This window comes from Bradyrhizobium sp. BWA-3-5 (assembly GCF_032917985.1).
GTDB lineage: Bacteria > Pseudomonadota > Alphaproteobacteria > Rhizobiales > Xanthobacteraceae > Bradyrhizobium.
Genome location: NZ_CP136626.1, coordinates 115,343 through 341,854, shown reverse-complemented (window position 1 = coordinate 341,854; position 226,512 = coordinate 115,343). Strand labels below are relative to the sequence as shown.

219 protein-coding genes, 5 tRNA genes, 3 pseudogenes and 1 riboswitch (2 of these 228 only partly in view) are annotated in these 226,512 nt (G+C 63.9%); of the genes and pseudogenes, 114 read left to right on the top strand and 113 right to left on the bottom strand.

What is annotated here, in order from left to right; all coding sequences use genetic code 11:
* Positions 1-1,105, top strand: partial view of a malonyl-CoA synthase gene (locus RX331_RS01610; protein ID WP_317254927.1) — the 3' portion only. 425 nt of this gene lie to the left of the window's left edge; 1,105 of the gene's 1,530 nt are visible here — the last part of the coding sequence; its start codon lies off the left edge, out of view; it ends in the stop codon at positions 1,103-1,105.
* Between the two features lie 29 nt (positions 1,106-1,134).
* Entirely contained in the window at positions 1,135-1,617 is a 483-nt protein-coding gene (locus tag RX331_RS01605; RefSeq protein ID WP_317254926.1) for a DUF3658 domain-containing protein, read from the top strand.
* Positions 1,618-1,647: 30 nt separating this feature from the next.
* On the opposite strand, the gene RX331_RS01600 is transcribed toward RX331_RS01605, so the two are convergent.
* The gene (locus tag RX331_RS01600) at positions 1,648-2,508 is read right to left on the bottom strand and encodes a sulfite exporter TauE/SafE family protein (RefSeq protein WP_317254925.1); all 861 of its coding nucleotides are present in this window, start codon (positions 2,506-2,508) and stop codon (positions 1,648-1,650) included.
* A 634-nt stretch (positions 2,509-3,142) separates the two neighbouring features.
* On the opposite strand from RX331_RS01600, the gene sdhC reads away from it, so the two are divergent.
* The 10 genes from sdhC (at position 3,143) to RX331_RS01550 (ending at position 13,584) form a co-directional block, all read left to right on the top strand.
* The gene (gene sdhC / locus RX331_RS01595; RefSeq protein ID WP_317254924.1) at positions 3,143-3,541 is read left to right on the top strand and encodes a succinate dehydrogenase, cytochrome b556 subunit; all 399 of its coding nucleotides are present in this window, start codon (positions 3,143-3,145) and stop codon (positions 3,539-3,541) included.
* A 14-nt stretch (positions 3,542-3,555) separates the two neighbouring features.
* Positions 3,556-3,930 (top strand): succinate dehydrogenase, hydrophobic membrane anchor protein, encoded by a 375-nt coding sequence (gene sdhD / locus RX331_RS01590; RefSeq protein WP_317258357.1) that lies wholly within the window; start codon positions 3,556-3,558, stop codon positions 3,928-3,930.
* A 3-nt stretch (positions 3,931-3,933) separates the two neighbouring features.
* Positions 3,934-5,775 carry a succinate dehydrogenase flavoprotein subunit gene (sdhA, locus tag RX331_RS01585; protein WP_317254923.1) on the top strand — a complete coding sequence of 614 codons (1,842 nt, stop codon included), beginning with the start codon at positions 3,934-3,936 and terminating at the stop codon, positions 5,773-5,775.
* A 24-nt stretch (positions 5,776-5,799) separates the two neighbouring features.
* Positions 5,800-6,585, top strand: a complete 786-nt coding sequence (locus RX331_RS01580) for a succinate dehydrogenase iron-sulfur subunit (protein ID WP_317254922.1) — start codon at positions 5,800-5,802, stop codon at positions 6,583-6,585.
* Positions 6,586-7,010: 425 nt separating this feature from the next.
* Positions 7,011-9,152 carry a hybrid sensor histidine kinase/response regulator gene (locus RX331_RS01575; RefSeq protein WP_317254921.1) on the top strand — a complete coding sequence of 714 codons (2,142 nt, stop codon included), beginning with the start codon at positions 7,011-7,013 and terminating at the stop codon, positions 9,150-9,152.
* A 154-nt stretch (positions 9,153-9,306) separates the two neighbouring features.
* Positions 9,307-11,340 (top strand): ABC transporter ATP-binding protein/permease, encoded by a 2,034-nt coding sequence (locus RX331_RS01570; protein WP_317254920.1) that lies wholly within the window; start codon positions 9,307-9,309, stop codon positions 11,338-11,340.
* Positions 11,341-11,518: 178 nt separating this feature from the next.
* Positions 11,519-12,346: an FkbM family methyltransferase gene (locus tag RX331_RS01565; RefSeq protein WP_317254919.1), complete on the top strand. Its 828-nt coding sequence runs from the start codon at positions 11,519-11,521 to the stop codon at positions 12,344-12,346.
* A gap of 40 nt (positions 12,347-12,386) precedes the next feature.
* On the top strand, positions 12,387-12,773 hold the full coding sequence (locus RX331_RS01560; protein ID WP_317254918.1) for a VOC family protein: 387 nt from the start codon (positions 12,387-12,389) through the stop codon (positions 12,771-12,773).
* 83 nt (positions 12,774-12,856) lie between these two features.
* Positions 12,857-13,342, top strand: coding sequence for a pyridoxamine 5'-phosphate oxidase family protein (locus tag RX331_RS01555; protein ID WP_317258356.1), 486 nt, complete (start codon positions 12,857-12,859; stop codon positions 13,340-13,342).
* On the top strand, positions 13,342-13,584 hold the full coding sequence (locus tag RX331_RS01550) for a hypothetical protein (RefSeq protein WP_317254917.1): 243 nt from the start codon (positions 13,342-13,344) through the stop codon (positions 13,582-13,584). Before RX331_RS01555 ends, RX331_RS01550 begins: the two co-directional genes overlap by 1 nt.
* A gap of 161 nt (positions 13,585-13,745) precedes the next feature.
* Here the strand turns inward: RX331_RS01550 and RX331_RS38655 are convergent, their stop codons facing one another.
* Positions 13,746-14,690 (bottom strand): hypothetical protein, encoded by a 945-nt coding sequence (locus RX331_RS38655; RefSeq protein ID WP_410708076.1) that lies wholly within the window; start codon positions 14,688-14,690, stop codon positions 13,746-13,748.
* A gap of 134 nt (positions 14,691-14,824) precedes the next feature.
* On the opposite strand from RX331_RS38655, the gene RX331_RS38650 reads away from it, so the two are divergent.
* Positions 14,825-15,760 (top strand): OmpA family protein, encoded by a 936-nt coding sequence (locus RX331_RS38650; protein WP_410708075.1) that lies wholly within the window; start codon positions 14,825-14,827, stop codon positions 15,758-15,760.
* Positions 15,761-15,814: 54 nt separating this feature from the next.
* On the opposite strand, the gene RX331_RS01540 is transcribed toward RX331_RS38650, so the two are convergent.
* A complete protein-coding gene (locus tag RX331_RS01540) occupies positions 15,815-16,771 on the bottom strand; it encodes a homocysteine S-methyltransferase family protein (RefSeq protein WP_317254915.1) in 957 nt (318 codons plus the stop codon).
* 222 nt (positions 16,772-16,993) lie between these two features.
* Between RX331_RS01540 and RX331_RS01535 the strand changes: the two genes are divergently transcribed.
* A complete protein-coding gene (locus tag RX331_RS01535) occupies positions 16,994-17,605 on the top strand; it encodes a TetR/AcrR family transcriptional regulator (RefSeq protein WP_317254914.1) in 612 nt (203 codons plus the stop codon).
* Positions 17,606-17,749: 144 nt separating this feature from the next.
* On the opposite strand, the gene argG is transcribed toward RX331_RS01535, so the two are convergent.
* The 6 genes from argG to RX331_RS01505 all read right to left on the bottom strand — a co-directional run bounded on the left by argG (position 17,750) and on the right by RX331_RS01505 (position 23,673).
* Positions 17,750-19,087, bottom strand: coding sequence for an argininosuccinate synthase (gene argG, locus RX331_RS01530; protein WP_317254913.1), 1,338 nt, complete (start codon positions 19,085-19,087; stop codon positions 17,750-17,752).
* A gap of 113 nt (positions 19,088-19,200) precedes the next feature.
* A complete protein-coding gene (locus tag RX331_RS01525; protein ID WP_317254912.1) occupies positions 19,201-19,962 on the bottom strand; it encodes a phosphatase PAP2 family protein in 762 nt (253 codons plus the stop codon).
* 44 nt (positions 19,963-20,006) lie between these two features.
* Positions 20,007-20,492: a hypothetical protein gene (locus RX331_RS01520; RefSeq protein ID WP_317254911.1), complete on the bottom strand. Its 486-nt coding sequence runs from the start codon at positions 20,490-20,492 to the stop codon at positions 20,007-20,009.
* Between the two features lie 117 nt (positions 20,493-20,609).
* Positions 20,610-21,809: a 23S rRNA (adenine(2503)-C(2))-methyltransferase RlmN gene (gene rlmN, locus RX331_RS01515; RefSeq protein ID WP_317254910.1), complete on the bottom strand. Its 1,200-nt coding sequence runs from the start codon at positions 21,807-21,809 to the stop codon at positions 20,610-20,612.
* Between the two features lie 202 nt (positions 21,810-22,011).
* Positions 22,012-22,635, bottom strand: a complete 624-nt coding sequence (locus tag RX331_RS01510; protein ID WP_317254909.1) for an invasion associated locus B family protein — start codon at positions 22,633-22,635, stop codon at positions 22,012-22,014.
* Positions 22,636-22,833: 198 nt separating this feature from the next.
* Positions 22,834-23,673 (bottom strand): SDR family oxidoreductase, encoded by an 840-nt coding sequence (locus tag RX331_RS01505; RefSeq protein ID WP_317254908.1) that lies wholly within the window; start codon positions 23,671-23,673, stop codon positions 22,834-22,836.
* Between the two features lie 117 nt (positions 23,674-23,790).
* Here RX331_RS01505 and RX331_RS01500 point away from each other — a divergent pair, with 117 nt between their 5' ends.
* The 3 genes from RX331_RS01500 (at position 23,791) to RX331_RS01490 (ending at position 27,552) form a co-directional block, all read left to right on the top strand.
* Positions 23,791-24,765: an NADPH:quinone oxidoreductase family protein gene (locus RX331_RS01500; RefSeq protein ID WP_317254907.1), complete on the top strand. Its 975-nt coding sequence runs from the start codon at positions 23,791-23,793 to the stop codon at positions 24,763-24,765.
* A gap of 345 nt (positions 24,766-25,110) precedes the next feature.
* A complete protein-coding gene (locus RX331_RS01495) occupies positions 25,111-26,205 on the top strand; it encodes a hypothetical protein (RefSeq protein WP_317254906.1) in 1,095 nt (364 codons plus the stop codon).
* A 165-nt stretch (positions 26,206-26,370) separates the two neighbouring features.
* Positions 26,371-27,552: a TAXI family TRAP transporter solute-binding subunit gene (locus tag RX331_RS01490; RefSeq protein WP_317254905.1), complete on the top strand. Its 1,182-nt coding sequence runs from the start codon at positions 26,371-26,373 to the stop codon at positions 27,550-27,552.
* A gap of 73 nt (positions 27,553-27,625) precedes the next feature.
* Here the strand turns inward: RX331_RS01490 and RX331_RS01485 are convergent, their stop codons facing one another.
* Positions 27,626-28,012, bottom strand: a complete 387-nt coding sequence (locus RX331_RS01485) for a YkvA family protein (RefSeq protein ID WP_317254904.1) — start codon at positions 28,010-28,012, stop codon at positions 27,626-27,628.
* A gap of 142 nt (positions 28,013-28,154) precedes the next feature.
* The gene (locus tag RX331_RS01480; protein WP_317254903.1) at positions 28,155-28,460 is read right to left on the bottom strand and encodes a 4a-hydroxytetrahydrobiopterin dehydratase; all 306 of its coding nucleotides are present in this window, start codon (positions 28,458-28,460) and stop codon (positions 28,155-28,157) included.
* 216 nt (positions 28,461-28,676) lie between these two features.
* Between RX331_RS01480 and RX331_RS01475 the strand changes: the two genes are divergently transcribed.
* Together RX331_RS01475 and RX331_RS01470 are read left to right on the top strand one after the other, a co-directional pair.
* A complete protein-coding gene (locus tag RX331_RS01475; protein WP_317258355.1) occupies positions 28,677-30,071 on the top strand; it encodes a TAXI family TRAP transporter solute-binding subunit in 1,395 nt (464 codons plus the stop codon).
* 90 nt (positions 30,072-30,161) lie between these two features.
* The gene (locus RX331_RS01470) at positions 30,162-31,748 is read left to right on the top strand and encodes an alkaline phosphatase D family protein (protein ID WP_317254902.1); all 1,587 of its coding nucleotides are present in this window, start codon (positions 30,162-30,164) and stop codon (positions 31,746-31,748) included.
* Between the two features lie 22 nt (positions 31,749-31,770).
* Here RX331_RS01470 and RX331_RS01465 read toward each other — a convergent pair whose 3' ends face one another.
* Positions 31,771-32,151 carry a response regulator gene (locus RX331_RS01465; RefSeq protein WP_317254901.1) on the bottom strand — a complete coding sequence of 127 codons (381 nt, stop codon included), beginning with the start codon at positions 32,149-32,151 and terminating at the stop codon, positions 31,771-31,773.
* A 207-nt stretch (positions 32,152-32,358) separates the two neighbouring features.
* Between RX331_RS01465 and RX331_RS01460 the strand changes: the two genes are divergently transcribed.
* The 3 genes from RX331_RS01460 (at position 32,359) to RX331_RS01450 (ending at position 36,769) form a co-directional block, all read left to right on the top strand.
* Positions 32,359-33,114, top strand: a complete 756-nt coding sequence (locus RX331_RS01460; protein WP_317254900.1) for a Crp/Fnr family transcriptional regulator — start codon at positions 32,359-32,361, stop codon at positions 33,112-33,114.
* Between the two features lie 335 nt (positions 33,115-33,449).
* Positions 33,450-35,276 carry a translational GTPase TypA gene (gene typA, locus RX331_RS01455; protein WP_317254899.1) on the top strand — a complete coding sequence of 609 codons (1,827 nt, stop codon included), beginning with the start codon at positions 33,450-33,452 and terminating at the stop codon, positions 35,274-35,276.
* A gap of 236 nt (positions 35,277-35,512) precedes the next feature.
* A complete protein-coding gene (locus RX331_RS01450) occupies positions 35,513-36,769 on the top strand; it encodes an NAD(P)/FAD-dependent oxidoreductase (protein ID WP_317254898.1) in 1,257 nt (418 codons plus the stop codon).
* 26 nt (positions 36,770-36,795) lie between these two features.
* Here RX331_RS01450 and RX331_RS01445 read toward each other — a convergent pair whose 3' ends face one another.
* From RX331_RS01445 to RX331_RS01430, 4 genes are read right to left on the bottom strand one after another with little or no spacing between them, the layout of a single operon-like run.
* Positions 36,796-37,206, bottom strand: a complete 411-nt coding sequence (locus tag RX331_RS01445) for a thiol-disulfide oxidoreductase DCC family protein (protein WP_317254897.1) — start codon at positions 37,204-37,206, stop codon at positions 36,796-36,798.
* A complete protein-coding gene (locus RX331_RS01440) occupies positions 37,203-38,522 on the bottom strand; it encodes an SDR family oxidoreductase (protein ID WP_317254896.1) in 1,320 nt (439 codons plus the stop codon). Before RX331_RS01440 ends, RX331_RS01445 begins: the two co-directional genes overlap by 4 nt.
* 5 nt (positions 38,523-38,527) lie before the next feature.
* Complete coding sequence (locus RX331_RS01435; RefSeq protein ID WP_317254895.1) at positions 38,528-38,995, bottom strand: DUF2269 domain-containing protein; 468 nt, start codon at positions 38,993-38,995, stop codon at positions 38,528-38,530.
* Positions 38,992-39,882: an alpha/beta hydrolase family protein gene (locus RX331_RS01430; protein WP_317254894.1), complete on the bottom strand. Its 891-nt coding sequence runs from the start codon at positions 39,880-39,882 to the stop codon at positions 38,992-38,994. The genes RX331_RS01435 and RX331_RS01430 overlap by 4 nt, the downstream gene beginning before the upstream one ends.
* Before the next feature lie 290 nt (positions 39,883-40,172).
* On the opposite strand from RX331_RS01430, the gene RX331_RS01425 reads away from it, so the two are divergent.
* Together RX331_RS01425 and ppa are read left to right on the top strand one after the other, a co-directional pair.
* Complete coding sequence (locus tag RX331_RS01425) at positions 40,173-40,682, top strand: GNAT family N-acetyltransferase (RefSeq protein ID WP_317254893.1); 510 nt, start codon at positions 40,173-40,175, stop codon at positions 40,680-40,682.
* Positions 40,683-40,780: 98 nt separating this feature from the next.
* Positions 40,781-41,311 (top strand): inorganic diphosphatase, encoded by a 531-nt coding sequence (gene ppa, locus RX331_RS01420; protein WP_317254892.1) that lies wholly within the window; start codon positions 40,781-40,783, stop codon positions 41,309-41,311.
* An 86-nt stretch (positions 41,312-41,397) separates the two neighbouring features.
* On the opposite strand, the gene folD is transcribed toward ppa, so the two are convergent.
* The 3 genes from folD to RX331_RS01405 form a co-directional block, all read right to left on the bottom strand.
* A complete protein-coding gene (gene folD, locus RX331_RS01415; protein ID WP_317254891.1) occupies positions 41,398-42,282 on the bottom strand; it encodes a bifunctional methylenetetrahydrofolate dehydrogenase/methenyltetrahydrofolate cyclohydrolase FolD in 885 nt (294 codons plus the stop codon).
* 83 nt (positions 42,283-42,365) lie between these two features.
* Positions 42,366-42,683: a DUF167 domain-containing protein gene (locus RX331_RS01410; protein ID WP_317254890.1), complete on the bottom strand. Its 318-nt coding sequence runs from the start codon at positions 42,681-42,683 to the stop codon at positions 42,366-42,368.
* Between the two features lie 17 nt (positions 42,684-42,700).
* Positions 42,701-42,991, bottom strand: a complete 291-nt coding sequence (locus RX331_RS01405; RefSeq protein WP_283031438.1) for a YggT family protein — start codon at positions 42,989-42,991, stop codon at positions 42,701-42,703.
* 196 nt (positions 42,992-43,187) lie between these two features.
* Between RX331_RS01405 and RX331_RS01400 the strand changes: the two genes are divergently transcribed.
* Positions 43,188-43,263 (top strand) — tRNA-Ala (locus RX331_RS01400).
* A gap of 109 nt (positions 43,264-43,372) precedes the next feature.
* Here RX331_RS01400 and RX331_RS01395 read toward each other — a convergent pair.
* The 7 genes from RX331_RS01395 to RX331_RS01365 form a co-directional block, all read right to left on the bottom strand.
* Complete coding sequence (locus RX331_RS01395) at positions 43,373-44,185, bottom strand: enoyl-CoA hydratase (RefSeq protein ID WP_317254889.1); 813 nt, start codon at positions 44,183-44,185, stop codon at positions 43,373-43,375.
* A 110-nt stretch (positions 44,186-44,295) separates the two neighbouring features.
* Complete coding sequence (locus tag RX331_RS01390) at positions 44,296-45,093, bottom strand: glutamine amidotransferase (protein ID WP_317254888.1); 798 nt, start codon at positions 45,091-45,093, stop codon at positions 44,296-44,298.
* A 160-nt stretch (positions 45,094-45,253) separates the two neighbouring features.
* The gene (locus RX331_RS01385; RefSeq protein ID WP_317254887.1) at positions 45,254-46,033 is read right to left on the bottom strand and encodes an SDR family oxidoreductase; all 780 of its coding nucleotides are present in this window, start codon (positions 46,031-46,033) and stop codon (positions 45,254-45,256) included.
* A gap of 234 nt (positions 46,034-46,267) precedes the next feature.
* A complete protein-coding gene (locus RX331_RS01380; RefSeq protein ID WP_317254886.1) occupies positions 46,268-46,774 on the bottom strand; it encodes a TerB family tellurite resistance protein in 507 nt (168 codons plus the stop codon).
* Between the two features lie 245 nt (positions 46,775-47,019).
* On the bottom strand, positions 47,020-48,429 hold the full coding sequence (locus RX331_RS01375; RefSeq protein WP_317254885.1) for an adenylate/guanylate cyclase domain-containing protein: 1,410 nt from the start codon (positions 48,427-48,429) through the stop codon (positions 47,020-47,022).
* A 104-nt stretch (positions 48,430-48,533) separates the two neighbouring features.
* Entirely contained in the window at positions 48,534-49,913 is a 1,380-nt protein-coding gene (locus RX331_RS01370; RefSeq protein WP_317254884.1) for a cytochrome P450, read from the bottom strand.
* A 135-nt stretch (positions 49,914-50,048) separates the two neighbouring features.
* Positions 50,049-51,434, bottom strand: coding sequence for a hydrolase (locus RX331_RS01365; protein WP_317254883.1), 1,386 nt, complete (start codon positions 51,432-51,434; stop codon positions 50,049-50,051).
* A gap of 150 nt (positions 51,435-51,584) precedes the next feature.
* Here RX331_RS01365 and RX331_RS01360 point away from each other — a divergent pair.
* The 4 genes and pseudogenes from RX331_RS01360 (at position 51,585) to RX331_RS01345 (ending at position 57,135) form a co-directional block, all read left to right on the top strand.
* A pseudogene (locus tag RX331_RS01360) lies at positions 51,585-53,263 on the top strand (MFS transporter).
* A gap of 224 nt (positions 53,264-53,487) precedes the next feature.
* Complete coding sequence (locus RX331_RS01355; protein WP_317254882.1) at positions 53,488-54,624, top strand: TRAP transporter substrate-binding protein; 1,137 nt, start codon at positions 53,488-53,490, stop codon at positions 54,622-54,624.
* 94 nt (positions 54,625-54,718) lie between these two features.
* Complete coding sequence (locus RX331_RS01350) at positions 54,719-55,387, top strand: TRAP transporter small permease subunit (protein WP_317254881.1); 669 nt, start codon at positions 54,719-54,721, stop codon at positions 55,385-55,387.
* Positions 55,384-57,135 carry a TRAP transporter large permease subunit gene (locus RX331_RS01345; protein ID WP_317254880.1) on the top strand — a complete coding sequence of 584 codons (1,752 nt, stop codon included), beginning with the start codon at positions 55,384-55,386 and terminating at the stop codon, positions 57,133-57,135. Before RX331_RS01350 ends, RX331_RS01345 begins: the two co-directional genes overlap by 4 nt.
* A 43-nt stretch (positions 57,136-57,178) precedes the next feature.
* On the opposite strand, the gene RX331_RS01340 is transcribed toward RX331_RS01345, so the two are convergent.
* Together RX331_RS01340 and RX331_RS01335 are read right to left on the bottom strand one after the other, a co-directional pair.
* Positions 57,179-57,406: a hypothetical protein gene (locus RX331_RS01340; protein ID WP_317254879.1), complete on the bottom strand. Its 228-nt coding sequence runs from the start codon at positions 57,404-57,406 to the stop codon at positions 57,179-57,181.
* A 244-nt stretch (positions 57,407-57,650) separates the two neighbouring features.
* The gene (locus RX331_RS01335) at positions 57,651-57,929 is read right to left on the bottom strand and encodes a hypothetical protein (protein WP_317254878.1); all 279 of its coding nucleotides are present in this window, start codon (positions 57,927-57,929) and stop codon (positions 57,651-57,653) included.
* A gap of 206 nt (positions 57,930-58,135) precedes the next feature.
* Between RX331_RS01335 and RX331_RS01330 the strand changes: the two genes are divergently transcribed.
* A complete protein-coding gene (locus tag RX331_RS01330) occupies positions 58,136-59,188 on the top strand; it encodes a polysaccharide deacetylase family protein (RefSeq protein WP_317254877.1) in 1,053 nt (350 codons plus the stop codon).
* 100 nt (positions 59,189-59,288) lie between these two features.
* Here RX331_RS01330 and RX331_RS01325 read toward each other — a convergent pair whose 3' ends face one another.
* The 6 genes from RX331_RS01325 to RX331_RS01300 all read right to left on the bottom strand — a co-directional run bounded on the left by RX331_RS01325 (position 59,289) and on the right by RX331_RS01300 (position 65,656).
* A complete protein-coding gene (locus tag RX331_RS01325) occupies positions 59,289-59,753 on the bottom strand; it encodes a hypothetical protein (protein WP_317254876.1) in 465 nt (154 codons plus the stop codon).
* Positions 59,754-59,936: 183 nt separating this feature from the next.
* A complete protein-coding gene (locus RX331_RS01320) occupies positions 59,937-61,463 on the bottom strand; it encodes a hypothetical protein (RefSeq protein ID WP_317254875.1) in 1,527 nt (508 codons plus the stop codon).
* 138 nt (positions 61,464-61,601) lie between these two features.
* Positions 61,602-61,677 (bottom strand) — tRNA-Thr (locus RX331_RS01315).
* A gap of 89 nt (positions 61,678-61,766) precedes the next feature.
* On the bottom strand, positions 61,767-63,554 hold the full coding sequence (locus tag RX331_RS01310; protein WP_317254874.1) for a heme biosynthesis HemY N-terminal domain-containing protein: 1,788 nt from the start codon (positions 63,552-63,554) through the stop codon (positions 61,767-61,769).
* Between the two features lie 25 nt (positions 63,555-63,579).
* Positions 63,580-64,791: a hypothetical protein gene (locus tag RX331_RS01305; protein WP_317254873.1), complete on the bottom strand. Its 1,212-nt coding sequence runs from the start codon at positions 64,789-64,791 to the stop codon at positions 63,580-63,582.
* Between the two features lie 109 nt (positions 64,792-64,900).
* Entirely contained in the window at positions 64,901-65,656 is a 756-nt protein-coding gene (locus RX331_RS01300; protein ID WP_317254872.1) for a uroporphyrinogen-III synthase, read from the bottom strand.
* A gap of 124 nt (positions 65,657-65,780) precedes the next feature.
* Here RX331_RS01300 and tsaD point away from each other — a divergent pair, with 124 nt between their 5' ends.
* The 3 genes from tsaD (at position 65,781) to RX331_RS01285 (ending at position 68,435) form a co-directional block, all read left to right on the top strand.
* A complete protein-coding gene (gene tsaD, locus RX331_RS01295) occupies positions 65,781-66,854 on the top strand; it encodes a tRNA (adenosine(37)-N6)-threonylcarbamoyltransferase complex transferase subunit TsaD (RefSeq protein WP_317258354.1) in 1,074 nt (357 codons plus the stop codon).
* A gap of 184 nt (positions 66,855-67,038) precedes the next feature.
* Positions 67,039-68,019 carry an NAD(P)H-dependent glycerol-3-phosphate dehydrogenase gene (locus RX331_RS01290; protein ID WP_317254871.1) on the top strand — a complete coding sequence of 327 codons (981 nt, stop codon included), beginning with the start codon at positions 67,039-67,041 and terminating at the stop codon, positions 68,017-68,019.
* A gap of 2 nt (positions 68,020-68,021) precedes the next feature.
* Positions 68,022-68,435, top strand: a complete 414-nt coding sequence (locus RX331_RS01285) for an EVE domain-containing protein (RefSeq protein ID WP_317258353.1) — start codon at positions 68,022-68,024, stop codon at positions 68,433-68,435.
* 124 nt (positions 68,436-68,559) lie between these two features.
* Here RX331_RS01285 and RX331_RS01280 read toward each other — a convergent pair whose 3' ends face one another.
* Positions 68,560-69,726 (bottom strand): DNA topoisomerase IB, encoded by a 1,167-nt coding sequence (locus RX331_RS01280; protein ID WP_317254870.1) that lies wholly within the window; start codon positions 69,724-69,726, stop codon positions 68,560-68,562.
* 368 nt (positions 69,727-70,094) lie between these two features.
* On the opposite strand from RX331_RS01280, the gene acs reads away from it, so the two are divergent.
* A complete protein-coding gene (gene acs / locus RX331_RS01275; RefSeq protein ID WP_317254869.1) occupies positions 70,095-72,047 on the top strand; it encodes an acetate--CoA ligase in 1,953 nt (650 codons plus the stop codon).
* 402 nt (positions 72,048-72,449) lie between these two features.
* Positions 72,450-72,962: a L,D-transpeptidase gene (locus RX331_RS01270; protein WP_317254868.1), complete on the top strand. Its 513-nt coding sequence runs from the start codon at positions 72,450-72,452 to the stop codon at positions 72,960-72,962.
* A 46-nt stretch (positions 72,963-73,008) separates the two neighbouring features.
* Here the strand turns inward: RX331_RS01270 and RX331_RS01265 are convergent, their stop codons facing one another.
* Together RX331_RS01265 and RX331_RS01260 are read right to left on the bottom strand one after the other, a co-directional pair.
* Positions 73,009-73,602: a thermonuclease family protein gene (locus RX331_RS01265; RefSeq protein ID WP_317258352.1), complete on the bottom strand. Its 594-nt coding sequence runs from the start codon at positions 73,600-73,602 to the stop codon at positions 73,009-73,011.
* 72 nt (positions 73,603-73,674) lie between these two features.
* Complete coding sequence (locus tag RX331_RS01260; RefSeq protein WP_317254867.1) at positions 73,675-73,884, bottom strand: DUF1674 domain-containing protein; 210 nt, start codon at positions 73,882-73,884, stop codon at positions 73,675-73,677.
* A gap of 160 nt (positions 73,885-74,044) precedes the next feature.
* Here RX331_RS01260 and RX331_RS01255 point away from each other — a divergent pair, with 160 nt between their 5' ends.
* The 3 genes from RX331_RS01255 to purH all read left to right on the top strand — a co-directional run bounded on the left by RX331_RS01255 (position 74,045) and on the right by purH (position 79,193).
* Entirely contained in the window at positions 74,045-75,394 is a 1,350-nt protein-coding gene (locus tag RX331_RS01255) for an RsmB/NOP family class I SAM-dependent RNA methyltransferase (protein WP_317254866.1), read from the top strand.
* A gap of 168 nt (positions 75,395-75,562) precedes the next feature.
* Positions 75,563-77,275, top strand: coding sequence for a heparinase II/III family protein (locus RX331_RS01250; protein ID WP_317254865.1), 1,713 nt, complete (start codon positions 75,563-75,565; stop codon positions 77,273-77,275).
* Positions 77,276-77,496: 221 nt separating this feature from the next.
* Positions 77,497-77,577, top strand: a riboswitch (ZMP/ZTP riboswitch).
* 23 nt (positions 77,578-77,600) lie between these two features.
* Complete coding sequence (purH, locus tag RX331_RS01245) at positions 77,601-79,193, top strand: bifunctional phosphoribosylaminoimidazolecarboxamide formyltransferase/IMP cyclohydrolase (RefSeq protein ID WP_317254864.1); 1,593 nt, start codon at positions 77,601-77,603, stop codon at positions 79,191-79,193.
* Positions 79,194-79,326: 133 nt separating this feature from the next.
* Here the strand turns inward: purH and RX331_RS01240 are convergent, their stop codons facing one another.
* Positions 79,327-80,712, bottom strand: coding sequence for an MFS transporter (locus RX331_RS01240; RefSeq protein ID WP_317254863.1), 1,386 nt, complete (start codon positions 80,710-80,712; stop codon positions 79,327-79,329).
* 128 nt (positions 80,713-80,840) lie between these two features.
* Here RX331_RS01240 and ggt point away from each other — a divergent pair, with 128 nt between their 5' ends.
* Genes ggt through RX331_RS01225 form a run of 3 tightly spaced genes read left to right on the top strand, consistent with a single transcriptional unit; the run spans position 80,841 to position 84,920 of the window.
* Positions 80,841-82,583 carry a gamma-glutamyltransferase gene (ggt, locus tag RX331_RS01235; RefSeq protein WP_317254862.1) on the top strand — a complete coding sequence of 581 codons (1,743 nt, stop codon included), beginning with the start codon at positions 80,841-80,843 and terminating at the stop codon, positions 82,581-82,583.
* 39 nt (positions 82,584-82,622) lie between these two features.
* The gene (locus RX331_RS01230) at positions 82,623-83,519 is read left to right on the top strand and encodes an NAD(P)-dependent oxidoreductase (RefSeq protein WP_317254861.1); all 897 of its coding nucleotides are present in this window, start codon (positions 82,623-82,625) and stop codon (positions 83,517-83,519) included.
* 18 nt (positions 83,520-83,537) lie between these two features.
* The gene (locus tag RX331_RS01225) at positions 83,538-84,920 is read left to right on the top strand and encodes a serine hydrolase (RefSeq protein WP_317254860.1); all 1,383 of its coding nucleotides are present in this window, start codon (positions 83,538-83,540) and stop codon (positions 84,918-84,920) included.
* 156 nt (positions 84,921-85,076) lie between these two features.
* Here RX331_RS01225 and RX331_RS01220 read toward each other — a convergent pair whose 3' ends face one another.
* The gene (locus RX331_RS01220) at positions 85,077-85,742 is read right to left on the bottom strand and encodes a glutathione S-transferase (RefSeq protein ID WP_317254859.1); all 666 of its coding nucleotides are present in this window, start codon (positions 85,740-85,742) and stop codon (positions 85,077-85,079) included.
* A gap of 152 nt (positions 85,743-85,894) precedes the next feature.
* On the opposite strand from RX331_RS01220, the gene RX331_RS01215 reads away from it, so the two are divergent.
* From RX331_RS01215 to panE, 4 genes are all read left to right on the top strand, one after another.
* Positions 85,895-86,500 carry a DUF2239 family protein gene (locus RX331_RS01215; protein ID WP_317254858.1) on the top strand — a complete coding sequence of 202 codons (606 nt, stop codon included), beginning with the start codon at positions 85,895-85,897 and terminating at the stop codon, positions 86,498-86,500.
* A 98-nt stretch (positions 86,501-86,598) separates the two neighbouring features.
* Complete coding sequence (locus tag RX331_RS01210; RefSeq protein WP_317254857.1) at positions 86,599-87,933, top strand: MATE family efflux transporter; 1,335 nt, start codon at positions 86,599-86,601, stop codon at positions 87,931-87,933.
* Between the two features lie 68 nt (positions 87,934-88,001).
* On the top strand, positions 88,002-88,634 hold the full coding sequence (locus RX331_RS01205) for a 2-hydroxychromene-2-carboxylate isomerase (RefSeq protein WP_410708352.1): 633 nt from the start codon (positions 88,002-88,004) through the stop codon (positions 88,632-88,634).
* Between the two features lie 118 nt (positions 88,635-88,752).
* Positions 88,753-89,676, top strand: a complete 924-nt coding sequence (gene panE / locus RX331_RS01200; RefSeq protein ID WP_317254855.1) for a 2-dehydropantoate 2-reductase — start codon at positions 88,753-88,755, stop codon at positions 89,674-89,676.
* A 143-nt stretch (positions 89,677-89,819) separates the two neighbouring features.
* Here the strand turns inward: panE and RX331_RS01195 are convergent, their stop codons facing one another.
* Both RX331_RS01195 and RX331_RS01190 read right to left on the bottom strand, forming a co-directional pair.
* The gene (locus RX331_RS01195; protein ID WP_317254854.1) at positions 89,820-90,395 is read right to left on the bottom strand and encodes a c-type cytochrome; all 576 of its coding nucleotides are present in this window, start codon (positions 90,393-90,395) and stop codon (positions 89,820-89,822) included.
* A gap of 85 nt (positions 90,396-90,480) precedes the next feature.
* The gene (locus RX331_RS01190; RefSeq protein WP_317254853.1) at positions 90,481-91,740 is read right to left on the bottom strand and encodes a PQQ-dependent sugar dehydrogenase; all 1,260 of its coding nucleotides are present in this window, start codon (positions 91,738-91,740) and stop codon (positions 90,481-90,483) included.
* A gap of 410 nt (positions 91,741-92,150) precedes the next feature.
* Between RX331_RS01190 and RX331_RS01185 the strand changes: the two genes are divergently transcribed.
* Positions 92,151-94,766 (top strand): DUF2235 domain-containing protein, encoded by a 2,616-nt coding sequence (locus RX331_RS01185; RefSeq protein ID WP_317254852.1) that lies wholly within the window; start codon positions 92,151-92,153, stop codon positions 94,764-94,766.
* Between the two features lie 97 nt (positions 94,767-94,863).
* Here the strand turns inward: RX331_RS01185 and RX331_RS01180 are convergent.
* A tRNA-Gly gene (locus RX331_RS01180) sits at positions 94,864-94,938 on the bottom strand.
* Positions 94,939-95,273: 335 nt separating this feature from the next.
* Here RX331_RS01180 and trxA point away from each other — a divergent pair.
* Both trxA and RX331_RS01170 read left to right on the top strand, forming a co-directional pair.
* Positions 95,274-96,197, top strand: coding sequence for a thioredoxin (gene trxA, locus RX331_RS01175; RefSeq protein WP_317254851.1), 924 nt, complete (start codon positions 95,274-95,276; stop codon positions 96,195-96,197).
* 176 nt (positions 96,198-96,373) lie between these two features.
* Positions 96,374-97,048: an LON peptidase substrate-binding domain-containing protein gene (locus tag RX331_RS01170; protein ID WP_317254850.1), complete on the top strand. Its 675-nt coding sequence runs from the start codon at positions 96,374-96,376 to the stop codon at positions 97,046-97,048.
* Between the two features lie 222 nt (positions 97,049-97,270).
* Here the strand turns inward: RX331_RS01170 and RX331_RS01165 are convergent, their stop codons facing one another.
* On the bottom strand, positions 97,271-97,621 hold the full coding sequence (locus tag RX331_RS01165; protein ID WP_317254849.1) for a hypothetical protein: 351 nt from the start codon (positions 97,619-97,621) through the stop codon (positions 97,271-97,273).
* Between the two features lie 81 nt (positions 97,622-97,702).
* Between RX331_RS01165 and RX331_RS01160 the strand changes: the two genes are divergently transcribed.
* Positions 97,703-98,239, top strand: a complete 537-nt coding sequence (locus RX331_RS01160) for a TetR/AcrR family transcriptional regulator (RefSeq protein ID WP_317254848.1) — start codon at positions 97,703-97,705, stop codon at positions 98,237-98,239.
* 49 nt (positions 98,240-98,288) lie between these two features.
* The gene (locus tag RX331_RS01155) at positions 98,289-98,486 is read left to right on the top strand and encodes a Trm112 family protein (protein ID WP_317254847.1); all 198 of its coding nucleotides are present in this window, start codon (positions 98,289-98,291) and stop codon (positions 98,484-98,486) included.
* Positions 98,487-98,582: 96 nt separating this feature from the next.
* Here RX331_RS01155 and RX331_RS01150 read toward each other — a convergent pair whose 3' ends face one another.
* Positions 98,583-99,800, bottom strand: coding sequence for a ubiquinone biosynthesis hydroxylase (locus RX331_RS01150; RefSeq protein ID WP_317254846.1), 1,218 nt, complete (start codon positions 99,798-99,800; stop codon positions 98,583-98,585).
* Positions 99,801-99,947: 147 nt separating this feature from the next.
* On the opposite strand from RX331_RS01150, the gene tesB reads away from it, so the two are divergent.
* The gene (gene tesB / locus RX331_RS01145; protein WP_317254845.1) at positions 99,948-100,808 is read left to right on the top strand and encodes an acyl-CoA thioesterase II; all 861 of its coding nucleotides are present in this window, start codon (positions 99,948-99,950) and stop codon (positions 100,806-100,808) included.
* A gap of 59 nt (positions 100,809-100,867) precedes the next feature.
* Here the strand turns inward: tesB and RX331_RS01140 are convergent, their stop codons facing one another.
* Entirely contained in the window at positions 100,868-101,758 is an 891-nt protein-coding gene (locus tag RX331_RS01140) for a DUF4339 domain-containing protein (protein ID WP_317254844.1), read from the bottom strand.
* A gap of 249 nt (positions 101,759-102,007) precedes the next feature.
* On the opposite strand from RX331_RS01140, the gene RX331_RS01135 reads away from it, so the two are divergent.
* Entirely contained in the window at positions 102,008-102,346 is a 339-nt protein-coding gene (locus tag RX331_RS01135; RefSeq protein WP_057853743.1) for a P-II family nitrogen regulator, read from the top strand.
* 81 nt (positions 102,347-102,427) lie between these two features.
* Positions 102,428-103,735: an ammonium transporter gene (locus RX331_RS01130; protein WP_317254843.1), complete on the top strand. Its 1,308-nt coding sequence runs from the start codon at positions 102,428-102,430 to the stop codon at positions 103,733-103,735.
* Positions 103,736-103,744: 9 nt separating this feature from the next.
* Here RX331_RS01130 and RX331_RS01125 read toward each other — a convergent pair whose 3' ends face one another.
* The gene (locus tag RX331_RS01125; protein ID WP_317254842.1) at positions 103,745-104,173 is read right to left on the bottom strand and encodes a hypothetical protein; all 429 of its coding nucleotides are present in this window, start codon (positions 104,171-104,173) and stop codon (positions 103,745-103,747) included.
* A gap of 428 nt (positions 104,174-104,601) precedes the next feature.
* On the opposite strand from RX331_RS01125, the gene RX331_RS01120 reads away from it, so the two are divergent.
* From RX331_RS01120 to RX331_RS01110, 3 genes are all read left to right on the top strand, one after another.
* Positions 104,602-104,940 carry a P-II family nitrogen regulator gene (locus RX331_RS01120; RefSeq protein ID WP_008142813.1) on the top strand — a complete coding sequence of 113 codons (339 nt, stop codon included), beginning with the start codon at positions 104,602-104,604 and terminating at the stop codon, positions 104,938-104,940.
* 37 nt (positions 104,941-104,977) lie between these two features.
* Complete coding sequence (locus RX331_RS01115; RefSeq protein ID WP_317254841.1) at positions 104,978-106,426, top strand: ammonium transporter; 1,449 nt, start codon at positions 104,978-104,980, stop codon at positions 106,424-106,426.
* A gap of 216 nt (positions 106,427-106,642) precedes the next feature.
* On the top strand, positions 106,643-107,047 hold the full coding sequence (locus tag RX331_RS01110; protein ID WP_317254840.1) for a GFA family protein: 405 nt from the start codon (positions 106,643-106,645) through the stop codon (positions 107,045-107,047).
* Between the two features lie 12 nt (positions 107,048-107,059).
* On the opposite strand, the gene RX331_RS01105 is transcribed toward RX331_RS01110, so the two are convergent.
* Positions 107,060-107,473 carry a type II toxin-antitoxin system VapC family toxin gene (locus tag RX331_RS01105; protein WP_317254839.1) on the bottom strand — a complete coding sequence of 138 codons (414 nt, stop codon included), beginning with the start codon at positions 107,471-107,473 and terminating at the stop codon, positions 107,060-107,062.
* Between the two features lie 3 nt (positions 107,474-107,476).
* Positions 107,477-107,707 carry an AbrB/MazE/SpoVT family DNA-binding domain-containing protein gene (locus tag RX331_RS01100; RefSeq protein WP_317254838.1) on the bottom strand — a complete coding sequence of 77 codons (231 nt, stop codon included), beginning with the start codon at positions 107,705-107,707 and terminating at the stop codon, positions 107,477-107,479.
* Between the two features lie 174 nt (positions 107,708-107,881).
* Between RX331_RS01100 and RX331_RS01095 the strand changes: the two genes are divergently transcribed.
* From RX331_RS01095 to RX331_RS01080, 4 genes are all read left to right on the top strand, one after another.
* Complete coding sequence (locus RX331_RS01095) at positions 107,882-109,105, top strand: aminotransferase class I/II-fold pyridoxal phosphate-dependent enzyme (protein WP_317254837.1); 1,224 nt, start codon at positions 107,882-107,884, stop codon at positions 109,103-109,105.
* Between the two features lie 12 nt (positions 109,106-109,117).
* Positions 109,118-111,562 carry a DNA translocase FtsK gene (locus tag RX331_RS01090; RefSeq protein WP_317254836.1) on the top strand — a complete coding sequence of 815 codons (2,445 nt, stop codon included), beginning with the start codon at positions 109,118-109,120 and terminating at the stop codon, positions 111,560-111,562.
* 125 nt (positions 111,563-111,687) lie between these two features.
* Entirely contained in the window at positions 111,688-112,494 is an 807-nt protein-coding gene (locus RX331_RS01085) for an outer membrane lipoprotein carrier protein LolA (protein WP_317254835.1), read from the top strand.
* 111 nt (positions 112,495-112,605) lie between these two features.
* A complete protein-coding gene (locus tag RX331_RS01080; protein WP_317254834.1) occupies positions 112,606-113,421 on the top strand; it encodes an exodeoxyribonuclease III in 816 nt (271 codons plus the stop codon).
* A 6-nt stretch (positions 113,422-113,427) separates the two neighbouring features.
* Here the strand turns inward: RX331_RS01080 and RX331_RS01075 are convergent, their stop codons facing one another.
* Together RX331_RS01075 and RX331_RS01070 are read right to left on the bottom strand one after the other, a co-directional pair.
* Positions 113,428-113,868, bottom strand: a complete 441-nt coding sequence (locus RX331_RS01075) for a cyclic nucleotide-binding domain-containing protein (RefSeq protein ID WP_317254833.1) — start codon at positions 113,866-113,868, stop codon at positions 113,428-113,430.
* 51 nt (positions 113,869-113,919) lie between these two features.
* The gene (locus tag RX331_RS01070; RefSeq protein ID WP_028348340.1) at positions 113,920-114,606 is read right to left on the bottom strand and encodes a response regulator transcription factor; all 687 of its coding nucleotides are present in this window, start codon (positions 114,604-114,606) and stop codon (positions 113,920-113,922) included.
* 267 nt (positions 114,607-114,873) lie between these two features.
* On the opposite strand from RX331_RS01070, the gene RX331_RS01065 reads away from it, so the two are divergent.
* Positions 114,874-115,443 carry a L,D-transpeptidase gene (locus RX331_RS01065; RefSeq protein WP_317254832.1) on the top strand — a complete coding sequence of 190 codons (570 nt, stop codon included), beginning with the start codon at positions 114,874-114,876 and terminating at the stop codon, positions 115,441-115,443.
* A gap of 13 nt (positions 115,444-115,456) precedes the next feature.
* Positions 115,457-116,241 (top strand): annotated as a pseudogene (locus RX331_RS01060) (2-keto-4-pentenoate hydratase).
* Positions 116,242-116,344: 103 nt separating this feature from the next.
* On the opposite strand, the gene RX331_RS01055 reads toward RX331_RS01060, so the two are convergent.
* Positions 116,345-117,022 (bottom strand): YggS family pyridoxal phosphate-dependent enzyme, encoded by a 678-nt coding sequence (locus RX331_RS01055; protein WP_317254831.1) that lies wholly within the window; start codon positions 117,020-117,022, stop codon positions 116,345-116,347.
* 130 nt (positions 117,023-117,152) lie between these two features.
* Here RX331_RS01055 and RX331_RS01050 point away from each other — a divergent pair, with 130 nt between their 5' ends.
* From RX331_RS01050 to RX331_RS01030, 5 genes are all read left to right on the top strand, one after another.
* Positions 117,153-118,850, top strand: a complete 1,698-nt coding sequence (locus tag RX331_RS01050) for a diguanylate cyclase domain-containing protein (protein ID WP_317254830.1) — start codon at positions 117,153-117,155, stop codon at positions 118,848-118,850.
* A 132-nt stretch (positions 118,851-118,982) separates the two neighbouring features.
* On the top strand, positions 118,983-121,607 hold the full coding sequence (gene leuS / locus RX331_RS01045) for a leucine--tRNA ligase (protein ID WP_317254829.1): 2,625 nt from the start codon (positions 118,983-118,985) through the stop codon (positions 121,605-121,607).
* Positions 121,594-122,145, top strand: coding sequence for an LPS assembly lipoprotein LptE (gene lptE / locus RX331_RS01040; RefSeq protein ID WP_317254828.1), 552 nt, complete (start codon positions 121,594-121,596; stop codon positions 122,143-122,145). The genes leuS and lptE overlap by 14 nt, the downstream gene beginning before the upstream one ends.
* A 6-nt stretch (positions 122,146-122,151) precedes the next feature.
* Complete coding sequence (holA, locus tag RX331_RS01035; protein ID WP_317254827.1) at positions 122,152-123,180, top strand: DNA polymerase III subunit delta; 1,029 nt, start codon at positions 122,152-122,154, stop codon at positions 123,178-123,180.
* Between the two features lie 2 nt (positions 123,181-123,182).
* Positions 123,183-123,539, top strand: coding sequence for an ADP-ribosylation/crystallin J1 (locus RX331_RS01030; RefSeq protein ID WP_317254826.1), 357 nt, complete (start codon positions 123,183-123,185; stop codon positions 123,537-123,539).
* 109 nt (positions 123,540-123,648) lie between these two features.
* Here RX331_RS01030 and RX331_RS01025 read toward each other — a convergent pair whose 3' ends face one another.
* The 7 genes and pseudogenes from RX331_RS01025 to hemJ form a co-directional block, all read right to left on the bottom strand.
* Positions 123,649-124,533 carry a ParB/RepB/Spo0J family partition protein gene (locus RX331_RS01025; RefSeq protein ID WP_317254825.1) on the bottom strand — a complete coding sequence of 295 codons (885 nt, stop codon included), beginning with the start codon at positions 124,531-124,533 and terminating at the stop codon, positions 123,649-123,651.
* A 179-nt stretch (positions 124,534-124,712) separates the two neighbouring features.
* Positions 124,713-125,564: a ParA family protein gene (locus RX331_RS01020; RefSeq protein ID WP_317254824.1), complete on the bottom strand. Its 852-nt coding sequence runs from the start codon at positions 125,562-125,564 to the stop codon at positions 124,713-124,715.
* Complete coding sequence (gene rsmG / locus RX331_RS01015) at positions 125,561-126,253, bottom strand: 16S rRNA (guanine(527)-N(7))-methyltransferase RsmG (RefSeq protein ID WP_317254823.1); 693 nt, start codon at positions 126,251-126,253, stop codon at positions 125,561-125,563. The genes RX331_RS01020 and rsmG overlap by 4 nt, the downstream gene beginning before the upstream one ends.
* 110 nt (positions 126,254-126,363) lie before the next feature.
* Positions 126,364-128,238: pseudogene (gene mnmG, locus RX331_RS01010) on the bottom strand (tRNA uridine-5-carboxymethylaminomethyl(34) synthesis enzyme MnmG); the annotation flags it as partial.
* 121 nt (positions 128,239-128,359) lie between these two features.
* On the bottom strand, positions 128,360-129,697 hold the full coding sequence (gene mnmE / locus RX331_RS01005) for a tRNA uridine-5-carboxymethylaminomethyl(34) synthesis GTPase MnmE (RefSeq protein WP_317254822.1): 1,338 nt from the start codon (positions 129,695-129,697) through the stop codon (positions 128,360-128,362).
* A gap of 244 nt (positions 129,698-129,941) precedes the next feature.
* Positions 129,942-131,207, bottom strand: coding sequence for a transcription termination factor Rho (gene rho / locus RX331_RS01000; RefSeq protein WP_057834504.1), 1,266 nt, complete (start codon positions 131,205-131,207; stop codon positions 129,942-129,944).
* A 254-nt stretch (positions 131,208-131,461) separates the two neighbouring features.
* The gene (hemJ, locus tag RX331_RS00995; protein ID WP_317254821.1) at positions 131,462-131,884 is read right to left on the bottom strand and encodes a protoporphyrinogen oxidase HemJ; all 423 of its coding nucleotides are present in this window, start codon (positions 131,882-131,884) and stop codon (positions 131,462-131,464) included.
* Between the two features lie 444 nt (positions 131,885-132,328).
* Here hemJ and RX331_RS00990 point away from each other — a divergent pair, with 444 nt between their 5' ends.
* Genes RX331_RS00990 through dnaQ form a run of 4 tightly spaced genes read left to right on the top strand, consistent with a single transcriptional unit; the run spans position 132,329 to position 135,141 of the window.
* The gene (locus RX331_RS00990) at positions 132,329-133,168 is read left to right on the top strand and encodes a pyruvate, water dikinase regulatory protein (protein ID WP_317254820.1); all 840 of its coding nucleotides are present in this window, start codon (positions 132,329-132,331) and stop codon (positions 133,166-133,168) included.
* Positions 133,169-133,178: 10 nt separating this feature from the next.
* On the top strand, positions 133,179-133,787 hold the full coding sequence (locus tag RX331_RS00985; protein WP_317254819.1) for a Maf family protein: 609 nt from the start codon (positions 133,179-133,181) through the stop codon (positions 133,785-133,787).
* 18 nt (positions 133,788-133,805) lie between these two features.
* On the top strand, positions 133,806-134,405 hold the full coding sequence (coaE, locus tag RX331_RS00980; RefSeq protein ID WP_317254818.1) for a dephospho-CoA kinase: 600 nt from the start codon (positions 133,806-133,808) through the stop codon (positions 134,403-134,405).
* Positions 134,406-134,436: 31 nt separating this feature from the next.
* Entirely contained in the window at positions 134,437-135,141 is a 705-nt protein-coding gene (dnaQ, locus tag RX331_RS00975) for a DNA polymerase III subunit epsilon (RefSeq protein WP_317254817.1), read from the top strand.
* Positions 135,142-135,158: 17 nt separating this feature from the next.
* Here the strand turns inward: dnaQ and secB are convergent, their stop codons facing one another.
* Entirely contained in the window at positions 135,159-135,647 is a 489-nt protein-coding gene (secB, locus tag RX331_RS00970; RefSeq protein ID WP_317254816.1) for a protein-export chaperone SecB, read from the bottom strand.
* A gap of 449 nt (positions 135,648-136,096) precedes the next feature.
* On the opposite strand from secB, the gene RX331_RS00965 reads away from it, so the two are divergent.
* Genes RX331_RS00965 through RX331_RS00955 form a run of 3 tightly spaced genes read left to right on the top strand, consistent with a single transcriptional unit; the run spans position 136,097 to position 138,952 of the window.
* On the top strand, positions 136,097-136,798 hold the full coding sequence (locus RX331_RS00965; RefSeq protein WP_317254815.1) for a Tim44/TimA family putative adaptor protein: 702 nt from the start codon (positions 136,097-136,099) through the stop codon (positions 136,796-136,798).
* Positions 136,776-138,359: a murein transglycosylase A gene (locus RX331_RS00960; protein ID WP_317254814.1), complete on the top strand. Its 1,584-nt coding sequence runs from the start codon at positions 136,776-136,778 to the stop codon at positions 138,357-138,359. The genes RX331_RS00965 and RX331_RS00960 overlap by 23 nt, the downstream gene beginning before the upstream one ends.
* The gene (locus tag RX331_RS00955) at positions 138,356-138,952 is read left to right on the top strand and encodes a Smr/MutS family protein (RefSeq protein ID WP_317254813.1); all 597 of its coding nucleotides are present in this window, start codon (positions 138,356-138,358) and stop codon (positions 138,950-138,952) included. Before RX331_RS00960 ends, RX331_RS00955 begins: the two co-directional genes overlap by 4 nt.
* Here RX331_RS00955 and RX331_RS00950 read toward each other — a convergent pair.
* The 5 genes from RX331_RS00950 to hslV form a co-directional block, all read right to left on the bottom strand.
* The gene (locus RX331_RS00950) at positions 138,949-140,070 is read right to left on the bottom strand and encodes a hypothetical protein (protein ID WP_317254812.1); all 1,122 of its coding nucleotides are present in this window, start codon (positions 140,068-140,070) and stop codon (positions 138,949-138,951) included. The genes RX331_RS00955 and RX331_RS00950 overlap by 4 nt on opposite strands.
* A 181-nt stretch (positions 140,071-140,251) precedes the next feature.
* Complete coding sequence (gene hslU, locus RX331_RS00945; protein ID WP_317254811.1) at positions 140,252-141,553, bottom strand: ATP-dependent protease ATPase subunit HslU; 1,302 nt, start codon at positions 141,551-141,553, stop codon at positions 140,252-140,254.
* 51 nt (positions 141,554-141,604) lie between these two features.
* Positions 141,605-142,216, bottom strand: coding sequence for a DUF2585 domain-containing protein (locus RX331_RS00940; protein WP_410708063.1), 612 nt, complete (start codon positions 142,214-142,216; stop codon positions 141,605-141,607).
* Complete coding sequence (locus RX331_RS00935; RefSeq protein ID WP_317258350.1) at positions 142,213-142,671, bottom strand: GNAT family N-acetyltransferase; 459 nt, start codon at positions 142,669-142,671, stop codon at positions 142,213-142,215. The genes RX331_RS00940 and RX331_RS00935 overlap by 4 nt, the downstream gene beginning before the upstream one ends.
* Before the next feature lie 41 nt (positions 142,672-142,712).
* Positions 142,713-143,264 carry an ATP-dependent protease subunit HslV gene (gene hslV, locus RX331_RS00930; RefSeq protein ID WP_057862238.1) on the bottom strand — a complete coding sequence of 184 codons (552 nt, stop codon included), beginning with the start codon at positions 143,262-143,264 and terminating at the stop codon, positions 142,713-142,715.
* 190 nt (positions 143,265-143,454) lie between these two features.
* Between hslV and hisB the strand changes: the two genes are divergently transcribed.
* The 7 genes from hisB to coaA all read left to right on the top strand — a co-directional run bounded on the left by hisB (position 143,455) and on the right by coaA (position 148,169).
* Positions 143,455-144,048: an imidazoleglycerol-phosphate dehydratase HisB gene (gene hisB / locus RX331_RS00925; RefSeq protein ID WP_317254810.1), complete on the top strand. Its 594-nt coding sequence runs from the start codon at positions 143,455-143,457 to the stop codon at positions 144,046-144,048.
* Positions 144,049-144,088: 40 nt separating this feature from the next.
* A complete protein-coding gene (locus RX331_RS00920) occupies positions 144,089-144,619 on the top strand; it encodes a DUF2628 domain-containing protein (RefSeq protein WP_317254809.1) in 531 nt (176 codons plus the stop codon).
* Positions 144,616-145,266 (top strand): imidazole glycerol phosphate synthase subunit HisH, encoded by a 651-nt coding sequence (gene hisH / locus RX331_RS00915; protein WP_317254808.1) that lies wholly within the window; start codon positions 144,616-144,618, stop codon positions 145,264-145,266. Before RX331_RS00920 ends, hisH begins: the two co-directional genes overlap by 4 nt.
* Positions 145,254-146,003 carry a 1-(5-phosphoribosyl)-5-[(5-phosphoribosylamino)methylideneamino]imidazole-4-carboxamide isomerase gene (gene hisA / locus RX331_RS00910; RefSeq protein ID WP_317254807.1) on the top strand — a complete coding sequence of 250 codons (750 nt, stop codon included), beginning with the start codon at positions 145,254-145,256 and terminating at the stop codon, positions 146,001-146,003. The genes hisH and hisA overlap by 13 nt, the downstream gene beginning before the upstream one ends.
* A gap of 10 nt (positions 146,004-146,013) precedes the next feature.
* Entirely contained in the window at positions 146,014-146,790 is a 777-nt protein-coding gene (gene hisF, locus RX331_RS00905) for an imidazole glycerol phosphate synthase subunit HisF (RefSeq protein ID WP_283031345.1), read from the top strand.
* Between the two features lie 82 nt (positions 146,791-146,872).
* Complete coding sequence (locus RX331_RS00900) at positions 146,873-147,196, top strand: phosphoribosyl-ATP diphosphatase (protein ID WP_317254806.1); 324 nt, start codon at positions 146,873-146,875, stop codon at positions 147,194-147,196.
* Positions 147,197-147,212: 16 nt separating this feature from the next.
* Positions 147,213-148,169: a type I pantothenate kinase gene (coaA, locus tag RX331_RS00895; protein WP_317254805.1), complete on the top strand. Its 957-nt coding sequence runs from the start codon at positions 147,213-147,215 to the stop codon at positions 148,167-148,169.
* A gap of 162 nt (positions 148,170-148,331) precedes the next feature.
* Here coaA and RX331_RS00890 read toward each other — a convergent pair whose 3' ends face one another.
* The 15 genes from RX331_RS00890 to rsmI form a co-directional block, all read right to left on the bottom strand.
* Positions 148,332-150,566 (bottom strand): PAS domain-containing hybrid sensor histidine kinase/response regulator, encoded by a 2,235-nt coding sequence (locus RX331_RS00890; protein ID WP_317254804.1) that lies wholly within the window; start codon positions 150,564-150,566, stop codon positions 148,332-148,334.
* A 225-nt stretch (positions 150,567-150,791) separates the two neighbouring features.
* Positions 150,792-151,262, bottom strand: a complete 471-nt coding sequence (locus tag RX331_RS00885) for a hypothetical protein (protein ID WP_317254803.1) — start codon at positions 151,260-151,262, stop codon at positions 150,792-150,794.
* 465 nt (positions 151,263-151,727) lie between these two features.
* The gene (locus tag RX331_RS00880; protein ID WP_317254802.1) at positions 151,728-152,420 is read right to left on the bottom strand and encodes a cytochrome c3 family protein; all 693 of its coding nucleotides are present in this window, start codon (positions 152,418-152,420) and stop codon (positions 151,728-151,730) included.
* A gap of 9 nt (positions 152,421-152,429) precedes the next feature.
* Positions 152,430-152,927 (bottom strand): nitrate reductase cytochrome c-type subunit, encoded by a 498-nt coding sequence (locus RX331_RS00875; protein ID WP_317254801.1) that lies wholly within the window; start codon positions 152,925-152,927, stop codon positions 152,430-152,432.
* Entirely contained in the window at positions 152,900-155,395 is a 2,496-nt protein-coding gene (gene napA / locus RX331_RS00870) for a periplasmic nitrate reductase subunit alpha (protein WP_317254800.1), read from the bottom strand. The genes RX331_RS00875 and napA overlap by 28 nt, the downstream gene beginning before the upstream one ends.
* A 3-nt stretch (positions 155,396-155,398) precedes the next feature.
* Positions 155,399-155,662, bottom strand: a complete 264-nt coding sequence (locus RX331_RS00865; protein WP_317254799.1) for a chaperone NapD — start codon at positions 155,660-155,662, stop codon at positions 155,399-155,401.
* Positions 155,659-155,940 (bottom strand): 4Fe-4S binding protein, encoded by a 282-nt coding sequence (locus tag RX331_RS00860; RefSeq protein WP_317254798.1) that lies wholly within the window; start codon positions 155,938-155,940, stop codon positions 155,659-155,661. The genes RX331_RS00865 and RX331_RS00860 overlap by 4 nt, the downstream gene beginning before the upstream one ends.
* A gap of 7 nt (positions 155,941-155,947) precedes the next feature.
* Complete coding sequence (locus tag RX331_RS00855; protein ID WP_317254797.1) at positions 155,948-156,145, bottom strand: nitrate reductase; 198 nt, start codon at positions 156,143-156,145, stop codon at positions 155,948-155,950.
* A 282-nt stretch (positions 156,146-156,427) separates the two neighbouring features.
* Positions 156,428-157,966, bottom strand: coding sequence for a YifB family Mg chelatase-like AAA ATPase (locus tag RX331_RS00850; RefSeq protein WP_317254796.1), 1,539 nt, complete (start codon positions 157,964-157,966; stop codon positions 156,428-156,430).
* Positions 157,967-158,122: 156 nt separating this feature from the next.
* Positions 158,123-158,305 (bottom strand): hypothetical protein, encoded by a 183-nt coding sequence (locus tag RX331_RS00845; RefSeq protein ID WP_317254795.1) that lies wholly within the window; start codon positions 158,303-158,305, stop codon positions 158,123-158,125.
* A gap of 267 nt (positions 158,306-158,572) precedes the next feature.
* Positions 158,573-159,544 (bottom strand): MBL fold metallo-hydrolase, encoded by a 972-nt coding sequence (locus tag RX331_RS00840; RefSeq protein WP_317254794.1) that lies wholly within the window; start codon positions 159,542-159,544, stop codon positions 158,573-158,575.
* 274 nt (positions 159,545-159,818) lie between these two features.
* Complete coding sequence (locus RX331_RS00835; RefSeq protein WP_317254793.1) at positions 159,819-160,718, bottom strand: hypothetical protein; 900 nt, start codon at positions 160,716-160,718, stop codon at positions 159,819-159,821.
* A gap of 204 nt (positions 160,719-160,922) precedes the next feature.
* A complete protein-coding gene (gshB, locus tag RX331_RS00830; RefSeq protein ID WP_317254792.1) occupies positions 160,923-161,870 on the bottom strand; it encodes a glutathione synthase in 948 nt (315 codons plus the stop codon).
* A 32-nt stretch (positions 161,871-161,902) separates the two neighbouring features.
* Positions 161,903-162,316, bottom strand: a complete 414-nt coding sequence (locus RX331_RS00825; RefSeq protein WP_317254791.1) for a YraN family protein — start codon at positions 162,314-162,316, stop codon at positions 161,903-161,905.
* Complete coding sequence (rsmI, locus tag RX331_RS00820) at positions 162,303-163,256, bottom strand: 16S rRNA (cytidine(1402)-2'-O)-methyltransferase (RefSeq protein ID WP_317254790.1); 954 nt, start codon at positions 163,254-163,256, stop codon at positions 162,303-162,305. Before rsmI ends, RX331_RS00825 begins: the two co-directional genes overlap by 14 nt.
* A gap of 233 nt (positions 163,257-163,489) precedes the next feature.
* On the opposite strand from rsmI, the gene RX331_RS00815 reads away from it, so the two are divergent.
* The 3 genes from RX331_RS00815 (at position 163,490) to RX331_RS00805 (ending at position 167,511) form a co-directional block, all read left to right on the top strand.
* Entirely contained in the window at positions 163,490-164,707 is a 1,218-nt protein-coding gene (locus RX331_RS00815; protein WP_317254789.1) for a penicillin-binding protein activator, read from the top strand.
* Between the two features lie 275 nt (positions 164,708-164,982).
* The gene (locus RX331_RS00810) at positions 164,983-167,307 is read left to right on the top strand and encodes an AI-2E family transporter (protein ID WP_317254788.1); all 2,325 of its coding nucleotides are present in this window, start codon (positions 164,983-164,985) and stop codon (positions 167,305-167,307) included.
* A 63-nt stretch (positions 167,308-167,370) separates the two neighbouring features.
* Complete coding sequence (locus tag RX331_RS00805) at positions 167,371-167,511, top strand: hypothetical protein (protein ID WP_317254787.1); 141 nt, start codon at positions 167,371-167,373, stop codon at positions 167,509-167,511.
* Between the two features lie 56 nt (positions 167,512-167,567).
* On the opposite strand, the gene hemW is transcribed toward RX331_RS00805, so the two are convergent.
* Genes hemW through rph form a run of 3 tightly spaced genes read right to left on the bottom strand, consistent with a single transcriptional unit; the run spans position 167,568 to position 170,087 of the window.
* Positions 167,568-168,740, bottom strand: a complete 1,173-nt coding sequence (gene hemW, locus RX331_RS00800) for a radical SAM family heme chaperone HemW (protein ID WP_317254786.1) — start codon at positions 168,738-168,740, stop codon at positions 167,568-167,570.
* Entirely contained in the window at positions 168,733-169,362 is a 630-nt protein-coding gene (gene rdgB, locus RX331_RS00795) for an RdgB/HAM1 family non-canonical purine NTP pyrophosphatase (RefSeq protein ID WP_317254785.1), read from the bottom strand. Before rdgB ends, hemW begins: the two co-directional genes overlap by 8 nt.
* Positions 169,363-169,373: 11 nt before the next feature.
* Positions 169,374-170,087 (bottom strand): ribonuclease PH, encoded by a 714-nt coding sequence (rph, locus tag RX331_RS00790; protein ID WP_317254784.1) that lies wholly within the window; start codon positions 170,085-170,087, stop codon positions 169,374-169,376.
* Positions 170,088-170,245: 158 nt separating this feature from the next.
* Between rph and hrcA the strand changes: the two genes are divergently transcribed.
* Positions 170,246-171,334 (top strand): heat-inducible transcriptional repressor HrcA, encoded by a 1,089-nt coding sequence (gene hrcA, locus RX331_RS00785; RefSeq protein ID WP_317254783.1) that lies wholly within the window; start codon positions 170,246-170,248, stop codon positions 171,332-171,334.
* 200 nt (positions 171,335-171,534) lie between these two features.
* The gene (grpE, locus tag RX331_RS00780) at positions 171,535-172,146 is read left to right on the top strand and encodes a nucleotide exchange factor GrpE (RefSeq protein WP_317254782.1); all 612 of its coding nucleotides are present in this window, start codon (positions 171,535-171,537) and stop codon (positions 172,144-172,146) included.
* 141 nt (positions 172,147-172,287) lie between these two features.
* Here the strand turns inward: grpE and pncA are convergent, their stop codons facing one another.
* Positions 172,288-173,001: a bifunctional nicotinamidase/pyrazinamidase gene (gene pncA, locus RX331_RS00775; RefSeq protein ID WP_317254781.1), complete on the bottom strand. Its 714-nt coding sequence runs from the start codon at positions 172,999-173,001 to the stop codon at positions 172,288-172,290.
* A 98-nt stretch (positions 173,002-173,099) separates the two neighbouring features.
* Positions 173,100-174,047: a hypothetical protein gene (locus RX331_RS00770; RefSeq protein WP_317254780.1), complete on the bottom strand. Its 948-nt coding sequence runs from the start codon at positions 174,045-174,047 to the stop codon at positions 173,100-173,102.
* A gap of 570 nt (positions 174,048-174,617) precedes the next feature.
* Here RX331_RS00770 and dnaK point away from each other — a divergent pair.
* The 8 genes from dnaK to RX331_RS00730 all read left to right on the top strand — a co-directional run bounded on the left by dnaK (position 174,618) and on the right by RX331_RS00730 (position 181,874).
* Positions 174,618-176,519 (top strand): molecular chaperone DnaK, encoded by a 1,902-nt coding sequence (gene dnaK, locus RX331_RS00765; protein ID WP_317254779.1) that lies wholly within the window; start codon positions 174,618-174,620, stop codon positions 176,517-176,519.
* A 147-nt stretch (positions 176,520-176,666) separates the two neighbouring features.
* Positions 176,667-177,797, top strand: coding sequence for a molecular chaperone DnaJ (gene dnaJ / locus RX331_RS00760; RefSeq protein WP_317254778.1), 1,131 nt, complete (start codon positions 176,667-176,669; stop codon positions 177,795-177,797).
* A 202-nt stretch (positions 177,798-177,999) separates the two neighbouring features.
* Positions 178,000-178,599 (top strand): class I SAM-dependent methyltransferase, encoded by a 600-nt coding sequence (locus RX331_RS00755; protein ID WP_317254777.1) that lies wholly within the window; start codon positions 178,000-178,002, stop codon positions 178,597-178,599.
* A 50-nt stretch (positions 178,600-178,649) separates the two neighbouring features.
* Positions 178,650-179,228, top strand: a complete 579-nt coding sequence (locus tag RX331_RS00750; RefSeq protein WP_317254776.1) for an NAD(P)H-dependent oxidoreductase — start codon at positions 178,650-178,652, stop codon at positions 179,226-179,228.
* Between the two features lie 6 nt (positions 179,229-179,234).
* Positions 179,235-179,945 carry an orotidine-5'-phosphate decarboxylase gene (gene pyrF, locus RX331_RS00745; protein ID WP_317254775.1) on the top strand — a complete coding sequence of 237 codons (711 nt, stop codon included), beginning with the start codon at positions 179,235-179,237 and terminating at the stop codon, positions 179,943-179,945.
* 30 nt (positions 179,946-179,975) lie between these two features.
* A complete protein-coding gene (locus RX331_RS00740; protein ID WP_317254774.1) occupies positions 179,976-180,278 on the top strand; it encodes a DUF1330 domain-containing protein in 303 nt (100 codons plus the stop codon).
* Positions 180,279-180,407: 129 nt separating this feature from the next.
* Positions 180,408-181,223, top strand: coding sequence for a 4-hydroxy-tetrahydrodipicolinate reductase (dapB, locus tag RX331_RS00735; protein ID WP_317254773.1), 816 nt, complete (start codon positions 180,408-180,410; stop codon positions 181,221-181,223).
* Between the two features lie 27 nt (positions 181,224-181,250).
* The gene (locus RX331_RS00730; protein ID WP_317254772.1) at positions 181,251-181,874 is read left to right on the top strand and encodes a 2,3-bisphosphoglycerate-dependent phosphoglycerate mutase; all 624 of its coding nucleotides are present in this window, start codon (positions 181,251-181,253) and stop codon (positions 181,872-181,874) included.
* A 163-nt stretch (positions 181,875-182,037) separates the two neighbouring features.
* On the opposite strand, the gene RX331_RS00725 is transcribed toward RX331_RS00730, so the two are convergent.
* Complete coding sequence (locus RX331_RS00725; protein WP_317258349.1) at positions 182,038-182,934, bottom strand: bifunctional helix-turn-helix domain-containing protein/methylated-DNA--[protein]-cysteine S-methyltransferase; 897 nt, start codon at positions 182,932-182,934, stop codon at positions 182,038-182,040.
* Positions 182,935-182,988: 54 nt separating this feature from the next.
* The gene (locus RX331_RS00720; protein WP_317254771.1) at positions 182,989-183,510 is read right to left on the bottom strand and encodes a DUF2244 domain-containing protein; all 522 of its coding nucleotides are present in this window, start codon (positions 183,508-183,510) and stop codon (positions 182,989-182,991) included.
* Positions 183,511-183,532: 22 nt separating this feature from the next.
* Here RX331_RS00720 and nth point away from each other — a divergent pair, with 22 nt between their 5' ends.
* Positions 183,533-184,306, top strand: coding sequence for an endonuclease III (nth, locus tag RX331_RS00715; protein ID WP_317254770.1), 774 nt, complete (start codon positions 183,533-183,535; stop codon positions 184,304-184,306).
* A gap of 139 nt (positions 184,307-184,445) precedes the next feature.
* Here the strand turns inward: nth and RX331_RS00710 are convergent, their stop codons facing one another.
* Positions 184,446-185,192: a sulfate transporter family protein gene (locus RX331_RS00710; protein WP_317254769.1), complete on the bottom strand. Its 747-nt coding sequence runs from the start codon at positions 185,190-185,192 to the stop codon at positions 184,446-184,448.
* 121 nt (positions 185,193-185,313) lie between these two features.
* The gene (locus RX331_RS00705; RefSeq protein WP_410708061.1) at positions 185,314-187,710 is read right to left on the bottom strand and encodes a heavy metal translocating P-type ATPase; all 2,397 of its coding nucleotides are present in this window, start codon (positions 187,708-187,710) and stop codon (positions 185,314-185,316) included.
* Positions 187,711-187,760: 50 nt separating this feature from the next.
* Between RX331_RS00705 and RX331_RS00700 the strand changes: the two genes are divergently transcribed.
* A complete protein-coding gene (locus RX331_RS00700; protein ID WP_317254767.1) occupies positions 187,761-188,036 on the top strand; it encodes a metal-sensitive transcriptional regulator in 276 nt (91 codons plus the stop codon).
* Positions 188,037-188,170: 134 nt separating this feature from the next.
* On the opposite strand, the gene nikR is transcribed toward RX331_RS00700, so the two are convergent.
* Entirely contained in the window at positions 188,171-188,617 is a 447-nt protein-coding gene (gene nikR / locus RX331_RS00695; protein WP_317254766.1) for a nickel-responsive transcriptional regulator NikR, read from the bottom strand.
* Positions 188,618-189,020: 403 nt separating this feature from the next.
* Between nikR and RX331_RS00690 the strand changes: the two genes are divergently transcribed.
* Positions 189,021-190,949 (top strand): TonB-dependent receptor, encoded by a 1,929-nt coding sequence (locus RX331_RS00690; RefSeq protein ID WP_317254765.1) that lies wholly within the window; start codon positions 189,021-189,023, stop codon positions 190,947-190,949.
* Between the two features lie 14 nt (positions 190,950-190,963).
* On the opposite strand, the gene RX331_RS00685 is transcribed toward RX331_RS00690, so the two are convergent.
* Positions 190,964-191,953, bottom strand: a complete 990-nt coding sequence (locus tag RX331_RS00685) for a YiiX/YebB-like N1pC/P60 family cysteine hydrolase (RefSeq protein WP_317254764.1) — start codon at positions 191,951-191,953, stop codon at positions 190,964-190,966.
* Positions 191,954-192,142: 189 nt separating this feature from the next.
* Here RX331_RS00685 and RX331_RS00680 point away from each other — a divergent pair, with 189 nt between their 5' ends.
* Complete coding sequence (locus tag RX331_RS00680; RefSeq protein WP_317254763.1) at positions 192,143-193,543, top strand: NAD(P)/FAD-dependent oxidoreductase; 1,401 nt, start codon at positions 192,143-192,145, stop codon at positions 193,541-193,543.
* Between the two features lie 10 nt (positions 193,544-193,553).
* Here RX331_RS00680 and RX331_RS00675 read toward each other — a convergent pair whose 3' ends face one another.
* From RX331_RS00675 to rpmI, 7 genes are all read right to left on the bottom strand, one after another.
* Entirely contained in the window at positions 193,554-194,318 is a 765-nt protein-coding gene (locus tag RX331_RS00675) for a sulfite exporter TauE/SafE family protein (RefSeq protein ID WP_317254762.1), read from the bottom strand.
* The gene (gene pheT, locus RX331_RS00670) at positions 194,315-196,723 is read right to left on the bottom strand and encodes a phenylalanine--tRNA ligase subunit beta (protein ID WP_317254761.1); all 2,409 of its coding nucleotides are present in this window, start codon (positions 196,721-196,723) and stop codon (positions 194,315-194,317) included. Before pheT ends, RX331_RS00675 begins: the two co-directional genes overlap by 4 nt.
* Positions 196,720-197,154 carry an endonuclease domain-containing protein gene (locus RX331_RS00665; RefSeq protein WP_317254760.1) on the bottom strand — a complete coding sequence of 145 codons (435 nt, stop codon included), beginning with the start codon at positions 197,152-197,154 and terminating at the stop codon, positions 196,720-196,722. Before RX331_RS00665 ends, pheT begins: the two co-directional genes overlap by 4 nt.
* A gap of 215 nt (positions 197,155-197,369) precedes the next feature.
* Positions 197,370-197,777, bottom strand: a complete 408-nt coding sequence (locus RX331_RS00660) for an ASCH domain-containing protein (protein ID WP_317254759.1) — start codon at positions 197,775-197,777, stop codon at positions 197,370-197,372.
* On the bottom strand, positions 197,774-198,856 hold the full coding sequence (pheS, locus tag RX331_RS00655) for a phenylalanine--tRNA ligase subunit alpha (RefSeq protein ID WP_317254758.1): 1,083 nt from the start codon (positions 198,854-198,856) through the stop codon (positions 197,774-197,776). The genes RX331_RS00660 and pheS overlap by 4 nt, the downstream gene beginning before the upstream one ends.
* A 190-nt stretch (positions 198,857-199,046) precedes the next feature.
* Positions 199,047-199,406 carry a 50S ribosomal protein L20 gene (rplT, locus tag RX331_RS00650; protein WP_171712761.1) on the bottom strand — a complete coding sequence of 120 codons (360 nt, stop codon included), beginning with the start codon at positions 199,404-199,406 and terminating at the stop codon, positions 199,047-199,049.
* An 80-nt stretch (positions 199,407-199,486) separates the two neighbouring features.
* Positions 199,487-199,687 (bottom strand): 50S ribosomal protein L35, encoded by a 201-nt coding sequence (rpmI, locus tag RX331_RS00645; protein ID WP_008539890.1) that lies wholly within the window; start codon positions 199,685-199,687, stop codon positions 199,487-199,489.
* A 263-nt stretch (positions 199,688-199,950) separates the two neighbouring features.
* Here rpmI and RX331_RS00640 point away from each other — a divergent pair, with 263 nt between their 5' ends.
* Positions 199,951-200,391: a hypothetical protein gene (locus RX331_RS00640; RefSeq protein ID WP_317254757.1), complete on the top strand. Its 441-nt coding sequence runs from the start codon at positions 199,951-199,953 to the stop codon at positions 200,389-200,391.
* Between the two features lie 201 nt (positions 200,392-200,592).
* Here RX331_RS00640 and infC read toward each other — a convergent pair whose 3' ends face one another.
* The gene (gene infC, locus RX331_RS00635) at positions 200,593-201,132 is read right to left on the bottom strand and encodes a translation initiation factor IF-3 (protein ID WP_317258348.1); all 540 of its coding nucleotides are present in this window, start codon (positions 201,130-201,132) and stop codon (positions 200,593-200,595) included.
* 226 nt (positions 201,133-201,358) lie between these two features.
* Between infC and RX331_RS00630 the strand changes: the two genes are divergently transcribed.
* Both RX331_RS00630 and RX331_RS00625 read left to right on the top strand, forming a co-directional pair.
* Positions 201,359-202,150 (top strand): alpha/beta hydrolase, encoded by a 792-nt coding sequence (locus RX331_RS00630; protein ID WP_317254756.1) that lies wholly within the window; start codon positions 201,359-201,361, stop codon positions 202,148-202,150.
* A 173-nt stretch (positions 202,151-202,323) separates the two neighbouring features.
* Positions 202,324-202,800 (top strand): nuclear transport factor 2 family protein, encoded by a 477-nt coding sequence (locus RX331_RS00625; RefSeq protein WP_317254755.1) that lies wholly within the window; start codon positions 202,324-202,326, stop codon positions 202,798-202,800.
* Positions 202,801-202,823: 23 nt separating this feature from the next.
* On the opposite strand, the gene queG is transcribed toward RX331_RS00625, so the two are convergent.
* On the bottom strand, positions 202,824-204,092 hold the full coding sequence (gene queG, locus RX331_RS00620) for a tRNA epoxyqueuosine(34) reductase QueG (RefSeq protein ID WP_317254754.1): 1,269 nt from the start codon (positions 204,090-204,092) through the stop codon (positions 202,824-202,826).
* Positions 204,041-204,733, bottom strand: coding sequence for a glutathione S-transferase family protein (locus RX331_RS00615; protein ID WP_317254753.1), 693 nt, complete (start codon positions 204,731-204,733; stop codon positions 204,041-204,043). Before RX331_RS00615 ends, queG begins: the two co-directional genes overlap by 52 nt.
* A 184-nt stretch (positions 204,734-204,917) precedes the next feature.
* Between RX331_RS00615 and RX331_RS00610 the strand changes: the two genes are divergently transcribed.
* Positions 204,918-205,724, top strand: coding sequence for an undecaprenyl-diphosphate phosphatase (locus RX331_RS00610; protein WP_317254752.1), 807 nt, complete (start codon positions 204,918-204,920; stop codon positions 205,722-205,724).
* 165 nt (positions 205,725-205,889) lie between these two features.
* On the opposite strand, the gene RX331_RS00605 is transcribed toward RX331_RS00610, so the two are convergent.
* Entirely contained in the window at positions 205,890-206,858 is a 969-nt protein-coding gene (locus RX331_RS00605; RefSeq protein WP_317254751.1) for a complex I NDUFA9 subunit family protein, read from the bottom strand.
* 162 nt (positions 206,859-207,020) lie between these two features.
* On the opposite strand from RX331_RS00605, the gene RX331_RS00600 reads away from it, so the two are divergent.
* A tRNA-Leu gene (locus RX331_RS00600) sits at positions 207,021-207,107 on the top strand.
* Positions 207,108-207,197: 90 nt separating this feature from the next.
* Here the strand turns inward: RX331_RS00600 and RX331_RS00595 are convergent.
* Positions 207,198-207,440, bottom strand: coding sequence for a hypothetical protein (locus tag RX331_RS00595; protein WP_317254750.1), 243 nt, complete (start codon positions 207,438-207,440; stop codon positions 207,198-207,200).
* A 171-nt stretch (positions 207,441-207,611) separates the two neighbouring features.
* On the opposite strand from RX331_RS00595, the gene RX331_RS00590 reads away from it, so the two are divergent.
* The 9 genes from RX331_RS00590 (at position 207,612) to RX331_RS00550 (ending at position 216,366) form a co-directional block, all read left to right on the top strand.
* The gene (locus tag RX331_RS00590) at positions 207,612-207,767 is read left to right on the top strand and encodes a hypothetical protein (RefSeq protein WP_317254749.1); all 156 of its coding nucleotides are present in this window, start codon (positions 207,612-207,614) and stop codon (positions 207,765-207,767) included.
* A gap of 192 nt (positions 207,768-207,959) precedes the next feature.
* On the top strand, positions 207,960-208,574 hold the full coding sequence (locus tag RX331_RS00585; RefSeq protein ID WP_317254748.1) for a ribonuclease D: 615 nt from the start codon (positions 207,960-207,962) through the stop codon (positions 208,572-208,574).
* Positions 208,575-208,703: 129 nt separating this feature from the next.
* Positions 208,704-209,435, top strand: a complete 732-nt coding sequence (gene lptC, locus RX331_RS00580) for an LPS export ABC transporter periplasmic protein LptC (protein WP_317254747.1) — start codon at positions 208,704-208,706, stop codon at positions 209,433-209,435.
* A 5-nt stretch (positions 209,436-209,440) separates the two neighbouring features.
* The gene (locus tag RX331_RS00575) at positions 209,441-210,118 is read left to right on the top strand and encodes an LptA/OstA family protein (RefSeq protein WP_317254746.1); all 678 of its coding nucleotides are present in this window, start codon (positions 209,441-209,443) and stop codon (positions 210,116-210,118) included.
* A gap of 194 nt (positions 210,119-210,312) precedes the next feature.
* Positions 210,313-211,326, top strand: coding sequence for an LPS export ABC transporter ATP-binding protein (gene lptB, locus RX331_RS00570; protein ID WP_317254745.1), 1,014 nt, complete (start codon positions 210,313-210,315; stop codon positions 211,324-211,326).
* 205 nt (positions 211,327-211,531) lie between these two features.
* The gene (rpoN, locus tag RX331_RS00565; RefSeq protein ID WP_317254744.1) at positions 211,532-213,169 is read left to right on the top strand and encodes an RNA polymerase factor sigma-54; all 1,638 of its coding nucleotides are present in this window, start codon (positions 211,532-211,534) and stop codon (positions 213,167-213,169) included.
* 94 nt (positions 213,170-213,263) lie between these two features.
* Complete coding sequence (gene hpf / locus RX331_RS00560; RefSeq protein ID WP_317254743.1) at positions 213,264-213,866, top strand: ribosome hibernation-promoting factor, HPF/YfiA family; 603 nt, start codon at positions 213,264-213,266, stop codon at positions 213,864-213,866.
* A gap of 230 nt (positions 213,867-214,096) precedes the next feature.
* The gene (ptsN, locus tag RX331_RS00555; protein WP_057862167.1) at positions 214,097-214,558 is read left to right on the top strand and encodes a PTS IIA-like nitrogen regulatory protein PtsN; all 462 of its coding nucleotides are present in this window, start codon (positions 214,097-214,099) and stop codon (positions 214,556-214,558) included.
* Between the two features lie 119 nt (positions 214,559-214,677).
* Complete coding sequence (locus tag RX331_RS00550) at positions 214,678-216,366, top strand: methyl-accepting chemotaxis protein (RefSeq protein WP_317254742.1); 1,689 nt, start codon at positions 214,678-214,680, stop codon at positions 216,364-216,366.
* Positions 216,367-216,509: 143 nt separating this feature from the next.
* Here RX331_RS00550 and RX331_RS00545 read toward each other — a convergent pair whose 3' ends face one another.
* From RX331_RS00545 to RX331_RS00510, 8 genes are all read right to left on the bottom strand, one after another.
* Positions 216,510-216,776 carry a DUF1150 family protein gene (locus tag RX331_RS00545; protein ID WP_057850486.1) on the bottom strand — a complete coding sequence of 89 codons (267 nt, stop codon included), beginning with the start codon at positions 216,774-216,776 and terminating at the stop codon, positions 216,510-216,512.
* 49 nt (positions 216,777-216,825) lie between these two features.
* Positions 216,826-217,251 (bottom strand): Hsp20 family protein, encoded by a 426-nt coding sequence (locus RX331_RS00540; RefSeq protein WP_057850485.1) that lies wholly within the window; start codon positions 217,249-217,251, stop codon positions 216,826-216,828.
* Between the two features lie 238 nt (positions 217,252-217,489).
* A complete protein-coding gene (locus RX331_RS00535) occupies positions 217,490-218,581 on the bottom strand; it encodes a sn-glycerol-3-phosphate import ATP-binding protein UgpC (RefSeq protein WP_317254741.1) in 1,092 nt (363 codons plus the stop codon).
* A 1-nt stretch (position 218,582) separates the two neighbouring features.
* A complete protein-coding gene (ugpE, locus tag RX331_RS00530) occupies positions 218,583-219,431 on the bottom strand; it encodes a sn-glycerol-3-phosphate ABC transporter permease UgpE (protein WP_317254740.1) in 849 nt (282 codons plus the stop codon).
* Positions 219,431-220,312: a sn-glycerol-3-phosphate ABC transporter permease UgpA gene (gene ugpA, locus RX331_RS00525; RefSeq protein ID WP_317254739.1), complete on the bottom strand. Its 882-nt coding sequence runs from the start codon at positions 220,310-220,312 to the stop codon at positions 219,431-219,433. The genes ugpE and ugpA overlap by 1 nt, the downstream gene beginning before the upstream one ends.
* Positions 220,313-220,394: 82 nt before the next feature.
* The gene (ugpB, locus tag RX331_RS00520; protein WP_317254738.1) at positions 220,395-221,708 is read right to left on the bottom strand and encodes a sn-glycerol-3-phosphate ABC transporter substrate-binding protein UgpB; all 1,314 of its coding nucleotides are present in this window, start codon (positions 221,706-221,708) and stop codon (positions 220,395-220,397) included.
* Between the two features lie 291 nt (positions 221,709-221,999).
* Positions 222,000-223,196 (bottom strand): CaiB/BaiF CoA-transferase family protein, encoded by a 1,197-nt coding sequence (locus RX331_RS00515; RefSeq protein ID WP_317254737.1) that lies wholly within the window; start codon positions 223,194-223,196, stop codon positions 222,000-222,002.
* A gap of 191 nt (positions 223,197-223,387) precedes the next feature.
* A complete protein-coding gene (locus RX331_RS00510) occupies positions 223,388-223,813 on the bottom strand; it encodes an organic hydroperoxide resistance protein (protein WP_317254736.1) in 426 nt (141 codons plus the stop codon).
* A gap of 165 nt (positions 223,814-223,978) precedes the next feature.
* On the opposite strand from RX331_RS00510, the gene RX331_RS00505 reads away from it, so the two are divergent.
* Positions 223,979-224,437: a MarR family transcriptional regulator gene (locus RX331_RS00505; RefSeq protein ID WP_317254735.1), complete on the top strand. Its 459-nt coding sequence runs from the start codon at positions 223,979-223,981 to the stop codon at positions 224,435-224,437.
* Between the two features lie 4 nt (positions 224,438-224,441).
* Here RX331_RS00505 and RX331_RS00500 read toward each other — a convergent pair whose 3' ends face one another.
* The 3 genes from RX331_RS00500 to RX331_RS00490 all read right to left on the bottom strand — a co-directional run bounded on the left by RX331_RS00500 (position 224,442) and on the right by RX331_RS00490 (position 225,472).
* Positions 224,442-224,681, bottom strand: coding sequence for a GIY-YIG nuclease family protein (locus RX331_RS00500; protein ID WP_317254734.1), 240 nt, complete (start codon positions 224,679-224,681; stop codon positions 224,442-224,444).
* A gap of 202 nt (positions 224,682-224,883) precedes the next feature.
* Positions 224,884-224,959, bottom strand: a tRNA-Ala gene (locus tag RX331_RS00495).
* 96 nt (positions 224,960-225,055) lie between these two features.
* A complete protein-coding gene (locus RX331_RS00490; RefSeq protein WP_317254733.1) occupies positions 225,056-225,472 on the bottom strand; it encodes a TIGR02300 family protein in 417 nt (138 codons plus the stop codon).
* A 143-nt stretch (positions 225,473-225,615) separates the two neighbouring features.
* Between RX331_RS00490 and aroA the strand changes: the two genes are divergently transcribed.
* Positions 225,616-226,512 carry the 5' portion of a 3-phosphoshikimate 1-carboxyvinyltransferase gene (gene aroA / locus RX331_RS00485; RefSeq protein WP_317254732.1) on the top strand. It continues 441 nt past the right edge of the window, so only the first 897 of its 1,338 coding nucleotides appear in the window; its start codon is at positions 225,616-225,618; the stop codon falls past the right edge of the window.

The following is a 226,512-nucleotide window of genomic DNA, read 5'->3' as shown; positions in this document are numbered from 1 at the left end:
GGCCGCCGCCCAGGCAGATAGCGCTTTCGCGACCGTCGCCCGCGCCAATGAGGACCTCGCCGCCATCCTCTACACCTCGGGCACCACCGGCCGCTCCAAGGGCGCGATGCTGACCCACGACAATCTCGCGTCGAACTCATACAGCCTGGTCGACTACTGGCGCTTCACCGACAGGGACGTGCTGATCCACGCGCTGCCGATCTATCACACCCACGGCCTGTTCGTGGCGAGCAACGTCACGCTGTTCGCCCGCGCCTCGATGATCTTCCTGCCAAAGTTCGACCCTGAAATGATCATCAAGCTGATGGCGCGCGCGACCGTCCTTATGGGCGTGCCGACCTTCTACACGCGCCTATTGCAGAGCCCGGCGCTGTCAAAGGAATCGACCAGCCATATGCGGCTGTTCATCTCGGGCTCCGCGCCGCTGCTCGCCGACACCCATCGCGAATGGTCCGCGCGCACCGGCCATGCCGTGCTGGAGCGCTACGGCATGACCGAAACCAACATGAACACCTCCAACCCATATGATGGCGAGCGCGTGCCCGGCGCGGTCGGCCATCCCCTGCCCGGTGTTTCCGTCCGCGTCACCGATCCCGAGACCGGCAAGGAGATTGCGCGGGACGAGATCGGCATGATCGAGGTGAAAGGGCCCAACGTGTTCAAGGGCTATTGGCGGATGCCGGAAAAGACGAAGTCCGAGTTTCGCGACGACGGCTTCTTCATCACCGGCGACCTCGGCAAGATCGACGCCAAGGGCTATGTCCACATCCTCGGCCGCGGCAAGGATCTCGTGATCTCAGGCGGCTTCAACGTCTATCCCAAGGAAATCGAGAGCGAGATCGACGCCATGCCGGGTGTGATCGAGTCCGCCGTGATCGGCGTGCCGCACGCCGATTTCGGCGAAGGCGTCACTGCAGTGCTCGTGTGCAACAAGGGCGCCGAGGTCACCGAAGCCGGCGTGCTGAAGGCGCTTGACGGACGGCTCGCCAAGTTCAAGATGCCGAAGCGCGTGTTCGTCGTCGACGAACTGCCGCGCAACGCCATGGGCAAGGTGCAGAAGAATATTTTGCGGGATACGTATAAGGATATCTATACGAAGAAATAGGAGCGCCGAGCCGCTCCCGGGCAGAGATCATGGACGAAGAGCAAGCGGCCGAGATTGTTGATTACCTGCTCCAGGCGGCCGGTGAACTCGATGAGGCGAGGGCCGCCGCGGACCTTCTTGCAGGCCAGGACAAGGACGCCGCAGCGATAAGCGAACTCGTTGTCAAACTCAATTCCGAACTGCTGGAGGCAATTTTTAAGCGATTTCCCGATTTGCTTCCGTTTAAGGAGTTTCCCGCAATCAGCAGCTCGTTGCGGTGGGACCAGGTCCGGCTTCCGTCCTCCGCATCCAAAGCGCAGGTCGATCAGATCATCTTCTCGGTCATGACCTCACGGTTGCAGAAGACCGCTATTGTCATCGCCAAGGCAATGAAGCGATGCGAGGAACTCAACCTGGAAATCAATGAGGAGATCCTCGGCGCCCGCATCGGGGCGTTAGCCGAGTCTGATCGGATCGATGGCGCCGGCGATCTCCGCAAATGGCGTCATAGCGAAGTGCGACTGAAGGACTAGGCCACAGATCTGGCCGCCTGCGTCGAACGGCTACTGCCCATTCAGAAGACTGACCACAAACCTGCCGCCGACGATGAACAGATACGCGCCGAACGCCATCTCCAGCGCGCGTTTCGACAGGGCATGCGCGACCTTCACCCCGAGCGGGGCCGTCACCAGCGTGGTCGGCATCACCAATAGCGCGCCGATCAGCGAGACATAGCCAAGCGTGAACGGCGCCTGCAGCGCGGCGACGTCCGGAAAACGCGCCGCTGCCGGCCAGCCGGCATAGACATAGCCGATCGCGCCGAGAATCGAGATCAGGACCGCCAGCGCCGACGAGGTGGCGACCGCCTGATGGATCGGCCGGCCGTAGAACGTCATTAGCAGGTTCGCGAACAGACCACCGCCGATCCCCATCAGGGTCGACAACAGGCCGACGAAGAAGCCGTAGACGCGCATCAGAAAACCCTTCGGCATATCATCGCCGAACTTCCAGGTGTCCCGCGCCAAGAGCAGCCGCGCCGCCGCCGACCACGCCACCATCACGAACACGATCTTGAACAGCCGCTCCGGTGCGTAGCGCGCCGTGACGCTCCCGCCGAGAACACCGAACAGGATTGACAGCCACCAAAGCCGGAGGATCGCCATGTCGACGGCGCCTCTCTTGTAATGGGCGCGAAACGAGGCGAGCGAGGTCGGAATGATGATCGCAAGCGAGGTGCCGATGCAGAGTGGCATCCGCACCTCCAGCGGCACGCCGACGAGGCGGAAGCATTCGTAGAACACCGGCACCAGGATGGCGCCGCCGCCAATGCCGAACAGGCCGGCCAAGAATCCCGACAGCGCGCCAACCGCGACCAGCAACAGCGCGAGTTCGATAACTTCCCTGGGGTCGAGGCCGGCGATCATATCGTGCGCTTCCGCGTTCAGGATGCGGCGCGCATTTGCGGGGCCGCTGGCAGGCCGCTATGGCGTCCGCGCGCGAGACTTAGCTGCTTCGGAAATGCGTGAGTATCCATTTTTCCTGCAGACCGCTTTGTTGCCGACGGGCCCAGCGGGCCGCAAAATCCGCATATCGGGTCGGCTCAGGATGAATAGCGTCGTGCATCCAGCCCTGCCGAGAAGGGAGGGCTCCCGCATCATGAACCTGCAGTCGGTGCGAACAGAGGCCAGTCGGCGGCAGACTTAGTGGGCCTTCCCGCAGGGCAGGCGCCCGGCGCACGCGGGCTGCATCGGTTTGTTTCAGCGACGGGACTGGCTCCGCCGAAGATCATACATCGCGTCGCCACGGAATTGATCCTTTCGGCACGCGACCGCCTACGCCGATGAACTATATTCCAAGTTCAATCTTTCAGCCACGCCAAGCCGCTCTGGTATACCAAGCCGCTGAATCAATCTCGTTTCGCAGGCCTGTAGCAGTGAACGACGGTTCGATTCAAAGCCATTTGGTCATTGCACGGACTGTTTCGACTTCGTAAATAGAATCCGTCTACCGCGTTCCCCGATGGGCCGGCCGCGGTCCCACACAACATGAAGCCGCCGAATGACCGCCAGGATCGAACGACCGCTATCGCCCCATTTGCAGATCTATCGCATGACCCTGACGATGGCGCTGTCCATCATCCATCGGGCCACCGGAATTGCGCTCTATTTCGGCACGCTGCTGCTCGCCTGGTGGCTGATCGCAGCCGCTTCCGGCCCCGGGGCCTACGCCAATGTCCAGGCCTTCATCGGCAGCATCATCGGCAAGCTGATCCTGTTCGGCTACACGTGGTCGCTGATGCACCATCTGTGCAGCGGTATCCGCTATTTCTTCTGGGACCTCGGCTACGGCTTCAAGCCCAACGAGCGCGAGGCCCTGACCTGGGGCGCGCTGATCGCAGGTATCTCGCTGACCGTCCTGGTCTGGATCATTGCCTACACGGTAGGAGCCGGACGATGAGCCGCCCTTCCTCGATGCGCACACCGCTCGGCCGCGTCCGCAACCTTGGTTCCTCACACTCCGGCACCAGCGACTTCTGGCGCCAGCGGCTCACCGCGGTGGCGATGACGCTGCTGATTGTGCCCGTAATCGTGATCATGCTGATGCTGATCGGCCGCAACCATGCCGGCGCTGCCCAAATCCTCGGCTCGATTCCGATCGCGATCATCCTTGCACTCTTCCTCATCGCCAGCGCCTGGCACATGAAGATCGGCATGCAGATCGTGATCGAGGACTATGTGCACAGCGAGACGCTGAAGCTCGTCAGCGTCATGGCCAATAATTTCTTCTGCATCGCGGTGGCGCTATCGTCGATCTACGCGATCCTCAAATTGTCATCGGGAGTGTAGCCCATGGCTGCTGACGGTAACGGCAAGGCCACCAACGGCAGTGGCCCCGCCACCAACGGAAAAGCCTATCCGATCGAGGACCACACCTACGACGTCGTGGTCGTCGGCGCCGGCGGCGCGGGCCTGCGCGCCGTGGTCGGCTGCTCCGAGGCCGGACTGCGCACCGCCTGCATTACAAAAGTATTTCCGACCCGCTCGCACACGGTGGCGGCGCAGGGCGGCATTTCGGCCTCGCTCGGCAACATGCATCCGGACGACTGGCGCTGGCACATGTATGACACCGTCAAGGGGTCGGACTGGCTCGGCGACCAGGACGCGATCGAATACATGGTGCGCAACGCGCCGGAGGCCGTCTACGAGCTCGAGCACTGGGGCGTGCCGTTCTCGCGCACCGAGGACGGCAAGATCTATCAGCGTCCGTTCGGCGGCATGACCATGGACTACGGCAAGGGCCAAGCGCAGCGCACCTGCGCCGCCGCCGACCGCACCGGGCATGCCATGCTGCACACGATGTACGGCCAGGCGCTACGCCACGCGGCCGAATTCTACATCGAGTTCTTCGCCATCGACCTGATCATGGACGACCAGGGCGCCTGCCGCGGCGTCATCGCGCTCAAGCTCGACGACGGCACGCTGCACCGCTTCCGCGCCCAGACCACGATCCTCGCCACCGGCGGCTATGGCCGCGCCTACGCCTCCTGCACCTCGGCGCATACCTGCACCGGCGACGGCGGCGGCATGGTGCTGCGCGCCGGCCTGCCGCTGCAGGACATGGAATTCATTCAATTCCACCCGACCGGCATCTATGGCTCCGGCTGCCTCGTCACCGAGGGCGCCCGCGGCGAAGGCGGCTATCTCGTCAATTCCGAAGGCGAGCGCTTCATGGAGCGCTATGCGCCTTCAGCCAAGGACCTCGCCTCTCGCGACGTCGTCTCGCGCTCGATGACCATCGAGATCCGCGAAGGCCGCGGCGTCGGCAAGAAGAAGGACCACATCTACCTGCACCTCGATCATCTCGATCCCAAGGTGCTGAACGAGCGGCTGCCCGGCATTTCCGAATCGGCGAAGATCTTCGCCAATGTCGACGTGACCCGCGAGCCGATCCCGATCGTGCCGACCGTGCATTACAACATGGGCGGCATTCCCACCAATTATCATGCCGAGGTGCTGACCAAGAAGGACGGCGACGACAACGCCGTGGTGCCCGGCCTGATGGCGATCGGCGAAGCCGCCTGCGTGTCTGTGCACGGCGCCAACCGCCTCGGCTCCAACTCGCTGATCGACCTCGTCGTGTTCGGCCGCGCCGCCGCGCTGCGGCTTGCGGAAAAGCTGACGCCGAACGGCAAGCAGCCGGACCTGCCGAAGGATTCGTCCGATATGGCGCTCGGCCGGCTCGACCATTTCCGCTACGCCTCGGGCGGCACGCCGACCGCAAAACTGCGCGAGGGCATGCAACACGTCATGCAGAGCAATTGCGCGGTGTTCCGCACCGGCGAGATCCTGCAGGAAGGCCAGAACCTGATCCACAAGGTCCATGGCGGCATCGGGGACGTCGCAACCACCGACCGCTCGCTGGTCTGGAATTCCGACCTGGTCGAAACGCTCGAATTCGACAATCTGATCGCGCAGGCGGTCGTCACGATGGATTCGGCGGCGAACCGCACCGAAAGCCGCGGCGCGCACGCGCGCGAGGATTTTTCCGAGCGCGACGACAAGAACTGGATGAAGCACACGCTGGCCTGGATCGACGATCGCGGCAATACCACGATCGACTACCGCCCAGTGCATAATTACACGATGACGAACGACGTTCAGTACATCCCGCCGAAGGCGCGGGTTTACTGAGGACGACAGCGAAGGCTTGCAAGCATGGCGGAATTCACGCTTCCCAAGAACTCGAAAGTATCAGGCGGCAAGACCTGGCCGAAGCCGGCCGGCGCGACGGAAACGCGCGAGTTCCGCGTCTATCGCTGGAATCCCGATGACGGCAAGAACCCGAGCATCGACACCTACCACGTCGACATCAACGATTGCGGGCCGATGGTGCTCGACGGCCTAATCTGGATCAAGAACCACATCGACCCGACGCTGACCTTCCGCCGCTCCTGCCGCGAAGGCGTCTGCGGCTCATGCGCCATGAACATCGACGGCCAGAACACGCTGGCCTGCACCAAGTCGATGCATGACGTCGCCGCGGGCGGTGCGGTCAAGGTCAACCCGCTGCCGCACCAGCCGGTGGTCAAGGACCTCGTTCCCGACCTCACCAATTTCTACGCCCAATACGCTTCGATCGAACCGTGGCTGAAGACGACGACGCCGACGCCGCAGAAGGAATGGAAGCAGAGCCACGAGGACCGCGAAAAGCTCGATGGCCTCTACGAGTGCATCCTGTGCGCCTGCTGCTCGACCTCATGTCCGAGCTACTGGTGGAACTCCGACCGCTTCCTCGGCCCGGCAGCCCTCCTGCAGGCCAACCGGTGGGTTACCGATTCCCGCGACGAGGCGACCGGCGAACGGCTCGACAACCTCGAAGATCCGTTCCGGCTTTACCGCTGCCACACCATCATGAACTGCGCCAAGGCCTGCCCGAAGGGCCTCAACCCGTCGGAAGCCATCGCCGAGCTCAAGCTCAAGATGGTCGAGCGGCAGATCTAGTTGCCGCAGCCCGGATGCTCCTGAAGCTATGGCTTTCCGGTAAAGCTGCGGCGCAGCCTGTCCGCAAACCAGAACGCCGCAATCGCCAGGAACGAGAGAACGAACAGTTCTCCGGTCAACAGAAGAGCCTGATTGGCCACTGACATGTGTCCCTCCCCGCCTGTCTGTTCGCTCGCCGGCTGACGCCGGCGGGCCACTGCCCGTCGGGCAGCGCGCCATAGAATTGGCTGCGGCTGTCATCCCGGCATTGCGGTGGATCAATTTCGGAACCGGCGCCGCCGCCCTTGGAGGGCCGGTCGGGTAATTTGCAATTTGAAGCAAATCGGCGGGTGCCCGGCGTCGGGCACAACCATCGCGGTTTCATCAACGGGACTTGGTTGCCAGCCGGAGATTGCGTTAAGCTTGCTGCATGATCCGGAGCGAGCGTGCACCCCGCGCAACGTAATTCGTTGAGATTGCTGCAATGGATGATGGCCGCTTCACTGGCCCTTCCGTTGGCGCTATTCGTATTTGCATCCGCCGTCTCCTTCGCCTCGATCAGCGAAACCGCCGACCGCGAGATCGAGCGCGCGCTCGATGTCGCGCATGAGCATGCGCTGAAAGTCTTCGAGACCATCGACCGCAGCCTGTCGGAGATCAGCGAGATCATCCGCGACATTCCCGATGCCGAGATCGTCGCCCGCGAGCAGGCGCTGCATCTGCGGCTGAAGCAACTGGTTGCGTCGCTACCGCAGGTGAAGTCGGCCTGGGTGTTCGACGCCAAGGGCCATGCGCTGGTGAACAGCCTCGTCGTCCCCGCCCCCGGGATCGATTTCTCCGACCGCGATTATTTCAGAGCCCACACCGGCGGCGATATCGGGACCTATATCGGCGAAGTGCTGACGCCGCGGCCGCCCTATCAGGGCGCCCCGTTCTTCGGCGTCAGCCGGCGGCGGCCGAGCGAGGACGGCGGCTTCACCGGCGTGATCCAGAGTTCCGTGCTGCCGGAATATTTCGAGAACTACTATGCCCGGATTGGTCGTGAGCCCGGCAGCTTCTTTGCGGTCGGCCGGGCCGACGGCACCGTGCTGGCCCGTTTCCCGCCCGTTGGCCGAGATGTCCACCTGGACCGCGCCGGTCCCAGCGGAAAGCAGATCTCAGCCAGTCCCAAGGCCGGCCTGATCACGGCCACCTCGCCGGTCGATGGTGTCGAACGGCGGCTCGGATATCAGCGCCTCGCCGAATATCCGATCTATGTCAGCGCCGGCCTCGAGACCTCGACAATCCGCGCGCGCTGGCTGGCAACCATGGGCCAGCACTTGATTTTCGGCGCGCCGGCCACCGCGCTGTTGTTTGCGCTGCTGGGCCTCGCCCTGCGCCGCACCCGTCATCTTCATTTCGAGGCCGAGAAGCGGCAGGCCGCCGAGGAAGCGCTCAAGCACGGCCAGCGCCTGGAGGCGCTCGGCCAGCTCACCGGCGGCGTCGCGCATGACTTCAACAATCTGCTCACGGTGATCCGCGCGTCCGTCGATCTGCTGCGGCGGCACGACCTGCCGGAGGCGCGACGGCTGCGCTATATCGATGCGATCTCGGATACCGTGACCCGCGCCGCCAAGCTGACCGGACAGCTCCTGGCCTTTGCAAGGCGGCAGACGTTGAAGCCGGAGATCTTCGACGTCGGCCGCAGCGTGCAGACGCTGAGCGAAATGATCTCAACGCTGATCGGCTCGCGTATCGAGATCGTCATCCTCGGGCCGGAAGAGCCGTGCTTCGTCAACGCCGACGCCGGCCAGTTCGAAACCGCGATCATCAACATGGCCGTCAACGCACGCGACGCCATGGAGGGCCGCGGACGGCTGACGATCGCGGTGGGAATGGCGGCGAGCCTGCCCAACGCCGCGCCATTGCCGCAACATCCCTATGGCTACGTTGCGGTATCAGTCGCCGATACCGGCAGCGGCATCCCGCCGGATCAGTTCGAGCGCATCTTCGAGCCGTTTTTCACGACCAAGCAGGCCGGCCATGGCACAGGCCTCGGCCTGTCGCAGGTCTTCGGCTTCGCCAAGCAGTCCGGCGGCGAAGTGACCGTTAACAGTGAAGTGGGCAAGGGCAGCATCTTCACGCTGTACCTGCCGCGCACCGCCGGCAGCGGCAAGTCGCGGCAGATGCCCGCCACCGATGTCGAAGCGACCGACGGCCGCGGCATGTCGGTGCTGGTCGTCGAGGACAATGCCGAGGTCGGCCGCTTCACCACCGATGCGCTGGCCGAACTCGGCTACGCCACCTGCCTCGTCAGCAGCGCCACGCACGCGCTCGAAGAGCTGGCGATCGGCGCCGACCGCTTCGACGCGGTCTTCACCGACGTCGTGATGCCTGGAATCAGCGGGCTCGAACTCGCCCAACAAATCCGCCGCGATCATCCCGACCTGCCGGTGGTGTTGACCAGCGGCTACAGCCACGTGCTGTCGGAGCACGGCGCCTACGGATTCGAGCTGCTGCAGAAGCCCTATTCGATCGAGCAGCTCTCCCGCGTGCTGCAGGAAGCGGGCCGGCGGAAATTGCAGGCGGCGGCATCGGAAGCGCCCTGACGCGGCGATGGCCGATGCGCGACGGCCCCAAACAAGAATATCGAAAACAACCCCATGCACAGTAGCCGGCAAGGGCCGGCGCGCAGCCCGGCAATCGATTGCACCCAAGCCGGAACCAGCCGGAACCTTTTGATTTGGTTGCCGTTGTGCCGCCATGGGCAAAGCAACCAAACCGTCAGCGAAGAAATCGAAGAAATCCGCCGCGAACACAGCAGCCAAGGCAAGCAAGACGCCGGAATCTGGCGCAGCAACGCCGGATGCCGAAGAAAAGGCCGAACTCGCGGAGGTCGTCGCCGAGACCGGAGATCAGGTCGAACCGCCGCCGCCGGAGGTCGTCGAGCCTGATCCGCAGATGTCGCCTGAAGAGGCCGAGCAGGCGCGCAAGGATTATCTGCTGACGCGGTTCTGGATCTCTGCGCGCGGCTACTGGGGCAGGACGGGCGACCGGCTGGCCTGGCTGTTCACGATCGGACTGCTGCTGCTGATCGTCGGCCATGTCGGATTTCAATACGGCATCAACGTCTGGAATCGCGCGATCTTCGATGCCATCGAAAGGCGCGACGCCGGGACTGTCTATTATCTCACCGCCGTATTCTTTCCGCTGGCGATCGGCAGCGTGCTGCTCGGCGTGGCGCAGGTGTTCGCTCGCATGGCCATCCAGCGGCGCTGGCGCGCCTGGCTGACCAGTGCGGTGATCTCGCGCTGGCTGGCGAACGGCCGCTACTATCAGCTCAACCTCGTCGGCGGCGATCACCAGAATCCGGAATACCGCATCGCCGAGGATCTGCGGATTGCGACCGATTCGCCGGTGGATTTTGTCGCCGGCGTCACCTCGGCGTTCCTGTCGGCCGCCACCTTCATTGTCGTGCTCTGGACCATCGGCGGCGCGCTGACGCTGACGGTCGGCGGCTCCACCATCACGATCCCGGGCTTCCTCGTGATCGCCGCGATCCTCTACGCCGCGATCGCCTCAGGCTCGATCGTGACGATCGGGCGCAGCTTCGTGCAGGTGTCGGAAGACAAGAACCAGGCCGAGGCGGAATACCGCTACACGCTGACCCGCCTGCGCGAGAACGGCGAGAGCATCGCGCTGCTCGGCGGCGAAGAGGAAGAGCGCGACGGCATCGACAAGACCTTTTCGAAAGTGTTGCGGCAATGGGCGCGTCTCGCCGGCCAGCACATGCGCACGACGCTGGTGTCGCAGGGATCGGGGCTGATCGCGCCGGTCGTTCCGCTGTTATTGTGCGCGCCGAAATTTCTCGATGGCAGCATGAGCCTCGGCCAGGTGATGCAGGCGGCTTCGGCTTTCACCATCGTGCAGACCGCGTTCGGCTGGCTGGTCGACAATTATCCGCGGCTGGCGGACTGGAACGCCTGCGCCCGCCGCATCGCCTCGCTGATGATGTCGCTCGACGGCCTCGAACGCGCCGAGCAGGGCGACGGCATCGGCCGCATCCAGCGCGGCGAGACCGAGGGCGGCGCGATGCTGAGCCTCAACGATCTCTCGGTGACGCTCGACGACGGCACCGCCGTGGTCGGCGAGACCGAAGTCGCGATCGAACCCGGCGAGCGGCTGCTGGTGGCCGGCGAGTCCGGCACCGGCAAGAGCACGCTGGTGCGGGCGCTCGCCGGGCTGTGGCCGTGGGGCGGCGGCAGCGTCAATTTCCACCCCGACCGCCGGCTCTTCATGTTGCCGCAAAAGCCTTACGTGCCCTCGGGCACGCTGCGGCGCGCGGTGGCCTATCCCGGCGCCGCCGATGACTGGCTGACCGAGCAGATCTGCGACGCCCTGCACAAGGTCGGGCTCGACCATCTCAAGGAGAAGATCGAGGAAGAAGGACCGTGGGACCAGACGCTGTCGGGCGGCGAGAAGCAGAGGCTCGCCTTTGCGCGCCTGTTGCTGCACAACCCCGACATCGTCGTGCTTGATGAGGCCACCTCGGCGCTCGACGCCAAGAGCCAGGACAAGATGATGGAGATGGTAATCCGCGAATTGCCGAAGGCGACCATCGTCAGCGTCGCCCACCGCGCCGAGCTGGAGGCGTTCCACAGCCGAAAGATCGTGCTGGAACGGCGCAAGGGCGGCGCCAAGCTGGTCAGCGATATCAACCTGATCCCGCGCAAGGGCCGGCAACGCCTGCTCGGCCGCTTGCTGCGGCCGCGGAAGGCTGCGAAAAAGGCGGCGTAGGTCTGTCGGCCGTCATTGCGAGCGCAGCGAAGCAATCTACCCCTCCACTTGCCGCACGATTCATTGCTTCGCTGCGCTCGCAATGACGGAGAAAGCCGCACGATTGGACCACAATTGAACCTGTTTCCCCGTCGCAAAACCCGCTATGCATGCGCCGCTTCTGCCCGAGGACCTCTGCTTGACGCCTGATAACGACCTTTCACCTGCGCCGTTCGGCACGTTTGCCCCGAATGCCGCACAGGCCGCCATCATTTCGCTGGCCCACCGCACGCGGCTGAAGCGGGGCGCGTTTCGGCCGATGCTGTCGCGGCTGGTCAATCTCTTGCGCGGCGGCCCGATCGACGTGCAGTACCAGGGCGGCTCGTTCCGCTTCTACCATCAGGCCAGCGCCACCGAGCGCGGCGCGCTGTTAAATCCCGCCTATAACATCGAAGAGCTCAATTTCCTGCGCGCGCACCTTTCCGCGGGCGGGGTATTCGTCGATCTCGGCGCCAATGTCGGCACCTATGCGCTCAGCCTCGCGCGCGATGTCGGCACCACTGGCAAGGTGATCGCGATCGAGCCGCACCCGGTCACCCATGCCCGGCTCGCCTTCAACAGCGCGGCCTCCGGCTACAGCCAGGTGCGGCTGGTCGCGGCCGCGGCCGGTCCCACCGATGGCGAATTGCTGATCGAAACCGACGGCGACAACCTCGGCGCCAGCCACATCGTGTCGGGCGAAGCCTCGAGCCGGGCGATCAAGGTGCCGTCGCTGCGACTGCAGCGCATCCTTGAAGAGGCCGGCGTCTCGCATGTCGACGCGCTCAAGATCGACATCGAAGGATTTGAAGATCGCGTCTTGACCGGCTTTTTCGCCGGCGCGCCGCCATCCTTGTGGCCGCGCGCGGTCGTGATCGAGCATCTGTCGAAGGACGAGTGGCAGGCGGACTGTATCGCCGACATGCGCTCGCGCGGCTATGTCGAGAGAGGAAGAACGCGCAGCAACACGCTTTTGACGCGAAGCTGAACTTCGCTGTCCGTCCGTTCCTCGACCGCGGGAGAGCTTGATGATCGACCATATCGGATTTCCGGTTTCGAACTATGAACGCTCAAAGGTCTTCTATCTGAAGGCGCTGGCGCCGCTCGACTATGTCCTCGTCATGGAGGTCAAGCAGGAGGGCGCCGATGAGCATCCTGCCGCCGGTTTCGGCGCCCATGGCAAGCCGGATTTCTGGATCGGCGGCGAAGGCGGATTGGACAAGCCGCTGCATGTCGCGATCCTGGCCAAGGACCGCGCCACGGTCGATGCTTTCTACAAGGCCGCGATCGCGGCCGGCGGGCGCGATAACGGCGCGCCGGGCATACGTGCGCATTATCATCCGAACTATTACGGCGCCTTCGTGCTCGATCCTGATGGGCACAACATCGAAGCCGTCTGCCATACACCGGCGTGATCGGTTCCATTTTTAGCTTCGACTGGAACCTCGCGCGGTTGTCGCCGTTGTCGCCCCCGGAGCCAATCGCCCGGGAGCACAGAATGAGTAACGACAACGCGCGTGATCAGGATCGCGTCTGGCAACTAATGGAGAAGATCGGCTTCGCGATGCTGGTCACCCGCGATGGCGACAAGCTTCGCGCGCGGCCGATGAGCGCCTATGTCGAGCGCGACAACAACGCGATCTTCTTTCTGACGGACGCACGACGTCATAAGGATGACGAGATAGCCCGTAATCCTTCCATCAATCTCTCCTTCGCCGATGCTAGTGCACAGAAATATGTCTCGCTGACCGGGACGGCCGCCGTCTCCAACGATCGCGCCAAGATCAAGCAGCTGTTCACGACGCCGGCGAAGGCCTTCTGGGACAGCGCCGAGGATCCGAATATTCGCGTACTAAAAATCACGCCTGACGATGCTGAATTCTGGGATTCTCCTGGCACGGTCATCAGCTATGTGAAGATGGCGGCAGCCGCCGTCAGCAACACGCGGCCTGAGGTCGGAGAGAACCGCAAAGTCTCGATGTGATGTCGATCGAGCCGCCCGAAATACCCCCGGCGACGCCAGGCCATCCGACTGTGCCACCGCAAGAGAGCCCGCCGGGCAATCCTCGTCCGGAGGTGCCACCACCCCAACGCGATCCAGCCGAGCCGCCACAACCGCGGGAACTCCCCGGCGAGATGCCGGACGAGTTGCCGATACGAGGACCGAACGGTCCACGCACGCCTAATCCCGCCACCGATCAGGGACCGTTTGAAAGCGCTGCCTGAACGCGCAATGAATGCAACCCATTGCGCCAATGAAATAAATAGCATTCGACCATTTGTAGACCGCCACAATCCGGCCTAATGATGAGCCGCTCATCGACCAACTGACATGTCAATGAGGGCCCTTCCGTTGCTGTCAGGCCTATCTTCGGGGACCAAGGATATCATGACAAACCTCCGCATCCTGCTGCTCGCCACAACCGCCTTGACGACGCAGTTCGCGACTTCCGCATCGCATGCGCAGACCGCTCCACTTGTCGTGGCGCAAGCCAAGGAGGACGACCGGCCCAGGGGCGGCCAGCCACCACAGAAGGGTGCGCCGCCACCTGCTGCGGCACCGAAGGCACCTGCGCCCCCGCCTCCGGCCGCGGCTCCGCCACGTCCAGCCGCACCACCGCCGCCGCCACCGGCAGCCGCTCCGCCGCGTCCGGCCGCGCCGCCGCCACCTCCGCCTGCCGCGGCTCCGCCACGTCCAACCCCGCCACCGCCGCCGCCCGCGGCCGCACCGAGGGCAGCGCCCCCGCCGCCTCCGCCACCCCCTGCGGCTGCACCGAAGGCACCGGCAACGCCTCCGCCGCCGCCTGCGGCCGCGCCTTCGCGCCCGACACCGCCGCCGCCTCCCCCGCCGGCAGCAGCGCCCACCGCGCCGAGGCAGCCTGCGGCACCGCCTCCGCCACCGCCGCCGCCTTCATCGCAGAAAGGGACGCCCTCGCCTGTGCCGCCGCCCCCGCCGGCTGGCGCCAAGCAGCCGCCGGCGCCCGCGGCCACATCAACTCCGACGACCACGCCTCCGCCCGGCGGAAGCACAGCCGCGCCGCCACGTCCCGGCGCAACGCCCACCACACCGACTGCACCGGCTCCGACGACCACGCCTCCACCCGGCGGAAGCACCGCCGCACCGCCGCGGCCCGCCGCAACGCCCACCACGCCGCCGGCCGCGGGCACGCCGACAACGCCGCCCCCGGCTGCGGGTCGTCCTGGCGCGCCGCCTCCGGGCGCACCTGGCGGAACGGCTGCGCCCGCGCCGACGACCAGCCCCGCACCGGGCGCCGCCGCGCCGAGTGTCGTCCCGGGCTCGGCAGCCGCAGCGCCACCGCCTGGCAGGGCACAATTCGCTCCGCCGACGGTTGCACCCGCGTTCCGGGCCGCACCCACGGTCACGACGCCACTACCGCCACCGCCACAGCCACGGCGTGAAAACCTGACGCCACTCGCGATCGGCGCAGGTGTCGTCGCAGGCGCCGTGGCCGGCGCGACCATCGCCAACATGCACAGCCAGCGACGGGAGGTCACCGAGGGCGGCCGCACGGTCTACTATGAGCCGGACCGCGTCATCATCCGTGACCCGAGCGGACAGCAATACGTCCGCGGCAACGATCTCTATCGCTTCCGCTATGGTGCGCGCGACATCCAGACCCAGACCGTCGGCGGCGAAACCCGCACCGTCGTGGTCCGGCCGGATGGCAGCCAGATCATCACCGTGGTCGGCAATGACGGGCGGCTGCTGCGCCGCATCCGCCGCGACGACCGTGGCCGTGAGATCATCATCATCGACAACAGCTACCGCGATCCGCAAGCCGTCGGCGGCTTCTATGTCGATCTGCCGCCGCCGGTGGTCAACATGCCGTACGACCGCTACATCGTCGCCGCGGACGAAGCACCCCCGGAGGTGATCTACGAAACCCTGAGGGCGCCGCCGGTGCAACGGATCAACCGGCGCTACTCGCTGGACGAAATCCGCTACAGCCCCAATGTGCGGATGCAGATGCCGAGCATCGACGTCAACTCCATCAACTTCGCGACCGGTTCGTGGGAGATCCCGCCGGACCAGGCGGCGAAGCTGCAGGTGATCGCCGACGGCCTGAACCAGGCGATCCAGGCCAACCCGCGCGCCGTGTTCCTGATCGAAGGTCACACCGACAAGGTGGGCTCCGACGTCGACAATCTGTCGCTGTCGGACCGCCGCGCGGAATCCGCCGCAACGCTGCTGACGCAGCAGTTCAACGTGCCGGCAGAGAACCTGACCTCGCAGGGTTATGGCGAGCAGTATCCGAAGGAGCAGACGGACGGACCGAGCGCGATCAACCGGCGCGTCACAATCCGCAACATCACGCCGCTGCTCAACGGCGGACAGGCCTCGCTGCCGCCGCCCCCGGCTGGTACCGCACCGCCGCGCTGATCTGTGCTGTCATGAAATGAAAATGGCCGGGAGCAATCCCGGCCATTTTTTGCATCAGGCGCTGAGCGCGCTCGGCGGCACACACGCTTCGCAAATGGCGGCGGCGTGCCTATGATCGGTGCCGCAGCAGCCGCCGAGAATGCGCATCTTCGGGAATGCACTTCTCAGCGCAACGTAGCGCCGTCCGAGATCGGCCGGGTCGCCTGCATCGAGCGTTTCGGATTCATCGAGTTCGGCATGGCTCTTTGTCGAGGCGTTCGCCCTGATGCCATGGATACGCTCCGTCCAGGCTTCGTCTACCCTCAACGCATCTTCGAAATGCGTGGGATGCGCACAGTTGATCAGGAAGTATTCGGGCGCCCGATCGGTCTCGCGATCCACCGTCTCGATCGCCTCGCGCAGGGTTTCTCCTTTCACAAGGAGACCGTCGGTCTCCACCGTGAACGAGATCGCCGCCGGAATGCCTTGCTTGCGCGCCGCCCGCGCAATGCCGACCGCCTCATTGACGCTGTTGAGCGTATAGGCGGTGACCATATCGGCGCCGCCCTCGGCGAAGGCTGCAATCTGCGCGCGGTGATAGTCTTCGGCTTCCGCAGCATCCATGTTCCCGGCCTTGTAGCCGTCCCCGCGCGGCCCGATGGCGCCGCTGATCACGCAAGGCGCGCCCGGCCGCTCCCAACCGGCGCGCAATTCCTCCAGGAATGCAATCGAACGGACATTAACCGCGTTCAGTGCTGATGCGTCATAGCCGAGCTTGGCGCCCCAGTCCGGATTGGCGCGCCAGGTCGGGCTATCGAGCACGAAGCCGGTGCCATGTTTGCGAGCGACCGAAAGATAGGCCGCGTAATACTGCCGCAGTTTCTCCCGCCCTTCGGCGTTGTCGAGCAGAACGAAGGCCGCAAAGTGCGGCAGCTCCACGCCTTCATGGAAGATCAGCGTGGTTTCCATGCCGCCGTCGGTGAGAAAAATGCCGCCGCGGCGCTGCGGCAGGGCGTCTCGGTATTTGGCCATTTCAACATCTCCATGAAAAGGACTTCGATACGTCTCGCCCGCATCGATCGGTCCCGCGATGTTGGTGCCTCATAGTGTCGCGGCGGCCTAGACGGCTCGTGGTGCGGCTGAACCAGAAAACGCAAAGTGATACAAACTCAAACGGTTGCGGATTGAGCCGCCGGACCGCTGCGCCTTGAGTGTGGAGAAAACCGTACCGTGAGTACAGTTATGGAACCGCGGATGAGCAAGGGCGTGGCGACGCGCGAACGCATTCTCGAAATCGCGGAGGCGGCCGTTCTCGCCAAGGGATTTGGCGCGACCTCGATCGAGGAGGTCATCGCCGAGGCCGGCCTGACCAAGAGCGGCTTCTTCTATCATTTCAAGGACAAGAACGCGCTCGCACGCGAGATGCTCCGCCGCTATGTCGCGACCAATGATCATCTGTTCGACGAGATCTTCGCCCGCGGCCGCGCGCTTTCCGACGATCCGCTGCAGGCGTTCCTGATTTCACTGAAGCTGCTCGCCGAGACGATGGCCGATCTGCCGAGCGGCCATCCCGGCTGCCTGATCGCCAGCATCTGCTATCAGGAGCGGCTGTTCGATCGCGAGGTGCGCGAACTGACTGCGCAATCCGTGCGAAACTGGAATGCGCGCTTCCGCAAAATTCTCGACGGCATCGCGACTGTGTATCCGCCGAGAGAACCAGTCGATCTCGATGACGTCGCCGACATGCTGTCCTGCATCGTCGACGGCGCCATCATCATGTCCAAGACGTTGAATGATCCGAAAAGGCTGGAGCGGCAGATCATGCTGTTCCGCACCCTCGTCAAGCTGACCTTCGCGCCGAACTAAGCCGCCGCCCCGGCGAAGGCCGGGGCTCATAACCAAAAATGGTTATTGTTGAGCGAAGGCCGTCAACCAGCGGGTTTTGACAATGCCCGCCGCGGCGTATGGGTCCCGGCCTTCGCCGGGACCACCACTCAATGATCCGCTCAGCTAGCCCTTGTCGCTATCAAGCTTGGGGATGTACGCGCCCTCTCCGGCCGACAGCAAACCTGTCTTGGTATAGAGATTGAGTTTGGCCCGCGTGTCGGCGATGTCGAGGTTGCGCATGGTGAGCTGGCCGATGCGGTCGGCCGGCGTGAACGCGGCGTCCTCGACCTTCTCCATAGAGAGCCGCTCCGGCTGATAGGTCAGGTTCGGGCTCTCGGTATTGAGGAGCGAGTAGTCGTTGCCCCGGCGCAGCTCCACCGTGACCTCGCCGGTGACGGCACGCGCGACCCAGCGCTGGGCGGTCTCGCGCAGCATCAGCGCCTGCGAATCGAACCAGCGCCCCTGATAGAGCAGCCGGCCGAGCCGCATGCCGTTGATGCGATACTGCTCGATCGTGTCCTCGTTGTGGATGCCGGTGACGAGGCGCTCATAGGCGATGTGCAACAGCGCCATGCCGGGCGCTTCGTAGATGCCGCGGCTCTTGGCCTCGATGATGCGGTTCTCGATCTGGTCGCTCATGCCGAGGCCATGCCGGCCGCCGATCGCATTGGCCTCGAGGAACAGTGCGACCGGATCGGTGAACGTCTGGCCGTTCAGCGCGACCGGCTGGCCCTCCTCGAACCGCACCACGACCTGCTCGGCCTTCACAGTGCAGTCGTCGCGCCAGAACGGCACGCCCATGATCGGGTTGACGATCTTGATGCCGCTATCGAGCTGCTCGAGATCCTTGGCCTCGTGGGTTGCGCCCAGGATATTGCTGTCGGTCGAGTAGGCCTTTTCGGCGCTCATCTTGTAGGCGAAACCGTTGGCGGTCATGAATGCCGACATTTCCGCGCGGCCGCCGAGCTCGTCGATGAAGAGCTGGTCGAGCCAGGGCTTGTAGATCCGCAAGCTCGGATTGGTCAAAAGGCCGTAGCGATAGAACCGCTCGATGTCGTTGCCCTTGTAGGTCGAGCCGTCGCCCCAGATGTTGACGCCGTCCTCCTTCATCGCGGCGACCAGCATCGTGCCGGTCACGGCACGGCCGAGCGGGGTAGTGTTGAAATAGGCGATGCCGCCGGTCGAGACATGGAAGGCGCCGGACTGAATCGCGGCGATACCTTCGTGGACCAGCTGCGTGCGGCAATCCACCAGGCGCGCCTTCTCGGCGCCGAACTCCATCGCCTTGCGCGGAATCTCGTCGTAATCAGCCTCGTCGGGCTGGCCGAGATTGGCGGTATAGGCAAAGACCTTTGCGCCCTTCTGCTGCATCCAGAGCAGCGCCGCGCTGGTGTCGAGGCCGCCTGAGAAAGCGATGCCGACTTTTTCCCCCTTGGGCAGGCTTTTCAGAATCGTACTCATGAAGTTTCCAATCGGTCGAAATGGCGGACTGCCGGTTGCGGCTTTGGGGGCGCGAATAACAAATTTCGCAGCTTGGAGCACGCGATTAATGGCGCCGGGCGGCCGGGACGGGGTTACCCCGCCGGACGTCCACGCCAGCGCTGCCACAGGCGATAGCCGGGGGACCCCCATCGCTCCAGTGCGCCCTCGATCTGCGCGTCCGTGAGCCGCGTCGATGGCCAGCGGTAAATCCAGGCATAGGTCAGCCAGATCACGAAAAAGCTGACGAGGCCGGCGGCAGCGACGTCGGTGAAGAAATGTCCACCGAACGCCATGCGAAGCCCGCTCGTGACCACCCCGAACAAGGTCGCCGCCACATAGGCCAGCGGCCGCCATGCCGGCGGGGTCAGGGCCGCGGGCGCGTAGGTCCAGAACGCGGTGGCGCCTTCGCCGGAGAAGAACGAGCAGTTGCGCCCGCACTCGCCGCGCGGATCCCACCATGGCACGAATTTCCAGGGACCGTTGAACTCCGTCACCACCACCGGCCGCGGCCGGCCCCAATAGCTCTTGAAGGTCAGGTTGGTCAGCACGACGGCAGAGAGCAGGATCGTGACCAATAGAAACACCGCTGCCCGCCCCGGCACCAGCATCGGCCGATCCGGCCGCAGCAATTTGCCGACGATGGCAAACAGCGCCGGCAGCGCCAGCGCCCAGGCGACCCACATCGCACCGTCGCGCGCGAAAGCATAAAACCCATTTTGTTTCGAAGGAAACGAGGCGCTTGCTGGATCGTAAAACAATGCCGCCAATTTCAGGTCGAGTTCGGGAAATATCCCGAACAGCAGTCCGATGACGAGCGAGAGGCTGAGCGCAATGACAAGTCCGGTCCGGTTCATGGCGCGGGGTTTAGCCGAGGCGAAAGAAACAGGGAAGCGTCACGTCAGCGAACGGACTGCGATGGCAAGGGCGGCGGTGGCCGCAGCGGCGGCCGCGGCTCGCGCCAGGCGCCGGCGGTGCGGCCGGCGATCATCCAGTAGACAAGGCCGGCCACGATGCCTGCACCGGTCATGATCTCGAGATGCCGGCGGATGATGCCATCGAACTGGAGCGTCTCGGTATCGAACGGGATCAGGCCGAGATAGCAGGCCGCGCCGACGATCGCGCCGCCCACCGCATAGGCTAGCACGCTACGAATATAAAAGGCTTCCGTGATCAGGACCACGACCAACGCCGGCAGCAGCGCAAAGCCGGAAAGAAAGATGAAGCCGAAGCCGAGCAGGACATTGACCGCGCTCTGGTCGATCATGCCGCCGTCGAGATCGCTGATTTCAGGGTAGAGCACCGCGCCGACCACGATCATTCCCGCCACGAAGCAGGCGGCGAGAAACGCGAACAGGATGACGAAGATGCGGCCGAATAGCGCCATGGTTACCTCGTCATTGCGAGGAGCGAAGCGACGAAGCAATCCATCTTTGCCCGTGTTGAGGCATGGATTGCTTCGCTTCGCTCGCAATGACGAACTGCATGCCGTCCGCCTTCATACTCAATCCGTCATCGCCATGGCGCGCAGCGCCTGGCGCTCGCGGGCGGAGAGCTTTTCCGTCTCCGACTTCAACTGGCCGCAGGCGGCGAGGATGTCGCGGCCGCGCGGGGTGCGCACCGGCGAGGAATAGCCGGCGTTGAAGATGTATTCGGAGAACTTTTCGATCTGCTCCCAGTCCGAGCACTCGTAAGCCGTGCCCGGCCACGGATTGAACGGGATCAGGTTGATCTTGGCCGGAATGCCCTTGAGCAGCTTCACCAAGAGCTTAGCGTCGTCGAGGGAATCGTTGACGCCCTTCAGCATGACATATTCAAACGTGATGCGGCGCGCGTTCGACGAGCCTGGATAGTCGCGGCAGGCCTGCAGCAGCTCGGCGATCGGATAGTTCCGGTTCAGGGGCACCAGCTCGTTGCGCAATTCGTCGCGCACGGCATGCAGCGAGATCGCCAGCATGACGCCGATCTCCTTGCCGGTGCGGATGATGTTCGGCACCACGCCCGAGGTCGACAGCGTGATGCGGCGGCGGGAAATGCCGATGCCTTCATTATCGGCGACAATCAACAGCGCATCGCGCACCGCGTCGAAATTGTAGAGCGGCTCACCCATGCCCATCATGACGATGTTGGTGACGAGCCGGCCGCCACCCGGCGTGTCGCGATCGGCCCAGTCATTAAGACGGTCGCGCGCCACCATGACCTGGCCGACGATCTCGCCGGCGGTCAGGTTGCGCACCAGCCGCTGCGTGCCGGTGTGGCAGAACGAGCAGTTCAGCGTGCAGCCAACCTGCGAGGAGACGCAGAGCGTGCCGCGATCGGTTTCGGGAATGTAGACGCACTCGACCTCATGCGCCTTCTGCAGCGCATCGCCGCTCGGCAGGCGCAACAGCCATTTGCGGGTGCCGTCGCTGGAAATCTGCTCGGCGACCACTTCCGGGCGATCGACGGTAAAATGCTGTTCCAACTCGGCGCGCATGTCCTTGGAGACGCTGGTCATCTCGGCGAAGCTCTTGGCGCCGCGAAAATACATCCAGTGCCAGAGTTGCTGCGTGCGCATCTTGCGCTGCGCCGGCGCGACGCCGATCTCGCCGAGACGGTCGGCAATCTCGGCGCGCGACAGCCCGATCAGCGACGGCTTTGCCGGCGGCACGTAGGTTTCGAGCGGAACCTTCTCCAGCGGCACCACGGAAGGTGAAAGCGTCATTGATTCACACGAGTCGGTTGTAGCGGAGCATAGGATGGGCAAAGCGACCTGTCCGCCGTAGCTCGGCGAGCGAAGGCGGAAGCGTGCCCACCAAACATCAAGACGGTGGGCACGGCGCTGTGCGCCTTTACCCACCCTACGAAGTCACTCAAATAGGCCTTCCAGGGCCTGCAAACAACGGCATTTTGAGCTAAAAAGCGACCTAGCGCTTGCAATCCTGCGCCAGGCGGTCGAGCGCCTGGGACAGCCCCTTCAGCGAGAAGACGTCGGTGGTCTCGGTGCCCTTGGCCGACACGCCCTTGACAACCACTTCGGCCGACTTGCGCATGGCGCTGACCATCTGCTCTTCCTCCGCCGCGTTCTTGATCCAGAGGCCGTCGCCCTGGGTATACATCGCATAGGACGCGCCGCCGACCTCGAGCACGGATTCAGAGCCAGGCTTCAGCGCGTAGCCGATCATGATCGAGACTTCGTTGAAGACCCTCTCCGCCGGACGCGTCGAGACGAACGCATAGGCCGGATCGCGCGGGCGGTTCGGCGGATTGGTTTTCGATGACGATGGCTTAGCCAGCGCGAAGCAGACCTTTCGGCCGTTCGGCGTCGCCGTGTAGGCGCCCCAGGTGCCATACTGCCCGATCAAGGTCGGCTCGGCGCCACCCGCAGCGGCCGTCGCCGCCGGTTCCGGCTTCTTTGCGGCCGGTGCAGGTGAAGGTGCCGCCTTGGCAGCGTCTTTGGCGTTCTTCGGAGCAGGGCCCTGTGCTTGCGCGATGGTTGCCACCCCACACAGCGCCGCAACAGCAACCAGAAATGTCGGTATTCGCAACACGGACAACTGGTTCCCTTATCATTGTGACTGGAAGATGGCCCGAGGGCGCATCGCGCTGCGGGGGATGGATAGCCGGGAAATGGTTTTTTGGGAAGGCAGTTACATCGTCGTCACCGGGGCGGCGACGCTTCGTCCCAGGCCCCTTCAGCGAATCAAAACACGCTCGCTTTGTGTCAAGCGCCAGCGTCAACTCTTACATTAGCTCTTGGACCTTCGCTCGCGCTGCTGTTGCCACTGCGCATCGGTCCATTGCAGGAGATCCTCCGCGCCGGAAGTGCGTAAGTGCGCGCCGCCATCCTGCACCACCATCTCGCCATTGATGTAACCGGCCTGATCGGAAATCAGAAAGCTGGCGAGGTTCGCAAGCTCGCTATGCTCGCCGGCACGGCCGAGCGGATTGCGCTCCGCCCAGCTTGCATCGCGGCCCTCGGGACGGAGCTGTCCCGACGCGCCGGGTGTCGGAAACGCGCCCGGTGCGATCGCCACCGTGCGCACGCCTTTCGGTCCCCACTCCACCGCCAGGCTCTTGGTCATCGCGAGCACGGCGGATTTCGCCATCGCCGACGGCACCGTGAAAGCGCGCCCGGTGATGGTCGAGGTCGAGAGAATGCTGAGCACCACGCCCTTGTGCCTGCCGTCGATCCAGCGCCGGCCCGCCGCAAGCGTGCAGTACATCGCGCCGTGCAGTGTCGGCGCCAGGATCGCATCCGCCGCGCGCGGCGACAGATGCTCGGTCTGCGCGATGAAGGTCGCGGCGGCGTTGTTGACCAGCACGTCGATCGGCGCCGTGCGCCAGATCTCGTCCATCATGGCCTCGACCGCGGCGCCGTCGCGGATGTCGCAACCGATCACACTGGCCTTGCCGCCGAGCTCGCCGCGCACCCGCGCGGCCGTCGCCTCAAGCACCTCCAGCCGGCGGCCGCAGATGATCAGCTCGGCGCCGAGCTCGACGAAGCGATGTCCCATCGCGGCGCCAAGCCCGGAGCCGCCGCCGGTGACCAATATCCGCTTTCCTGCCAGCAAGCCCCTTTCAAACATCGTTTGAATCCTCTTGAACCACCATGACGTTATGCCTTCTGAATTGGATTGTAGCCCGGCTTCAAATCCGGCATGAAGCAGCCAGCCTTTATTGACGGTCCGAAATCAGGTGCGCCCATGAAAGCCATTCTCTGCTCGCAATATTGCCAACCCGACGATCTCGTGCTGGCTGATGTGCCCGATCCGGTCGCTGAGCCCGGACAGGCCGTGATCGCGATCAAGGCCGCGGCGCTGAATTTCTTCGACATCCTGATGATCCAGGGCAAGTACCAGATCAAGCCGCCGTTCCCGTTCTCGCCGGCCGCGGAAGTCGCCGGCGTGATCGAAAGCGTCGGCGCCGGGGTCACCGACCTCAAGGTCGGCGATCGCGTGGTGGCGTCCTGCGGCCATAACGGCGCGCGCGAGAAGATTGCGCTGCCTGCCGCTTCAGTTGTGAAAATTCCCGACAATCTGGACTTCGATCGCGCCGCCGGGATCATCGTCATCTACGGCACCGCTCTGCATGCGCTGGAAGACCGCGCCAGCCCGAAGCCGGGCGAGACGCTCGCGGTGCTCGGCGCGGCTGGCGGCACCGGCCTTGCGGCCTGCGAGCTCGGCAAACTCATGGGCTTGAAGGTGATCGCCTGCGCGTCGTCGGACGAGAAGCTCGAATTCGCCAAGGCGCACGGCGCCGAGCTGACGCTGAACTACAGCAAGGAAGACCTTAAAGAGGGCCTGCGCCGGCTCACCGGCGGCAAGGGCGCGGACATCATCTTCGATCCGGTCGGCGGCAGCTACGCCGAAGCTGCCTTGCGCTCGATCGCATGGGAAGGCCGCTTTCTGGTGATCGGCTTTGCCGCCGGCGACATCCCCAAGATGCCGCTCAACCTCGCACTGCTCAAAGGTTGCGATATCAGAGGCGTGTTCTGGGGCGCATGGACCAGGGTCAATCCGGAGAAGAACCGCGCCAATCTGGAAAAGCTGGTGAAGTGGACCGCGGAAGGCAAAATCTCCTCCCATGTCGACCGCACCTTCCCGCTGGCGCAAACCGCCGAAGCGCTGAAAGTGCTCGCCGGTCGCAAGGCCATGGGCAAGGTGATCCTGCACCCCTGAACTGGGTTCCATCATTCGCCATATTTGCTCAATGATGGCGCGCCGCGGCGGCGAAACGGCCACGCCACGGGCGCAGGCGGCCGCAAGCCTCGCATTTTGTTCCGAAAATCGCTCTCACAAGATATTTTCTCCGTAATAATACGTGTTTTGAAAGCCCCCCATACCGCTTGTTGGCCTTAATCATACCAAAAAATTTCCTAATTCGGAGCGCCGACCGTCGTTTTTTGAACCCAATCTGTGTGCGACCTTAGGGGTGGTGAAGGGGCTCCTGTACATCAACAAGAGCAATAAGAAATCGGTACGGGGGACGCCCGTTGTAGCGTTCAGTAGTGGGGAAGCATCATCATGGCGGAGAATAACAGGCCGGTTCAGGCAAGAGATCCGTTTGACAGATTCGACGAAGCCATCAGCGATCCGCGGCTGTATGAGGCCGAGCAATCTCGATACGAGCAACTCCGGTACGAGGCGCAGCCGCGGTATGAGCCGCAAACGCGTTTTGACGATCCCCAGTACGACCAGCCCTTTGCGCTGTCGTTCGAGCGGACGGAGGTGTTGCCGGAAGAACTGCCGCCGCACGAGGAAGTGCCGCTTTTCCTCTCCAATTACGAGGAAGAATCCCACCAGCAGCTTTCGGAATACACGTTCGGCAGCGGCAGGTTTGGCAGCGGGGGCGGGCTGAGGAAGCCGCGCGCCGGCCGCATCATCACCGGTGTCGCAGTGGTATCGGCGGTCGCGGCCGTTCTCGCCTTGTTTTCCATTGATTCAACGCGCGCCGTGATCTTCAACGCCTCACTCGGCGGCAGCGGTGGTGGCGGCAGCGCGCCGCCGCCGGCCCAGCTCGCCGCAGCGGTTCCGGAGCCCGGAGAGATGCCTGCGCGCGTTGCCGCGCCGCCGATCGCCGCGGAGCCGACCGGAGCCGAGATGGCAGCCGCCCGCCGCACCCCGGCGAACGCGATGGCCTCAGCCTCGCCGACGCGCGACGAAATTGCCGCCGCCTATCAGACCGCGATGAAGGGCAAGGTTGCAGTGCCTGAGCCAGCGGCGCGCGAGGCGTCCCGCGACATCGTCGCTGCGATTAATCCGGCGCCCGCGGTTGCTGCTGTTGCACCGGTGGTTCGCGAACCCGCGCCAGCCCCGCGTGAGGCGGCGCCTCCGATCCGGCGCATCGATCCGGACGAACTGGCGGCGCTGCTCAATCGGGCGAAGAACCTGCTCTCGATCGGCGACATTACCTCCGCCCGGCTGCTGCTCGAACGCGCGGCAGACGCACAGGAGCCGGAAGCCGCCCTAATGCTTGCGGGAACCTATGACCCGCAGGTGCTCGGCAGCCAGGACCTGCGTAGCGTCACCCCCGACCCCGCGGCAGCGAAGGTCTGGTACCAGAAGGCCGCTCAGATGGGCTCGACCGATGCCAAGCGGAGGCTTGGCCAGCTGAACTAGAGCATGATCGGGAAGAGTGTGAACCGGTTTTAGAGTGTGAACCGGTGTTCCGAAAAGATCATGCTGAAGCAAAGACCTGAAGCGCGATGACGATTCATCCGAATCCCATCGCATTTAGGCCGATACTGACGAAATTACTTTTGACCAGCGCAAACAGAGGAACCCATGCGTCATTTACTGGGAATGGCATTGCTCGCCATGACAGTGGCATGCAGCAATACGGCGGCTAAGGCCGCAGAGACGGAATACGATCCGGCCAAGGTCAGCGAAAGCCTGAAGGCCATTTTTCAGTTCGGCTCAGTCGCCACCAAGCAGGCGCTGAACGCCAATACAGTCACACTGATCTCCGGAACGATCGGCGGCACCTATGTGCAGTTCGGTGCCGACCTCGCTTCCGTGCTCGACGATGGCAACAAGTTGCGCGTACTCCCCATCGTCGGGCGCGGCTCTGTGCAGAGCGTGGCCGACATCCTGTTCCTGCAGGGCGTCGACCTCGGCATCGTGCGCGCAGATACGCTCGACTATCTCGAGAAGAAGGGCTTCGCCAAGGACATCAAGAAGCAATTCACCTATGTCACGAAGCTCTACAATGAAGAGATGTATGTTCTGGCGCCGAAATCGGTGACCAACATCAATCAACTCAACGGCAAGAAGGTCAGCGTCGACCTTCCCAACGGCGGCACCTTCGTGACGGCGGCTGTGGTATTCGAGCGGCTCGGCATCAAGCCGAACTTCCTCTACATCGAGCAGCGCATCGCGATGGAGAAGATGCGGGCCGGCGAGATCGACGCGGTCATCGCGGTCGGCGGCAAGCCGTACAAGTCCGTCGCAGCTTTCAAGGACGACCGCTTCCATATGGTTCCGGTCGACTATTCAAAGCCGCTGCAGGGCGACTATCTGCCTGCGGTACTGACGTCGAAGGATTATCCCAACCTAATCGCGGAAGGAGCGAAGGTCGATACCATTGCTGTGCCTGCGGTGCTCGCGGCCTACAACTGGGCGCCCAACACCGACCGCTACCGCAAGCTCGCTCAGTTCGTGGACGCCTTCTTCACGAAGTTTCCGACGTTCCAGAACCCGCCCTTCCATCCGAAGTGGAAGGAAGTGTCGCTGTCGGCGCCGTTGCCGGACTGGCAGCGCCTGCCGGTCGCCGAGCAATGGCTCAAGAGCCACAACGTTGAGGCGGTGTCACGCGCGAGGTTCGATGAATTCCTGAAGCAGAGCCCGACGACCGCGGCGAGCGTCAAATCGGATGCGGATAGGGAAGCGCTGTTCAGGCAATTCCAAGCCTGGGAAGCCGAGCGAGGCGCAAGGGCGCAGGCTCCTAACACGCCGACGCAGCGTTAAGACTACGAAATTCAAAAGCCCCGTGCCGAGCGCTTCGGAACGGGGCTTTTTGCGTTTGCCGATGCGGCGCCGGCTAGTCCTCCGCTGCAGCGGCATCGATCCCGCGCTTGAGCGCGGCGCGGGCGGCCTCGCGATGCTCCGGCGTGATGTGACCGGCAACCATGCGGATGGCGGTTGCCAGCACGGCGGCATCGTCGGTAAAGCCGAGCAGCGGCAGCATGTCGGGCATGAAGTCGAACGGCAGGATGAAATAGGCAACGGCGCCGAGCAGCGACGCCTGAACATGGCGCGGCGTCTCCTTGTCGAAGGCGCAGTAATAGGCCGCGAGCAGGTCCTCGGCGAACGGAAGCTGCGCCACAACCTGCTTGAACTTGATCCAGAAACGCCGGCGTACGCTCTCGCGGTCCTGCGCCAGGCGGTCGGCCGGCTCGAAACCCGCGGTGTGATCGGACGATGCCATTGCGGCGCTCCCTGAAGGACCCGGCGTGGATGCCGCAGTCTCCGCTTCCATTGCGCTCGTCATGCGAACCGCTTCGCGTCGGAACGCTCGGTGGAACAATTGGGGATGTCCCGTCCACAGCGCAAGTATCTGAGACGTCCACTCAGGCGACGCCGAGCTGCCGCGCAATGGCGTTCATGGCCTTGGCGAGATCGATGTCGCGCCCGGTCACACCGCCGGCGTCATGGGTCGCCAGCACCACCTCCACCGTCTTGTACACGTTCTTCCATTCCGGGTGATGGTCATTCTTTTCCGCCACCAGCGCGGCGCGCGACATGAAACCGAACGCTTCGTTGAAATCCTTGAAGGTGAAGGTTCGCGTGATCGCCTCGCGTCCCGGCGTCTCGGCCCAGCCGGAAAGTTCCGCCAATGCCGATTTCCGCGCCTCTGCCGACAGCCGCTCCGCCATGTTCGTCTCCCGTTTCAGACCCCCCAACCCTAACACCGAAGGCCGCGCCGGGGATCCGCGCTCAAAACAGGCCGTGGCCGGTAACCATGACGGAGATGTAATAATGGATAAGCGGGAAATTTTGCTAGGCTAACCGCATCAAGGCGTGCCGCCGGCGTGGAACTGCACCTCAAACGATCTCAGGGATTGATGAGCGACGGCCCTCTCGTTTCGGAAATGCCGGCCCCACCCTCGCCCCGCTCAGCGAAACGACGGCTGACATTCATCACGCTGGCTGGCGTACTGGCCATCATCGGCGCACTGGCCGCAGGCTATTACTTTGCCATGCGGCCGGTGACCTTGCGGATCGCCGTCGGCCCTGCCAACAGCGATGATCTCAAGGTCGTGCAGAACCTGGCGCAGGCGTTCAACAACCAGCACAACAGTCTGGTCCGGCTGCGACCGGTGCAAACCGATGGCGCGCTCGCGAGCGCCAACCTGCTCGGCGATAGCAAGGTCGATCTCGCCATCATCCGCGGTGACCTCGAGGTGCCGAGGAATGCGCAGGCGGTGGCGACGCTGCGCAAGAACGTCGTGGTGCTGTGGGTCGCCTCGGCCAGCAAGACCAGGGGCAAGAAGGCCACAGCCGGCATCACGAAAATCGCCCAGCTGGCCGGACGACGCATCGCCGTCGTCGGCCGCACCCAGGCCAATGTGAATCTGCTCAAGGTGATCCTGCGGCAATATGGCGTCGATCCCGCAACCGTCGACATCGTCCAGTTCCCCGCCAACGAGGCCGCCGACGCCATTCGTAACCAGAAGGCGGATGCCTATCTTTCAGCCGGGCCGGTCAACAGCAAGATCACCGCAGACGCCATTGCCGCATCTGTGCGGGACGGCCGCCCTCCGAAATTCCTTGCGATCGATTCGGCCGAGGCGATTGCGCAGAATTTTCCTGCCTACGAGGCCTCCGAGATTCCGGCCGGAGCTTTTGGTAGCGCGCCGGGGCGACCCGAGGAAGAGGTCAAGACGATCAGTTTTGCGCACCACATCGTGGCGCGCCGGGGCATTGCGGAATCGACCATCGCAATCTTTACCCGACAGTTGTTTGCGATCCGCCAGAACTTGAAGAGCGAGTTTCCGCTGGCCGCCAAGATCGAAACGCCGGATACCGACAAGGACGCCACCATCCCGGTCCATCCTGGCGCCGCCGCCTTCGTCGACGGCGAGGAAAAAACCTTCCTCGACCGCTATAGCGATTACATCTGGTGGGCCTTGATGGCGCTGTCGGCGATGGGCTCCGCCGGCGCCTGGTTCGCCGGCTATCTCAAGAAGGACGATCGCCGCGTCAACACTTCGCAGCGCGACCGGCTGCTCGACATGCTCACCGCCGCCCGCCAATGCGATTCGATGGACGAGCTCGACCAGATGCAGGCGGAAGCGGACGCCATTCTGCGCGACACGCTGCAATGTTTCGAGCACGGCGCGATCGAGGAAGGCACGCTGACCGCGTTCAATATCGCGATCGAGCAGTTCCACAACGCGGTCGCCGACCGCAAGGCGCTGCTGCTCAGCATGCCGCAGAACCTGCAACGGGCGAGCGCGCAATTTCGCGCCGCCGGCAACGCCTGATCTGCGAATCCGGTAATCGGGCCGTCATAAATTCCCTCTAGGTCTGACGGTGCTATCATGGCATCCGCGCCTGATCCGGAAGAGGCCCGCATGACGTTCAGAATCCACCGCAGCACGTCCCGCCATGGCCTCCGTGGAATTTCGCGGCGGCGCTTCCTCGCCACCACGGGCGCCGGCGCGGTCGGCCTCATCGCAACGCCCTATCTCAGCCGCGCCGCCGACCGGCCGGTTGTGACATCGGGCGTACAGTCTGGTGATGTGAGCATGGACAGCGGCGTGGTGTGGTCACGCGCCGACCGTCCCTCGCAAATGCTGGTCGAGGTCTCCACCACCGAATCGTTTGCCAAGGTCCGCGCCCTGCCGCCGATCGCGGCGCTGCCCGAAAGCGACTTCACGGCCAAAATGCTGCTGGAGAATCTTCCGGCGGGCCAGGACATCTTCTATCGCGTGAAATTCCGCGACCTGTCGCATCCGGAAATACTCAGCGAACCGGTGGTCGGCCGCTTCCGCACCGCGCCCGCCGACCGGCGGGACATCAATTTCGTCTGGGGCGGCGATGTCGCGGGGCAAGGCTGGGGCATCAATGCCGATGACGGCGGCATGCTGACCTTCGCCACCATGCGCAAGCATCGCCCGGATTTCTTCCTGCACTCCGGCGATACCATCTATGCCGATGGTCCGCTGAAGCCGGAGGTGACACTGGCCGACGGCAAGGTCTGGAAGAACCTCACGACATCAGAAAAAGCCAAAGTGGCCGAGACGCTTGACGAATTTCGCGGCGCGCACAAATACAACTTCCTCGACGATAATCTGCGCGCCTTCAATGCGGAAGTACCGGTCTTCGTGCAGTGGGACGACCACGAGGTCGTCAACAACTGGTCGGCATCGAAAGAACTTCCCGCCGCCTACAAGGTGCGCGACATTCACCTGCTCGCCGCAAGAGCCAAGCGCGCCTTCCATGAAATGTATCCGACGCGCGAGAGCCTCGTGGAGCCCGGCCGGATCTACTGCAACATCAACTATGGTCCGCATCTCGACGTGTTCATCCTCGACGAGCGCAGCTACCGCGCGCCGAACGGAGCGAACCAGCAGACCGAGTACGGCCCCGATGCGTATTTTCTAGGCCCCGAGCAGCTCGCCTGGCTGAAGCGCGCTTTGCTCAATTCGCGCGCCACCTGGAAGGTGATCGCGTCAGACATGCCGCTTTCCATCATCGTCTATGACGATGCGCCTAACAAAAAGGGCTCGGAAGCTGTCGCGCAAGGCGACGGCCCGCCGCGCGGCCGGGAGTTGGAGATCGCCGACCTCCTGCGCTTCATCAAGACATCCGGTGTCGTCAATACGGTGTGGCTGACGGCGGACGTGCACTACGCCGCCGCGCATTACTACAATCCCGATAAGGCGCAGTTTGCCGAATTCGACCCGTTCTGGGAGTTCGTTGCCGGCCCGCTGCACGCCGGCACATTTGGTCCGAACGAACTCGATAACACGTTCGGTCCCGAAGTGAAGTTCATGAAGGCGCCGGGGCCCGGCAAGCAGAACCTGCCGCCATCGGCCGGCATGCAGTTCTTCGGCCATGTCCGGATCGACGGCGCCAGCGGGCAGATGACCGTGACCTTGCGCGACCGCACCGACGTTGCGTTGTGGTCGACGACGCTTGAGCCGAAACCCCTCTAGGGCCTTCGGCGGCCGCTGCCGTTCAGGCCGCGCTGCCGCGGTTCTGCAACAATGCCCGCAGCGCATCGGTCGAACAGGGCTTCGGCAGCCGCGGCATGGTCGCGAATGCTGTCGGCAGCGTCGCATCGGCGCCGTAGCCGGTGACGAAGGCAAACGGAATCTGAAGCGCCTCAAGCCGCTCGGCGACGGCAAAACTCTTCTCGCGAATGAGCCCGACATCGAGCAGCGCGAATTGCGGCGGCCTATCTTCAATCAGCTCGAGTGCCTTGGCCACGGTGGCGGCGATCCGCACCGACTTCACACCGAAACCGCGGATCGTGTCTTCGAAATCGAGGGCGATGATCGGGTCGTCTTCGACGACCAGGACGTCAATTGGCATGCCGTCATGGGAGGCGGGGTCCATGTCTCGCAAGTTCCAAGTCTGAAGCTTGTTTCGGAGATCCGGGCCGAGGTCCCGGAAATTTCGGCTGAGGGCTGACGCCTTATACGAAGCGCATCCGCCGGTTCCGGAACTGAAACCACCACACGAACGTTCTACCGTCTGTCCACTTGTGCACATATCGCAGGAGGCAAACCGATTATTGTCGCTCGGAGGGACAAGGGAACTTTCATGCTCACGCGACAGAACGGCACGGCCGGAGAGCGGCCGTTCAATAATCTGCTGCGCCGTTTGAATGATGCCGATTACGCTCTAATCGCTCCGCACCTGGTAGCGGCCGACAGCGGTCCGAATGATTTGCTCTACAGCCCCGGCGACAATGTCGAGACGGTGCATTTTCCCTGCGGTCCCAGCCTCGTCTCCTACATGGTCGCCAACGAGGACGGACGCGACGTCGAAACCATTTTGATCGGACGAGAGGGCGCCGTCGGCGGCATCGTCAGCCAGGGCAATCTGCCGGCCTATACCCGCATCATCGTGAAGTTCGCAGGCCCCTTCGTTCGGCTACCGGTGAGCAAGCTCGATGCCGCGAAGGCCCGGTCGCGCACGCTGAGCAATATCTTTGCGCGCTACGCAGATTGCCTGCTGGCGCAGATTTTCCAATCTACCGCCTGCAATGCGATCCATTCGATCGAGCAGCGCACGGCCAAATGGATCATTTCGGCGATGGAGCGCACCGACGACGGGGACAGCGTGCCGCTTACGCATGAGCAGTTGGCGACCTTGCTCGGCGTCGGCCGCTCCTACACCAGCCGGGTGATCCAGACCTTCAAGGCGGAGGGCACCCTGGAGACCCGGCGCGGCTCGATCCTGATCCGCAACGCGGAAATGCTGCGAAACCGCTCCTGTCGCTGCAACGAGGCCGTGAAAGGCCATTTTGAGGAGGTTTTGCGGGGAATCTATCCCGACCCCGGCAGGGGCAACTAGGACGCACTGGCCCAAATCGGCTAACCAAATGCCAAACAAACCATTGTTTTTTGGCGTTTTCTGAATATATTGCGCCGCAACGCGTAAGGTGTGCCCGGTCCTTTTGGCCGGGCTTCCTTTTTGGGGGGAAAGCGCCCCGGAGCATGATCCGGATAACCGGGTCCCGGTTTTCTGAACAGGTCATGCTCAAACAGAAGACATGGAGCTGGATGACGATTCGAAGAAGCGTCATCACGCGCCAGTATTCCAGGATTTGAGCAGCGCGATTCGGAACAGTGGATCCCGGCTTTCCGGTGAGATCGCGCGTCCACCATTGCACGACCAGAAGAAGAGCCATGAACCTTCGTAACGTCGCCATCATCGCCCACGTCGACCACGGCAAGACCACCCTCGTCGACCGCCTGCTGCAGCAATCCGGCACCTATCGCGAGAACCAGAAGGTGACCGAGCGCGCGATGGACTCCAACGACCTGGAGCGCGAGCGCGGCATCACCATTCTGGCCAAGGCTGCTTCGGTGCAGTGGAAGGACACCCGCATCAACATCGTCGACACCCCCGGCCACGCCGATTTCGGCGGCGAGGTCGAGCGCATCCTCAACATGGTGGACGGCGCGCTGGTGCTGGTCGACGCCGCCGAAGGCCCGCTGCCGCAGACCAAATTCGTGGTCTCCAAGGCGCTCAAGGTCGGGCTGAAGCCGATCGTCGTCATTAACAAGGTCGACCGCCCCGACGCACGTCCGACCGAAGTCATCAACGAAGTGTTCGATCTGTTCGCGGCGCTCGACGCCAGCGAGGAGCAGCTCGATTTCCCGATTCTTTACGGGTCGGCTAAGCAGGGCTGGATGGCCGACAGCCCCGACGGCTCGCACGACGCCGGCATGCAGCCGCTATTCGACCTGATCGTGCGCCACGTCGCGCCGCCGACGGTCGAAGAGGGCCCGTTCCGGATGATCGGCACCATCCTCGAGGCCAACCCCTATCTCGGCCGCATCATCACGGGGCGCATCACTTCGGGCGCGATCAAGCCGAACCAGCAGGTGAAGGTGCTGGGCGCCGATGGCAAGACCATCGAGCAGGGGCGTATCACCAAGATCCTCGCGTTCCGCGGCATCGAGCGCACGCCGCTGGATGAAGCCGAAGCCGGCGACATCGTCGCCATCGCGGGCCTCACCAAGGGCACCGTCGCCGACACCTTCTGCGACCCCACGGTCGAGACGCCGCTGGTGGCGCAACCGATCGATCCGCCGACGGTTTCGATGTCGTTCATTGTCAACAACTCGCCGCTCGCCGGCACCGAAGGCGACAAGGTGACGAGCCGCATGATCCGCGACCGCCTGATGCGCGAAGCCGAAGGCAATGTCGCGCTGCGCGTGGTCGAGGCCGCCGACAAGGATTCCATGGAAGTCTCGGGCCGCGGCGAATTGCAGCTCGCGATCCTGATCGAGACCATGCGCCGCGAGGGCTTTGAGCTTTCGGTGTCGCGTCCGCGCGTCGTGCTGCAGAAGGACGAGGCCACCGGAGCGTGGCAGGAGCCGATCGAGGAAGTCGTGATCGACGTCGACGAGGAGCATTCCGGCGTCGTCGTGCAGAAGATGAGCGAGCGCAAGGCCGAGATGATCGAGATGCGCCCGTCCGGCGGCAACCGCCTGCGACTGGTGTTCTACGCGCCGACCCGCGGCCTGATCGGCTACCAGGGCGAACTCTTGACCGACACCCGCGGCACCGCGATCATGAACCGCCTGTTCCACGGCTATGCCAACTACAAGGGCGACATCCAGGGCCGCCGCAACGGCGTCCTGATTTCCAACGACCAGGGCGAGGCGGTGGCCTATGCCATGTTCAAGCTGGAAGACCGCGGTCCGATGATGATCGAGCCGGGCTGGAAGGTCTACAAGGGCATGATCGTCGGCGAGCACACCCGCGACAACGACCTCGAGATCAACGTGCTCAAGGGCAAGCAACTCACCAACATCCGCACCACCTCCAAGGACGAAGCGGTGCGCCTGACGCCGCCGATCCGGATGACGCTGGAAAAGGCGCTGGCCTATATCGAGGACGACGAGCTGGTCGAGGTGACCCCGAAGTCGATCCGCCTGCGCAAGAAGTTTCTGGACGCCAACGATCGCAAGCGCGCGGAAAAGGCCAAGGAAGCGGTGGCGTAGACAGGTCTCGTGCCCCGGCTCAGCAGCGCAGCGCGATAGCGGTGCGCTGCTGAGCCGGGGCCCAGCGCTCGTGGCACTTTGCGGGTCCCGGCTCAGCGGAGCAGCGTTACCGGACGATGCTTCGCATCGCCTAGGCTGCGCCGCGTCCGGGACGTGATAGCATCGTCCTCCCTTCGCGATGACGGCCATGCTCGAGGCCGCTTCTGGCACGGCGTCTAACGTGCTACAGCCGTGCCATGACCTCCCTGCCCTCCTCCGTCGATGTCGCCATCATCGGCGCCGGTGCCGCCGGCCTCGGCGCCGCCAATGCGCTGAAGGATTCAGGCCTTTCCGCCATCGTCCTGGAGGCGCGCGACCGCCTCGGCGGCCGGGCGCATACCATCATGGCCTCGCCCGACGTCACGTTCGATGTCGGATGCGGCTGGCTGCATTCGGCGGATAGAAACTCGTTCGTCGCGATTGCCAAACAGCTTGGCTTCGAGATCAACCGGGCCCTGCCGCCCTGGCGCGAGCGCGCCTATGGCGAGGCGTTTCCACAAGCCGACCGCGACAATTTCATCGACGCGCTGAACGCATTCTACGCGCGCGCCGAGCAAGCGGCGACGGAGGCCGTCAAGACGGGTCGCGACGGCGCCGCCAGTCTCTATCTCGAGCCCGGCAATCGCTGGAATCCGATGATCGATGCGATCTCGACCTACGTGAACGGACGGGAGCTCGATCAGGTCTCCATTCTCGACATGGCCGCCTACGAGGACACCGATATCAACTGGCGCGTCCGCCGCGGCTATGGCGCTCTCGTTGCAGCTTATGGCGCCTCATGTCCGGTGGCGCTCAATTGCGCGGTGACGCTGATCGATCATTCCGCAAAGCGCATCCGCATCGAAACGTCGCGCGGCACGATGGAGGCGGACAAGGTCATCGTCACTGTGCCGACCAACTTGATCGCGGATGAAGCGATCCGCTTCCATCCCGCTCTGCCCGCAAAAGTCGACGCCGCGCGCGGCCTGCCGCTCGGCCTTGCCGACAAGATCACACTGGCGCTGGAGGATGCTGAGTCGCTGCCCGTCGAGGGCAATCTGCGCGGCGCCACCATGCGCACCGGCATGGGCGCCTATCACATCCGCCCGTTCGGCCAGCCCTGCATCGAGGGTTTTTTCGGCGGCCGCTTCGCGCAATCGCTGGAGGACGCCGGCGATGGCACGCTGGCCGCGGCCGGCATCGACGAGATCGTCTCCTTCCTCGGCAATGATTTCCGCCGCAGGCTGAAGCCGCTCGCGGAATCGCGCTGGGCCCACGATCCGTTTGCGCGCGGATCATATTCGCACGCGCTGCCAGGACACGCCGGCGACCGCGCCGTGCTCGCCGCACCCGTCGACAACAGGCTGTTCTTTGCCGGCGAAGCGACCTCGCCGGATTTTTTCACGACCGCGCATGGGGCACGGGACAGCGGCGAGCGGGCGGCGGGAGAGGTTCTGGCGGCGTCGACGAAGTGATTATCTCACCGCCGGGGCACCTTAATCTACTCCATCACCCGTGCCCGCATATCCGCATCGGGAACAAAACACTCGTCATACTTCCCAAAAATCCGGTAGCGATTGCGCGCCACGAGGCTGTACACCGCATCGCGCAGCGGCTTGGGCACGGCGAACAGGACGCGCACCCAGCCCCATCGCGGCAACTGGCTCAGCACCGTCAGCGCCGCGTCGGACTTCAGCCATGCCACGCCGCCATGCACGACCGCGTTGGTATCGGGATCATCGGGATCGATGCCGAACGTTTGCGCGAGTCTGGTGCCGTAGGGCGACTGGATTGCGGTGAAGCGAAATTTTCGTTCAACGTCGCGCGTGGCGACGAAGCGGACCCAGCGTGAGCAGAAGATGCAGACGCCCTCGTAGAGAATGACGTCATCGTCAGGCCATTTGCCAGTCATCTATTATCCAGCGTCAAGAACGCCACCAGCATCAGCACGATGGCAGGACCGGTCTTCACCAGCGCGCCCAGCGGCTCGATCCAGAGATCCGGCGTCAGGATTGCCGCACCAAACATATAGCCGAGCGAGGCCATGATACCCGCGATCAGGCCGAATGCCGAGGTGCGGCGGAACGCGATCAAGACACCGATGCTCATGTCCATCAGGCTGGTGCCGACGGTGATGGGGTCGACGAGCCGGGCCGGAAAATTATGGCTGCGCAGGATATCGGCCGCCGCGTCGTAGGAGATCACCAGCGCGATAAAGCCCGACATCACCCAGAACGCAACGGAGCTTGCGATGATCACCGCCTTGATCGGAAACAACCGGGCAAACCATTTGTCCTGAATGGTCGCCGGCCGCTGCGCGGCCATCTCCGCGATGGATTTCGGCGTGATGCCGGTGGCGCGAATCCATCGCGCGGGGTTGCCTTTGACGCCGCGGCGCAGCTCGGCGATCGCGGTGCTGCGCATCGGCGGCATCCAGCCGAACAGGTTGGCGAGGTCGCCGAGTCTGGCACCGAGATCGAGCAGCAACGCCGGCATCGCGATGCGCGGCCATTCGCGGGTGCCGAGCGCATGGCGGAAGTGATCGACCACGCCGCCGAGCGTGACCGGCGCCTCCTGCATAAGGTCCCAGGTCTCGCCATTGGCTTCGCCTGGATCGCGCGCGGCGAGCCAGGCAATGGTCGCGGCGATGTCCTCCATCGCAATCGGCTGGAACGGCGTGGCCTGTTCGTCGTCGGGAAGATCGAACGGATAGGCCGCGAGCGAACGCATCATGGCGCTGCCGCCATAGGCCGCCAGCGCCACCACGAAGCCGGGCCGCAGGATCGTGTAGGCAACGCCGGACTCCGCGATCAAGCGCTCGCCCTCGCGCTTGGTGGTGCTGAAGTTGGTCTGGTCGGTTTCGGTCGTGCCGGGAATAGAGATATGCACGAGGCGGATCGCACGGCGGCTGTGTTTGATCGCCTTCAGCAGCCGTGTCACAAAATCGCGGTGCACGGCGCCGGTGTCGCTGCCGGGGCCGTCCTGCAGGACGCCGAGGCAGTTGACGACGACGTCGATGCGATGGTCGCACATCAGCTTCGTCAGCGCGGATGCCTCCATCGACATCAGCGGCAGTTCGAGATCGTGCGCGCCGGTCTTCTGCGACGCCGACAGTTTGCGGGCGACGCCCACCACTGGAAATCCACGGATACGCAGGTCGCGCGTGATGAAGCAACCGATCAGACCGGAAGCGCCGAGCACGAGTATTTTTCTGATGTCGGCGTTCATGCTGTCTAGAACGGTTTGGCGATCATCAGCCACAGAATAGCCATGACCGAGCCGAACCCGGGAATCCCGAACAGAAACCAGCGGTGGAAAAGTGCGAAATAGCGGGGAGACAGCTCCTGATTGTGCTCGGTCGCCTTGCGCGCGAGATCACGCATCTCGATCTGCATGAAGGCGACTGGCACCCAGAACAGCCCCGCCACCGCATAGAAGGCGAGCGAGACCATCAGCCAGCGTTCGCTCCATGCCGTGGCGGACAACCACATCAGCGCGGCCCCGCTCACCGGCTGCAGCAGCACCGCCGTCAGCGTGAACAGCATGTCGGCGATGACGACGGTCTCCGCCGTGCGCGCGACGAAGGCGACATCGCGGCCGCGATGCGCCATCAGCATGAAGAACGCGATGCCCGTGCCGGTGCCGAGAATGACGGTGGCGCCGAGCACATGCAGATATTTGATGATGAAATACAGCGTCATCGCTTCTTCCCCGCCGCCGCCGATCGCGCCTTCAGGGCGCGGTCGATCTCAGTGCCGGCGAGTGCGACGCCGCTCGCGGTCTCCGCCAGCCAGTGTCCCTCGCTGCCATGGGCCGGCAGCACGCGGAAATCGACCTTGCCGCCGCCAGCGCGGAATGCATCCGCCAATTGCCTGGAGAATGCCGGCGAGAAATAGCTGTCATTGGCGGCCACCAGCCAGGTTACTTTTGCGCGCGCGGCCTTGCCGAATTCGTTTGCGGCTGAAATCAGCGTATGCGGCGCGCAGACCTTGCCGGGAAGATCGTTGGCATGCCCGCCGCGTCCCGGCGCGAACGCGATGATCGCGGCGACGCTGTCGTCGCCGGCCAGCGCCAGCGCGCCCCAGCCGCCAGCCGAATGGCCGATCACAACCGATCCTCCGGGCCGGATGAAGGACTGCTTGCGCAGCAGACCGATCGCGGCGGCGATCTCATCCGCCGTAGCGCGGCCGGCGCGCGCATAGTCCGCTTCATCGCAGCCGCCCTGGTCCTCGAGATACTTTCCGCCCGCGCCATGGCCCGGCCGCTCCGGAACCAGCACGGCAAAGCCGCGCGCCACCAGCCAGGCGGCGAGCGCGCGATATTCGGGCTGCGGCATCTGCGCCCGCCGCAAGACGTTCTGCGTGGTAGCGTGCGCGATCACCGCAAGTGGAAACGGTCCCTCGCCCGGCGGCCTGAACAGCACGGCGCGCGCGGTGGCGCCGGAATCGGCGGAGGGCACCCGCCATTGCTGCAGCCGATGCGGCTCGCCTTCCGTACCTTGCGCGCCGAGGCCCGTCTGCGCAGCCGCGCTTTCCACACCGAGCGCGGCAGCGAGAACCAGCGCAACAAGCACGGTTGGCGGACGCATGAGATGACCTGATTGAGCCGAAGGTGGGAGCAGTTGCGAAGTCGCCAGCAGAATACCGCCGGCGAATCAAATCCAGTGCATTTTTCCGTGAGCGGCATTCTCGGAGCGCGTGCCATGGATGATTCTGACAACCATTTCGCTACGGCCCTGGCGACGAAACGCCCGCTACGGCAACCGCTTGTCCTCTTTCGATACATATGGACGCGTTAACTGATGCAGAAAATCCACAGGTTAACCGATAATTAACGATGGACCTTGAAGCCGGCCCGCCGACTTGCTTTGATTAGGACATGAGCACAACCCTGATCGAGGTCCGACCGGCCAAAGCTGCAGACGCAGCTGCGGTGGCGTCTACCCATGATGAAGCCTGGCGCTCCGCCTATCAGGGCATCATTCCCGGCGCCGAGCTCGAAAAACTTATTAACCGTCGCGGCCCGCAATGGTGGGACAGCGCGATTCGCAAAGGCAGCCGCGTCAGCGTGCTGGTGTTCGGCGACAAGGTCGCGGGCTACGCCAATTACGGCCGCAACCGCGCCCGCAGCCTGCATTTCGAAGGCGAGATCTACGAGCTCTATCTGCGGCCGGAATTCCAGGGCCTCGGCTTCGGCCGCCGCCTGTTCACATCAGCCCGGCGTGACCTGATGCAGAGCGGCCTGAAGAGCATGGTGATCTGGGCGCTTTCGGATAATGACCCGGCGACGGAATTCTACCGCGCGCTCGGCGGCCGGATGGTAGCTCGTTCCTCCGAGAAATTCGGGCACAAGTCGCTCGATAAGGTCGCCTTCGCCTGGACCAACTGAGTCTAATTGAGGCTTTTCCCTGCTCCGCCGCCGGTCTAAAGGGACCCGGATGCGCGCCTGATTCCGGGCGCGACCTGTAACGCCAAGCGGAGTCCCTTATGCGCATTGACGCCATCCCGATCGGTGTAAATCCGCCACACGACGTCAACGTCATTATCGAGGTGCCGGTTGGCGGCGAGCCGATCAAATACGAGATGGACAAAGAAGCCGGTACGCTGGTGGTCGATCGCTTCCTCTATACGGCGATGCGCTATCCCGGCAATTACGGCTTCATCCCGCATACGCTGTCGGGCGACGGCGATCCCTGCGACGTCCTGATCGCCAACACCCGCGCGATCGTGCCGGGCGCCGTGATGAGCGTGCGGCCCGTCGGCGTGCTGCTGATGGAAGACGAGGCCGGCGGCGATGAGAAGATCATCGCGGTGCCGTCCTCGAAGCTGACCCAGCGCTATGACAAGGTCCGGAACTACAACGACCTGCCCGACATCACGCTGCAGCAGATCCAGCACTTCTTCGAGCACTACAAGGATCTCGAAAAGGGCAAATGGGTGAAGGTGCTGCGCTGGTTGGGAGCCGAGGACGCTCACCGGCTGATCCTGGAAGGTATCGAGCGCGCGAAGAAGAAGTAGCGACTCTCGCGTCCCAAATGCCCGCGGCGGGTGACGAGAAGGCTCCCTCGCCCCGCCCCTGCGGGGAGAGGGAGTGAAGACAACCTTCACACCCCCGGCTTCGGCAGCCCCTTGATCGCACAGGCCGCGCGTAACGTGTTCACCAGCAGGCACGCCACTGTCATCTGCCCGACCCCGCCGGGCACCGGCGTAATCGCGCCGGCAACCTCCGAAACCTCCGTGAACGCGACGTCGCCCACCAGACGCGTCTTGCCCTGGGCGCCCGGCAGGCGGTTGATGCCGACGTCGATCACGGTGGCCCCCGGCTTGATCCAGTCGGCGCGGACCATTTCGGGCTTGCCGACCGCGGCATAGACCAGATCGGCGCGGGCGCAGAGTTGCGGCAGATCCTTTGAGCGCGAATGAGCGATCGTCACCGTCGCGTTTTCATTGAGCAGCAATTGCACCAGCGGACGGCCGACCAGGTTGGAGCGGCCAATGACGATCGCGTTCATGCCCTCCAGCGAGGCGTGCACGCTCTTGGTCAGGATGATGCAGCCGAGCGGCGTGCACGGCGACAGCGCGGCAAAGCCGCCGGCCAGCCGTCCCGCATTGTTGGGATGCAGGCCGTCGACATCCTTGGCCGGATCGATCGCGTTGATGATGGTCTCGGTGTGAATCGATTTCGGCAGCGGCAATTGCACGAGAATGCCGTGCACGGCGGGATCGCCGTTGAGCTTTGCGATCAGCGCCAGCAGATCGGCCTGCGCGACGTCATCGGGCAGCTTGTGCTCGAACGAGGCCATGCCGGCGGCCTGGGTCTGGGTATGCTTGCTGCGGACATAGACCTCGCTGGCGGGGTCGTTGCCGACCAACACCACCGCCAGGCCCGGCGTCAGCTGATGCTCGCGCTTGACCTTCGCTACCTCGTCCGCGACGCGGGCGCGAAGCTCTGCGGCAATGACCTTTCCGTCGATAATGCGTGCCGTCATCTCAATCCTTTGTCTTCAGTTTGCGCATGATCTTTTCGGAAAACCGGTGCCCACTTTGCGCTACGCGGCCGTACCGGTCCGGATCATGCTTTGGCGGCGGTCGCCTTCCGGAGTGTCTCGCCGAGAATTTTGGGATCACCCTCGACGGCAACCTGCTTCAGGCGCGAGGTCGTGCCTGAAAGAATGTTTACCCGCGCCTTCGGCACACCCAGCACCTTTGCCAGCAATTCCGTAACCGCACGGTTGGCCTCGCCGCCGTCGGCGATGGCGCGGACGCGAACCTTGACCACGGAACGCCCGTTGGCGAGCGTTTCAATACCGTCGATGCCGTCCCTGCCGCCTCGCGGCGTCACCCGGAGCGCAATACTGACGCCGTCGGTGGAATAGCGCCAAGGATCCATCCCTTAGGCGTCCGCGATCAGATCACGTTGGGATAGACGTAATAGAGGATCACCCGCTGGATGAACATGATGATCAGGATCAGGATGATCGGCGAGATATCGAGGCCGCCGAGATTGGGCATGAAGCGGCGGATCGGCGCCAGCGCGGGCTCGGTGATCCGGTAGAGGAACTCGGCCACCGCGGCGACGAACTGGTTGCGGGTGTTCACGACATTGAAGGCGATCAGCCAGGACAGGATGGCGGACGCGATCAGGAGCCAAACATAGAGGTCAAGGACGATGATGACGATATCGAGGATGGCACGCATGTGGCGGGGGTGCTCGCGAGGTGGGGTACAACGCTAGATATCGGTTCATCCCCCCGCAAACAAGGGAAGTTCCCGGCAAAATGACGCCAAAATCGGCCGTTTCAAGTTTCTTGCACTGTTCTTGACTTGGCCTTGGGGCGGACTGTAAATGACGCCGATTGTCGGCTGCTTCGGGTCACTCCGAGACGGCCGCGACGGGGCCATAGCTCAGCTGGGAGAGCGCGTCGTTCGCAATGACGAGGTCGGCGGTTCGATCCCGCCTGGCTCCACCAGCCTTCGCAGGCTGCACTGCTTCGGCTGGGCAAGCCTCTTTCGTAGCGAAGGCTGCCTCGCCATAGCCCGAAGGGCGACGGCGGGCTGGATCCGCAACAAGGCAGCCCCTCATTTCCCCGTAAACCGCGGCGGCCGCTTCTCCACAAAACTCGCCACGCCCTCCTTAAAGTCACTGCCCTTCAGCGCGATTTGCATTTCGCGGTTGGCGTCGATCGTCGCCTCGGCCAGCGTCTGGAACGGCACGTCGTAGAGCTGGCGCTTGATCACGGAAATCGCGCTCGGTGAGACGAAATCGGCGAGATCGCGGGCATAGGCATAGGTCTCCTCGCGTAAGCGCTCCGGCGCATAGATCCGGTTGACCAGCCCGATCCGCAGCGCCTCCTCGCTGGAGACCCGCCGCGCGGACATCAGCAAGTCGAGCGCATTGGCATGGCCGACGATGCGCGGCAGCATCCAGCTGATGCCGTGCTCGGCGATCAGCCCGCGGCGCGCGAACGAGGTGGTGAAGACGGTGTTGTCGGCGGCAAAGCGCAGGTCGCAGTAGAGCGCATGCACGAGGCCGATGCCGGCGGTGGCGCCGTTCAGCATGCCGATCACGGGTTTTGGGATCGCCGGATAATAGGCGTAGCGGGCCTGCCAGTCTGCCCGGCGATCCATGTCGAAGGGCGGCGTATTCTCGCCGCGCCTGATCTCGCTGGGATCGATGGCCTGCAGCGCCGCCATGTCAGCGCCCGCGCAGAAGGCGCGGCCGGCGCCAGTCAGCACGATGACGCGGACGTTGTCGTCGCCGGCCGCGGCCTCCATCGCATGCCGCACATCGCGCTCCATGGTCGCGGTCCACGCATTCATGCGGTCGGGACGGTTGAGCGTGATGGTCGCGATCTTGTCGCTCACCTCATAGAGAATATGCTGATAGGTCACGAGGTCGCCTCCCTTTGCCCGTTCGGAACTGCAGGCTTCAGGAGCGCAACACTATCACATCGACGGATTTTGAAAGGCGTTCGAAGGCGCGAGGAAATTCCGCGCGGCGGCTATTCGGCGGCCTCCAGCAGAAGGGCGCGCGGCGTGCGCATGGTCCAGCCCGCAATGAAATTGTTCAGCCAGGTGCGCTCGGCCACGTCGTGGACCGCGCGTCCCTCGAAGTGCAGATGACGCGGCTGCGCTCCCGGCGATTCCATCCGCACGCAGCCGCGCGTGGTCCAGCGATGCATCATCGCGTAGGTGACGTCGGGATGAAACTGCAGGCCGAACGCATGGCCTGATTGGAAGGCCTGCACCGGAAAGTCGTCGCCTTCGGCGAGCAGCTCGGCGCCATGAGGCAGCTGAAATCCTTCGCCATGCCAGTGGTAGACGCGCGCAGGCCAGTCCGCGCAGAGGGCGTGACCGGCGGCCGTCGGGCGGATCGGATAGTAGCCGACCTCCACACGTCCTTCGCGATGCGGCGCGACCTCTGCGCCGAGTTGCCTGGCCAGCATCTGCGCGCCGAGACAAATGCCGAGGAACGGCCGCTGCTCGCGCAAGGGAATTTCGATCCAGTCGATCTCGCGACGGACATAGTCGTCGGGATCGTTGGCGCTCATCGGCCCGCCGAAGATGACCGCGCCGGCATGGCCATCCAGCGTTTCCGGCAAGGGGTCGCCGAACCGCGGACGGCGGATGTCGAGGGGATAGCCGAGCGCGCGCAGGGCATTGCCGACCCGGCCTGGCGTCGAAGTTTCCTGATGCAGGATGATCAGCACCGGCCTGAGAGCCGGACCCGAGGCAGCCGAGGTGCCGCGACCCGGGAAGGGCAGCACGTTCTCGTGACCACTGTGCGACCGGAACGACATCGGCGTTACCTGGGACCTCGAAGTGAAACCATACCTAAGTGATTCTTAATTTCGCGTGAGTTCACGCACACACGCAAAAATGCAAACGCCGGGCCAGACGCGGCCAGCGCGGCTTATGCGGCGCGAACGGCCGCCGCCCTCCGGAAAAACACGGGATTCTTCAGCGCTGGCGAAGCTGGAGACGGCCGACGGCGCCCAGAATGAAGGAGCGCGGAAACAGGCGCAGCAGGAATGGCACAATCTTGATGCCGATGCCCGGCATCACTGCACGTTTGTTAGCCATCAATCCGCGATAGGCCTGCTGGGCGACGTCGGCGGGCAAAACCTTGAGAACCGCCGAATCGAAACCGGGCCGGAAGCCGGCGCGGGCCTGGAATTCCGATGGCACCGGACCTGGACACAGCACCGTGACACGCACGCCATGCGGCGCGAGTTCGGCGCGCATCGCCTCCGTGAACGAAAGCACATAGGCCTTGGTAGCGTAATAGATCGCCATTCCCGGGCCAGGCAGAAAGCCCGCAATCGAGCCGACGTTCAGAAGCCCGCCGCGGTTGCGGATCAACTGGTCGGAGAAGCGCAGCGACAGGTCGGTCAGCGCGCGGATGTTGACCGCGATCATGTCGAGCTGATCGGCGCGGTCGCGCTGCACCGCCTTGCCGAACAGCCCGAACCCCGCATTGTTGACGACGTACTCGACTTCGACGCCGGCAGATGTCAGCGCCGCGGCGATCTTGTCGCCGCAGTCCGGCTGCACGAGGTCGCAGGGAATGACGATCGGAGCCGCGCCGCCCGCAGCGGTGATTTCGGCGGCAAGCGCCGTCAGGCGATCGGCGCGCCGCGCGATCAGCACCAGACGATGGCCATGTGACGCAAAAACGCGCGCCAGTTCGGTGCCTATCCCCGCTGATGCACCGGTAATCAGCGTCACACGCTCGGTCACAGTCGAATGCTCTTAGGTCATTGCAAAGATATTGCTTAGCTAAGGGAACGAGAGCATAGGGGCGAGGTGCGGCGCAAGCCACGTGCATGGCATATGCCCATGCGCCGTTTCCCGTCTCGGCAATTGAAGTTCAATGTTTTCAGGATCATCGCCGCGTTATCGCGACAGACCGGGACGCAGATTAAAATTTCGTCATCCGCAGTGTCGTGCAATCAGTGGGTGTGGCGGCGGCCGTCATGTCGACGCATCGGCCGTCTTCGAAACCGCGCCGGCCGAACCCGGCTGCCGCTGCGCGGCCGCCTTGTGCTTGAGCTCGAGCCGATCGCGCGATGAAATCCCAAGCAGATCGGCGGCGCGCCACACGACGTTGTCCTCGAACTCGCTGACATCGCCGTCGGCATAGACGAGCTCCCACATCATCTCGATGATGCGGAGCCGGCCCTCCTCATTCACCGAACGCATGATGACGCTGGTGAAATGATAGAGATCGACGGCCTCGCCCTCGGCGCGCGTCGCCTGCGCGATCAGGTGATCGGCCTTGCCGGGATCGAGCTTGAAGCGGCTTTCGATCAGGCTGTGCAGCTTGCGTTTCTCGGCCGCGTTCGGCTCGCCATCGAGCGAGACGACATGAACCAAGAGCGCGGTCGCCGCCAGAAGATAGCCGGTGTCGTCAAACGCGAGATCCGTATCGGCGCTGGGCGCGACGATGTCGGCAATGAATTGGCGCAGTCCGTCGAGCATCAATCCACCTGCAAATGCGTGAAGAAGCCTGTCGATCGAATATGGGTTGAAAATGCGACCGCCGCAATCAACGCCCGGCTGCGCATGCAGATTAAATCGCCGTCACGTTTGAAGTGCGCGGGCTGAGGTTAGGGTCGCGCTTCTCGAAGATGGACCTGTAGCCGCCGCCGACGTCGCTACAGGACAGCACGACAATACAGTTGCAAATGATTCGCATTTGCCCGAGAACGAACCGACTGGTCAAGTTACGGTATCTCGTACACCACCATCTTGTCGGCGATGCCGCGCAGCGCGGCTTCCTTCTGGATCGGCCGGATCGCCTCCTTCTGAAGGATCGAGGCGACGGCCGGCGACTCGATAATGGATCCGGTGATGTGGATCTCCTGCGAGGTCGACAGGCTCTGCACCCTGGAAGCGATGTTGACGGTCTGGCCGAAATAATCCTGCCGCTCGTTCAGCATCACCGCGAGGCATGGGCCCTCGTGGATGCCGATCTTGACGATCAAATCCTCGCGGCCACGCTCGGCATTGAGCGCCGCCATCGCCGCGCGCATGCGCAAGCCCGCGACGATCGCATGCTCGGGCCGAATGAAGGTCGCCATCACGGCGTCGCCGATCGTCTTCACGACAGCGCCCTTTTCGGACGCGATGATGTCGAGCAGCGCGTGGAAATGCGCCCGCACCAGATCGAAGGCAGCGAGATCGCCAACCCGCTCGTAAAGCGCCGTGGAGCCCTTCAGATCGGTGAACAGGAAGGTCAGCGAGGTGATCTTCAGCCGCTGATCGACGTTGAGATTATCAGCCTTGAACACGTCGCGAAACGTCTGGTTGGACAGCATCCGCTTGGCGGTGAGGATCGGCTTGCGCTTGCCGAGCAACTCATGGAGCGTGTCGTTCGCGACCCAGACCCCGGGCAGCACCCGCGTATCGGTCTGGTTCTCCAGCGCTAGGCGCAGCGGTCCCGGCCGCATCACGGTCGAGCCCGTCGGCGCATGCAGCTTGTTGAACACGACCGAAAACTGCTGCCGCTCGCGGCTCGGCTCGCCCTGGACGTCGAAGAAATGCGCCGAATGCGTCACCGGCTCGAACACGATGACGAACTGATTGGGCAGTTGCAGCGACAGCACCGCCTTCTCGCCCGGCGGCAGCTCGATGGCCTCGAGCGAAACCTCGTCGATCAGCCGCTGGATCGATTCCTCGCTCAGGTCCATCCCCGAGCTCCAGAACATCTGGCGGTTATATTCCCAGATCGGCAGCGTGCTCGGGTCATGCGCGGCGATGCGCCGGACGCGTGGGCTCACCGTAAAAGCGACCTCGACGCGATCGTCGACGGAGGCTTCATAGCCTTGCGCGCAGAGTGCGCAATTATAGTCGTCGTGACGAAGCGATTTGAGCGTGTTGTGCGCGCCGAGCACGCCGCCGCAGCCGGGGCACAGCACGTTCCAGGTGAGATCGAACAGCCCGAGCCGCGCCGAATGCAGAAAGGCGGAGATCACCTTTTCCTCGTCGAGCCCGTAGCGCGCGGCAAAATCGAGCAAGTTGATCCGGTTGAGGTCGCGGTCCTCACCCTTGGCGATCAGTTGCGAAATGGCGTCGACCACCGCGGGATCGGCGGTCTGGCGCAGAACGGAGAACTGGGCCTGGGTATCGCTCATGCTGGCAACCTAGATGACGGTCCTGAGGCCGCTTCGCAAGCTATTCATTCGTTGCCGGGCGCGTTTTGTTACGCGCACGGGCAATCCATCCGATCACAAAAGCACTACCGGGGCGTGATGGTAAACATCGGCGAGCGGTCAGGCTGCGTCGTCACCACGCCGATCGGCTTCACCGGTTCCTTGTCGACCAGCGTCACGCGGAACGCGCCGATCATCTTGGCGAGCGCCAGCGTCGCCTCGACCAGCGCGAAATGCGCGCCGATGCAGACGCGGGCGCCGACGCCGAACGGCAGATAGGCGAAGCGGTCGGGCGGCGTTCCCGTCATGAAACGGGACGGGATGAAGGCGTTCGGATTGCGCCAGAGTTTTTCGTGCCGGTGCAGGATCCACGGCGCGATCAGGATGACGTCCTTCTTGCTGATCGGCAGTCCCGCGATCGTGTCCGGCCCGCCAGCCGCACGCGCGATAAGGAACGCCGGCGGATAGAGCCGCATCGTCTCGTCCATCACGGCGCGGGTGAATTTCAGCCTGTCGAGATCGAGCGCGCCACTGACGCTTGCGCCCTCCACTTCCCGCGCCACCTCCTCCTGCGTTAAGGGATCGAGCGCCAGAAGATAGAGCGCCCAGAACAGCGCGGTCGCCGTCGTCTCATGACCGGCGAGGATCATGGTCGCGACCTGATCGCCGAGCTGATCGTCGGTAAACGCGAGCCCGGTTTCGGGATCGCGCGCCTCACCCATCAGGTCGAACAGGTCGCGCGCCGGAGCGCCGGCTTTCTTGCCGGCGGCGCGGCGCTCGGCCATCAGCATGCCGACGAAGGCGGTCCAGCGCTTGCGGAAACGCGCGCGCTTGAAATCCTGCGGGCTCGGCCAGCTCAACGGCAGCAGCAGATCGAGAAAATGCGGCCGCGCCAGGTGCTCGCCATACTCCATCACGAAATCGCGCAAGGCGGCGCCGTGTTGCTCCATGCCGAACGAGAACATCGTGCGACCCGCGATCTCCAGCGTCATGCGCTGCATCGCCTCGCGCAGGTCGACCGGTGCATTGCTCGCCGCGCGGAGCTTGGCGACGGTCTCGTCGGTCGCGGCCAGCATATGCGGAATGAGCGTCGTCACCGCGCGCGGCGTGAACGCCGGCGCCAGCGTCCGGCGCTGATGCTTCCACGCGCGTCCTTCGGCAATCAAAAGCCCCTGGCCGAGGATCGGACGCAGCACCCGGAAGCTGACCGGGGTGCGCGTATAGTTTTCGAAATTGTCGACCAGCACATGCTTGATCGCATCGGGCACATTGAGAATGAAGCTGTTGCGGCCGAAGAAGCGGCCCCGGATGATATCTTCCTCATAGGCCGGCTGGCCCCACATCCCGATCGGGCTTTCGCGGATCGCCTTCAGCCTGGCGAACAGCGACATGTTGTCGGGCGCGCGGGGCGGGCTCGGCGGCACCAGCGGTGACACGGGGACATCGTAGACTTCGGCAATGCTCATGGGCGCCTGTCCCGTAGCCCGGATGAGCGCAGCGATATCCGGGATCCTGCCAAGGCCCGCATATCGCTGCGCTCATGCGGGCTACGATTATCTAAGTCTCGATCCAGGCGCCGCAAAGGCGCCGTCGATAAACAGCTAGTAAGTCAGCTCAGCCACTGCAATCCGATTTTCCGACGCCGGCCACGCTCGCGCCACGATTCGCTCTGTATTGAACATCGCGACCACGGGCCGGCCAACCTCTTCTGCCGCCAGCCGCAACGTCGCGGTCGAATCCGTCGGCACGCCCGGCTTCACGTCTTTTGGCTCCTTGCCGTCGATCAGCACCACATCACGCGGCATGCCAAAATAGCCGCGCGGGCGCGTCATCAGCACGACGGCGCCCGCACCTGCATCCGCACTCCCGATCGGCCGCGCGGCACGCAGATGGACGATGTCGGACGAGCGCGGAAACGGCGAACGATAGATGTGCGTCGTCGTCGAGCCGGGCGAGGTCAGCACGATTTCGAGATACCAGGTGGGCTCGACCTGCGCCGGCCCCCAGCGGCCATCGGCGCCGGTCTGCGAGGAATGGATCGGCCCGCCGGTGCGTTCACCGGTCTCGGCCGAGACGCGATAGATCTCGACCGTCGCGCCGGAGACCGGGCGGTTGGTAACGACGCCACCGGGCGAGCCTGTCACCAGCCCGCTCAACCTGATCTCGGTTTCCGGCACGATGGCGATGCGTGACGGCTCCCTGCCTGCAATGAATTTGTAGATCTCGCGAAACGCACGCGGATGAAACGCGACCTCGCGATGATCCAGCGCGCCGAGCACGAGATTGGTCGCGCCTTTCAGCGCCGGGCCATCGGATGCTATGCCGGTCGGCACGCCCGGCTTGCCGACGAAGCGGCCGTCGGCTTGCGCATATTTGTCCATGCCGTCGCTTCGCAAGGTGAGGAACGCCGTGCCCGCCGTCACCTCGCTCTCGCCCTCGTTCAGGCCGCGCAGGAACGGTCCGCGGCCGTTGAATTCGCCGCCGAGTCCCTCCTCCCATTGGTAGACGCCGTGGTTGGGAACGCCGCACAGCACGACATGGCTGACGTCGGCACCACCGCCATTCTTGACGATATTGCGTATCGCATAGCCGCCGCGCGAATTGCCGACCAGCGCGACACGCGGCGCACCGCTGCGGCGCTTCAATTCCTTGATTGCTTCGCCGAGCTCGCGGCGCTGATCTTCGGTCGAGGAGCGGTTCGCCTGCTCCACCTTGTCGTCAGTCCGCGCCAGGGGATCGGTGAAGCTGATCGCCATCATCCCTTCGCGCGGCACGCCGTTCGATTCCATGCGCCACAGCGTGGTGATCCACAGCGCGGCATGATCGCCATTGCCGTGCACGAATAGAACAGGTGGAATCTCGTTCGCCGCAGATGACGCCGCGGCCGGCTGTGCCAGCGCAGAGAAGCTGAGATTTCCGGCAAGGCCGCCGGCCAGCAGCGGTAGCGCGCCGGCGCCCCGCAGCATCGTTCGCCGCGTCAGGTCCATTCCAGTTCCCCCTCCTTATTTGCTTATCTTAGCTGTGCCCTCGCCGTCCTCCTACTGACCCAACGACTGGACAGCGCAAGCTTTTCGCGGGCATCTGTGAAGGGCCCGCAGGAATCATCGCACTCCATAGCAGCTCAACCGGAACCGGATATGACCGAACCGCCCAAGCGCTCCGACAGTATCACCGCACCGCTGCGCCATTCGGTGTTCCGACGGATCTGGCTGGCGAGCCTGTTGTCGAACCTCGGCATCCTGATCCAGGGCGTGGGCGCCGCCTGGGCGATGACGCAGATGACCTCGTCCGCCGACAAGGTGGCGCTGGTGCAGACCGCGCTGATGCTGCCGATCATGCTGATCTCGATGCCAGCCGGCGCCATCGCCGACATGCACGACCGCCGCGTCGTCGCGATGGCGGCGCTGTTGATCGCACTGACCGGCGCGACCGCGCTCACCTTATTCTCGTGGTTCGGCTGATCACGCCCAACGTGCTCCTGCTGTTCTGCTTCGTCGTTGGCACCGGCATGGCGCTGATGGGGCCGGCCTGGCAATCTTCCGTCAGCGAGCAGGTGCCGCCGGAAACCTTGCCGGCAGCGGTTGCGCTCAACGGCATCAGCTACAACATCGCGCGCAGTTTCGGCCCCGCGGTCGGCGGCATCATCGTCGCAACCGCAGGCGCGGTGGCGGCCTTCGCCATCAACGCTGTGCTGTATTTGCCGTTACTGATCGTGCTGTTTCTCTGGAAGCGGGTGCACGAGCCCTCGCGGTTGCCGCGCGAGCGGCTCAACCGCGCCATGGTTTCCGGCGTGCGCTACATCACCAATTCGCCGTCGATCAAGATCGTGCTGACCCGAACGCTGGTGACCGGCATCATCGGCGGCTCGGTCTCGGCGCTGATGCCGTTGATCGCGCGCGACCTGCTGCATGGCGGCGCGCAGACCTATGGCGTCATGCTCGGCGCCTTCGGCATGGGCGCCGTGTTCGGCGCCCTCAACATCGGCACCGTCCGAAGGCAACTGAGCGGCGAGGCCGCGGTGCGTGCCTGCACGATCTCGCTGGCCGGCGCGATCGCTGCCGTCGCGCTCTCGACCAGCGCCTTCCTGACCGCAATTGCGCTCGTGCTGGCCGGCGCGGTGTGGATGCTGGCGGTCGCGCTGTTCAATATTGGCGTCCAGCTCTCGGCGCCGCGCTGGGTCGCCGGGCGCTCGCTGGCCGCCTTCCAGGCCGCGATCGCCGGCGGCATTGCGATCGGAAGCTGGGGCTGGGGCCATCTGACCGATGACTATGGCGTCGAGGTGGCGCTGCTGGTCTCCGCCGGAGCGATGCTGGTATCGCCGCTGCTCGGCATCTGGCTGCGCATGCCGCCGGTCGGCGCCCGCTACGAGCCGCCGGCCGAGGCGCTGGCCGATCCCGAGGTAAAGTTGTCGCTGACCGGGCGCAGCGGGCCGCTGGTGGTGGAGATCGAATACCGCGTGGCGCAGGACAACGCCCGCGCCTTCCACAATGTGATGCAGGAGGTGCAGCTCTCCAGGCAGCGCAACGGCGCCTATGGCTGGTCGATCGCCCGCGACATCGCCGACCCGGAATTGTGGACCGAGCGCTATCACTGCCCGACCTGGCTGGATTATCTGCGCCAGCGCAGCCGCGCGACCCAGTCCGAGCGCGCCCTGCACCAGCGCGCGATCGACTTTCACCTCGGCCCCGAACCGATCCGCGTCCGCCGCATGCTGGAGCGTCCGTTCGGCTCGGTGCGCTGGAAAGAAGACACCCCCGACCGCGCCGCCAACGAGGTTTTGCCCGTGGTCGCGACCGCAGCCGGCAGCAGCACCTGATATGGCCCCCGCGCGGGCCCGCACTTCCCGCGGCCGTTAACCAATTGCACGCCCGTCGCCCGGGATCCTGCCATGGGTTGCTGCCCATCGCTCCGCGCCGCAGCCTAACGCCGCATTGGTATAACGTATCCTTGCCAAAGCTCGGGCCGGAACCGTAGAGTTCGCCCCAATCAACAATGGCTGGCCGCCAAAAAGTAAAGGCCGGCTCAACCGGGAGGATACCCATGACCAAGCCGACCAAGGACACCACGTCCCGCCGCCGCTTCCTGACGGCCGCCGCCGCGGGGGCCGCCACCGCCGTCGCCGCGCCGAACGTCGTCAAGGCCCAGGGCCCGATCAGCATGCGCTGGCAGAGCACCTGGCCGTCCAAGGACATTTTCCACGAATACGCGCAGGACTACGCGAAGAAGGTCAATGACATGACCGGCGGCGATCTCAAGATCGAGGTGCTTCCGGCAGGTGCCGTGGTGCCGGCATTCGGCCTGCTCGACGCCGTCTCCAAGGGCGTGCTCGACGGCGGCCATGGCGTGCTGGTCTATCATTACGGTAAGCAGACCGCGCTGGCGCTGTGGGGCTCGGGCCCGGGGTTTGCCATGGACGCCAATATGCTGCTGGCCTGGCACCGCTACGGCGGCGGCAAGGAGCTGCTCGAAAAGCTCTATGCGTCGATCAACGCCAACGTGGTCTCGTTCCCCTACGGGCCGATGCCGACCCAGCCGTTCGGCTGGTTCAAGAAGCCGGTCTCCAAGCTCGACGACGTCAAAGGACTCAAATTCCGCACCGTCGGCATCTCCATTGACGTCTATTCGGGCATGGGTGCGGCAGTGAACGCGCTGCCGGGCGGTGAAATCGTGGCTGCCATGGACCGCGGCCTGCTCGACGCGGCCGAGTTCAACAACGCCAGCTCTGACCGCGTGCTGGGCTTCCCCGACGTTTCCAAGGTCTGCATGCTGCAGAGTTATCATCAGAACGCCGAGCAGCTCGAGATCATGTTCAACAAGGACAAGTACAACGCGCTGCCGGACAAGATGAAGTCGATCATCGCCAACGCCGTGGACGCGGCGTCCGCCGACATGTCCTGGAAGGCGATCGACCGTTACTCCAAGGACTACGTCGAGCTGCAGAGCAAGGACAACGTCAAGTTCTACAAGACGCCCGATGCGATCCTGAAGCGTCAACTCGAGATCTATGACGAGGTGGCGAAGAAGAAGGCGGCGGAGAACCCGTTGTTCAAGGAGATCATCCAGTCGCAGATCGAGTTCGCCAAGCGCGCGACGCAGTGGGAGCAGGACACGGTGGTGAGCCGTCGCATGGCCTACGACCACTATTTCGGGCCGAACGCCGCGGCGAAGAAGATCTGATCACGAAATAAAACCGGCAAGGCGCCGTCCGGACAACACCCCGGACGGTGCCTTGTGCTATGTTGGGGCTGTCTCTTATGCCGAAGCGTATCACATGAGTGTCCAGAGTTTACTGCACACGATCGACGGCATCTCGACCTGGGTCGGCAAGGCAACCGCCTGGCTGATGATCCTCCTGATGAGCGTCGTCTGCATCGAAGTGTTCAAGCGCTATGCCGTGAACATGCCGACGGCATGGATCTTCGACGCCGAGAATATGATGTATGGGTCGCTGTTCATGCTGGCTGGCGCCTATACGCTGGCGCAGAACGCCCATGTCCGCGGCGACTTCCTGTATTCCTCGATGCGCCCGCGCACACAGGCCGCCCTCGACCTGGTTCTCTATTTCGTGTTCTTCATTCCGGGCATCGCCGCGCTGATCTATGCCGGCTACTTCTATGCCGCGGACTCCTGGGCCATTAACGAGCATTCCAACGTTACGGCGGAAGGCCCGCCGGTCTATCACTTCAAGACGGTAATTCCGATCGCGGGCGCGCTGATCATGCTGCAGGGGATCGCCGAGATCATCCGCTGCATCGTCTGCCTGAAGACCGGCGAATGGCCGAGCCGGCTTGCCGACGTCGCCGAGACCGACGTGATCGAAGAGCAGCTCGCGCACTCTGAATATGTCGACGAGGAATCGCGCAAGCTCGCCATCGAGGGCGCGCAGCGCATCGATGAAATCGCGCGGCAGCGCGGCATGGGCGGGGACCTGAACACATGAGCGATCCGGCACTCGGCCTGTTGATGCTGACGCTCATCGTCGTAGTGATCATGATGGGCTTCGCCACGGCCTTCACGCTGATGGGCCTTGGCATGTTCTTCGGCTTCATCGCCTTCTACGATCCGTCGCAAAGCTGGACGCACAACAAGGTGTTCGAGCTGATGGTTCAGCGCACCTACGGCGCGATGACAAACGACGTCCTGATCTCCATCCCGCTGTTCGTGCTGATGGGTTACGTGATGGAGCGCGGCGCGCTGGTCGACAAGATGTTCTATTCGATCCAGCTCGCCTTCCGCCGCCTTCCCGCTTCGCTCGCAGTCGCGACGCTGATCGTCTGCACCTTCTGGGGCATCGCTTCCGGGCTGGTCGGCGCGGTCGTCGTGCTGATGGGCGTGATCGCCTTCAACCCGATGCTACGCGCCGGCTATGACGTGAAGCTCGCCTCCGGCGTCATCACCGCGGGCGGCACGCTCGGCATCCTGATCCCGCCCTCTGTGATGATTATCGTCTACGCCGCGGTCGCCGGCCAGTCGGTGGTCAAGCTCTATGCGGCCGCGATGTTTCCCGGCTTCTTCCTCGCCTTCCTCTACCTCGTCTATGTGATCGGCTGGGCGATGATCAATCCGAAGATCGCGCCGCCCTTGCCGGAGGAGCAGACCCGCGTCCCCGTGCCGGAATGGATCAAGCGCTTCACGAACGTCTATTCGCCGAACATGTTCGTCGGCCTGTCCAAGGCGCTGGTCTCGCCGCAGAAGGCGAAGATGCTCGAGGTCGACGGCAAGCCGATGGGCTATGCCGCGATCGTCAAGCACTTCCTGATTTCGCTGGTGCCGTTGCTGACGCCCGCCGTCACGCTCGCTACGGTGTGGTGGTATGTGGTGATCCACCAGCAGGCCGGCGGCGCGGGCGAGGCGATCGAAGGTCTGCAGCAGCTCGGCAGCGCCGTCGAACCCAAGGAGCTGTCGCCGGCCGAAAAAGGGCCGGACACCCAGTTCTACATCTGGTTCGCGATATCGGCCGTCGTGCTCGCAGCATGGACGCTGCGCTCCTACCTGCGCATGGACGGCGAGCGCTTCGAAGTGCTCAAGCTCTTGACCTCCTCCGTGATGCCGCTCGGCATCCTCACGGTTGTCGTGCTCGGCGTGATCCTGTTCGGCGTCACGACCGCGACCGAGTCCGCCGGGGTCGGCGCGGCGGGCGCCTTCATCCTCGCTTTTCATGCCCGAACGCTCGACTGGAAACGAACCAAGGAAGCCGTGTTCCTGACTGCAAAGACCACCGCGATGGTGTGCTGGCTGTTCGTCGGAAGCGCGCTGTTCTCAGCGGTGTTCGCCATCCTCGGCGGTCAGGCGCTGCTGGAGAGCTGGGTGCTCTCGCTCAACATGACGCCCGTGCAGTTCATGATCCTGTCACAGGCGATCATCTTCATTCTTGGCTGGCCGCTGGAATGGACCGAGATCATCATCATCTTCGTGCCGATCTTCCTGCCGATGCTCAAGCATTTCGGCATCGACCCGGTCTTGTGGGGCGTACTGGTGTTCGTAAACCTGCAGGCGGCATTCCTATCGCCGCCGGTGGCGATGTCGGCGTTCTACCTCAAAGGCGTCGCGCCGAAGCATGTCACGCTGAACCAGATCTTCTCGGGCATGATGCCCTACATGCTGATCGTGATCCTGTGCATGGTGATCATGTATCTGTGGCCCGGCATGACGCTGTGGCTGCCGAACTATCTCTACGGCGGCGGTTAGCGCCACCGGGAGATCCTGCCGTCAGCTCTTACCGCAGAATATTTTACTGCCCGTGGCTCGCCAGCATCTGCTGGCAGCCCTTGCTGATCTTGGCGCGGTTCTGCTTCAGGCAGGCCAGCACGATCTGGTCGCCGTCCTGCATCTGGGCCCGGCAATAGCGCGAGACGTCACGCGAGCAGGCATCATGCCCCTTCTGCCGGTCCTGCGGCGTCTGAGCCGAAGCAACCGACGTGATCAAAACGAGGGGGAGGACGAAAAGTATCTTGGTCATTGGCTATGCCTTCGTGACTTGGAACCGAAATCAGGGCGTCTCTATAACGTTTTCGAGCGAGCGGGGTTACCCGTTTGCGTCAAGAAAACGTGTCGGAACGGCCAGCCAAGTACGAAAATCCGCCCCTGAGGCCATTGTGGCGTGAAAAATCGCCTTGTCGGGCGTAGAAAGCAGAAAACGCCTGCGCCGGATCGACGCAAGCGTTTCGAGAGCCTGGATTTGAGCGAGAGAGAGGCAGCGCTGCTTACTGCGCGGCGAGCTTGCCCTTCTGCGCGGCGAATTCGCGGTCCATCACGCTGCGGCAGCCCTGGCTCAGGTCGGAGCGGTGCTTGACCATGCACGCGGTGATCTTCGGAATATTGGGAATTTCCGAGCTGCAGAGGCGAAACGCGTCGCCGGTGCACTGCTGCTGGGCCTCAGAGGAGAAGGCGAAGCTCGCGGTCGAGGACACGGCGGCGAAACAGGTGGTCAAGGCCAGAACTAAGCTGACCTTGCGAACGGTATTTGAGAACACTGCGGTCATTGTCGGCTCCCTTTGGTCCAGCTCCGTGGACCGGCTGATGATGGTTGCACCATGCGCGAAACCGGGCGAACCGACTGTGACTGACGTCACTCGGCCATAAACCCTCATTTTCTTCGCCTAAGCGGGGCGTGTTCGCCAGACGTTAAGAGATTGTTGGCATTAATGGCCTGTTGTCTGTGTACCCCTGAGTATGTGGAAGAGTAGCGATGCGTAACGCGTTGGGCCTGATGCTGGCCAGTTTTGTGACGGCGGTTCTCATCACCGCCGTTTGGTTCTGGACTTCCTCGCCGCGCGCCGACGCGGCCCCGCCTCAAACCGTCGCCGCCCGTGTGGCCGAGCCGCTGCCGGCGCCCGCCGCCGCGAAGCCCGCGCCCAGGGACGACGTCGAGACCACCGCTGGCCTCTCGAAGCCAGCCCCCGCCCCTGCGCCCGCGCCCGCAGCGTTCCCCGCCCCGCTTCCGATGCGGCCCGCCGCAACCTGCGCCAATCCGGACGCGCTCGGCGTCAGCCGCGTCGTCGTGATCGACACGACCGGCGGCCCCGGCTTTGGCTTCCTGCAGTACAAGCAGTTCGACTTCCTGACCGACAAGGAAGTGGTGCTGACGTTCGACGATGGCCCGTGGCCGACCACGCCGGCGGTGCTGAAGGCGCTCGCCGATGAATGCACCAAGGGCCTGTTCTTCCCGGTCGGCAAGCACACCACCTATCATCCGGAAATTCTCAAGCAGGTCGCGGCCGCCGGCCACACCATCGGCTCGCACACCTGGTCGCACGCCCATCTCGACAGCAAGAAGATGACCGATCCGCAGATGCGCGAGGAGATCGAAAAGGGCTTTAGCGCGGTGAAGATGGCGCTGGGGACTGCGCCCGCGCCGTTCTTCCGCTTCCCCGGGCTCGGACACACGCAGGCGGCGCTGGGCTATCTCGCCTCGCGCAACATCTCGATGTTCTCGGTTGACGTCGATTCCAACGATTTCAAATCGTCCGGCCCCGACCAGGTGATCCAGAACGTCATGACCAAGCTCGACAAGCAGGGCAAGGGCGTGATCCTGATGCACGACCTGCAGAAGCACACCGCGCTGGCCCTGCCGACGCTGCTGCGCCGCCTGAAGGCCGGCGGCTACAAGGTCGTGCAGATGCGTGCCAAGGAGCAACTCGAAACGCTGCCCGAATATGACGCGATGCTGGTGAAGGACCAGAAGACGCCGGCGGTTGCCAGCCGTCCGATCAGCAGCGTGGTGCAGACGGTTTCGCAGTAAAGCATCGGCGGCGCCGCGGGCGCCGCCTCAAGCGAAATGCCCGGCGCAAAGGCCGGGCATGACGCAAACGCAGACAAAACGCTTACACTTACGCCTACGCTTACCAGTAGATTCCGTAGCGATGCAGCGCACTGATGATGCGCGCGAGCCGGAAGGGGCGGTGCGGCCTCATCATGCCCCGCCGGGACATCGACGCTGTTCTGCGCATCATGGGCCGTCCGCGCTCGGCTCTCGGCCGCTCGGCCATATTCTGCTCAACCCGCGCCGCAGGCCGGTACCTTCCAGCCCGGTATCTGCCGGCCCTGGGCGATTCCGCACTGGACGTTTCAGCTCTGGGCGTCTCGGTCCTCTGTGTTTCCGCCTTGGGCTCGACGATCGCCGGCCGCTCGGTATATTTCGGCGTTTCCGCCGCCTGAGGCGCTTCCGCCGTTCGCGGTGCGTCGATGGTTTTCGCGGGCGCCGGCGCGCTCTGCTTTTCAGCACCGGGCAGGGACAGGCTTCGGTCAGCACCGTGCGCGGTGGCGGAAGCCAGAACGAAGCCTGCAATCAAAATAATCTTACGCATGATGAGGTCTCCCCTTGAGTTGTCCGGAAGACTACGGATAGCGGCCGGTTTTTTATGTGCGCCAGGTCACGCAGCGCGGCGGTCGGGTCGACCGCCCAAACAAAGTATCGAAAACAACCCCATGCACAGTGGCCGGCAACGGCCGGCGTAGCGGGCGGTGACCGAACCTGATCTCATCAGGCTCTAGGACCGAGGCTGATCGGCGCGCCGCAAGATTTCGATTCCGTCAATGTTTTTCACGGGAATGTAGGGACTCAGCAGCGCGGAGAGTTCTGGATCGGCAGTGGCCCAACTACCCCAGTCGCTATTCTGGTTGTCTATCACAATGACGTCCGGCGGCTGCTTCCTGAAATCCTCGATCAGACCGGCGCGTTCGCGCGCCACATAGCCCGCGAGGCGGTCCGCCGCCGCCTGATCGATGATCCCGTCCCGCAGCGACTGGCGAACGACTTCCCGCACCCAAAGCGCCTGCTGACGCGAGACCCATGTCCCTCCAAGCTCGCGCACCATGGGATGACCGATGTCGTTCGCCGCGCTCAGCATCAGGATCTTCGGCCGCGGCCCTGTCCGCGTGACTTCCTGGCGGATGAACCGGGTGTCGGGACTCACGTTGAACCGGAGGCATGCGCCCAGGAAGATAAGCGCGACGAGCAACATCGCGCAAACGCGAAGCCGGCGCGATCCCGCCTCCGCATCGCGGCCGGCCGCGACCGCCCAACCTGCTGCCAGTAATCCGAGCGCGACCATCGGGTAGGCGTGATACCCCCATCCCTTGGCCTGCACGAAGAATGAGATCGCAAAGCCGAGCGATCCGGCCATCATCACCAGCACCGCAGTGTCCATTTTCTGCCGCCGGCTTTGCAATGTCAGCGTCGCCATGATCGTCAGCCACCACAGCGTTGCTGCTGACGTCCGCAGCAAGACGAGGAGCGGCAGGTTCGCCAACAGATAGACGTCGCGCACCAGCGGATAGATCAGCGTAAAATACTCCGGATAGAACGCGACGATGCAGAGGGCGTGGATCACGACCAAGACTGCGGCAATCCAGTTCTCCGGCGCGAACAGCACCCGCCAGTCTCGCGCTTGCGCGGCTGCCGTCAGAATGCAAAAGCCGGCTCCGAAGACAAAATACGGCTTGATGTTCATGGTTGTCGCCGCGCACAGGCCGGCGATCAGCATCGCCGACGGCGCAACCCGCTCTCGATTGGCGCGGAGGATGTAGACGGCAACCGCCGGCAGCAGCACCACCAGGGCCAAGTGTTCGCGCTGGCCGAAATCATACATCGGCACGATCGTCAGCACCGTGGCCGCCCACACGGCAAACGCACCACCGGCACGCTCGCGCAACGAGGAGAAAAGCAAGGCTCGCCATGTCAGCGCCAGCGACGCCGCGATCAATAGAAAGATCAGGCCGTTGGTCACGACCTCCGGCCGCATGCCAATCGCGCGCGCTACCACGACGCCGAGCATGTAGACCGAACCCGCCATCGGCGGATTGGTTTCGAGAATGTCGACATACAAGCGTTGGCCGTCGAGGATGCGCTCGCAGACGATCAGCCACCAGCTGATATCGACGTTAAAGGGGAGGATCCCTCGTAGCATGATCGCTGCCATGAAGACGGCGACGACGGCATGCAAAGGAGTCACGGTCCAGATGCCCTGACGGGCGGGCTTGTCCCCCGGGAGGCTCAGGCCGACGTCGAGCGACATGCAAAATCCTGCGGATTGAGGTGGTCCGCCAAGCTAGGATGGGGGCGTTAATAAGAGATTGCGCCCCTTGCGAGCGCGCACGCCGGCTGAAGCGCCGATCGGCATTTTGAGAGGTCAAATGCGAAGCTTGAAAAAGCGTGGTGCCGCAAACAGGACTCGAACCTGTGACCCCGTCATTACGAATGACGTGCTCTACCAACTGAGCTATTGCGGCGAACCGAAGCGGCATTCGCCGGTGAGCGAACGCCCGCACCTGATATCGGGGACGGCCCCGATTGGCAAGATAATCGCTGCCGCGGAACGCTAGCTGCCGCCCCAGCGTGACAAAAATCCACGCCAGCCGCCGGCCTGGGCCTTGGGCGGGCCGATTTGTTCCGCGAATTCGTCCAGCGGGCCGTCCTCGTCGACCCCGGGGTCGTCAGGGGCGCGAACCAGCGGAATGACGGCCGGAATCGGCGCCGGGACCGCCTTCGGAATGTCCCTGCGCGAGCGGAACAGGGGAGCCGGCTGCGGCGGGGCTGATTCGGCCGGCTTTGGCGGGATCGGCGTCGGCTCCGGAACGGGCTCGGGACAGGCGGCCTCGGTCGGGACCGGCTCGGGAGCTGTCGCTGCTGGGGGCGTGTTGTCCTGCGCGGCGGGTGCCGCCGGCGTGACCGGGGCCGCAGATGGTTCTGGCTCGACCGGAGCCATCGGCTCGGCCGCCGGCTCGTTCACGGGCTCGGGCGGCGCGATCACGACGGCGCGGCGCGGGGTCGCCAGCATGGCTTCCTCGAACGGCGAGGATTCGATCGCAGGTCCCTTGTCGGACGGCAGCGCCGCCACCGGCGTCTGCCACTGGAAGGCGTCGAGCCGCCCCGTTACCGGGGAGACCGGGCGCCAGCGATCGCTGACATAGCCATCCGCGGTCCACGCCGGATCGTGAGCTGCGCGCACCGCGCGCAAGGTCCAGGCGCGGGCCCGGCCACTATCGCCGTGCTCGGTGCGTTCGAGCTCGGCCATCAGAAGCGCGACGCGCTGCGTCGGCGCTGTGACGAACGGCTCCAGCGCCGCGCGCGCCTTGGCGAATTCGGAAGCGTCGATCGCGGCGCGCGCAATCGCCAGCGCGCCCTCGATATGGCCGGGTGTCTTCGCCGCGAGCGTCTCGACACGCACCAACCGCTGCCGCGCGGAATCCCCGAGCTTCACATGGGCGTAGGCGTCGGCAAGATCGGGATGCGGCTGCGCCTGCCATGCCGTCTCGACAAGGCGCATCGAACGACGCACCTGGTGCGCCTCGCTTTCGAACTTGCTGGCGAGCGCCGCGGCCGGCACCAGCGTCGGCGCCAGCTTAACCGCTTCCATCACGCTCTCGCGTGCCAAGTCGCGATCAACCTTTTCGAGCTCGAGCGCGCGCGCCGTCAGCAGCACGCCGCGCTGGCGGCGATAGGTCGGCTTGTCGATCAACCCGGCGGACTGATTGTTGTCGAGAATCTTCAGCGCGCCGACCCAGTCGCCCTTGGCGCAGCAGAAGCCGAGCACGGCATGCGAGGCCCATGACGAGGACGGCGACAATTTTAACGCCTCCTCGGCGAGCATCACGGCGGCGACCGGATCGTCGGCGCGCTGCGCTTCGATGAAGAGGCCGCGCAGGCCGAGCAGGCGCGTGTCCTCGCGCTCGGCCATGGCGCGGAAGGCGCGCTGCGCGCCGTCGCGGTCGCCGTCGAGCTGCGCCGATTGCGCGTGCAAGAGTAGCGCCAGCGGATCATGCGATGCATGTTTTCGCGCGGCGTCGGCGTGAAAGCGGGCGGCAGAGGAATCGCCGTGGCCGATCGCGAGCAGCCCTTGCGTGATCGCGTGCCGGCCGCGCGCCAGACGCCGTTCGCGCCGGTTGCGGCGGAGGCGCGCCGGGGTGCGCCAGAGACCGCGCAGGATCGCCCACACCATCATTGCCACGACGATGACGATGCCAAGCGCCAGCACAAATACCGGCAGCGTGGTCTGGACGCGATAGCCGCCCCACGACAGCACGACATCGCCGGTCTGTTCGGCAATCCAGGCGGCGCCCGCTGCGCCGAGCGCGATCAACAACAGAAAAAGAATGATTCGGATCATCGAAATCCCGGCGTTAATAAAATTCCTATTCCGACGGTTTGGCGAGCACGGCCATGGCCTCGCTCGCAAACTGACGGGAAGCAGCCAGCGCGGCGTCGCGCGCATCGGCCCGATCGAGCCAGCTCTGCACCGGCGCCCGATCTTCCAGCGACAACGTCTTCAATTCGCGCCGCGCTTCGTTGAAATCATTGCGCAGCGCCGCCGCAGTGATCCGCGCCACCACGGCGCCGCGATCGGTGCCGGCGGTATCGGTGCGCTCGATCTTGACGAGTTTGGCCGCGCCCGCCTGCAGGCGATCGACAATGCCGGTGCCGCTCGTGGCGGCCGCCTGCTGCTGCGCCGGCGTGAGTTTCGGCACCAGGGCCAAGAGCTCCGTGCTCAGCCTGTTCGCGTTCGGCACGCCCTTTTCCGCAAACGGCTCGAGCGGCTTCAGCGCATCCGGATTCGGTGCCAGCGATTTTGCCGTCGCAAGCGCGACTGGGTAGGGATCACCGACCCGCACCAGCACGTCAAGCAGCGCCGCGGCCAGCACGCGCCGCCACGGCATATCGTTCGCCGCCTTGGCATCGGCGCTTTGCGTGGCGGCGAGCTTGCTGCCTTGCTGCGCGATCTCGGCGCTTTGCGCGCGCAGCTGGTTCTCGACCTTGGCGATGCGCTCGGCGAACGCGGTGAGATCCGGCGACACCGCGCCATCAGCACGCGGCGCGGACCGCACCTCGCTGAGAGTGGACGCCAGCTTCTCACCTTGCGCGCGCATGGCCGCGAGTTCGCCGCGCAGCGTTGCCAGCGATTTTTCCAGAGCCTCGGTGCGCGGATCGGCAACGGCCTTGCCAGCCTTGGCTTCGAGCCCGGCGACACGCGCGGTCAGCCCATCGATGGCGGCGGCGTTTTGCTGTGCGGCCGGCGGCACGGTGACGGGCTGGATCGCAGGCCAGCCCAGCATCCAGCCGACGCCGATCACCAGCGCGGCCGCAACCGCGCCGGACACTGGCGCGACGACCCAGGGCGAGACCGGCCGCGATGGCGGCTCCGAAGCCGGCGGCACATCGGCAGGCGCGCCCGCAATCTCGGACGCAGGTTCAATCTCCGACGCAGGCTCGGCGGCCGGATCGGACGACGCCTCGACCACGCGCTTGGTTTCGCTCGACACCGCTTCGAGGTCGATGGTCGGCGGCTCGCGCTTCGGGCGGCCTGAATCGGGCGGCGATCCAGTGTCTTCGGGCCTGTTGTCGACCATCGCAGTGGTTCCCTTGAACGGTGAGATGCCGGAACTTAGCAGAATCGGGACGTGTTAGAGCATGAAGTGGCCGCGGCGGCACCGGTTTTCCGATAAGACGCTGGTAGACTTAAAGATTATTGCGAATTCGCCGTTGTAGCGCCCGCTCGAGCGCCTCGAACAGGGCATTTTCATCCGGCGATGCCGCCTCGGTCACCCGGCTTGCGCCGATATCCCGCAACACCGCGGCAACCGCCCCCGAGATGCAGCATTGCGGCAATGCCAGCGCCGAAATTTCGACGCCGGCAGCGCGCGCCGCCTCCACAAAGGCCCGCGCGCTGCGCCGTGAATAATGCAGCACCGCCTCGATCCTATCAGCGACAAAGGCGTCACATATTTCCCGTGGCAGGTTCGGGGCCGGCACCATCCGGTAGGTGGTGCGCGTCACCACGGTCAATCCCTTCTCGCCGAGTTCGCCGGCAAGGTCACGCGCGAGATCGGCACCTGCAAGGTACAATAGCGGGCTCGTCTTCTTCAGCCGTTTCGATTTCGCAGCTCCCAGCACCAGCTCGCGGAGCGCGCCGGCGTCCCCCGTCGAGACAATCACCTCGGAGAAACCGACCTCGCGCGCGGCGGCGGCGGTATGCTCGCCGACCGCAAACAGCGGCAGCTTGAGAAGCCGACTGTTCCCAAGCTGCGGGGCTGCGGCACGCAGCGCATTGGCGCTGGTGACGATGACGGCGCCATAATTCGTTTCCGCGTCGTCCTGGAACGCGACGGCTTCGAACCGCAGCATCGGTGCGCACAGCACCTCAAAGCCCCGCGCGCGCAAGGCGCCTGCGGTCTTAGCATCGTCCGGGCTTGGTCGCGTGACGAGGACGGCCATATGTCAGATCTCCGCCAAAACCATTCCGGCCCGATTGCACCTTGCGACCTCGTAGTGCTACGCGGTTACGGAAACGTTGTTTTTGCTGGTCGCGCAAGGGCTGAAATTGAGTAACGAAAAGCCGATGCTGGTGCTGGGTATCGAGACCACCTGCGATGAAACCGCAGCCGCGGTGGTCCAGCGCCTGCCCGACGGCAGCGGAAGAATTCTGTCGAATATCGTGCGCTCGCAGACGGAGGAACACGCCCGTTTCGGCGGCGTGGTGCCGGAGATCGCCGCGCGCGCCCATGTCGATCTGCTCGACGGCATCGTCGGCCGGGCGATGCAGGACGCCACGGTGGGTTTTGCAGAGCTGTCGGCGGTGGCGGCCGCCGCCGGCCCCGGCCTGATCGGTGGCGTCATCGTCGGCCTCACCACTGCGAAAGCCATCGCCATGGTGCACGATACGCCGCTGATCGCAGTCAATCATCTCGAAGCCCACGCGCTGACGCCGCGGCTGACCTGCGCGCTTGCCTTTCCGTATTGCCTGTTCCTTGCCTCCGGCGGCCACACCCAGATCGTCGCCGTGGTCGGTGTCGGCGAATATGTCCGGCTCGGCACCACCGTCGATGACGCGATGGGCGAAGCCTTCGACAAGGTCGCCAAAATGCTCTCGCTGCCATATCCGGGCGGTCCGGAGGTCGAGCGTGTCGCCGCCAGCGGCGATCCCCAGCGTTTCTCCTTTCCGCGGCCGATGCTCGGGCGTCCCGATGCGAATTTCTCGTTATCCGGATTGAAAACGGCGGTGCGCAACGAGGCCACCCGCATGATGCCGCTGGAGCCGCAGGACGTCAGCGATCTCTGCGCCAGCTTTCAGGCCGCGGTGCTGGAATCGACCGCGGACCGCCTGAGCGTCGGCTTACGATTGTTCCACGAACGGTTCGGCCCGCCCCGCGCGCTGGTCGCCGCCGGCGGCGTCGCCGCCAACCACGCCATCCGCGGCGCCCTGCAGGAGGTTGCCGCGAAGGCGCAGACCACGCTGATCATTCCGCCGCCAGCGCTCTGCACCGATAACGGCGCGATGATCGCCTGGGCCGGCGCGGAGCGGATGGCGCTCGGCCTGACCGACACGATGGACGCGCCGCCGCGGGCGCGCTGGCTGCTCGATGCCAACGCCAAGGCGCCGACCGGTTTTGCCAAAACGCGCGCGGGATTTTAGGTCATGCATGAGGTGATGCGCGGCTTTCTTTTCTTACCTCGCCCCGCTTGCGGGGAGAGGTCGGATTGCGCAGCAATCCGGGTGAGGGGTACCGCACTCACCACGGACTCGTCCGCGGATGCAGCCCCTCACCCCAACCCTCTCCCCGCAAGCGCGGGGCGAGGGAGCAGAGCCGAGGCTCCTGATGGCATCCTTTAGCAGTGTCGCGGTGATCGGTGCGGGGGCCTACGGCACCGCGCTCGCCTGCGCCGCCACCCGCGCCGGCCGCGAGGTCACGCTCTATGCGCGCAGCGTCGAGGCCGCCGCGCAGATTAAGGCGACGCGGCAAAATCCAAAACTGCCCGGCATCAGCCTTGACGCCAGCATCGACATCACCGCCGACACGGCCGCGGCGGCGCGCGCGGATATCATCCTGCTGGCAACGCCCGCGCAGCATTTGCGCGAGGCCGCAACCGCGCTGGCGTCACTGACAAAACCTGCGACGCCCGTCGTCGCCTGCGCCAAGGGCATCGAGCGCGGCACGCACAAATTCATGACCGAGGTGATCGCCGAGGCCATGCCTGACGCAACCCCTGCGATCCTGTCGGGGCCGAATTTCGCCGACGACGTCGCGCGCGGCCTGCCGACCGCCGTGACACTTGCCGCAAAGGATGAAGGACTGGCTGCAGATCTGGTGCAGGCACTGGGCTCGGCGACGTTCCGCCCCTATCACACCACGGATGTGCGCGGCGTCGAGATCGGCGGCGCGGCCAAAAACGTGCTGGCGATCGCCGCCGGCATTGTCGTCGGCCGCCAGCTCGGCGCTTCGGCGCTGGCGGCGCTGACGACGCGCGGCTTCAGCGAGCTGGCGCGTTTGGGACGCGCCTGCGGCGCGCGCAGCGAAACGCTGGTCGGCCTGTCGGGCCTCGGCGATGTCGTCCTGAGCTGTGCCAGCCCCCAATCGCGCAATTTCGCCTTCGGCATCGCGCTCGGCCGCGGCGAAGCGCCGAACCGCAACAAGCTGGCCGAGGGCGAATTCACCGCGCCGGTCCTGATTGAACTCGCGGCTTCGCAAAATGTCGATATGCCGGTATCAAAGGCGGTCGCGGCGATATTGAGCGGAAAGATCACAATCGACGCCGCGATCGAAGGCCTGCTGACGCGGCCGTTCAAGGCGGAGGAATGATGATGGCGTACTGGCTGGTGAAATCCGAGCCGTCGGTCTGGTCGTGGGATCAGCAGGTGGCCAAAGGCGCCAAGGGCGAAGCCTGGACCGGCGTGCGCAATTTCACCGCCCGGCAAAACCTCGTGGCCATGAAGAAGGGCGATAAGGCGTTTTTCTATCATTCCAATGAGGGCAAGGAGATCGTCGGCATCGCGGAAGTCATCAAGGAGGCCTATCCGGATCCTTCCGATAAGACCGGAAAGTTCGTCTGCGTCGACATCAAGGCCGACAGGCCCTTGAAGACGCCGGTGACGATGGCCGCGATCAAGGCCGACAAGAAGCTGGCGAATATGGCGCTGGTCAAATATTCGCGCCTGTCGGTGCAGCCGGTGACGGCGGACGAGTGGAAGATGGTCTGCAAGATGGGCGGGATGTAGTTCGCCCTTACTTCCCTTCTCCCCTTGTGGGAGAAGGTGGATCGCTGACGCGCAGCGACTGCGAGACGGATGAGGGGTCTGTCTCCGCGGAAAGAACCCCTCTCCCACAAGGAAGGAAGAAGGATCAGGCCGCCGCGGCCGTCACCACCTGCGCCAGCAGCGCCTCGCGCTTGGCTTGCGTGCGGTAGCCCTTCATCGTCGCGGCAAAACGCTCCAAGATGCCGTCCTCGAACGCGGTGACGATGGTGTCGTGGACGTAGCTCTTGCGGCAGATCGCCGGCGTGTTCGACAGCTCATCGGCGGCGGCGCGCACGGCGTCCAGCACCTGCTTCTTGCGGCCGCGGGCGCTCGCCGCCGGGGAAACCCGCGACAGCGATTCCAGCACGACGGCCGAGGCCATCAACGTGCGAAAATCCTTCAGCGATATCTTGATGCCGGCGATCTCGCGCAGGAACGCATTTACCGCCGTGGTCGAGGCGGCGCGCACGACGCCGGAACGATCATAGTACTGGAACATGCGCTTACCCGGCACGGTGCGCAAAATGCCGATGGCGCGCACCAGCTTGGCGGCGTCGCATTCCTTGCGCACGGCCTTGCCGCCTTTGGCCTTGAAGGTCAGCACGAAGCAATCGTCTTCCAGCGTGACGTTGGACTTCAGCATCGTGGTGGCGCCGCGGGTGCCGTTGAGGCGGGCGTAGGATTCATTACCCGGACGAATCGCGGTGCGCGCGATCAGTTCGATCACCGCCGAGAGCGCGAACTCGCGCGTCGGCTCGTCGCCGGAAAGAAACGCCGACACCTTGCGGCGGATCTTCGGCAGCGCGCCGACCAGCCGCGCCAGGCGATGCGCCTTGCGCTGCTCGCGGACCTTTTCCCAATCGGCGTGGTAGCGATATTGCAGCCGCCCCACCGCATCGATGCCGACCGCCTGCAAATGCGAGTTCGGATCGGCCGAGTAGCGCACGTCGCGATAGGCCGGCGGCACCGCCATCGAATGCAGGCGGCGAATGGTGCCGGCATGACGAATCTGCGTGCCGTTGGCGCGATGGAATGAATAGCCCTTGCCGCGCTTCACGCGGCGGATCGTCAGCCCGTTCTGGTCGCCGAGCTTGAGGCCAAGCTCTTGCGCGAGTTCCTCGACGGAGGTTTTGGCGACGATGTGCGGCTTTGCCGCGACCTTGCGGGGGTCCTTGACCGGTTCCTTCGGCAATTGCCCCAGCGCTTGCGCCAGTGCCATGGCGGGATCGGCGGAAACGGGCCGCGTAGCCTCGAAATTCTGCTGATCCATCATGACTGTTGTCGCCTTACTCCGCCTGTTTTGCCGGTAATGCCTTTTCTTGTGGCTTGGTTCCGGGAGGCCCGGCCCCGGGGAGGCCATTTAGGGTGTAACGAAGCGCTTTGCGAGTCCCGATTCCGTCATTGATGGTTATAAGATACCTTTCATGGGTGCCATTCCGGCGATAACGTTGATTTGGACCCTGCGCCGGCTCCGGAAAATTTTAGCGATCTTGATCCCTGACAAGGTCGAGGGCCGGCGGACCGACCAAGGTTGCAAACGTTCCGCCTTGTCCGGGTATCGCCCCGCGACGCATAATCGCTGCAACAATTCAGGACGACTTGCGGCCGCCTCGACATGGGGCCGCAATGAGGGAGGGAAGCATGTCCGAGAAGATCTACGACGTATCTGCCGATTGGGCCAAGCGCGCCTATGTCGATGACGCCAAGTACCGCGAAATGTATGCCCGCTCGGTCTCGGACCCCAGCGGCTTCTGGGCCGAACAGGCCAAGCGCCTCGACTGGATCAAGGCGCCGCACAAGATCGAGAACGTCTCCTTTGCTCCCGGCAACATCTCGATCAAGTGGTTCGAGGACGGCGTCCTGAACGCGGCCTGGAACTGCATCGACCGCCACCTCGAGAAGCGCGGCAACCAGACCGCGATCATCTGGGAGGGCGACGACCCCTCGCAATCCAAGCACATCACCTACCGCCAGCTGCACGACGAAGTCTGCAAGATGGCCAACATCCTGCGCACGCGGAACGTCAAGAAGGGCGATCGCGTCACCATCTATCTGCCGATGATCCCGGAAGCGGCCTATGCGATGCTGGCCTGCGCGCGGATCGGCGCGATCCATTCCGTGGTGTTCGCCGGCTTTTCGCCCGACAGTCTTGCCCAGCGCATCACCGACTGCCAGTCCAAGGTCATCATCACCGCCGACGAAGGCCTGCGCGGCGGCAGGAAGGTGCCGCTGAAAGCCAATGTCGATGCCGCGATCGCGAAAACCGGCGGCGTCGACTGGGTCGTGGTGGTGAAGCGCACCGGCGCCGCCGTCGACATGAATCCGTCGCGCGACTTCTGGTACCACGAAGCAGCCGCAATGGTGACGACGGATTGCCCCGCCGAGCACATGCACGCGGAAGATCCGCTCTTCATTCTGTATACGTCAGGCTCCACCGGCCAGCCCAAGGGCGTGCTGCACACCACCGGCGGCTATCTCGTGTTTGCGTCGATGACGCATCAATACGTCTTCGACTATCATGACGGCGACATCTATTGGTGCACCGCCGACGTCGGCTGGGTCACCGGCCACAGCTACATTCTTTACGGACCGCTGGCGAACGGCGCCACCACGCTGATGTTCGAGGGCGTGCCGAATTATCCGGACAATTCGCGGTTCTGGAACGTCATCGACAAGCACAACGTCAACATCTTCTACACCGCGCCGACCGCGATCCGCGCATTGATGCAGGGCGGCGACGAGCCGGTGAAGAAGACCTCGCGCAAATCTCTTAAGCTGCTCGGCACGGTCGGCGAGCCGATCAATCCGGAAGCGTGGGAGTGGTATTACCGCGTGGTCGGCGAGGAGCGTTGCCCAATCGTCGACACCTGGTGGCAGACCGAGACCGGCGGCATTTTGATCACGCCGCTGCCGGGCGCGACCAAGCTCAAGCCGGGTTCGGCGACGCGGCCGTTCTTCGGCGTGGTGCCGGAGATCGTCGATGCCGAGGGCAACGTGCTGCAGGGCGAGACCACCGGCAATCTCTGCCTCGCCAAATCCTGGCCGGGAATGATGCGCACGGTCTATGGTGACCACGCACGTTTCGAACAGACTTATTTTTCGACCTACAAGGGCAAGTATTTCACCGGCGACGGCTGCCGGCGAGATGCCGATGGCTATTACTGGATCACCGGCCGCGTCGACGACGTCATCAACGTCTCGGGCCACCGCATGGGCACCGCCGAGGTCGAAAGCTCGCTGGTCGCGCATGCCAAGGTGTCGGAAGCCGCCGTGGTCGGCTATCCCCATGACATCAAGGGCCAGGGCATCTACGCCTATGTCACGCTGATGGCCGGCACCGAGCCTACGGAAGAGCTGCGGAAAGAACTGGTCGCCTGGGTGCGCAAGGACATCGGCCCGATCGCCTCCCCCGACCAGATCCAGTTCGCGCCGGGACTGCCCAAGACCCGCTCCGGCAAGATCATGCGCCGCATCCTGCGCAAGATCGCCGAGGACGAGCCGTCCAGCCTCGGTGACACCTCGACGCTGGCCGATCCCGCCGTGGTCGACGACCTCGTGCAGAACCGGCAGAACAAGAAGGGGGCGCCGGCGTAACGGCTGGCGCAAAGCCGGGCGAGACAAATCGCATCCGGCGTGCGGATCGTTCCCGTTCCTTGTCGTGATGTCCGGGCTTGTCCCGGGCATTCTCGTCTTCGTCTTTCCACGTCAGGAATACGGATGGCTGGGACGAGCCATCGCGTAGGTCAGCCTTCCTCACGCATTTGTCAGTGGCGAATCTGCCTTCGTGGCTATTTCGCGGCGATGTGTTGTTTTCCGGTCATTTACTTTATTTTCAACATTTCCTTTGTTCCGCCCCAGCGAAACCAGTCTCGACGCCGGGTTGAAACCGCCCGGTCAGTGCACGCGACTAAAGTAGGCGTGGAGGAGACAGCGGGCCGGCAGGCCTGAAAGGACTTTTGAGAGCCCCTGAGCGGGGCAGGCAGAGTGGAGCTGGGCATGTTGAAGAGGATTGCGGTGGCGCTCGCCGCCACCATGGGTGTGGGCTTCGTAATGTCGTCGGCCGCGCAGGCGCGGCCGGACCTGGTCGGGCTCCACGGCGATTACGCGCCGGGCACGATCGTGGTGAAGACGGGCGAGCGCCGTCTCTATCTCATTCTCGAATCCGGCCGCGCGATGCGCTACCCCGTCGGCGTCGGCAAGGCCGGCAAGCAGTGGTCGGGCACCACCAAGATCGACGGCAAATATCTCAATCCGGCCTGGTCGCCGCCGAGTGAAGTCAAGCGCGACAAGCCCGAGATGCCCGACGTCATCCCCGGCGGCTCGCCCCGCAACCCGATGGGCGTCGCGGCGATGACGCTGGCCGGCGGCGAGTACGCCATTCACGGCACCAACGTCCCGAGTTCGGTCGGCGGCTTCGTCTCCTATGGCTGCATCCGCATGCTCAATGACGACATCTCCGATCTCTACCAGCGCGTCTCGGTCGGAACGACGGTGACCGTCACACGCTGATCATCGGACTGGATTGAATACCGAGCCGCGCCATCGCGCGGCTCTTTCATTTCGGCGGCGGCTGGGCCGCGGTCGCGCACCAACCGTTACGGTGACCCCCGCTATAGCTGCGGACATAACCTGCAGCGAGCAATGCGGCCGAAACATTTCCGGTGCTCCGCGTTGCGACATCAGCGACGACACGGCCGGCATATTTGTCCGGACCGATGTTGAAGATCGCGACGCCGCCTTCACCGAGCAATGCGCGCAAGCCAGCCATCGCGGCTTCTGCCATCTGCAATTCCTGTGCGCACGCCGCCTTTAGTTCCGGCGCATCTATGCCACGCAGGCGAACGCGCGTGTTGAGATCCAGACCTGGCTCCAGATGAACCCGCGCCTCAAACGTATCGCCATCAATGGTTCTGACGACATCGACGAGAAAGCGATGATCTGTGCTACCGGCGCGTTTCCAGATCATCTCGGCATCGCGCGCCGACTGGCTGTCGACAGTACGCGACCACGGCCAGTTGACCCACTGTCGTAGCGGCAGATTGGTCGCCGCCACAACGCAAGCGACGAACACCCACGGCAGCGCCGCCGAAATTAAGCGGCGCCCTGAACCGCGGCGCCGATACGTGTTGATTCGCTCAAAGGAGGGCATATGCCCGACTAAGAGCTGAGTCGGGTCATCCGGCAAGGGGCCGACAAGCCTCCGCCGCTTCAAAAATATGCGTCAGAAGTCCGATGCGATCCCGTTCCGCTCCCAATCGCCGTAACGGGTCGGTTCCGGGCCCTTCGGACCCGAAAACTCCTTCTGCAGCGTGGCGGCGTTGGCTTCGGCGGCCTTGCGGCGCGCCTCGGCCTCGGCGAGCGCGCGTTCTGCCGCGGGCGTCAGCTTCTTGCGGTCCGCGACGGACGCGGGAGACGAGGAATTGTCGGTCATCACAACTCTCCCATAGCACGGGACAGGCGCACAGATGACATCACATTCAAGAAATTGTCTGTGGCGATTCTTACATTTGGCATATTCGCATGTCACACGGATTGTTCATTTTCCATGGCATGAGCCGAAACCTTTCCGCCTTCCGAGACATTCCTGCTTCATGCCACCTTCAAGATTCGCAGTACCTTCTGAAGTGCCCGGCCTCGCTGCGCGGCGGATTGCGGCCGACATCCTCGACGGGGTGCTGCACAAGCATCGCACCCTCGACGATCAGCTCGACGGCGCGGGCGCCCATCCCGGACTGAAGGCGCTCGCTGACCGCGACCGCGCGTTGATGCGCCGCCTGGTGGCAACGATCTTGCGGCGACTCGGCACGCTCGGCCATTTGCTGTCGCGCCTGCTCGACCGCGGCATCCCGACGGACGCGCCACGGGCACAGAGCGCGCTGCTGATCGGTGCCGCACAGATCCTCTGGATGGACGTGCCTGATCATGCCGCCGTCGATCTTTCGGTGCGCCTCGTGCAGTCCGACCGGCGCGCCGCCAAATATGCCGGCCTCGTCAACGCCGTGCTGCGGCGCTGCGCCCGCGAGGGACAGCCGCTGATCGAGGAAGTCAAATCGCAGACGCTGGACATTCCGCCCTGGCTGCTGACGCGCTGGATCGGCGCCTATGGCGAGGCCACCGCGCGCGAGATGGCGCGCGCGATCGGCAACGAGCCCTCGCTCGACATCACCGTGAAATCGGACGCGCCGCAATGGGCGAGCCGCCTGCACGGCGAAACCTTGCCGACCGGCACCGTGCGCACGTTGCTGCAGGGCTCGGTGACGATGCTGCCCGGTTTCTCGGAAGGCCAGTGGTGGGTGCAGGATGCTGCCGCGGCGCTGCCGGCGCGGCTGTTCGGCGACGTCGCCGGCAAATCCATCGTCGATCTCTGTGCCGCGCCGGGCGGCAAGACCGCGCAACTGGCCCAGGCCGGCGCGCGCGTCACCGCGGTCGACCGCTCGCCGGTACGCATGGCGCGGCTGCGCGATAATCTGGCGCGGCTTTCGCTGCAGGCCGATGACGTCGTCACCGATGCCGCCGAATGGCCCGGCGCAGGCAATGGCGGTTACGACGGCGTGCTGGTGGATGCGCCCTGCACCTCCACCGGCACCATCCGCCGTCACCCCGACGTCGCCTGGCTGCGTCAGGAAGCCGACATCGCGGCGCTCTCGGCGCTGCAGAAGCGGCTGCTGCAGAAGGCAGCCGCCCTGCTCAAACCGGGCGGAACGCTGGTTTATTGCACCTGTTCGCTGGAGCCGGAGGAAGGCGAGCAGGCGGTCGCCGCCCTGCTGGCGTCGGAGGCCGGCGTGCGCCGCGCCCCGATCAGGGCGGACGAGGTCGCGGGTTTGAGCGAAATCCTCACCACATCAGGCGATTTGCGGACCCTGCCCTGCCATTTGCCCCATTCCGACCCCCGGCTCGGCGGTCTGGATGGATTTTACGCGGCGCGCTTGATTAAGTCCTAGATCGTGATTTTCAGCCTGAATCGTCCGCACTTCGGGTGATTCGTCGCTTTTCAAGATGGTGTCTTACCGGCGTTTCCGGATTAAAAGGATTCGCCAGAATACCCCCTCCCTCCCTTACCAAGGCACGGCGTGTCGGTCGCTCAACGCAGACGCATCTCGACGCTTATCATGAGCCGCTCGGCGCGGACCGTGATCGCGCGCGCCACCGGGGCGACGGTGGCGGTGTCGCGGCTGTGGCCGGGCCGCGCCGACCGGCTGATCATCGCCCCGCATGACCTGCGTACCGCCGACGCCACCCGCGCCGCCGAAATCTATGCCGGCCGCTTCGTGTTCGCCGGCAAGATCGTGACCTGCCATGGCCGCTCGATCTTCGATCTCGAACCCCCGTCGGAAGACTGGGAAGTCGCCCTGCTCGGCTTCGGCTGGCTGCGCCATCTGCGCGCCGCCGATACCGCGCTGACCCGCGCCAATGCGCGCTCGTTGGTCGACGACTGGATTTCGAATCCGGCGCGCAAGCGGCCGCTCGAGCGCCGTCCCGACGTGCTGGCACGCCGCGTGATCTCGCTATTGTCACAGGCGCCGCTTGTGCTCGGCGACACCGACGGAAAATTCTATCGCAAATATCTGCGCGGGCTGACCCGCGAGATCCGGTATCTGCGCTATGCGATGGTCGACATCGTCGACGGCGTGCCGCGGCTGCAGGTCTTGATCGCGCTGTGCTACGCCTCGCTGTGTCTTGCCAACCAGGCGCGTCACATCCGCGCCGCCACGCGGCGGCTGTCCGACGAATTGCAGCGCCAGATCCTGCCCGACGGCGGGCACATCTCGCGCAATCCCGGCGCGCTGGTCGAGTTGCTCAGCGATCTCTTGCCGCTGCGCCAGACCTTTGCCGCCCGCAACATCGCGCCACCGCCGGCGCTGCTTAACGCGATCGACCGCATGATGCCGATGCTGCGCTTCTTCCGTCACGGCGACGGCAGCTTTGCGCTGTTCAACGGCATGAGCAACGCGCCTTCGGACCTGGTGGCGACGCTGCTCGCCTATGACGACACCCACGGCGTGCCAATGGCGAACATGCCGCATACCGGCTTCCAGCGCCTCGATGCCGGCGCCACCACCGTCATCATCGATACCGGCCCGCCGCCGCCGCCGAATGTCAGCCAGGAGGCGCACGCCGGCTGCCTCTCGTTCGAACTGTCGTCGGCCGCAAGCCGCATCGTCGTCAATTGCGGCATGCCCTCGACCGGCCGCGACAATTGGCGGACCTTTGCGCGCAGTACGATGGCGCATTCGACGTTGACCTATCACGACACGTCCTCGTGCCAGTTCGTCGAACTGTCGGCGATGAAGCGCCTGCTGCAGGGCGCGCCAATCGTCAGCGGGCCTTCCAAGGTGGAAAGCTATCGCGAGGCGGTGGCCGACGGCGATCTCTTGACCACCTCGCATGACGGCTATGTCGCGCGCTTCGGTATCCAACATCGAAGGGTGCTGATGATCGCGCAGGACGGCGGACGGCTCGATGGCGAGGACACGGTGACGCCGGCGCCGGGCGCCCGCGCCAAGGGCGACACCGATTTTGCCCTGCGCTTTCACCTGCATCCTGCAGTGAAGGCGAGCCGCCTCAGCGACGGGCGCGGCGTCATGCTGGTATTGCCGAACCGCGACGTCTGGACCTTCGAGGCGCTCGACGACAAGGTCGACCTCGAGGACAGCGTGTTTCTGGCCGGCAATGACGGCCCGCGACGCACAGCCCAGATCGTGATCCGGCAGGATTCCCGCCAGGCCTCCTCGGTCCGCTGGAGCTTTGTCCGCTCGACCACATCGGCCGCCGGCACCAACGCTCGCCGTAGCGCCCGCCGTGAGCCGGAACTGCCGCTCTAGCACGGCGCTGGCCGTTGGCGTTCCCCGGACGCCGCGCACCGCGACAGCGGTGCGGAGCTGAGCCGGGGTCGATGCCGGCCATAGGTCGCGGCTCTGCGTCGCGTCACTGCGTGCCGCGCCGCGTCCGGGACACGAGACCTGGGAGCCGCGAATGGCGTCATTGCGAGCCAAGCGAAGCAATCTGCCCCCATTGTGAACCCCTCCAAAAGCTGCTAACCAGCCCGCGCTCGCGCGACTGGCGACTTTGGATGGAGCACCATCGGGAAGCGCGGGAATGATCGCCGCGCGCCTGGGCATAAGTATCCCCTGACAAAGGACCTTGCCCATGACTGATACGACCCGCCGTGTTACCCGCGCCCTGCTCTCCGTTTCCGACAAGACCGGCCTGATCGAATTCGCCAAAGCGCTCGCTGGCCATGGTGTCGAGCTCGTCTCCACCGGAGGTACCGCGAAGGCGATCGCGGCCGCCGGCCTTGCGGTCAAGGACGTCTCCGAGCTGACCGGCTTTCCCGAGATGATGGACGGAAGGGTCAAGACGCTGCACCCGAAAGTCCATGGCGGCCTGCTCGCGATCCGCGACAACAAGGAACATGCGCAGGCGATGAAGGCGCACGGCATCGCGCCGATCGACTTGCTCGTCGTCAACCTCTATCCGTTCGAGGCGACCGTCGACAAAGGCGCCGGTTACGAAGACTGCGTCGAGAATATCGACATCGGCGGTCCGGCGATGATCCGCGCCGCCGCGAAGAACCACGACGATGTCGCCGTCGTCGTCGAGGCGCAGGACTATCAGGCCGTGCTCGACGAGCTCGCTACCAACAAGGGCGCGACCACCCTGGCGCTGCGCCGCCGCCTTGCCGCCAAGGCCTATGCCCGCACCGCGGCCTATGATGCCGCGATCTCGAACTGGTTCGCCGCGCAAAACGAGACCGACGCGCCGGATTTTCGCGCCTTCGGCGGCCGGCTGATCCAGTCGCTGCGCTATGGCGAGAACCCGCACCAGAAGGCGGCGTTCTACGCCACGCCCGACAAGCGGCCCGGCGTCTCCACCGCGCGACAGTTGCAGGGCAAGGAGCTCTCCTACAACAACATCAACGACACCGATGCGGCCTATGAATGCATCGGCGAGTTCGACCCGAAGCGCACCGCGGCCTGCGTGATCGTCAAGCACGCCAACCCCTGCGGCGTCGCCGAAGGGCCCGACCTGATTACCGCCTATCGCCGCGCGCTGGCCTGCGACTCCACCTCGGCTTTCGGCGGCATCGTCGCGCTCAACCGCACCCTCGATGCGGAATCGGCCCGCGCCATGACCGAGATCTTCACCGAAGTCATCATCGCGCCTGATGCCACGGAAGAAGCGATCGCGATCGTCGGCGCGCGGAAGAATTTGCGGCTGCTATTGGCCGGCGGATTGCCCGATCCGCGCACCGCGGGCCTCACGGCAAAGACCGTTGCCGGCGGCCTTCTCGTGCAGAGCCGCGACAATGCCGTGATCGACGACATGAACCTGAAGGTCGCAACCAGGCGCGCGCCGACCGATGCCGAACTGCGCGATCTCAAATTCGCCTTCCGCGTCGCCAAGCACGTCAAATCGAACACCATCATCTACGCCAAGGACCTTGCGACCGTCGGCATCGGCGCGGGCCAGATGAGCCGAGTCGATTCCGCGCGTATTGCTGCACGCAAGGCGCTCGATGCCGCGGCGGAGCTCAAGCTCGTCGAGACGCTGACCAAGGGTTCGGTGGTGGCGTCCGACGCGTTCTTCCCGTTCGCCGACGGCATGCTGGCCTGCATCGAAGCCGGCGCCACCGCCGTGATCCAGCCCGGCGGCTCGGTGCGCGACGATGAAGTGATCAAGGCCGCCGACGACCACGGCATCGCCATGGTGTTCACGGGCGTCCGGCATTTCAGGCATTGACTTTGTCGTCCCTGCGAACGCAGGGACCCATAGCCACAGGATTCAATTGGTGAAAAGCAACTAACCTAGCGTAAAACAACTGATGTCACGCAGTATGGGTCCCGGCTCAAGGCCGGGACGACGAGCGGAGAGATCACTCCCGCACCCGCATCAGCAGCGCCAGGCCTGCGGCAAAGAACACCACCAGCAGCGCCATGCCGGCCTTCTGGCTAGCGCTTACGGCGGTGATCGCGCCGATCAGGAGCGGGCCGATGAACGACGTCACCTTGCCGGTCAGTGCGAACAGGCCGAAATACTGCGCGATGCGATCTCTTGGCGCGAGGCGGATCAGCAGCGTGCGCGAGGCCGCCTGCAACGGGCCGCCGGCCGCGCCGATCAGGCAGCCGAGCACGAGATAGGCGCGCTCGGCGGCGCCTGAGAACAGCGCCCCACCGGGCGTCGGCGGAGCGACCTCCACGAACAGGATCGAATCCTTGTCGACCAGAAGGATCGCCGCCAGCGCGAACAGCAGGATCAGCAGGCTGCCGGCGACGACACGCTTCGGGCCCAGCATATCATCGAGCTTGCCGCCAAGCCAGGCGCCAAACGTGCCGGCGATCGCCAGCAGGATTCCAAAGGTGCCGATCTGGATCGTACGCCAGCCAAACGTACCCGCGGCGTAAATGCCGCCGAAGGCGAACAGCGACACCAACCCGTCGGTATAGATCATGTTGGCGAGCAAAAACGTCGCGATGTTGCGCTGCTTCGGCAATTCGGCGAGCGTCCGCTTGATTCCGTTCAATCCTTCGCGCACCGCCGCGCGGATCGGCCGCTGCGCCGGATAATCCGGCGTGAACAGGAACATCGGTGTCACGAAAATGATGAACCAGATTCCGGTCAACGGACCCGTGATGCGGTCCCCCTGATGCGTGACCGGATCGAGCCCGAACAGCGGCACGAGGCCAAACAGCGTGCGCCCTGTGTCGGGACTGGCGGCGAGGAAGCCGAGCACCAGGACAAGGCTCAGGATGCCGCCGATATAGCCGGTCGCCCAGCCGGTGCCGGACAACCGGCCGATTCGATCAGGCGGCACCAGCGTCGGCATCATCGCGTTGTTGAAGACGGTGGCGAATTCGACGCCGACGCTGGCGATCGCATAGGCGAGCAAAAGCTGCGGAATGACGCTGGCATCGCCGGGCTTGCCGAACCACATCAGGCAGGCGCCGACCACCAGCAGCGATCCGAAGCCGGCGATCCACGGCTTGCGGCGGCCGCTGGCATCCGCAATGGCACCCAGCACCGGCGACAGCAGCGCGATCATCAGTCCGGCCGCGGCGGTGGCAAACCCCCACAGCGCCTGCCCGCTTGCCGGGTCCGGCGCGACGAAGCTCGCAAAGTAGGGCGCGAAGACAAAGGTGGTGATCAGCGTAAAATACGGCTGCGCGGCCCAGTCGAAGAAGATCCAGCTGACGACGGCGGCACGGCCCGGATAAACATGCGGAATTTCGCCGCCTTGCGCCTCGGAAGCGGTCACCGCCATGCCGGATATTTCCCTTCAAAGTCGCGTGAAGCGTTTTGCCTGTCGAATCCAAACCCATATAGCATGCATCACCGACGGCGGGGCGGCTGCCGCGCGTCACACAGTCTTCCAACTGCGGCGGAATTTCGATGGCGGTCTTTTCAATCCGGTGGCGCCGAGTAGCGGCCACATTCGTCCTTGTGTTCGCCTGCGGCACGGCCGCGCTTGCCCAGGAGCGGCGCGCTTACGCGCCGCCCGATCTTGCGACCGTCCGCGGCATCACCGCCGAACACGGCATGGTGGTGGCGCAGGAACGGATCGCCGCGCAAGTCGGCGCCGATATCCTCAGGCAGGGCGGTAACGCGGTCGATGCCGCGGTTGCCACCGGCTTTGCGCTCGCCGTCACCTATCCGCGCGCCGGTAATATCGGCGGCGGCGGTTTCATGGTGATCCATTCGGCTGGCCGTAACGAGGACGTCGCGATCGATTACCGCGAGACCGCGCCGGCGGCGATCACAACCGATATTTTTCTGGGGGCAGACGGCAAGCCCGATCCCGACAAGTCGCGCAATTCCGCGCTCGGCATCGGCGTGCCCGGCACCGTCGCCGGCCTGGCGATGGCACTGGAGAAATACGGCTCGGGCCGCTTCACGCTGGCGCAGATCCTTAAACCCGCCATCGAGCTGGCGCGCGACGGCTTTGTCGTCACCGACGACATGGCCGATACGCTCTCCGACATGTATCGCCGCATGTCGCGTTGGCCGAGTTCGACCGGGCGGCTGGCGCGTGCGGACGGCACGCAATTGCAGGAGGGCGATCGGCTGATCCAGGCCGATCTCGCGGCAACGCTGTCGGCGATTGCTGAGCAGGGTCCGCGCGGATTCTACGAAGGGCCCGTCGCCGAGCAGCTTGCAAAGGCCGTCCGCTATGCCGGCGGCATCATGACGGCCGACGATCTCAAATCCTACGAGGCGGTGATCCGCACGCCCGTGCGCGGCAATTACCGCGGCTACGACATCGTTTCGATGCCGCTGCCTTCTTCCGGCGGTACGGTGCTGCTGCAGTCGCTGAACATCCTTGAAGGATTCGCAATATCGGACATGAAGCAGGGCGCCGCGCCGTCGCTGCACCTTCTGGTCGAGGCGATGAAGCGCGCCTATGCCGACCGCGCGCGCTATCTCGGCGATCCCGCCTTCGTCAATGCGCCGGTCAACGTGCTGACCACCAAGGAATACGCGGCGAAGCAGCGCGCCAGCATCGACCTGGCGCGCGCAACGCCGGCGGGCGATGTGCTCGCGGCGAGCCCGCGCGAGGGCAGCAACACCACGCATTATTCGGCGGTCGATGCCAGCGGCAATGCGGTCAGCAATACCTACACGCTGAATTTTCCCTACGGTGTCGGCCTCGTCGCGCAGGGCACCGGCGTGCTGCTCAACAACGAGCTCGACGATTTCACCGCCGCGCCCGGCGCGTCCAACGCGTTCGGCCTCGTCGGCTTCGAGGCCAATCTGCCCGGACCGGGAAAAAGGCCTTTGTCGTCGATGTCGCCGACCATCGTCCTGAAGGACGGCAAGCCGGTGCTGGTCACGGGCTCGCCGGGCGGCAGCCGCATCATCTCGGCGGTGCTGCAGATCGTCGTCGACGTGATCGACTACAGGATGGATGTCGCCGCCGCTGTGGCCGCGCCGCGGGTCCATCATCAATGGATGCCCGATGAAGTGCGGGTCGAACGCGGCTTTCCTGAGGAGGTGCTGACCGAGCTGAAGGCGAAAGGCCACAAGGTGATCGAGCCACTCGGCCAGACCTCGGCCAATTCCATCGCCGTCACACCGACCGGCCTGCTCGGCGCCCCCGATCCACGCACGAGGGGCGCAGCGGCCGCAGGGCAGTAGGAGTATCATGGCGCTGCCTCATCAAGAGGAGAGTTTTCGATGACATCGCTCAAGGACAAGACGCTGTTCATCTCCGGCGCCAGCCGCGGCATCGGGCTGGCGATTGCGCTGCGCGCCGCGCGCGACGGCGCCAATGTCGCGATCGCCGCAAAGACCGCCGAGCCGCATCCACGGCTCAAGGGCACCATCTACACCGCGGCGGACGAGATTCGCGCCGCCGGCGGCAAGGCGCTGCCGGTGCTCTGCGATATCAGGGACGAGGCGCAAGTGATCGCAGCGGTCGAGCAGACCGTTGCCGAGTTCGGCGGTATCGATATCTGCGTCAACAATGCCAGCGCGATCAGCCTGACCAATTCGCAAGCGACCGACATGAAGCGGTTCGACCTGATGATGGGAATCAATACGCGCGGCACGTTCATGGTTTCGAAATACTGCATCCCACACCTGAAGAAGGCGGCCAATCCGCACATCCTGATGCTGTCGCCGCCGCTCGACATGAAGGCCAAATGGTTCGAGCACTCCACCGCCTACACAATGGCCAAGTTCGGCATGAGCATGTGCGTGCTGGGGCTGTCGGGTGAATTGAAATCGGCCGGTGTCGCCGTCAACGCGCTGTGGCCGCGCACCACCATCGCGACCGCCGCAGTCGGGAATCTGCTCGGCGGCGAAGCGATGATGCGGGCGAGCCGGACACCGGAAATCATGGGCGACGCCGCACACGCGATCCTGACGCGGCCGTCGCGCGAGTTCACTGGGCAGTTCTGCATCGACGACAAGGTGCTGTATGCGTCGGGCGTCCGGGATTTCGAGAAATATCGCGTCGATCCTTCGGTGAAGCTGATGTCGGACTTCTTCGTCCCCGAAGACGATGTGCCGCCGCCCGGCGTTACCGTGCAGGCACTGCCTTCGGTCGGCGCGGCGCAGACGTCACGCTAGAGGTGGGGCGTGTGAACCTTGCGAAAGTGGATCGCCCCCGCGCTCGCCATCGTCATCGCCGCACTGGTGGGTACGGGCATCCATTTCCGGCCCGACCGCGCCATTCGCGTCGCGACCACCTATGTCGCGCATAATATCTGCTCGAAGACGTTCGTCTCGGGCCTCGATCCGCAAGGCGTGTTTGCGGAAGTCTCCGACCGCGCCGGGATTCGCCGGCTGCGTCATGTGCTGCGCTTCGACATCGACCGCACCGCGCACACCGTCGATGCCTCGGTGCTCGGACTGCTTCGCAGCCGCGCGGCCTTTCACGAAGGGTTTGGCTGCGTCGACCTGCACGGACAGAAGCAGCCTTATCTGCTGAAGAGCGACGTCGAGGCGCTGAAGGCAAAGACGCCGCCGTCGCTGCCGGAGATTGCGGGCCCGGCCCTTGTCGAGCCGTCCGAGCCGGCGCTGAAGGCGGCGCTCGATCACGCCTTCGAGGAGCCGGCGGCGCCACCGTTTCGCCGGACCAGGGCGGTGGTCGTGGTGCACGACGGCAAGGTGATTGCCGAGCGCTATGCCGCAGGCATCACCGTCAACACCCCGCTGCTCGGCTTCTCCATGACTAAGTCGGTCATCAACGCACTGATCGGCATCCTCACCCAGCAGGGCCTCGTCACGCCCTCGATGCCCGCGCCGATCCCGGAATGGCGCGGCGCCAACGACCCCAGGCGCGAGATCGAGGTCGAGCATCTCATGCGCATGACCAGCGGCCTCGACCTCGACGAGACCAATTCCGGCTTCGATGCTTCCAGCCGGATGTATTTGGAGGATGACACGTCCGCTTACGCCGTGAACGCGAAGATGATCGCGCCGATCGGCACGCGCTGGGCCTATTCGAGCCCGACCACGCAGATCCTGGCGCGCATCATCCGCGACGCCGTCGGCGGGCCGGAGCAGACGCTGGCGTTCGCCTGGCGCGAACTGTTCAACCCGCTCGGCATGCGCAGTGTCACGCTGGAGTTCGACGGATCAGGCACATTGCAAGGTTCGACCTACATGCTGGCCAGCGCGCGCGACTGGGCAAAATTCGGCCTGCTCTACCTCAATGACGGCGTGGCCGGCGACAAGCGCATCCTGCATCCGGACTGGGTCGATTTCTGCGCCGCCGCCACGCGTGATACCGACTATGCCGCCGGCTTCTGGACCAACCGCAGCGACCATCCCAACGCGAAGGGCCGCGTACGACTTGGGATTCCGCGCGACGCCTTTTTTGCGTCCGGCGATCTCGGCCAGCGCATTTTCATTATTCCGTCGCATCGCCTCGTCGTGGTGCGGCTCGGCGACAGCGTCGATCCGACCGGCGATATCAGGGGTGTTGCGCGCTTGGTGAAGGAAGTGATCGCGGCGGTGCAGCCATGAGGCATCGTCATTGCGGTCAAGACTTGTCATCGTCCGCCTTGTGCGCGATTTGCGCACTGGAGCGGACGATCCAGTATCCCAGAAACAGTAGTGATGAACCGATAGGCCGCAGCGTACTGGATGCCCCGCCTTCGCGGGGTATGACAAGTTTATGCTTCAACGCCCCACCACATACGGCCCGCCCTTTTCCAGCGCACGCGCGTAGGCCGGCCGCGCGTGGATGCGCTCGAGGAACGCCATCGCCTTGGGATGGCCCTGCTCGAGTCCGGCGCGGGCCGCGGCGGCTTCGAGCGGAAAACTCATCTGGATGTCGGCGCCGGTGAATTCGCTGCCGGCGAACCACTCGCTTTTGCCGAGCTCGCTCTCCCAATAGTCCATGTGCTGCTTGAGCTGCGGATTAACCAGCGTGGTCAGCGCAGTGTTGGAAACCTTGCGCACCAAAGGCCGCAGCAACGCCGGAGTGCGCTTTGGCATCAGCGTGAACAAGAGCTTGAGCAGCAGCGGCGACATCGCCGATCCCTCGGCATAGTGCAGCCAATAAGTGTAGCGCAGCCGCTCCGGCGTATCAGGCGGCGGGATCAGGCGCCCATTGCCGTAGGTATTGATGATGTATTCGCAGATCGCGCCTGATTCAGCGATGGTGTTGCCGTTGTCGGTGATGACGGGCGACTTGCCGAGCGGATGAATGGCGCGCAATTCCCTGGGCGCCCGCATGTCCGGCTGACGCTGGTAGCGCACGATCTCGTAGGGAACACCTAGCTCTTCGAGCAGCCACAGCACGCGCTGCGAGCGGGAATTGTTGAGATGATGAACCGTCAGCATGTCGTCCCCTTCGATTGGCGGGCCGTTGGTGCCAGCCGGACGCGTCAAAGTCGAGACGGCCATCGGTGAAAGCGAGATATTTATCCGGGTGATATTGACAGAAGAATTTGATCCGGGTAAATATAGACTGATAAAAACTGAAAGTCGCTCCGATGGTTACCAGCGCCCGCCCGCAATTTACGGCCTTCATCGGCCAACAACTCCTGGCATCCGGCCCGCTCGCCGAGGTCGCGATTGCGGTCATGAATGCCTCGCGCAACCCGGCCGCGCCGCCGATCATCATGTTCGCCGACGCCAGCGGACAGCCGATCGACCTCGATCTGCGCGGCACCGAGCGCGACGTCGTTGCGCGACTGCCGCAACCGGCGCCCGATCGGGAAGCCGCGACGGAGGAGGCATCGACCGAGCCGCGCGGCCGCGGGCGGCCAAAGCTCGGCGTGGTCGCGCGTGAGGTGACGCTATTGCCGCGCCATTGGGAATGGCTCGGGTCGCAGCCCGGCGGCGCATCGGTCGCGCTGCGCAAGCTGGTGGAGGAGGCGCGCCGCGCCAATGGCGATGCCGATCGCGCCCGCGCCGCACGGGATGCCGCCTATCGCTTCATGTCCGTGATGGCCGGCAACCTCGCCGGCTTCGAGGAAGCATCGCGCGCGTTGTTCGCAGACGACCGGCGGCGCTTCGTCAGCCTGATCGCCGGCTGGCCCGACGACATCCGCGATCACGTCGTCAAGCTCGCCTTCAGCGACCGCGCCGAACCTTAAGGCGCGGTCGCCGCTGGCCCGAACCTCGAGAGTCTCTCCTCCGCCACCGCTCCGGTGCGCGGCAACAATCCGTCACGCCTTCATTGAGAACAAACGTCATGTCGAAATCCCCTGTCCTTTGGAAGACGTTCCTCGTCTTCCTCGCGCCGCTGATGCTGAGCAATGCGCTGCAATCGCTGTTCGGCACCGTAAGCAACGCCTTGCTCGGCCAGATGATCGGCGTCGATGCGCTGGCCGCCGTGTCGGTATTTTTCCCGGTGATGTTTTTCCTATTCGCCTTCGTCATGGGCCTCTCCACCGGCGCCACCGTCTTGATCGGGCAGGCCTGGGGCGCCGGCGAGCGCGGCACCGTGAAGGCGGTCGCCGGCGCGACGCTGGCGATCGGCCTGTGGCTGGCCATCGGCATTGCACTGATCGGCGGGCTGTTCAGCCGGCAATTGATGATCGCGCTGGCGACGCCGCCCGACGTCATCGACCAGGCGACTACTTACGCGCGCGTGATGCTGCTGACGATGCCGCTCGGCTTCGTCTTCCTGCTGGCGACGGCGATGCTGCGTGGGATCGGCAACACGCTGACGCCGCTGAGGGCGCTGGCGCTGTCGAGTGGGATCGGCCTGTTGCTCTCGCCGCTTCTCATCCGCGGCGGGTTTGGCGTCGCCGGACCGGCATGGGCGGCGGCGATTTCCAATGCCCTGACGCTGATCGTGCTCGGCATGTATCTGCGTCACCGGAAAAGCCCGCTGGCGCCGGACAGCGAACTCTGGCGCAAGCTCCGGCTGGACCGCGCCTTGCTCGGCAAAATCCTCAGCATCGGCATTCCGAGCGCGGTCGGGATGGTGGTGATGGCGATTGCCGAGCTGGTGCTGCTCGGCCTCGTCAACGGTTTTGGCTCGGAAGCGACCGCAGCCTATGGCGCGGTCAACCAGATCATGGGCTACGCGCAGTTCACCGCGGTATCGATTTCGATCGCGGTGTCGATCCTCGGCGCACAGGCGATCGGCGGCGGGGATAGTAGCCGGCTCGACGCCATCGTTCGGACCGGCCTCGTGCTCAATCTCGTGCTGACCGGTGGTCTGGTGGCGTTGATATGCCTGTTTCCGAAAGCGGCGCTCGGCATCTTCATTACCGACCCGGCCGTCCTCGAACGCGCGCAGGAATTGCTCATGATCGCCTTGTGGAGTTCGGTGCCGTTCGGCATGGCCACCGTATTCTCGGGCGCGATGCGCGCCGGCGGCGTGGCGCTTGCTCCGATGCTGCTCTCGATCTTCGCCATCGTGGCGATCGAAATACCCTCGGCCGTCATGCTGAGCCGGACCATCGGGCTCAAAGGCGTGTGGGCTGCCTATCCGATCGTGTTCTGCGCCATGTTCGTGCTGCAACTCAGCTATTACATGCTGGTCTGGCGCCGGCGCCCGTTGCGGCGGCTGGTCTAGCAAAGACGGTGCTCACAGTATTACGATCGTCATCATACCGGTGGACGCGCCGCATGCCTTGGGTCAGAATGCGCCAAAACATCAGGGAGACTGTCGTGAGCATAAATCCGCAATTCCTTTTCGATGTCGGTAGTCCCAATGCCTTTCTCAGCCACGAGGCGATACCGGCGATCGAGAAGCGCACCGGCGTGAAGTTCGAATATGTGCCGATCCTGCTCGGCGGCATCTTCAAGGCCACCAACAACAAATCGCCCGCCGAATCGCTCGCCGGCATCAAGAACAAGCGTGAATTCCACGCCCTGGAAACTGAGCGCTTCGTGAAGCGCTTTGGCGTCAAGCCCTACGTCTGGAACCCATTCTTTCCGGTCAACACGCTGAATCTGATGCGCGCCGCGGTGGCGGCGCAGCTCGAAGGCGTGTTCGAAAAATACGTCGAGGCCGCCTTCCATCACATGTGGGTCGAGCCGAAGAAGATGGATGATCCGGAAGTTGCGGCCAAGGCGCTGGCCGCGTCCGGCCTCGACGCCGGCAAGCTGCTGACCCGCGCACAGGATGCCGACGTAAAGGCCAAGCTGATCGAGAATACACAAAGCGCGGTCGAGCGCGGTGCCTTCGGCTCGCCGACGTTCTTCGTCGGCCAGGAAATGTTCTTCGGCAAGGAACAGCTTCGCGAGGTCGAGGAAATGATTTCGGGCAAATAGCGCGGGATTCGTGGTAGAGAAGCGAACGGCGAGTAGCGAATAGAACGTCGCAGTGCGCTCTTCCTACTCGCCATTCGCTACTCGCCCTTCCAAGACCAACAATAAAGGAAGTTGATCCATGCGTATTCTCGTGGTCGGCGCCGGCGCCATCGGCGGCTATTTCGGCGGCAGGCTGCTTCAGGCTGGAAACGATGTGACCTTCCTGGTCCGGCCGAAGCGCGCGTCCGAGCTCGCAAGCGCCGGGCTCGTTATCAAGAGCCCCGCCGGTGATGTCACGCTCAAGAACCCGCCGACCGTGCTGGCAGACAAGCTCGCCGAGCCATTCGACGTCGTGCTGCTCAGCTGCAAGGCGTTCGACCTCGAAGACGCGATCAAGTCCTTTGCCCCGGCGGTCGGGCCCACCACGTCGATCATTCCGCTGCTCAACGGCATGCTGCACCTCAACGCGCTGGACAAGAAATTCGGCGCCAGCTGCGTGCTTGGCGGCCTCTGCGCCATCGCGGTGACGCTCAACGAGGCGCGCGAGGTGGTGCAGCTCGCGCCGATGCAGTCGCTCAATTTCGGCGAACGCGACGGCACGATGTCGGAGCGGGTGCGCGCGATTGCGAAAGTGTTCGAGAGCGGCAAGTTCGGCGCGGTCGCGAGCGAACACATCATGCAGGACATGTGGGAGAAATGGGTCTTCCTCGCCTCGCTCGCCGCCTCCACCTCGCTGATGCGCACGTCGGTCGGCAACATCCTGGCGGCCGCCGGCGGCAAGGATTTTCTGCTCGGCATGCTCGATGAATGCAGCGCGATTGCCAAGGCGTCAGGCTACGAGCCGGCTGGCCCCTTCTTCCAGCGCACCGCCGGGCTGTTGACCACCGAGGGCTCGCCGATGACCGCCTCGATGTTCCGCGACATCAAGGCAGGCCTGCCCGTCGAGGCCGACCACGTGATCGGCGATCTCGTCGCGCGCGCCGACGCCGCCAAGATCCCGGTGCCGAAATTGCGCATCGCCTATACCCATCTCAAGGCGTATGAGAAGGAGCGTTCCGCGTAGTCATACCGCTTTATCTCGGTCGTCCCTGCGAACGCAGGGACCCATAGCCATCGGCGACAGTTTTGTGAAAGGCGTCGGCCACGCTGCCACACCGAGAGATCACGCGGTATGGGTCCCTGCGTTCGCAGGGGCGACCAAATCACTCACAAATGCGCGAGATAATGCGCGAGCGCCTCGATCTCTTCCTCGCTCAGCGGAAAGGCGACATCGGCCATCGCCGCCATCGCGCCGCCCGCACGCACGCTTGTCTTATAGTCGCGCAGCGCCTTCACGAGATATTCCTCGCGCTGGCCAGCAAGGCGGGCGACACCCTTGGTGCCGGCATAGCTGTCGGTATGGCATGAGGCGCAGCGACGGCCGACGGCCGCCTGCGCGCCCTTTTTCGAAAGGCCCGGATCGTCGTCGGGCTTGGGCGTCGGCGGTGGAAGCGAGGCGTAGTAGGCGCCGAGGTTGCGGATGTCGTCATTGTTGAGCTGCTCGACGATCGGCTGCATCTGCTCATTCTTGCGGGTGCCGGCGCGGAAGAACACGAGCTGCCACTGAATGAACTGATCGGGCTGTGCCGCGAGCGATGGAATGTTTTCCATCTGCGAAATGCCGCCCTCGCCGTGGCATCCGACACAGAGCTCGGCCTTCGCCTTACCGGCCGCGATATCGGCAGCGCGGGCGGGCGAACCGCAGGCCATCGCCGCTGCCAGCAGGACCAATGCCATTCGCATGCGAGCTCCTCAACATCACGCCGGAAAGAACAGAAGCTGCGGCCACCCGTTCCCGGGTAACCGCAGCCTCTGAATCGTTCACGTCCTATTTTTTGTAGCTGATGCGATAGATGGCGCCGGCCCAATCGTCGGCCACCAGGATCGAACCATCCTTGGCGACAATGATGTCGTTCGGACGTCCCAGATAGTTGGTGTCACCCTCGAGCCAGCCGGAGGCGAATATCTCCGATTTGGCGTTCTTGCCGTCGGCATCGACGATCACGCGCTTGATGCGGGCACCCTGGTACTTGTAGCGGTTCCAGGAGCCGTGCTCGGCGATCAGGATGTTGTTCTTGTACTCAGGCGGAAACTGATCGCCGGTGTAGAACTTCATCCCGAGCGGTGCGACATGGGCGCCAAGCTTGACGACCGGCGGCGTGAATTCATCGCATTTGTGACCCATCGCGAATTTCGGGTCCGGCATGTCGCCTTGATGGCAATAGGGATAGCCGAAATGCTCGCCGATCTTGGAGATCATGTTGAGCTTGTCGCTCGGCATGTCGTCGCTGATCCAGTCGCGGGCATTCTCCGTGAACCAATACCGCCCCGAGCGGGGATCGACGTCGCCGCCGACGCTGTTGCGCACGCCGAGCGCCCAGATCTCGGCATTGCCGGTCTTGGGATCGACTCGGCGGACCTGCGAAAGGCTGGTCGGCGGGAGGCCGATGTTGAAGGGCGGTCCGAACGGCAGATAGAACCAGCCCTCCTTGTCGACAGCGATATATTTCCAGCCATGCGCGACATAGGACGGCATGTCGTCATACACCACCTTGCCAGCGCCGAGATTGTCGAGATTGGCTTCGGCGTTTTCGTATTTGATCAGCCGGTTGATCGCGACGACGTAGAGGGCGCCGTCTTGGAACGCCAGACCGGTAGGCATGGTGAGGCCCTTGAGGACGGTCTTGACCTCTCGCTTGCCGCCATTGTCCTTGATCGCATAGACGTTGCCGAGACTGAAGGAACCGACAAACAACGTGCCCTTGTCACCCCAGGCCATCTGCCGCGCCTCCAGCACGCCCGAAGCATACACCTCGATGCTGAAGCCATCCGGCAGCTTGATCTTCTTCATCATCGCCGCAAGTTCGGCTTCCGAAGCGCCGGTCGGCGGGCCGGATGGCGGCGCCTGCCCCTTCTGGGCTTCGGTCTCGTCGCCGAGGAACCAGTCCGGCGGCGGGTTGGTCCAGAAGTCCTTGGTGCCGGACTCGTATTTCTTCAGGGCCTTCTGCTGCGCGCTGGCCTCGCCGACCCCCGCTACAACGAGGATGGCTGCGAGCGCAAGAATAGATCGATTGAAAGCCGATTTCATCGCGTCACTCCCGTAAGGCAGCCTGGCGGCTGCGCCTTGTTATTTATTGAGAGACGAATTTGGTCTGGTGAGTTGCAACAGACCAAAAAATCGTAGCACATCGGCTGCGGGAAAGAAGCGCACGCGGCTCGGCCCGGTACGATCGGCAAAAATTGTGAGACGGATTGGCAAGCCGCTTGCGGCGTCAGCAGCGTTTGCACCTGCACCCGCTGCATCGCAATATTCACGGCTAAGCCGCACAAGTGGGCGCCGTACCACATCGTGGGAAACGCGCAGCTTCAACGCTGCGCGAGAAACGAATGATCAATTGTGGCCCATTTCATAGTGGGCCCGATCAATCCCTGAGAAACTTTGTGTATGCTCTCAACGGAATGCCGGTCCGGTGCGACCGCGCTTGGGCGAGCGTCCGTATGGCCAACAGGCGGATCATCCTGCTCTCGGACGGCACCGGCAATTCCGCCGGCAAGGTCTGGCGAACCAATGTCTGGCGTGTCTTCGAATCGCTGGACCTGACGAGTTCCCAGCAGATTGCATTTTACGACGACGGCGTCGGCACCTCCTCCTTCAAGCCTTTCGCGATCCTTGGCGGCGCGTTCGGCTTCGGCCTGAAGCGCAACGTGCTCGACATCTACAAGTTTGCCTGCCGCAATTATCGCTCGCACCTCGACTACCTTGCGCTCGAGGCCGCGGCGGCGAAGGCCGAGAACCGGCCGGAGCAATACGGCCCCTGGCAGAGCGACGACATCTTCGCGTTCGGCTTCAGCCGCGGCGCCTTCACCATCCGCGTAGTGAACGGGCTGATCTGCGAACAGGGGCTGGTGAGCTACCGCACCGAGGAGGAGCTCGATCGAAAGGTCGCAGTGGCCTATCGCGCCCACCGTGCAGAATCATTCAAAACGCGGTTTCAGGTCGAATGGGTGTTTCGAAAGCTGCGCAACCTGTTCGTCTCGGCCAAGCACGACAAGAATGAGCGGCCGGTCGACCATGTGGCTTTCCTCGGCCTGTGGGACACGGTCGCCGCCTACGGTCTGCCGGTTGACGAGATGACGCGCGGCGTCAGCCGCTATTTATGGCCGCTTGAACTGCCGGACCGGCAGTTGAACCCTTTGGTTCGCAAGGCCTGCCACGCGCTGTCGCTGGACGACGAGCGCACTACTTTTCATCCGCTGTTGTGGGACGAGAGCCCAGAGACACAGCCTAACCGGATCACCCAGGTCTGGTTCGCCGGTGTTCATTCCAACGTGGGTGGCGGATATCCTGACGACTCGCTCGCCCATGTGTCGCTGACATGGATCCTATCGGAAGCGCGCCGCCGCGGACTGACCTTGAAACAAGCACCGGGCGCCGATCCCGACGCCTTCACCCGGGTGCGCTCGACGCAGGACAAGGACGGCCGCATCTATGATTCTCGCAACGGCCTCGGCGGCTACTATCGCTACGGGCCACGCAGCGTCGCCGCGCTGTCCGACACGAAATTTTCCGAGGACAAGCGCGACTGCGTCAAAATCGAAACGCCGAAGATCCACGAAAGCGTTTTCGACCGGATCGCCGTCGATGCGCATCTCTACGCGCCGGTCGGATTGCCGCCGAGTTACGAAATACTGACCTACGACGAGAAGATCGTCGCACCTGAGCAACTGATCGTCCCGCCGGGCAAACCGAAATATGAGACCGCAGCTTCAGCGCGCCAGCGCGAGTATACCCAGGAGCATGTCGTCGGAAGCTCGATCTGGCGGCGGCGCATCATCTACTTCCTGACCGTCATCGCGTCGTTCTACCTGCTGACCTACCCGCTGACATCCACCCTGCCGGCCCAGGCCGAGTTCGCCTCGCCCTTGCGGCCGCTCTCCGATGTGATCCGCTTGGTCGGTCTCGTGCTGCCCGGAGCGGCATCCCGCTGGCTCAACGCCTACGCGCGCGAGCCGCTGTGGTTCGCGCTCTGCGCCGGCCTTGTCGCGCTGCTGCTCTGGCTGAGCGTCAGCCTTCGCAGCCGGATCACCGATCAGATGCGGCAGGCGTGGCGGACGAGCCTTGGAAAAGCCGAGCTGCATCGGGGCGAATCCAAAACGCGACGCCGCGCGATTGGACTGCCGTTTGCGCTCTTCGCCATCCTGCTGTTCATCGCGCTTTATCCGGTGCCGGGCTGGTTCGGCGTTGATGTGCCTGATTTGCCGGCCTCGCCGCAGACCCTGATCGACCGGATGACGCATCCCTATTTCCAGTTTTTCGCCTTCATCATCCTGATCACGATGCTGCTGAGCGACCGCATGATCGCGCGCTTCAGGCTGAAGGACGCCTACCGGCAATTCATCACTGACATCAAGCTCAAGGTTGCGCCGGCATTTTTCGCGGTCACCTTCCTGATCGGCGGCACCGCCCTTGCCAGCCACTATCTTTTCAATATCCGCGACAGCCTCGGCGATTTCTGCAAGCCGGCGGAGCAGCCGGTCGCGCTCGACGTCTGCGATCCCGACGATTTGAAGCTGTGCAAGCGTAACGCCGATGGCGGCCTGCTTCCGAATACCTGCGCGTCGGCGGCGTGCCACATCCACGTTGCCGAGTTCAACACCGCCGACCTGTGCACGCCGCTCGGCATCAAGCTGGAGCGGCGCGCACAGTATCAGTTCATCCTGGAGAAGGACGGCGACTGGCAATTCCTCGGCGCGTCTTCCGGCCCGGGTGGAATGCCGCTACGGGCGTTCCTCCCCGATTGGAAGAAGGACGGCGTGCTCGGCTCAGCCGCAGGACTCGGGCGTTTCACCCTGCTGGCCGCCGCCTACCCGCTCAAGCGGACGCTCGACCGCCCCTTCGGCCACGTCATCCTTCGCTACGGCGAGACCGGCAATGAAGAAAACTTCCTCGACAGCGAGCCGGCCAACGGCCGCCTCGACGAGAAATTCCAGGCCACCCGCGATGGGCAATTGTTCGTGTACCTGAACAAACCGATGAGCGCTGTCTTCCCGAACACGTTTCAGGACGTAAGTTCGGGCAGGGCCAGGATCTGGGTTTATCGACTGCCAAGGTGAGCAGCCGCCGATCGAGATCCAAGCCATGAGCCGCAAACGAAAGGCCGCCAAGAAGGCGGCCTGTCGTTTGATACGGTACCAGTGATTTGAAGAAATCTGGAGCGGGCGAAGGGGCTCGAACCCTCGACCCCGACCTTGGCAAGGTCGTGCTCTACCACTGAGCTACACCCGCATCCGAGATGGCGGCGACGCGCGCCGTCAACGGCAGACCTATGCCAAATGCGGACCACGAATGCAACAGTCCGAACGCAATTCGATGCCATCTGATTGGGCCGATTTCATTAACAAATGGGGCTCGAATCGCTCGAAACGACACTTGGACGGGCCGACGGGCATCTGAGGGGTGCGATTCGGAACCCGGATCAGGGCCGGACGGCCGAGAAGCCCCTGCGACCAATTGAATTTTGTGGCCAAGCCGCCATCTAGCTGACGAGAACTTGGTTCCGGGACGTGCTAGAACGACTCCCGTTCCCGACAAGCATTCGCAAGACAGCAGGCGAGGAAACCGTGACGATAGTTGAGCAGGGCGGCGGCCCGGCACCGCAGGCAGCGTCCGATCTGATCAAGGAAACGACCACCCAATCCTTCATGAAGGACGTCATCGAGGAATCGAAGCGCCAGCCGGTGCTGATCGACTTCTGGGCGGAGTGGTGTGGCCCCTGCCGGCAGCTCACGCCGGTGCTCGAAAAGGCGGTCCGTGCCGCCAAGGGCAAGGTCAAGCTGGTCAAGATGAACATCGATCATCATCCGGCCATCCCGGGCCAGATGGGCATTCAGTCGATCCCGGCGGTCATCGCCTTCGTCAATGGCCAGCCCGCCGACGGTTTCATGGGCGCGGTGCCGGAGAGCCAGGTCAATGCCTTCATCGACAAGATCACCAAGGGCGTGACCGCGCCCGGCGAGCCCAATATCGCGGAAATCCTCAAAGAGGCCGAGGTCGTGCTGGCGGAAGGCGATCCCGCCGCGGCCGCGCAGATCTATGCCGAGATTTTGGGTTTCGACGCCACCAACATTCCGGCGCTGGCTGGACTTGCGAAATGCTACGTGACGACGGGCGCCGTCGAACAGGCCAAGCAGACGCTGGCGATGGTGCCGGAGTCCAAGCGCAACGACGCCGCGGTCAAGGCGGTGCAGGCCTCGATCGATCTCGCCGAGCAAGCCCAGGCGCTGGGTCCGGTGACCGAGCTCGAACAGAAGGTTGCCGCAAACCCGCTTGATCATCAGGCGCGATTCGATCTGGCAACTGCGCTCAATGCGCTGGGCAAGCGCGGCGAGGCGACCAACCAGCTGCTGGAGATCGTCAAGCGCGACCGGAAATGGAACGATGACGGCGCCCGCAAGCAATTGGTGCAGTTCTTCGAAGCCTGGGGCGGCGCCGACGAAGCAACGGTTGAAGGACGAAGGCGGCTATCGACGATACTCTTCTCCTAGAGCATGATCCGGAAGAGTGTGAGGCGGCCTTCCGAAAAGATCATGCTCGAACAGAAACCTGAAGCGCGATGACGGCTTATCCAGATATCGTCGCGCTTTAGACGTATTCGCGAGCTGTGGGACGTGGCTTTGTGAAGAGAACACGCACCGAACCAGCGAACTGACCGGGACTGCCCATGCCGATCAATGCCGAATACCGCGGACCCGGCGAGCTTCCCGAAATCATTCCGGTGTTTCCGTTGCCGGGCGCGCTGCTCTTGCCGCGCGGCCAGATGCCGCTCAACATTTTCGAGCCGCGCTATCTGGCGATGGTCGACGACGCGCTGCGCGACGGCCACCGGCTGATCGGAATGATCCAGCCGGATATCTCCCACACGAGGGACGAGGCAAAGCCCGAACTGTTTCGGGTCGGCTGCGTCGGCCGCATCACCCAGCTCGCCGAATCCGGCGACGGCCGTTACATCCTGGAGCTCACCGGCGTCGCCCGTTTCAAGGTGGTGGAGGAAATCACCGCGCTGACGGCGTACCGGCAATGCAAAGTGGACTTCTTCCCCTATGCCGACGATTTCGTCGCGCGCAAGGGCGAAGAGGATGTCGACCGCACGGCGCTGCTTGAAGTGCTGACCGACTTTCTCAACGCCAACAATCTCAAGGTGGATTGGGAAGGCATCGAGAGCGCCCCGAACGAGGCGTTGGTCAACGCGCTGGCGATGATGTCGCCCTATGGCCCGGCAGAGAAGCAGGCGATGCTGGAAGCACCCGACCTGAAAACCCGCGCCGAGATCCTGATCGCGGTGACCGAGATGGACCTCGCCAAGAAGCGCACCAGCGGCGACACCGGTCTGCAGTAGGATGCAAGGCTCTTCCCGGAGTGTTAAGTCGACCTGCGAGCGCATGGGCTCAGTTGACGCTTATTTCAGTGAGCTACGCTCCGCGCACTCTTGCGGAGTGGTGCCGGTCGCATCCGATCGCGCAGCATCGACTGAACACTGGCGCTGCCGGTCGGCCGGCCAAGGCTGAATACCATCTCGTTCCCGCGTGCGCGGCTAACGAGGGCTCAAGTGATCGCCTGCCTAGTACCCTGCGACCGCGAGCACGACGACGGCGCCGAGCGCTTTCCAGCCAAAACCGCGGCCGCGCGACCACCACGCGTTGGCGGCGGCGGCAAACGCATAGACTGCAACGATGGTCCCAACGATCCAGTGCCGCGCGCTCTCCGATCCAAGCAAAGGCGCGGCGATCAGCAGCACACCGCCGCCGATCCAGGCCACCGTGCCCGCCTGCCACACCAGGCGGATCAGCGTGCGTAGGCTCTCCGGCTGGATGGTCGCCTTGGCAAACACCTTGGTTTCGCCAAGCACCCCATGGATCAGAGCTACGGCTATGCCGGCGGCGCCGGCGCATTGCAGGATGAGATCGCGCATCGAAACGCCTCCATACAGTACTGTATGGTTATGCGCCGCGTGGTGGCGCCTGTCAAGACGGTAGTGTATGGTGGTAGGCATATGAGCGATCAACTCTCGGCAAAGGACTGGGTCGACCAAGGCCTGAAGGCGCTGGCAAGCCGCGGCTTCACCGCGCTGAAGGCCGAGCCGTTGGCGAAAACGCTGCGCGTCTCGCGCGGCAGTTTTTATTGGCACTTCGCCGATATCGCCGCGTTCCACGCCGCGGTCCTGGCGCGCTGGCACGAGGTCGCCGCCGAGCAGATCATCGCCAATATCGAGGCGGCGTCGAAAGACGATAACCCGCTCGCGCTGCTGCTGCGCCGCGTGTTCAGCGAGCGGCTGGCGCTGGAACGCGCCGTTCGAGGCTGGGCCGGCGTCGATCCTGCCGCGCGCGCCGCCGTGCAGGCGATCGACCGGCGGCGGCTGAACTATGTCGAAGGTCTTCTGGTGCAGTCCGGACTATCAGACAATGCCGCCCGCTCCCGTGCACAGATCCTCTATTGGGCCTTTCTCGGCTTTGCGCTATCGGATCAGCCGCTGCCGAAGGCACGGCAGCAGACCGTGGTCGACGAATTGGTGCGGATGGCGACGTCATGACATCGGGCGGCCTTGTATGCTAAGCACCACGCCGATCCGGAGATATCAAATGAACGCCTCGCCCGAACGCCTCGACGGAACCGTCGATCCAAAGCTCCTGGAGATCCTGGTCTGTCCGGTGACCAAGGGCCCATTGGAATTCGATTCCACTCGCCAAGAACTGATTTCGCGCTCGGCGAAACTCGCCTACCCGATCCGCGACGGCATTCCGATCATGCTGCCGGAAGAGGCACGGAAGATCGATTGATGACATCTTCGAAGGATGGGTAGAGCGCAGCGAAACCCATCATCGTCACGGCAAGAACGTTTGATGGGTTTCGCTTCGCTCTACCCATCCTACGGTCTACAGCGCCTCGCCCTTCAACAGCCGCGGCACCTCGCCTGACAATCCCGCCGCCTGCTTGATGAAGATATTTTTCAGCGGCGGCGCGCGGTCGACGAGGCCGAGCCCGATATCGCGCACGGTCCGCAGCAGCGTCGATTCATTCGAGAACAGGAAGTTCAGCGAATTGGTGGCGAGGCCCATCGCCATCGTGTCGAAGCGCCGCCAGCGCTGATAGCGGTCGAGCACATCGGCCTGTCCGGGATCGATGCCGAGCCGCGCCGCATCGACCACGACTTCCGCCAGCGCCGCAACATCCTTCAGGCCCATGTTAAGCCCCTGCCCTGCGATCGGGTGAATGACATGCGCGGCATCGCCGACCAGCGCCAGCCGCTCGGCGATGAAGGAGCGCGCGACGAAATAACCAAGCGGAAACGCGCGCGGCTTGTCCAGCGCCTTGATCTCGCCGAGGTGCAGCCCGAAGCGTTTTTCGAGCTCGTCATGGAATTCGCCTTCGCCGAGCGCGGTGATGCGCGCGGCCTCGGTGCGGCTTTCGGTCCAGACCAGCGACGAGCGCTTGCCTGATAGTGGCAGGATCGCGAATGGACCGGCGGGAAGAAAGTGCTCTTCGGCGCGGCCGTGGTGATCGCGCTCATGGCCGACGGTGACGACAATGCCGGATTGGTCGTAGTCCCAGCCATGGGTGGCAATGCCGGCACGCTCGCGCAGCTTTGAGCGCGCGCCATCGGCGGCAACCAGCAAGCTTGCCTCGACGACATTGCCGTCGGCGAGCGTCACCGTGACCCCGTCGGGCCGGGAATCGTAGCTCGACACGGCGGTCGCACGGAGATCGATGCCATCAGCCTCGGCGCGTGCGACCAGCGCATCGATCAGGCGGCGGTTCTCCACCATGTGCGCGAAGGGCTCGCCGGGCTCGACCTCCCCCGCAAAGGTCAGGAATACCGGGCGGGTGGCGTCCTCCAGCCTGGAATCCGTGACGACCATGTCGAGGATGGCTTGTGAGTCCGACACCTGATCCCAGACGCCCAGCGCCTCGAACAGCCGCCGGCACGCCGCCACGATGGCGGTCGCCCGTGGATCGCGGCTCGGCCGCGTGGCCAGCGCCGGATCGGCGACAATGACGGGAATGTCCGGTCCAAGGCCCTGGCGGAACGCCAGCGCCAGCGCCAGCCCGGCAAAGGCGCCGCCGCAGATGACAATGCTTCGCTGTGCCGCCATGCGATCCTACTTCGTTACACTAGAGATACTTGCTACCCGATATTAGCTGGGCGAAACAGGGCGGAGAACAAGGCTAAGCCCGTCATTCCGGGTCTGGTCCTTCGGACCATCCCGGAAAGACCGAACAATTCAAGCGAAAGCGCTGCCATGTCCAAAGGCCTGATTGACCTGATTTCCATCCTCGATCTCGAACAACTCGAGGTGAATCTGTTCCGCGGCAACAGTCCGAAGACGAGCTGGCAGCGGGTATTCGGCGGACAGGTGATCGGACAGGCCATGGTCGCGGCGTGCCGCACCGTCGAGGGCCGCCTGCCGCATTCGATCCATTGCTATTTCATCCTGCCGGGCGACCCGCAGATTCCGATCATCTATCAGGTCGAGCGGCTGCGCGACGGCAAGAGCTATTCGACCCGCCGCGTCACCGCGATCCAGCACGGCAACGCAATCTTCTCCATTATGGTTTCGTTCCACGCCGAGGAAGAAGGCGCGTTCGATCATCAGGACAGGATGCCGGATGTGCCACCGCCGGAAAAGCTGACGGCGGAAGAAGTCTCCAAGCAGCCGATGTTCAAGGAGATGCCGGAGTTCATCCGGCGCTATTACGAATCCGACCGCCCGATCGAACTGCGCCCGGTCGAGCTCGGCCGCTATTTCGGCCAGAAGGTCGATGACGGCCGCATCCATGTCTGGATTCGGACTGCGGCCAAACTGCCCGACGATCCGGCGCTGCATCTTTGTGCGCTGGCCTACGCGTCGGACTTCTCGCTGCTCGACGCCGTCATGGCGCGCTATGGCCGCACGCTGTTCGACAAGCGCATGATGCCGGCGAGCCTTGACCATGCGATGTGGTTTCATCGCCCGTTCCGCGCCGACGAATGGCTGCTCTACGCGCAGGATTCGCCGAGTGCGCAGGATGGCCGCGGGCTGACCCGCGGCCTGATCTTCAAGCCGGACGGTACGCTGGTCGCGTCGGTCGCCCAGGAGGGCTCGGTGCGCCAGCGCAAGTAATAAGTAAAGAGGGCGGGCACGCTGCACGTTGCCCACTCTGCAAGACTGTGCGGATAATCTTACGCGTTCGCCATGGTGCCGCGCTCGGCGAGTGCAAATTGCGACGCATACCAGCGTCCATACCAGGCCAGCATCCACGGTATCGGAATGATGAAGATGCAGGCGATCGCGAACACGAGGGTGCGCCACAACATTTCAAGGCCTGATGCGGTGAAGATGACTTCACGATGCGTGCCGTCGATGTTGCGGCAGATCCAGCGCATCCAGGCCGTGATCACCCAGGCCCAGCCGACGATGGTGATGAACGACACGTAAAGCAGCACCTGCCAGCCGATATAGCCGAGTGCGCTGCCGTTGAAGGCGATCGGAAGCGGCTCGCCATTGGAGCTCAGGTTCGCGGCAATCCAGCGAATCACCATCCAGGACAGCACGGCCTGAATCGGGATCGAGAGATATTGCAGGTAGTAGAGATCGGCCTGGCCCACATAGGTCAGGATGCCGATGGCGATGAAGACATACCAGATGTCGAGGGGCTGTCCGTTGAAGGCAAGGTTCGGCCGGCCCGGCACATAAATCCGCGAGAAGGCCCAGCGGTAGTACCAGGTCGCGACCCAGGGCGAGGGAATCACCAGAACCATGCCGATGATGAACACGAGGCTGCGCCAGAACAGCTCCAAAACGCTGACATCGATCGACAGCGCACCGCCGCCATAGGAGCCACTTGCAACCGAAGGTGGGCCGCCGGGAGGCGCATAAGCGGGCGGCGGACCGGAGCCGCCGGGGACCAGGCCCGGAATATCGCCGGCCCGCAGCCAGCCTGACATTCCCTCGGTCCAGACCAGCGTGTCGGTCCCGACCATGCCGCGGGTGATGAGGTCGCGAAGCTGGGCCTCCGGATAGGGGCCTTGTTGCTGGCCGTTGGCGGCATAAAACCACGATCGGTTTGACATTTTATTTCCTTGAGCCGTGGAAAAAATATGAAATAGCCGGCAAGCGGCTGAGGGAGACCCGTATTTTGGCGGACGATCCAGCCGCCTGTACAGTGATGGACGTCACCAGCTCGAAATGTTTTCCCCTTCTACCTGCAACCTTTTTGTGCCATTTGCCTAGAAAGATGCCAGATTTGCGCTGGCAGCCAGCCGGTGGGTGATCAGCCTGCCGCCTGCTCACGAAATGTCCAGGGAAATGAAGGCCTGATCATGAAACTCGTCGTCGCCATCATCAAACCTTTCAAGCTTGACGAGGTCCGCCAGGCGCTCACGGCCATCGGCGTGCACGGCATGACGGTGACCGAGGTCAAGGGCTATGGCCGCCAGAAGGGGCACACCGAAATCTACCGCGGCGCCGAATATGTCGTGAACTTCCTGCCCAAGCTTCGAATCGAAATCGCTGTTGCTTCCGACGTCGCGGACAAGGCGATCGAGGTGATCACCGCGAACGCGCGCACCGGGCAGATCGGTGACGGCAAAATCTTCGTCACGCCGATCGACCACGCGCTGCGCATCCGCACCGGCGAGACCGACAGCGACGCGCTCTGAAGCCTCACTGACTAAAGGGGGCGCGGCGGCAGCGACGCCGGACGCGCGAGACAAGAAACGACACCACGCCGGGGGAATTCCATGGGGGCACCATCGTATCGTGCAGCGCGCCATGCTGCGCTCGTCATTCCTGCAGCGAGCACCCTGCTCGCAACGCCGGCCTTGGCCGAGACATCCACCATCAACGCCGCGGACACCGCATGGATGATCGTCGCCACCGCGCTGGTGCTGATGATGACGATACCGGGCCTGGCGCTGTTCTATTCCGGCATGGTGCGCAAGAAGAATGTGCTGGCGACCATGGCGCAGAGCCTCTCGGCCGTTGCGATCATCTCGATACTCTGGGTAGCGTTCGGCTATTCGCTGGCCTTTATCGGCGACGGCGCCTTTCTTGGCACGCTCGACCGCTGGTTCCTGGTCGGCATGACGATGGAGAGCGTCAATCCGGCCGCGAAGACGATCCCCGAAGCGCTTTTCATGCTGTACCAGATGACGTTTGCGATCATCACGGTGGCGCTGGTGGCCGGCGCGGTCGCGGACCGGATGCGGTTCTCCGCCTATCTATTGTTCTCCGTCGGCTGGTTCGTGTTCGTCTATGTGCCGCTTGCGCATTGGGTGTGGGGCGGCGGCTTCCTGGCCAGCGCCGGCGTGCTCGATTTCGCCGGAGGCCTCGTCGTGCATCTTTCCGCCGGCATCGGCGGTCTGGTCGCGGCGATGGTGATGGGCCGGCGTCACGGCTATGGCAGCGAAAATCTCGCGCCGTTCGACCTGTCACTCGCGGTGATCGGCACCGGCTTACTGTGGGTCGGCTGGTTCGGCTTCAACGGCGGATCGGCGCTCGCGGCCAACTCGCGCGCGGTGATGGCGATCACGGCAACGCACCTCGCCGCCTGCGCCGGCGCGCTGACCTGGGCCGCGATCGAATGGGCGACGCGGCGCAAGCCCTCGGTGCTCGGCATGATCTCGGGCGCCGTAGCCGGCCTTGGCACCATCACGCCGGCATCCGGATTCGTCGCGCCTTGGCATGGTGTTATCATCGGAGTCATCGCCGGCACGCTCTGCTTCTGGGCCTGCACCTGGCTGAAGCAGCGGTTCAAATATGACGACTCGCTCGACGTCTTCGGCGTCCATGGCATTGGCGGCCTGACCGGCACGCTGCTTGCCGGCGTCTTTGCGGTGAACGCGATTGGCGGCACCGCCGGGCTGCTGGAGAACAACCCGCAGCAGGTCTTGATCCAGCTCTACGGAGTCGTCGCCACGCTGGTGTGGTCCGCGGGGGTCACCTTCGTGCTGCTCAAGCTGGTGGGCGTATTCGCTCCGCTGCGGGTGTCACTGCAGCAGGAGCTGGAAGGCCTCGATATCTCCCAGCATGGCGAGGCGCTGCAGTAGCAGCCGAACTCACAATGCCATGATGAGGATGCCGGCAGCCATGAGAGACGGCACGACCGGCGCGTCACGGCGTGTGACATAGCCAATCAGGGCGGTGACCAGCAATCCAGCGGTGACCACGACAAGATAGCTTTCCACGGTGAACCACGGCAGCAGCGCCATTAGCGTCTTGGCGACGCCGGATGGAACGCCGATCATCCGATGGACCACGAAAAGGATGGCCATTCCGGCGATGATCCAGCCGCCGGATTTCATCAGGGATCGGTCGCTCCATCCCATCGCTCGATCAAGAACGAGCGTCGCGAGGCCGCCGAGCAGCAGGATGAGATTGTTGCCGTTGGTTGCTCGGCCGGTGCGCAGATTGTCGATCATCAGCGGCAGGATGGCGAGCACGAACCCCGCGAGTTTGACGGTGAGCGGAAGCGTGTCGACGTGCATGGGACGCCCCCTTCAGGAGGCCGGTGCTACCGGCGAACCCGTAAAGAACCCTTGATGGACGCGGCATCTCCGCGCCAGCGGCACCGCCGGGCCTCGATATCCGCCGCTGGCAAAGCGCTGCAACGGGCCGCCCACCCTGTTACCATTTTGATGCCCTGCCGCTGAGCAGGATTGTGTGCTCGGTCAGGGCCTGCTCACGATTTGAGCAGGCCTGACTACAGTTTGGGCGCGACCGAATGGCGCAGGATGATGCAATTCCCGCAAAGGGCGAAAAGGGTCGAGTTCATAGCCTGTTAGTGAACGGTCCCGATTTGGCACGGCATTTGATTCTAAGGGTCCCGGCTGTGCCCGCGTAGTGAACATCTCCGCGTGGATATCTCAGTCGAGAACGCCCGGTCCGAGCCGGGCCCAAGCGGGGACCAAGACCCATGAAAATTGTTATGGCGATTATCAAGCCATTCAAACTGGAAGAAGTCCGTGATGCCCTGACTGCCATTGGCGTTCACGGCCTCACGGTGACGGAAGTCAAAGGCTACGGCCGGCAGAAGGGCCACACCGAAATCTACCGCGGCGCCGAATACGCCGTGAGCTTCCTGCCCAAGATCAAGATCGAGGTCGCTGTTGCCTCCGATCAGGTCGACAAGACCATCGACGCCATCACCTCAGCCGCCAAGACCGGCCAGATCGGCGACGGCAAGATCTTCGTCATCAACCTCGACCATGCGGTCCGCATCCGCACCGGCGAGGCGGATGCCGCGGCCCTCTGATTTCGCGCACAAACCTTACCACTCAGGAGTAAAATCAATGACGTTTAAACGTCCCTATAGCGCGGGATTGGCAGCGCTCGCCGTCGGCATGTTTGCCGCGACCGCCGCCTATGCCGAGCCGACCGTAAACAAGGGCGACAACGCCTGGATGCTGACGTCGACAGTGCTGGTGCTGTTGATGACCATCCCGGGCCTGGCGCTGTTCTACGGCGGCCTCGTCCGTTCCAAGAACATGCTCTCGGTGCTGATGCAGGTTTTCTACACCGTCTGCATTGTCGTCGTGCTCTGGGCGCTTTACGGTTACAGCCTCGCCTTCACCGGCGGTTCGGACTTCATCGGCGGCTTCTCGAAAGCCTTCATGATGGGCATCACCACCGATTCGAAGGTCGCGACCTTCTCGGTGGACGCCAACATCTCGGAACTGGTCTATGTCTGCTTCCAGATGACGTTCGCGGCGATCACCCCCGCCCTCATCGTCGGCGCCTTTGCCGAACGCATGAAGTTCGCGGCGATCGCACTGTTCATCCCGCTCTGGGTGACACTGATCTACTTCCCGATCGCGCACATGGTCTGGTACTGGCCGGGTCCGGACGCGATCCAGGATGCCGCCAAGGCGCTCGCCGCGGCGGCTGACGGTGCCGCCAAGACCGCGGCGCAGGCCAAGCTCGACGAGATCAACGCCGATGCCGGCTGGATCTTCAAGAAGGGTGCGATCGACTTCGCCGGCGGCACCGTGGTGCACATCAACGCCGGTATTGCGGGCCTCGTCGGTGCGCTCTTGATCGGCAAGCGCGTCGGCTACGGCAAGGAGCTGATGGCTCCGCACTCGCTGACCATGACCATGATCGGTGCCTCGCTGCTCTGGGTCGGCTGGTTCGGCTTCAATGCCGGTTCGAACCTCGAAGCCTCCGGCGGCGCCGCGCTCGCCATGACCAACTCCTTCGTTGCAACCGCAGCGGCGGCGATGGCCTGGATGTTCGCGGAATGGATCGTCAAGGGTCATCCGTCCGTGCTCGGCGCGCTGTCGGGTGCTGTCGCGGGCCTCGTGGCGGTCACGCCTGCAGCCGGCTTTGCCGGCCCGATGGGTGCGATTGTGCTCGGCCTCGTGGTCGGCGTCGTCTGCTTGTTCTTCTGCACCGTGGTGAAGAACTCGCTCGGCTATGACGACTCGCTGGACGTGTTCGGCGTCCACTGCGTCGGCGGCATCGTCGGCGCGCTCGGCACCGGCATTCTGGTGAATCCGGCCCTCGGTGGCGCCGGCGTCATCGACTACACCGCCATTCCGCCGAAGGTCGCCGATTACGACTTCGCGGCGCAGATGGTCTCGCAGCTCTGGGGCGTCTGCACCACGCTGGTGTGGTCGGGCATCGGTTCGGCGATCATCTTCAAGGTGGTCGACGTGATCGTCGGTCTGCGCGTCAACGTCGAGACCGAGCGTGAAGGCCTCGATGTCACCGAGCACACCGAGCGCGCCTACAACGTGTAAGTTCTCCCGGGGTGCGATCCCTAAAGGGTCGCATCCATAACTCCGGTTCGGGCACATACCCGGCAATGCCCTGACCGTTGAGGGGCTCCAGCGCAAGTTGGAGCCCCTTTCTTTTTCTGCCTCACTCTTTCTTTTTCTGCCTCCCCTGGCGAAATTGCATTTGCCAAAACGGGCGGGAGCCGTCGAAATGACCGCAACAAAAACCGGGAGGACGTCATGAAAGTCGAGGGCGGATGCTATTGCGGCAAGGTGCGCTATGTGGCCGAGGGCGACCCGATGATGGCGGCGCAGTGCCACTGCCGGGAATGCCAATACATTTCCGGCGGCGCGCCGAACATGTTCGTGGCAATGCCGGTCGACGGCTTCAAATACACCGCTGGCCAGCCCAAGCAGTTCACCCGCAGCGACCTCGAGCGGGCCGTGACGCGCGAGTTCTGCCCGGAATGCGGAACCCATCTGGTGACCAAGGTGCCGGGCTTGGCCGCCGTCGTGCTGAAGGTCGGAACCTTCGACGACCCCGGCCTCTTCAACCCGCAGATGGCGATCTATACGATCGACAGGCAGGCCTTCCACCACGTGCCGGAGGGCATGCCGAGCTTTGAGAGGTTACCGGGGCGGTAGCCCTGCGGGGCCCTACTCTCCGCCTTCCGACGGCGTGATCAACTCAACTGTCGGGAAATAAGTACGGTAGCGCCGGGTATCTCGAGTCAGGAGGGGCAGCCGTTCGACAGCCGCGTGTGCGCCAATGAAGAAATCCGGCAATACGCCGCTGCGCGTACCGCCTGCATTTCGGTATTGAACTGATGCTTTACCGGCCTGAAAGAGCGCCATTCGTGGAATCGGCGCAACGGTGATGCCTGCGTCGGCCAAGACAGCTTCGAATTCTTCGATAGTAGCGAAGCGGACGGAGGTCTCGGCAAAGATAACGTCATTGATCAGCAATGCTCCCTGTAGAGCCGCATCCTCCAACTGCGCCAACGACCATTCCCACCAGTCTGGCGTCCGCGTGAAAATGTCCAGCAGGACGTTCGAATCCACCAACGTCACAGGCTAATCCCCGCGCGTGATCGCCATGATTTCGTCTGTGGAAGGACCCGGACCGGCGATTCCAACCAGCTTGGCAAAGCGGCTCGGTTTCCTCGTGCCATCGGATTTTTCGAGCACGACGCTGCCGTCGGGCGCCCGCCGAAATTCGACCTGGCTTCCCGGAACAATTCCGAGGTGGTCGCGAACCGGTTTCGGGATCGTTACCTGGCCCTTGCTTGTAACTGTCGTCGCCATAGCGCTACCTAAGCGAGAGTAATACCCACAGCAATATGGTAATACTTCGCAAATTGTCCAGTGCTACCGATGGTTAATCGCGTCTTAACCTCGCCGTATCTATGGTGATTTGATGGGTCCGCGGTCCTGGGGTAAGCCCTCGATCCCGTTTTGAAAGTGCTGGGCGTTTCACAGATGGCAATGACCGCCTCTTCCGGCGTGGCGCAGGGCGCCGGCAGCGTACCTGCCGGTCAGGCCGAGCGCTCTCCCTTTCTCCGAACAAGCGAGCTGCTCGCGCCATACCAGCCGGCCAAGCCATTGATTACATTATCATTGGGCGAGCCGCAGCACCCGGTGCCCGACTTCGTCGGGCCGGTCCTGGCCAAGCACATTGCCGAGTTCGGCCGCTATCCCATCGCCAAGGGGATCGAGCCGTTCCGGCGCGCTGCCGCCAACTGGCTGTCGAGCCGATTCGATCTGCCCCGCCCTATCGATCCCGAGAGCGAAATCCTGGTGCTGAGCGGCAGCCGCGAAGGGCTGTTCTTCGCCGCCATCACCGCCGCCCGCTATGTCGGCCCACGCAAGGGCAGGCCCGCGATCCTGATGCCCAACCCGTTCTATCCGGCCTATGGAGCCGGCGCCCGCGCGGCCGGCTGCGAACTGGTCTATCTGCCGACCACGCTGGCCAACGGATTTTTGCCGGATCTCGAGCAGCTCGACGAGGCAACGCTGGCGCGAACGGTTGCGATCTACATCGCCTCGCCCGCCAATCCGCAAGGCTCCGTCGCCTCGCGCGGTTACTTCACCCGGCTGAAGAAACTCGCCGACGCCTATGGCTTCATGATCCTGAGCGACGAGTGCTATTCGGAAATCTACACCAGGGAGGCGCCAGGCAGCGCGCTCGAATGCGCCGGGCCCGACTTCACCAATGTCGTCGCGTTCCAGTCGCTGTCGAAGCGCTCGAACCTGCCGGGGATGCGCGTCGGCTTTGCCGCCGGCGACAAGAAATTTCTTGCCGCCTTTCACGAATTGCGCAACGTCGCGGCCCCGCAGGTGCCAGTGCCGCTGCAGCATGTCGCCGTCGCCGCCTATAGCGACGAGGCCCATGTCGAGGAAAACCGCAGGCTGTATCGCATCAAGTTCGATCTCGCCGACCAGATTCTCGGCAGCCGCTACGGCTATAAGCGGCCCGCCGGCGGCTTCTGCGTCTGGCTCGACGTATCCGAGCGCGGCGGCGACGAGGCGGCGGCGGTGCGTCTGTATCGCGACGCCGGGGTCCGGGTGATCCCGGGCAGCTATCTGTCGCGGCTGCAACCCGACGGCTTCAATCCCGGCGCAGGCTACATCCGCCTCGCGCTGGTTTCCGACAGTGAATCAACGGCCGAGGCGTTGCACCGGCTGGTCGAATTTCTGGATTAATCGCAGGGCCCGATGAGCATGCCAGCGATCGAACGTGTCATTCCCCTGGTCGGCCATCTGCCGGTCTCGATCCGCGAAGCCCTGGCGCGGCGCCTGCGCGAGCTGATGGGCCTCGGCCTGATCGCGCTATCCGGCGTTGCCGCCGCGGCGCTGATGACATGGTCCGTGCAGGATCCGAGCCTGAGCCACGCGACCTCGCGTCCGATTCGTAACGTGCTCGGCTACCCCGGCGCGATCGGCGCTGATCTGTTGATGCAGATCCTCGGTCTCGGCGCGATCATGCTGATCCTCCCGGTTGCGGTGTGGGGCTGGCGGATGCTGACCCATCGCAACTTCGACCGCGAAGCGCTGCGCCTTGGCTGCTGGATTCTCTGCACGGTGATCGCGGCGGGTTTTGCAAGCTGCTGGCCGCATGGCGGCGCATGGGCGCTGCCGACCGGCCTTGGCGGCGTCGTCGGCGATGCGCTGGTGCGCGCGCCCGCCGTGGTGTTCGGTCCACCCGGATTCAGCTACCGCCTCGTGCTCGGCATCATCCTGTTAGTCGCGATGTGCGCGGCCTTCCTGTTTGCCTGCGGCTGGGGCTCGCGTCCGAAGGAAGAAGAGCTGACACCGATCGAGGACGATGACACGCCGTTCGTCGAGGAAGAAGACCGCGGCTCGGTGCCGCTCGGCTGGATCTACCACGCGCTGATGAGCGCAAAGGCGCGGATCGGATGGCTGATGAGCGCGGCCTACCGCTCGCTGGTGTCGAGTTCAACGCCGTTTCGTACCGCTTCGTTCGAACGCCAGGAGCCGAGCCTTCGCGGCCGTGCGGCGCCAAAACTGGCGCCGCAGGAAGAGGAATTAGAGGACGAGGAGGAAGAAGAAGACGAGGAGGAGGAGGAAGAAGAAGAGGCCCCCCGCGCGCGCAAGAAGCCCGCACCGCGTCCCGCCTCTCGCAAGACCGACAAGTTCGAACTGCCGTCGGTTTCCATGCTCAGCGCGCCCAAGGCGTCCGACCGGCAGCCGCTCAGCAAGGCCGAGCTCGAAGCCAATTCGCGTGCGCTGGAAGGCGTGCTCGGCGACTTCGGCGTCCGCGGCGAAATCGTCAAGGCCAATCCCGGGCCGGTGGTCACGCTCTACGAACTCGAGCCGGCGCCGGGCATCAAATCCTCGCGTGTCATTGGCCTCGCCGACGATATTGCCCGCTCGATGAGCGCGCTGTCGGCCCGCGTTGCCGTGGTGGCCGGCCGCAACGCCATCGGCATCGAGCTGCCGAACGTGCATCGCGAAAAGGTTTATCTGCGCGAATTGCTTTCGGTGAAGGACGACTCGCACGCAAAACTTCCGCTCTGTCTTGGCAAGAATATCGGCGGCGAATCCATCATCATCGACCTGGCGCGCACCCCGCACATGCTGATCGCCGGCACCACCGGTTCGGGCAAATCGGTCGCCATCAACACCATGATCCTCAGCCTGGTCTACCGGCTGCGGCCGGATCAGTGCCGCCTGATCATGGTCGATCCCAAGATGCTCGAACTCTCCGTCTATGATGGCATCCCGCATCTGCTGACGCCCGTCGTGACCGATCCGAAGAAGGCGGTGGTCGCGCTGAAATGGGCCGTGCGCGAGATGGAAGAGCGCTACAAGAAGATGGCCAAGCTCGGTGTCCGCAACATCGACGGCTACAACCAGCGTCTCGTCGAAGCCAAGGGCAAGGGCGAGGAGCTGACGCGCACGGTGCATACCGGCTTCGACAAGGAAACCGGCAAGGCGATCTACGAGGAAGAAAAGCTCGACCTTGAGCCGCTGCCCTACATCGTCATCATCGTCGACGAAATGGCCGACCTGATGATGGTAGCCGGCAAGGACATCGAAGGCGCGGTGCAGCGCCTGGCGCAGATGGCGCGCGCGGCGGGTCTCCACGTCATCCTCGCCACGCAGCGTCCGTCGGTCGACGTCATCACCGGCACCATCAAGGCGAACTTCCCGACCCGTATCGCCTTCCAGGTCACGTCGAAAATCGATAGCCGCACCATTCTCGGCGAAATGGGCGCCGAGCAGCTGCTCGGCCAGGGCGACATGCTCTATATGGCCGGCGGCGGTCGCATCAGCCGCGTGCACGGCCCGTTTGCCTCCGACGAGGAAGTGGAGAAGGTTGTGCGCCATCTCAAGACGCAAGGCGCGCCGGAGTATCTGGAAGCGGTCACGGCGGAAGAGCCGAGCGAAGAAGATGGCGCCGTGTTCGATTCCACCGGCATGGGTGGCGACGGCGGCGGCGACCTGTTCGCGCAGGCGGTAGCGATCGTCAAACGGGACCGCAAGGCCTCGACCTCCTACATTCAGCGCCGCCTGCAGATCGGCTACAACCGCGCCGCTTCCCTGATGGAGCGGATGGAACTCGAAGGCATCGTTGGCCAGGCGAATCACGCCGGCAAGCGCGAAATTCTGGTTCCCGAAGAGGAGGGCGGCTTCTAGATTCCCGCGGTGAACGTGGATTCGGCGCAACAATTTTCACGGAAAAACGATACCCCCTTGGCTCGAAAGCACGATAAACTGTCGGGCAGCGGGATGCCTCATCGCATAGAGATCCGAAATATCTGATGACACAACAACCCACCCATCGCGGGCTGCGCTCCGGACTGGCCCTGTTGCTCGCCACTTCCATCGCCGGCCTTGCGACGCCGGCTCTGTCGCAGAACGTTCCGGTCCCGAAGCCCGCGCCCAAGGTGCGCGATGGCGGCATGCAAATGACCGCGCAAGAAAAGGGCCCGACCACAACCGGTGCCACCCAGACGCCGCCGAACCCGGTGATTCCGAATCCAAACCGCAATGTGCCGGCCAATATGTTTGCGACCTTCGATGCCAATCAGAAGGCGCAGGCGGCGCGGGTGAGTTCCTATCTGTCCTCGCTGCAGACGCTGGTCGGAAATTTCGTCCAGGTCGGGCCTGACGGCAGCAGGACCAAGGGCGATTTCTACATCCAGAAGCCGGGCAAGGTGCGTTTCGAATACGACGATCCAAGCCCGATCGCGATCGTTGCGGATGGCTCGTCGCTGGCCGTGCGCGACCGCAAGCTCGCGACCCAGGACATCTATCCGCTGTCACAAACGCCGCTGCGTTTCCTGTTGTCTGACAGAATCGACCTGCTCAAGGACACCAATGTCGTCAGTGTCACCGCCGACGACGTCTATATCAGCGTCACGATCGAGGAGAAGCAGGCCCTGATCGGCACCAGCCGGCTGATGCTGATGGTCGGCGTCAAGGATGGCCAGCTCAAGCAATGGACGGTGACCGACCCGCAGGGCTACGACACCACGGTCGCGGTCTATAATCTCGACTCGACCAAGAAGGTCGACCCCGGCCTGTTCAAGATCGACTTCACCAACTACTTCACGCCCGCCAATTGAAGGCTTCAATTCGGCGCCAAAGGCGTGGGCAAAGCGCGAGCGTGCCCACCAGCTTGCGCCTGTGGACAAAGAGCGCGACGGCGCCACGAACCGTGGTAAGACACGGTTCCCATGCGTTTTTCCCTGACAACCTGGAACATCAATTCGGTGCGCCTGCGCATCGACATCGTCGCCAAATTCCTCAAAGCGGCGCGGCCGGACGTGCTGTGCCTGCAGGAAACCAAATGCATCGACGACGCCTTTCCGCTGAAGCGATTCAAGCGTCTCGGCTATGAGCATGTCGCGCTGAACGGACAGAAGGGCTATCACGGCGTTGCCATCGTCTCGAAACTGCCGTTCGACGCCACCGACATCAGGACCTTCTGCGACAAGATCGATTCACGCCATATCTCGGTGGCGTTCGGCGAGAAGGCGCAGCTGGCAAAGCCGCTGGTGCTGCACAATTTCTATGTGCCGGCCGGCGGCGACATTCCCGACCCCGCGCTCAATCCGAAATTCGATCACAAGCTGAAATTTCTCGACGAGATGAAGGCGTGCGAGCCGCTGCATCCGCGCGGCGACGACCGGCATATCCTGGTCGGCGACCTCAATGTCGCGCCGCATGAGAACGACGTGTGGTCGCACAAGCAGCTGTTGAAGGTGGTGTCGCATACGCCGATCGAATGCGAAAAGCTGCTGGCGGCGCAAACCCACGGCGAATGGTTCGACGTTGCGCGCGAGCGGATTCCACTGTCGGAAAAGGTCTACACGTGGTGGAGCTACCGCGCCGCCGACTGGACGGTAGGGGACCGCGGCCGGCGGCTCGACCACATCTGGGTGTCGCGCGCGCTGAAGGATGGCGTCACCGATTTCAGGATCAGCCGCGATGCGCGCGGCTGGGAGCGCCCGTCCGACCACGTGCCGGTGACGGTGACGCTGGAAGTTTAGCAGCGATCAAATATTCAGCTTCGCGCCGGCCATCAAAATATCGCTGGCGAGCTGGCTGGTGCGGGCGGCGAGTTCGTCGCGGAGGCGGCGCGCCGCGGTGGGATCGCTTTCGAGTACCCGCTGAAACAGGCTGCGTGAGACCCGGATGACCGAGGCGTGATCGAGCGCGACCGCACTCGATGGCCGCTTCATCGCGACGATAAGCGCGAGTTCACCGATCAGGGAGCCCGGGCCAGCAACGACTTCGGCGCCGCCATCCTCGACCCGGATCGAGCCGCCCTGAACGATATAGCCCGCATCCGCGTCATCACCCGCATTGAACAGATAGTCGCCGGGCGAGAAATTCCGCTGCTCGGAGCCGATCGCCAGCATGCGTAGCGACGCCGTTCCCAACAGGCGCAGTGTCGGGACCCGCTCGAGCAGGGCTACATCATCTTCGATCGACATTAACCTGTGACCAGGATTCGCGAAAATCAGAAATAGCGGCTGCGAATCGTATCACGGCACCAGCTTGTAGCCACCGGCTTCCGTCACCAGGATTTCCGGGTTGGCCGCATCCTTCTCGATCTTCTGCCGGAGACGGTAGATGTGGGTCTCCAGCGTGTGCGTCGTGACACCCGAATTGTAACCCCAGACTTCCTGCAGCAGCGTTTCGCGCGACACCGGCAACTGGCCGGCGCGGTACAGGAAGCGCAGGATTGCGGTTTCCTTCTCCGTCAGCCGCACCTTCCGGGCGTTAGCGGCGGTCAGCATCTTGGAGCCGGGGCGGAAGCTGTAGGGACCGACGGAGAACACCGCATCCTCGCTGGCCTCGTGCTGACGAAGCTGCGCCCTGATCCGCGCGAGCAGGACGGCGAACCGGAACGGCTTGGCGACATAGTCGTTGGCCCCCGATTCCAGTCCCAGGATCGTATCGGAATCGGTGTCGTGACCGGTCAGCATGATAATCGGCGCCTTGAAGCCGCCCTTGCGCAGGCTGCGCACGACTTCCCGGCCGTCGGTATCGGGCAAGCCGACATCCATCAGCACCAGATCGGGCGAATTGGCCTTGGCGGCGCTGGCGCCCTTGGCGCCGGTATCAACGGCGGAAGCTTCGAACTCCTCGTGCAGCGATAGCTGCTCAACCAGCGTGTCGCGCAGATCGGTATCGTCATCCACGATCAGGATCTTGCGGGCATTGGGCATAGGATACGATCCTCTTGAGGCAGGCGGCGGACACAAGTGGAAGCGTCTCAAGCCGGGTCTTGGTCGATGACAACCTGATTCGCGTGCAAACTTCGCAGACAAGCCAAGCTGGTACTGATTCGCATTGAGGTAAGAGATTGTTACAGTTTCACAAGCTGGACCGCAGTCTATCCCAAATTTGAGGCCGATTTCGATGAATGTCCTGTAATGGCCCCAAATCGGGCAATTGTGGGCCGGGGCAGGCAATCCCTGAATTCGGGCATTGGCATGGAAAACAACGCCACTTCAATCACTTATAAGACAACCGCGCGTGATCGGCCAGTTACCTCGATCCGGGTGCAAAGGGCTGCCGGCGACCCCCGTCGGGGATGGTTAACCGTGGACGGCTGGTCCGTGCCGGTGGCACTTGGTCGCGGTGGCGTCCTTGCCAACAAGAGGGAGGGCGACGGCGGCACCCCGAGGGGCATCTATCGCCCGCTGCGATTGTGGTGGCGCGCGGACCGCCATGTCCGGCCGCCGACCTTTCTGCCGGTCCGGGCGATCAGGCCCGAAGACGCCTGGTGCGAAGACCCGCGCGATCGCCATTACAACCAGCCTGTTCGCCTGATCCAGGGTCAGGCCGGCGACCGGCTGACGCGCCAGGACCATCTCTACGATTTCATCATCGAGATCGATCACAACAGCGCGCCGCGCGTAGCCGGCCGCGGCAGCGCCGTGTTCCTGCATCTGGCCCGCCCCAATTTTTCGCCGACGGCGGGATGCGTGTCGATGACCAAGTCTTCCATGCTGCGGCTGTTGCGGCGGATGGGCCCGCAGACAAGAATCATGATCGGCTGATGGGATCAGAACAATGCTCGACAAGGACGCGGTAACCGCCGCATCGAAAACGCTGCACGACCATTGGCGCGCCGGCACTAAGCTTGCCGCCCTCGACGCATCGCTGCGGCCGCGCGACCGCATCGAGGGCTACGCGATCCAGGCGGCCATCGAACAATTTTCGGCCCAAGCCTGTTCGGCTGGAAGATTGCAGCAACCAGCGAGGCCGGGCAAAAGCACATCAACGTCACCGGCCCGATGGCCGGGCGCATCCTCGCCGAAACCGCGATTCCGGATGGCGGCACCGCCGCGATGGCCGGCAACGAAATGCGCGTCGCCGAGCCCGAATTCGCCTTTCGCATGCGCGTTGATCTGCCCTCGCGCGCGACGCCCTATACCGTGCAGCAGGTGCTCGATGCGGTCGATACGCTGCATCCGGCGATCGAGATTCCGGATTCGCGGTTCGGCGATTTCGCCAGCGCCGGCGAGGCCCAGTTGATCGCCGACAATGCCTGTGCGCATCTGTTCGTGCTGGGGCCGGCGGCAAGCGCCGATTGGCGCGCGATGGACCTCGTCGAAGAGCGGCCAGTCACGACCATGCGCGGCCAGCAATATGTCGGTCACGGCAAGAACGTCCTCGGCGATCCCCGGATCGCATTGGCCTGGCTTGCCAATGAACTGCGCCAGCTTGGCGTGACGTTGAAGGCGGGGCAGGTGGTTACGACCGGTACCTGCCATCCGCCGCTGCCGATTCAGGCGGGTGATTTTTGCGCCGTTGATTTCGGGGCGCTGGGACAAGTGTCGGTGGGATTTAGGTAAGCTCTATCGCCGTCATTGCGAGGAGCAAAGCGACGACGCAATCCATCTAGCCGTTATGCCGCGCTATGGATTGCTTCGCTTCGCTCGCAATGACGGAGTCCGCTCAGCGATGACCGAAAATTGCCGAGCCGACGCGCACGTGCGTGGCGCCGAGCTGGATCGCCACGGCGAAATCCGCGCTCATTCCCATCGACAGATTCCGCAAGCCATTGCGCGCGGCGATCTTGGCCGTCAGCGCGAAATGCGGCGCCGGCGCCTCATCGACCGGCGGGATGCACATCAACCCGGAAATGGCGAGGCCGTATTTCTCGCGGCAGCTTGCGATGAAGGCATCGGCCTCGCCGGGTGCGATGCCGGCCTTCTGCGGCTCCTCGCCGGTGTTCAGCTGGACGAACAATTCCGGGCGTTTGTTCTGCGAATTGATTTCCTTGGCCAGCGCCTCGCACAGGCTCGGCCGGTCGACCGAGTGGATGGCGTCGAACAGCGCCACCGCGTCCTTTGCCTTGTTGGACTGCAGCGGCCCGATCAAATGCAACGTGATTCCGGGATGTGTCGCCATCAATGCCGGCCATTTTCCCTTGGCCTCCTGCACGCGGTTTTCGCCGAACACGCGCTGTCCGGCGTCGATGACCGGCGAAATCGCTGCGCCGTCGAACGTCTTCGACACCGCGACCAGCGTCACCGATCCGCGCTCGCGGCGCGCTTCCTTGCAGGCGCGCGCGATCTCCTGCTCCACCTGAGCAAGGCCGGTTGGTAAAGACTTGGTTAGCGGCGTCGCCATCTCTCTCGCGTCATGTCCTGTTCTTGATCGCATTCCCGGCCGAAAATCTTACGGCATTTCCTTGAATTTTACCAAGTTCGGGAAAGGCTTTTTGAACCCTTCGCACTACCCTGTGATGTGGGGGGCAGGGATGTCTGGCGTTACTTTCAACCGCAATCGGATCAAACTCAAGCTCAAGAAGCTTCTGGGCATCCGTGCGCGGCTTGCAATGCTGGCTGTGCTGCTGGTGGCGCCCTTGATGCTGGAGCGCGTCCGCTCACTTGAAGACGCACGCACTAAGCAGATCGCGATGGCGTCGCAAGAGCACGCCAATATCGCCCATCACAGCGCCGAGACCCAGCGCGAGGTGATCTCCTCCGTCGAGACGATGCTGAAATCGGCGGCTTACATCCGTGCCTCCAGCGGCATCGGGCGCAGCTGCGAGATCCTGCGCGCCAGCCTGCCCGCCAACCTGCCCTGGATCCGCAGCATCATGCTCGTGAGCAAGGACGGCGTGGTGCAATGTTCGACCCTGAACATTCAGGTGGGGCTGAACATCGGCGATCGCGATTATTTCAGGAAGGCGCAGCAAACCCGCGACTTCGTTTTCAGCGACTATCTGTTCGGCAAGACCAACAACCGTCCGATCATGATGGCCGCCTATCCGGTCTCGGCGATCAATCCGGAAGAAGATTCGGTTGCGGTCGCCGGCATCAATCTCGATTGGCTGTCGAAGATCATGGCCAATCTCGGCGGACGGCCGGGCATTTCATCCGTCCTGATCGACTCAACGGGCGTTGTACTGGCGGCGCCGCCGGACCAGGCCGGCATGATCGGCCGTCCCCTCGACAACGTACCGCTGCTCTCGGCCGTCACCTACAAGGCGCTCTCCTCCAATTCCGATACGGGCTCGATCTCCTTTGCCGCGACCGGCGGCTCGAAAAGCACCATCAGTTTCGCCCGGATCCCCGGAACGCAATCCCGCCTGATCGTCAGCATCGACGAGGACGCGGTGACGGCCGCGATCAACGGCGACATCCGTGTCGCCTATCTGCAGCTCGCCTTCGTCTGCCTGTTCGTGCTGCTGGGCGCGCTGATCGGCGCCGAGAAACTCATCATCAATCCGATTGAAGTCATGACCAGCATGGCCAAGCGGTTCGGCGAAGGCGATGCCTCGGCCCGCGTGTCGCGCAGCCGCCTTCCTTCCGAATTCATGCCGCTGGCGCGCGCCTTCAATGCGATGGCGGCGCAGCTCAGCCAGCGCGAGCGCGAGCTCGTCGCCACCAATGACCGGCTCACCGTGATGGCTTCGATCGACATGCTGTCCGGCCTCGCCAACCGCCGCGGCTTCCAGAGCCGGCTCGATTTCGAGTGGATGAAGGCGCAGCAATACGCCAGCGAGCTGTCGCTGCTGATGATCGATGTCGATCACTTCAAGCTCTACAACGACACCTACGGCCATCCCGAGGGTGACGCCTGCCTCACCCGCATCGGCGAGACACTGGCCGGCATCGCCGGCGACACAATGGGCTTTGCCGGCCGCTATGGCGGCGAGGAATTTTGCCTGCTGCTGCCGAACACCAATGCGCAGAAGGCGCTCGAGATCGGCGAAACCGTGCGCGCCACCCTTCAGGGCCTCGCTTTGCCCCACATCACCTCCAGCTACGGGATGGTCACTGTCAGTGTCGGCGTCGCCGCCACGCTGCCGAGTGCCGCCCAAACCCCCGGCGACCTGATCGAAGCTGCCGACGCCGCCCTCTACGCCGCCAAGCACCGCGGCCGAAATACCGTGGTCGAGCACGGCTTTGCCAAGCTGGCGGACGAGTCGGGGATCGCGATGGCCGGGTAAGGCGCCCCAGCGCTGCGCCGTCTTCAAATCAGCCCCTCCCGCACCTCGAACCGTTGCCCCGCAGCCGCTTTTATGGCCTAGTCCGCCGTCCTCTGGATGGGGACCCGAATCCACAAAAACCCCTGCGATTTCATGACCGCCGAACGTTACAACGCCCGTGATTCCGAGCCCCGCTGGCAAGCCGCCTGGGAGGAAAAGGCGATCTTCGCCTCCAAAAACGACGATCCGCGGCCGAAATACTATGTCCTCGAGATGTTCCCCTACCCGTCCGGGCGCATCCATATCGGGCATGTCCGGAACTACACGCTCGGCGACGTGCTGGCGCGGTTCATGCGCGCCAAGGGGTTCAACGTGCTGCACCCGATGGGCTGGGACGCCTTCGGCCTGCCGGCGGAGAACGCCGCGATCGAGCGCAAGGTCGCGCCAAAGGCGTGGACCTACGACAACATCGCCGCGATGAAGAAGCAGCTGCGGTCGATCGGGCTGTCGCTCGACTGGTCACGCGAATTCGCGACCTGCGACCCCAGCTACTACAAGCATCAGCAGAAGATGTTCCTGGACATGCTGCGCGCCGGCCTCGCCGAACGCGAGAAGCGCAAGCTCAACTGGGACCCGGTCGACATGACCGTGCTGGCCAACGAGCAGGTGATCGACGGCCGCGGCTGGCGCTCGGGCGCTGTCGTCGAGCAGCGCGAGATGAGCCAGTGGGTCTTCAAGATCACGAAGTACTCACAGGAGCTGCTGGACGCCCTGGACGGGCTGGATCGCTGGCCGGACAAGGTGCGGCTGATGCAGCGCAACTGGATCGGCCGCTCCGAGGGCCTCTTGATTCGCTTTGCGCTGGATCCGGCGACAACGCCTGCCGGCGAGACCGAGCTGAAGATTTTCACGACGCGGCCGGACACGCTGTTCGGCGCCAAGTTCATGGCGATCTCGGCCGACCATCCGCTGGCGATAGCGGCAGCAGCGAAGAATCCTGATCTCGCCGCGTTCATCGCGGACATCAAGAAGATCGGCACCGCGCAGGAGATCATCGACACTGCCGAGAAGCAGGGCTTTGACACCGGCATCAAGGCCGTGCACCCGTTCGATCCGAGCTGGAAGCTGCCGGTCTATGTCGCGAACTTCGTGCTGATGGAATACGGCACGGGCGCCATCTTCGGCTGCCCGGCCCATGACCAGCGCGACCTCGACTTCGTCAACAAGTACAAGCTCGGCAATGTCCCGGTGGTCTGCCCCGACGGCCAGGACCCGAAGAGCTTCGTCATCACGGACACCGCCTATGACGGCGACGGCCGCATGATCAATTCCCGCTTCCTCGACGGCATGACCATCGATGCGGCCAAGGAAGAAGTTGCGAAGCGCCTGGAAGCCGAGATGCGCGGCAACGCGCGGGTCGGCGAGCGGCAGGTCAATTTCCGCCTGCGCGATTGGGGCATTTCACGCCAGCGCTATTGGGGCTGTCCGATCCCGGTCATTCACTGCCCGACATGCGACGTGGTGCCGGTGCCGGACGATCAGCTGCCGGTGACGCTGCCGGAGGACGCCACCTTCGACAAGCCGGGCAACGCGCTCGACCACCATCCGACCTGGAAGCACGTCACCTGCCCGAAATGCGGGGCTAAGGCCCAGCGCGAAACCGACACCATGGACACCTTCGTGGATTCGTCCTGGTATTTTGCGCGCTTCACCGATCCCTGGAACGAAAAGGCGCCGACCACGCTGCCGGTCGTCAATCGAATGCTGCCGATCGACCAGTATATCGGCGGCGTCGAGCATGCGATCCTGCATCTGCTCTACAGCCGTTTCTTCACCCGCGCGATGAAGGCGACCGGCCATATCGACATGAAGGAGCCGTTCGCCGGCATGTTCACCCAGGGCATGGTGGTGCACGAGACCTATCAGAAGGCCGACGGCACTTACGTCACACCGGCCGAGGTGAAGATCGACATGGCCGGCAGCGAGCGCCGCGCGATCATGATCGAAGGCGGCGAACAGGTCGCGATCGGCCCGATCGAGAAGATGTCGAAGTCGAAGAAGAACACCGTCGACCCCGACGACATCATCGCGACCTATGGCGCCGACGTCGCGCGCTGGTTCATGCTGTCGGACTCCCCGCCCGACCGCGACGTGATCTGGAGCGACGAGCGGGTGCAGGGCGCGGCGCGCTTCGTGCAGCGGCTGTGGCGGCTGGTGAATGAGTCAGCCGAAATCGCCAAGGCGGCCCCCGCCGACCGCCCGGCCTCGTTCGGCGCCGATGCGCTTGCCTTGCGCAAGGCGGCCCATGGCGCGCTGGACAAGGTGTCGTCCGGAATCGAGCGGCTGCATTTCAACGTCTGCCTGGCCCATATCCGGGAATTCACCAACGTGCTGGCCGAGGTGCTGGGCCGCGACGGCAAGACGGCGCCGGATCTGGCCTGGTCCATCGGCGAGGCCGCAACCATCCTGGTCCAGCTGATCGCTCCGATGATGCCGCACCTGGCCGAGGAGTGCTGGCAGGTGCTGGGGCAGCCCGGGCTGATTTCGGAGGCCAGCTGGCCGCAAATGGAACGCGATTTGCTGGTTGAAGACACCGTGACGCTGGTGGTCCAGGTCAACGGCAAGAAGCGGGGTGATGTTACCGTGCCACGGGTCGCCCAAAATCCGGAAATTGAGGCTGCCGTTTTGGCGCTCGATGCGGTAAAACTCGCCCTCGGCGGTAAGGCCGTCCGCAAGGTAATCGTAGTTCCCATGAGGATCGTGAATGTCGTTGGCTAGGACCCGGATCGCCGTCCGGCTGATCGCCGTCGCCGCGCTGGCGGCACTGACGGCCGGCTGTTTCCAGCCGATGTATGCGGAACGCAACGACGGCAAGCCCGGCCTGCGCGAAAAGCTGATGGGCGTGGAAATCCCGCCGGTCGACAAACCCAACGCCTCGCGCGAGGCCCGCATCCAGGTGGAGATCCGCAACGCGCTGGCGTTCAAGCTCTACGGCAGCGCCACCGGCATGCCGCCGACCCACCGGCTCGTGCTGCGCTTCACCACAACCCGCAACTCGCTGATGCTCGATCCCGCCACGGCGCTGCCCTCCAGCGAGAATTACGGCATCGATGCGCAGTACAATCTGATCGATCTTGCCACCAACAAGTCGGTCATGACGGGCACGACCTTCTCCCGCGTGTCCTATGACATCCCGGGCCAGCTGCAGCGCTTCGCCCGCGCCCGCGCCTTCCGCGACGCCGAGGATCGCGCCGCCAATGAAATCGCGGAAAACATCCAGACCCGGCTGGCGTCCTACTTCTACGCCGGAACCTGATTCCCGTTGGTCGCGCTCCGCGGAAAAGACGTCGATGCTTTTCTCGCCCGGCCCGACCCCGGCCGTCCGATTGTCCTGCTTTACGGCCCCGATGCCGGCCTCGTCCGCGAGCGTGCCGACGCATTGATTGCTTCGGCCGTCGACGATCCCAATGATCCCTTTTCGCTGGTGCGGCTGGAAGGCGATGAGCTGGCGGCCGAGCCGTCGCGGCTGGTCGACGAGGCCATGACGATCCCGATGTTCGGCGGCCGCCGCGCCATTCGCGTCCGCGCCGGCTCGCGCAGTTTTGCCAGCGGGGTGGATACGCTGGCCGATTCGGCGGTGAAGGATTGCCGCATCGTGATCGAGGCCGGCGAGCTGCGGCCGGAATCGCCGCTACGCAAGGCCTGCGAGCGCGCCAACACCGCGGTCGCCATTGCCTGCTATCCCGATACCGAGCGCGACCTCGCCAGGCTGATCGACGAGGAGCTGCGGACCTCCAATCTGCGCATCGCCGCCGATGCCCGGGCGGTGCTGACGTCGCTGCTCGGCGGCGACCGCCAGGCCTCCCGCAACGAGCTGCGCAAGCTTGCGCTCTATTCGCATGGCAAGGGCGAGATTGCGCTCGACGACGTCATGACCGTGGTCTCCGACGCCTCCGAGCTAAAGCTCGACCCGATCGTGGACGGCGCCTTTGCCGGCAAGCCGGATCTGGTCGAAAGCGAGTTTGCCAAGGCGATGGTCGCCGGCACCTACCCAGGCGTGATCATCTCGGCCGCGCAGCGCCAGGCGGCGTGGCTGCACAAATCCGCGCTCGCCGTCGCTGAAGGCACGCCGCTGTCGGCCCTGCTCGAAAGCGGCTATCCGCGGCTGCACTTCTCGCGCAAGGGCGCCGTCGAAATCGCGCTGCGCAATTTCAACCCGGCGCGGCTCGCCGCCATCATCGACCAGCTCGGGACCGCGGCGCTGGACATGCGCAAGCAGGCCTCGCTCGCATCGGCGATCGGGCTGCGGACGCTGCTGTCGATCGCGGCGAACGCGAAGCGGCGGGGGTAGCGATGCCGGCCGAAGTGGGAGACGTGCTGACCCTCTGGCGCCCGGTTGGACCGGCCGAACTGGAATTGATCCGAAGCAGCGGCATGCGCGCGTTCCCGCCGCGGCTGCCGGACCAGCCGATCTTCTATCCGGTGCTCTCGGAAGAATACGCCGCGAAGATCGCCCGCGACTGGAATGTGCCGGCCAGCGGCTCCGGCTATGTCACCCGCTTAAAGGTCAGACGCGATTTTCTGGAAAAATATGATGTTCAGAAAGCCGGCGGCTCCGCACATCTGGAATACTGGATTCCCGCCGAGGAAATGACCGCCTTCAACGAAGCGATCGTTGGCGAAATCGAGGTCGTCGCCGAGTTTCGCTGATCACTTCACGTCGTTCTCCGCCGTCATTGCGAGCGGAGCGAAGCAATCCATCTCACCACACGGGGATAGATGGATTGCTTCGTCGCGATCGCTCCTCGCAATGACAGCGTTATTTCCCCTCCAGCCGCCGCATCACCTCGTCGAGCTGTTCGAGGTTGCGGTAGCTGATCTGGACAGAGCCGCCGGGGTCGCGGTGGTTGACGGTGACGTTCAGGCCGAGCGCATCGGAAACGCGCTTCTCCAGCGCGACGGTGTCGGGGTCCTTGGTCTTGCCACCACCGCCGCCGCGCGCCTTCTGCGGCTTGCGCTCCGGCACGCCCTCCTCATGCGCGAGCGCTTCGGTCTGGCGCACGTTGAGGCCTTCGGCGACGATGCGCTTGGCGGCCGCGAGCGGATCGGGCACGCCGATCAGGGCGCGGGCGTGTCCCGCCGACAATTCGCCGCTCGAAATAAGGGCCTGCACTTCCGCCGGCAATTTCGTCAGCCGCATCATGTTGGCGACGTGGCTGCGGCTCTTGCCGACCTCCTTGGCGATCTCTTCCTGGCTGCGTTTGAATTCGTCGGCCAGCGCGTGATAGCCCTGCGCCTCTTCCATCGCATTGAGATCTTCGCGCTGCACGTTCTCGATGATCATGATCTCGAGAGCGTCGCTATCGCTGACCTCGATCGGAACGATCGGCACCTCGTGCAGGCTGGCGAGCTGCGCGGCGCGCCAGCGCCGTTCGCCGGCGATGATCTCGTAACGGTCCTGGGCGCCCTTCACTGGACGGACCACGATCGGCTGGATCACGCCGTGCTGCTTGACCGAGCTGGCGAGCTCACCGAGTTCGGCGTCGGCAAAGGTCCGGCGCGGGTTGCGCGGATTCGGCTTCAGGAATTCGATCGGCACCTTGCGCTGGTTGCGCGGCCGTTCGGTGTGCGCAGTCTCGCCACCGACATCCCCGATCAGACTTGCGAGGCCACGGCCCAACCGCGAACCTGTTTTGTCGGCCATCGCCAACTCCTTAGACTGCACTCAACTACTCCGAAAACAGAATTTGGTTGACCTTGCCGTCATTCCGGGGCGCGTCGTCAGACGCGAACCCGGAATCTCGAGATGAGAGAGTCGCTTCACCATATCGAGATTCCGGATCAATCCGCTCGCGCGGATTGTCCGGCATGACACCGCAGAAACTAATGCGTCCTGAGATCGCGCTCGCGCTGGATCACTTCGGTCGCGAGCTTCAGATAGGCCTCGCTGCCGACGCATTTGAGATCATAGACCAGCACCGGCTTGCCGTAGGACGGCGCCTCGGAGATGCGCACGTTGCGCGGGATCATGGTGTCGTAGACCTTGCCGCCCATGAACTGCCGGACGTCGGCGACGACCTGGTTCGACAAATTGTTGCGGGAATCGAACATGGTGAGCACGATGCCGTGGATCGACAGGTTCGGGTTGAGCGTCGAGCGCACCTGCTCCACTGTCTGCAGCAATTGCGATAGACCTTCGAGCGCGAAGAACTCGCACTGCAGCGGCACCAGGATCGCATCCGAAGCCGCCATCGCGTTGACCGTGAGAAGGTTGAGCGAGGGCGGGCAATCGATCAGCACATAGGCGTAGTCGGTATCCGGCGCGGCGTTCTTGTTCAGCGCCGCGATCGCGTCGCGCAGCCGGAACGCGCGGCCAGGTGTTGTGCCGAGTTCGAGCTCGAGGCCCGACAGATCCATGGTGGAGGAGGCGATGTGCAGCCGCGGCACGGCCGTCGCCACCACGGCATCGCGCAGCGGCGCTTCACCGATCAGCACGTCATAGGTCGAGCAGCTGCGGTTGCGGCGATCGATGCCGAGACCGGTGGAAGCGTTGCCCTGCGGATCGAGATCGACGATCAGCACGCGCTCGCCTATCGCCGCGAGGGCGGTGCCGAGGTTGATCGCGGTGGTCGTCTTTCCCACGCCGCCCTTCTGATTGGCCAGCGACAGGATGCGTGGGTGGGGTGGTGGAGTTTCCTCCCTATCCTTTTGATATAACTGGCCTAATTCGCTCATGCCCGATCGCCATGTGTGATCGCGGAGGAGTTTCGCCGCTCGATGCGATCGAGTTCGACGATCCAGCCGTGCCCGCCCGTGCGGCTGGAATGGAGTCGCGGTCCAATATTCCAATATATAGCGGCTTCAGTCAATTCAGCCTCTACATCTTGGCCCTTGAGAAACAACGCCTTGGCGCCGTTGCTCACGAACGGCTCCGCAAAGCCGACAAGCTGATGTAATGGAGCCAGCGCCCGCGCAGTGACGCAATCGACGCGGCCAGCGATTCTATCCACAATATCCCCGATTCCCGCCAAATGCACGATTGCAGGTGCGGAAGTTATGCGCACCGCCTCCCGCAGGAACGCTGCTTTTTTAGCGTTGCGCTCGACCAAATGGACATTGGCGCCCGGCGTCTCCGCCAGCGCACAAGCCAGCACCACGCCAGGGAAACCGCCACCGCTCCCGAAATCGACCCAGATCTTGGCCGATGGCGCGAGGTCCAGAAGCTGCAGCGAGTCGGCGATGTGGCGCGTCCAAAGATTCGAAAGCGTAGAGGGCGCGACGAGATTCGTCTTCGCCTGCCACTCCAGAAGGAGCGTGACGTAGCGATCGAGCCGCTCAACCGTCTGAGGCGAGACAGGCGTGAGGGCGAGCGCCTCCGCCTTGTCCGCGGCCAAGGGAAGAATTGCCGGTTGGATTTTGCTCATGCCTGAAGGTGCTCGCTGACGGTCGGCCATTGGACGAGCGGGTCGCTACGCCCGGCCGGGGCGATGCAAATCGCCCTGCCCGTTTCACGTGAAACAGATTCTTTACGCTGTACCCGCGAATTTTTCCGCCGCGCCTCGCGACGCAGATAGGCCGCCAAGATACCCAGCGCCGCCGGCGTCAATCCGTCGAGCCGGCCCGCCTGCCCCACCGTCCGCGGCCGCGCCGCTTCAAGCTTGGCCCGCGCCTCATTTGAAAGCCCAGGCACATCGGCGTAGTCGATGCCGGTCAGGACCAGACCTTCGTCCCGCCGGAAGGCATCGACATCAGCGGTCTGGCGCTTGAGATAGACGTCGTACTTGGCGTCGATCTCGAGGTGGACGGCGATGGTCGGATCGATGCTCGACAACTCCGGCCAGATGCCGCGCAAGATCGTCCATTCGATTTCCGGATAGGCCAGCAGCTCAAAAGCTGAGCGGCGATGGCCATCCCGGTTGAGCGCCAGGCCATACTTCACCGCTTCATTGGGAGTCATCGTCAGCGATTTGGCCACCGCCTTCGCCGCGGCGAGCGCCGCCATCTTCTCCCGATGCCGCTCGCTGCGCGCCGCGCCGACGCAGCCCAGGGCGATGCCCTTATCAGTTAGGCGCTGATCCGCATTGTCGGCCCGCAGGGTCAAACGGTACTCGGCCCGCGAGGTGAACATCCGATATGGTTCTGAGATGCCGCGGGTGACGAGGTCATCGATCATCACGCCGAGATAGCCGTCAGCCCGATCGAACACGATCGGATCGGCACCGCCCGCCGCCAGGGCCGCGTTGAGGCCGGCCACGATCCCCTGGGCCGCGGCCTCCTCATATCCCGTCGTACCGTTGATCTGTCCGGCGAGGAAAAGACCGGGTACGCGCTTGGTCTGCAGTGTCGGATCGAGTTCGCGGGGATCGACGTGGTCGTACTCGATGGCGTAGCCCGGCCGGACCATCCTGACCCGCTCAAGCCCAGGAATGCTGGCAAGGATCGCGAGCTGAACTTCTTCCGGCAGCGAGGTCGAGACGCCGTTAGGATAGACCGTGGAGTCGTCGAGCCCCTCTGGCTCCAGGAAGATCTGGTGGCCGTCGCGGTCGCCGAACTTGACGATCTTGTCCTCGATCGACGGGCAATAGCGCGGGCCGCTGCTCTTGATCTGGCCGGAATACATTGGCGAGCGATGTACATTGGCCCGGATCACCTCGTGGGTCGAGGGTGTCGTCCGGGTGATTCCACACTGGATTTGCGGCGTCGTGATCCGGTCGGTCATGACCGAGAACGGCTCCGGTGGATCATCGCCGGGCTGCATCTCGACTGCGGACCAGTCGATGGTCGTCCCATCGAGCCTCGGCGGCGTGCCGGTCTTCAGACGTCCAAGGCTAAACCCGGCGCGCTCGAACGAGGCGGAAAGCCCCATGGCCGGCGCCTCCCCGACCCGGCCGGCCGGCCAGTTCTTCTCGCCGAGATGGATCAGACCTCGAAGGAACGTCCCCGTGGTGATGACTACCGCGCCGGTACTCAACTGCCGGCCGTCGCCCAAACGAATTCCGGTCACCCGGCCATGTGAGACGATCAGCTCATCCGCCTCGCCTTCGACCACGCTGAGATTGGTAGTCTCCCGGATCGCGGCCTGCATCGCGGCGGCGTAAAGCTTGCGGTCGGCCTGGGCGCGGGGTCCACGAACAGCCGGGCCCTTGCGGCGGTTCAGCATCCGAAACTGAATCCCGCCGGCGTCAGCGACCCGGCCCATCAGACCATCGAGCGCATCGACTTCGCGGACCAGATGACCCTTGCCGAGACCGCCGATCGCGGGATTGCAAGACATCGCTCCGACCGTCGAAAAACGATGAGTCACGAGCGCCGTCTTCGCTCCCATCCGCGCGGCCGCACTCGCGGCCTCGCAGCCGGCATGGCCGCCACCGATCACGATAACGTCGAAGGAGTCTGCCTGGAAAATCATGGCGGCGTTCTATCCCCAAGTCGCAAAACCGGGAAGCAGAAGTTTGCTTAAGCATTTGTTTCACGTGAAACGCCAGGTCCTGGGACCGTCATGTTTCACGTGAAACATGGGTAAGGAAATATTACTTACCTACGCAGAACTCACGGAAGATCACGTCGAGAATATCTTCGACATCGACCCTTCCGAGCAGCCGTCCCAGGGAATAGGCCGCGGCGCGCAACTCTTCTGCGGCCAGCTCCTCGCCCTCCTCGATGACCTCGACGCAGCGACGTAGCGCCTCCGCCGTCTCCTGCAACAGCTTTCGCTGCCGGGTCCGACCGACTAGTCCGCCCTCGCCGCTTCCGAAATAGATTTGCGCAAACCCGACCACGGCCGCGATCAGCTCCGGCAAGCCGTCGCCATGACGGGCTGAAATGAGGAAAACCCGGCCATCGGACGACTCGGCCACTGGCCGATCCTCGCCATCGAGATCGATCTTGTTGCGGACCAGCCAGACCGGCGCCGCTGTATCGCCCTGCCCTTCACGCAGGGCGTTCGATGAGTCCGCCAGCCACAGCACAAGATCCGCGTCCGCCGCCCGGGATCGCGCGCGGCGAACGCCCTCCTGCTCTACCGGATCCTCGGTCTCGCGAATGCCGGCGGTGTCGATCATCGTCACCGGATAGCCGTCGAGGTCGAGCTGCACCTCGATGACGTCGCGCGTCGTGCCGGCATGCGGCGACACGATCGCGACCTCGCGACGCGCGAGCTGATTCATCAGCGTCGACTTGCCGACGTTCGGCGGTCCGGCGATTGCGACGACGAGGCCATCGCGAAGGCGTTCGCTGCGTCCCTGCTCCGCCAGAACGTTCTCGATGTCCGCCAGCAGCACGTTAACCTTCGCCAGCGCCGGCGCGATCAATTCCGCCGGCACGTCGCCCTCATCGGAAAAATCGATCCCGGCTTCGATCAACGCGGACGCCTCGATGATCCCTGCGCGCCAGTCGCGCGCCTTGTCGCCGAGCAGTCCCTTCAATTGGCGCAGCGCCTGGCGGCGCTGCCTATCGGTATCAGCGTGGATGAGATCGTCGAGGCCTTCGGCTTCGGTGAGATCGAGCTTGCCGTTCTCGAACGCGCGCCGGGTAAACTCACCGGGCTCGGCGGGGCGAACATTTTCGAATCCGGACAGCGCCGCGAACAAGGCCGCCAGCACCGCACGTCCGCCATGGACATGAAGTTCCGCGACGTCTTCTCCCGTCGCACTTCGCGGACCCGGAAACCACAGCACCACGGCATCGTCGATCGGCCGCTGGCTGAGATCGCGAAGCAAGGCGCGGGTGGCCATTCGCGCTGATGGCAATTTGCCGGCCAGCGTTGCGACGACCTTTCCTGCCTGCGGGCCGGAGATGCGCACCAAGGCAATCGCGCTCGGCGGCTGGCCTGACGACAGTGCAAAGATGGTCTGGTCCCGCGGATGCATAGCCTATTTGTCTGCGAGGGTCCGAAAAGGCAACGCGATTCAGCGGTGAGCGGCAAAGCCGGGGTACTGTGCATGGGGTTGTTTTCGCGATTTTGTGTCCGGGCGTGCCGGGCGAAAACAAACCAGATAAAATTCAATAGCTTATATGGTGAACCAATCGAAAACGCCGGACCTCGACCTGGGCGCATGAAAAAGGGCGCCCCGCGGTGCGAGGCGCCCTCCCCTGACCTGGCCCCGTTACGGCTCAGGTGTTCATGGAGTCGAAGAACTCCGAGTTGTTCTTGGTGTTGCGGAGCTTGTCGAGCAGGAAGTCGATCGCGTCCATCGTACCCATTGGATTGAGGATCCGGCGCAGCACGTACATCTTCTTCAGAAGCTGCGGATCGGTGATCAGCTCTTCCTTGCGCGTGCCGGAGCGCGAGATGTCGATCGCCGGGAAGGTCCGCTTGTCCGAGACCTTACGGTCGAGGATTAGTTCGGAGTTACCGGTGCCCTTGAACTCTTCGAAGATGACTTCGTCCATGCGGCTGCCGGTATCGACCAGCGCGGTCGCAATGATGGTGAGCGAACCGCCCTCCTCGATGTTTCGCGCCGCGCCGAAGAATCGCTTCGGCCGCTGCAACGCATTGGCGTCGACACCGCCGGTCAGCACCTTGCCGGATGACGGCACCACGGTGTTGTAGGCGCGGCCCAGGCGCGTGATCGAGTCCAGGAGGATTACGACATCGCGGCCGTGCTCGACAAGGCGCTTGGCTTTCTCGATCACCATCTCGGCGACCTGGACGTGGCGCACCGCCGGTTCGTCGAAGGTCGACGACACCACCTCGCCTTTCACCGAGCGCTGCATGTCCGTGACTTCTTCCGGACGCTCGTCGATCAGAAGAACGATCAGATAGCATTCGGGATGATTGGCGGTGATGGAGTGCGCGATGTTCTGCATCAGCACCGTTTTGCCGGTGCGCGGCGGCGCGACGATCAGTGCGCGCTGGCCTTTGCCGATCGGCGCAACGATGTCGATCACGCGGGCCGAAAGATCTTTTCGTGTGGGGTCTTCGAGTTCGAGGCGGAAGCGCTGGTCCGGAAACAGCGGCGTGAGGTTATCGAAATTGACCTTGTGCTTGGACTTTTCCGGGTCTTCGAAATTGAGGGTGTTGACCTTGAGCAGCGCGAAATAGCGTTCGCCTTCCTTGGGGCTGCGGATGTGGCCTTCGATGGTGTCGCCGGTGCGAAGGCCGAAGCGGCGGATCTGCGAGGGCGAGACGTAGATGTCGTCGGGGCCGGGCAGGTAGTTGGCATCGGGCGAGCGGAGGAAGCCGAAGCCGTCGGAGAGAACCTCGACGACGCCTTCACCGATAATGTCGATTTCCTGGATCGCGAGCTGCTTGAGGATGGCGAACATCAGCTCCTGCTTGCGCATGGTGCTGGCATTTTCGACCCCGCTCTCTTCGGCGAACGTGACGAGCTCGGCCGGCGTTTTCGATTTGAGGTCTTGGAGTTTCATTTCCCGCATTGGGGTGGTCCTGTGGAGTGTCTTCTGGAAGGAGTGCAGGTGGCTTTAAGAAAAAGCAGCCACGGAAAAAGGAAGGTCCGCAGATCTGAGCAAGGAAAGCGCCGGTGAGGCATCAAACCTGATGCGGCGGCCGGTCCAATGAGGAGCCGGAACGCAGCCACATCCGCCTGCGTGGGGTGGGATTTAGACAATATAGAAAATCGGCTGCTGCTTCGCAAGCAGGTGTGAAACCGATGGTCCAGGGAAAAATGAGGCTAGAACGGCTTCACGATCACCAGGACGACGATGAAAATCATCAGGATAGTCGGTATTTCATTGATAATACGATAGAATTTCTGGCTTCTGGTATTCCGGTCTGCGGCGAAATCTCTGACCCAACGGACAAAAAAGCCGTGGACGCCCGACATGATGAGCACCAGCGTCAGCTTGGCGTGAAACCAGGGCGATGTGTACCAATGCCCGCTCCACACCAGATAGAGCCCGGCCAGCCAGGTGACCATCATTGCCGGGTTGATGATCACCTTCAGCAATCGCCATTCCATCACCTTGAAGGTCTCGGACTGCTTCGATCCGACCTCGGCCTCGCAGTGATAGACGAACAGCCGCGGCAAATAGAGCATGCCGGCCATCCAGGAGATGACGGCGATCACATGCAGCGCCTTGATCCACTCATACATTGCAGCGGTCTCGTCCCGGAACGTTCCTGATGCCGCAGCGTTGCGAAAGAACGCCGCTCACGTGGGACGCAAGACATATCCGCAAAGCTCCGCTTCTCTAAACTAATAATTTTAGAATCTTAGGGTTTGAGTCTGGGTGACGGTGATTTGGACTCACGCAATGCGGTCCCGATTCTTTTAAGGGTTTGTTCACATCCCGCGCTAATTCTGGCCAGCCGTCAGACCATCCGGATAACGCCACGCGCATCAATTGCTTGCGATGATCCGTGGCCAGCTTATCAAGAGACAAATCCACATCTTCTCATTATCATTGCCGCCGGACGGCGGACTTGTCCTCGCGAGAGGCCCTGTGAAGAAACCCAGGGGTTATCCATGGGGTGGGGGCAGAGGGCCTGACAACGTGGTTAAGCTCCACAGGATTCACAGGATTACACAGGGGTTCGGGTGCCCACGACCGGCAACTATTTTCATCTTCATCTCGTCTCGGATTCGACCGGCGAGACGCTGATCACGGTGGCGCGCGCGGTGGCCGCGCAATACGCCAACGTGACCGCGGTCGAACATGTCTATCCGCTGGTGCGCAGCCAGAAGCAGCTCGACCGCGTGCTCGACGAGATTGAGGAGGCACCGGGCATCGTGCTGTTCACGCTGCTGGAGAAGGATCTGGTCGGCCGGCTGGAGGCCAAGTGCCGGGACATCAATATTCCGAGTCTTTCGATCATCGGTCCGGTGATGCAATTGTTCGAGGCGTATCTCGGCGCGGCAACGACGGGCAGGGTGGGTGCCCAGCACGTTCTGAACGCGGAATATTTCAAGCGGATCGACGCGCTCAATTACACCATGATGCATGACGACGGGCAGCACGTCGAAGGCCTGGAGGAGGCCGACGTCGTCCTAGTCGGTGTGTCCCGCACCTCGAAGACGCCGACCTCGATCTACCTCGCCAACCGCGGCGTGCGTACCGCGAATGTGCCGCTGGTGCCGGGCATTCCGCTGCCGCACCAGCTCGAGACCTTGAAGAAGCCGCTTGTCGTCAGTCTTCATGCCACGCCCGAGCGGCTGATCCAGGTCCGGCAAAACCGATTGCTGAGCATGGGCGCCGATACGCCGAACGATGAGTACATCGATCGCCAGGCGGTGACCGATGAAGTCGCCTATGCGCGAAAGCTGAGCGCAAGATTCAGTTGGGCGCAACTCGACGTGACACGGCGCTCGATCGAGGAAACCGCTGCGGCCGTGCTAAAACTGTTCACCGATCGGCAGCGGCAGCGGCTTGCCGAATGACGCCGCCGCGATGACCATCTGGCATGGACAACATCCACTGATCCTGGCCTCGCAGAGCCGCGCGCGGCAGATGCTGCTCGCCAATGCCGGTATCTCCTTCGAAGCCGTTCCGGCCGATATCGAAGAGCGTGCCGTTCAGAAAAATTCCGGCCTTTCCGCGCCCGGCGAGATCGCAGGCCTGTTGGCGGGCGAGAAGGCGGGCTTTGTGTCGGCAAAAAATCCCGGCCGTTATGTCATCGGCGCCGACCAGACGCTGGCGCTCGGGAGCCGGTTGTTCAGCAAGCCCGCCGGGCGCGCGCAAGCGGAGGATCAATTGCGTCTGCTCGCCGGCCAGACCCACGAGCTGCATTCGGCCGTGGCGGTGGCTCGCGACGGCAAGACGCTTTTTTCCGAGGTTTCGATTGCCCGCATGACCATGCGTCAATTGAGCGGCAAGGAGATACAAACGTATCTGGACACGGCCGGCGACGCCGTTACGACCAGTGTCGGCGCCTATCAGCTGGAGGGGCTCGGCGTGCATCTGTTCGAGCGCATCGAGGGCGACCATTTTACAATCCTCGGTCTGCCGCTGTTGCCCCTGCTTGCATTCCTGCGGGGGCAGGGGCTATTCCGTGTTTGAGATGATGCGGCGGATAAAATGCTAGTTCTCGGTCTCACCGGCTCGATCGGCATGGGGAAATCCACGACGGGAAAACTGTTCGTGGAAGCCGGCGTGCCGCTCTATGACGCCGATGCGGAGGTTCACAAACTCTACGAGGGCGCAGCGGTCGGCGCGATCGAGGCGGCTTTTCCCGGCACGACGTCGAATGGAAAGGTCGATCGGCAAAAGCTCAGCGAGCGTGTGGTACATGACCCGGCCGCCATGAAGCAGCTCGAACAGATCGTCCATCCCATGCTCGGCGCCGGCCGGCAGAAATTCTTCGCCGATGCCGAACGCGCCGGGACGCCTGTTGTCGTCGTGGACGTGCCGTTGCTCTATGAGACCGGCGGCGAGAAGCGCGTCGATGCCGTGGTCGTGGTGACGACGTCACCGGAACTGCAGCGCGAGCGGGTGCTGGCGCGCGGCACCATGGATGCCGCGAAACTCGATTCCATCATTGCGCGCCAGGTGCCCGACGCGGAGAAGCGGAAGCGCGCCGATTTCGTCGTGGATACCTCCCATGGCCTCGACCCTGTGCGGGCGCAAATCAAGGACATTCTGGCCGCGGTTGCTAAGATGCCGCAGCGGCGGACCTGATTCGCCGGACCTCAGCGTTAAAGCGGAATCCATGCGCGAAATCGTTCTCGATACCGAAACCACCGGCCTCGACCCGCTGCGCGGCGACCGCCTGGTCGAGATCGGCTGCATCGAGATCTTCAACCGCATGCCGACGGGGCAGACGTTCCACCGCTACATCAATCCCGAACGCGACATGCCGATGGAAGCGTTCAATGTGCACGGCCTGTCGACCGAATTCCTTGCCTCCAAGCCGTTGTTCACCGAAGTGGTCGAGGAGTTCCTGGAATTCATCGGCGACGCGCCGCTCGTCATCCACAACGCTTCGTTCGATATCAGCTTCATCAATGCCGAGCTGGACCGCATCAAGCGGCAGCCGATTTCGCGCGAGCGGCTGGTCGACACGCTGCTGCTCGCGCGGCGCAAGCATCCCGGCGTGTCCAATCGGCTGGACGATCTCTGCTCGCGCTATGCGATCGACAATTCCCGCCGCACCAAGCACGGCGCGCTGCTCGACGCCGAGCTTCTGGCCGAGGTTTACATCGACCTGATCGGGGCGCGGCAGTCGCAGCTGATTCTGGCGTCAGAAACCCGGGTAACCGTCACCAGCGGGATCGGCGAAACGCCGCGCCGGCAGCGCGAGGTTCCATTGGCGCCGCGCGTCACCGATGCGGACCGCGAGGCCCACCGCGCCTTTGTCGCCACCCTGGGCGACAAGCCAATCTGGAACGATTTTCTGTCCGTAGCGGCGGCCTGACGGACCGCCGCCAAAGCTTAGCTCGGCTTGGCGCCGGAGGCGGCCTGTGCCGCAGCCTGCCGCTCCATGTTCTGGCGGTACAGGCCGACGAAATCGACCGGATCCAGCATCAGGGGCGGGAACCCGCCATCGCGCACGGCGGTCGCGATGATTTCGCGCGCAAACGGGAACAACAGCCGCGGGCATTCGATCATCACCAGCGGATGCAGGTTTTCTTTCGGCACGTTGACGATGCGGAACACGCCGGCATAGGCCAGCTCGAAGCTGAACATCACCTTGCCGGCGCCTTCGGCCTTGCCCTCGATCGAGAGCGTCACCTCGAACTCGCTTTCCGACAGGTTGTTCGCGGAAACGTTGATCTGGATGTTGATCGCGGGCTGCTGCTGTTGCGGCGCCAGCGAGGACGGCGCGTTCGGATTCTCGAACGATAAATCCTTGGTGTACTGGGCCAGAACGTTGAGCTGGGGAGGGGCCTGTTCGGCAGGCGCGCCGTTGCCGTTGGTCATGAAACTCTCTCCTGAAGCGCTCGCGAGCGCAGGCCGTGTTCGTCTGGGTTCGCTTTTGATTGCGAAAATGTCTTTTCCGGGCGAGTGGCTATCATAGGCCCGGCTCATTCCACAAGGACGACAAAATGGCGGGGCGACCGGCGGGGCCTTCAATTGTGGCGGATATGCCTAATAGGGCCCTGACCGAGCCGCCAATTCGTACTCTAAATGATTGAATGTGCGTGATTTCCGGTCAGGATCGGGTTTCCCCTCGCAGCGAAAACGCGCTACAATCACCCGCGCCAAAACGCGCCATTGGCCGGGCGTAGTTTCATGCCTACATGCTGCAGTCTCAATCGATGATGTAATCTCTGCCGTTCTCGGGGAAACTCGCCAGAGAGCTTCACACCAAGGGAACGCTCGACCGCCGGGCCCGTTGCCGGCGCTAGAACCCAGAAAGCGAATACGACGTGGATATCTACACCATCATCTTCCTGGCGCTGGCGGTCTTCATCTTCCTGCGCCTGCGCAGCGTCCTCGGGCAGCGCACCGGGAGTGAGCGGCCCTATGACCGGGCTGCGCCCAACGTCGCGCAGCGGACGCAGGACAATAATAACGTCGTTCCGATGCCGGGCACCGTCATCGATCAGTCGCCGCTGGCGCCGAACCCCGACGTATCGCCGGCCGATCGCTGGAAGGATGTTGCCGAGCCGGGCACGCCGCTCGCCGCGGGTCTGGACGCCATTGCCGCCCAGGACAACTCGTTCGATCCCAGGCACTTCCTCTCCGGCGCCCGCAGCGCCTACGAGATGATCGTGCTGGCGTTTGCCAATGGCGATCGGCGCGCGCTGAAGGATCTGCTGTCGACCGAGGTCTATGACAGCTTCGAAGCCGTGATCAAGGATCGCGAGAAGCATGAGCAGAAGACCGAAACGCGGTTCGTGTCGATCGACAAGGCCGAGCTGGTGGGCGCGGAAGCCCGCGACCGCGCGGCGCAGCTCACCGTTCGTTTCGTGTCGCAGATGATCTCGGTGACCCGCGACAAGACCGGCGCCATCGTCGACGGCAATCCCGACAAGGTCGCCGATATCACCGATGTCTGGACCTTCGCCCGCGACACGAGCTCTCGCGATCCGAACTGGAAGCTGGTTGGCACTGGAAGCGCGGCCTGAGACGCAGAACCTTGTGAGGCTCGCGTTCGGCGCGATCGCTGTGGCGTTGGCGCTTGCGCCTCTTGATGCTCTCGCGCGCCAAGGACGTGCGCCAAAGGAGCCGCCTCCGCCGCCGGTCCGCCATCTGCCGTATCCCGAGCTCGAATTGCCGTTTCAGGTCAATGGCGGCCAGTATACGCCGGTCGCCTGGTCGGAGATCGCAGGCTGGCGCGAGGACGATCATCTTGCCGCCTACAAAGCATTTCGCGTCAGTTGCAAGCCGATAGCCGCGCAGCAAAAACCGCCTGCCGATTCGAAGGCGCTCGGCACTTCGCTGCGCGACCCCTGCCGTGTCGCGAGAAGCCTCGAACTCTCCGAGGAGGCAAAAGCCAGGGCCTTCTTCGAGGAGCATTTTCTACCCTTGCGCATTTCGCGGCTCGGCGAAAGCGAGGGTTTCGTTACCGGCTATTACGAGCCCATCGTCGAGGGATCACGGACCGAGAACGAGGTCTACAAGGTGCCGGTGTATCGGCGCCCATCGAATCTGTTCGTTCATGGCACCACACAGGCGTCAGCCGGATTACCAAATAAGGGCCAGGTGTTTCGCAAGATCGGCCGCCGCAAGCTGGTGCCCTATTACGACCGTACCGAGATCGAGGACGGCGCCATCGCCGGCCGCGGTCTCGAAATCTGCTACCTGACGAACCAAACCGACCTGTTGTTCACGCAGATCCAGGGATCGGCGCGGGTCAGCCTCGACGATGGCACGACGTTGCGCATCAATTACGATGCGCATAATGGCTATCCCTACACGCCGGTCGGCCGCATCCTGATCGAGCGCAACATCATCCCCAAGGATCAGATGTCGATGCAGAAGATCCGGGAATGGATGGAGCAGAATCCGAACGAGGCCGACGAGCTGCGGCGGCAGAACCGTTCCTACATCTTCTTCCGCGAGGTGCAGCTTTCCGACAAGGACGAAGCCGTCGGCGCGCAGGGCGTGCCGCTGACGCCGGGCCGCTCGATCGCCGTCGACAAGTCGCTGCACGTTTATGGCACGCCATTCTTCATCGAGGGCGAGCTGCCGATCGAGTCGGAGCTATCGAAGACGCCGTTTCGCCGGCTGATGATCGCGCAGGATACCGGCTCCGCCATCGTCGGGCCCGCGCGCGCCGACCTGTACTTCGGTGCAGGTAGCGATGCCGGCAAGGTGTCGGGGCGGCTCCGTCACAACGCCCGCTTCGTGATCCTGGTGCCCAAGAGCCTCGACCCGGTAGGCCGCGGCCGCAAGCTGCCGGTGCCCGACGCTCGGCCATCGGAGATGATCGCAAAACTGTTTCCGCAAACCGCGCCGTCCGCCGAGCCGAAGAACGCGGCGAAGCCGCCCGAGGCGACCGCAGCGACGACTGGAAGGTCTACAGTGCAGCCGGCAGTGCCACCCGCATCGGCGCCTTCGCAGGTCCCGGCCGTTCAGGCCGCCATAGCCAAGCCGGTACCGCTTCCCGAGCCGCGGCCGAAGGTCGAGGCAGTTTCGGCAAAGCCGCATCAACGTCATCTGCGCCGATATCGCCATCGTCGATGAAACGAAAGTCGTCGAGCTTGATTCCCGAATTGCCGGAGCCGCCACGGCGCAAGCGCGGCCTGAGCGAGGAGGAGCGCGCGCTATGGGAAAGCGTCGTCAAGCAGGTCAAGCCGCTGCGCAAGCGACATCGCGCCTTGAAGGCATCGACCGCTCCCGCCGAAACCATGCTCCGGGCTGCGCCGAAAGCTGACGCTTCGCCGAAGCACCAAGCGCCGGCGCGGCCAGTCGCTTCTTCAAAACCGGCGCCGCCGCCGCTGGCGCCGATCGGCCGCCGCGAGCGCTCGCATCTGTCGCGCGGCCGGAAGGAAATCGACGCGAGGCTCGATCTGCATGGCATGACGCAGATGCGCGCACACCGCGCGCTATTCGGTTTCCTGCAACGCGCCCATCATGACGGATTGACCTTCGTCCTCGTCATCACCGGCAAGGGCAAGATGGGCGCCGAGTCCGAACGCGGCGTGCTGCGGCGTCAGGTGCCGCACTGGCTTGGCCTGCCGGAATTCCGCGCCTTGGTGGTCGGCTTCGAGGAAGCCCATATCGGCCATGGCGGCGAGGGCGCGCTCTATGTTCGCGTCAGGCGGGCACGCTTTTAGAATGGGCGGACGATGCCGACGCGCGGGATCAGAATCACGATCCAGCCCAATGCCACCATCTTCCGATCTTTAGCCAATATCGGTTGCACCGCTTTCGCAGGTAGCGTTTTCACCGCATGCAGGATCAGAAACAGGCACACCGCCCAGTTCGAAATCCACCTGGAATAATCGAACACCATCGCGAACATGATGAGATACGCGGTTGTAACCACGGCAACGACGGCGGGGACGATGCGGCGATGCGCATCAACCGCAAGCGCCTCGACCAGCCGAAGAAAATATTGCCAGAGCGGAGTGTGCAGCCAGATCAGAAACACGAATACGGGAATCCCAAGAAGGTTGTGCGGCAGGCGTTGCCAGGTATCCAGAATTTCCTTCGTGAGCGGCTGATACCAGATATAACCGAAGCTCAGCAGGTTCGCTCGCGGCGGATCGGCCATCCGGCCTTCCAGGTACGCGACGAATTGCGCCTCCGGGACTGCCATTGTGCCGTAGAATTGCGCGGCAATGAAAAGAACGCCGATTGCCACGAGCGATGCGGCGCCAACGGCGACGCTCTGCCGTTTCGCTCCGTGGGCGAGATAATGGCGCAGCAGCACGATGGCAGCGATCGTCGGCACATACATCAACAGATGAATATGATGGATCAGAACGAGGATCGCCGAGAACATCGCCGCGAGCAGGACATAGCCAAGTGAACGAGCCGGGATCAACAGCAGGCAGATCGCAAGCAGACATCCGTAAATGTCGAAATGCCCGAGCGTGTGCATGAAGTTCTTCAGGAAGAACGGCGAGCCCGCCATGAACACGAACAGCGGCAGGTATTTTTCCTCGAAGCCGAACGTTCGGCGGAATAGCTGGACGAACAGCCCCGCTGTGATCAGCCACGCCGCCCCGCCCAGCGCGAACACGAGCCACACCGGCACCTTGGCCGTAAACAGCGAGACGATCGCGCCGATCAGCGCGCGCTTGGTGAAGCCGAAATGATAATCGACTAGCAGATGGATGTAGGGGACGTAAGGCGGCAGCGCGATCTTGTGCAGGAAGACACCGACCAGTACGGCGGCGTTGACGGCAAGCATCAAGCGCCAGGGGTTTTCCCAGACACGCAGGTTCATTAGTCGCCCAAGCCCTCGTCCCTGCCTGATGCGCAATTGGCACGGGCGTAGGACCTCCATAGCCACCGGCAGTGGCCGCAAACGGAATAGCGGCCTTAGCCGAAGCCCACAATGGATTATGAGAATGTAGCCCGGACGGAGCGAAGGGAATTCCGTATAATTACCGTCCGGGGTCGCAGGGCTACAAGATAAACCGGCTCAGATCCGAGTTCTTGGCGAGGTCGCCGATGTGCTTCTGCACGTAGTCTGCGTCGACCTTGAACGTCTCGCCATGGCGGTCCGGCGCGGAGAATGAAATCTCGTCGAGCACGCGCTCCATCACCGTCTGCAGCCGCCGCGCACCGATGTTCTCGACCGTCGAATTGACGGCGACGGCGACATCGGCCAGCGCATCGATGGCGCCGTCGGTGATGTCGAGCGTCACGCCTTCGGTCTGCATCAGCGCGACATATTGCTTGATCAGCGAGGCCTCCGGCTCGGTCAGGATGCGGCGCATGTCGTCGCGGCTCAGCGCTTCCAGCTCGACGCGGATCGGCAGGCGGCCCTGCAATTCCGGCAGCAGGTCCGAGGGCTTTGCGATGTGAAACGCGCCGGAAGCGATGAACAGGATATGGTCGGTCTTGACCGCGCCGTGCTTGGTCGTGACGGTGGTGCCTTCGATCAGGGGCAGCAGGTCGCGCTGCACGCCCTCACGTGAGACGTCGCCGCCGGCGCGGTTTTCCCGCACGCAGATCTTGTCGATCTCGTCGAGGAACACGATGCCGTTGTTCTCGACTGCGGCGATCGCTTCCAGCACGAGCTGGTCGTTGTCGAGCAGCTTGTCGGATTCCTCGTTGACGAGGATTTCGTGCGAGCCCTCCACCGTCAGGCGGCGGGTTTTGGTTCGGCCACCCATCTTGCCGAAGATGTCGCCGATCGAGATCGCGCCCATCTGCGCGCCCGGCATGCCCGGTATCTCGAACATCGGCATGCCGCCGGAGGACTGCGTCTCGATCTCGATTTCCTTGTCGTTGAGTTCGCCGGCGCGCAGCTTCTTCCGGAAGGAATCGCGGGTCGCCGGGCTCGAGGCCGGGCCGACCAGCGCGTCCAGCACGCGCTCCTCGGCGGCTTGCTGCGCGCGGGCCTGCACGTCCTTGCGCTTGCGCTCGCGCACCTGGATGATCGCGACCTCGACGAGATCGCGGATGATCTGCTCGACGTCGCGGCCGACATAGCCGACTTCGGTGAATTTCGTGGCCTCGACCTTGAGGAAGGGCGCGCCGGCAAGTTTTGCCAGCCGCCGCGCGATCTCGGTCTTGCCGACACCGGTCGGCCCGATCATCAGGATGTTCTTCGGCAGCACCTCTTCGCGCAGGCTGCCGGTGAGCTGCAGCCGCCGCCAGCGGTTGCGCAGCGCGATCGATACGGCGCGCTTGGCATCGGCCTGGCCGACGATGAAGCGGTCGAGTTCGGAGACGATTTCACGGGGAGAGAAGTCGGTCATAGGTCCTAGGTAGGCGTCCAGTGTTGCGAGAGCAAGGCGTTGTAAGGCATCTCAGATGTAAGGCGGGCCACCCTGCCACAGCTTGATCGCATCGAAGGGATGGATCAGCATGATGATGTTAAGCGTCAGATTGTCGCGAATGTGCAGCGCCAGCACCAGCTCGAGCAGGATCGCGAGCGCCACGGTCATGGCCACCGGCAGCTTCTTCGCCAGCAGGAAACCGCCGATCATCGCCAGCGAATCCGAGATCGAATTGACGATGGTATCGCCGAAATAATCCAACGAGATCGTGCCGGCACGATAACGGTCGATGATCCAGTCGGAATTCTCGACCAGCTCCCAGCTGCCTTCCACCAGCATGGCCAGGATCAGGCGGCCCTGCCAGGCGAGGCGGGGGAACGCAAGGAACGCTGCGCCATAGAACAGGATGCCGTGCAGGATGTGCGAGAGCGTGTACCAGTCGGCGACGTGCTGCGAGTTCTCCGAACTCTGCACCACGCCGTGCCAGAGCTTGACATAGCCGCATGCGCAGATCGGCAGGCGGCCCATCCCGTAGAGGATCGCGGCCTGGGCTGCGAGGATGCTGGCGGCGATCAAAAGCCAATGCCGGCCTGAAAGCGTGCGGACCATCGCCGCCTTGTCTATGCTGCTGGTCGAGGTCATGCGTTGCGGACCATCAAGAGAGCGGGGCCATCAGGTGTATCGACCATACGCGATTTTTCAAAGCCCGCCTTCTCGTAGGCGCGAATGGCCCTTGCATTGGCCGGGTCGGGATCGGTGACGATGCGCGGCGCACCACTGCGCAGGCGCCCGCTGGCGAAGGCGCGGATGAGCGCCGAGCCATGGCCGCGTTCGATCAGGCCGGGCTCGCCGATGAAGAGGTCGATGCCGCGGGTGCCGTCCGGATGCTCGCCGAAACCCGTATTCCACGCCGTCAGTGCGTAGCACTGCAGATAGGCGAAATCGCTGCCGCCGGCCGCGACGATGAACTGGTCCATCGCCGGTTCGTCGAGGTCACCGCTGACCAGATTAAACTGCTCGTTCGGATCGCCCCACCACTCCACGACATGGGGCTCCGCCAGCCAACCGCGAACCAGCGGCAGATCGGCAGAGGTCATGGGGCGGAAGACGTAGTCCGGCCTAGGCACCGGCGGCTCTCCTAGAGCGTCTCGATCGTCACGTTCCGGTTGGTGTAGACGCAGATATCGGCGGCGATATCCAGCGCCCGGCGCACGATGGTCTCGGCATCCTTGTCGGTCTCGACCAAGGCGCGGGCGGCGGCCAGGGCATAGTTGCCGCCGGAGCCGATCGCCATCACGCCAGCTTCCGGCTCCAGCACGTCGCCGGTGCCCGTCAGGACCAGCGAGACGTCTTTGTCGGCAACGATCATCATGGCCTCGAGGCGGCGCAGATAGCGGTCGGTCCGCCAGTCCTTGGCGAGTTCGACGGCCGCGCGGGTCAATTGCCCCGGATACTGCTCCAGCTTGCTTTCCAGCCGCTCGAACAGGGTAAAGGCGTCGGCGGTGGCTCCGGCAAAACCGCCGATCACGTCGCCCTTGCCGATTTTCCGGACCTTTTTGGCGTTGGCCTTGATGACGGTCTGGCCGATCGAGACCTGGCCGTCGCCGCCGATCACCACCTTGCCGCCCTTGCGGACTGTCAAAATCGTCGTGCCGTGCCAGATCGGCAGGTTGCTTTCAGATGCTTGCATGGATTGTCCTCGTTCCCGTCAGATTTAGGGGCTGGCGGGGAGGGTTACAATCGCGGCCTCTCGGCCCGGATTCCGGTCACCATAGGTCAAGTTCGACCCCTTGGGCGACATCCCGCAGTAGCGAAGGCGACATCGGCCTGTTAAAAGGGCCGCGTTTTCGGCCCCGAGCGGCCAGAGGGAAGCAGTTTTCATGCGCACAGCGTCCATCAAGCGCAAGACCAAGGAAACCGACATCGAGGTGGCGGTAAACCTTGACGGTACCGGCGTGTCCAAGGTCTCGACCGGTATTGGCTTTTTCGACCATATGCTCGATCTCCTGGCCCGGCATTCCCGCATCGACATCACGGTCAAGGCCGATGGCGACCTCCATGTCGACCATCACCACACCACCGAGGACGTCGGCATCGCGCTCGGCCAGGCCGTCAAGCAGGCGCTCGGCACCATGGCCGGCATCACCCGCTATGCCTCGATCCATATGCCGATGGACGAGACACTGTCGCGCGTCGTGATCGACATTTCGGGCCGGCCGGTACTGGTGTTCAAGGTCGATTTCCCGCGCGACAAGGTAGGTACATTCGACACCGAGCTGGTGCGCGAATGGTTCAACGCCTTCACCGTCAACGCCGGCGTGACTTTACACGTCGAGACCCTATATGGCGAGAACAGCCATCATATCGCCGAATCCTGTTTCAAGGGTCTGGCGAGGGCGCTTCGTTCCGCGGTTGCGATCGATCCGCGCGCGGCGGGCGAGGTGCCTTCCACCAAGGGTCAGCTCGGCGGCTGATTTCCTTGTTCGCGGTTTTGGTTCGCGGCGGAGAGGTTCGATGCCGGTCTACACAGTGCATGCTCCCGTAGCCAATGGCGCCGGTCTTTCGGCGACCGACAAATTCGTCTTCGTTCGCGACGGATTCCATTTCTGGGCTATGGTCGCGAGCGTGATCTGGCTGTTGTGGTACCGGCTCTGGCTGGTGCTGATCGGCTATATCGTATTGATGATCGCCGTCCATTTCGGGATGTCCGCGATCGGCGCCAGCCGCGGCACCGTCTTCACTGTCGATCTTCTGATCGCCATCCTGATGGGCCTGGAGGCCGCCAGCCTGCGACGCTGGATGCTGTCGCGCGGCAAATGGCGCCAGCTCGACATCGTGGTGGCGGACGACGAGGAAGCTGCCGAGCATCGCTTCTTCGAGCGCTGGGCCGGTGGGCGAGGCCTGGTCAACGACCAATGGGCGGTCGATCGCGGCGCGCCGCCGCCGACCCGCAACATTCCAGGCCAGCCATTCTCAAAACCACCGCCGCCATTGCCGCAAGGCGGGATCATCGGCCTGTTTCCAGAGCCGGGAGGACAGCGATGACCGTTGCCATCGTCGATTACGGCTCCGGCAACCTGCACTCGGCGGCCAAGGCTTTCGAGCGGGCGTCGCGCAGCATGGAAGATCCGCAGAAGGTCGTGGTGACGCGCGACCCTGACACGGTGTACCGCGCCGACCGTATCGTGCTGCCGGGCGTCGGCGCCTTTGCCGATTGCCGCCGCGGCCTCGACGCCGTGAACGGCATGCTGGAGGCGATGACCGAAGCGGTGCGCGTCAAGGCGCGGCCGTTCTTCGGCATCTGCGTCGGCATGCAGTTGATGGCGACGCGCGGCAAGGAGCATGTCGTCACCGAGGGCTTCAACTGGATCGAGGGCGACGTCGAGAAGATCTCGCCGCGCGAGGAGAACCTCAAGATCCCGCACATGGGCTGGAATACGCTCGACCTGCTCGGCGAACACCCGGTGCTGGAGCGGTTGCCGCTCGGGCCGAAAGGACTGCACGCCTATTTCGTGCACTCCTACCACCTCAACGCCACCAATGAAGCGGATGTGCTGGCGCGCGCCGACTATGGCGGGCCGGTGACGGCAATCGTCAGCAAGGACACCGCGATCGGCACGCAGTTTCACCCCGAGAAGAGCCAGCGTTTCGGGCTGGCCCTGATCTCGAACTTTTTGAAGTGGAAGCCGTGATCCTCTTTCCTGCGGTCGACCTGAAGAACGGCCAGTGCGTGCGCCTTGAACAGGGAGATATGGCGCGCGCGACGGTGTTCAACCTCGATCCCGCCGCGCAGGCGCGTTCCTTCGCCGAGCAGGGGTTTGAATATCTCCATGTCGTCGATCTCGACGGCGCCTTTGCCGGCAAGCCGATGAATGCGCTCGCGGTCGAGGCGATGCTCAAGGCCGTCACCATGCCGGTGCAACTCGGCGGTGGCATTCGCGATCTCAAGACGGTGGAAGCCTGGCTCGACAAGGGCATCGCCCGCGTCATCATCGGCACCGCAGCAGTGCGCGATCCCGAGCTGGTGAAGAGCGCCGCGAAAAAGTTTCCCGGCCGCGTCGCCGTCGGGCTCGACGCACGCGACGGCAAGGTCGCTGTCGAAGGCTGGGCCGAGACCTCGCAAGTTACCGCCCTCGAGATCGCGCAACGTTTCGAGGATGCCGGCGTTGCCGCCATCATCTTCACCGACATCGCGCGCGATGGGCTCTTGAAGGGCCTCAACCTCGATGCGACCATTGCGCTGGCCGAAAGCATTTCGATCCCGGTGATCGCCTCCGGAGGCCTTGCCTCGATCGAGGACATCAAGGCCATGCTGGAGCCGCGCGCCAAGAAGCTCGCCGGCGCGATTGCCGGCCGCGCGCTCTATGACGGCCGGCTCGATCCCGCCCCCGCGCTGGCGCTGATCCGCAACGCACGCTCCGCGGCCTAGGAGGCCTGTCATGTTCAAGGTCCGCGTCATTCCCTGTCTCGACGTCAAGGACGGAAGGGTTGTGAAGGGCGTCAATTTCGTCGACCTGCGCGACGCCGGCGATCCCGTCGAGGCGGCGATCGCCTATGACGCCGCTGGCGCCGATGAATTGTGCTTCCTCGACATCACCGCCACCCACGAAAACCGCGGCATCATGCTGGATGTCGTGCGGCGCACGGCCGAGGCCTGCTTCATGCCGCTGACGGTCGGCGGCGGGGTCCGCACCATCGAGGACATCAAGACGCTGCTGCGCTCGGGCGCCGACAAGGTCTCGATCAATTCGGCGGCGGTCTCTAACCGCGAGTTCGTCAAGCAGGCGGCGGAAAAATTCGGCGAGCAGTGCATCGTGGTTGCGATCGACGCCAAGCGGGTCAAGCGCGCCGGTGGCTCGGACCGCTGGGAGATTTTTACCCATGGCGGGCGCAACTCCACCGGGATCGATGCCATCGAATACGCGCAGGAAGTGGTGTCGCTCGGCGCCGGCGAGATCCTGCTCACCTCGATGGATCGCGACGGCACGCGGCAGGGGTTCGACCTGCCGCTGACCCAGGCCATCGCTGACAGTGTCCCCGTACCGGTCATCGCCTCCGGCGGCGTTGGCAACCTCGACCACCTCGTCGACGGCATTCGCCAGGGCCATGCCACCGCGGTGCTGGCCGCCTCGATATTCCACTTCGGCGAATTTACCATACGCCAAGCCAAGGAGCACATGGTGCGGGCCGGCCTGCCGATGCGGCTCGATCCCTGACGACTCCCCGTCACAAAAGTGCTAAATCCCACGGTGGGATGGCGCTGCGGCCTCGGCCGGGCGCGAGTGTTGAGTTCGATTGATGTCGCGTTTCACGATCCATGATCTGGCCGCCACCATCGATGCACGGGCCGCATCGGGGGGAGAGGCGTCCTACACCCGCAAGCTGCTCGACAAGGGCGCAGAGCACTGCGCCAAGAAGCTGGGCGAGGAAGCGGTCGAGACCGTGATCGCGGCGGTCGAGGACGACCGCGACCACCTGATCGCCGAAAGCGCCGACCTGCTGTTTCATTTGCTGGTGCTTCTGAAGTCGCGCGGCGTGAAGCTGGAAGAGGTCGAGGCTGCGCTGGCGCAGCGGACCTCGATGTCGGGACTCGAGGAGAAGGCATCGCGCAAGCGCGACTGACCGAGAGGACAGGCTGATGGATATCCGGGCTCCCGAGCAGCAATATAATCCTTACCGCATCTTCACCCGGGAGCAGTGGGCGCGGCTGCGCGACGACACACCGATGACGCTGGAGCCGGGCGAGTTCGAGCGGCTGCGTTCGATGCACGACCGCCTCGATCTGCAGGAGGTCGAGGACATCTATCTGCCGCTGTCGCGCCTGCTCTCGATCTATGTCGACGCCATGCATCGGCTCTACCAGTCGCAGCGCCAGTTCCTCGGCATCCGCGACCGCAAGGTGCCTTACATCATCGGCGTGGCCGGCTCGGTCGCGGTCGGCAAGTCGACCACCGCGCGCGTGCTGCAGGCGCTCTTGGCGCGCTGGTCGCCGCGGCCCAAGGTCGACCTGGTGACGACCGACGGCTTCCTGTTTCCCAATGCCGTGCTCGAGCGGCAGGGGCTGATGCAGAAGAAGGGCTTTCCGGAGAGCTACGACCTGCCGACGCTGCTGTCGTTTCTCAGCGACATCAAGTCCGGACGCCGGCCGGTGCGCGCGCCGGTCTATTCGCATCTGGTCTACGACATCGTGCCGAACCAGTGGATCGAGGTCGACCATCCCGACATCCTGATCGTCGAGGGCGTCAACGTGCTGCAGACCGGCCGCCTGCCGCGCGACGGCAAGGCGGTACCTGTGGTGTCAGACTTCTTCGACTTCTCCGTCTATATCGACGCCGAGGAGCCGGTGCTGCGCGAATGGTATGTGCGGCGCTTCCTGGCGCTGCGGGACACCGCGTTCACCGATCCCAAATCGTACTTCCATCGCTATGCGGTGCTCTCCGACGAGGAGGCGACCGCGACCGCGATCGCGATCTGGGAACGCACCAACCTCGCCAATCTCGAAGACAACATCCTGCCGACCCGCCCGCGCGCAACGCTGATCCTGAAAAAGCGCGCCGACCATCTGGTCGAGACGGTGGCGCTGCGGCGGCTATAATCTATTTAAGCGTCGCCCCTGCGAACGCAATGCGAACGCAGGGACCCACACGCCGCGGCTTTTCTTTGGGCAGGCCGGCGAACGACCTTCTTCTCGTCACTGGCTCCTGTGCTTATGGGTCCCTGCGTTCCAGGGACGACAGCAACCAGAGGTCAATTCAGCTCACGCCGCAATGTGCCGCGAGGCGATCAATCCCATCAGCGCTTCCGCAAGCTTCTCGCGGTCGAGCGGTTTGATCAAGAATCCGTCCATGCCGGCTTCGAAGCAGGCGTAGCGGTCTTCGACCAGTGTGTTGGCGGTGAGCGCGAGGATCGGCGTGCGATTGCCCGGCTCGCCGGCCTCGAGGGCGCGGATTCGCTTGGTGGTCTCAATGCCGTTGAGCTGCGGCATCTGGATGTCCATCAGGACGAGGTCATAGGGGGTGCCGGCTGACTTCGCCGACAGCCAGGACTCCAGCGCTTCAGTGCCGTTGGTGGTGATGACGGCGTGATGACCGAGCCGACCGAGCAACGAGCGGATCAACAGCGCATTGATCTGGTTGTCCTCGGCTACCAAGATCGACAGGCCCTTGGCAGCCGGGGTATCCGACGTTTCGTTGGGGTCGAGCGCCGGCTCTAGGCTCGGCGCGGCCACTTCCGGCGCAGCCATCAAGCGGGCGGCGAGCGATGCCGCGCGCAGCGGCTTGACCAGATAGCCGGTGAGGGCGGAACTGGCGGATGGCTGCATCTCCTGCCGCGTTGCCGGCGTGAACATCACGATGCGCTGCGCTGCATGAAGGCGCGCGGTTTCGCCGAGCCGTTCGACCTCGACGAGCCCCAGCGCGTGATCGATCAGCACGGTGTGCCAGGAGCGCTCGGGCAGCAGCGCCCTGGCAACCTCGGTATCCGATACCATGCAGGTCTGGCCGCCCCAGCGCTGCAGCCGCCGTGCGGTCAGCGACGCCTCGATGCTCTGCGGCGCGACCAGCATGATCGACTGGCCAGCAAGATCCGGCGCCGCGAAGGAGGCCTGTTCGCCGTCGGCGGCGGCGAGCGGAAGCGAGACTTCGAAGGTCGAGCCGACGCCCACCTGGCTCTCCAGCGTGATCCGGCCACCCATCCGCTTGACGATGCGGTCGGAGATGCTGAGCCCGAGCCCGGTGCCGCCATAGCTGCGGGCGATCTTGTCGTCGGCCTGCTCGAACTCGCGGAAGATGCGCTCGCGCGCCTCGGGCTCGATGCCGATGCCGGTGTCGCGCACCAGGAAGCTGATTTCATCGGGCCAGATGCCGGGCTCGACGATCAGGGCGACGCCGCCGGTCGAGGTGAACTTGATCGCGTTGCCGGCGAGATTGAGCAGCACCTGGCGCAGCCGCGCCGCATCGCCGATCACCTCGCGCGGCAGCCGCTCGTCAACATAGGCGGCGATTTCGATTCTCTTGGCTTCCGCGCGCGGCGCCAGCAGCTCCGTGATGTCCTCGATCATGCCTGATAGCGCGAACGGGCGGTGTTCGAGATCGATCTTGCCGGCCTCGATCTTGGAATAGTCGAGCAGCTCTTCGATCAGCGCGAGCAGCGCGTCGCCGGAGGTCTTCACCGCCTTGACATACGTCGTCTGCTCTGGCGTCAGCGGCGTATCCATCAGCAAGCTGCTCATGCCGATGATGCCGTTGAGCGGGGTGCGGATCTCGTGGCTCGCCATGGCGAGGAAACGCGACTTGGCGCGGCTGGCCGCATCGGCCTGATCGCGGGCTTCGGTAAGCGCGCGTTCGCTTTCGGTGCGGTCGGTGACGTCGCGGCCGACGCTCTGCATTTCCGCCGGTCCGCCGGCGTCGTTGCGGACGAGCCCCTCGCGCCAGGCGATCCAGCGCTGGCCGAGCGGCCCCTCAATCCGCTGGTCGTGAACACGGGTGCCGTTCGGCTCCAGCGCGGTGTCGCCCTGTTCGAGAACGCGCAGCGCAAAGCGGCTGCCGATCAGTTGATCGCGCGGCATCTGCGCCAGCTCGCAATAGGCGTCGTTGACAAAGGTGATGCGGCTGTCGGCGTCACGCAGCACGATCAAATCGCCTTGCGATTCGAACAGACGGCGGGTGCGCTGCTCGGCCTCCTGCAGCTCCCAGTTACGGTCGGCCAGTGCCTCGTTATGCAGCACGAGTTTGCGCATCTTCTTGCGCAACAGGCGGAAGCGGACGCTGAACGTGGCGAGCGCGACGCAGGCGATTGCGAAAAGGAAAGCAACGCCGATCGCAAAGGCGTGCGGGTCGTAACCGGAATTTTCGCTTCGGCTTGCGGCGATGAATCCATAGCCCCCGCCGAACACGATCGAGAAGATCATTAAAGAGCGGACCATGAAGGTGAGCCAGGGATGGCGGCGGCCGAAACGGCGAAGGGCAAGTTTGATCCGGAAAGTTCGCCCCATCGCCATGACCCTGAGCTTGCTGCCTGAATTGAAACCGGCCTGTTTCGCCGTTCCTCTCGGAAAGACGATGCTTCGCCGACGTTGCAAAGTGCTTGAGGCTCCCGCCGCGGGCACGGCCGCGATGAGAAAAGGGTGAATGAAAGGTTAATCGAGGATGGTCCGGACCCGGAGGGCCGCGTTCGCGCAAAGTGGGAACCGGTCTTCCGACAAGACCATGCTCCAAACCTAAAGCGACGCCGCCTGGACGCGGTGGTGGCCGCCGCCGCGGGCGCCGACCAGCAGTGCGGCGGCATCGAACAGCGAAAAGCTCTTCGAGGAAACGTAGATGCGATAGTCGGCCGGACCATCCATCGATAGATAGATGACCGGATCGGTTTCCGAGGGCTGGCGCGAGATCGCGATCAACCGGGGCGGGATGCTGCTCTCGCAGGCGCCGGCCTCGACGGTTCCGATGTCGTCGATCACGGTGAAGTCGGCAGTTTCCGCATTGTCGGAAACCTGCACCCGCACGGTCGCTTCGGAAGGGTTGTTGGTGAAGCCGACATGCAGGTCGGCCTGCCAGGAGAGGGCGGCGATCTGGACGGTCGTCCCGGCAACTTCGATGCAGGGGCGCGGACCACCCGAGAGCTCGCCGCGTGCGAACAGGGCGACGATTGCCAGCGGAACCACCGAAGCCAGGATCTTCAAACGCAACATGATACGCTACTCGCTCACCCTAAGCCCGCGACACGGGGCTTATGGTTGGCGGAGGGTAAAGGAAACTAGTTACCACTGTATTGACGCTGGTTGTCGTTGTGACATCCGACATCCTGATCGAGAATAACGGCTTGGTACGATCCATCAGCGTCATTGCGAGCGCAGCGAAGCAATCCATCTATCCCCGAGCCGAGATATGGATTGCTTCGCCAGGCTCGCAATGACGGTGGGATAGCGACGCAGCATATCGACTGTCATCCCCGCGAAGGCGGGGATCCAGTATGCCGCGGCTTATCGGTTCGATCACTGCTGCCTCTGGAATACTGGGTCACCCGCTTTCGCGTGTGACGACAACGAGAATGCGGTCGCGATCTTACGACGTGACCCGCCCGCCGCCCTGCGGTTCGGGGATGGCGCAGCGCACGTCCCGAACCAAGGCGTAACCACGCTCTCGGCGTCAACGCGCTACTGCCCGGTCCCGGTATCAGCAAGATAGCGTGCCAGTTCGCCGCGTGGGTCCTCGCGATAGCTTTGACGCTGACGGAGCTCGGGCGGCTCGCGCCAGCCCGGCTCGACGCCGGTCATGTCGGGCAGTTCATGGGCGATGCCCTTGTGGCAGTCGATGCAGGTCTTCTCGCCGCTGACGAGAAATCGGCTGTGAATGTCGGAAGCGCGCCGTGTCTGCTTGGTGAAGTCCATCGCAGCGGACGAATGGCAGTTGCGGCACTCCAGCGAATCGTTCGCCTTGAGCCGCGCCCATTCGTGCTTGGCAAGTTCGAGCCGGTGATCCTGAAACTTCTGCCTGGTATCGATCGTGCCGAAAATCTTGCCCCAGACTTCCTTGGACGCCTGCATCTTGCGGGCGATCTTGTCGGTCCAGTTGTGCGGAACGTGACAGTCCGGGCAGCTGGCGCGAACCCCCGAGCGGTTGGAGAAGTGGGGGGTGCGCTGCAGCTCCTCGAAGACGTTGGTGCGCATCTCGTGGCAGGAGGTGCAGAACTTCTCGGTGTTGGTGACTTCAAGCGCGGTGTTGAACGCGCCCCAGAACAGCACGCCGCAGATGAATCCGCCGAGTGCGAGCACGCCGAGGCTGATATGCATGCTCGGGCGGCTGGCAATGCGCCAGAACCAGATCAACAGTTCCTTGATCCGCTTCATTGCCGGTTCTCACTTCTTCTCGGAACCGACGAGAAGCATGTCCTTGAACGTGCTTGGCACGAGGGGCTGCGCGTCCGTCTGCTGGACGTGGCATGCGGTGCAGAAATATCGCCGCGGCGTCACGTCGGCGAGAACCTGGCCGTCGCGGTCCATGAAGTGGGTGACGCTGATCATCGGCGCGCCCGAGCCCTCGGTGAACTGCCGCCGGTGGCAGTCGAGGCAGCGGTTGGTCTTGAGCGTGAGCTGATAATTGTCGATCGAGTGCGGAATGACGGGCGGCTGCTCCGGATAGTTGCGCATGATCCGCTTGTCGTCGATGACCGGCCGCGCCAGGGCCGGCGCCGGTATATCGCCCATCGGCGAAGGCGCACCGGTGACGCGCGGCACGATTTGCGGCGCGTTCTGGGCGTAGATCGCGCCGCAGGCGAACACCAGCATGCCGCCGAGCAGGGCGCCTGCCAGCGGGGTTCGAGATCTTTTCAGGCCGGGATGATCTTGACCGCGCATTTCTTGAAATCCGACTGTTTGGAAATGGGATCGGTGGCGTCCAGCGTCACCTTGTTGATGAGTTGACTGGCGTCGAACCAGGGCACGAACACGACGCCGCGCGGCATCCGGTTGCGACCCTTGGTCTCGACGCGGCTCCGGATTTCACCGCGCCGGGAAACCACCCGCACCTCGGCGCCTTCGTTGATGCCCCTGGCACGGGCGTCTTCAGCATGCATGTAGACGCGTGCGCCTGGGAACGACTTGTAGAGCTCCGGCACCCGCATGGTCATCGATCCCGAGTGCCAATGTTCGAGCACGCGGCCAGTGACGAGCCAGATGTCGTATTCCTTGTCGGGCGATTCGGCGGGTGGCTCATAGGGCACCGCGATGATCCTCGCCTTGCCGTCCTTGTTGCCGTAGAACTCGACGCCCTTGCCCTGCTTCACGTAGGGATCAAGGCCTTCGCGGTAGCGCCATTTCGTCTCCTTGCCGTTGACCACGGGCCAGCGCAGCCCGCGCACCTCGTGGAGCTGGTCGTAGGCCGCGAGGTCGTGGCCGTGGCCGCGGCCGAATTCGGCGTATTCCTCGAACAGGCCCTTGTGCACGTAGAATCCGAAGGCCTTCGACTCGCGGTTCTCGTATTCGGCGGGAAACTCGCTGACCGGAAACTTGTCCACCTTGCCGTTGCGGAACAGCACGTCGAACAACGTCTTGCCGCGGTAGTTGGGATTGTCGTTGAGGATCTGCGCCGGCCACACCTCGTCGGTGGTGAAGCGCTTGGAGAATTCCATGAGCTGCCAGAGGTCGGAGCGCGCTTCGCCAGGCGCATTGACGAGCTGCCGCCAGACATGGGTACGGCGCTCGGCATTGCCGTACGCGCCCTCCTTCTCCACCCACATTGCTGCCGGCAATATGAGATCGGCCGACAGCGCCGTGACGGTCGGATAGGCGTCGGAGACGACGATGAAATTGTCGGGATTGCGATAGCCCGGATAGGTCTCGCGCGAGCTGTTCGGTGCGGCCTGCACGTTGTTGTTGACCTGCACCCAGTAGAAATTGAGCTTGCCGTCGCGGAGCATGCGGTCCTGCTCGACGGCGTGATAGCCGGGCTTGTCCGGAATGATGCCGTGCGGAATGCGCCAGATTTCTTCCGTGTGCTTGCGGTGCTCCGGATTCATCACGACCATGTCGGCGGGTAGCCGGTGCGCGAAGGTGCCGACTTCGCGCGCCGTGCCGCAGGCCGAGGGCTGGCCGGTCAGCGAGAAGGGCGAGTTGCCGGGCTCGGAAATCTTTCCGGTCAGCAGATGCAGATTATAGAGGAGCTGGTTGGCCCAGACGCCGCGGACGTGCTGGTTGAAGCCCATGGTCCACAGCGACATCACCTTGCGCTTGGGATCGGCATAGAGCTCGGCGAGCTCCTGCAGGAAGCCGCGCTCGACGCCGGTCAGCTCCGATACTTTCTCGAGCGTGTAGTCCTTCACGAAAGCGGCATAGGCCTCGAAATCGATCGGCTGGGTCGCCGCCGCAGTCGCCGCGCCCTTGGCCTTCATTTCAAGCGGATGATCGGCGCGTAGGCCGTAGCCGATATCGACCGTGCCTTTCACGAAGGTGGTGTGGTTCTTCACGAAGTCCTGGTTCACCCGTCCGGTCGCGATGATGTGGTTGGCGATGTAGTTCAGGATCGCCAGATCGGTGCCCGGCTTGAACACGATCGGGATGTCGGCGAGGTCGGAGCTGCGGTTGGTGAAGGTCGAGAGCACCGCGACCTTGACATGCGAGTGGCTCAGCCGACGGTCGGTGAGACGCGTCCACAGGATCGGATGCATCTCGGCCATGTTGGAGCCCCACAGCACGAAGGCGTCCGCAGCCTCGAAATCGTCATAGCAGCCCATCGGCTCGTCCATGCCGAAGGTGCGCATGAAGGCGACCGCGGCCGAGGCCATGCAATGGCGCGCGTTCGGATCGAGATTGTTGGAACGGAATCCGGCCCGCATCAGCTTGGTGGCGGCATAGCCCTCGAAGACGGTCCACTGCCCCGAGCCGAACATGCCGATCGCGGTCGGGCCCTTCTCCTTCAGCACCTTCTTGGCCCGCTCCGCCATAACGTCGAAGGCTTCGTCCCAGGATACCGGGGTCAGCTCGCCGTTCTTGTCGAACATGCCGCCTTTCTTGCGGAGTAGCGGCGTGGTCAGGCGGTCGGCGCCGTACATGATCTTGGAAAGGAAATATCCCTTGATGCAATTCAGCCCGCGGTTGACCTCAGCAAGCGTGTCGCCATGGGTGGCGACCACCTTGTTGTCCTTGACGCCGACCATCACGCCGCAGCCGGTGCCGCAGAATCGGCACGGCGCTTTCGACCATTTGATTTCCAGCGATCCGATGCCGCCCGGCACCGGTTGCGCGGCCGCAGGGGCGGCGATGCCGGCGGCTGCAGCGGCCACGGCGGCGGCCTGCGCCTTCAACAATTCGCGTCGCGAGAGTGACATGTTCTAGTCTCCGATATCGGCGGATCTTTCGACCTGCTCGAACACCATGTTGGCCGACAGGACGCCCTGCCAGCATGCGATTTCGGCGAGACGCGTGCCGATGATTCCGCTCTCGGGCGCCTCCATCACGATGACGATCTTCCTGGCGTCACGCTGATGGATCTCGAGGTCGGGCAGCGCGGCAAGCGCGCGCAGCACCTCGTCCCGCCATTCCGGCAGCACCGACACCACCGCGCTCGAGATGTGGATGGTCGCTTCCGCCGTCATGACGCGCCTCCATGACGCGCGGCGCCGAGCGTGATCGCCTCGCTGGGACAGGCGCCGACGCATTGGCCGCAGTGGGTGCAGGCGGCCTCATTGACGACGGCCTGCGGCGGCAGTCCAATACGAGGAAGGAAGCGAATGGCAGAAGTCGGACAGGCATCGCCGCAGGAACGGCAGAAGATGCCGGCTTCGGCGAGGCAGCCGTCGCCGATCAGCGCGACCGGTTTGGTGAGGAATTGACCGCGAAACAGGGCGCGGCGCGATGGGCCCGGGCTTTCCATGGCGGCCTCAATGGCCGGGGGGACCGGGCGGTCCCAGGATCAGTTGCGTCATCCAGACGATAAAGCCGTAGCCGCCGACCACGCCGACGGCGACGACCGGCCAGATGAAAGCGGCGATGACGGCGAATACGAAGAATTCGGCGCGCCGGCCGACCGTGCCGGACCTTTCCGGCGGCGCATTCTGCCTAACTGACGTGTCGAGCATATCCCGAACTATCGCCTCAGAAGCAAACCAATCAATCCAGCCAACGCCGGTTCCTCCGGTGGCCGCATTGCCGTTCGCATTGTTGTCACATGATGAGAGACGCGTGCCACGCCTGCGCCGTTGCAGGAAATGTGTGCGCGTCGCGAATTCACCTTAGCTGCTGGGCGGGAACAGAGGGTTGATCTGAATCAACGAAAGAAAGGCAAAGGCTTCGCTTGTTTAATGATGATTCTGCGGCGTGCCGCACAAGCAACCGGCCGTGAATTCGAATGTTGCGGCGCGTTATGCCGCTCGCCGCAAATCCTCGGCGAGTGCGCGATAGGAAAGCGCTTCGGCCAGATGCAGCCGGCCGATCTTTTCTGCGCCGTCGAGATCGGCGAGCGTGCGCGCGACGCGCAATACGCGGTGGTAGCCGCGTGCGGTCAGCTTCATGGTCTCAGTCGCGTCGCGCAGAAGCTTTTGCCCCTGCGCATCTGGTTGCGCGATGGTCTCCAGCAGCGAGGCGGGCGCCTCGGCATTGGTGCGGATGTGCGGCATGCCGGCCGCCGCATAGCGCGCAAGCTGGATGTTGCGGGCGGCGGCGACGCGGGCTGCGACTTCCGCTGATCCTTCGGAAGGCGGCGGCAGGATCAAATCTGCGGCGGTAACCGCCGGGACTTCGATGCGCAGGTCGATGCGATCCATCAGCGGGCCGGAGATGCGCATCTGGTAATCCGCGGTGCAGCGCTCGACCGGCGCGCGCCTGCAGGAATAGCCGGGATCATAGGCCTGGCCGCAGCGGCACGGGTTCATTGCGGCGACCAGCATGAAGCGCGCCGGGTAGGTGACGCGGTGATTGGCGCGAGACACCGATACCTCACCGTTCTCCAGCGGCTGGCGCAGCGAATCCAGCACCCGCGGGTCGAACTCCGGCAGCTCGTCGAGAAACAACACGCCTTGATGCGCCAGCGAAATTTCGCCGGGCCTTGCGCGCAGGCCGCCGCCGGTCAGCGCGGCCATGCTGGCGGAATGATGGGGGCTGCGGAACGGCCGCCGCGCCGTCAATGCGCCGTCGCGGATTTCGCCGGCGACGGAGGCGATCATCGAGACTTCGAGCAGCTCGGAGGGCGACAGCGGCGGCAGGATCGAAGGCAGCCGCGCCGCCAGCATCGACTTGCCGGCGCCGGGCGAGCCGATCATCAACAGATGATGCCCGCCGGCCGCGGCGATCTCCAGCGCGCGTTTTGCACTTTCTTGGCCCTTGATGTCTCTGAGGTCGAGATGCGTCGCCTCATGCTCGTGCACTTTCGGCTGCGGGCGCGACAGCACCTGCGTGCCCTTGAAATGGTTGGCGATCTGGATCAGCGATTTCGCCGCGATGATCTGGATGTCCGGGCTCGCCCACGCCGCTTCCGTCCCGCAGGCGGCCGGGCAGATCAATCCTTCCTCGCGCGCGTTGGCGCCGATCGCGGCCGGCAACACGCCAGCGACAGGCGCGATCGAGCCGTCGAGCCCGAGCTCGCCGAGAACGGTAAAACCGTTCAGCGCATCCGGCGGAATCGCGCCGATCGCCGCCATCAGCCCGAGCGCAATCGGGAGATCATAATGGCTGCCTTCCTTCGGCAGGTCGGCCGGCGCCAGGTTGACCGTGATCCGCCGCGCCGGTAGCGCCAGCCCCGAGGCGATCAGCGCCGAGCGCACCCGCTCGCGTGCCTCTGACACCGCCTTGTCCGGTAGACCCACGATCGCAAATGCCGGCAGTCCTGGCGCGACCTGCACCTGCACGTCGACCGCGCGGGCCTCGATCCCTTCAAAGGCTACCGTAGATACGCGCGCGACCATGCTGCCCCTCGTGACGCAATCGAAGGTAGCGGGGAACCGGGGGCCAAGTCAAGAACAATAGGAGAACATAGGCGCAAGGAACCGTCCGGCGGCTCGGCACCGGCCTGCCGGCACAACCACGGATCGTTGATGCAGTCCTGTCAGCGCTGACCGTGTTCAGCGCTCCGATCGCATGTACGGACTGTTTTCCGAAATTTGTTTCAGCCCCGGATCGTCGGCGAGACTGCGTACTTCCTGCATCTCCGCCGACCTCGTGTTCTGCGTATCCCGCTGCAAGCTCCAGATTCCGAGCCCCACGATGAGCATGCCAGCGCCAATGGCTATGAAGTCTTTGGTCATTTGCTGGGCCTCCATACTGGCTGCCAAGCGGTCGAGACGGCTCGCTGTTTCGGTTTGGGCGCCTGCCGGTCCTGCGCCCTGACGCTCGTGTTGCCTTCGCGGCGAGTCTCACGGTGTTTCCCTCGCCTAAAGGAAAACCAATTCCGGTCATCGGCGATCGCTTCTACGGTACGCCCTTTCAACGCTCGACGCAGCCTGCAAGCCGCGCGCATGACGGCATCGTGATGATCCGGAGCCGGCCTGGGCGCCGGCCCCGGACGCTTTACCTCACAGCTCCATCTTCATCGGCTCGGGATAATAATGGAATCCATCGCCGGCCTTGGCGACGTGGCCGTAGCCCGGCCAGGCGAAGTGATAGGACATGACCGGGGTCTTGTTGGCTGCGATCGTGTCGAGCAGTTTTACCCGGCTCGCTGCTGCCTGTTTCGGGTCGGTGTCGTAGGAAAATTCCATCCGCGGTTTTTCAAGCAACAGAATGGCGTGGTGCGTGAGATCTCCGAGGAAGGCGAAGGACTTGCCGGATGACGTCACCATGAAGATGGTGTGTCCGACGGTGTGGCCGGGCGCCGCGATCGCCTGCACGCCGGGCAGGAATTCCTGGCCGTCCTTGATGAACACGATGCGATCGCGCACCGGCATCAAATTCTTGCGGGCGTGTATCACGAAATCCTTCAAGGGACTGCCGAGCTTGCCTTCATCAGTCCAGAAATCGAAGTCGCTCTGGGTGATGTAATATTGCGCGTTCGGGAATAACGGCTTGTCGTCGGCGCCGACGATGCCGCCGATATGATCGATATGGGCGTGCGACAGCACCACGGCGTCGATATCGCCCGGCTTGATCCCGGCTTCCGCCATGCTCTTCTGCTGGCGGCCCGTGGTCGGCCCGAACAATTTCGATGTGCCCATGCCGGTGTCGAACAGGATCAGCTTGTCGCCGTTGTTCACGATCGGCGAGTTCTGCTCGAGCACGACGTTGTCGGGATCGAGGAAGTTGTCGGAGAGCATCTTCCGCACTTCTTCATCGGGTACGCCAATGAAGGTGCCTTTGGGCGGGCCGAGCGGCAGCGTGCCGTCGGAGACGATAGTCACTTCGGCGTCGCCGAGAATGAAGCGGTGCCAGTAGGGCGTCTGCGTGCCTAGTTTTGGCGCTTTCGCCAGCGCGCTGCCGCCGAGCATCGTTGAGGCGCCCAATCCGGCGCCGAGCGCAAGCAAAGACCGTCGCGAAAGATTCGTCGTCATGCCTCTTCCTCCACTAATTTTATGTATTGCAGTTTATGCCCGGACAGATTCATCCGCGGCTACAGGCTGCGCCCGCCTGCCGAAATTGGCAAGTGGGAGGAGAGGGCGCGGCAGGGATGTGAAAATGCAATGACGCCGTGCGGCGTTTCACGGCGCGCTTGGTCTCGATGGTATGCCAGATTCGCCGGCCGTGTGACGACGACGAGTACTTCGCATAGTCCCGCGGAGCTTATCGCATTGAGGCATCACTGCCGGACCGGATGATCATCGACAGTTACCAATCGTAGTCGTCGTACATCCACTCCCTGGGGTATCGCGACCGCGATCGTGGTTGTGGTCGTGACCGCTCCGGCCTGCGTACGCTTGCAGCAGCCGGCTGCGTCGCAGGCGCGGACGCTCTCGGCGGGTTCGGCTCGGAAGCCTTGGCCAGCGCGCGCTTCATCTCCTCCTGGCTCGTCTTGAGCTCCGTAATGGCCTTTGCGTTGTCGTTGGCCATTTGCTGCTGGTTCGCCTTGAGCTGTTCGATGTTGCGCTCGAGATCCGCAAGGTTGCGCGAGATGGTCTGCAGGAGCTGGGCCTGATCGGCAGGCGCTGCGGCCGCTGGCGGCGAGGCCTCTTGCGGCGGCGCTGCCTGCGCCAGGACGGGCGCTTGCGGCGGGGATGGTGCTTGCGGTGGTGAGGCTTGTTGTGCCGCGTCTTGTGATGCCGAGGCTTGTGGCGGTGCAGGCTCCGCCGCGGCCACCTGAACGAACGATGGCGCAGCCTGTTGAGGTGATGGCCGGTCTTCCGGCGGCGATGAGGATGACGATGAAGCGAGCTGGGGCTGAGTCCCATCGTCAGAGGCTAGCTGCCAAACCAGGGCAGCGACAACGACGCACGCCGCCAGCGCCAGGCCAAAGATGATCTGCAGCGAGGGCTTTCCCGACGGCGATGGCTGGACAGGTAAGATCGCGGGCAATTGCGTTCCAGGTTTAGCCGAATCCGGTTGCGAAGCGGGACGGCCCGAAGACGGGCGCGCGGCATCGCGCTCCATACGCGCAAGCTGCTCCGTCAGACGGGTGAGCTGTTCGTCGGCGCGCTTGATCTGTTCGTGGGCCTGCGCGAGGCGTTCGTCGTCGCCTGCAGCCGGGGCATCCTGCGCTTCAGTCGGTTTCGGAGGTGGCGTGGAGGTCATTGGCGATCCCTTTTCCGTCCAATGTCATCCGAAGGTGGCCGGTCGACCATCCGGCAGCACTCCCTGCAGTCTTGCCCAAACAATGGCCGCATGATGGTGGAAGGAGGGAGTGCATGGCAAGCCGCTTCCGCGGGCTCCACGCTACGGCGCCTCAGCTCGCCTTGCCGGTTCCATCATGAGCGGATCCGAAGTCGCGAGAGGAAATTATTTCCCGCCGCGCTTCTTCTCGATGGTGTCCCAGATCTTGGCCGCCACATCCGGGCCGTTGAGGCGCTGAATGGCGCGAATGCCGGTCGGCGAGGTCACGTTGATCTCGGTGAGGTTGCCGTCGATCACGTCGATGCCGACGAACAATAGTCCGTGCTCGCGCAACGCCGGGCCGAGCGTGTCGCAGATCTCGCGCTCGCGGGCTGAGAGGTCGGTCGCCTGCGCCGCGCCGCCGCGCACCATGTTGGAACGCAGGTCGTCGGGCGCTGGCACGCGGTTGACGGCGCCGGCGAACTCGCCGTCGACCAGGATGATGCGCTTGTCGCCGTGCTTTACCTCGGGCAGGAAGCGCTGGATCACCCAGGGCTCGCGGAAGGTGACGGAGAACATGTCAAACAGCGAGCCGAAATTCATGTCCTGCGGCATGACGCGGAATACGGCCGCGCCGCCGTGGCCGTGCAGCGGCTTCATCACGACAGCGCCGTGCTGGTCGCGGAACGAATTGATCTCGTCGAGGTCGCGCGAAATCAGCGTCGGCGGCATCAGCTGCGGAAAATTCATTACGAACAGTTTTTCCGGCGCATTGCGCACCGAGGCCGGGTTGTTCACCACCAGTGTCTTCGGGTGAATGCGCTCGAGGAAATGCGTCGAGGTGATGTAGGCGAGGTCGAACGGCGGGTCCTGCCGGAGCAGCACGACGTCGAAAGCCTCAAGCGGGTGGCGCTTGGCCTCACCGAGGGTGAAATGGTCGTCGACCTCGTCGCGCACGGTGAGCTGCTGCACCGGCGCCACCAGCTCCTCGCCGCGCAGCGACAGCTTGTCGGGGGTGTAATAGGAAAGGCTGTGGCCGCGCTTCTGCGCCTCGAGGAGGAGCGCAAAGGTCGAATCGCCGCGGATGTTGATACGTGCGATGGGGTCCATCTGGACGGCGACATTCAGTTTCATGGGATAGGTCCGGGTCTTGGGTGGGAGTTGTGTTAAGCGCTGGCGTCGAATGCCGCTAACAGATGGCGTGGCAGGCGCCGCGGCGCAATCAGGATGGCGTCGAATCGCAGCTCAAATTCGGCATGATCGGGATGCGTCATCAGCCAGGCCTGTGCCGCATTGACAATGCGCGCCTGCTGGCGCGGCGTGACGGCGTAGGCGGCGTCATCGAGACTGGCCCGCGCCTTGACCTCGATGAAGGCGACGAGGTCGCGCTTTTTCGCGACCAGGTCGATCTCGCCATAGGGGGTGCGGAAGCGCTTGGCCAGGATGCGGTATCCCTTGGCCATCAGATAGGCAGCGGCGCGGCTTTCGGCGGAGAGTCCGGTGCGGAAGGCAGCGACCCGCTCGGGCGCGGCGAGTTTTGTCAGGGGCTGCGGCGGCGAGGTGTCGTCACGCTTCGCCATCGCCGCCCCTGATTTCCTTGGCAAGCTCCAGCGCGCGGGCATAGACCTCGCGGCGCGGCCGGCCCGACAGCTCGACGGCATGCGCGACGCTGTCCTTGACGCTGTCGCGGACCAGCGACGAACGCAGGAGATCGTCGAGGTCGTGCTGCGTCATGATTTCAGCGTCTTTGGGCGGCGGGCCGACGACCAGCACGAACTCGCCGCGCGTCTCCAGCGTATCGGCGGCCTTTGCCATCTCGGAAATCGGCGCGCGCCTGATATCCTCATGCAGCTTGGTCAGCTCGCGGCAGATCGCAGCATCGCGCCCGGCCATGGTCGCGGCGAGATCTCTCAGCGTCTCCTGCACGCGGCTGCCGGCTTCGAACATCACGAGCGTGGCGTCGATGCGGGCAAGCTCGGCCAGGCGTGTCCGCCGCGAGACTTCCTTGGCCGGCAGAAAGCCCTCGAAGAAGAAGCGATCGGTCGGCAACGCCGCGACCGACAGCGCCGTCAGCACCGAGGATGCACCGGGGACCGCAACCACGGCGTAACCGGCGGCGGAGACTTCGCGCACCAGCTTGAAGCCGGGATCGGAAATCAACGGCGTGCCGGCGTCCGACACCAGCGCGATCGAGGCGCCCTGCGCCAGCCGTTCCAGGATCTTCGGCCGCGCCATGACGGCGTTGTGCTCGTGATAGGGCTTGAGTTCCGCCGAAATCGCATAGCGTTCCGTCAGGCGGCGGGTGACGCGGGTGTCCTCACAGGCGATGATGTCGACGCCGGCCAGCGTTTCCAGCGCGCGCAACGTGATGTCGCCGAGATTGCCGATCGGGGTTGCCACCAAATAGAGGCCGGGCGCCGGTTTGGGGGCATCCAGGGGCTGGCCGCCGATCAAAAATGTCCTTTTGGCCGAACCCGGTTCGGTATCGGAGCCGTAGTTTGAACTGGGTCTGGCGCGCATGAGACCCAATCTAGAGAGGTCTTCCGTCAAGCGCCATATCCGCCGGGACGGTGGGCGGGTGAGAGTTCCCAGCCAAACCACAAGTCTCGGCAGTCTGTAAGCCTTTTGTTTTGGTTAACTAATCCTCGACAATATTGCAGAATCCCACGTGGGTTCATCAGTAGCGGTTCAGGTGCCTCGGCCCAGAAAGCCGGAATCCTGGCCGACGGCGGTCGGTCAAGAGAAGAGACAGAATGGAAGGCCCGCTCAATCGCGACCATGGGTTCCCCGCTTTGCGGTCCACAGGACCGACCCGGCGGACCGCGGTCGGTCTCATCCTCGGAATCCCCCTGCTCGGGGCCTGTGCCGGCAGTGGTGGCCAGGTTTCCAGCCCGTTCGGCCCGTCGCCGCCCGAGGGACCTCCCGGCCCGCAGCAGCAGCCGCTCGCGGTCGGCACCGGCAACGTCAAGGTCGGTCTGATCCTGCCGCTTTCGGCCGCCGGCAACGCCGGCGTTGCCGCGCAGTCGATGAAGAACGCGGCCGAGATGGCGCTGGCCGAATTCCAGAACCCGAACATTCAACTCCTGATCAAGGATGACGGCGGCAATCCGCAAGGTGCGCAGCAGGTTACGCAGGAGGCGCTTGGCGAGGGCGTCGAAATCATTCTGGGGCCGCTGTTCGCCGGATCGGTGCCGGCGACCGCGCAACTGGCGCGGACCCGCGGCGTTCCGGTGATCGCCTTCTCGACCGATTCGAGCGTCGCCGGACGCGGCGTCTACCTTCTGAGCTTCCTGCCCGAATCCGACGTCTATCGGATCGTCGACTACTCTGCGAGCATCGGAAAGCGTTCGTTCGCGGCGCTGCTGCCCGACAATGCCTATGGCAATGTGGTGGAAGCCGCCTTCAAGCAAGCGGTCGGCCGCAAGGGGCGCATCGTCGCGTTCGAGAAATATGCTGCCGACCGTTCCGGCGCGGCGCGCACGGTGGCGCAGTCGCTCGGCTCGGCGGATGCGCTGCTCATCGCTGATGACGGCGAATCGGTCGTCGCGACGGCCGATGCGTTGACCGCGGCAGGCGCCAACCTGCGCAACATCCAGATGCTCGGCACCGGGCTGTGGGACAATCCGCGCGTCTATGCCAGCCCGGTGCTGCAGGGCGGGCTCTATGCCGCGCCGGATCCGTCGGGTTTCCGCACCTTCTCCGGCCGCTATCGCGCCAAGTTCGGCGCCGACCCGGTGCGCACCGCGACGCTTGCCTATGATGCGGTCGCGCTGGTCGCGGCGTTGTCGAAGCAGCAGGGCAGCCATCGCTTTGGGCTGGAAACGTTGACCAACCCGTCGGGCTTTGCCGGCATTGACGGCCTGTTCCGCTTCCGCTCCGACGGCACCAACGAGCGGGGTCTCGCAGTGATGCGGATTGCCAGCGGCGGCCCGACGCCGGCCGCCGGCTCGCCGAAGAGTTTTGGTGCGTAGCTTTCAGGCAGAGGTCCGCGATCACCACAGAACGCGACCGCGCTCATGCCGCTGAACACCACTCCAGCCTGCCGGAGCAACTTACCCTTCGTGCGCTTCGGAGCATCCTCCGACGTGCGAAGTGCGGCGCAAGACAAGCGACCGGGCCAGAGCTGCGGTCGTAACGCGCGGTGCAGGTGTGCTCCGGGGGACACGGAAGGCATCTCAGAACTCTTGCTTGGATCAGATTGGCCCATTCCGGGTTAACCGGTGTTCAACTTGGAAGGCCAACGCCAATGGCCGATCTGGATCCGGCTTCGCCGCAGCGATTGCCAGCGGTTCAAACTGCAGCGTCTCCGATTCTGACGGCCGGCGGCATCGTCCTGGCCATCGGCGGCCTCTATCTTGGCAGCGAGATCTTCGTTCCTTTTGCCCTTGCCATCCTGCTAAGCTTTATCCTGACACCGATGGTGAATTGGCTGCGGCGTTGGAGGGTGCCCCGCATCGCCGCGGTGCTGATGGCTGTATCGCTTGCGTTCGTCGTCGTTGCAGGCGTCGCTTTGATTATCGGGCGTCAACTCGTCCAGCTTGCCGACAATCTCCCGAAGTATCAGACCACAATCACCGAGAAGATCCACTCGCTGCAGGGATCGGCGCCAGGCGGCAGCGTCATCAGCAAGGTGACCACAACCGTGGAGGATCTCGGCAAGGAGATCTCGGGCGGAAATAAGAAGTCCGAACCAATGCAGTCCCGCTTTGGTTCCAGGGTCGAGGAGCCAGTCACTGTCCGATTGGAGGCGCCACAACCCAGGCCCCTCGAACTCATTCGCTCCGTCATCGGTCCCTTGCTGGCGCCGCTGGCGACGGCCGGGCTGGTCGTCATCTTTGTCATCTTTGTTCTGCTGGAGCGGGAGGACTTGCGCGACCGCTTCATCAAGCTTGCAGGAGCCGGTGATCTTCAAAAGAGCACGCAGGCCATCAACGACGCCGCCACTCGCGTCAGTCGGTATCTGGTGATGCAGCTCATCGTCAATCTGACTTACGGAATACCGATCGGCATCGCGCTCTATTTCGTGGGTGTGCCGAACGCGATTCTGTGGGGACTGCTCGCTGCGGTTCTCCGTTTCATCCCCTATCTCGGTCCTTTCCTGGCCGCTCTGTTCCCAATTGCCCTTGCGATCGCCGTCGATCCGGGCTGGACCATGCTGTTCTGGGTCGTTGGCCTGTTCCTCGTGGCCGAGCTGATCAGCAACAACGTCATCGAGCCCTGGCTCTACGGCTCCAGCACCGGCCTTTCATCACTCGCGATCATTATCGCCGCGATCTTCTGGACGATGTTGTGGGGTCCCGTCGGGCTATTCCTTTCGACGCCACTTACGGTCTGCGTCGTCGTTATCGGACGCTATGTGCCGCAGCTGGAGTTTCTGGGCGTTCTTCTTGGCAGCGATCCGGTGCTTGCGCCGGAGGAGCAGCTTTACCAACGGCTCTTGGCGGGCAATGTGGAAGAGGCGGTGGAGATCGCAGAGGACTATGTCGACGCATGTTCCTCACGCGAATTCTACGATAATGTAGCCATTCCCGCTCTTCGCCTGGCTGAGAACGACAGGCAGCGCAATACCACCGATACAAACTATCGTCGGCTCGTCGCAGACACGGCTGTCTTCGTTGTGCGCGAGGTCGAGGACCACGTTCGGGAAAAAACTCCAGACGGAGAAAATTACACTGCCGACCGGCCATCCATCCTATGTCTTGCAGGACGGACTGAGCTCGATCACGCAGCGGCGGAGATGATCGGGCAGGTGCTTCAGGAGCGTGGTCTCAGCGCCAGAGTGCTGCCGCCGATCGCAGTCAGCCAGGGCGCGTTGGGCCAGCTCGATCTTCAGGGTATCGATGCAGTTTGCCTGTCCTATTTTCACCCCCAGCCGCAAGTGTACGCGCGATATGCCTTTCGTAGGTTGCGCCGCCGCGCCCCTCACGTGAAGTTCGCCGTCTGTTGCTGGAATCTCGCAGCCGGCACGGGACAGACCGAAGAGCTGAAGCGGCAGACGGCGGCCGATGCAGTTTTCGCGTCGCTTCAAGCCTGTACCGACCAGATTGCCGAATGGACGCACCGTGCCGCAGCCCGCGGCGAGGCTCTTCAAGTCGTCAGCGAGACGGAGCCGACGCAGGTCGTGCCGCTTAACAGAGCCGGTTTGGCCGCCCTGCAGCAGCAGGAACTCGACCAGACCTCCAGGAAGATCGCTAAGGCGTTCGAGGTCCCGATCGCGCTTGTATCGTTGAATTATACTGGTTTGCAGGAAGCACACGATGCTCACGAGAACTCGATGGACGCTCACGTCATCGCCGCAAACGATGTGCTGGTTTCCGAGGATGTCACCGAGGACCCCCGTTTCGCGGATGATCCACGCGTACTGGAAAAGGGCATCCGCTTCTATGCAGGAGCACCTCTTAGGACCTCTTCCGGTGAGGTCGTAGGATGCCTCTGTCTGGTTGACATGCAACCCCGCAATTTCCCGGACCAAGAACGTCAGCGACTGCAGGAGATGGCCAGAGATCTGATGGTTGGTATCGAGAAGGGCTTGAGCTCGTCGCTGCTTTCGACGCCGAATGATGCGGCTTAGGGTTTGTCGGATTCGCTTCTCGCGTGGCTTCGGTATGATATTTCCGGCGCCAAGGCGGTCGGAATGCGCGGTCTTGGCGTGCTGTGGGGTTATGGCACGAGGGACGAACTTGAAATGGCCGGTGCAGACCGGCTGGTGGATTTGCCCGCCGAGCTCGCCCGCACGATTCGCTCAATGGTCGATGGGAAGCAAGCCGCAGCCTAAAAGCACGCTCGGGCCGCGTATCGTTCGAAATCCTGCAACTTGCCTTATCAAGACGTTTACGCAGCGAGATCGGCCACGACGGCGTCGAGCACGGGGAATCCGTCCTTGGTCACGCGCAGGCGTCCGTCGGCTTGGACGGTGATTGCGCCTTCGTCGCGCAAAATGTCGATCCGGCTTGGATCGAGTGCGCGGCCCGACAGCGCGGCATAGCGCTTGGGATCGATGCCTTCGGCGAGGCGCAACCCCATCAGCAGGAATTCATCGGCGCGTTCTTCGCTGTTGAGCCGCTCGTCCGACACGACGCCATGGCCCTTGGCCTCCACCCGCATCAGCCAGGCCTCGGGCCGCTTCTCGGTTGCGGTCGCGTAGCGCCCGCCATCGACATCGAGCCGGCCATGCGCGCCGGGCCCGATGCCGGCATATTCGTCGCCACGCCAGTAGACCAGATTGTGCTGGCACTCGGCCCCCAAGCGGGCGTGGTTGGAAATCTCGTAGGCCGGAAGGCCGTGCGCGCCGCAGACTTCCTGCGTCACGTCATAGAGCACGCGCGCCAGCGCCTCGTCCGGTGTTTTCAATTTGCCGGCGGCGTGCAGGCCGAAGAACGGCGTGCCTTCCTCGATGGTGAGCTGATAGAGCGACAGGTGCTCGGCGGCTTCTGATATCGCGAGCTTCAATTCGTCCGACCACATTTGCGGCGTCTGGTCGGGGCGGGCGTAGATCAGGTCGAACGAGTAGCGGTCGAATGCGCTGCGGGCGATGGCGACCGCATCGAGCGCTTCGCGCGCGGTGTGCAGCCGTCCAAGGGACTTGAGGGATGCATCGTCGAGCGCCTGCACGCCGAGCGAAACGCGGTTGACGCCGGCGGCGCGATAGCCGCGAAACCGCGTCGCTTCGACGCTGGTCGGGTTGGCCTCCAGCGTCACCTCGACATTGTCGGCGACACGCCAGTGTTTTCCGATCGCATCGAGAACGGCGCCGACGGTGTGCGGCTGCATCAGCGACGGCGTGCCGCCGCCGAGAAAGATCGAGGTGACGGTTCGCCCGCCGGTGCGCGCCGCCGTGGTCTCGATCTCGCGCGCGAAGGCGCGGGCGAACCTCTCTTCGTCGATGGCGGCGTGGCGGACATGGCTGTTGAAATCGCAATATGGGCATTTCGACAGGCAGAACGGCCAATGGACGTAGACGCCGAAGGCCGCTCGCTTGCCGTAATGGCGCTCGGTGCTAGCCAAGGCAGATCTCCGCCAGCTTGACGAAGGCGCGGGCCCGGTGGGACAGGCCAAGTCCGAGCGGCGGCAGGCCGTGCTTTTCGATCGAGGTCATCTCGCCGAAGGTACGCGTGTATCCGTCGGGAAGGAACATCGGATCGTAACCGAAACCGGCGGTGCCGCGCGGCGGCCAGGCCAGCGTCCCATCGACGCGCGCCTCGACCTCTTCGAGGTGGCCATCCGGCCATGCCACACACAGGGCCGAGACGAAATGCGCCTTGCGCTTGTCGGGTGCGGTCGCGCCGCGCTCCTGCAACAGGCGCTCGATCCGGGTCATCGCTACAGTGAAATCCTTGCCCTCGCCGGCCCAGCGCGCCGAATAGATTCCGGGGGCGCCGTCGAGTGCGTCGACCACAAGGCCGGAATCGTCGGCAAAAGCCGGCAACTGTGCGGCGTTTGCCGCCGCGATCGCCTTGATCGCCGCATTGGCCTGAAACGTCTTGCCGGTTTCTTCGGGCTCGGAAAGGCCGAGCTCGCCCGCCGAGACCGCCTCGACGCCATGCGGCGCGAGCAGTTCCCGCATCTCGGCAAGCTTGCCGGGATTGTGGGTCGCGATCACGAGTCGGCCGGTGATTCGACGGTGCATGGGCGATCAGATTACGCGACGGCCAGCTTCTGCAAGTCCACCAAACGCGCGACACCCTTGCGCGCGAGTTCCATCAGCGCGAGGAACTCGTCCTGCGAGAACGGCGTCTTCTCGGCGGTGCCTTGCACCTCGATGATGCGGCCGTCGCCGGTCATGACGAAATTGGCATCCGTTTCAGCCTCGGAATCCTCGGCATAGTCGAGGTCGAGCACCGGCGTGCCCTGATAGATGCCGCAGGAGATCGCGGCGACATTATCGCGCAGCACGTTGGTCTTCAGCATGTTGCGCGATTTCATCCAGGCGATGCAGTCGGCCAGCGCCACCCAGGCGCCGGTGATCGAGGCGGTGCGGGTGCCGCCGTCGGCCTGGATCACGTCGCAATCGACGGTGATCTGGCGCTCGCCGAGCGCTTCCAAATCGACGGCCGCGCGCAAGGAGCGACCGATCAGCCGCTGAATCTCGACGGTACGGCCGCCCTGCTTGCCGGCGGCGGCCTCGCGGCGGGTGCGTTCCAGCGTCGCGCGCGGCAGCATGCCGTATTCGGCGGTCACCCAGCCGCGGCCCTGGCCCTTCAGCCAGGGCGGCAGACGTTCCTCAAGCGTGGCGGTCACCAGCACATGGGTATCGCCGAATTTCACCATGCAGGAACCTTCGGCGTATTTGACCACGCCGCGTTCCAGCGACACGGGGCGCAGCTGATCGGGCGCACGGCGGCTTGGCCGCATGGGGAATCCTTTCGAAAATCGGGCGAAAATCCGTTTGCGGTGCTTGTAGGAGGGGGAGCGGGCAGCGGCAAGGGGTTTTGGCCGCCTATCGGACAGGCAGAGCGCGCTTGTCATCAGCCCTTCGGGACGACAAATTAGAGGCTATCAGGGAGTTAACAGTGGCCCACCACGATCCGATCGGCCTGATTGCGCCACATGCCGGGCTTGCCCAGCTCAACGAGCGCTCGCGCGATATTTTTCGTCAAATCGTCGAAAGCTATCTGGCCACCGGCGAGCCCGTCGGCTCGCGCAACATTTCGCGCCTGATCGCCGTGCCGTTGTCGCCGGCGTCGGTCCGCAACGTGATGTCGGACCTCGAGGCGCTCGGCCTGATCTACGCGCCGCACACCTCGGCAGGGCGGCTGCCCACCGAACTCGGCCTGCGCTTCTTCGTCGATGCCCTGATGCAGGTCGGCGACCTCACCGGGCCCGAGCGGGAATCGATCCAGAGCCAGCTTGCCTCGGTCGGGCGCGCGCAATCGGTCGAGGCGGCGCTCGGCGAGGCGTTGACGCGCCTCTCCGGCCTGACGCGCGCCGCCGCCGTGGTGCTCACGGCGAAATCCAATTCGCGACTCAAGCATATCGAATTCGTCCGCCTGGAGCCGGAGCGCGCGCTGGTGGTACTGGTCGGCGAAGACGGCCAGGTTGAAAACCGCGTGCTGACGCTGCCGCCCGGCGTCCCCCCCGCGGCGCTGACGGAAGCGACCAATTTCCTCAATGCCCGGATTCGCGGCCGCACGCTGTCCGAGGCCCGGCTGGAACTCGAAAACGCGCTGGCGCAGAGCCGGGCCGAGCTCGACCAGCTGACGCAGAAGGTGATCGCGGCGGGCATCGCAAGCTGGTCCGGCGGCGAACACGAGGAGCGCCAGCTGATCGTGCGCGGGCACGCCAACCTGCTCGAGGACCTGCACGCGCTGGAAGATCTCGAGCGCGTCAAGTCGCTGTTCGACGATCTCGAGACCAAGCGCGGCGTGATCGACCTGCTTGGCCGCGCGGAGCGCGCCGAAGGCGTGCGTATCTTCATCGGATCGGAGAACAAGCTGTTCTCGCTCTCCGGCTCCTCCACCATCATCGCGCCCTATGGTGACGCTTCGGGGCGCATCGTCGGCGTCCTCGGCGTGATCGGGCCGACGCGGCTGAACTACGCGCGGGTGATCCCGACGGTCGATTACGCCGCGCGGATCGTCAGCCGGATGCTGGGTGGCTGATTGGCCGCGAATTGGCCCGATCCAGGCTTTTGTTTTGACGCGTTTTCTTCACGCAAACCGGTCCCCACCCCCGGATCAAATCCGAGGGCATGCTTGGCTCGAAAACGCTATGTGGCGCTTGATTTTCGGCCCCTAAAGCACGATATCCCGGCCAGCAAATCCCCATCGAACCAGATCAAGTCTTTTGAGAAGGCAGCCTTATGACCGATCCCAACCGGCCGAGTAACGACGAGGTAAAACCGGCCGAGACCGGCGAGCCCGTGGTCTCGAAACCCTACATCATGCCCGACGATCCCGAGGAAGGATCGGTCGAGGCGCTGACGAAGGAAGTCGCCGAAGCGCGGGACAAGATGCTGCGCACGCTGGCGGAGATGGAAAACCTGCGCCGGCGCACCGCTAAGGAAGTCGCCGATGCGCGCGCCTATGGCATCACCGGCTTTGCGCGCGACGTGCTCGAGATCGCCGACAATCTGCAGCGCGCGCTCGACGCGGTACCGGCCGAGGCCAAGGCCAATGCCGATCCCGGCCTGAAGGCGCTGATCGAAGGCGTCGAGCTCACCGAGCGTTCGCTGCTCAACGCGCTGGAGAAGAACGGCGTCAAGAAGTTCGATCCCTCGGGCGAGAAGTTCGACCCGAATTTCCAGCAGGCGATGTACGAGGTGCCCGATCCCTCGGTACCCGCAGGCACGGTGGTCCAGGTCGTGCAAGCCGGCTACATGATCGGCGAGCGTGTGCTGCGGCCGGCGCTGGTCGGCGTCGCGAAGGGCGGTGCCAAGGCTACGCCGACGGCGGCTCCTTCGGAGCAGAGCTGAACTCTCGTGTCCCGGACCGCGGTGCAGCGCCTCCGGCGCTGCTCCGCAGAGCCGGGACCTACATCGCCGCGACGATGGATCCCAGATCAGCAGCGCACCACGTGCATTTGCGACGCGCTGCGCAGCATCCGTGGAAAGTCCTCAAGCCGCGATATCGCCCGACTGGATGCGCTTGACGCCGGCCTTGGTCATGTCGGCCCAGGCCTTGGCGAGCGAACCCTGCAGGTCGATGCCACGGCAGGCGTCCTCGATCACATAAGTTTCGAAGCCGGCCTTGCGGGCGTCGAGCGCGCTCCAGGCGACGCAGTAGTCGGTGGCGAGCCCGGCGAGGAATACCCGCTTCACCTTGCGCGCCTTCAGGTAGGCGGCAAGCCCCGTCGTGGTCTTGCCGTCGGCCTCGGTGAAGGCCGAATAGCTGTCGACGTTCTTATTAAAACCCTTGCGGATGACGAGCCCGGCATGCGGGATCGAAAGGTCCTTTGACAGGGAGGCACTGTCGGTGCCCTGCACGCAATGATCCGGCCACAGCACCTGCTTGCCGTAGGAGAGGTCGACGGTTTCGAACGGCTTCTTGCCGGAATGCGATGTCGCGAACGAGACATGCCCCGGCGTGTGCCAGTCCTGCGTCAGCACCACATTGGCAAACCCCTTGGCGAGGCGGTTGATGACCGGAACGACCTGCTCGCCGTCCTTGACCGCAAGACTGCCGCCCGGAAGGAAGCAGTTTTGCACATCGATGACGATCAGCGCGGAAGCGTCATCTGGCTTGATCGGCGCGGCCATTAGCGCGCCGGGTAAGACGGCAGCGACCGACGTCGCGCCAAAACCTGTCAGAACCAGCCTGCGAGAAAGCATAGCGCGTCTCCCCTGTTGCAAACCCGACTGCAGGGAAGGCTACTCCATGTGTATACGAACGAAAGCCTGAAATTGCGGCGCGAGCCGCCAAAGGCTGATCAGGTCTTCGGCTGGATTCCGTCCCGCACCGCGCGGAAGCGCGGAAACGCCTTGGTCCATTCGTCGCGCGGCGAAGAGCCGATGATGCGCAGCGATGTCTGGGCGCCGAAGCGCAGCCATTGCACGATGGTGACGGGCGTATTCTCCTTGCCGCTGACGGCGTCGATCCGCGTCTCGAAGCCGGGCTGGCCGTCGATGCGGACCGGCTCGTTCATCGTGATCCGCCCGTCGCGGACGCCGGGAATCGTGGTTGCGATCTGCTGGGCGAAGCGGCCGCGATCGTCGGGCGAGGCCGCGGTCGAGCCGATCAGGCCGAGGATCATGAAGGGGGCGATCTCAAAGCCCTTCTTCTCGTCGCTGTCGGATAGAATGAGGGCCGCGCCTGGCGCCAGCGTGCGGACATTCTTGAAGCTGGAGGTCTCACTGATCTTGAACGGCATCAGCCCGAGCTGTTCGTCGACCGGCACCTCGGTGCGGATCGCGGCGGTGGCGAACATCTGCCGAACCGCATCGTCGGTATAGATCTTCGAAGCGTTCTCCGGCACCTGCACTGCGATATAGCCGGAGAAGGTGGGGCCGGGCAGGATCATCGAATAGCGGCGCACATTGTTGGCGCCGTCCTTGCCGTTCTCGATCGTGTAGTAGCCAAGGCCGGCCGGCGTTTCGAGGCTCTCCGGCTTGATGCCGCCGGTGCCGCCCGGATTGGCCTTGAAGGCATTGGCGACTTCGCCATAGGCCTCGGCGGGCAGGTCGGTGACCAGCACCTTGACGCCATGGTCCTCGGTCTCGAACCCCGTAAACGTCCTGGCCTTGTTGAGGCCGACCAGCGGCGTCATGCCCACCCTGGCGCCCGGCGGGAAGACCGGGTCGGCGGCGAGCGCGGAATCGGCAGAAGACAAAGCGGCGACGATCAGGGCAACCGCAGCGAAGGATCGGAATGGCGTCATAGAGGATCTACCGGTTTGGTATGGAGGCCGTGCTAGGTCGGACGAATGCAGTTCGTGGAATCCTTAAGGAGCCTCAGGGCAACGACAGAGTCGTTCCAGTCGGCCCGCTTTTAGCGGTTTTGCCGTCCCTGCAACAGGGCAGGATGGGCGTCCGTTCCCCCGTTACATCGCGATATGTCCCGATTTGCCCACCCTCCGGGCGCTTTTTTGAGGCGTTTGCAGCGGCCAAATACCGCTCCCCTCGGGCCTTGCCGCCCCAACCTTGCAGCTCGGCACGCGGCCTGGATGAGGCGCGTAGCCCGCCACACCTTCGGCGGCATGGACAATGGAGGTCTTGCCAGTTTCTTAACGCGGATCAACGCGCGGGCCGGCCCGTGCCATGGCTGACACAATCTTTCAAACATCAGCCATTTCAGGCCCTAAGCCTGCTTTCGGTCCTTGCAGGCACAACCCACCCTCCTATATGAGGCTCACCGTCGCAATATCGCGAGTATTTGAACGTTGGGGGTTCGGTTAGGTGCGCCGTCCAGGGCCCAGCCAACCTGCCGCAAAAAGAAGGATATGAGGACCATGGGAAAGGTCATTGGGATCGATCTCGGCACCACGAATTCGTGTGTCGCCGTAATGGATGGCAAGACTGCGAAAGTCATCGAGAACGCGGAAGGCATGCGCACGACGCCTTCGATCGTTGCCGTCACCGATGACGGCGAGCGCCTCGTCGGCCAGCCGGCCAAGCGTCAGGCGGTGACCAATCCCGAGCGGACGTTCTTTGCGGTGAAGCGCCTGATCGGCCGCCGCTACGACGACCCGATGGTCGAGAAGGACAAGAAGCTCGTTCCCTATAAGATCGTCAAGGCATCGAACGGCGACGCCTGGGTCGAAGCCGACGGCAAGACCTATTCGCCCTCGCAGGTCTCGGCCTTCATCCTGCAGAAGATGAAGGAGACCGCGGAAGCCCATCTCGGCCAGAAGGTCGACCAGGCCGTCATCACCGTTCCCGCCTATTTCAACGACGCCCAGCGCCAGGCCACCAAGGACGCCGGCAAGATCGCCGGTCTGGAAGTGCTGCGCATCATCAACGAGCCGACGGCGGCCGCACTCGCCTACGGTCTCGACAAATCGAAATCCGGCACGATCGCGGTCTACGACCTCGGCGGCGGCACCTTCGACGTCTCGATCCTGGAGATCGGCGATGGCGTGTTCGAGGTGAAGTCCACCAACGGCGATACCTTCCTTGGCGGTGAAGACTTCGACATGCGCCTCGTCAGCTATCTCGCCGACGAGTTCCAGAAGGAGCAGGGTATCAACCTGCGCAACGACAAGCTCGCCTTGCAGCGCCTGAAAGAGGCCGCTGAAAAGGCCAAGATCGAGCTGTCATCGACGACGCAGACCGAAATCAACCTGCCGTTCATCACGGCGGACCAGACCGGGCCGAAGCATCTCACGATGAAGCTGACCCGCGCCAAGTTCGAGGCGCTGGTCGACGATCTCGTGCAGAAGACCATCGAGCCCTGCCGCAAGGCGCTGAAGGATGCTGGCCTCACCGCCGCCGAAGTCGGCGAGGTGGTGCTGGTCGGCGGCATGACGCGCATGCCGAAGGTCCAGGAAGTCGTGAAGCAGCTGTTCGGCAAGGAGCCGCACAAGGGCGTCAACCCGGACGAGGTCGTCGCCATCGGCGCCGCGATCCAGGCCGGCGTGCTGCAGGGCGACGTCAAGGACGTGCTGCTGCTCGATGTGACCCCGCTGTCGCTGGGCATCGAGACGCTGGGCGGCGTGTTCACCCGCATCATCGACCGCAACACCACGATCCCGACCAAGAAGAGCCAGGTGTTCTCGACCGCCGAGGACAACCAGAACGCCGTCACCATCCGCGTCTTCCAGGGCGAGCGCGAAATGGCGGCTGACAACAAGGTGCTCGGTCAGTTCGACCTGATGGGCATTCCGCCGGCCCCCCGCGGCATGCCGCAGATCGAGGTCACCTTCGACATCGACGCCAACGGCATCGTCAACGTCTCCGCCAAGGACAAGGCGACCGGCAAGGAGCAGCAGATCCGGATCCAGGCCTCCGGCGGCCTGTCGGAGACCGACATCGAGAAGATGGTCAAGGACGCCGAGGCCAATGCGGCCGAGGACAAGAAGCGCCGCGAGGCGGTCGACGCCAAGAACCATGCTGACGCGCTGGTGCATTCCACCGAGAAGGCGCTGGCCGAGCACGGTTCGAAGGTCGCCGAGAGCGAGCGCCGCGCCATCGAGGATGCCGTCAGCGACTTGAAGGAAGCGCTGAAGGGCGACGATGCCGAGGCCATCAAGGCCAAGACCAATACGCTGGCGCAGGCTTCGATGAAGCTCGGCGAGGCCATGTACAAGCAGCAGGCCGAGGCGGACGCCAAGAAGGATGCCGCCAAGGATGACGTGGTCGACGCGGAGTTCACCGAGGTCGACGACGACAAGAACAGCAAGAAGTCAGCGTAAGCGGGCTATCGACCATGACCCTCATCCAAAAGAGCGCACGGTCAGGCGTTCGATGGGTGGGGGTCATTTTTCTTTAAGCCGATAGCGGCATCTTTTTTACTTGAGGGTGCCTTCGGCATGAAGACGAACTTCGGGCGGGTTTGACTGATGTCCACCAAGCGCTGCTATTACGAAACCCTGGAAGTCGAGCGAAACGCGGACGAATCCAAGCTGAAGTCGGCGTTCCGCAAGCTGGCGATGAAATGGCATCCCGACCGCAATCCGGGCGATGCCGCCAGCGAAATGAAGTTCAAGGAAATCAACGAAGCCTATGAGGTGCTGAAGGACGGCGAGAAGCGCGCCGCCTATGACCGCTATGGCCACGCCGCGTTCGAGCAGGGCATGGGCGGCGGCGGTCCGGGTTTCGGCGCCGGTTTCGCCTCCTCCTTCTCGGATATTTTCGAAGACCTGTTCGGCATGGCTGGGCAGCGGCGCGGCGGCGGGCGCGAGCGCGGCGCCGACTTGCGCTACAACATGGAAATCACGCTCGAGGAAGCGTTCCAGGGCAAGACCGCGCAGATCGAAATTCCGGTCTCGGTCACCTGCGAACCCTGCTCGGGCACCGGCGCCAAGGCCGGCACCAAGCCGAAGACCTGCTCGACCTGCGGTGGCGCCGGCCGCGTCCGCCAGGCGCAGGGCTTCTTCACGCTGGAGCGCACCTGCCCGGGCTGCCAGGGCCGCGGCCAGATGATCGAGGATGCCTGCCCGAACTGCGCAGGGTCGGGACGCGTGACGCGCGACCGCACGCTGTCGGTCAACATTCCCCCCGGCGTCGAGGACGGCACGCGCATTCGCCTTGCCGGCGAAGGCGAGGCCGGCATACGCGGCGGCCCGCCCGGCGACCTCTATATCTTCCTGTCGCTCGCCACCCACGAGTTCTTCCAGCGCGACGGCGCCGATCTGCATTGCCGGGTTCCGATCTCCATGGTCGCGGCTGCGCTCGGCGGCGAATTCGAGGTGCCGACGATCGACAAGGGCAAGACCAAGGTGAAGGTGCCGGCCGGAACGCAATCGGGCCGCCGTTTTCGCATTGCATCAAAAGGCATGCCGGTGCTCCGCTCGCGCCAGACCGGCGACATGTATGTCCAGGTCGTGGTCGAAACGCCGCAGAATCTGACCAAGAAGCAGCAGGAACTGCTCGCCGAGTTCGAAAAATTGTCGTCCGGCGCCACCCAGCCGGAAGCGGCTGGTTTCTTCACAAAGGTGAAGGATTTCTTCGGCAACCGCGCCGGCTCCTGACAACCGCGCCCTCGGGCGAAGCGCATGCACGCCCGCCGGTCATGATTCATTCAGCTTGCACAGTGTGTTATCGCGGGACTGCGGGCACGCTGGCACGCCCATCGCATTACCGTTTGGCTTGACCGTGTCCCCGTCGACCTATACGTGTTTATGACTGTTTTCTGACATCCCCGCCTCAAAGCGGGTCCCGCCTGGTAGCGACATGCCTTTGCAATCGTCCGTGCGTGCGTTGAAGAAGCCTCGTCTCGACGATGAGGTTCGCTTCCTCCGTTCATGGATCGAAAAGCCGCTGCACATGGGCGCAGTGGTGCCGTCGAGCAAGCTGCTTGCCCGGACCATGGCGCAATATGTCGATGTCGACTCCGAAGGGCCGGTCATCGAACTTGGGCCCGGCACCGGCGCGATCACCAATGCGCTGATCGAGCATGGCGTCGACCAGAAGCGGCTGGTGCTGGTCGAGTACAACCCAGGCTTTTGCGCGCTGCTGCGCGACCGCTATCCGCAGGCCAAGGTGGTGCAGGGCGACGCCTATGCGCTGCGTACCTCGCTGGGCGAGGCGCTGGATGCGCCGGCCTCGGCTGTGGTCTCCGGCCTGCCGCTGGTGACAAAACCGATGCTGACGCGCCTGAAGCTGATCCGCGACGCCTTCCTGGCGCTGGAGCCGGGCGCGCCTTTCGTACAGTTCACCTATTCGGTCGCGCCGCCGATCCCAAAATCGCTGCCTGGCGTGTCCACAGAAGCTTCCGAGCGGATCTGGATGAACCTTCCGCCCGCGCGGGTCTGGGTGTATCGCAAGGGCTGAGCCGCCTTGCGCTATCGCGCAGGGCCCGTCCTGAACGCGATTTCTAATCGATGTCCGCGCTGAAAATCCTCGTGATTCCGGGATCGCTGCGATCAGGCTCGCTCAATGCGAAACTGGCCGCGGTGGCTGCCTATGCGCTCGCGAAGGAAGGCGCCGAGGTCACCCGCATCTCGCTCGGCGATTTTCCGCTGCCGATCTACGACGGCGACCTGCAGGCGAAGTCCGGCGTGCCGAAGCATGCGGTCAATCTGAAGCGCATGATGTCGGCCCATCATGGCGTGCTGATCGTGACGCCGGAATATAATTCCTCGGTGCCGGCGCTGGTGAAGAACACCATCGACTGGGTGAGCCGGGTGCAGGACCCGCACGAGACCCGCGGCCAGGTGTTTCGCGACAAGGTGTTTGCGATCGCCGCCGCTTCCGGAAACCGGCTCGGCGGCGCGCGTGCCTTGGCGGCGCTGCGGCTGATCCTGTCGGCTTGCCATGCCCAGGTGATCCCGAACCAGCTCGCGCTGGCGTTCGCCGAAGATGCCTATGACGACATGGACCATTTGAAAAATGCCAATGATGCCGACGCACTGAAGGCGCTGGTGCGGCAGTTGATCGACGTTTCCCAACGCTTGATGTGAGGTGACATGCAGCCAGCCGATATCGCAGCAAAGGACCGCCTGATCGTCGCGCTCGACCTGCCCACTGTCGCAGACGCGGAAGCGATGATCGCGCGGCTCGGCGACAGCGTCAGCTTCTACAAGATCGGCTATCAGCTCGCCTATGCCGGCGGATTGCCGCTGGCGCAGCAGCTGGCGAAATCCGGCAAGAAGGTCTTCATCGATCTCAAGCTGCACGACATCGGCAACACGGTGGCGCGCGGCGTCGAGAGCGTCGCGAAGCTGGGAGCGACCTTCCTCACCGTGCACGCCTACCCGCAGACCATGAAGGCCGCGGTCGAGGCGCGCGCCGGCTCCGGCTTGAAGATCCTCGCCGTCACCGTGCTGACCTCCTATGACGACGGCGACCTGCATGCCGCAGGCTATCGCCTCAACGTTTCCGATCTCGTCGAGGCCCGCGCGCAGCAGGCGCAGGTGCTCGGCGTCGACGGCCTCGTCAGTTCGCCGGAAGAGGCGGCAGCATTGCGCAAGATCGTCGGCCACCAGATGAACCTGGTGACCCCCGGCATCCGCCCGGCGGGATCGGCGACCGGCGACCAGAAGCGCATCATGACGCCGGCGCGCGCCATCGCCGCCGGTGCGGATTATCTGGTGGTCGGACGCCCCATCACCGAAGCCGCCGATCCCAAGTCGGCGGCGGATGCCATCCAGGCCGAAATCAAGCAGGCCCTGGGATAGTCGAAGTGAAACAAGAAACGGGAGAGTGAGATGGCGAAGGGATACTGGATCGGTCGCGTCGACGTGAACAATGAGGAGGGCTACAAGCCCTACATGGCGGCCAACCCCGCCATCTTCCAGAAGTTCGGCGGCCGCTTCATCGTGCGCGGCGGCAAGTTCACCGCGGTCGAGGGTCAGAGCCGCTCGCGCAACGTCGTGATCGAGTTCGACAGCTACGAAAAAGCCCTAGCCTGCTATAACTCACCGGAATACCAGGCCAATATCAAGGTGCGGCAGCCGCACTCGATTGCGGAGCTGATCGTCATCGAGGGCTACGACGGCCCGCAGCCGTGAGCGGTCCGGAACGTGGTATCCTCGGTCATGGCGGGACAAGCCAGGATAAGCCCGGGCGTGATGAGCATGTGACCTGATCGGTTGCCGGAACGGCCTCATCCCGCTAATAGGGCGTGAAGAGGTGAAGCCATGGCCGATATGCGATTGATCGTTGCGGGGGCCGGCGGCCGGATGGGCCGCGCGCTGGTGCGCGTCATTTCCGAAACGCCCGGCACCGTCCTGGCCGGGGCACTGGAAGCGCCGGGTTCGGAACTGCTGGGCAAGGATGCCGGGGTGCTCGCCGGCCTGCCGGAAAACGGCGTCAAGCTTTCCGCCGATCTCTGGGCGCTATCGGCCAATGCCGACGGCATCGTCGATTTCACCGTGCCGGCCGCTACCATCGCCAATGTCGCGATCGCCGCCGAGCGCGGCCTCGTGCACGTCATCGGAACCACCGGCCTGTCGATATCGGACATGGCCGTGATCAAGAGCGTCACGTCGCGCGCGGTGGTGGTGCAGTCGGGCAATATGAGCCTCGGCGTCAATTTGCTCGCGGCGCTGGTGAAGCGCGTGGCGCAATCGCTCGACGAAAGCTTCGACATCGAAATCGTCGAAATGCATCACAAGGCCAAGATCGACGCGCCTTCGGGCACCGCCTTCCTGCTTGGTGAGGCCGCCGCCGCCGGCCGCGGCATCGACCTGCACGCCCGCTCCGCGCGCGGCCGCGACGGGCACACCGGGGCGCGGCGGCCGGGCGATATCGGATTTGCCTCCCTGCGCGGCGGCACGGTCACCGGCGATCACAGCGTGATCTTTGCCGGCAACTCGGAGCGCATCACGCTCTCGCACCACGCCGAGGACCGCATGATCTTCGCGCACGGTGCGCTGAAGGCCGCGCTCTGGGCGCATGGCAAAAAGCCCGGCTTCTACACCATGGCCGATGTGCTCGGGCTTGCCGACTTCTAGCAAACGAACCAACGGAACATCCTCACAATGAGCGAACGTCTTCTTGTGCTCGTGCGTCACGGGCAGAGCGAATGGAATCTGAAGAACCTGTTCACGGGATGGAAGGACCCTGATCTCACCGAGCTTGGCATCGCCGAAGCAAAGGAGGCAGGCCGCAAATTAAAGGCGCAGGGGCTGACATTCGATGTCGCCTTTACGTCCGACCTGACGCGCGCCCAGCATACGCTCAAGCTGATGCTCGCGGAGATCGGCCAGACCGGCCTGCCGACGACAAAGAACCTGGCGCTCAACGAGCGCGACTACGGCGATCTTTCCGGGCTCAACAAGGATGATGCCCGCAAGAAATGGGGCGAGGACCAGGTGCTGGTCTGGCGCCGCTCCTACGACGTGCCACCGCCGGGCGGCGAGAGCCTGAAGGATACGCTGGCGCGCGCACTGCCGTATTATGTGCAGGAGATTCTGCCCGGCGTGCTGCGCGGCCAGCGCACGCTGGTCGCCGCCCACGGCAATTCGCTGCGCGCGTTGATCATGGTGCTGGAAAAGCTGACGCCCGAGCAGATTTTAAAGCGCGAGCTGGCAACGGGTGTGCCGGTGATCTACCGGCTCAATGCGGATTCGACGGTGGCGGAGAAGCTCGATCTCGCAGCGTGAGGTACTGGGCCTCATCGTGAGGAGCCTGCCCGGCAGGCGTCTCGAAGGATCTATGGCACCGGCGGGGCCGCATGGTTCGAGACACGCGAAGGCGCGCTCCTCACCATGAAGGTTGACAGATCGTTTGGTGGGCTACGCTTTGCCCACCCCACGACCTTCACAATCAATGCAACCCCACCTGTCCTGCTTCCCAGCCGAGCATCGCCTGTTTGCGGGTGATGCCCCAGTGATAGCCGGTCAGCGTGCCACCCTTTCCGAGTGCGCGGTGGCAGGGCACCACGAACGACACCGGATTGCGTCCGACCGCGGCGCCGACGGCGCGTGAGGCCTTGGGCTTCTGGATCTTGTTGGCGATGTCGGAATAGCAGACCGCGCGGCCCATCGGGATTTTCAGCAGCGTCTCCCACACCCGCACTTCGAAATCGGTGCCGATCAGCACCACGCGGAGCGGCTGGTCTGGCCGCCACAGCCTGGTATCGAAGATGCGCTGCGCGAGGCCGGCCGTGCCGTCATGGTCCTCGACATAGGTGGCGTTCGGCCAGCGCCGCTTCATGTCGGCAAACGCCGTCGGCTCCTCACCGGGGTCGGCGAAGGCAAGCCCCGCCAATCCGCGCTCACTGCCGATCACGATTGCCGTGCCGAACGGGCAGGGGTGGAAGCCGTAGCGCAGCGTCATGCCGGCGCCGCCGTTCTTCCATTCGCCCGGCGACATCGCTTCATGGGTGACGAACAGGTCGTGCAGCCGGCCCGGGCCGGAGAGGCCGGAGTCGAGCGCGGCATCGAGCACGCTGGCGGAATCGCGCAGGAGGCCCTTGGCGTGGTCGAGCGTCAGCGCCTGCATGAAAGCCTTTGGCGTCAGCCCGGCCCAGCGGCGGAACAAATGGTGCAGCTCATCCGGCGTCACGGCGGCGGCATCCGCCATCGCCTCGATGGTCGGCTGCGCGCGCCAGTGCTCAGAGATGAACGCGATGGCGCGGCGCACCGAGTCGTAATCGCGCAGGGCTGCGTTCTGGGAGCCAGGCTTGGCCAGGCTCTGGTCATGTATCGCTAGTGTCATCATGGGGTCTGATTTAGGGCTCATGCGCGGTCCAAACCACCCGATTTCTGACAACGCTCAACTTACGGGATTGTAGGTGATGCCCCGTTTGGCGGTTTGCAGCGCTGCCAATAAGGCTTTGGCAAAGCTAACCTTTTCGTCCGGCCCGAGAAAATGGCCGATGACCAGCCGGCGCCCGCGGGAGACCAGATAAAGGTGTTCGATGCCAAAATCGGGATCGCCGGTCTGCTCGAGCTGCACCCAGAGCGGATTGAACGACCACTCGGTCAGATGGCCGCGATGGCTGACCCGCCGCACCCGCAATTCCGACGGTGTCACCACGATGTCCTCGGTGGCGGCGGCGCTGCGGAAATTGGCCCGGAACGCCCAATAGATCACCAATGCGTCGAGGCCGAAAAAGCCGAGCACCGGCCAGGCGCCCATCATCCAGAACGCGATGCCGGCGACGAAGCTGACCGCGCCGATGAAGCCCATCAGCACCAGAAAGCCGGTGCTGCTCAGCGAACGATGCGGCGTCACCCGCGCCGAAAACAGCGTCGGCTGGTCGCGCGCCGGATCAAAGTCGTTGCCTGCGGTCATCGCGTATCAGTATACCTCGATCATGGCCAAAATCATCCGCTCTATCGGCACCAAGCAAGCCAGCGTTCCATCCGTGCCGAAGAAAGTGGCAAAGAAGGCTGCCAGGAAGACTGCCAAGAAGGCAGCCAAGCCGATCGCGAAGAAATCGCCAAAGCCGCAAGCGTGGACGGCAGCCGAGGTTTTCGAAGCCTTCAGCCGGTTTGGCAAGGCTAATCCGGAGCCGAAGGGTGAGCTCGAACATCTCAACCCCTACACACTCCTGGTCGCCGTGGTGCTGTCGGCGCAGGCCACCGACGCCGGCGTCAACAAAGCGACGCGCGCACTGTTTGCGGTCGCTGACACGCCGCAGAAGATGCTCGCGCTCGGCGAAGAGAAAGTGCGCGAGTACATCAAGACCATCGGCCTCTATCGCAACAAGGCCAAGAACGTCATCGCACTATCGCAAAAACTGATCGACGAATTCGGCGGCGAGGTGCCGCGCACCCGCGCCGAGATCGAGATGCTGCCAGGCGCCGGGCGCAAGACCGCAAACGTCGTGCTCAACATGGCCTATGGCGAGCACACGATGGCGGTGGACACCCACGTGTTTCGCGTCGGCAACCGCACGGGATTGGCGCCCGGCAACACGCCACTCGAAGTCGAGCTCGGGCTGGAGAAGGTGATCCCCTCGGAATTCATGCTGCACGCCCATCACTGGCTGATCCTGCACGGGCGCTATACGTGCCTGGCGCGCAAGCCGCGCTGCGAGGGCTGTTTGATCAACGATCTCTGCCGCTGGCCGGAAAAGACGGTGTGAGGCGCGGCGTGACCCGGACGCAGTGCAGCGTGTCTTCACGGTACACCGCAGAGCCGGGACCCACGGACGGCAACCGTGGACCCCGGATCAGCAGCGCACCGCAAGTGCGGTGCGCAGCATCCGGGGAACGCCAGCGCAATCACGCCACTGGCATCTTCCTCCCCGGCTCGATCAGCTCGGGCCGCGACCCCGACAACCGCTTGTGCATGTGGACCATGAACGCCATGCCGAACACCGGCGTCGCGAGATTGACGATCGGGATCGACACGAAGGCTGCGATGAAGAGCCCAGCGGTGAATACCGTGGCTGCATTGTGCCGGCGCATCGCCTTGGCCTCCGCCGGCGAGCGGAAGCGCATCGCCGCGAGCTCGAAATATTCGCGCCCGAGCAGCCATGCGGTCGCGATGAAGAAGATGATGAAGCCCGCGCCGGCAAACAGCACGAAGGGCAGCGCGATCAGATAGACCAGGATGGTGAGCAGCGCCGTTTTGATGCCTTCGGGGATTGCGATGCCGAGCGGCAGCGCTTCGCCCGGGCGCTCCGCCGGGTAATGCTCGCGCTCGACGTGATCGGCGACGTCGTCGACGAACACGCTCGCGATCAGCGAGGTGACTGCGGGCATCAGGAAGATACCGCCGAGCACGACGCCAAGCCCGGCCGCGATCGAGATGATCCAGGAAAGGACATGTAGCGAAGTATGAAAGCCCGGCCCGAGCATCGCCTCGGCCCAGCCCTCGCCATAGTCGGCAAACCAGCTCAAGAGCCGCTGCAAGCCGATCGCCAGCACCGTGATCAGCACCAGCGCCAATCCGATCGAGCGCCACAGGATAGAGCGCATCGGCGGCGACAGGATCTGCGAAAGCGCCTTGACGGCAGCGTCCAACATGGCGGTTCTACCCTTGTGAAGAAACCCTCGCGAGAAGTAGATACGTGCAAGGGCTTCGGCAAGAGCTCCCGAGCCCCGGCAAGAAGGCCCTGTGCGGCATCCGGGGAACGCGAAGGCGCGGTTACAGCCGCGTCAATCGCAGTCGCAATGCATTGCCGACGACGCTGACCGATGACAGCGCCATCGCAGCGGCGGCAATGATTGGCGACAGCAATAGGCCGAACGTCGGGTAGAGAATGCCGGCCGCAATCGGAATGCCGCCAGCATTGTAGATGAAGGCGAACAACAGGTTCTGCCTTATGTTGCTCATCGTTGCCTGCGACAGGCGGCGGGCGCGGACGATGCCGGTGAGGTCGCCCTTCAGCAGCGTGACCCCGGCGCTTTCCATCGCGACATCGGTGCCGGTGCCCATGGCGATGCCGACCTCGGCCGCGGCGAGCGCCGGCGCGTCGTTGACGCCGTCGCCGGCCATCGCGACGATCCTTCCGGCCTTTTGGAGCTTTGCGACCACCGCGCTCTTCTGATCGGGCAGCACCTCCGCCTCGACGTCGGCAATACCGAGACTCTTGGCGACGGCATTCGCCGTGGTCCGGTTGTCGCCGGTCAGCATGATGACCTTGATGCCTTCCGCCGCCAATGCCTTCAGCGCCTCCGGCGTCGACGCCTTTACCGGGTCGGCGATGGCGAACAGGCCGGCCAGCCTGCCGTCGACGGCCATGTTGATCACGGTCGCGCCTTCGCCGCGCAGCCGTTCGCCCTGATCGTTCAGCGCCTGCGCGTCGATGCCAAGCGCTTTCAGGAAGTTCGCATTGCCGAGCACGATGGTCTTGCCATCCACCTTGCCGGTAGCGCCTTTACCGGTGGGGGAGTCGAATGCTTCGACCTTGCCGAGATCGAGCTTGCGTTCGTTCGCCGCGCGCACGATGGCGTCGGCCAGCGGATGCTCACTGGCGCGTTCAACGGTCGCCGCTAGCCGCAGAATATCGGTCTCGGCAAATCCGCCGCCAGGCACGATGGCGACTACCTTCGGCTTGCCTTCGGTCAGCGTTCCCGTCTTGTCGACGACCAGCGTATTGACCTTCTCCATGCGCTCGAGGGCTTCGGCGTTCTTGATCAGCACGCCGGCCTGCGCGCCGCGCCCGACGCCGACCATGATCGACATCGGCGTAGCAAGGCCGAGCGCGCAGGGGCAGGCGATGATGAGCACGCTGACGGCGGCGACCAAGCCGAACGCCATCCGCGGTTCGGGTCCGAAAAAGGCCCAGGCGCCGAACGCGACCAGCGCCACGACGATAACGATCGGAACGAACCAGCCGGACACCTGATCGGCCAGCCGCTGGATCGGCGCGCGGGAGCGCTGCGCGTCCGCCACCATCTTCACGATCTGCGAAAGCAGCGTGTCGCGCCCGACCTTTTCGGCGCGCATCACGAAGCCGCCGGATTGATTGAGCGTGCCCGCGATGACCTTGCTGCCGACCTCCTTGGTTACAGGCATGGATTCGCCCGTGACCAGCGATTCATCGAGCGAGGACCGGCCCTCCAGGATGATGCCGTCGACCGGCACCTTCTCACCCGGCCGCACACGCAAGCGGTCGCCGACCGCGAGCGTATCGATTTCGACCTCATGATCGGCGCCGTCGTCGCCGATCCGGCGCGCCGTCTTCGGCGCAAGCTGCAGCAGCGCCTTGATCGCGCCCGACGTCGCCTCGCGCGCGCGCAATTCGAGCACCTGTCCCAGCAGCACCAGCACGGTGATCACGGCCGCTGCTTCAAAATAGACCGCCACCGCACCGCCATGGCTGCGGAAGGTGTCCGGAAAAATGCCAGGCGCAAGTGTGCCGATGACGCTGTAGACGTAGGCGACGCCGGTGCCCATCGCGATCAGCGTGAACATGTTGAGATTGCGCGTCACCAGCGACTGCCAGCCGCGCATGAAGAACGGCCAGCCGGCCCAGAGCACGACGGGCGTCGCAAACGCGAGCTGGATCCAGTTCGACAGGGTTTGATCGACCCAGCCATGGCCGCCGACGAGATGGCCGCCCATTTCAAGGATCACGGCCGGCACTGAGAGCACGAGACCGATCCAGAACCGGCGTGTCATGTCAGCGAGCTCTGGGTTGGGCGGCGCATCAAGGCTCGCGACCTCCGGCTCCAGTGCCATGCCGCAGATCGGGCAGCTTCCGGGGCCGACCTGGCGAATCTCCGGATGCATCGGGCAGGTGTAAATCGTGCCTTCGGGCACGGCAGGCTTCGGCCGCTTGTCCTTTTCAAGGTAGGCGAGGGGGTCGGCGGCAAATTTGGTGCGGCAGCCGGCCGAGCAGAAATGGAAGGTCTCGCCCTTGTAGTCGAAGCGGTGCTTGCTGGTCGCGGGGTTCACTGTCATGCCGCAGACGGGGTCGCGCACCGTTGCAGCGCCGTCGTGGTGGTGGCCATGACCGATGTGAGCATGATCGCCATGGCCGCCGCAGCAGGCACTCTTCGGGGCGCCGTTCTGTCCGGCGTTGTCATTCTTGTTCATCATTCGCTCCGACACTTGAAACCTATACCCTGTATGGGTATATAGATGCCATGCGAAAAGACATCAAGGCATCCTGTCAGAAACGTCTCAGCCGGATCGAAGGGCAGGTTCGCGGCCTCTCAAAGATGGTTGAAGAGGATCGCTACTGCATCGACATCGTCACGCAGATTTCCGCCGTGCGCGCCGCGCTGCGCCGGGTCGAGGAGGAAGTGCTGCGGGATCACGTCGCGCATTGCGTCGAGCATGCGATCACCAGCGGCAACAAGGCCGACCAGCGCGAGAAAATCGCCGAGCTGATGGCCGTGATCGGGCGCGCGGATCGCTGAGAGTGCCTCATGATGAGGAGCGCGAACCGCGTCTCGAACCATGAGGCCACAGATGGGCCTTCACCCTTCGAGACGCCGCTGCGCGGCTCCTCAGGATGAGGGATACGACCCTCGCGGCCGAGACGCGGGTATCCTTAGTCGTGGCGATGGCCGGGCTTGCGCGCCTTGGTCTTCTTGTCCGATCCCGTCGGGATGATCACGACGCGGCCGTAGCGGACGCCGCGTTCGGCGATGACGTGTTCGGCGAGATGCCGGACCTCACTGCTCGCACCCTTCAGCGCCGTCACTTCCATGCAGCTGTCGTCGTCGAGATGCACATGCAGCGTGGCGAGCGACAGATCGTGATGGCCATGGAAACTCTGTACCAACCGTTTCGAGAGGTCGCGCGCGGCGTGGTCGTAGACATAGACCAGCGCGGCGACGCATTGCCCCGAGGGCACGGCGTCCGCGGCGCTCTGTTGCAGCCCGGCGCGGGCGAGATCGCGGATGATCTCGGAGCGGTTCTGATAGCCGCGCGCCTCCGCCGCCGCATCGATCTCGGTGAGCAGATCGTCTTCGATGGTGATGGTGATCCGTTGCATGGAATTCCGTGAGAAGCAGTATGATATTTTTATTGTAACATCATACTGTGGTTGTTAGGGTGAAGGGTGCTGCGTTACCTTGAATTCATGGATCGCGCGCTGATTGTAGCAGTTATCATGCGGGGCATGAGCATTGCGCCGGGTTACCTGGGGAGCATTTTCGGCTGCCGCATCGTTGTTGGTGATGGGGCCGGCCGACGCGCAGAGCGATGTCGTCGCTGGCTCGAGCCAGCTTCCTGCCGTAACCGTAAGTCCCCCTGAAACGCGACCCCGCAACAGGCCCAAGCCGCCGCGCCGTGAGCGGACTGCGCGGAACCGATCCGCGGTTCAACCAAGCGCGCCAGTTCCGCCGCAGGTGAGCAGCGGTGTGACAGCGGGCTCCGCGACCGCGGGGCCGGCTTACATGCAGCCGACTGCCGCGAGCGCCACGACCATCAGTGGCGCGGACGTGAACGCCCAGCCCTTCGCGCGCCCCGGCGAGGCGCTGGAGGTGGTGCCAGGATTGATCGTCACCCAGCATTCCGGCGAGGGCAAAGCCAACCAGTATTTTCTGCGCGGCTTCAATCTCGACCACGGCACGGATCTCGCCATCAGCGTCGATGGCATGCCGGTTAACATGCCGACTCATGGCCACGGGCAGGGCTATGCCGACATCAATTTCACGATTCCGGAGTTGATCCAGTTGGTAAATGTGCGGAAGGGGCCGTATTTCGCCGACGTCGGCGATTTCGGCTCGGCCGGATCGGTGGCGATCGACTACGTCAACAGACTGCCAAAGAACATCGCCGAGCTGACGTTCGGCAGCTTTGGCTATCGCCGCGCGCTGGCGGCCGGCTCAACCACGGTCGGCGCGGGCACTTTGCTCGCCGCCTTCGAGGGTGTTGGATATAATGGTCCGTGGGACGTGCCTGACAATGGGCGCAAGCTCAACGGCGTGCTGCGCTACAGCCAGGGCACCGCGACGGATGGGGTCACGCTGTCGGCGATGGCCTATTCCAACGGCTGGAATTCAACCGACCAGGTGGCGCAGCGTGCGATCGACCACGGTCTGATCAGCCGGTTCGGTACGCTCGATCCAACCGACGGCGGCGTCTCAAACCGGTTTTCGCTGTCGGGCAACTGGGCGGGGTCGAGCGAATACGGGCAGAGCAAGGTCAACGCCCATGTGATCAACTCGTCACTGCGGCTCTACAACAACTTTACTTATTTTCTCGACGATCCCGTCAATGGCGACCAGTTCAGCCAGCTGGACCGGCGCACGGTCTACGGCCTCAACGCCAGCCATGCCGTCGACATGCGGGTGGGCGGTATCGAGACGCAGACCCGGATCGGTTTGCAGACGCGTGGTGACGATATCCGTGTCGGTCTGTTCAAGACCCTCCAGCGCGAGACGCTGTCGACCGTTCGCGAAGACAGCGTGCGCGAGGGCAATGTCGGCCTGTGGGCCGACACGACGGCGCGTTGGACCGACTGGCTGCGCACCACGATCGGCATCCGCGAGGATTATTTTGCTGGAAGGGTCATCAGCGACACGCCGCAAAACTCTGGAAATGCGCAGGCGTCGATTGCGAGCCCCAAGGCCGGCATCGTACTCGGCCCGTGGTACAACACCGAGTTTTATGGCAACGCCGGCTACGGTCTTCATTCCAACGACATCAGAGGCGCGACGATCACCATCGATCCCATCGACAAGGTGACGCCGCAGGACCGCGTGCCCCTATTGGTCCGCTCAAAGGGCGCCGAGATCGGCGTGCGCTCCAAGGCGATCGAAAGTCTCACCAGCTCTCTAGCCGTGTTCGTGCTCGATTTCGATTCCGAATTGCTGTTCGTCGGCGATGCCGGCACCACCGAGGCGAGCCGTCCGAGCCGCCGCGTCGGCGTTGAATGGACCAACCAGTACAAGGTGGTGCCGTGGCTGCGGCTCGATCTCGATCTCGCCTATACCAAGGCCCACTTCACCGATTTCGATGCCGCGGGCAACTTCATCCCGGGCGCGCCGGCCTGGGTGGCGGCGGGCGGCGTGACGTTTGGTGGTGAGACTGGCTGGTTCGGCGCGCTGCGTGGACGTTACTTCGGTCCGCGTCCGCTTGTAGAGGACGATAGCGTTCGTTCGCAGGCGTCGCTGATCTTCAATGCGCGGGCGGGTTATAGGTTCGACAACGGGCTGAAGCTGCAGCTCGACGTGCTGAATCTCCTCAACGCGAAGACCAACCAGATCGAATATTACTATCTGTCGCGATTGCCGGGCGAGCCGATCGGCGGCGTCGCGGACCGCCATGTGCATCCGGCAGAGCCGATAGCGGTGAGATTGACGCTGGCCGGGAAGTTTTAGGAGCGCATTGGCAACTACGCCACCCGCTCCGGCGTGCGCGGGTTCATCCGGCGATCCGGCGGGCGCACGGCGACGTACTCGACCGCGAGATAGTGTTCCGACACGGTGACGCGCTCGATCATCGTGGCCTCGATGGTCACCTCCTCGCTCACTTCCTCAGCTGGAAGCGGCGCTTCTTGGTCAATCTCTTCAGGAACAAGCGGCGGCGACTTGACCTCTGGAAACACACCGAATTCGCCCGCTACCTCCGCGAGCGGCTTCTGCTTGTCGGCCCAGTGCAGGGCCGTGTAGTCGAAGCCGTGCACGATGGTGGGTTTGACGATTTCGAAATAGGGCGAGATGTCGAAATCGCGCGGCATGTAGAGCGAGGAATCGCGGATATGCAGGATTTCGCGCCTCGCCTTGCGCGAGGCGGCGCGGGTGATCTTGGGCAGAATCGGATAGCGCACGGCGTCGAACGCCTGCGCGATCAGGGCCGAGCAGATCATCTTGGTGGGATCGCCCGAGCCGAACGCGATCATGCGCCGGCGCCAGCGCTGCGGCACCGGCAATGGAATGAGATAGCGCATCAAATCGACGATATTCTTGGTGTCGTAGCCGAAGCCGATGCGGTTGATGGCGTAGCGGCACACCGTGGTGCGGTCCTCGTAGGACAGGCCGATCGGGCGGCAGAGGCGGGTGTGATAGGGGTAATATTTGGACAGCGGCGCCGAGGTGACGCCTTCGCCGATATTGGCCTCGATCAGCACATGCGGTTCGCCATCCGCCTCGCTGGCGCCGTCGATCGGGCCGACATAAAGCGCGGCGTGCGACCAGGTGGATTGCGTGAGATATTTGATGATGCCGGAAATGCGATTGTTGCCCTCGACCAGCAGGACGTCGCCGGCGGCGATCACGCCGCGCAGGTGCTCGGGATCGCTGGGCGTAAACGGCTCGTAGCCCGGCACTTCCTTTTGCAGGTAGCCGGCAATCAACTGGCCGATGGTGTCGAGCATCACGCCCATGAAACTCCCCCGAAGCGGCTTTTCCTCCGCTTTTTTTGTTTCCTTATCATGGTCGCAAGCCGTTTCAATTTAGTTCATGCGGCAAGGGGATCAACGATGATTGATTTACCATGAGTGTTGCCGGTCGCCGTGAGATACGGCACAGTTCGCAAGCTGTTCTCGGCTTCTTCAGGCCTCGGAAACCATGACATGACATTGACCCGCCGCACCTTCCTGTCGGCGTCCGCAGGCTTGGCGATGACTCCGGCTTTTTACGGGCAGCGGGCGGGAGCGGCGCCCTTGCCGCGGGAAGCCGATATTGTCGTCATCGGAGCAGGCGCCGCCGGTATTGCTGCGGCGCGGCGTATCATGGCGGCGAACCGCAAGGTGATCGTGGTCGAAGCGGCAAACCGGATCGGCGGCCGTTGCCAGACCGATAGCTCGACCTTCGACGTGCCGTTCGACCGTGGCGCGCGCTGGATGCACAATCCCGAGACCAATCCCATGATCAAGCTGGCGCGCGCAGCGGGCCTCGAGATCACGACCGCGCCCGCGGGCCAGAAGATCCGGATCGGCCGCCGCAACGCCCGCGCCGGCGAAACCGAGGAATTCCTGGCGGCCGTGGTGCGGGCCAACCGCGCCATCGACGAAGCCGCGCGACGCTTTGACGTCTCCTGCGCCTCGGTGCTGCCCAAGGATCTCGGTGACTGGACCGGCACCGCGGAGTTCGTGCTCGGAGCGGGTTTTGCCGGCAAGGATTTGAAGGACCTCTCGGTCGGCGACAAGTTGCGCGCGCAGGACCGCAACACCGCGATCGGCTGCCGCGCCGGGCTCGGCACGCTGATCGCAAAGCTCGGCGAGCAACTGCCGCTGTCGCTATCGACGCCGGCGGGACGCATCGTCTGGAGCAACCGCGATGTTAGCGTGGAAACGCCGGCGGGACGGATCGCCGCGCGCGCCGCCGTCATCACGGTGTCGACTAACGTATTGACGGCCGGTAACATCAAGTTCGCGCCCGATATTCCGAAGAAAACACTCGACGCCGCTTCGAAGCTCAGCCTCGGCAGCTATGACCGGATCGCGCTGCAGATGCCGGGCAATCCGCTGGGGCTTTCGCGCGACGACGTCATCATCGAGAAGAGCGATTCAACGAAGACCGGTTCGATCTTCGCCAATATGGGCGGCTCGTCGCTTTGCACGATCGATGTCGGCGGTTCATTCGGCCGCGATCTCTCCGCGCAGGGCGAGAAAGCCATGGTGGCGTTCGCGGTGGAATGGCTGACCAAACTGTTCGGCAGCGAGGCGGCCGCGGCGGTGAAGAAGTCGACCGCGACGCGCTGGAACGCCGCGCCGTTCGCGCTCGGAGCGATGTCGGCGGCGGGCCCCGGCGGGCAGGCTTCGCGAAAGGTCTTGAGCGAGCCGTTTGGCTGCATCTATCTCGCCGGCGAAGCCACCCATGAAACGCTGTGGGGAACGATCGACGGCGCCTGGGAGAGCGGCGAGCGCGCGGCGGAAGCCGCGCTGCGGCGGATCGGCGCGCTGAAGGATCCGGAGCCGGAGCCGCGGCCGACGAAACAGCGCCGGCGCGGGGCGGGATCCCCGATCAATTGACGGCGCGCCGTCAGCGCAGCACGCCATCCAGCGCCGGCAGTCCAAAGATCACCGCTGCGGCGATCAGCGCATAGCAGATCGCGCGGAACACGGTTTCGCTGGCCTTGCCGAATAGCGAAACGCCGAACCAGACGCCGCAGGCGTAGACCGGACCGACCACGAGCGCGAACTTGATGGCATCCAGCGTGATCAGCCCGGTCGCGGCATAGCTGACGGCGGAGAAGAAATCGGATGCGCCGAAGAACAGCACGATATTGGCGCGGGCAATGACAGATGGAATCGGCCGGCCGAGCCAATAGCCGACGATCGGCGGCCCGCCGGTCTGGGCGAGGCCGCTGCAAAAGCCGGACAATCCGCCAATGCCGACCGCAATCGACGCGTGGTCCTTGCCGCGGTAGCGCCAGCCGGAGAGCAGAAGCAGCAGCAGCGCGAACACGAAACCGGAAATGATCCAGCGGGTCGTCACCGGCTCGAGGCGGCTGAGCAAGTAGGTCCCGATCGGCACGCCGATCAGCGCGCCGGTTACGATGATCGCGGTTGCCTTGCGATCGGCCTTCTGCCACGCATTTGGCAAGAGCGGCGCGGCGGCAACGAAATCGATGATCAACAGCAGCGCGGCGACCAGACGGGGGGCGGCCATGCTGCTCGCCAGCGGCATGAAGATCAGCGCGGAGCCAAAGCCGGAAAAACCCCGCGCCGTTCCGGAGATGAAGGCGACCGTGCAAATCGCAATCGCTGCGTTAAGGCTGACGTCAGCGGGAATGAGCTGACTCATCCCCGCAAGCTGCCGCCGGTTTTCTTCGTCACCTCGGCCACGATCTTCGCCGCAACCGCGTCGATTTCCTGGTCCGTCAGGGTCTTCTCGCGCGGCTGCATCGTCACGGCGATCGCGACCGACTTCTTGTCGGGATCGATGCCCTTGCCCTCATAGACGTCGAACACGGAGACATCCGTGATCAGCTTCTTGTCGACAGCTTGCGCCGCGCGGACGATATCGCCGGCCTTGACGCTGCGATCGACGATGAAGGCGAAATCGCGCGACACCGGCTGGAATGCGGAGAGTTCGAGCAGCGGCTTGGCTCGGGTCGGCTTCTTCTTGGCATCGGGAACGCGATCGAGGATCACCTCGAAGGCCATCAACGGGCCATCAGCACCGAGTGCTTCCAGCGCGCGGGGATGCAATTCGCCGAAATATCCCAGCACATTCTGCGGGCCGATCTGGATGGTGCCGGAGCGTCCCGGATGCAGCCAGCTCGCACCACCCGCCACGATCTGCAGCGCCTGCATCGGCGCGCCGGCGGCAGCGAGCACCGCAAACGCATCGGCCTTGGCGTCGAGCGCATCCGTCATGGCAGTGCTGGACCAGTGCCGGCCCACGCCCTTCGAAGACGCAAACCCGTGGCGCACGCCCGCGGCGGCAATGAACTGGTTCTCCGGCTTGTCGCCTTTGAAGACCTGGCCGACCTCGAACAGCGCGACATCGGCGAAGCCGCGGTTGGCGTTGGCCTGCGCTGCGGCGACGAGGCCGGGCAGGAGGCTCGGCCGCATATCGGAGAGATCGGAGGCGATCGGGTTGGCGAGCGCCAGCTCGGCCTGACCACCGCCGAACAGTTCGGCATGCGGTTTGGAAATGAACGACCAGGTCACGGCCTCGACCATGCCGCGCGCCGCCAGCGCGCGCTTGGCGCGGCGGGTGCGGTTCTGCATCGCGGTCAACACCGGCTTGCGGGCGTCGTCGCCGCGCTCGAACGGCGTCATCGGCACCTTATCGACGCCGACGATGCGGACGATCTCCTCGACGATGTCGGCCTTGCCGTGCACGTCGGTACGCCAGGAGGGAACGGCAACCTTCACCACCGGCCCGTTGCCGGCGACCATGAAGCCCAGATGCCCGAGGATGCGCCGCATCTCGACCAGCGGCACCTCGATGCCGGCGAGGCGCTTCACCTCGGTCAGCGGGAAATCGATGATGCGGTCTTCGCCGAAGGCGTTGCCGACGACGACGGTCTCCGACGGCGAACCGCCGCAAAACTCGATCACCATCTTGGTCGCAAGCTCCAGCCCTGGCACCATGAAAGCCGGATCGACGCCGCGCTCGAAGCGGTAGCGCGCATCCGAATTGATGCCGAGCTTGCGCCCGGTCTGCGCAATGTTGATCTCGTTCCACAGCGCCGATTCGATCAGCACGTCGGTCGTGTTCTCGTCGCAGCCCGAGGTCTCGCCGCCCATGATGCCGGCGAGCGATTCGACGCCATGCTCGTCCGCGATCACGCAGATCGAGGGATCGAGCGTGTAGGTGCGGCCGTCGAGCGCCAGCAGGGTCTCGCCATTCTTCGCGCGGCGCACGGTGAGATTACCGGTCACCTTCTTCGCATCGAACACGTGGAGCGGCCGGGCGCGGTCGTAGGTCATGAAATTGGTGATGTCGACCAGCGCATTGATCGGCCGCAGTCCGATCGAGGTCAGCCGTTTCTGCAGCCATTCCGGGGAGGGGCCGTTCTTGACGCCGCGCACCAGCCGCAGCGCGAATCCGGGACAGAGCGTCGCGTCTTCCACCGTCACCTTGACCGGGCAGGGGAATTCGCCCTTGAGCGGCTTGATGCCGGGATCGATGAGCTTACCCATGTCGGCGGCGGAAAGATCGCGGGCAATGCCGTGCACGCCGGTGCAGTCCTGCCGGTTCGGCGTCAGGTTGATTTCGATCACGGGATCGCCGAGGCCGGCCCAGGTGGCGTAGGATTTGCCGATCGGCGCGTCCGCCGGCAGCTCCATGATACCGTCGTGGTCCTCGGAAATCTGCAGCTCGGCCGCCGAGCACAGCATGCCGCGGCTCTCGACCCCGCGGATGGTACCGACGCCGAGCGTGATATTCTTGCCGGGGATGAACGTGCCCGGCGGTGAGAACACGCTGATGAGCCCGGCGCGCGCATTCGGCGCGCCGCAGACCACCTGCACCGGCGCGCCGCCGTCGCCGGTATCGACCATGCAGACGCGCAGGCGGTCGGCGTTCGGATGCTGCTCGGCGGAAATCACCCGCGCGATCGAAAACGGCGCCAGCGCCTTTGCCTTGTCCTCGATGCTCTCGACCTCGAGCCCGATCATGGTCAGCTTGTCGGCAAGCTTTTCCAGCGGCTCGTCGGTGTCGAGATGTTCCTTCAGCCAGGAGAGCGTGAATTTCATGTCGTTTGCTTCTCTTGTCCTCTCTCCCGCTTGCGGGGGAGGGCTAGGGTGGGGGCTCTCTCCGCAACGGCAGCGGCAATTGTTTCAAGAACGCCGGCGCGGTTTGTCATCACGTCATGATTGCTGAAACGAAGAACCTTGAAGCCTAGGGCTTCGATCACGGCCGAGCGGGCGGTGTCGGCTCGCTCGCCCTTGTCGGAAAAATGTTGCCCGCCATCGAGCTCGATCACGAGCTTGGCGGCGTGGCAGACGAAGTCTGCAATGAAGTTCTTGATGGGGACCTGGCGGCGGAAGCTGGCGCCATTCAGACGATGGTTGCGGAGCTCAAACCAATGGATTCGTTCAACGTCAGTCGAGTTCTTTCGGAGCGCCCGCGCATTGCTGCGTAGTCTGTCGGAGACGCTCCAGTAGGGATGTTCCGGATCTAGCATCGATACCTCCGATGCGGAGACACCCCCACCCCAGCCCTCCCCCGCAAGCGGGAGTCGCGCGGAGAGATGGTTCGTATCCATGTGACGATAGCTGGTAGCCCCGATCGCGTTCCATTCCCTCTCCCGCTTGCGGGGGAGGGTTAGGGAGGGGGCTCTCTCCGCGAAGGCCGTGCCACGATAGGGCCCGACAGAGCCCGATAGAACCTCGAGCCCGCTCATGACGGCTCCGCCCGTGCAAACACCTCGACCAGACGAAAGCGTTCGCACATCAGCATCATGTCTTCGCGAAACTTGCCTTGCCGGCCAAAATAAGTGCGGTGCGCCTGCCGCCAGTAGTCGAGACTGCGGTCGCCTTCACCTTCGTCATAAGCAAAGGCGGCATCCACTTCGGGGAAGCGGCGATAGGTGAGTTCGATGGTTTCGATGGCGCAGCGTGGCTCGCCGCGGCCGTCGAGCACGATCCATTGTTCGCCCGGCGCCGAAATATTCGGCTCGTCGTCGGTGGAGCAGGTCGCGGTCTTGAGGCCCCTGATCACGAGGTCGAGCAGCTCGTCAGCCAGTTTCGGTCCGTCGCCGAAAGCGAAGGAGCGCAGACCCTGATATTTTTCAGGGACTGAAATCACGTGCTCAATCCCCCCGCGAGCGTTGGGACGTCGAGCGGCTTGAAGCCGTAGTGATTGAGCCAGCGCACGTCGTTCTCGAACAATTGCCGCAAGTCCGCAATGCCGTATTTCAGCATCGCGATGCGGTCGAGGCCCATGCCCCAGGCAAAGCCCTGGTAGATGTCGGGATCGATGTCGCAGGCGCGCAGCACGTTCGGATGCACCATGCCGCAGCCGAGAATCTCAAGCCAGTCCTCGCCCTCGCCGAAACGGATCTCGCCCTTGTCGCGGCGACACTGGATGTCGACCTCGAGCGAGGGCTCGGTGAACGGGAAGAACGACGGCCGGAAGCGCATGTTGATGTGATCGACCTCGAAGAACGCCTTGCAGAACTCGTGCAGGATCCATTTGAGGTGGCCGAGATGCGAACCCTTGTCGATGACGAGGCCCTCGACCTGGTGGAATTGCGGCGTATGGGTCGCGTCCGAATCGATGCGATAGGTGCGGCCCGGGCAGACCACGCGGATCGGCGGCTTCTGCGACAACATCGTGCGCACCTGCACCGGTGACGTATGCGTACGCAGCAGCATGCGCGAACCGTCCTGCTTCGGGTTGAAGAAAAACGTGTCGTGCATCTCCCGCGCCGGGTGGCCTTCCGGGAAATTCAGCTTGGTGAAGTTATAGTCGTCGGTCTCGATGTCTGGACCTTCGGCGATGGCAAATCCCATATCGGCGAAGATCGTGTTGACCTCCTCGAACACCTGGCTCAGCGGATGGATGCGGCCCTGCTCGGCCGGCGCCTCGCGCAGCGGCAGCGTGACGTCGATGGTCTCGGAGGCGAGACGCGCATCGAGCGCGGCGGACTTGAGAATGTCACGCCGGGCGGCGAGTGCCTGGGTCACGTTGTCTTTGGCCAGATTGATGGCCGCGCCCTGCGTCTTCCGCTCGTCCGGCGGCATCTTGCCGAGGGTTGCCAGCAGCGCGGAGATCGAGCCCTTCTTGCCGAGCGCAGCGACGCGCACGGCTTCGAGAGCTGCTTCATCGCCGGCGCCGGCGATCTGCTCGAGGATGGATTTTTCAAGCGTTGCGAGGTCGGACATGGACGAGCACCTTTAGAGATCGCGTGCTCGCAAGTCCGCACGGGACTGTGTCACCCGCCGCAGCGGATGATTCCAGTAACCCCGGAGGCAATATGTAAGTCGGTGGTTACTGGATGCCCCGCCCCCGGTGCGCAATTACGCACAAGGCGGGGCATGACACCGGATTGCAAGACGCCGTAGCGACAATGGATCAGGCCGCGAGCGCGGCCTTGGCCTTCTCGGCAATCGCCTGGAACGCCGCCGGCTCGTTGATGGCGAGATCCGACAGCACCTTGCGGTCCACCGTGATGCCTGACTTCGACAGGCCATTGATGAAGACGCTGTAGGTCATGCCGAACGGGCGCACGGCTGCGTTCAGGCGCTGGATCCAAAGCGCGCGGAAGGTGCGCTTCTTGCGCTTGCGGTCACGGAACGCATACTGGCCGGCCTTCTCGACGGCCTGCTTGGCGATGCGGATCGTGTTCTTGCGGCGGCCGTAATAACCCTTGGCGGCCTTGTAGACTTTCTTGTGCTTGGCGTGGGCGGTCACACCGCGTTTGACGCGAGACATGACTTAAATCCTTGATCAGATGAAGTGACGGAAACGCCGCGTGGGCGCGGCTCGGCTGTGATGGGCGGAAACGCGCGGTTTTACGCGTTCGGCAAGAAGTACTTCTTGACGTTGTCGCCGTCGGTCTTGAACAGCACGCGGGTGCCGCGGAGCTGACGAATCTGCTTCTTCGTCCGCTTGATCATGCCGTGGCGCTTGCCGCGCTGGGCGTGCATCACTTTGCCGGTGGCAGTCACCTTGAAGCGCTTTTTGGCGCCTGACTTGGTCTTCAGCTTGGGCATTTGGCTCTCCTATGGCCGCAGAAAAACGCGCCCCGAGGGGCGCTTCTGTCGGCTAAAATGCTCGTTAGAGCGTTGAAAGTGCTCAGGTTTTCCTCAAGATCGAGGCGACCTGCACCGGACATCGACACGGCAGCCCTTGATCAGCCGGGCGATGAAGGTCGGGCTTATGGCAGAGGAAGCGCCAAATGGCAATGATGAACCGCGGCACCCGACGTCGCTACCTATCGCTGACGTCATTAAGCATCCGGTCCGGAGCAGGAACAATGACCCATTTTCGGCGATCGATTACCAGTTTTGGAGCTTCTCCCGGCCTTCGCACCGCGCGCTGGCTTCCCATTCTTCCCGCTTTTGCCGTGCTAGTCGCCGTGGCAGCCCCGGTCACCGCCGAAGCCGCGCCGAGGGGAGCCAGGACACTCCGCGCCTATGACGGGATCTGGAACGTTGTCTTTGCCACCACGCGGGGCAATTGCAGTTCAGGCCTCAGCGTTCCCTTTACCGTCATCGGCGGCCGGGTTTCGTCGGCCGGCGGCGGCAGGGTTTCGGGATCGATCAGTTCCGCCGGTGTGGTTGCCGTCAGGGTTTCGGTCGGCGCATCCCGCGCCAGCGGCGGCGGCCGGCTTGTGGGCGGCTACGGCGCGGGTTCGTGGCGCGGCATCATCACGGGTGACTACTGCAGCGGCACCTGGCAGGCGACGCGGACGTGATTCTCATGTCCCGGACGCGGTGCAGCGTGTCACGCTGCTCCGCAGAGCCGGAACCCGTCTCTCCGGATGGACCCCGGATCAGCAGCGCACCACGCCGCAAGGGCGGCGCGCTGCGCAGCAGCCGGGGAACGAAACGGTGAGAAAGAAAGCGGCCCGCCAGATCGTCTGGCGAGCCGCTTCACATTCAACAAACGCTCTGCCTCAACGCGGCGCCAGCACCATCACGACCTGGCGTCCCTCGAACTTGGCGTCCTGCTCGACCTTGGCGATTTCGGCGACATCCGCCTTCACCTTGTCCAATAGCTTGGTGCCGATCTCCTGATGCGCCATCTCGCGGCCGCGGTAGCGCAAGGTGATCTTGACCTTGTCGCCTTCCTCGAAGAACCGCTGCATCGCCCGCATCTTCACGTCATAGTCGTGATCGTCGATCATCGGCCGCAGCTTGATCTCCTTGATCTCGACGATCTTCTGCTTCTTGCGCGCCTCGGCGGCTTTCTTCTGCGCCGAATACTTGAACTTCCCGTAGTCCATAATCTTGCAAACGGGAGGATTGTTGTTCGGCGAAATCTCGACGAGATCCATGCCGACCTCGAGGGCCATCTTGATGGCGACCACGGTCTCAACCGTTCCGTGGTTGGTGCCGTTCTGATCGATCAGCTGGATCTGCGCGTTGCGGATATCATCATTGGTGCGCGGCCCGTCTTTGGTTGCAGCGGGCGGGGCTCTGTTGGGACGGCGAATGGGTAGTTCTCCAAAGTTGTGAAAGGAAGGCGCGTAGTTTGAAGCAATACGCTGATAACAGCAAGCGAACTCACTGACATCTGCGCCCGAAAACCGTCAAATGCGAGGCATTTCGGTCACGTCCGGCAAATATAGCGCGGCCGCTCGATCCGCAAGCGCCAGGCCGCCGCGCTTGACCGGTGCAGCGCCCTCGCCGACAAAGCAGCGGGACGAGGGTGACAGATCCATGACCAATTCCGCTGATATCGACCAGGAACCGGCCTTTATCGAGGTAGGAGCGGGGGCGGCAAGCCGCCGGATCGCGGTACGCGCCCGCCCCGGCAGCGGGCCGGGGCTGTTCTGGCTCGGCGGCTTCAATTCCGACATGCGGGGCACCAAGGCGCTGGCGCTGGACGCCTTCGCCGCGGAACGTGGCCGGGCCTGTATCCGGTTCGATTATTCCGGCCATGGCGAATCGGGCGGCGCCTTCATCGACGGCACCATCGGCCGCTGGCTGGAAGAGGCCGTTGCGGTCTTCGAGCAGTTCGCGAAGGGCCCCCAGGTCGTGATCGGCTCGTCGATGGGCGGCTGGATGGCGCTGCTATTGGCGCGGGAAATCGCTAAACGGCAGACGGCCGCGACGCTTGCCGGCCTCGTGCTGATCGCACCGGCGCCCGATTTCACCGAGCAGTTGATGTGGAACGGCTTCTCAGACGAGATCCGCGAGGAGATCAGGACCAAGGGCGTGTGGATGCGTCCCTCGGAGTACGGCGACGGCACGCCCTACCCGATCACCCGCGCGCTGATCGAGGAGGGGCGTAATCATTTGCTGCTCGGCAGCGCCATCGAGGTCGGCTGTCCGGTCCGCATTCTGCAGGGCGCGCAGGACCCTGATGTGCCCTGGCAGCACGCCTTTGCGCTGGCGCACCGGCTGCCGGCCGAAGACGTCGTGCTGACCATGATCCAGGACGGCGACCACCGCCTGTCGCGCCCGCAGGACATCGCGCGGATTCTCGCGGCAGTGGCGGAGATGGGGTGAATTATTGCCTCGCTCGCACTGTCATCGTCCGCCACCGGGTCGCGCGAACGCGCGCCCGATGACAGGCTCCAGCGGACGATCCAGTACGCCGCGGCCTATCGATTGACGGCGCTGTCTCTGGAATACTGGATTCCCCGCCTTCGCGGGGAATGACGACCGAGAGAGTCGATGCGATGAACAATAACCCATCTAGCATGCTCCGCGCCTTCTGCGACGCGGTCGAGCAGCGCAACGGAAAAGCGTTCGCGGAGCTGTTTACCGAGGACGGCGTCTATCACGACGTGTTCTATGGCGCGTTCGAAGGCCGCGCGAAGATCGCAGAAATGATCGACGACTGGTTCTATCGCACGGCCACCAATTTTCGCTGGGACATGCACGATCCCGTCAGCAACGGCGAGACGCTCTACGCGCGCTACACCTTCAGCTACCGCTCGACGCTGCCGGAAGCGAAAGGCGCGCGGGCGATGTTCGAGGGCGTCGCGATCATGCGGCTGCATGATGGAAAGATCGCGGAGTACCACGAGGTCGCCAACACCGCGCCAGCCTTTGTCGACCTGAAGTTCGCGCCGGAGCGGATCGCGAAGATCGTTGCCAAGCAGGGCGCCGCGCTAAAAGCGCGGCCGGAGATGAAGCGGCATTTAGCGGAGTAAGTACGCGGTGACATATCGAGTTATCAGATCTGTCCCGGCGTACTGGATGCCCCGCCGGAGCCTGTCATCGGGCTCGCCTTCGGCGAGACCCGGTGGCGGGGCACGACGGCATAAGCTTGCCGCCACTCGGTGCGCACGCTCCCATCCGTCTCAGTATCCATCGCCTTCGCCGCCAGCGCGTCAAATCTCTCCCGCTCCGCCAGTTGCGACAGCGCCCAGACTGCGGCGCCGCGCACCAGCGGGCTGGCATCGTCGAGCAGGCGTTCGGCCTCGGCCGCCAGCGATACATCATCTGCATTGCCGATCGCGATCAGCACGTTGCGGACAAAGCGGTCGCGGCCGATGCGCTTGACTGGCGATTTTGAAAACAGCGTGCGAAACGCGGCGTCGTCGAGCCGCGAGAGCTCGGACAGCGATGGCGCACGCAGCTCAGTGCGCGCGGCGAGCTTTGCCTCGCGTCCCTCCTGCGCGAACTTGTTCCACGGGCACACCGCAAGACAATCATCACAGCCATAGATGCGGTTGCCGATGCTCTTGCGGAATTCGGGCGGGATCGGGCCCTTGTTCTCGATCGTCAGATACGAAATGCAGCGGCGTGCATCGAGCTTGTAGGGCGCCGGGAACGCCGCGGTCGGGCAGATCTCCTGGCAGGCATTGCAGGAGCCGCAATGATCGCGCTCGGCCGCATCGCGCGGCAGCTCGGACGCGGTGAAGATCGCGCCGAGAAACAGCCATGAGCCGAATTCGCGCGAGACCAGGTTGGTGTGCTTGCCCTGCCAGCCCAGGCCCGCCGCCCGCGCCAGCGGCTTTTCCATCACCGCGGCGGTGTCGATAAATACCTTCACCTCGTCGTCGGTCTCAGTGGCCAGCCACCGCGCCAGCGTCTTCAGGCGCCTCTTGATGACGTCGTGATAGTCATCGCCTTGCGCGTAGACCGATATCGCGCCACGCGCACGCTGCGCCAGCAATGCGAGCGGATCCTCTGTGGGACCATAATTGACGCCGAGCATGATGATCGAGCGGACGCCGGGCCACAGCACGCGCGGGTCCATCCGCCGTTCCGGCTGCGCGGCCAGCCAGTCCATGTCGCCATGCGCGCCGGCATCGAGGAATTCGCGAAAATGGCTTGCCGCCTCGCAGATCGCGTCGGGATCGGTCACGCCGATGCAGTCGAAACCGAGCGTCTCCGCTTCGCGCATCAGCGCGGCCTTCAGCTCAGTGGCGGAGAGGGCGGTCCTGGTCAGAAGTCGAGGTCCACGTAGGTGCGCGACGCCGGCACGCCCGCCAGCCATTCGCTCAGCAGCGGACGGAAGGACGGGCGGGATTTCACCCGCGCGTACCACGCCTTTGCGGCCTCGTCCTCGTGCCATGGCACATCGCCCAGATAATCGATCGCCGAAAGGTTCGCCGCGGCGGCGAGATCCGCGTAGGTCAACCGGTCGCCGGCGAGGAAGTTTCGCGTCTGCGCCAGCCAGCCGATATAGGCCAGATGATAGCGCACATTGACCTTGGCTGCGCGGATCACGTCGGTCGACGGCGCGCCGCCGCCATTTTCCTCGCTCATGAAACGCTTGTAGATGCGCTCGGTCACCAGCGGATTGGAGACCTCCTCGAAGAATTTTTCGTTGAACCACGCCATCAGGCGGCGCACCTCGACACGCTCGCCCATCGCAGCCGGCAACAGCCGGCGGTCACCGGCCTCCAGGCCATGCGTCTCATCGAGATATTCGGCGATGACGCCGGCGCCGGGGATCGGCGGAAAGCCGTCAGTCATCAACACCGGCGTGGCGCCGGCGGGATTGAGCAGGAGAAACCCTTCGCGCCGCTCCCAGGCCCGCTCTTCCACCAGGCGCAGGTCGAGTCCGTGTTCGCCGAGCGCCAGGCGAATGAAGCGCGAATGCGGGCAGAACGGGTGATGGTAGAGCGTGTACATGCAATCCCTAAGTAAAATCAGCGGCGCTGAAGGAACCTTCAGGCCGTCAAGCCGCGTGAGGCGAATCGGACACTAGCCAAGCAAACGCGCCAGACAATGGTGTTTTGGCGTTTTTTTGCGATTGCGGCATGGTGGGGAATAGGCGAGAAGGGCGCGGCTTTTTTCAGTCAGAACGGACCACAGCATGATGTCTGATGCAGTGAAGGCGGTGATTCTCGGCATCATCGAGGGTATCACGGAATTCCTTCCGGTTTCGTCCACCGGCCATATGCTGCTGGCGCAACGTTTCTTCGGCCTCGGCGAGGGCGCGTTCTGGCAGAGTTTCGTGATCCTGATTCAATTGGGCGCGATCCTGGCGATCGTTGCGCTTTACTTCGGGAAATTGTCGCGCGTTGCGCTCGGCATGTTCACCAATCCCGACGACCGCCGCTTCGTCATCGGCGTGCTGGTGGCGTTCCTGCCAGCCGTCGTCGTCGGTCTGGCTGTCGGCAAGTACATCAAGGAGCTGCTGTTCAATCCGTGGGTGGTCTGTTTCACGCTGATCGTCGGCGGCGCGATCCTGCTCTGGGTCGATCAGCTCGATCTGAAACCGCACCACGATGACGCCACGCGCTATCCGCTGATGATGTATCTGTGGATTGGCATCGCGCAATGCGTGGCGATGATCCCCGGCGTGTCACGTTCCGGCGCCAGCATCGTCGCGGCGATGCTGCTCGGCGCCGACAAGCGCTCGGCGGCGGAGTTCTCGTTCTTTCTGGCGATCCCGACCATGGTCGGTGCCTTCGCCTATGATTTCTACAAGAACCGCGCCGAGATGACGGTCGATCACGTCGGCATTCTCGGGATCGGTTTCGTGGTGTCCTTCATCACCGCGATGATCGTGGTGAAGACGTTCCTCACCTATGTCACCCGTCACGGCTTCACGTTCTTTGCGTGGTGGCGCGTCATTGTCGGCACGCTCGGCCTGATCGCGCTAGCGCTGGGGAAGTAGGGAGTTCGTGTCCCGGACGCGGTGCAGCCCAGGCGATGCGAAGCATCGTCCGGCTTCACGCTGCTCCGCAGAGCCGAGACCCAAGTGGCTCGGTCGAGAAGATGGGCCCCGGCTCTGCGGCGCATCGCTGCCGCGCTGCGCCGGCGTCCGGGGCACGAAAGGCGGCTACGCATTCTTGCGCTGAAACTGCCCGGCGGCGCGGAAGCGCCAGAGATATTGCGGGGCGATCGCTTCCATCGAATCGGGCGTGATACCGAGCCCCTCGAACGTCAGCCCGCCGGCCTTGGCCGCATCAGACACCACATTGTCCGACTGCAGCATCGCCACCTGGTCCGGCGTCAGCTTGAACGCGCCCGGTGCGAATTGCAGGAACATCGCCTGCAGCCTTGCCAGTCCCCACGGCAGCGAGATCAGCATGCGCTTGCGATCAGTGATCGCAAGAATGATTTCCATGATCTCGCGCATGGTCAGCACTTCCGGCCCGCCGAGCTCGTAAACGGCGCCTGGCTTCGCCTTGCCGTCAACGGCATCGGCGACCGCGGCGGCGACGTCGCCGACATAGGCCGGCTGCAACCGGGTCACGCCGCCGCCGATCAGCGGCAGGAACGGCGATATCTGAGCCAGGCCCGCGAAACGATTGGTGAACTGATCCTCCGGCCCGAACAGCAGCGACGGCCGCAGGATGGTGGCGGAGGGGACGGTCGCGAGCACCGCCTTCTCGCCGGCCGCCTTGGCGCGGCTATAGGCCGAGGACGAATTCTCGTCGGCGCCGATCGCCGACACGTGCACCATCCGCGCGCCGGCGCTGGCTGCCGCCCTGGCGATCGTCTCGGCGCCCTTGGCCTGAACCGCATCGAAGGTCTGCGCGCCGCTCTCGGTCAGCGTGCCGACCAGGTTGATGGCGACCTGCGAATCGCGCATCGCCGCCTCGACCGAAGCCGGATAACGCACATTGGCCTGCACGGCGTGGATCTGGCCGACCCGACCGAGCGGCTGCAGGTGGCCGGCAAGCTCGGGCCGCCGCACCGCCACCCTGATCCGATACTCGCGCTTGGCCAGCGCCCGCACCACGTTTCGCCCTAGAAACCCCGATCCGCCAAAAACCGTGACGAGCGTTTCCAGGTTCGATGCCATCGGGTGAATTCCTGCCGGTCAAATTCGAAAGATATCGGGGATTTAGCGGATTCGCGATACGCCAACACGGCCCCGCTGTACAGTGGATTTGGATGGCGTTGAAGCAATTTGACAAGCGCGTAACCGATCCTTACTAAGCCCGCCACGTGCCCAAGTGCACGTGCCCAGGTGGCGGAATTGGTAGACGCGCTGGCTTCAGGTGCCAGTGGCTTCACGGCCGTGAAGGTTCGAGTCCTTTCCTGGGCACCACTATTTATGCTCGCAGGTTGAATGCCGGCCGCGGCGATGTCCTGGCGGCAGACCGGTTGCTGACTTTGAGCTCGCCCGGCTCGCTTGACCTTACGCCGCTGGATCCGAATCAGGCGCGCCGGTGTGGCCGTCCGGGCCGCGGCCGAACACCCCGTAACTGCTGGATTTGGTCCCGTCGCCATCGGCGGCAAGGACCGTGAGCCCGAGCTTGAGAAGCTCGCGGACGGCCGCCGCCCGGGTCGGCATCCGGTGCTTGAAGCGGAAATCGTCGACGGCGGTCAGTTCGTCCGGCGAGAGCATGACCTGGAGACGTTCACCACGGATATCGGACATGGATCTGCGCCAAGTGGGTGAATTGAGTAATTTACTCAACGCGCTCATCCGCCGCTGGTTCCAACAACCGAGACACCGCCGTCAAGTTAGCTAAATACATCAATAAAAACAATAAGTTGATGGTTGATTTTGGGTTTGTCGGGTCGCATATTGATGCGGTGGAGACTGCCCATGACAGAGAACGTCAAGCTTCCGCGCAAGCTGTCCGAGGAATGGAAGCCGCCTCCGCCACGGCGGCCGAGCCATGCGGACGTCATCGAAAATCTGGATCGTTGGGCCAATAGCCCGGAGCTTCAGCCCCCGACATCCGACGCGGACCCGGCCTGAGCGGCCCGGCCGGCCGGAAGCCGGCCAGCATTGCTGGCTCCGCGGCGAAGGCAGCCGACCGTCCGACGAAATAGACAGAATCTCCACCAATCCGCCAATTCCCCGCCTATAAGCCGTGTCCAGCCGCTCGCCTCCCGCGGCTGCCGGCGCTAGTGTTTAAGTCGAATCGACTGAGACACGAGGCCTTTCTTCATGACCATCCGCCTGCATCGCGGCGATCTGCCCGATTTGTCCCGCTACAAGGATTCGGTGGCGATCGATACCGAGACGATGGGACTGCATCCGCATCGCGACCGGCTCTGCGTCGTGCAGATGTCGAACGGCGACGGCAGCGCCGATGTCATCCAGATTCCCAAGGGTCACACCGATGCGCCGAATTTGAAGGCGCTGCTCGGCAACCCTGATGTTACGAAGATCTTTCACTTCGCGCGGTTCGATCTCGCGGTGCTTTTCAACACCTTCGGCGTGATGCCGCAGCCGGTCTATTGCACCAAGATCGCCTCGCGCCTGACGCGCACCTATACCGATCGGCACGGCCTGAAGGATTTGGTGCGCGAGGTGCTCAACATCGACTTGTCGAAGCAGCAGCAATCGAGCGACTGGGGCTCGGCGAACCTTAGCGAGGCGCAGCTCGCCTACGCCGCGTCCGACGTGCTGCATCTGCATGGCTTGCGCGAACGGCTCGACGTGATGCTGGCGCGCGAGGGCCGCACCGAACTGGCGCGGGCCTGTTTCGCGTTCCTGCCGACCCGGGCCAAGCTCGATCTCGGCGGCTGGGAGGCCGAAGACATCTTCGCGCATTCGTGAACGGGGCCGTTTGAAGCGTTCCGGAGATCGCTTCCGCCCCGTTTCCGACATACTGATCGCGAGTGTCCGGGCTGCATAATCCCGCGATTGCGGGTAGAATGATGCTTTCCTGGCGTCTTTGGAGCCCCGGTGAACTCGGTACAGAACCCTGCCTACGACCCCGGCCTGGAGGTCCGCTTCGCCGCGGCCGCCCGCCACAGCCGGATGGTGCGCACGCTGCGGGTTGCGGTGCCGGCGGCCGTGGCGCTGGCGATGGCGGTCATCGTCCTCATCGCAGCCTTCAACCCGTTCCGCATCGCGGAGATCGCGAAGCTGCCGGTCGACATGAGCAATCTCGTCGTGTCGGGGACCAAGATCACCATGGAAACGCCGCATCTGGCGGGTTTCTCCACGGACCAGCGGCCTTACGAATTATGGGCCAAGGCGGCGATCCAGGATCTCGCCAATCCCGATCAGGTCGAGCTCAGGACGCTGCGCGCCAAGGTCATGATGGAGGACAAGAGCACGGTGACGATGGATGCGCGCACGGGCTTCTTCGACAGCAAGCAGCAGATGCTCGACCTGCGCAAGGACATCTTCCTGCAATCCTCCACCGGCTATGAAGCGAGGCTCTCTCAGGCCTATGTCGACATCAACAAGGGAACGGTGACGTCGGACGAGCATGTCGACGTCAAATTGCTCAACGGCACGCTGACGGCCGACCGGCTCAGGATCCTCAATAGCGGCGAGGTCGTGCGCTTCGAAGGCAACGTGGTCATGAACCTGATCATGGAAAGCCCCGCGGCGCCAGAACCTGAGCCCGAGCCGCCGCCACCGCCGAAGACGCGGTCCGTCACCGGCAAGTCCGTCAACGCGAAGTGACCTTCATGATGCAGTTCTTCTCGCGCAGCCTTGTGCCCGCAGCGCTCGCATTCGCGCTGCTCGCCGCCAGCGATGCAGGCGCCCAGGGCGCCATGTCGGGCGTGCCGAATGCGATGCAGGGCTTTACGCAGAACCGCGATCAGCCGATTCAGATCGAGGCGGCCTCGCTGGAAATGCGCGACAAGAAGAAGGAAGCGGTGTTTTCCGGCAACGTGAAGGTCGTGCAGGGCGACACCACCATGACCTCGAAATCGCTTGTCGTGTTCTATGATTCCGGCCCGTCGTCGGAGGCGCCGCAACCCGCCGCGCCGAAGGCGTCGAAATCCGGATCGATGCAATCCGCAACGCCCGGGCCCGGCGGCAGTTCGTCGATCCGCCGCCTCGAAGCCAAGGGCTCGGTCGTTGTGACGCAGAAGGATCAGGTCGTCACCGGTGAGACTGCGATCTTCGACACGCGGGCCAACCTCATCACCATGGTGGGTGGCGTCGTGCTGACCCAGTGCAAGAACGTGCTGAAAGGCGACCGCCTCAAGGTCGACATGACCACCGGCGTGTCGCGCGTCGAATCCGACACCGGCAAGGTGCAGGGCATGTTCATCCAGGGCGAGAATTGCGGCCCGGGCTCAGGCGGCGCAAAGCAGCCTCCGGTGCAGATACCATCGCTGATCCCGGGTAAAAAATAAGGCGAATCAGCGCCTTAAAGATTAATTGGCCCGTGCGCGGTTGAAGCGGACGGCGCGAGCCTGTATCTACTCATCGGGGCGTGCAGGGGTGTTTCGCCGGGCCGGGGGACATCCATTCATTCATGGTTCGCCAGCGAAGCGGTTCGCCGGCGGGCGCGTCGCGGGATCACCGTGAAAGGCTTAAGCGAAGCGGGATGGTGGATTTTCTCGGCATGTTTCGTCGACGCCCCGCGAAGCGCGGCCCTGCGGGGTTTGCGCGTTCGCGCGAGGACATCACGGCGCTCGGCGATTCCTTCGGCGACATGCTGACGAGTCCGGTGCGCGACGCGCCGAGGGCGCGCTCCGCCTCCGCTTCATTGCCTGGACTTGAGCTGCCCGAGCAGCACGCGGACGCCGAAACGGCGCGCGAGCCTCGCCCGCGGGCCGCGCCGCCGCGTCCCCAAGCCAGGTCGAATGGCAGTGGCGCGCCACAACTCGTCAAGCGATCCGGCTTCCTCGCGGTGCATAGCGTGGAGAAGAGCTTTGGCACGCGGCAGGTCGTGCGCGGCGTCAGCATCTATGTCCGGCGCGGCGAGGCGGTCGGCCTGCTCGGTCCGAACGGCGCCGGCAAGACCACGGTGTTCTACATGATCACTGGCCTGATCAAGGCGGATCGCGGCGCGATCGAGCTCGACGGCCATGATGTGACGAAGCTGCCGATGTATCAGCGCGCGCGGCTCGGTATCGGCTACCTGCCGCAGGAAGCCTCGATCTTTCGCGGCCTCACCGTCGAGCAGAACATCCGCGCCGTGCTCGAAGTGGTCGAGCCCAGCCGCAAGAAGCGCGAGCGCGAGCTCGATGCGCTGCTCGACGAATTCAATGTCACGCGGCTGCGCAAGTCGCCCTCGATCGCGCTGTCCGGCGGCGAACGGCGCCGCGTCGAAATTGCCCGCGCGCTGGCGACGCGTCCGAACTACATGCTGCTCGACGAGCCCTTTGCCGGCATCGATCCGATCGCGGTCGGCGACATTCAGGACCTCGTCCGCCACCTCACCAACCGCGGCATCGGCGTATTGATCACGGACCACAATGTCCGCGAGACGCTCGGCCTCACCGACCGTGCCTACATCGTCTATGCCGGGCAGATTTTGACCGAGGGCAGTCCGGAAGAAATCGTCAACGATCCCGATGTACGCCGTCTTTACCTTGGTGAGGAATTCCGGCTATAGCCGATGCCGTGCCGGATGCGGCCGAATTGCAAATAAACTATTGTGCTTGCTCGGTATTTCTCGGCGCGTCGGGCCGGAAGCCGGTTTCAGCCTGCGGCCGCTGCGCCTTAGCCCAATTTTTGCATCCGTCAAGACGTGTACAAGCGCTATGGACTAATATAAGCAAGAATCGGACCAACTTTTGTTAGGATCGGTTCTTGTCCCTATGGCGCTGACGCAGAGATTAGAGTTCCGCCAGTCGCAGTCGCTGGTGATGACGCCGCAATTGATGCAGGCGATCAAGCTGCTGCAACTGTCGAATCTCGATTTGTCAGCCTTCGTCGAGGAGGAACTGGAGCGCAATCCACTGCTGGAGCGCGCCAGCGACGGCCCCGAACCTCCAGTCGCGGGCGAGCCAGCCATCGAGGCCGCCGATTACAGGGATTCTGGCGACGACGGCGGCAGCGATGCCTCCGAGATGGGCGCCGGTGCGGGGGAAGCCTTCGAGCCCGGCCAGGAGGATTGGCTGAACCGCGACCTCGGCAGCCGTGCCGAGATCGAGCAGACCCTCGACACCCCGCTCGACAACGTGTTTTCCGAAGAGCCCGCCGAAGCGGCCGCGCGCGCCGCGCAGGACGCGGCGCCGACGGCCTACACCGAATGGGGCGGCGGCGCCTCCAATGACGATGACTACAACCTGGAAGCCTTCGTCGCCGCCGAGGAGACGCTGGCCAGCCACCTTGCCGAACAGCTTGCCGTCGCGTTCAACGCTCCGGCCGAGCGCATGATCGGGCAATACCTGATCGACCTCGTCGACGAAGCCGGCTACCTGCCGCCGGATCTCGGCCAGGCCGCCGAGCGGCTCGGCGCCTCGCAGGCCGATGTCGACGCCGTGCTCGCGGCGTTGCAGAAGTTCGATCCGCCCGGCGTCTGCGCGCGGAATTTGAGCGAGTGCCTGGCGATCCAGCTTCGCGAACTCAACCGCTACGACCCCGCCATGCAGGCGCTGGTGGAAAATCTCGACCTGCTGGCAAAACGCGACATTGCCGCGCTACGCAAATTATGCGGCGTCGACGACGAAGACATCACCGACATGATCGGCGAGATCCGCCGCCTCAATCCGAAGCCCGGCCTGCGCTTCGGCTCGGCGCGCGCGCAGACCATGGTGCCTGACGTCTATGTGCGGCCCGGCCCCGATGGCGGCTGGCATGTCGAGCTCAACAGCGACACGTTGCCGCGCGTGCTGGTCAATCAGGTCTATTACACCGAGCTGTCGAAGACGATCCGCAAGGACGGCGACAAATCCTATTTCAGCGACTGCCTGCAGAACGCAACCTGGCTGGTGCGCGCGCTCGATCAGCGCGCCCGCACCATTCTCAAGGTCGCCACCGAAATCGTCCGTCAGCAGGACGGCTTCTTCACCCATGGCGTTGCGCATTTGCGGCCGCTCAATCTGAAAGCGGTGGCGGATGCGATCCAGATGCACGAATCGACGGTGTCGCGCGTTACCGCCAACAAGTATATGGCGACCAATCGCGGCACCTTCGAGCTGAAATATTTCTTTACGGCGTCGATCGCGTCGGCCGACGGCGGCGAGGCGCATTCCGCCGAGGCGGTGCGTCACCACATCAAGCAGTTGATCGACGCCGAAGCGGCGAACGCGATTCTCTCCGACGATACCATCGTGGAACGATTGCGCGCATCGGGCATTGATATTGCCCGCCGCACGGTCGCGAAATACCGCGAGGCCATGCGTATTCCTTCCTCGGTCCAGCGCCGCCGCGACAAACAAAGCATGCTCGGTAACGCCCTTTCCGCTTCCGCCACCTCTTCCGACCGGTCCCGCGATACGGCTCCGGCCTGATTGCGTTCGCGTCAAATCGCGATAGTCTCAGTTCCCACACAGAGCCGGTCTGGGAAGAACCAGGGGGTGGTCGAGGCATCAAGCGAGGCATCAAATGACCCTTCGAATCTCCGGGAAAAGCATCAGTGTCGGCGAGGCGCTTCGCTCGCGCGTCAGCGACCGCACCGATGAAGTCTTGAGAAAATACTTCGACGGCAACTATTCCGGGCACATCACGCTGAGCAAGGACGGCTTCGGCTTCCGTACCGATTGCGCGCTGCACCTCGATTCCGGGATCACGCTGGAAGCCGAGTCGAATGCCACCGACGCGTATGCCAGTGCCGACCAGGCGCTCCTGATGATCGAGAAGCGCTTGCGCCGCTACAAGAGCCGGCTGAAGGACCGCTCCGCGCGCAAGGCCTATGCGGCCTCGGCGGCGCTGGCGGAGATCGGCGGCCCGATGCTGGATGCTCCGAGCTATGTGATCGAGGCGCCGGCGGAGGGCGATGAGGAAGTCACCTCCTATAGCCCCGTCATCATCGCCGAAGCGACGACCTCGCTGAAGCGGCTTTCGGTCAGCGAGGCGGTCCTGGAACTCGACCTGACGGGGGCTGCCTGCCTCGTGTTCCAGCACGGCTCGAGCGGCCGGGTAAACATCATCTACCGCCGGGCGGACGGCAATGTCGGCTGGGTCGATCCGCCCACGGTTACCCCCTGACATCTGGAGCCCTGACCATTGACGCCCCTGGTCGCCCTCCTTATGGTCCGCCGCTCTTTAAGCATAGGGGGCAGGAACTTGCCCTTCGGGAGTTGGCACCGCGCACGCGTTGGAGTAGAAGCCGTGCAAATCGGGACCCGGGTTAAGCCTGCCTCCCGTCTCACCTTCTTGACGCCCTGGTTCTAGAACCTATCTCGCAACCTGACGGTTAATTTACCTCGGAACGCCCCATGACGATTACCGATCTGGTCGCACCCGAGGCGATTCTCCCCGCATTGAAGGTCATCAGCAAGAAGCAGGCGCTGCAGGAGCTGGCGGCGCGGGCTTCCGCCCTCACCGGTCAAAACGAGCGCGCGGTGTTCGAGGTGCTGTTGCAGCGCGAGAAGCTCGGCACGACCGCTGTCGGCTATGGTGTTGCCATTCCACACGGCAAATTGCCGAAACTGGAGAAGCTGTTCGGGCTATTCGCCCGGCTCGAACGTCCGATCGATTTCGAGGCAATGGACGGCCAACCAGTCGACCTGATCTTCCTGCTGCTGGCCCCGGAAGGAGCCGGCGCCGACCATCTGAAAGCGCTGGCGCGAATCGCCCGCCTGCTGCGCGACGTCGACGTCGCCAAGAAGCTGCGGGCCTCGCGCGACGCTCAGGCGATCTATTCGGTGCTGGCGCTGCCGCCGGCAAGCGCGGCCTAGTGTCGCTTGTGGGAATAGCGATTCTCCGCATAGTGGCAAATCCGATAAACGCAATTTTAAGCTAAATCGCTGTTATTTCGGGCGCTGGGATTTTTCATTTTGGCCCGGAGAACATTGCCATGACGCTGCGTCTGACGATTTCGCGCGCGATATTGATTTTCGGACTGGTTACTGCGCTAGGCCTCGGGGCCGTGATCGCCACCAGCGTTTACGGGCTGTCACAGCTCAAGGTCGGCGGTCCGCTCTACAACCAGATCAAGCTCGGCAACGACCTGATCGCCGACATCCTGCCGCCGCCTGAATACGTCATCGAAGCTTATCTCGAGGCGACGCTCGTGCTGCACGATCCGGCGCAGCTTGGTTCCCACCGCGACAGGATTGCGCAGCTCAAGAAGGAATATGACGAGCGCCGCGATTTCTGGATCAAGTCCGATCTCGATCCCGTCTTGAAGACGAAGCTGGTGGAGAAATCCGACAGCGAAGTGCGCCGCTTCTGGACCGCGATCCAGGATGGCCTCCTGCCGGCGCTCGCCAAGGGCGACAGCGCCGCGGCAGCGAAATCCTACGCCGAGATCACGGCGCGCTACACGGCGCACCGCGCCATCATCGACGACATCGTCAAGCAAACCAATGACCAGAACGCGATGACGGAAGTCGCGGCGACCGACCGCGTTTCGACCTTCACCTTCGTGCTGTGGGGTGTGTCGGCCGCGGTATTTCTGATCATCGGTGCCGGCATTTTCGGCGTGGCGTTCGGCGTTATCAGGCCGATCGCGCAAATGACCGACGTGATGAAGGGCCTTGCCGGCGGCAATCTCAGCGTCTCGGTGCCGGCGCTCAGCCGCGGCGATGAGGTCGGCGCCATGGCGCGCGCGGTGCAGGTGTTCCGCGACAACGCGCTGCGGGTGCAGTCGATGGAGGCGGAGCAGGCCGGCCTGAAGCTGAAGGCGGAAGGCGAGCGCAAGGCCGCGATGCAGCAGATGGCGGACGGATTCGATTCCGTCATTGGCAAGATCATTCAAACCGTATCGAGCGCCTCGTCCGAGCTCGAATCATCGGCCGGACAGCTCACCAAGACCGCGGAAGTGACCCAGGTGCTGTCGGCCACGGTCGCCAGCGCCTCGGAGCAGTCCTCGGCAAATGCGCAATCGGCCGCGGCCGCCGCGGAGGAAATGGCATCCTCGGTGTCGGAGATCAGCCGTCAGGTGCAGGATTCGCATAAGATATCGCGCGAGGCGGTCAGCCAAGTGGAGCAGACCAATGCGCGGATTGCCGATCTCGCCCAATCCGCCAGCCGGATCGGCGAGGTGGTGAAGATGATCAGCGCGGTCGCCGAGCAGACCAATCTGTTGGCGCTGAACGCCACGATCGAAGCGGCCCGCGCCGGCGAAGCCGGGCGGGGCTTTGCGGTCGTCGCCTCTGAGGTCAAGGCGTTGGCGTCGCAGACGGCGAAGGCGACCGAGGAGATCAGCGAGCAGATCAGCCAGATGCAGTCAGCGACCAATCAGTCGGTGTCGGCAATCCAGCAGATCGGCGGCACGATCGGCCGCATCGCTGAGATCTCGCAGGCGATCGCCTCTGCGGTGGAAGAGCAGGGCGCCACGACGCAGGAAATCTCGCGCAACGTGCAGCAGGCCGCGCAGGGCGCCACGCAGGTCGCCGGCAGCATCACCGATGTAAATCGCGGGGCGACCGATACCGGGGCAGCATCGACGCATGTGCACGGCCTCGCGCGCTCGCTGCTGGCGCAAAGCAATCATCTCAAGGGTGAGGTGGAGAAATTCCTCTCGACCGTCCGCGCGGCGTAAACCAGTCGAAGTTGTTATCAGGCGCGATACGCGGGCATCGCCCGCGTATCTGAAACTTCTTCTCACATTCGCGGCATCAGATGCCGGCGAAGGCTGGTCAGCGACGGCAGCATGCGCTGCGTCAGTGACAGCAGCAAGCTGCGTCAGTGCACGCTGACGGCCTGGAGCTCGTTGCTCCATGCGTTGGCGATCGCCGCTTCCCGGCTGTCGGTCAGCATGATCGGGGTGCCGTCGGCGGCATGCAGGGCGAACAGTTTGAGTCCCGGCGCGATTTTCGGCGCCTGGGGAAACAGTCCCGGCACGTCCTCGGAACGGACTTGTTTCACGTAGGCAATATGCCCCTCACCAAGATGGGCCAGTGCCTCGACGGAAACCTTTTCGGGTTCGAAGGTCACACTCACATCACTCATGGTCTCGACTCCTTCTGGGTCTAAGCGGTCGAGTCCGCTCCTTGTTCCATTATTCGTGCTCATTGATAGCGATTGTCTTAACAACCCTTTCAGGCTCCGGCCTGGCCAGATCGATCGACAACAACCCGTTCTTCAGATCCGCGCCCAGCACCAGCATCCCCTCCGCCAGCACGAAGGTGCGCTGGAAGTGGCGCGCGGCGATGCCGCGATGGATGTATTGCCGGGCCTTGTCGTCCTGCTGGCGGCCCCGGATCACGAGCTGGTTTTCCTCAATGGTCACATCGAGTTGGTCACGGGTAAAACCGGCAACCGCCAGTGTGATGCGCAGCCGTTCGGGCTGGCCGTTGGCACGGTCACACCGCTCGATGTTGTAGGGAGGATAACCGTCGGCGCCTTTGACGACGCGATCGAGCGCACGCTCGATTTCGTCGAACCCAAGCAGGAACGGACTGGACAACGAAGGAACACGAGACATTACAAAGTCCTCTCGAAGCGACTTTGAGGGGCCCTTGCGGCGCCCCATGCAACCGGCCGGCCGACTTGCCGTCCGGTCAAGAAGCAATATGGGGGTGATTTGGGGAGGGTTCAAGCGCCTCTGAAAGCTGCGTAAATCGGCCGCGGCGGCTTCACACAAACGTCATTCCGGGGCGGCGCGAAGCATCGAACCCGGAATGTTGCGCTACAAGCTCCAGATTCCGAGTTCGCTTCGCGGGTTAGTCGCCCACCCGCTTCCGGCCGTCAGCGGTAAAGAGATGCAGCTTGTCTAGCGCTGCCACCGCCCTGATTCGCTCGCCGATCGCCGGCCCGACGGCGCCGGGGATCCGGACGATGATTTCGCCCGGCGGCAATTCGCCGGGGGTGGCGGCGACACCCTGCTCTTCCTTCTGCCGTGTGCCGTAGACGAAGGTTTCGGCGCCGACCTTCTCGATTGCTTCGACCGTGAGGCCGAGCGCGATACCGCCGGACGTCGATTCGCCCGTAATGACGAAATCCTCGGGCCGGATGCCAAGGATGCCGGCTTCACCGAGGCGCGAATCGCCTGCGAGCTGCGACTTCAGCTCGTCCGAGCGCAGCGGCATCAGGTTCATCGGGGGAGCGCCGATGAAGGAGGCAACGAAGGTGGTCGCCGGCTTCTGGTAGATGTCTAAGGGATTGCCGATCTGCTCGACCTGGCCGCCGTTCATGACAACGAGGATGTCGGCCAGCGTCATCGCCTCGAGCTGGTCATGGGTGACGTAGATCGAGGTCGTCGACAGGCGGCGCTGCAACTTGCGGATTTCGACGCGCATGGCGATGCGCAGCTTGGCGTCGAGGTTGGACAGCGGCTCGTCGAACAGAAACACTTTTGGCTGGCGCACGATGGCGCGGCCCATCGCCACGCGCTGGCGCTGGCCGCCGGACAATTGCCGCGGCTTGCGGTCGAGCATGGCGCCGAGTTCGAGAACGCGCGCGGCTTCTCCCACGCGCGTCTTGATCTCGCCTTCGGGCATGCCGCGGTTGCGCAGGCCGTAGGCCATGTTGTTGAAGACGGTCATGTGCGGGTAGAGCGCGTAGTTCTGGAACACCATCGCGATATCGCGATCGGCCGGCTCGATCTGGTTGACGACGCGTCCGCCGATGTCGATCTCACCGCCGGTGATGGTCTCCAGCCCGGCGACCATGCGCAGCAGCGTGGACTTGCCGCAGCCGGACGGGCCGACCAGAACGCAGAACTGGCCGTCGCCGACCTCGAAATCGATGCCCTTGATAGCCTCGAAGCCGCCGACATAGGTCTTGCGGACGTTGCGGAGGATTACATTGGCCATTTCACTTTTCCGTCTGGACCAGGCCGCGCACGAACAGCCGCTGCATGAAGATGACCACCGCGACCGGCGGCAGCATGGCGAGGACCGCGGTCGCCATCGCGAGCTGCCATTCGGCGAGTTCGTCGGTCGCCGTCAGCATTTTCTTGATGCCGATCACGATCGTCTGCATCGAATCCTTCGTGGTGATCAGAAGCGGCCACAGATACTGGTTCCAGCCATAGATGAACTGGATGACGAACAGCGCGGCGATCGTCGTGACCGACAGCGGCAGCAGCGTATCGAAGAAAAAGCGGAACGGCCCCGCGCCGTCGATCCGCGAGGCTTCCAGGAGCTCGTCCGGCACCGTCATGAAGAACTGGCGGAACAACAGCGTGCCGGTGGCGGATGCGATCAGCGGCAGGATCAGCCCGGCATAGGTGTCGAGCATCTTGAGGTCGGCGACCACCTTGTAGGTCGGATAAATGCGCACCTCGACCGGCAGCATCAGCGTGATGAAGATGATCCAGAACGCCGTCTTGCGGAACGGGAAGCGGAAATAGACCACGGCGTATGCGGACAGAATCGAGATGAAGATCTTGCCGACGGCAATGCCGATCGCCGAAACGAAGGAGTTGATCAGCATGTTGGCGACCGGCTCGCGGCTGGTACGTGCGCCGCCGACAAAGACCGCGCGGTAGTAGTTTTCCAGCATTTGGCCGCCGGGCGTCGCCGGCATGTGGCCGCCAACTACGGTCGCAGCGTCATGGGTCGAGGCGATCAGCGCCAGATAGACCGGGAAGGCCACGATGAAAACGCCCAGCGTCAGGATGGCGTAGGCGATGAAGTCGTTGAAGGGACGGTGCTCGACCATCAGTACTGCACCTTGCGTTCGACATAGCGGAACTGGATCGCGGTCAGCGCGATCACGATGACCATCAGAATCACCGACTGCGCCGCCGAGCCGCCGAGGTCGCCGCCGAGACGGCCGTCCGCATAGACCTTGTAGACCATGGTGGTGGTGGCGCCGGCCGGACCGCCGCCGGTGACGGCGTCGATGATGCCGAACGTGTCGAAGAAGACGTAGACGATGTTGACGACCAGGAGGAAAAACGTCGTTGGCGACAGCAGCGGGAAGGTGATGGTCCAGAAGCGGCGCAGCGGCCGGGCGCCGTCGATGGCGCCGGCTTCGAGCACGCTCCTCGGGATCGCCTGAAGGCCGGCCAGGAAGAACAGGAAGTTGTAGGAGATCTGCTTCCACACCGAGGCCATCACCACCAGGATCAGGGCGTGGTTGCCGTTGAGCAGCGGATTCCAGTCGATGCCTGCGCCGCGCAATGGACGTGCGAGCATGCCGAGCGAGGGTTGAAACATGAAAAACCAAAGCACGCCGGCAACAGCGGGCGCCACGGCATAGGGCCAGATCAGGAACGTCTTATATCCCGCTCCCGCCTTCAGATTTTTGTCAGCCTGGGTGGCGAACAACAGCGCAATCGACAGCGACAGCGCCGCAACCAGCGTCGAAAACACCACGGTCGTCAGGATCGCCGCATAATATTCCGGCTGGGCGAACAGCGCCTGATAGTTCTCAAGGCCGACAAATTCGGAGCGGAGGCCAAAGGCATCCTCGCGCAGGAAGGACTGCCAGATCGCCTGGCTCGCCGGCCAATAAAAGAAGACAACCGTGATGACGAGCTGCGGCAACAGCAGCAGATAGGGCAGCAGGCGGTTGTTGAAGACGGTGGACTTTTCCATTCAGGCGTCGCGGTCTGACCGGTGATGCAGGCGCCCCCACTCGCAGTGCGAGGGGAGCGCCGGGGGCCTCGTTCAGCTTCGCCTACTTTGCAGTCTTCTCGAAGGTACGCAACATGGCGTTGCCGCGCGCTACCGCAGAATCGAGCGCTTCCTTGGCGGACTTCTTGCCGGCCAGCGCCGCTTCGATCTCCTCGGCCCAGAGGTCGCGCATCTGAACCATGTTGCCAAAGCGCAGGCCGCGCGAGTTCTCGGTCGGCTCCTTGTTGGTGAGCTCCTTCAAGGGCGTCTGCAGGGTCGGGTTCTTCTCGTAGAAGCCGTCCTTGATCGACTTCTCGTAGGCTGCCTTGGTGATCGGCAGATAGCCGGATTCCTGGTGCAGCTTGGCCTGTCGGTTGGTATCGGACAGGAAGGCGAAGAACTTCGCGACGCCCTTGTACTCTTCCGGCTTCTTGCCGCCCATCACCCACAGCGAGGCCCCGCCGATAATCGAGTTCTGCGGCGCGCCGGCAACGTCCGGATAATACGGCATCGGCGCCGAGGTGAAGTCGAACTTCGCCGTGCCCTTGGCCGTGCCGTAATAGCCCGACGAGGTCAGGAAGATCGCGCACTCGCCGGAGCCGAAGCGGGCCTCGTTCTTGCTGTCGCGACCGCTGTAATCGTAGGTCTTGTCCTTCTGCAGATCGATCAGGTTCTGCAGATGCTTCACATGTACCGGCGAGTTGAACTTCAGCTCGGTGTCGAAGCCGTCAAGCCCGTTGGCCTTGGTGCCGATCGGCAAATTGTGCCAGGCGGAGAACTGCTCGATATGCGCCCAGCTTGCCCAGGCATTGGAGAAGCCGCAGCTGGTGTGGCCTGCGGCCTTGAGCTTCTTGGCGGCCTCGAACACTTCCGGCCAGGTCTTCGGGATTTCGGTGATCCCGGCCTTCTTCAACTCGTCCTTGTTGATCCACATCACCATCGAGGATGAATTGAAGGGGAAGGACAGCATCTCGCCCTTGGAGGTCGAGTAGTAGCCGGTGATGGTCGGCAGATAGGCCTTCGGATCGAAGGGCTCGCCGGCGTCTTTCATGAGCTGGTAGACCGGCTTGATGGCTCCGGTGGCGCTCATCATCGTAGCCGTGCCGACCTCGAACACCTGCATGATGTGCGGCGCATTGCCGGCGCGGAACGCGGCGATGCCGGCGTTCATGGTGTCAGGGTAGGTGCCCTTGTAGGTCGGCACGACCTTGTAATCGGACTGGCTGGCGTTGAATTCTTCGGCAAGCTTGTTGACCACGTCGTTGTTGCCGCCGGTCATGGCGTGCCACCACTGGATCTCGATCGCAGCGTGGGCGGGCGTTGCAAGCGCCAGCGCAACACCCACTGCCGCTGCTGCGCCGAATTGTCGAAATGCCATGGAATCCCTCCGGGTTAAGGTCGTCACCTTCGTTTCGCGCGATAACAGCGCCGGATGACGTGCAAATGACCGTATAAGCGAAAGGAAGGTACTGGGGAAGCGTGCGTGGGGGGAAGCCGGCAAATAGGCGAAGGCCAACATGCCGTCTGTTGCCGTGCCCCGGACGCGGCGCAGCACGAAGTGGTGCGCCGCTGAGCCGGGCCCACAGATTGCGATTCGCATTTGGTTTGCTGGGTCCCGACTCAGCGGAGCAGCGTTGTACGCTGCGCCGCGTCCGGGACACGAGAAGTGTTACCGCTTGCGTTCGGCGCCGCAGACCGCGCCCTTGGCGACCAGCGCCTCGATCTCGCTCTTGGAATAGCCGAACTCGCCCAGCACTTCTGAGGTGTGCTGGCTGAACTTCGGCGGGGTCCGGCGCAGGCTCGGCTTGGTCCGATCCATCCGGATCGGCGAGGCGACGCCCTTGTACCAATCCTTTGAAACGATATCGCCGCGGTGCAGCGTATGCGGATTGGTGAGCGCCTGGTCGATCTTCTGCACCGGCCCTGCGGGGAGGCCCGCCGCCAGCAGGCGATTGCACAGCGGCTCGGCCTCGTGCTGGCTGAACACGGCCGCCAGTTCGGCGCGCAGCGCCTCGCGGTTGGCGATGCGATCCTTGTTGCGGGCAAAGCGCGGATCGGTGCCGAGCTCGGGCTTGCCGATTTCCTTGGCCAGCTTGCGGAAGGTGCCGTCATTGCCGACGCCGATGAAGATGTTGTCGGTCCTGGTCGGGAAGATCGCGTAAGGAACGAGGTTCGGATGCTCGTTGCCGGTCAGCGACGGCGGCTTGCCATGCATGAAATAGTTCGCGGTGTGCGGATGCATGATCGCAAGGCCGGTTTCGTACAGCGTGGTTTCGAGGAACTGGCCAAGCCCCGAACGCTGCCGTTCCGACAGCGCCATCAGGATGCCGATCGCCGCATAAAGCCCGGTGGTGATGTCGACGAGCGGCACGCCGATCCGCATCGGGCCGCTTTCCGGCGAGCCGGTCGCCGCGATCATGCCGGTCATGGCCTGGATGATCGCGTCATAGCCGGGATTGCCGCCGCGCGGGCCGTCGGCGCCGAAGCCGGAGATCCGGCAATGCACCAGTCTTGGAAATTTCGCGCGCAGCACATCGTTGCCGATGCCCCATTTCTCGAGCGTGCCCGGCTTGAAATTCTCGATCAGGACGTCGGCCGTCTCCAGCATCTTCAGGAGAACCGCGCGTCCGCCCTCGGACGACAGGTCGAGGCCGACCGAGCGCTTGTTGCGGTTGATGCCGACGAAATAGGCCGCGTCCTCTTCGTGGAAGGGAGGGCCCCAGTCGCGCACCTCGTCGCCGGCCGGCGGCTCGACCTTGATGACGTCGGCGCCGTGGTCGGCGAGGATTTGCGTGCAATAGGGGCCGCCGAGCACGCGCGTCAGATCGATTACGCGCAGCCCGGTCATTGCGCCGGTAGAACTCATGGAGAAGACCTTCGCTCAGGATGGACGTGGAAGTCCTGAGCTAGCGGTCTTCAGGCGCGGCAGCAATGGCGTCGCGCGCACGGGCGCATGACGCGGCTGCCGTAGCACGCGCGAAAATTCCGCGGAGCGAACGGCCCGCCGGTATCCGCGGCGGGCCGTTTGGATCAACTTCGTCAGACGACCGCCAGTCGTTACACGACCGTCAGACGGACATCCACATTGCCACGCGTGGCGTTGGAATAGGGGCACACCTGGTGCGCCTTGGCGACGAGGGCTTCGGCGTCCGCCTTGGCAACGCCGGGCAGCGAAACGGCGAGTTCGACGTCGAGGCCGAAGCCGCCTTCCGAACGCGGGCCGATGCCGACCGTGGAGGTGACGGTGGCGTCTGCGGGGACCTTCGGGCCGCCCTGGGACGCCACGAACTTCATCGCGCCGATGAAGCAGGCGGCATAGCCGGCCGCGAACAACTGCTCGGGATTGTTGCCGGCGCCTCCGCCGCCGCCCAGTTCCTTCGGGGTGGCGAGCTTGACGTCGAGCGCGCCGTCGAGGGTCTTTGCGGTGCCGTCGCGGCCACCGGTGGCCTTGGCACTGGTCTTGTAGAGCACGTTCACGGACATGTCGGTCTCCCTTGGGTTGCCGTTTCGATAAACCATATATTGCACACAATTAGATCGTGCACAATATAAAATATTGCGAATCGCGCAATTTGATTGTATGCAATTGAAATCAAGCGCTTAGATCGTCAAATCATGTCCCGAAGGGCGCCTGCTAACGAGGTCGTAATGGCCAAAAAATCTTCGGCGGATTTTCCGCTGCGGCTCGACAACCAAATCTGCTTTGCAGTGTATTCGGCAGCGCACGCGTTCAATCGCGTCTACAAGCCGCTGCTTGACAGGCTCGGCCTGACCTACCCGCAATATCTCGTCATGCTGGTGCTATGGGAGCGCGACGGCGTCCCGGTGAAAGATATCGGCGAGCGGCTGTTCCTGGATTCCGGCACGCTGACGCCGCTTCTGAAACGGATGGAGGCGGCGGAACTGATCAGGCGAACGCGCAGCACTGAGGACGAGCGGCAGGTGCTCGTTGCGCTGACCGCCAAGGGCGAGGCGCTCAAGGAAAAAGCCCGCGCGGTCCCGCAATCGATCCTCGCGGCCTCGGACTGTTCGGTCGGCGAACTGGTCGCGATGAAGAACGAAATCGTCGCGCTGCGCGATCGGTTGAATGCGGTGTTGGGGGAGTAGGGGCCTAGAGGCGCTTCTTGGCGAAGGCGCGGCCAGAGTGAGATTTAAGATATTTCTCGAACGCAAGCGCTTTGTATTTGTCTGGAAAAGCGCAGTACCAGACCAATTTCCAACGCCTGAACTTTGCCGTGTGGCTGGACTTCCCGGTGTTGTGGTCTGAAATTCCACGCTTCAGATCCTCGGTCGCGCCGGTGTATTCCTGATCCGGAAACTCCACGCTGCGGATAACGTAGACGTACCACATCTTGCTGCAGCCCCGTGCGTGGCAAGCGGATCAGCCAGCCTTTGGCGGGGCCGCATGATCCAAACAAGGCGGAGCATTAGCTAGGATAGATTGAAGATTTGTTGCGGCTAACAGCCCGTCTTCGCCCTTCGGGCTACGCCGGGCACGCTTCGCTCTTCGGGTACCGCACGGCTGCGCCACGCGTAGCCCGAAGGGCAAAGCGTGGTGGAGCCAGGCGGGATCGAACCGCCGACCTCTTGCATGCCATGCAAGCGCTCTCCCAGCTGAGCTATGGCCCCTTAAACACGTCCAGTCAGGGATGGTGGATTATCCCCGGCCGCCGAGCCGTGGGTGACTCGTGCGGCAGCACCCTTGATCACAGATCAGGGCGGATCTCAAGTCTCTTCATCACCTCCGACATCACCGATGATGTCAGTAACGTCTTCATCGCCTTCTTCCTCGTCCGGAATGAAGGTCGAATCGTCGTCGTCATCGTCCTCGATGGTCTCGTCGATCTCGATATCGTCTTCCGATTCGGGAACCTGGGCCTTGACCTTGCCGGTATTCTCTTCGGCGTCGGCCTCCTCGAGCGAGACCAACTCTTCGGCTTCCGCGGGCTCCGGCATGTCGGCGGTGGTGGTCGCTGCGGCGGCACGTGCAGCATCGCCACGGGCCGCCCGCGGCGGTGTGATCGGCGCGATCGGCACCACCTCGCCGGTATACGGCGAGATCACGGGGTTCTTGTTCAAGTCGTAGAATTTCTTACCCGTGGTCGGGCAAATGCGCTTGGTTCCGAGGTCGGATTTGGCCACGTGTGGATCCTGGGAAATTCTGAAAAACGGTGCTTCACTTGGCTAGTTGAGGGGCCGGTGTCAATAGCGCTTTCGGCATTTGACCGCCGCGTGACGCCGTGGGGCCCATGTGATACTGCCGGCCCCGCAGAGGATCTCCGATCTTGACCCATTCCGTGACGCCCACCCCCCTGGAATCCCGCACCAGTGGCCCACTGGCTGGAAAAGTCCGTGTGCCCGGGGACAAGTCGATTTCGCACCGCGCGCTCATTCTGGGGGCGCTTTCGGTCGGCGAAACCCGGATTTCCGGCCTATTGGAGGGCGAAGACGTCCTCAATACCGCCAAATCGATGCAGGCGCTGGGCGCCAAGGTCGAGCGGACCGGCCCGTTCGCCTGGCAGGTCCGGGGCGTGGGGGTCGCCGGCTTCGCCCAGCCGACCGCCCCGCTCGATTTCGGCAATTCCGGCACCGGGTGTCGGCTGGTGATGGGGGCCGTCGCGGGCTGCCCGATCACCGCCGTTTTTGACGGCGACGCCTCGCTGCGATCCCGCCCGATGCGGCGCATCCTCGATCCGCTCGAATTGATGGGCGCCAGGACCGGCGAAGCCCGGGAGGGCGGGCGCCTGCCGCTGACGCTGCACGGCGCACGCGAGCCGGTGCCGATCCTCTACCGCACTCCGGTGGCATCAGCCCAGATCAAGTCCGCGGTGCTGCTGGCGGGCCTCGCCGCGCCGGGTGTCACCACGGTCATCGAGCAGGAAGCCAGCCGCGACCACACCGAATTGATGCTGAAGCATTTCGGCGCCGAGATCGTCTCGGCTAAAGAAGGTGCCCACGGACGCAAGATCGCGCTGACGGGCCAGCCCGAACTGCATGGCGCTGCGGTTATTGTGCCGGCCGATCCGTCGTCGGCGGCCTTCCCGATCGTGGCGGCGCTGATCGTCGAGGGGTCCGATGTGACCTTCTCCGACGTGATGACCAATCCGCTGCGCACCGGCCTGTTCACGACGCTGCGCGAGATGGGCGCTTCCATCGAGGAGGCCGATGTCCGCGGCGACGCC

Coding starts and splice junctions, on each gene's coding strand:
- RX331_RS01605 (WP_317254926.1), top strand. CDS start 1,135: ATGGACGAAGAGCAAGCGGCCGAGATTGTTGATTACCTGCTCCAGGCG.
- RX331_RS01600 (WP_317254925.1), bottom strand. CDS start 2,508: ATGATCGCCGGCCTCGACCCCAGGGAAGTTATCGAACTCGCGCTGTTG.
- sdhC (WP_317254924.1), top strand. CDS start 3,143: ATGACCGCCAGGATCGAACGACCGCTATCGCCCCATTTGCAGATCTAT.
- sdhD (WP_317258357.1), top strand. CDS start 3,556: ATGCGCACACCGCTCGGCCGCGTCCGCAACCTTGGTTCCTCACACTCC.
- sdhA (WP_317254923.1), top strand. CDS start 3,934: ATGGCTGCTGACGGTAACGGCAAGGCCACCAACGGCAGTGGCCCCGCC.
- RX331_RS01580 (WP_317254922.1), top strand. CDS start 5,800: ATGGCGGAATTCACGCTTCCCAAGAACTCGAAAGTATCAGGCGGCAAG.
- RX331_RS01570 (WP_317254920.1), top strand. CDS start 9,307: ATGGGCAAAGCAACCAAACCGTCAGCGAAGAAATCGAAGAAATCCGCC.
- RX331_RS01560 (WP_317254918.1), top strand. CDS start 12,387: ATGATCGACCATATCGGATTTCCGGTTTCGAACTATGAACGCTCAAAG.
- RX331_RS01555 (WP_317258356.1), top strand. CDS start 12,857: ATGAGTAACGACAACGCGCGTGATCAGGATCGCGTCTGGCAACTAATG.
- RX331_RS01550 (WP_317254917.1), top strand. CDS start 13,342: ATGTCGATCGAGCCGCCCGAAATACCCCCGGCGACGCCAGGCCATCCG.
- RX331_RS01540 (WP_317254915.1), bottom strand. CDS start 16,771: ATGGCCAAATACCGAGACGCCCTGCCGCAGCGCCGCGGCGGCATTTTT.
- RX331_RS01535 (WP_317254914.1), top strand. CDS start 16,994: ATGAGCAAGGGCGTGGCGACGCGCGAACGCATTCTCGAAATCGCGGAG.
- argG (WP_317254913.1), bottom strand. CDS start 19,087: ATGAGTACGATTCTGAAAAGCCTGCCCAAGGGGGAAAAAGTCGGCATC.
- RX331_RS01525 (WP_317254912.1), bottom strand. CDS start 19,962: ATGAACCGGACCGGACTTGTCATTGCGCTCAGCCTCTCGCTCGTCATC.
- RX331_RS01520 (WP_317254911.1), bottom strand. CDS start 20,492: ATGGCGCTATTCGGCCGCATCTTCGTCATCCTGTTCGCGTTTCTCGCC.
- rlmN (WP_317254910.1), bottom strand. CDS start 21,809: ATGACGCTTTCACCTTCCGTGGTGCCGCTGGAGAAGGTTCCGCTCGAA.
- RX331_RS01505 (WP_317254908.1), bottom strand. CDS start 23,673: ATGTTTGAAAGGGGCTTGCTGGCAGGAAAGCGGATATTGGTCACCGGC.
- RX331_RS01500 (WP_317254907.1), top strand. CDS start 23,791: ATGAAAGCCATTCTCTGCTCGCAATATTGCCAACCCGACGATCTCGTG.
- RX331_RS01495 (WP_317254906.1), top strand. CDS start 25,111: ATGGCGGAGAATAACAGGCCGGTTCAGGCAAGAGATCCGTTTGACAGA.
- RX331_RS01490 (WP_317254905.1), top strand. CDS start 26,371: ATGCGTCATTTACTGGGAATGGCATTGCTCGCCATGACAGTGGCATGC.
- RX331_RS01485 (WP_317254904.1), bottom strand. CDS start 28,012: ATGGCATCGTCCGATCACACCGCGGGTTTCGAGCCGGCCGACCGCCTG.
- RX331_RS01480 (WP_317254903.1), bottom strand. CDS start 28,460: ATGGCGGAGCGGCTGTCGGCAGAGGCGCGGAAATCGGCATTGGCGGAA.
- RX331_RS01475 (WP_317258355.1), top strand. CDS start 28,677: ATGCCGGCCCCACCCTCGCCCCGCTCAGCGAAACGACGGCTGACATTC.
- RX331_RS01470 (WP_317254902.1), top strand. CDS start 30,162: ATGACGTTCAGAATCCACCGCAGCACGTCCCGCCATGGCCTCCGTGGA.
- RX331_RS01465 (WP_317254901.1), bottom strand. CDS start 32,151: ATGGACCCCGCCTCCCATGACGGCATGCCAATTGACGTCCTGGTCGTC.
- RX331_RS01460 (WP_317254900.1), top strand. CDS start 32,359: ATGCTCACGCGACAGAACGGCACGGCCGGAGAGCGGCCGTTCAATAAT.
- typA (WP_317254899.1), top strand. CDS start 33,450: ATGAACCTTCGTAACGTCGCCATCATCGCCCACGTCGACCACGGCAAG.
- RX331_RS01450 (WP_317254898.1), top strand. CDS start 35,513: ATGACCTCCCTGCCCTCCTCCGTCGATGTCGCCATCATCGGCGCCGGT.
- RX331_RS01445 (WP_317254897.1), bottom strand. CDS start 37,206: ATGACTGGCAAATGGCCTGACGATGACGTCATTCTCTACGAGGGCGTC.
- RX331_RS01440 (WP_317254896.1), bottom strand. CDS start 38,522: ATGAACGCCGACATCAGAAAAATACTCGTGCTCGGCGCTTCCGGTCTG.
- RX331_RS01435 (WP_317254895.1), bottom strand. CDS start 38,995: ATGACGCTGTATTTCATCATCAAATATCTGCATGTGCTCGGCGCCACC.
- RX331_RS01430 (WP_317254894.1), bottom strand. CDS start 39,882: ATGCGTCCGCCAACCGTGCTTGTTGCGCTGGTTCTCGCTGCCGCGCTC.
- RX331_RS01425 (WP_317254893.1), top strand. CDS start 40,173: ATGAGCACAACCCTGATCGAGGTCCGACCGGCCAAAGCTGCAGACGCA.
- ppa (WP_317254892.1), top strand. CDS start 40,781: ATGCGCATTGACGCCATCCCGATCGGTGTAAATCCGCCACACGACGTC.
- folD (WP_317254891.1), bottom strand. CDS start 42,282: ATGACGGCACGCATTATCGACGGAAAGGTCATTGCCGCAGAGCTTCGC.
- RX331_RS01410 (WP_317254890.1), bottom strand. CDS start 42,683: ATGGATCCTTGGCGCTATTCCACCGACGGCGTCAGTATTGCGCTCCGG.
- RX331_RS01405 (WP_283031438.1), bottom strand. CDS start 42,991: ATGCGTGCCATCCTCGATATCGTCATCATCGTCCTTGACCTCTATGTT.
- RX331_RS01390 (WP_317254888.1), bottom strand. CDS start 45,093: ATGTCGTTCCGGTCGCACAGTGGTCACGAGAACGTGCTGCCCTTCCCG.
- RX331_RS01380 (WP_317254886.1), bottom strand. CDS start 46,774: ATGCTCGACGGACTGCGCCAATTCATTGCCGACATCGTCGCGCCCAGC.
- RX331_RS01375 (WP_317254885.1), bottom strand. CDS start 48,429: ATGAGCGATACCCAGGCCCAGTTCTCCGTTCTGCGCCAGACCGCCGAT.
- RX331_RS01370 (WP_317254884.1), bottom strand. CDS start 49,913: ATGAGCATTGCCGAAGTCTACGATGTCCCCGTGTCACCGCTGGTGCCG.
- RX331_RS01365 (WP_317254883.1), bottom strand. CDS start 51,434: ATGGACCTGACGCGGCGAACGATGCTGCGGGGCGCCGGCGCGCTACCG.
- RX331_RS01355 (WP_317254882.1), top strand. CDS start 53,488: ATGACCAAGCCGACCAAGGACACCACGTCCCGCCGCCGCTTCCTGACG.
- RX331_RS01350 (WP_317254881.1), top strand. CDS start 54,719: ATGAGTGTCCAGAGTTTACTGCACACGATCGACGGCATCTCGACCTGG.
- RX331_RS01345 (WP_317254880.1), top strand. CDS start 55,384: ATGAGCGATCCGGCACTCGGCCTGTTGATGCTGACGCTCATCGTCGTA.
- RX331_RS01340 (WP_317254879.1), bottom strand. CDS start 57,406: ATGACCAAGATACTTTTCGTCCTCCCCCTCGTTTTGATCACGTCGGTT.
- RX331_RS01335 (WP_317254878.1), bottom strand. CDS start 57,929: ATGACCGCAGTGTTCTCAAATACCGTTCGCAAGGTCAGCTTAGTTCTG.
- RX331_RS01330 (WP_317254877.1), top strand. CDS start 58,136: ATGCGTAACGCGTTGGGCCTGATGCTGGCCAGTTTTGTGACGGCGGTT.
- RX331_RS01325 (WP_317254876.1), bottom strand. CDS start 59,753: ATGCGTAAGATTATTTTGATTGCAGGCTTCGTTCTGGCTTCCGCCACC.
- RX331_RS01320 (WP_317254875.1), bottom strand. CDS start 61,463: ATGTCGCTCGACGTCGGCCTGAGCCTCCCGGGGGACAAGCCCGCCCGT.
- RX331_RS01310 (WP_317254874.1), bottom strand. CDS start 63,554: ATGATCCGAATCATTCTTTTTCTGTTGTTGATCGCGCTCGGCGCAGCG.
- RX331_RS01305 (WP_317254873.1), bottom strand. CDS start 64,791: ATGGTCGACAACAGGCCCGAAGACACTGGATCGCCGCCCGATTCAGGC.
- RX331_RS01300 (WP_317254872.1), bottom strand. CDS start 65,656: ATGGCCGTCCTCGTCACGCGACCAAGCCCGGACGATGCTAAGACCGCA.
- tsaD (WP_317258354.1), top strand. CDS start 65,781: ATGCTGGTGCTGGGTATCGAGACCACCTGCGATGAAACCGCAGCCGCG.
- RX331_RS01290 (WP_317254871.1), top strand. CDS start 67,039: ATGGCATCCTTTAGCAGTGTCGCGGTGATCGGTGCGGGGGCCTACGGC.
- RX331_RS01285 (WP_317258353.1), top strand. CDS start 68,022: ATGGCGTACTGGCTGGTGAAATCCGAGCCGTCGGTCTGGTCGTGGGAT.
- RX331_RS01280 (WP_317254870.1), bottom strand. CDS start 69,726: ATGATGGATCAGCAGAATTTCGAGGCTACGCGGCCCGTTTCCGCCGAT.
- acs (WP_317254869.1), top strand. CDS start 70,095: ATGTCCGAGAAGATCTACGACGTATCTGCCGATTGGGCCAAGCGCGCC.
- RX331_RS01270 (WP_317254868.1), top strand. CDS start 72,450: ATGTTGAAGAGGATTGCGGTGGCGCTCGCCGCCACCATGGGTGTGGGC.
- RX331_RS01265 (WP_317258352.1), bottom strand. CDS start 73,602: ATGCCCTCCTTTGAGCGAATCAACACGTATCGGCGCCGCGGTTCAGGG.
- RX331_RS01260 (WP_317254867.1), bottom strand. CDS start 73,884: ATGACCGACAATTCCTCGTCTCCCGCGTCCGTCGCGGACCGCAAGAAG.
- RX331_RS01255 (WP_317254866.1), top strand. CDS start 74,045: ATGCCACCTTCAAGATTCGCAGTACCTTCTGAAGTGCCCGGCCTCGCT.
- RX331_RS01250 (WP_317254865.1), top strand. CDS start 75,563: ATGAGCCGCTCGGCGCGGACCGTGATCGCGCGCGCCACCGGGGCGACG.
- purH (WP_317254864.1), top strand. CDS start 77,601: ATGACTGATACGACCCGCCGTGTTACCCGCGCCCTGCTCTCCGTTTCC.
- RX331_RS01240 (WP_317254863.1), bottom strand. CDS start 80,712: ATGGCGGTGACCGCTTCCGAGGCGCAAGGCGGCGAAATTCCGCATGTT.
- ggt (WP_317254862.1), top strand. CDS start 80,841: ATGGCGGTCTTTTCAATCCGGTGGCGCCGAGTAGCGGCCACATTCGTC.
- RX331_RS01230 (WP_317254861.1), top strand. CDS start 82,623: ATGACATCGCTCAAGGACAAGACGCTGTTCATCTCCGGCGCCAGCCGC.
- RX331_RS01220 (WP_317254859.1), bottom strand. CDS start 85,742: ATGCTGACGGTTCATCATCTCAACAATTCCCGCTCGCAGCGCGTGCTG.
- RX331_RS01215 (WP_317254858.1), top strand. CDS start 85,895: ATGGTTACCAGCGCCCGCCCGCAATTTACGGCCTTCATCGGCCAACAA.
- RX331_RS01210 (WP_317254857.1), top strand. CDS start 86,599: ATGTCGAAATCCCCTGTCCTTTGGAAGACGTTCCTCGTCTTCCTCGCG.
- RX331_RS01205 (WP_410708352.1), top strand. CDS start 88,002: ATGCGCCAAAACATCAGGGAGACTGTCGTGAGCATAAATCCGCAATTC.
- panE (WP_317254855.1), top strand. CDS start 88,753: ATGCGTATTCTCGTGGTCGGCGCCGGCGCCATCGGCGGCTATTTCGGC.
- RX331_RS01195 (WP_317254854.1), bottom strand. CDS start 90,395: ATGCGAATGGCATTGGTCCTGCTGGCAGCGGCGATGGCCTGCGGTTCG.
- RX331_RS01190 (WP_317254853.1), bottom strand. CDS start 91,740: ATGAAATCGGCTTTCAATCGATCTATTCTTGCGCTCGCAGCCATCCTC.
- RX331_RS01185 (WP_317254852.1), top strand. CDS start 92,151: ATGGCCAACAGGCGGATCATCCTGCTCTCGGACGGCACCGGCAATTCC.
- RX331_RS01170 (WP_317254850.1), top strand. CDS start 96,374: ATGCCGATCAATGCCGAATACCGCGGACCCGGCGAGCTTCCCGAAATC.
- RX331_RS01165 (WP_317254849.1), bottom strand. CDS start 97,621: ATGCGCGATCTCATCCTGCAATGCGCCGGCGCCGCCGGCATAGCCGTA.
- RX331_RS01160 (WP_317254848.1), top strand. CDS start 97,703: ATGAGCGATCAACTCTCGGCAAAGGACTGGGTCGACCAAGGCCTGAAG.
- RX331_RS01155 (WP_317254847.1), top strand. CDS start 98,289: ATGAACGCCTCGCCCGAACGCCTCGACGGAACCGTCGATCCAAAGCTC.
- RX331_RS01150 (WP_317254846.1), bottom strand. CDS start 99,800: ATGGCGGCACAGCGAAGCATTGTCATCTGCGGCGGCGCCTTTGCCGGG.
- tesB (WP_317254845.1), top strand. CDS start 99,948: ATGTCCAAAGGCCTGATTGACCTGATTTCCATCCTCGATCTCGAACAA.
- RX331_RS01140 (WP_317254844.1), bottom strand. CDS start 101,758: ATGTCAAACCGATCGTGGTTTTATGCCGCCAACGGCCAGCAACAAGGC.
- RX331_RS01135 (WP_057853743.1), top strand. CDS start 102,008: ATGAAACTCGTCGTCGCCATCATCAAACCTTTCAAGCTTGACGAGGTC.
- RX331_RS01130 (WP_317254843.1), top strand. CDS start 102,428: ATGGGGGCACCATCGTATCGTGCAGCGCGCCATGCTGCGCTCGTCATT.
- RX331_RS01125 (WP_317254842.1), bottom strand. CDS start 104,173: ATGCACGTCGACACGCTTCCGCTCACCGTCAAACTCGCGGGGTTCGTG.
- RX331_RS01120 (WP_008142813.1), top strand. CDS start 104,602: ATGAAAATTGTTATGGCGATTATCAAGCCATTCAAACTGGAAGAAGTC.
- RX331_RS01115 (WP_317254841.1), top strand. CDS start 104,978: ATGACGTTTAAACGTCCCTATAGCGCGGGATTGGCAGCGCTCGCCGTC.
- RX331_RS01110 (WP_317254840.1), top strand. CDS start 106,643: ATGAAAGTCGAGGGCGGATGCTATTGCGGCAAGGTGCGCTATGTGGCC.
- RX331_RS01100 (WP_317254838.1), bottom strand. CDS start 107,707: ATGGCGACGACAGTTACAAGCAAGGGCCAGGTAACGATCCCGAAACCG.
- RX331_RS01095 (WP_317254837.1), top strand. CDS start 107,882: ATGGCAATGACCGCCTCTTCCGGCGTGGCGCAGGGCGCCGGCAGCGTA.
- RX331_RS01090 (WP_317254836.1), top strand. CDS start 109,118: ATGAGCATGCCAGCGATCGAACGTGTCATTCCCCTGGTCGGCCATCTG.
- RX331_RS01085 (WP_317254835.1), top strand. CDS start 111,688: ATGACACAACAACCCACCCATCGCGGGCTGCGCTCCGGACTGGCCCTG.
- RX331_RS01080 (WP_317254834.1), top strand. CDS start 112,606: ATGCGTTTTTCCCTGACAACCTGGAACATCAATTCGGTGCGCCTGCGC.
- RX331_RS01075 (WP_317254833.1), bottom strand. CDS start 113,868: ATGTCGATCGAAGATGATGTAGCCCTGCTCGAGCGGGTCCCGACACTG.
- RX331_RS01070 (WP_028348340.1), bottom strand. CDS start 114,606: ATGCCCAATGCCCGCAAGATCCTGATCGTGGATGACGATACCGATCTG.
- RX331_RS01065 (WP_317254832.1), top strand. CDS start 114,874: ATGGAAAACAACGCCACTTCAATCACTTATAAGACAACCGCGCGTGAT.
- RX331_RS01055 (WP_317254831.1), bottom strand. CDS start 117,022: ATGGCGACGCCGCTAACCAAGTCTTTACCAACCGGCCTTGCTCAGGTG.
- RX331_RS01050 (WP_317254830.1), top strand. CDS start 117,153: ATGTCTGGCGTTACTTTCAACCGCAATCGGATCAAACTCAAGCTCAAG.
- leuS (WP_317254829.1), top strand. CDS start 118,983: ATGACCGCCGAACGTTACAACGCCCGTGATTCCGAGCCCCGCTGGCAA.
- lptE (WP_317254828.1), top strand. CDS start 121,594: ATGTCGTTGGCTAGGACCCGGATCGCCGTCCGGCTGATCGCCGTCGCC.
- RX331_RS01030 (WP_317254826.1), top strand. CDS start 123,183: ATGCCGGCCGAAGTGGGAGACGTGCTGACCCTCTGGCGCCCGGTTGGA.
- RX331_RS01025 (WP_317254825.1), bottom strand. CDS start 124,533: ATGGCCGACAAAACAGGTTCGCGGTTGGGCCGTGGCCTCGCAAGTCTG.
- RX331_RS01020 (WP_317254824.1), bottom strand. CDS start 125,564: ATGAGCGAATTAGGCCAGTTATATCAAAAGGATAGGGAGGAAACTCCA.
- rsmG (WP_317254823.1), bottom strand. CDS start 126,253: ATGAGCAAAATCCAACCGGCAATTCTTCCCTTGGCCGCGGACAAGGCG.
- mnmE (WP_317254822.1), bottom strand. CDS start 129,697: ATGCATCCGCGGGACCAGACCATCTTTGCACTGTCGTCAGGCCAGCCG.
- rho (WP_057834504.1), bottom strand. CDS start 131,207: ATGCGGGAAATGAAACTCCAAGACCTCAAATCGAAAACGCCGGCCGAG.
- hemJ (WP_317254821.1), bottom strand. CDS start 131,884: ATGTATGAGTGGATCAAGGCGCTGCATGTGATCGCCGTCATCTCCTGG.
- RX331_RS00985 (WP_317254819.1), top strand. CDS start 133,179: ATGACCATCTGGCATGGACAACATCCACTGATCCTGGCCTCGCAGAGC.
- coaE (WP_317254818.1), top strand. CDS start 133,806: ATGCTAGTTCTCGGTCTCACCGGCTCGATCGGCATGGGGAAATCCACG.
- dnaQ (WP_317254817.1), top strand. CDS start 134,437: ATGCGCGAAATCGTTCTCGATACCGAAACCACCGGCCTCGACCCGCTG.
- secB (WP_317254816.1), bottom strand. CDS start 135,647: ATGACCAACGGCAACGGCGCGCCTGCCGAACAGGCCCCTCCCCAGCTC.
- RX331_RS00955 (WP_317254813.1), top strand. CDS start 138,356: ATGAAACGAAAGTCGTCGAGCTTGATTCCCGAATTGCCGGAGCCGCCA.
- RX331_RS00950 (WP_317254812.1), bottom strand. CDS start 140,070: ATGAACCTGCGTGTCTGGGAAAACCCCTGGCGCTTGATGCTTGCCGTC.
- hslU (WP_317254811.1), bottom strand. CDS start 141,553: ATGACCGACTTCTCTCCCCGTGAAATCGTCTCCGAACTCGACCGCTTC.
- RX331_RS00940 (WP_410708063.1), bottom strand. CDS start 142,216: ATGACCTCGACCAGCAGCATAGACAAGGCGGCGATGGTCCGCACGCTT.
- RX331_RS00935 (WP_317258350.1), bottom strand. CDS start 142,671: ATGACCTCTGCCGATCTGCCGCTGGTTCGCGGTTGGCTGGCGGAGCCC.
- hslV (WP_057862238.1), bottom strand. CDS start 143,264: ATGCAAGCATCTGAAAGCAACCTGCCGATCTGGCACGGCACGACGATT.
- hisB (WP_317254810.1), top strand. CDS start 143,455: ATGCGCACAGCGTCCATCAAGCGCAAGACCAAGGAAACCGACATCGAG.
- RX331_RS00920 (WP_317254809.1), top strand. CDS start 144,089: ATGCCGGTCTACACAGTGCATGCTCCCGTAGCCAATGGCGCCGGTCTT.
- hisH (WP_317254808.1), top strand. CDS start 144,616: ATGACCGTTGCCATCGTCGATTACGGCTCCGGCAACCTGCACTCGGCG.
- hisF (WP_283031345.1), top strand. CDS start 146,014: ATGTTCAAGGTCCGCGTCATTCCCTGTCTCGACGTCAAGGACGGAAGG.
- RX331_RS00900 (WP_317254806.1), top strand. CDS start 146,873: ATGTCGCGTTTCACGATCCATGATCTGGCCGCCACCATCGATGCACGG.
- coaA (WP_317254805.1), top strand. CDS start 147,213: ATGGATATCCGGGCTCCCGAGCAGCAATATAATCCTTACCGCATCTTC.
- RX331_RS00890 (WP_317254804.1), bottom strand. CDS start 150,566: ATGGGGCGAACTTTCCGGATCAAACTTGCCCTTCGCCGTTTCGGCCGC.
- RX331_RS00885 (WP_317254803.1), bottom strand. CDS start 151,262: ATGTTGCGTTTGAAGATCCTGGCTTCGGTGGTTCCGCTGGCAATCGTC.
- RX331_RS00880 (WP_317254802.1), bottom strand. CDS start 152,420: ATGAAGCGGATCAAGGAACTGTTGATCTGGTTCTGGCGCATTGCCAGC.
- RX331_RS00875 (WP_317254801.1), bottom strand. CDS start 152,927: ATGCGCGGTCAAGATCATCCCGGCCTGAAAAGATCTCGAACCCCGCTG.
- napA (WP_317254800.1), bottom strand. CDS start 155,395: ATGTCACTCTCGCGACGCGAATTGTTGAAGGCGCAGGCCGCCGCCGTG.
- RX331_RS00865 (WP_317254799.1), bottom strand. CDS start 155,662: ATGACGGCGGAAGCGACCATCCACATCTCGAGCGCGGTGGTGTCGGTG.
- RX331_RS00860 (WP_317254798.1), bottom strand. CDS start 155,940: ATGGAAAGCCCGGGCCCATCGCGCCGCGCCCTGTTTCGCGGTCAATTC.
- RX331_RS00855 (WP_317254797.1), bottom strand. CDS start 156,145: ATGCTCGACACGTCAGTTAGGCAGAATGCGCCGCCGGAAAGGTCCGGC.
- RX331_RS00850 (WP_317254796.1), bottom strand. CDS start 157,966: ATGGTCGCGCGCGTATCTACGGTAGCCTTTGAAGGGATCGAGGCCCGC.
- RX331_RS00845 (WP_317254795.1), bottom strand. CDS start 158,305: ATGACCAAAGACTTCATAGCCATTGGCGCTGGCATGCTCATCGTGGGG.
- RX331_RS00840 (WP_317254794.1), bottom strand. CDS start 159,544: ATGACGACGAATCTTTCGCGACGGTCTTTGCTTGCGCTCGGCGCCGGA.
- RX331_RS00835 (WP_317254793.1), bottom strand. CDS start 160,718: ATGACCTCCACGCCACCTCCGAAACCGACTGAAGCGCAGGATGCCCCG.
- gshB (WP_317254792.1), bottom strand. CDS start 161,870: ATGAAACTGAATGTCGCCGTCCAGATGGACCCCATCGCACGTATCAAC.
- RX331_RS00825 (WP_317254791.1), bottom strand. CDS start 162,316: ATGGCGAAGCGTGACGACACCTCGCCGCCGCAGCCCCTGACAAAACTC.
- rsmI (WP_317254790.1), bottom strand. CDS start 163,256: ATGCGCGCCAGACCCAGTTCAAACTACGGCTCCGATACCGAACCGGGT.
- RX331_RS00815 (WP_317254789.1), top strand. CDS start 163,490: ATGGAAGGCCCGCTCAATCGCGACCATGGGTTCCCCGCTTTGCGGTCC.
- RX331_RS00810 (WP_317254788.1), top strand. CDS start 164,983: ATGGCCGATCTGGATCCGGCTTCGCCGCAGCGATTGCCAGCGGTTCAA.
- RX331_RS00805 (WP_317254787.1), top strand. CDS start 167,371: ATGCGCGGTCTTGGCGTGCTGTGGGGTTATGGCACGAGGGACGAACTT.
- rdgB (WP_317254785.1), bottom strand. CDS start 169,362: ATGCACCGTCGAATCACCGGCCGACTCGTGATCGCGACCCACAATCCC.
- rph (WP_317254784.1), bottom strand. CDS start 170,087: ATGCGGCCAAGCCGCCGTGCGCCCGATCAGCTGCGCCCCGTGTCGCTG.
- grpE (WP_317254782.1), top strand. CDS start 171,535: ATGACCGATCCCAACCGGCCGAGTAACGACGAGGTAAAACCGGCCGAG.
- pncA (WP_317254781.1), bottom strand. CDS start 173,001: ATGCTTTCTCGCAGGCTGGTTCTGACAGGTTTTGGCGCGACGTCGGTC.
- RX331_RS00770 (WP_317254780.1), bottom strand. CDS start 174,047: ATGACGCCATTCCGATCCTTCGCTGCGGTTGCCCTGATCGTCGCCGCT.
- dnaK (WP_317254779.1), top strand. CDS start 174,618: ATGGGAAAGGTCATTGGGATCGATCTCGGCACCACGAATTCGTGTGTC.
- dnaJ (WP_317254778.1), top strand. CDS start 176,667: ATGTCCACCAAGCGCTGCTATTACGAAACCCTGGAAGTCGAGCGAAAC.
- RX331_RS00755 (WP_317254777.1), top strand. CDS start 178,000: ATGCCTTTGCAATCGTCCGTGCGTGCGTTGAAGAAGCCTCGTCTCGAC.
- RX331_RS00750 (WP_317254776.1), top strand. CDS start 178,650: ATGTCCGCGCTGAAAATCCTCGTGATTCCGGGATCGCTGCGATCAGGC.
- pyrF (WP_317254775.1), top strand. CDS start 179,235: ATGCAGCCAGCCGATATCGCAGCAAAGGACCGCCTGATCGTCGCGCTC.
- RX331_RS00740 (WP_317254774.1), top strand. CDS start 179,976: ATGGCGAAGGGATACTGGATCGGTCGCGTCGACGTGAACAATGAGGAG.
- dapB (WP_317254773.1), top strand. CDS start 180,408: ATGGCCGATATGCGATTGATCGTTGCGGGGGCCGGCGGCCGGATGGGC.
- RX331_RS00730 (WP_317254772.1), top strand. CDS start 181,251: ATGAGCGAACGTCTTCTTGTGCTCGTGCGTCACGGGCAGAGCGAATGG.
- RX331_RS00725 (WP_317258349.1), bottom strand. CDS start 182,934: ATGATGACACTAGCGATACATGACCAGAGCCTGGCCAAGCCTGGCTCC.
- RX331_RS00720 (WP_317254771.1), bottom strand. CDS start 183,510: ATGACCGCAGGCAACGACTTTGATCCGGCGCGCGACCAGCCGACGCTG.
- nth (WP_317254770.1), top strand. CDS start 183,533: ATGGCCAAAATCATCCGCTCTATCGGCACCAAGCAAGCCAGCGTTCCA.
- RX331_RS00710 (WP_317254769.1), bottom strand. CDS start 185,192: ATGTTGGACGCTGCCGTCAAGGCGCTTTCGCAGATCCTGTCGCCGCCG.
- RX331_RS00705 (WP_410708061.1), bottom strand. CDS start 187,710: ATGAACAAGAATGACAACGCCGGACAGAACGGCGCCCCGAAGAGTGCC.
- RX331_RS00700 (WP_317254767.1), top strand. CDS start 187,761: ATGCGAAAAGACATCAAGGCATCCTGTCAGAAACGTCTCAGCCGGATC.
- nikR (WP_317254766.1), bottom strand. CDS start 188,617: ATGCAACGGATCACCATCACCATCGAAGACGATCTGCTCACCGAGATC.
- RX331_RS00690 (WP_317254765.1), top strand. CDS start 189,021: ATGCAGCCGACTGCCGCGAGCGCCACGACCATCAGTGGCGCGGACGTG.
- RX331_RS00685 (WP_317254764.1), bottom strand. CDS start 191,953: ATGGGCGTGATGCTCGACACCATCGGCCAGTTGATTGCCGGCTACCTG.
- RX331_RS00680 (WP_317254763.1), top strand. CDS start 192,143: ATGACATTGACCCGCCGCACCTTCCTGTCGGCGTCCGCAGGCTTGGCG.
- RX331_RS00675 (WP_317254762.1), bottom strand. CDS start 194,318: ATGAGTCAGCTCATTCCCGCTGACGTCAGCCTTAACGCAGCGATTGCG.
- pheT (WP_317254761.1), bottom strand. CDS start 196,723: ATGAAATTCACGCTCTCCTGGCTGAAGGAACATCTCGACACCGACGAG.
- RX331_RS00665 (WP_317254760.1), bottom strand. CDS start 197,154: ATGCTAGATCCGGAACATCCCTACTGGAGCGTCTCCGACAGACTACGC.
- pheS (WP_317254758.1), bottom strand. CDS start 198,856: ATGTCCGACCTCGCAACGCTTGAAAAATCCATCCTCGAGCAGATCGCC.
- rplT (WP_171712761.1), bottom strand. CDS start 199,406: ATGTCTCGCGTCAAACGCGGTGTGACCGCCCACGCCAAGCACAAGAAA.
- rpmI (WP_008539890.1), bottom strand. CDS start 199,687: ATGCCCAAGCTGAAGACCAAGTCAGGCGCCAAAAAGCGCTTCAAGGTG.
- RX331_RS00640 (WP_317254757.1), top strand. CDS start 199,951: ATGACCCATTTTCGGCGATCGATTACCAGTTTTGGAGCTTCTCCCGGC.
- RX331_RS00630 (WP_317254756.1), top strand. CDS start 201,359: ATGACCAATTCCGCTGATATCGACCAGGAACCGGCCTTTATCGAGGTA.
- RX331_RS00625 (WP_317254755.1), top strand. CDS start 202,324: ATGAACAATAACCCATCTAGCATGCTCCGCGCCTTCTGCGACGCGGTC.
- queG (WP_317254754.1), bottom strand. CDS start 204,092: ATGGCTGGCGGGCGTGCCGGCGTCGCGCACCTACGTGGACCTCGACTT.
- RX331_RS00615 (WP_317254753.1), bottom strand. CDS start 204,733: ATGTACACGCTCTACCATCACCCGTTCTGCCCGCATTCGCGCTTCATT.
- RX331_RS00610 (WP_317254752.1), top strand. CDS start 204,918: ATGATGTCTGATGCAGTGAAGGCGGTGATTCTCGGCATCATCGAGGGT.
- RX331_RS00605 (WP_317254751.1), bottom strand. CDS start 206,858: ATGGCATCGAACCTGGAAACGCTCGTCACGGTTTTTGGCGGATCGGGG.
- RX331_RS00595 (WP_317254750.1), bottom strand. CDS start 207,440: ATGTCCGATATCCGTGGTGAACGTCTCCAGGTCATGCTCTCGCCGGAC.
- RX331_RS00590 (WP_317254749.1), top strand. CDS start 207,612: ATGACAGAGAACGTCAAGCTTCCGCGCAAGCTGTCCGAGGAATGGAAG.
- RX331_RS00585 (WP_317254748.1), top strand. CDS start 207,960: ATGACCATCCGCCTGCATCGCGGCGATCTGCCCGATTTGTCCCGCTAC.
- RX331_RS00575 (WP_317254746.1), top strand. CDS start 209,441: ATGATGCAGTTCTTCTCGCGCAGCCTTGTGCCCGCAGCGCTCGCATTC.
- lptB (WP_317254745.1), top strand. CDS start 210,313: ATGGTGGATTTTCTCGGCATGTTTCGTCGACGCCCCGCGAAGCGCGGC.
- rpoN (WP_317254744.1), top strand. CDS start 211,532: ATGGCGCTGACGCAGAGATTAGAGTTCCGCCAGTCGCAGTCGCTGGTG.
- hpf (WP_317254743.1), top strand. CDS start 213,264: ATGACCCTTCGAATCTCCGGGAAAAGCATCAGTGTCGGCGAGGCGCTT.
- ptsN (WP_057862167.1), top strand. CDS start 214,097: ATGACGATTACCGATCTGGTCGCACCCGAGGCGATTCTCCCCGCATTG.
- RX331_RS00550 (WP_317254742.1), top strand. CDS start 214,678: ATGACGCTGCGTCTGACGATTTCGCGCGCGATATTGATTTTCGGACTG.
- RX331_RS00545 (WP_057850486.1), bottom strand. CDS start 216,776: ATGAGTGATGTGAGTGTGACCTTCGAACCCGAAAAGGTTTCCGTCGAG.
- RX331_RS00540 (WP_057850485.1), bottom strand. CDS start 217,251: ATGTCTCGTGTTCCTTCGTTGTCCAGTCCGTTCCTGCTTGGGTTCGAC.
- RX331_RS00535 (WP_317254741.1), bottom strand. CDS start 218,581: ATGGCCAATGTAATCCTCCGCAACGTCCGCAAGACCTATGTCGGCGGC.
- ugpE (WP_317254740.1), bottom strand. CDS start 219,431: ATGGTCGAGCACCGTCCCTTCAACGACTTCATCGCCTACGCCATCCTG.
- ugpA (WP_317254739.1), bottom strand. CDS start 220,312: ATGGAAAAGTCCACCGTCTTCAACAACCGCCTGCTGCCCTATCTGCTG.
- ugpB (WP_317254738.1), bottom strand. CDS start 221,708: ATGGCATTTCGACAATTCGGCGCAGCAGCGGCAGTGGGTGTTGCGCTG.
- RX331_RS00515 (WP_317254737.1), bottom strand. CDS start 223,196: ATGAGTTCTACCGGCGCAATGACCGGGCTGCGCGTAATCGATCTGACG.
- RX331_RS00510 (WP_317254736.1), bottom strand. CDS start 223,813: ATGTCCGTGAACGTGCTCTACAAGACCAGTGCCAAGGCCACCGGTGGC.
- RX331_RS00505 (WP_317254735.1), top strand. CDS start 223,979: ATGGCCAAAAAATCTTCGGCGGATTTTCCGCTGCGGCTCGACAACCAA.
- RX331_RS00500 (WP_317254734.1), bottom strand. CDS start 224,681: ATGTGGTACGTCTACGTTATCCGCAGCGTGGAGTTTCCGGATCAGGAA.